Source organism: Sorangium sp. So ce145, from assembly GCF_051525985.1.
Taxonomy (GTDB): Bacteria; Myxococcota_A; Polyangia; order Polyangiales; family Polyangiaceae; genus Sorangium; species Sorangium cellulosum_B.
Map to the genome: position 1 here is coordinate 7,553,023 of NZ_CP150315.1, position 230,686 is coordinate 7,783,708.

General features: G+C 70.8%; 165 protein-coding genes (2 of these 165 running past the window's edge). 96 read left to right on the top strand and 69 right to left on the bottom strand.

The features are described from left to right. Positions 1 to 2,777, top strand: partial view of a hypothetical protein gene (locus WMF34_RS27710; protein WP_437989665.1) — the 3' portion only. Its footprint begins 634 nt before the window's first position; only the last 2,777 of its 3,411 coding nucleotides appear in the window; its start codon lies off the left edge, out of view; the stop codon is at positions 2,775 to 2,777. A gap of 99 nt (positions 2,778 to 2,876) precedes the next feature. Here WMF34_RS27710 and WMF34_RS27715 read toward each other — a convergent pair whose 3' ends face one another. Then, a complete protein-coding gene (locus WMF34_RS27715) occupies positions 2,877 to 4,091 on the bottom strand; it encodes a lanthionine synthetase C family protein (protein WP_437989666.1) in 1,215 nt (404 codons plus the stop codon). A gap of 57 nt (positions 4,092 to 4,148) precedes the next feature. After that, positions 4,149 to 4,976 carry an SDR family oxidoreductase gene (locus WMF34_RS27720; protein ID WP_012238000.1) on the bottom strand — a complete coding sequence of 276 codons (828 nt, stop codon included), beginning with the start codon at positions 4,974 to 4,976 and terminating at the stop codon, positions 4,149 to 4,151. A 242-nt stretch (positions 4,977 to 5,218) separates the two neighbouring features. Between WMF34_RS27720 and WMF34_RS27725 the strand changes: the two genes are divergently transcribed. After that, entirely contained in the window at positions 5,219 to 10,954 is a 5,736-nt protein-coding gene (locus WMF34_RS27725; RefSeq protein WP_437989667.1) for a CARDB domain-containing protein, read from the top strand. Positions 10,955 to 11,104: 150 nt separating this feature from the next. Here WMF34_RS27725 and WMF34_RS27730 read toward each other — a convergent pair whose 3' ends face one another. After that, on the bottom strand, positions 11,105 to 11,659 hold the full coding sequence (locus WMF34_RS27730; protein WP_437989668.1) for an RBBP9/YdeN family alpha/beta hydrolase: 555 nt from the start codon (positions 11,657 to 11,659) through the stop codon (positions 11,105 to 11,107). A 596-nt stretch (positions 11,660 to 12,255) separates the two neighbouring features. Here WMF34_RS27730 and WMF34_RS27735 point away from each other — a divergent pair. After that, a complete protein-coding gene (locus WMF34_RS27735) occupies positions 12,256 to 12,417 on the top strand; it encodes a hypothetical protein (protein WP_157906943.1) in 162 nt (53 codons plus the stop codon). A gap of 55 nt (positions 12,418 to 12,472) precedes the next feature. Here WMF34_RS27735 and WMF34_RS27740 read toward each other — a convergent pair whose 3' ends face one another. Both WMF34_RS27740 and WMF34_RS27745 read right to left on the bottom strand, forming a co-directional pair. Beyond that, a complete protein-coding gene (locus WMF34_RS27740; RefSeq protein ID WP_437989669.1) occupies positions 12,473 to 13,231 on the bottom strand; it encodes an SDR family oxidoreductase in 759 nt (252 codons plus the stop codon). A gap of 158 nt (positions 13,232 to 13,389) precedes the next feature. Further along, entirely contained in the window at positions 13,390 to 14,424 is a 1,035-nt protein-coding gene (locus WMF34_RS27745; protein WP_437989670.1) for a zinc-dependent alcohol dehydrogenase, read from the bottom strand. A 136-nt stretch (positions 14,425 to 14,560) separates the two neighbouring features. Between WMF34_RS27745 and WMF34_RS27750 the strand changes: the two genes are divergently transcribed. Beyond that, positions 14,561 to 16,078, top strand: a complete 1,518-nt coding sequence (locus WMF34_RS27750) for a xylulokinase (RefSeq protein WP_437989671.1) — start codon at positions 14,561 to 14,563, stop codon at positions 16,076 to 16,078. A 145-nt stretch (positions 16,079 to 16,223) separates the two neighbouring features. Here WMF34_RS27750 and WMF34_RS27755 read toward each other — a convergent pair whose 3' ends face one another. Continuing rightward, entirely contained in the window at positions 16,224 to 17,588 is a 1,365-nt protein-coding gene (locus tag WMF34_RS27755) for a serpin family protein (RefSeq protein ID WP_437989672.1), read from the bottom strand. 287 nt (positions 17,589 to 17,875) lie between these two features. Then, a complete protein-coding gene (locus WMF34_RS27760) occupies positions 17,876 to 19,210 on the bottom strand; it encodes a serpin family protein (RefSeq protein WP_437989673.1) in 1,335 nt (444 codons plus the stop codon). A gap of 337 nt (positions 19,211 to 19,547) precedes the next feature. Here WMF34_RS27760 and WMF34_RS27765 point away from each other — a divergent pair, with 337 nt between their 5' ends. The 12 genes from WMF34_RS27765 to WMF34_RS27820 all read left to right on the top strand — a co-directional run bounded on the left by WMF34_RS27765 (position 19,548) and on the right by WMF34_RS27820 (position 28,847). Beyond that, positions 19,548 to 19,943: a type II toxin-antitoxin system PemK/MazF family toxin gene (locus WMF34_RS27765; protein ID WP_437994671.1), complete on the top strand. Its 396-nt coding sequence runs from the start codon at positions 19,548 to 19,550 to the stop codon at positions 19,941 to 19,943. Between the two features lie 82 nt (positions 19,944 to 20,025). After that, entirely contained in the window at positions 20,026 to 20,766 is a 741-nt protein-coding gene (locus WMF34_RS27770) for a HEAT repeat domain-containing protein (RefSeq protein WP_437989674.1), read from the top strand. Between the two features lie 55 nt (positions 20,767 to 20,821). Continuing rightward, positions 20,822 to 22,147, top strand: a complete 1,326-nt coding sequence (locus WMF34_RS27775; RefSeq protein ID WP_437989675.1) for a hypothetical protein — start codon at positions 20,822 to 20,824, stop codon at positions 22,145 to 22,147. Between the two features lie 87 nt (positions 22,148 to 22,234). After that, positions 22,235 to 22,699, top strand: a complete 465-nt coding sequence (locus WMF34_RS27780) for a MarR family winged helix-turn-helix transcriptional regulator (protein WP_437989676.1) — start codon at positions 22,235 to 22,237, stop codon at positions 22,697 to 22,699. 75 nt (positions 22,700 to 22,774) lie between these two features. Continuing rightward, positions 22,775 to 23,314 (top strand): carboxymuconolactone decarboxylase family protein, encoded by a 540-nt coding sequence (locus tag WMF34_RS27785; RefSeq protein ID WP_437989677.1) that lies wholly within the window; start codon positions 22,775 to 22,777, stop codon positions 23,312 to 23,314. A gap of 127 nt (positions 23,315 to 23,441) precedes the next feature. After that, positions 23,442 to 23,996, top strand: a complete 555-nt coding sequence (locus tag WMF34_RS27790) for a hypothetical protein (RefSeq protein WP_437989678.1) — start codon at positions 23,442 to 23,444, stop codon at positions 23,994 to 23,996. Between the two features lie 153 nt (positions 23,997 to 24,149). After that, positions 24,150 to 25,580, top strand: coding sequence for an SPFH domain-containing protein (locus WMF34_RS27795; protein ID WP_437989679.1), 1,431 nt, complete (start codon positions 24,150 to 24,152; stop codon positions 25,578 to 25,580). Between the two features lie 322 nt (positions 25,581 to 25,902). Next, a complete protein-coding gene (locus WMF34_RS27800) occupies positions 25,903 to 26,277 on the top strand; it encodes a hypothetical protein (RefSeq protein WP_012238016.1) in 375 nt (124 codons plus the stop codon). 108 nt (positions 26,278 to 26,385) lie between these two features. Beyond that, positions 26,386 to 26,958 carry a hypothetical protein gene (locus tag WMF34_RS27805; RefSeq protein WP_044965927.1) on the top strand — a complete coding sequence of 191 codons (573 nt, stop codon included), beginning with the start codon at positions 26,386 to 26,388 and terminating at the stop codon, positions 26,956 to 26,958. A gap of 167 nt (positions 26,959 to 27,125) precedes the next feature. After that, positions 27,126 to 27,542: a DUF6210 family protein gene (locus WMF34_RS27810; RefSeq protein ID WP_012238018.1), complete on the top strand. Its 417-nt coding sequence runs from the start codon at positions 27,126 to 27,128 to the stop codon at positions 27,540 to 27,542. A gap of 167 nt (positions 27,543 to 27,709) precedes the next feature. Continuing rightward, the gene (locus WMF34_RS27815; protein WP_012238019.1) at positions 27,710 to 28,117 is read left to right on the top strand and encodes a VOC family protein; all 408 of its coding nucleotides are present in this window, start codon (positions 27,710 to 27,712) and stop codon (positions 28,115 to 28,117) included. Between the two features lie 100 nt (positions 28,118 to 28,217). Next, positions 28,218 to 28,847: an SGNH/GDSL hydrolase family protein gene (locus tag WMF34_RS27820; protein WP_012238020.1), complete on the top strand. Its 630-nt coding sequence runs from the start codon at positions 28,218 to 28,220 to the stop codon at positions 28,845 to 28,847. Positions 28,848 to 28,897: 50 nt separating this feature from the next. Here WMF34_RS27820 and WMF34_RS27825 read toward each other — a convergent pair whose 3' ends face one another. Then, positions 28,898 to 29,299: a hypothetical protein gene (locus WMF34_RS27825; RefSeq protein ID WP_157906946.1), complete on the bottom strand. Its 402-nt coding sequence runs from the start codon at positions 29,297 to 29,299 to the stop codon at positions 28,898 to 28,900. A 554-nt stretch (positions 29,300 to 29,853) separates the two neighbouring features. Between WMF34_RS27825 and WMF34_RS27830 the strand changes: the two genes are divergently transcribed. The 3 genes from WMF34_RS27830 to msrB all read left to right on the top strand — a co-directional run bounded on the left by WMF34_RS27830 (position 29,854) and on the right by msrB (position 32,053). Further along, positions 29,854 to 30,639, top strand: a complete 786-nt coding sequence (locus WMF34_RS27830) for an ATP-grasp domain-containing protein (protein WP_044969312.1) — start codon at positions 29,854 to 29,856, stop codon at positions 30,637 to 30,639. 103 nt (positions 30,640 to 30,742) lie between these two features. Continuing rightward, complete coding sequence (locus WMF34_RS27835) at positions 30,743 to 31,549, top strand: hypothetical protein (protein ID WP_437989680.1); 807 nt, start codon at positions 30,743 to 30,745, stop codon at positions 31,547 to 31,549. A 105-nt stretch (positions 31,550 to 31,654) separates the two neighbouring features. Continuing rightward, complete coding sequence (gene msrB, locus WMF34_RS27840; RefSeq protein ID WP_437989681.1) at positions 31,655 to 32,053, top strand: peptide-methionine (R)-S-oxide reductase MsrB; 399 nt, start codon at positions 31,655 to 31,657, stop codon at positions 32,051 to 32,053. 168 nt (positions 32,054 to 32,221) lie between these two features. Here the strand turns inward: msrB and WMF34_RS27845 are convergent, their stop codons facing one another. Beyond that, positions 32,222 to 33,346, bottom strand: coding sequence for an ATP-grasp domain-containing protein (locus tag WMF34_RS27845; protein WP_437989682.1), 1,125 nt, complete (start codon positions 33,344 to 33,346; stop codon positions 32,222 to 32,224). A 118-nt stretch (positions 33,347 to 33,464) separates the two neighbouring features. Between WMF34_RS27845 and WMF34_RS27850 the strand changes: the two genes are divergently transcribed. From WMF34_RS27850 to WMF34_RS27865, 4 genes are all read left to right on the top strand, one after another. Beyond that, entirely contained in the window at positions 33,465 to 34,514 is a 1,050-nt protein-coding gene (locus tag WMF34_RS27850) for an iron-containing alcohol dehydrogenase family protein (RefSeq protein WP_012238025.1), read from the top strand. Positions 34,515 to 34,861: 347 nt separating this feature from the next. After that, complete coding sequence (locus WMF34_RS27855; RefSeq protein ID WP_012238026.1) at positions 34,862 to 35,839, top strand: phosphotransferase family protein; 978 nt, start codon at positions 34,862 to 34,864, stop codon at positions 35,837 to 35,839. A gap of 6 nt (positions 35,840 to 35,845) precedes the next feature. After that, entirely contained in the window at positions 35,846 to 37,210 is a 1,365-nt protein-coding gene (locus WMF34_RS27860) for an MATE family efflux transporter (RefSeq protein WP_437989683.1), read from the top strand. 528 nt (positions 37,211 to 37,738) lie between these two features. Then, the gene (locus WMF34_RS27865; RefSeq protein ID WP_437989684.1) at positions 37,739 to 38,608 is read left to right on the top strand and encodes a hypothetical protein; all 870 of its coding nucleotides are present in this window, start codon (positions 37,739 to 37,741) and stop codon (positions 38,606 to 38,608) included. A 124-nt stretch (positions 38,609 to 38,732) separates the two neighbouring features. On the opposite strand, the gene WMF34_RS27870 is transcribed toward WMF34_RS27865, so the two are convergent. Further along, positions 38,733 to 38,936, bottom strand: coding sequence for a hypothetical protein (locus tag WMF34_RS27870; RefSeq protein WP_437989685.1), 204 nt, complete (start codon positions 38,934 to 38,936; stop codon positions 38,733 to 38,735). 153 nt (positions 38,937 to 39,089) lie between these two features. Between WMF34_RS27870 and WMF34_RS27875 the strand changes: the two genes are divergently transcribed. From WMF34_RS27875 to WMF34_RS27905, 7 genes are all read left to right on the top strand, one after another. After that, positions 39,090 to 39,713, top strand: coding sequence for a glutathione S-transferase family protein (locus WMF34_RS27875; protein ID WP_437989686.1), 624 nt, complete (start codon positions 39,090 to 39,092; stop codon positions 39,711 to 39,713). Positions 39,714 to 40,068: 355 nt separating this feature from the next. Then, positions 40,069 to 40,386 carry a DUF4258 domain-containing protein gene (locus WMF34_RS27880; RefSeq protein ID WP_012238029.1) on the top strand — a complete coding sequence of 106 codons (318 nt, stop codon included), beginning with the start codon at positions 40,069 to 40,071 and terminating at the stop codon, positions 40,384 to 40,386. Positions 40,387 to 40,397: 11 nt separating this feature from the next. Continuing rightward, positions 40,398 to 40,589, top strand: a complete 192-nt coding sequence (locus WMF34_RS27885; protein ID WP_269454255.1) for a YgiT-type zinc finger protein — start codon at positions 40,398 to 40,400, stop codon at positions 40,587 to 40,589. Between the two features lie 220 nt (positions 40,590 to 40,809). Beyond that, a complete protein-coding gene (gene xseA / locus WMF34_RS27890; protein ID WP_437989687.1) occupies positions 40,810 to 42,453 on the top strand; it encodes an exodeoxyribonuclease VII large subunit in 1,644 nt (547 codons plus the stop codon). A 4-nt stretch (positions 42,454 to 42,457) separates the two neighbouring features. Continuing rightward, a complete protein-coding gene (gene xseB, locus WMF34_RS27895) occupies positions 42,458 to 42,775 on the top strand; it encodes an exodeoxyribonuclease VII small subunit (RefSeq protein WP_437739857.1) in 318 nt (105 codons plus the stop codon). Between the two features lie 19 nt (positions 42,776 to 42,794). Then, positions 42,795 to 43,352 carry a tyrosine-protein phosphatase gene (locus WMF34_RS27900; RefSeq protein WP_437989688.1) on the top strand — a complete coding sequence of 186 codons (558 nt, stop codon included), beginning with the start codon at positions 42,795 to 42,797 and terminating at the stop codon, positions 43,350 to 43,352. A gap of 217 nt (positions 43,353 to 43,569) precedes the next feature. Continuing rightward, positions 43,570 to 44,658, top strand: coding sequence for a HisA/HisF-related TIM barrel protein (locus WMF34_RS27905; RefSeq protein ID WP_437989689.1), 1,089 nt, complete (start codon positions 43,570 to 43,572; stop codon positions 44,656 to 44,658). A 71-nt stretch (positions 44,659 to 44,729) separates the two neighbouring features. On the opposite strand, the gene WMF34_RS27910 is transcribed toward WMF34_RS27905, so the two are convergent. Then, positions 44,730 to 46,280, bottom strand: coding sequence for an outer membrane protein assembly factor BamB family protein (locus tag WMF34_RS27910; RefSeq protein WP_012238034.1), 1,551 nt, complete (start codon positions 46,278 to 46,280; stop codon positions 44,730 to 44,732). Positions 46,281 to 46,371: 91 nt separating this feature from the next. Further along, complete coding sequence (locus WMF34_RS27915; RefSeq protein WP_437989690.1) at positions 46,372 to 46,701, bottom strand: hypothetical protein; 330 nt, start codon at positions 46,699 to 46,701, stop codon at positions 46,372 to 46,374. 22 nt (positions 46,702 to 46,723) lie between these two features. Here WMF34_RS27915 and WMF34_RS27920 point away from each other — a divergent pair, with 22 nt between their 5' ends. The 9 genes from WMF34_RS27920 (at position 46,724) to WMF34_RS27960 (ending at position 55,353) form a co-directional block, all read left to right on the top strand. Continuing rightward, the gene (locus tag WMF34_RS27920) at positions 46,724 to 47,587 is read left to right on the top strand and encodes a hypothetical protein (RefSeq protein ID WP_437989691.1); all 864 of its coding nucleotides are present in this window, start codon (positions 46,724 to 46,726) and stop codon (positions 47,585 to 47,587) included. Next, positions 47,584 to 49,782, top strand: a complete 2,199-nt coding sequence (locus tag WMF34_RS27925) for a hypothetical protein (protein ID WP_437989692.1) — start codon at positions 47,584 to 47,586, stop codon at positions 49,780 to 49,782. Before WMF34_RS27920 ends, WMF34_RS27925 begins: the two co-directional genes overlap by 4 nt. A 5-nt stretch (positions 49,783 to 49,787) precedes the next feature. Then, positions 49,788 to 52,364, top strand: coding sequence for a helicase HerA-like domain-containing protein (locus WMF34_RS27930; RefSeq protein ID WP_437989693.1), 2,577 nt, complete (start codon positions 49,788 to 49,790; stop codon positions 52,362 to 52,364). A 97-nt stretch (positions 52,365 to 52,461) separates the two neighbouring features. Continuing rightward, positions 52,462 to 52,809 (top strand): hypothetical protein, encoded by a 348-nt coding sequence (locus tag WMF34_RS27935; RefSeq protein ID WP_231864280.1) that lies wholly within the window; start codon positions 52,462 to 52,464, stop codon positions 52,807 to 52,809. Between the two features lie 238 nt (positions 52,810 to 53,047). Next, positions 53,048 to 53,539: a hypothetical protein gene (locus WMF34_RS27940; RefSeq protein ID WP_437989694.1), complete on the top strand. Its 492-nt coding sequence runs from the start codon at positions 53,048 to 53,050 to the stop codon at positions 53,537 to 53,539. A 2-nt stretch (positions 53,540 to 53,541) separates the two neighbouring features. Then, positions 53,542 to 53,697 (top strand): helix-turn-helix domain-containing protein, encoded by a 156-nt coding sequence (locus tag WMF34_RS27945; protein WP_080599010.1) that lies wholly within the window; start codon positions 53,542 to 53,544, stop codon positions 53,695 to 53,697. A gap of 68 nt (positions 53,698 to 53,765) precedes the next feature. Next, positions 53,766 to 54,137, top strand: a complete 372-nt coding sequence (locus WMF34_RS27950; protein ID WP_012238042.1) for a hypothetical protein — start codon at positions 53,766 to 53,768, stop codon at positions 54,135 to 54,137. Further along, positions 54,134 to 54,664, top strand: a complete 531-nt coding sequence (locus WMF34_RS27955; protein WP_012238043.1) for a hypothetical protein — start codon at positions 54,134 to 54,136, stop codon at positions 54,662 to 54,664. The genes WMF34_RS27950 and WMF34_RS27955 overlap by 4 nt, the downstream gene beginning before the upstream one ends. Positions 54,665 to 54,711: 47 nt before the next feature. Next, positions 54,712 to 55,353, top strand: a complete 642-nt coding sequence (locus tag WMF34_RS27960; RefSeq protein ID WP_437989695.1) for a hypothetical protein — start codon at positions 54,712 to 54,714, stop codon at positions 55,351 to 55,353. A 64-nt stretch (positions 55,354 to 55,417) separates the two neighbouring features. On the opposite strand, the gene WMF34_RS27965 is transcribed toward WMF34_RS27960, so the two are convergent. Beyond that, complete coding sequence (locus WMF34_RS27965) at positions 55,418 to 55,771, bottom strand: DUF1428 domain-containing protein (protein ID WP_012238045.1); 354 nt, start codon at positions 55,769 to 55,771, stop codon at positions 55,418 to 55,420. Between the two features lie 207 nt (positions 55,772 to 55,978). Continuing rightward, a complete protein-coding gene (locus tag WMF34_RS27970; RefSeq protein WP_437989696.1) occupies positions 55,979 to 56,824 on the bottom strand; it encodes a helix-turn-helix domain-containing protein in 846 nt (281 codons plus the stop codon). Between the two features lie 413 nt (positions 56,825 to 57,237). On the opposite strand from WMF34_RS27970, the gene WMF34_RS27975 reads away from it, so the two are divergent. Both WMF34_RS27975 and WMF34_RS27980 read left to right on the top strand, forming a co-directional pair. Further along, the gene (locus tag WMF34_RS27975; RefSeq protein ID WP_012238047.1) at positions 57,238 to 58,482 is read left to right on the top strand and encodes a hypothetical protein; all 1,245 of its coding nucleotides are present in this window, start codon (positions 57,238 to 57,240) and stop codon (positions 58,480 to 58,482) included. A 104-nt stretch (positions 58,483 to 58,586) separates the two neighbouring features. After that, on the top strand, positions 58,587 to 58,718 hold the full coding sequence (locus tag WMF34_RS27980; protein WP_269454197.1) for a hypothetical protein: 132 nt from the start codon (positions 58,587 to 58,589) through the stop codon (positions 58,716 to 58,718). A 10-nt stretch (positions 58,719 to 58,728) separates the two neighbouring features. On the opposite strand, the gene WMF34_RS27985 is transcribed toward WMF34_RS27980, so the two are convergent. The 7 genes from WMF34_RS27985 to WMF34_RS28015 all read right to left on the bottom strand — a co-directional run bounded on the left by WMF34_RS27985 (position 58,729) and on the right by WMF34_RS28015 (position 68,059). Further along, positions 58,729 to 59,658: a YkgJ family cysteine cluster protein gene (locus WMF34_RS27985; protein ID WP_437989697.1), complete on the bottom strand. Its 930-nt coding sequence runs from the start codon at positions 59,656 to 59,658 to the stop codon at positions 58,729 to 58,731. A 240-nt stretch (positions 59,659 to 59,898) separates the two neighbouring features. Then, entirely contained in the window at positions 59,899 to 61,371 is a 1,473-nt protein-coding gene (locus tag WMF34_RS27990) for a protein adenylyltransferase SelO (RefSeq protein ID WP_437989698.1), read from the bottom strand. Between the two features lie 147 nt (positions 61,372 to 61,518). Then, entirely contained in the window at positions 61,519 to 63,225 is a 1,707-nt protein-coding gene (locus tag WMF34_RS27995) for a DUF1592 domain-containing protein (protein ID WP_437989699.1), read from the bottom strand. 198 nt (positions 63,226 to 63,423) lie between these two features. Further along, the gene (locus WMF34_RS28000; protein WP_437989700.1) at positions 63,424 to 65,118 is read right to left on the bottom strand and encodes a DUF1592 domain-containing protein; all 1,695 of its coding nucleotides are present in this window, start codon (positions 65,116 to 65,118) and stop codon (positions 63,424 to 63,426) included. An 83-nt stretch (positions 65,119 to 65,201) separates the two neighbouring features. Next, on the bottom strand, positions 65,202 to 66,401 hold the full coding sequence (locus WMF34_RS28005; RefSeq protein ID WP_437989701.1) for a hypothetical protein: 1,200 nt from the start codon (positions 66,399 to 66,401) through the stop codon (positions 65,202 to 65,204). Between the two features lie 158 nt (positions 66,402 to 66,559). Then, the gene (locus WMF34_RS28010; protein WP_044969322.1) at positions 66,560 to 66,970 is read right to left on the bottom strand and encodes a hypothetical protein; all 411 of its coding nucleotides are present in this window, start codon (positions 66,968 to 66,970) and stop codon (positions 66,560 to 66,562) included. Positions 66,971 to 67,120: 150 nt separating this feature from the next. Beyond that, positions 67,121 to 68,059: a LysR family transcriptional regulator gene (locus WMF34_RS28015; RefSeq protein ID WP_012238056.1), complete on the bottom strand. Its 939-nt coding sequence runs from the start codon at positions 68,057 to 68,059 to the stop codon at positions 67,121 to 67,123. Positions 68,060 to 68,230: 171 nt separating this feature from the next. Between WMF34_RS28015 and WMF34_RS28020 the strand changes: the two genes are divergently transcribed. Next, complete coding sequence (locus WMF34_RS28020; RefSeq protein ID WP_437989702.1) at positions 68,231 to 68,674, top strand: DoxX family protein; 444 nt, start codon at positions 68,231 to 68,233, stop codon at positions 68,672 to 68,674. Positions 68,675 to 68,713: 39 nt separating this feature from the next. On the opposite strand, the gene WMF34_RS28025 is transcribed toward WMF34_RS28020, so the two are convergent. After that, positions 68,714 to 71,137 carry a substrate-binding domain-containing protein gene (locus WMF34_RS28025; protein ID WP_437989703.1) on the bottom strand — a complete coding sequence of 808 codons (2,424 nt, stop codon included), beginning with the start codon at positions 71,135 to 71,137 and terminating at the stop codon, positions 68,714 to 68,716. A gap of 176 nt (positions 71,138 to 71,313) precedes the next feature. Further along, positions 71,314 to 72,867: a hypothetical protein gene (locus WMF34_RS28030; RefSeq protein ID WP_437989704.1), complete on the bottom strand. Its 1,554-nt coding sequence runs from the start codon at positions 72,865 to 72,867 to the stop codon at positions 71,314 to 71,316. 1,015 nt (positions 72,868 to 73,882) lie between these two features. Between WMF34_RS28030 and xylA the strand changes: the two genes are divergently transcribed. After that, positions 73,883 to 75,214, top strand: coding sequence for a xylose isomerase (xylA, locus tag WMF34_RS28035; protein WP_012238060.1), 1,332 nt, complete (start codon positions 73,883 to 73,885; stop codon positions 75,212 to 75,214). Here the strand turns inward: xylA and WMF34_RS28040 are convergent. The 5 genes from WMF34_RS28040 to WMF34_RS28060 all read right to left on the bottom strand — a co-directional run bounded on the left by WMF34_RS28040 (position 75,195) and on the right by WMF34_RS28060 (position 79,592). Then, entirely contained in the window at positions 75,195 to 75,923 is a 729-nt protein-coding gene (locus WMF34_RS28040; RefSeq protein WP_437989705.1) for a DUF2306 domain-containing protein, read from the bottom strand. The two genes, xylA and WMF34_RS28040, sit on opposite strands and share 20 nt — an antisense overlap. Before the next feature lie 130 nt (positions 75,924 to 76,053). Continuing rightward, positions 76,054 to 76,710 carry a response regulator gene (locus WMF34_RS28045; protein ID WP_437989706.1) on the bottom strand — a complete coding sequence of 219 codons (657 nt, stop codon included), beginning with the start codon at positions 76,708 to 76,710 and terminating at the stop codon, positions 76,054 to 76,056. Continuing rightward, on the bottom strand, positions 76,707 to 77,864 hold the full coding sequence (locus tag WMF34_RS28050; protein ID WP_437989707.1) for a sensor histidine kinase: 1,158 nt from the start codon (positions 77,862 to 77,864) through the stop codon (positions 76,707 to 76,709). The genes WMF34_RS28045 and WMF34_RS28050 overlap by 4 nt, the downstream gene beginning before the upstream one ends. Before the next feature lie 43 nt (positions 77,865 to 77,907). After that, positions 77,908 to 78,723, bottom strand: coding sequence for a hypothetical protein (locus WMF34_RS28055; RefSeq protein ID WP_437989708.1), 816 nt, complete (start codon positions 78,721 to 78,723; stop codon positions 77,908 to 77,910). Positions 78,724 to 79,076: 353 nt separating this feature from the next. Next, positions 79,077 to 79,592: a hypothetical protein gene (locus tag WMF34_RS28060; protein WP_437989709.1), complete on the bottom strand. Its 516-nt coding sequence runs from the start codon at positions 79,590 to 79,592 to the stop codon at positions 79,077 to 79,079. A 250-nt stretch (positions 79,593 to 79,842) separates the two neighbouring features. Here WMF34_RS28060 and WMF34_RS28065 point away from each other — a divergent pair, with 250 nt between their 5' ends. After that, a complete protein-coding gene (locus WMF34_RS28065) occupies positions 79,843 to 80,913 on the top strand; it encodes an FG-GAP repeat domain-containing protein (RefSeq protein WP_437989710.1) in 1,071 nt (356 codons plus the stop codon). 123 nt (positions 80,914 to 81,036) lie between these two features. On the opposite strand, the gene WMF34_RS28070 is transcribed toward WMF34_RS28065, so the two are convergent. Both WMF34_RS28070 and WMF34_RS28075 read right to left on the bottom strand, forming a co-directional pair. Next, positions 81,037 to 81,288: a hypothetical protein gene (locus tag WMF34_RS28070; protein ID WP_437989711.1), complete on the bottom strand. Its 252-nt coding sequence runs from the start codon at positions 81,286 to 81,288 to the stop codon at positions 81,037 to 81,039. Between the two features lie 35 nt (positions 81,289 to 81,323). Further along, positions 81,324 to 82,439 carry a glucuronyl esterase domain-containing protein gene (locus WMF34_RS28075; protein ID WP_437989712.1) on the bottom strand — a complete coding sequence of 372 codons (1,116 nt, stop codon included), beginning with the start codon at positions 82,437 to 82,439 and terminating at the stop codon, positions 81,324 to 81,326. A gap of 1,145 nt (positions 82,440 to 83,584) precedes the next feature. On the opposite strand from WMF34_RS28075, the gene WMF34_RS28080 reads away from it, so the two are divergent. From WMF34_RS28080 to WMF34_RS28150, 15 genes are all read left to right on the top strand, one after another. Beyond that, positions 83,585 to 84,928 (top strand): erythromycin esterase family protein, encoded by a 1,344-nt coding sequence (locus WMF34_RS28080; RefSeq protein WP_437989713.1) that lies wholly within the window; start codon positions 83,585 to 83,587, stop codon positions 84,926 to 84,928. A 51-nt stretch (positions 84,929 to 84,979) separates the two neighbouring features. Further along, positions 84,980 to 85,459: a YbhB/YbcL family Raf kinase inhibitor-like protein gene (locus WMF34_RS28085; RefSeq protein WP_012238069.1), complete on the top strand. Its 480-nt coding sequence runs from the start codon at positions 84,980 to 84,982 to the stop codon at positions 85,457 to 85,459. 1,028 nt (positions 85,460 to 86,487) lie between these two features. Further along, on the top strand, positions 86,488 to 86,889 hold the full coding sequence (locus WMF34_RS28090) for a hypothetical protein (protein WP_044965953.1): 402 nt from the start codon (positions 86,488 to 86,490) through the stop codon (positions 86,887 to 86,889). Positions 86,890 to 87,124: 235 nt separating this feature from the next. Further along, positions 87,125 to 87,913, top strand: a complete 789-nt coding sequence (locus tag WMF34_RS28095) for a DUF5819 family protein (protein WP_437989714.1) — start codon at positions 87,125 to 87,127, stop codon at positions 87,911 to 87,913. A gap of 4 nt (positions 87,914 to 87,917) precedes the next feature. Further along, positions 87,918 to 88,904 (top strand): HTTM domain-containing protein, encoded by a 987-nt coding sequence (locus WMF34_RS28100; RefSeq protein ID WP_437989715.1) that lies wholly within the window; start codon positions 87,918 to 87,920, stop codon positions 88,902 to 88,904. Between the two features lie 346 nt (positions 88,905 to 89,250). Beyond that, positions 89,251 to 90,336 carry a DmpA family aminopeptidase gene (locus tag WMF34_RS28105; RefSeq protein WP_012238073.1) on the top strand — a complete coding sequence of 362 codons (1,086 nt, stop codon included), beginning with the start codon at positions 89,251 to 89,253 and terminating at the stop codon, positions 90,334 to 90,336. 135 nt (positions 90,337 to 90,471) lie between these two features. After that, the gene (locus WMF34_RS28110; protein WP_437989716.1) at positions 90,472 to 96,531 is read left to right on the top strand and encodes an AAA family ATPase; all 6,060 of its coding nucleotides are present in this window, start codon (positions 90,472 to 90,474) and stop codon (positions 96,529 to 96,531) included. A 126-nt stretch (positions 96,532 to 96,657) separates the two neighbouring features. Continuing rightward, a complete protein-coding gene (locus tag WMF34_RS28115) occupies positions 96,658 to 102,699 on the top strand; it encodes an AAA family ATPase (protein WP_437989717.1) in 6,042 nt (2,013 codons plus the stop codon). Positions 102,700 to 102,913: 214 nt separating this feature from the next. Then, entirely contained in the window at positions 102,914 to 108,937 is a 6,024-nt protein-coding gene (locus WMF34_RS28120) for an AAA family ATPase (RefSeq protein ID WP_437989718.1), read from the top strand. Between the two features lie 147 nt (positions 108,938 to 109,084). Continuing rightward, positions 109,085 to 115,135 (top strand): AAA family ATPase, encoded by a 6,051-nt coding sequence (locus WMF34_RS28125; RefSeq protein ID WP_437989719.1) that lies wholly within the window; start codon positions 109,085 to 109,087, stop codon positions 115,133 to 115,135. A 58-nt stretch (positions 115,136 to 115,193) separates the two neighbouring features. Continuing rightward, complete coding sequence (locus WMF34_RS28130) at positions 115,194 to 116,252, top strand: hypothetical protein (RefSeq protein ID WP_437989720.1); 1,059 nt, start codon at positions 115,194 to 115,196, stop codon at positions 116,250 to 116,252. A gap of 40 nt (positions 116,253 to 116,292) precedes the next feature. Beyond that, positions 116,293 to 116,925 (top strand): RNA polymerase sigma factor, encoded by a 633-nt coding sequence (locus WMF34_RS28135; protein WP_437989721.1) that lies wholly within the window; start codon positions 116,293 to 116,295, stop codon positions 116,923 to 116,925. Next, on the top strand, positions 116,922 to 117,791 hold the full coding sequence (locus tag WMF34_RS28140) for a hypothetical protein (RefSeq protein WP_437989722.1): 870 nt from the start codon (positions 116,922 to 116,924) through the stop codon (positions 117,789 to 117,791). Before WMF34_RS28135 ends, WMF34_RS28140 begins: the two co-directional genes overlap by 4 nt. Before the next feature lie 197 nt (positions 117,792 to 117,988). Beyond that, complete coding sequence (locus tag WMF34_RS28145) at positions 117,989 to 118,867, top strand: hypothetical protein (protein ID WP_437989723.1); 879 nt, start codon at positions 117,989 to 117,991, stop codon at positions 118,865 to 118,867. Positions 118,868 to 119,194: 327 nt separating this feature from the next. Then, entirely contained in the window at positions 119,195 to 119,551 is a 357-nt protein-coding gene (locus WMF34_RS28150) for a hypothetical protein (protein WP_437989724.1), read from the top strand. Between the two features lie 202 nt (positions 119,552 to 119,753). Here the strand turns inward: WMF34_RS28150 and WMF34_RS28155 are convergent, their stop codons facing one another. Then, the gene (locus WMF34_RS28155) at positions 119,754 to 121,997 is read right to left on the bottom strand and encodes a DUF3160 domain-containing protein (RefSeq protein ID WP_437989725.1); all 2,244 of its coding nucleotides are present in this window, start codon (positions 121,995 to 121,997) and stop codon (positions 119,754 to 119,756) included. 234 nt (positions 121,998 to 122,231) lie between these two features. Between WMF34_RS28155 and WMF34_RS28160 the strand changes: the two genes are divergently transcribed. From WMF34_RS28160 to WMF34_RS28185, 6 genes are all read left to right on the top strand, one after another. Continuing rightward, on the top strand, positions 122,232 to 122,879 hold the full coding sequence (locus tag WMF34_RS28160; protein ID WP_012238084.1) for an RNA polymerase sigma factor: 648 nt from the start codon (positions 122,232 to 122,234) through the stop codon (positions 122,877 to 122,879). Continuing rightward, positions 122,855 to 124,432, top strand: coding sequence for a FecR domain-containing protein (locus tag WMF34_RS28165; protein ID WP_437989726.1), 1,578 nt, complete (start codon positions 122,855 to 122,857; stop codon positions 124,430 to 124,432). The genes WMF34_RS28160 and WMF34_RS28165 overlap by 25 nt, the downstream gene beginning before the upstream one ends. After that, positions 124,429 to 125,505 carry a hypothetical protein gene (locus WMF34_RS28170; RefSeq protein WP_437989727.1) on the top strand — a complete coding sequence of 359 codons (1,077 nt, stop codon included), beginning with the start codon at positions 124,429 to 124,431 and terminating at the stop codon, positions 125,503 to 125,505. The genes WMF34_RS28165 and WMF34_RS28170 overlap by 4 nt, the downstream gene beginning before the upstream one ends. Before the next feature lie 70 nt (positions 125,506 to 125,575). Further along, complete coding sequence (locus tag WMF34_RS28175; protein WP_044965961.1) at positions 125,576 to 126,166, top strand: hypothetical protein; 591 nt, start codon at positions 125,576 to 125,578, stop codon at positions 126,164 to 126,166. A 231-nt stretch (positions 126,167 to 126,397) separates the two neighbouring features. Further along, on the top strand, positions 126,398 to 132,454 hold the full coding sequence (locus tag WMF34_RS28180) for an AAA family ATPase (protein ID WP_437989728.1): 6,057 nt from the start codon (positions 126,398 to 126,400) through the stop codon (positions 132,452 to 132,454). A 107-nt stretch (positions 132,455 to 132,561) separates the two neighbouring features. Next, positions 132,562 to 133,296, top strand: coding sequence for a DUF7873 family protein (locus WMF34_RS28185; protein WP_012238089.1), 735 nt, complete (start codon positions 132,562 to 132,564; stop codon positions 133,294 to 133,296). A 548-nt stretch (positions 133,297 to 133,844) separates the two neighbouring features. Here WMF34_RS28185 and WMF34_RS28190 read toward each other — a convergent pair. Continuing rightward, entirely contained in the window at positions 133,845 to 134,375 is a 531-nt protein-coding gene (locus WMF34_RS28190) for a GNAT family N-acetyltransferase (protein ID WP_437989729.1), read from the bottom strand. A 1,005-nt stretch (positions 134,376 to 135,380) separates the two neighbouring features. Between WMF34_RS28190 and WMF34_RS28195 the strand changes: the two genes are divergently transcribed. Together WMF34_RS28195 and WMF34_RS28200 are read left to right on the top strand one after the other, a co-directional pair. Then, positions 135,381 to 138,050: a collagen-like triple helix repeat-containing protein gene (locus WMF34_RS28195; RefSeq protein WP_437989730.1), complete on the top strand. Its 2,670-nt coding sequence runs from the start codon at positions 135,381 to 135,383 to the stop codon at positions 138,048 to 138,050. A gap of 841 nt (positions 138,051 to 138,891) precedes the next feature. Beyond that, complete coding sequence (locus tag WMF34_RS28200) at positions 138,892 to 140,115, top strand: glycosyltransferase (protein WP_437989731.1); 1,224 nt, start codon at positions 138,892 to 138,894, stop codon at positions 140,113 to 140,115. 123 nt (positions 140,116 to 140,238) lie between these two features. Here the strand turns inward: WMF34_RS28200 and WMF34_RS28205 are convergent, their stop codons facing one another. Together WMF34_RS28205 and WMF34_RS28210 are read right to left on the bottom strand one after the other, a co-directional pair. Next, positions 140,239 to 141,345 carry a serine/threonine-protein kinase gene (locus tag WMF34_RS28205; protein ID WP_437989732.1) on the bottom strand — a complete coding sequence of 369 codons (1,107 nt, stop codon included), beginning with the start codon at positions 141,343 to 141,345 and terminating at the stop codon, positions 140,239 to 140,241. Between the two features lie 422 nt (positions 141,346 to 141,767). Beyond that, a complete protein-coding gene (locus WMF34_RS28210) occupies positions 141,768 to 146,621 on the bottom strand; it encodes a hypothetical protein (protein ID WP_437989733.1) in 4,854 nt (1,617 codons plus the stop codon). 529 nt (positions 146,622 to 147,150) lie between these two features. On the opposite strand from WMF34_RS28210, the gene WMF34_RS28215 reads away from it, so the two are divergent. Then, a complete protein-coding gene (locus WMF34_RS28215) occupies positions 147,151 to 147,672 on the top strand; it encodes a hypothetical protein (RefSeq protein ID WP_437989734.1) in 522 nt (173 codons plus the stop codon). A 33-nt stretch (positions 147,673 to 147,705) separates the two neighbouring features. On the opposite strand, the gene WMF34_RS28220 is transcribed toward WMF34_RS28215, so the two are convergent. From WMF34_RS28220 to WMF34_RS28230, 3 genes are all read right to left on the bottom strand, one after another. Beyond that, a complete protein-coding gene (locus WMF34_RS28220) occupies positions 147,706 to 149,268 on the bottom strand; it encodes a hypothetical protein (protein WP_437989735.1) in 1,563 nt (520 codons plus the stop codon). A 639-nt stretch (positions 149,269 to 149,907) separates the two neighbouring features. After that, entirely contained in the window at positions 149,908 to 150,948 is a 1,041-nt protein-coding gene (locus tag WMF34_RS28225) for a hypothetical protein (protein ID WP_437989736.1), read from the bottom strand. 712 nt (positions 150,949 to 151,660) lie between these two features. Beyond that, a complete protein-coding gene (locus WMF34_RS28230; protein WP_012238098.1) occupies positions 151,661 to 153,064 on the bottom strand; it encodes a B12-binding domain-containing radical SAM protein in 1,404 nt (467 codons plus the stop codon). Positions 153,065 to 153,108: 44 nt separating this feature from the next. Here WMF34_RS28230 and WMF34_RS28235 point away from each other — a divergent pair, with 44 nt between their 5' ends. Continuing rightward, entirely contained in the window at positions 153,109 to 154,911 is a 1,803-nt protein-coding gene (locus tag WMF34_RS28235; RefSeq protein ID WP_437989737.1) for a monovalent cation:proton antiporter-2 (CPA2) family protein, read from the top strand. A gap of 30 nt (positions 154,912 to 154,941) precedes the next feature. Here the strand turns inward: WMF34_RS28235 and WMF34_RS28240 are convergent, their stop codons facing one another. Together WMF34_RS28240 and WMF34_RS28245 are read right to left on the bottom strand one after the other, a co-directional pair. Next, positions 154,942 to 156,333 carry a sigma 54-interacting transcriptional regulator gene (locus WMF34_RS28240; RefSeq protein WP_012238100.1) on the bottom strand — a complete coding sequence of 464 codons (1,392 nt, stop codon included), beginning with the start codon at positions 156,331 to 156,333 and terminating at the stop codon, positions 154,942 to 154,944. A gap of 1 nt (position 156,334) precedes the next feature. Further along, positions 156,335 to 157,927, bottom strand: coding sequence for a serine/threonine-protein kinase (locus WMF34_RS28245; RefSeq protein ID WP_437989738.1), 1,593 nt, complete (start codon positions 157,925 to 157,927; stop codon positions 156,335 to 156,337). A 394-nt stretch (positions 157,928 to 158,321) separates the two neighbouring features. On the opposite strand from WMF34_RS28245, the gene WMF34_RS28250 reads away from it, so the two are divergent. The 5 genes from WMF34_RS28250 (at position 158,322) to WMF34_RS28270 (ending at position 165,394) form a co-directional block, all read left to right on the top strand. Then, entirely contained in the window at positions 158,322 to 158,711 is a 390-nt protein-coding gene (locus WMF34_RS28250) for a hypothetical protein (protein ID WP_437989739.1), read from the top strand. A 52-nt stretch (positions 158,712 to 158,763) separates the two neighbouring features. Further along, the gene (locus tag WMF34_RS28255) at positions 158,764 to 159,588 is read left to right on the top strand and encodes a PspA/IM30 family protein (protein ID WP_437989740.1); all 825 of its coding nucleotides are present in this window, start codon (positions 158,764 to 158,766) and stop codon (positions 159,586 to 159,588) included. A 13-nt stretch (positions 159,589 to 159,601) separates the two neighbouring features. Further along, on the top strand, positions 159,602 to 162,424 hold the full coding sequence (locus WMF34_RS28260) for a cation-translocating P-type ATPase (RefSeq protein ID WP_437989741.1): 2,823 nt from the start codon (positions 159,602 to 159,604) through the stop codon (positions 162,422 to 162,424). A 162-nt stretch (positions 162,425 to 162,586) separates the two neighbouring features. Beyond that, entirely contained in the window at positions 162,587 to 164,548 is a 1,962-nt protein-coding gene (locus WMF34_RS28265; RefSeq protein WP_437989742.1) for a sugar-binding protein, read from the top strand. A gap of 315 nt (positions 164,549 to 164,863) precedes the next feature. Next, positions 164,864 to 165,394, top strand: coding sequence for a hypothetical protein (locus WMF34_RS28270; RefSeq protein WP_437989743.1), 531 nt, complete (start codon positions 164,864 to 164,866; stop codon positions 165,392 to 165,394). A 173-nt stretch (positions 165,395 to 165,567) separates the two neighbouring features. On the opposite strand, the gene WMF34_RS28275 is transcribed toward WMF34_RS28270, so the two are convergent. The 4 genes from WMF34_RS28275 to WMF34_RS28290 all read right to left on the bottom strand — a co-directional run bounded on the left by WMF34_RS28275 (position 165,568) and on the right by WMF34_RS28290 (position 170,297). Beyond that, the gene (locus WMF34_RS28275; RefSeq protein ID WP_012238108.1) at positions 165,568 to 166,728 is read right to left on the bottom strand and encodes a Kelch repeat-containing protein; all 1,161 of its coding nucleotides are present in this window, start codon (positions 166,726 to 166,728) and stop codon (positions 165,568 to 165,570) included. Positions 166,729 to 166,959: 231 nt separating this feature from the next. Then, entirely contained in the window at positions 166,960 to 168,075 is a 1,116-nt protein-coding gene (locus tag WMF34_RS28280; RefSeq protein ID WP_012238109.1) for a hypothetical protein, read from the bottom strand. A gap of 115 nt (positions 168,076 to 168,190) precedes the next feature. Continuing rightward, entirely contained in the window at positions 168,191 to 169,315 is a 1,125-nt protein-coding gene (locus WMF34_RS28285) for a hypothetical protein (RefSeq protein ID WP_012238110.1), read from the bottom strand. A gap of 31 nt (positions 169,316 to 169,346) precedes the next feature. Next, a complete protein-coding gene (locus WMF34_RS28290) occupies positions 169,347 to 170,297 on the bottom strand; it encodes a hypothetical protein (protein WP_437989744.1) in 951 nt (316 codons plus the stop codon). A gap of 330 nt (positions 170,298 to 170,627) precedes the next feature. Here WMF34_RS28290 and WMF34_RS28295 point away from each other — a divergent pair, with 330 nt between their 5' ends. Next, entirely contained in the window at positions 170,628 to 171,848 is a 1,221-nt protein-coding gene (locus WMF34_RS28295) for a sigma-70 family RNA polymerase sigma factor (protein ID WP_437989745.1), read from the top strand. Positions 171,849 to 171,986: 138 nt separating this feature from the next. Further along, entirely contained in the window at positions 171,987 to 172,718 is a 732-nt protein-coding gene (locus WMF34_RS28300; RefSeq protein WP_012238113.1) for a hypothetical protein, read from the top strand. 273 nt (positions 172,719 to 172,991) lie between these two features. Here the strand turns inward: WMF34_RS28300 and WMF34_RS28305 are convergent, their stop codons facing one another. The 4 genes from WMF34_RS28305 to WMF34_RS28320 all read right to left on the bottom strand — a co-directional run bounded on the left by WMF34_RS28305 (position 172,992) and on the right by WMF34_RS28320 (position 177,960). Next, positions 172,992 to 173,963: a Shedu anti-phage system protein SduA domain-containing protein gene (locus WMF34_RS28305; RefSeq protein WP_437989746.1), complete on the bottom strand. Its 972-nt coding sequence runs from the start codon at positions 173,961 to 173,963 to the stop codon at positions 172,992 to 172,994. Continuing rightward, on the bottom strand, positions 173,960 to 176,062 hold the full coding sequence (locus WMF34_RS28310) for a sensor histidine kinase (RefSeq protein WP_437989747.1): 2,103 nt from the start codon (positions 176,060 to 176,062) through the stop codon (positions 173,960 to 173,962). The genes WMF34_RS28305 and WMF34_RS28310 overlap by 4 nt, the downstream gene beginning before the upstream one ends. A gap of 124 nt (positions 176,063 to 176,186) precedes the next feature. Further along, complete coding sequence (locus WMF34_RS28315) at positions 176,187 to 177,161, bottom strand: D-2-hydroxyacid dehydrogenase (protein WP_437989748.1); 975 nt, start codon at positions 177,159 to 177,161, stop codon at positions 176,187 to 176,189. Between the two features lie 13 nt (positions 177,162 to 177,174). Beyond that, a complete protein-coding gene (locus WMF34_RS28320; RefSeq protein ID WP_437989749.1) occupies positions 177,175 to 177,960 on the bottom strand; it encodes an aldo/keto reductase in 786 nt (261 codons plus the stop codon). Between the two features lie 102 nt (positions 177,961 to 178,062). On the opposite strand from WMF34_RS28320, the gene WMF34_RS28325 reads away from it, so the two are divergent. The 6 genes from WMF34_RS28325 (at position 178,063) to WMF34_RS28350 (ending at position 187,290) form a co-directional block, all read left to right on the top strand. Next, on the top strand, positions 178,063 to 179,847 hold the full coding sequence (locus WMF34_RS28325) for a bifunctional serine/threonine-protein kinase/formylglycine-generating enzyme family protein (protein WP_012238118.1): 1,785 nt from the start codon (positions 178,063 to 178,065) through the stop codon (positions 179,845 to 179,847). 145 nt (positions 179,848 to 179,992) lie between these two features. Beyond that, on the top strand, positions 179,993 to 180,835 hold the full coding sequence (locus WMF34_RS28330; protein WP_012238119.1) for an ABC transporter ATP-binding protein: 843 nt from the start codon (positions 179,993 to 179,995) through the stop codon (positions 180,833 to 180,835). 167 nt (positions 180,836 to 181,002) lie between these two features. Further along, positions 181,003 to 181,248, top strand: coding sequence for a type II toxin-antitoxin system prevent-host-death family antitoxin (locus WMF34_RS28335; protein ID WP_437989750.1), 246 nt, complete (start codon positions 181,003 to 181,005; stop codon positions 181,246 to 181,248). Further along, positions 181,245 to 181,640 (top strand): type II toxin-antitoxin system VapC family toxin, encoded by a 396-nt coding sequence (locus WMF34_RS28340; RefSeq protein WP_437542399.1) that lies wholly within the window; start codon positions 181,245 to 181,247, stop codon positions 181,638 to 181,640. Before WMF34_RS28335 ends, WMF34_RS28340 begins: the two co-directional genes overlap by 4 nt. Positions 181,641 to 181,885: 245 nt before the next feature. Continuing rightward, on the top strand, positions 181,886 to 185,167 hold the full coding sequence (locus WMF34_RS28345) for a CARDB domain-containing protein (RefSeq protein WP_437989751.1): 3,282 nt from the start codon (positions 181,886 to 181,888) through the stop codon (positions 185,165 to 185,167). Between the two features lie 191 nt (positions 185,168 to 185,358). Next, positions 185,359 to 187,290: an ABC-F family ATP-binding cassette domain-containing protein gene (locus tag WMF34_RS28350; RefSeq protein ID WP_012238121.1), complete on the top strand. Its 1,932-nt coding sequence runs from the start codon at positions 185,359 to 185,361 to the stop codon at positions 187,288 to 187,290. A 238-nt stretch (positions 187,291 to 187,528) separates the two neighbouring features. Here WMF34_RS28350 and WMF34_RS28355 read toward each other — a convergent pair whose 3' ends face one another. From WMF34_RS28355 to WMF34_RS28365, 3 genes are all read right to left on the bottom strand, one after another. After that, positions 187,529 to 188,629 (bottom strand): sugar ABC transporter permease, encoded by a 1,101-nt coding sequence (locus WMF34_RS28355; RefSeq protein ID WP_437989752.1) that lies wholly within the window; start codon positions 188,627 to 188,629, stop codon positions 187,529 to 187,531. Continuing rightward, positions 188,626 to 190,149, bottom strand: a complete 1,524-nt coding sequence (locus tag WMF34_RS28360) for a sugar ABC transporter ATP-binding protein (RefSeq protein ID WP_012238123.1) — start codon at positions 190,147 to 190,149, stop codon at positions 188,626 to 188,628. The genes WMF34_RS28355 and WMF34_RS28360 overlap by 4 nt, the downstream gene beginning before the upstream one ends. A gap of 226 nt (positions 190,150 to 190,375) precedes the next feature. Then, the gene (locus WMF34_RS28365; protein ID WP_437989753.1) at positions 190,376 to 191,251 is read right to left on the bottom strand and encodes a hypothetical protein; all 876 of its coding nucleotides are present in this window, start codon (positions 191,249 to 191,251) and stop codon (positions 190,376 to 190,378) included. Positions 191,252 to 191,583: 332 nt separating this feature from the next. Between WMF34_RS28365 and WMF34_RS28370 the strand changes: the two genes are divergently transcribed. Next, positions 191,584 to 192,321, top strand: a complete 738-nt coding sequence (locus tag WMF34_RS28370; protein WP_437989754.1) for a hypothetical protein — start codon at positions 191,584 to 191,586, stop codon at positions 192,319 to 192,321. Positions 192,322 to 192,323: 2 nt separating this feature from the next. Continuing rightward, positions 192,324 to 193,493, top strand: coding sequence for a zinc-dependent alcohol dehydrogenase (locus WMF34_RS28375; RefSeq protein ID WP_437989755.1), 1,170 nt, complete (start codon positions 192,324 to 192,326; stop codon positions 193,491 to 193,493). A 33-nt stretch (positions 193,494 to 193,526) separates the two neighbouring features. On the opposite strand, the gene WMF34_RS28380 is transcribed toward WMF34_RS28375, so the two are convergent. Next, positions 193,527 to 194,162 carry a DUF4142 domain-containing protein gene (locus tag WMF34_RS28380; protein WP_012238127.1) on the bottom strand — a complete coding sequence of 212 codons (636 nt, stop codon included), beginning with the start codon at positions 194,160 to 194,162 and terminating at the stop codon, positions 193,527 to 193,529. Between the two features lie 484 nt (positions 194,163 to 194,646). Here WMF34_RS28380 and WMF34_RS28385 point away from each other — a divergent pair, with 484 nt between their 5' ends. Continuing rightward, positions 194,647 to 196,983 carry a DNA polymerase II gene (locus WMF34_RS28385; protein ID WP_437989756.1) on the top strand — a complete coding sequence of 779 codons (2,337 nt, stop codon included), beginning with the start codon at positions 194,647 to 194,649 and terminating at the stop codon, positions 196,981 to 196,983. 108 nt (positions 196,984 to 197,091) lie between these two features. On the opposite strand, the gene pgm is transcribed toward WMF34_RS28385, so the two are convergent. From pgm to WMF34_RS28415, 6 genes are all read right to left on the bottom strand, one after another. Next, entirely contained in the window at positions 197,092 to 198,738 is a 1,647-nt protein-coding gene (pgm, locus tag WMF34_RS28390) for a phosphoglucomutase (alpha-D-glucose-1,6-bisphosphate-dependent) (protein WP_044969347.1), read from the bottom strand. A 125-nt stretch (positions 198,739 to 198,863) separates the two neighbouring features. After that, the gene (locus tag WMF34_RS28395; RefSeq protein ID WP_437989757.1) at positions 198,864 to 199,766 is read right to left on the bottom strand and encodes a hypothetical protein; all 903 of its coding nucleotides are present in this window, start codon (positions 199,764 to 199,766) and stop codon (positions 198,864 to 198,866) included. Positions 199,767 to 199,879: 113 nt separating this feature from the next. Continuing rightward, the gene (locus tag WMF34_RS28400; protein WP_437994672.1) at positions 199,880 to 201,067 is read right to left on the bottom strand and encodes an oxygenase MpaB family protein; all 1,188 of its coding nucleotides are present in this window, start codon (positions 201,065 to 201,067) and stop codon (positions 199,880 to 199,882) included. A gap of 77 nt (positions 201,068 to 201,144) precedes the next feature. After that, entirely contained in the window at positions 201,145 to 201,768 is a 624-nt protein-coding gene (locus WMF34_RS28405) for an STAS domain-containing protein (protein ID WP_437989758.1), read from the bottom strand. A gap of 325 nt (positions 201,769 to 202,093) precedes the next feature. Then, positions 202,094 to 204,172 (bottom strand): SUMF1/EgtB/PvdO family nonheme iron enzyme, encoded by a 2,079-nt coding sequence (locus WMF34_RS28410; protein ID WP_437989759.1) that lies wholly within the window; start codon positions 204,170 to 204,172, stop codon positions 202,094 to 202,096. Positions 204,173 to 204,314: 142 nt separating this feature from the next. Then, positions 204,315 to 205,592 carry a patatin-like phospholipase family protein gene (locus WMF34_RS28415; protein WP_044965992.1) on the bottom strand — a complete coding sequence of 426 codons (1,278 nt, stop codon included), beginning with the start codon at positions 205,590 to 205,592 and terminating at the stop codon, positions 204,315 to 204,317. Between the two features lie 152 nt (positions 205,593 to 205,744). Here WMF34_RS28415 and plsY point away from each other — a divergent pair, with 152 nt between their 5' ends. Continuing rightward, on the top strand, positions 205,745 to 206,410 hold the full coding sequence (gene plsY / locus WMF34_RS28420) for a glycerol-3-phosphate 1-O-acyltransferase PlsY (protein ID WP_437989760.1): 666 nt from the start codon (positions 205,745 to 205,747) through the stop codon (positions 206,408 to 206,410). A 39-nt stretch (positions 206,411 to 206,449) separates the two neighbouring features. Here plsY and WMF34_RS28425 read toward each other — a convergent pair whose 3' ends face one another. The 6 genes from WMF34_RS28425 to WMF34_RS28450 form a co-directional block, all read right to left on the bottom strand. Then, a complete protein-coding gene (locus WMF34_RS28425) occupies positions 206,450 to 207,592 on the bottom strand; it encodes a purple acid phosphatase family protein (protein ID WP_437989761.1) in 1,143 nt (380 codons plus the stop codon). A 323-nt stretch (positions 207,593 to 207,915) separates the two neighbouring features. Then, on the bottom strand, positions 207,916 to 209,100 hold the full coding sequence (locus WMF34_RS28430) for a glycosyl hydrolase family 8 (protein WP_437989762.1): 1,185 nt from the start codon (positions 209,098 to 209,100) through the stop codon (positions 207,916 to 207,918). Between the two features lie 97 nt (positions 209,101 to 209,197). After that, positions 209,198 to 209,974 (bottom strand): hypothetical protein, encoded by a 777-nt coding sequence (locus WMF34_RS28435; protein ID WP_012238138.1) that lies wholly within the window; start codon positions 209,972 to 209,974, stop codon positions 209,198 to 209,200. Continuing rightward, positions 209,971 to 210,594 carry an RNA polymerase sigma factor gene (locus tag WMF34_RS28440; RefSeq protein ID WP_012238139.1) on the bottom strand — a complete coding sequence of 208 codons (624 nt, stop codon included), beginning with the start codon at positions 210,592 to 210,594 and terminating at the stop codon, positions 209,971 to 209,973. The genes WMF34_RS28435 and WMF34_RS28440 overlap by 4 nt, the downstream gene beginning before the upstream one ends. A 162-nt stretch (positions 210,595 to 210,756) precedes the next feature. Next, positions 210,757 to 211,722 (bottom strand): hypothetical protein, encoded by a 966-nt coding sequence (locus tag WMF34_RS28445; protein WP_437989763.1) that lies wholly within the window; start codon positions 211,720 to 211,722, stop codon positions 210,757 to 210,759. A 163-nt stretch (positions 211,723 to 211,885) separates the two neighbouring features. Continuing rightward, entirely contained in the window at positions 211,886 to 212,527 is a 642-nt protein-coding gene (locus WMF34_RS28450; protein ID WP_437989764.1) for an HAD family hydrolase, read from the bottom strand. A gap of 204 nt (positions 212,528 to 212,731) precedes the next feature. Here WMF34_RS28450 and WMF34_RS28455 point away from each other — a divergent pair, with 204 nt between their 5' ends. The 5 genes from WMF34_RS28455 (at position 212,732) to WMF34_RS28475 (ending at position 218,258) form a co-directional block, all read left to right on the top strand. Next, a complete protein-coding gene (locus WMF34_RS28455) occupies positions 212,732 to 212,863 on the top strand; it encodes a hypothetical protein (protein ID WP_269454198.1) in 132 nt (43 codons plus the stop codon). Positions 212,864 to 213,054: 191 nt separating this feature from the next. After that, complete coding sequence (locus WMF34_RS28460; protein WP_012238142.1) at positions 213,055 to 213,837, top strand: ABC transporter permease; 783 nt, start codon at positions 213,055 to 213,057, stop codon at positions 213,835 to 213,837. Beyond that, entirely contained in the window at positions 213,837 to 214,910 is a 1,074-nt protein-coding gene (locus WMF34_RS28465; RefSeq protein WP_437989765.1) for an ABC transporter substrate-binding protein, read from the top strand. Before WMF34_RS28460 ends, WMF34_RS28465 begins: the two co-directional genes overlap by 1 nt. Before the next feature lie 132 nt (positions 214,911 to 215,042). Beyond that, on the top strand, positions 215,043 to 216,587 hold the full coding sequence (locus WMF34_RS28470; RefSeq protein WP_437989766.1) for a hypothetical protein: 1,545 nt from the start codon (positions 215,043 to 215,045) through the stop codon (positions 216,585 to 216,587). Positions 216,588 to 217,124: 537 nt separating this feature from the next. After that, positions 217,125 to 218,258 (top strand): SMP-30/gluconolactonase/LRE family protein, encoded by a 1,134-nt coding sequence (locus WMF34_RS28475; RefSeq protein ID WP_437989767.1) that lies wholly within the window; start codon positions 217,125 to 217,127, stop codon positions 218,256 to 218,258. A 34-nt stretch (positions 218,259 to 218,292) separates the two neighbouring features. Here the strand turns inward: WMF34_RS28475 and WMF34_RS28480 are convergent, their stop codons facing one another. After that, positions 218,293 to 220,674 carry a glutamine amidotransferase gene (locus WMF34_RS28480; protein ID WP_437989768.1) on the bottom strand — a complete coding sequence of 794 codons (2,382 nt, stop codon included), beginning with the start codon at positions 220,672 to 220,674 and terminating at the stop codon, positions 218,293 to 218,295. 247 nt (positions 220,675 to 220,921) lie between these two features. Between WMF34_RS28480 and WMF34_RS28485 the strand changes: the two genes are divergently transcribed. Further along, entirely contained in the window at positions 220,922 to 222,262 is a 1,341-nt protein-coding gene (locus WMF34_RS28485; RefSeq protein WP_012238147.1) for a PAS domain-containing protein, read from the top strand. A 34-nt stretch (positions 222,263 to 222,296) separates the two neighbouring features. Here WMF34_RS28485 and WMF34_RS28490 read toward each other — a convergent pair whose 3' ends face one another. From WMF34_RS28490 to WMF34_RS28500, 3 genes are read right to left on the bottom strand one after another with little or no spacing between them, the layout of a single operon-like run. Further along, positions 222,297 to 222,719: a hypothetical protein gene (locus WMF34_RS28490; RefSeq protein WP_437989769.1), complete on the bottom strand. Its 423-nt coding sequence runs from the start codon at positions 222,717 to 222,719 to the stop codon at positions 222,297 to 222,299. A 6-nt stretch (positions 222,720 to 222,725) separates the two neighbouring features. Then, positions 222,726 to 223,640 (bottom strand): DUF4159 domain-containing protein, encoded by a 915-nt coding sequence (locus WMF34_RS28495; protein WP_437989770.1) that lies wholly within the window; start codon positions 223,638 to 223,640, stop codon positions 222,726 to 222,728. Then, on the bottom strand, positions 223,637 to 224,332 hold the full coding sequence (locus WMF34_RS28500) for a hypothetical protein (protein ID WP_437989771.1): 696 nt from the start codon (positions 224,330 to 224,332) through the stop codon (positions 223,637 to 223,639). Before WMF34_RS28500 ends, WMF34_RS28495 begins: the two co-directional genes overlap by 4 nt. A gap of 143 nt (positions 224,333 to 224,475) precedes the next feature. Here WMF34_RS28500 and WMF34_RS28505 point away from each other — a divergent pair, with 143 nt between their 5' ends. The 3 genes from WMF34_RS28505 to WMF34_RS28515 all read left to right on the top strand — a co-directional run bounded on the left by WMF34_RS28505 (position 224,476) and on the right by WMF34_RS28515 (position 228,916). Continuing rightward, a complete protein-coding gene (locus tag WMF34_RS28505; protein ID WP_437989772.1) occupies positions 224,476 to 225,936 on the top strand; it encodes an N-6 DNA methylase in 1,461 nt (486 codons plus the stop codon). Continuing rightward, the gene (locus tag WMF34_RS28510; RefSeq protein WP_437989773.1) at positions 225,933 to 227,255 is read left to right on the top strand and encodes a restriction endonuclease subunit S; all 1,323 of its coding nucleotides are present in this window, start codon (positions 225,933 to 225,935) and stop codon (positions 227,253 to 227,255) included. The genes WMF34_RS28505 and WMF34_RS28510 overlap by 4 nt, the downstream gene beginning before the upstream one ends. A gap of 230 nt (positions 227,256 to 227,485) precedes the next feature. Then, positions 227,486 to 228,916, top strand: a complete 1,431-nt coding sequence (locus tag WMF34_RS28515; protein ID WP_437989774.1) for a B12-binding domain-containing radical SAM protein — start codon at positions 227,486 to 227,488, stop codon at positions 228,914 to 228,916. 158 nt (positions 228,917 to 229,074) lie between these two features. Here the strand turns inward: WMF34_RS28515 and WMF34_RS28520 are convergent, their stop codons facing one another. Beyond that, a complete protein-coding gene (locus tag WMF34_RS28520) occupies positions 229,075 to 229,719 on the bottom strand; it encodes a hypothetical protein (protein ID WP_437989775.1) in 645 nt (214 codons plus the stop codon). Between the two features lie 280 nt (positions 229,720 to 229,999). Between WMF34_RS28520 and WMF34_RS28525 the strand changes: the two genes are divergently transcribed. After that, entirely contained in the window at positions 230,000 to 230,539 is a 540-nt protein-coding gene (locus WMF34_RS28525) for a hypothetical protein (RefSeq protein WP_437989776.1), read from the top strand. A gap of 27 nt (positions 230,540 to 230,566) precedes the next feature. On the opposite strand, the gene WMF34_RS28530 is transcribed toward WMF34_RS28525, so the two are convergent. Beyond that, positions 230,567 to 230,686: the 3' portion of a hypothetical protein gene (locus WMF34_RS28530; RefSeq protein WP_437989777.1), read on the bottom strand. Its footprint extends 57 nt past the window's final position; the window shows 120 of its 177 coding nt (coding positions 58–177); its start codon lies beyond the right edge, outside the window; the stop codon is at positions 230,567 to 230,569.

The window sequence follows — 230,686 nt, forward strand, 5'->3', positions numbered from 1 at the left end:
GCGCAGGAACTTTGATCTCGCCGTGTACAGCGGGCACCTGGCAATCGGGCACCTGCTTCGACCCCGACCTCTGCACGAACGGAACGACGCGGCAGGCGGCCTGTGGCCTGAACGGGGCCGGCACGAAGCCCCAAGTCTGCGCTTCAGGGCGATGGCAGGACAGCGGCGCCTGCGCCGACTCCAGCGTCTGCACGAACGGTGCGACGCAGCGGATTGCCTGTGGGCTGAACGGCGCGGGCACGAAGCCGCAGCGTTGCGCGAGCGGCCAGTGGCAGGACGACGGCTCCTGCGCCGACCCCGACGTCTGCACGAACGCTGCGACGCAGCGGATCGCCTGTGGGCTGAACGGCGCGGGCACGAAGCCGCAGCGTTGCGCGAGCGGCCAGTGGCAGGACGACGGCGCCTGCACCGACCCCGACGTCTGCACGAACGGCACGACGCAGAACGTTCCGTGCGGGCCCGATGGACGCGACGATCAGCCGCAGACCTGCACGCAGGGCGCGTGGGTGGACACCGGCGCATGCATCCATCGCGACGAGTGCGTCGACGATGAGGTGGTGCTCGCGACGTGTCCGGGCGGGATCCGGTCGACGACGTGCATCGACGGGCGCTGGGTCGAGGGCGGGGCGTGCGAGAAGGACCCGATCAGCGCGAACCAGCGCAACACGTGCGCTGTCGTAGGCGGGAAGGTCGATTGCTGGGGCAATAACGAGAACGGCGAGCTCGGCGATGGCACCACGATGACGACGGGCAGGGCGACGCCGGTCTCGAACCTGAATGACGCCGTGGCCGTCGGGGTGGGCCGTTTCCATGCGTGCGCGCTGCGCGCGACCGGCGCCGTCGTCTGCTGGGGGTCGGGCGCCAACGGTCGGCTCGGGAACGGGTCCACTGCGGGTAGGACGACGCCCACCCCCGTGTCCGGTCTCAGCGACGCCGTGGCCCTCGACGCGGGCGAGAGCCATACCTGCGCGCTGCGCGCGACCGGCGCCGTCGTGTGCTGGGGAGAGGGCCAGTGGGGTCGGCTCGGCAATGGCTCGACGGCCGATGCGACGACGCCGGTCACGGTCTCGAACCTCACCGACGCCGTCGACGTCAACGCGGGCGGCGGACATACCTGCGCGCTGCGCGCGACTGGCGCCGTCGTGTGCTGGGGTGGAGGGACCAATGGCCAGCTCGGCAATGGCATCAGAGGGGACCAGTCGGCGCCCGTGACCGTGTTCGGCTTGAACGACGCGATCTCGATATCGGCCGGCTGGGGGCACAGCTGCGCCTTGCGGGCGACCGGCGGCGCCGTCTGCTGGGGTAGAGGGAACCATGGCCAGCTCGGCAACGGCTCCACGAGCAGCGTGTACACGCCCGTCGAGGTGCCGAACCTCTCGGATGCGGTCGCGATCGAGGCGAGCAACTTTACGAATTACGGCAACCTGGACACGACCTTCGGCCACACGTGCGCGCTGCGCCGGAACGGCACCGTCCGGTGCTGGGGGTATGGCGTCGATGGCCAGCTCGGGTACGGGGCATTTTCTTCGAGCGAAGCCGGCGTTGATGTGCTGGATCTGAGCGACGCGCGCGCCGTGGCGGCGGGCATGTCTCACACGTGCGCCATGCGAAGCACCGGTGAGATCCGCTGCTGGGGGGCGGCAGACAGCGGGCAGATCGGGAATGGATCGGCCGCTACCGCGCTGTTGCCGGCCCCCGTGGTGAACCTCGGGGACGCGGTGGAGATCGCCGCGGGTTACGCCCATACGTGCGCGCTGCGCCGGAACGGCCAGGTCGAGTGCTGGGGCGAGGGAGAGTTCGGTCGACTCGGCAACGGTTCCGGGGCGGACCGGACGACCCCCACCCCTGTGCTCAACCTCACCGACGCCGCTCATATCACCGCAGGCACAGCCCACACGTGCGCGCTGCTTCAGAGCGGGCAGGTCCGGTGCTGGGGCGAAGGAGCCTACGGTCGACTCGGCAACGGCTCGCAAGACGACCGCAACACACCCGTCGCCGTGTCGGGCCTGACGGACGCCGTCGCGATCAGCGCAGGTGATGCCCACACGTGCGCCGTGCGCCAGAACGGGCAGGTGAGCTGCTGGGGCGACGCGGCCCTGGGACGGCTCGGGAACGGGAGCACAACCGACCAGACGGCGCCCGTCACCGTGCTCGACATCGCCGACGCTGTCGCCGTCGCCGCCGGTGGCGAGCACACGTGCGCCTTGCGCGCATCAGGCGCCGTCTCGTGCTGGGGCGGAGGGGGGAGCGGGCGGCTTGGAAATGCCTCGACGGCGAACTCTCTGCGGCCGGTCGCGGTGACGGGCCTGAGCGACGCCATCGGGCTTGCTGCGGGGAGGCTTCACACGTGCGCGGTCCACAGCACGGGCGCCGTGAGCTGCTGGGGCTCCGGTCTTGATGGACGGCTCGGGAACGGCGCGACGACGAGCGCCACCATTCCCATCCCGGTCTCGGGGCTCGGTGACGCCCTGCAGGTGAGCGCGGGCACCTCGCATACCTGCGCGATCACGGCCCCCGGGGGAGCGTTCTGCTGGGGTCTCGGTACAAGCGGAGAGCTCGGAGACGGCTCGATGGCCACCGCGCTGACGCCGGTGCCCGTCGCGAACGTCGCGGACGCGGTGATGATCAGCGCGGGGAGGCGCAACAGCGTGGGGGCGAGCCACACCGTCGTGCTCCGCCGGACGGGCTCGGTCGCGGCCTGGGGCGCGGTGGGCGTGGGTCGCCTCGGCAATGGCAGCCCGAAGGTGAGCTTCCCCATCGCCGTCGTCGGGCTCTGACTTCCCTCGCGCCGGGCCTACACAAGCCTCTCTTCATCCAGGGATTCGCCCGCGTAGCAGCCCGTCGGCTCCTCGCAGCTCGCGTCGCTGGCGACGAAGCTATAGGACCCTGTGGTCGAGCGTCGGGAAAGCCGGTTCGGCGCGGATGCAGTCCCAGAGGTAGATCGCGAACCCCAGATCGCCCGTCCAGAGCGAGTAGCGCAGCTGTCCGTACCGGCGCGCGTCCTCCTTCGTCTGAAGGATGCCGTGCATCGCGAAGGCGCGCGCGCGATGAAGCCAGAGCGCGTCGCCCGTGCGCGCGTGGAGCTTGAGGAAGGCGTAGCCGTTTCCGCCCGTGCCATGGCAAAGGTTCGAGCCTTTGCAAAGCGGGCCGGCCGCCCACGTCGCCTCGCCGGCGGCCCAGAGGAGCTCGTCGAGCGTGGGGCCGGGGAGTTCGGCAAGGCAGATGACGAAGCCGGGCGCGCCATGGCAGAACTGCATGAGCCGGGGGTACGGGGCTTCGCCTTGTAAAGCCAGCTGCGCCGGCCAGCTGGCCATTCTGCCTTCTCGTGTGGCTGTCCGCCCGATCGTGGTGGCGATGACCTGCTCCCAGGCTGCCCAGTCGCCCGCGTCCAGCAGGCGCCGGCCGTGGAGGAGCGCGCGCGCGGTCGCGACGAACCCATGGACGGCGTCGAGATAGGTGCTCCGGCGGCCATAGAGGTCCTGCGACCAGTAATGGCAGCCGTGCTCGTCGGACCACTGGAGCTGCGACCAGAGGCGCGCGGCGGTGCGGCGGAAGAGCTCGGCCCAGCGCGCGTCGCCGAAGCGCTCGTGCAGGAACGACGCGGCCAGCATGGTGCCGGGCGCCCCCCACATCAGCTCGCGCGCCGGGTGATCGAGGTTGCCCTCGATGAGCGCCGCGAGCCGGTCGGCTCGCTCGTCGGTGGGCCGCTCGCCCTGCGCCATCAGGAGGATGGGCGTGTCCCCCATCATGAACGCGGCGCTCTCGTCACCCGGCATCGAGGCCAGCCATGCGCGGTTGCGAAGCAAGAGCGCGTCGAACTGCTCCGTGGTGCGCCTCGCGCCCGGCGCCGCCCCCGCCTCATGCAGGTAGCGCAGCGCCCAGATGACGCCTGCAGCGCCGTGGTAGAGCGGCAGCGCCGACTGGCTCGGGTCGTCGCCGGGCTCGGCGTCCTTCGGGTGCAGCGGCCAGTACGCGTCATCCGAGAAGCGCCCCTCGGTGTCGCGAACGATGCCCTCGATGGCGTCGCGGGCGACGTCCTCGTCCCATGCGACGGACGTCAATGCCTCGTGGCGCTCGGGTTCGTGCAGCATACGGTGCCTTTGCCTGCTCTGCGGGCGTCGCGCTCGACCGCGGGCCGCCGCGCGGCGCTACGCCGCCAGCGCCTCGGTCAGGGCCCAGAGCCGCTCCTGCGCGGCCTCGTCGAGCGCCTCCGCCGCCGCCGGCTTGATACGGCTCTTCTCGAAGTACTCGCCCGTCACCCCGGCCAGCTCCGGCGCCGTGGCCACGTGCAGCGAGCACTCGGCCCCTCGCTCGGGCGTGAGCAGGAACAGGGTGAAGAGCTTCACAAGGAGCTTTGGATAATCGCGCATCAGCTCCGTCCTGACCACGCCCGGATGGACGGCGTTGACCGTGACGCCGGTGCCCTCGAGCCGTCGGGCCAGCGCCTTGGTGAAGAGCACGTTCGCGAGCTTCGACTGGGCGTACGCCGCGGTCGTGCCGTACTTCCGCCGCTCGAACTGAAGGTCCTCCCAGTCCATCCGGCCGCGGTAATGCAGCTTCGAGGACAGGACGACGACCCGCGACGGCGCGCTCTTCTTCAGGAGCGGGAGGAGGTCCTGCGTGAGCAGCCACGTCCCCACGTGGTTCACCCCGAACGTCGCCTCGATCCCGTCCTCGGTCGTGCCGCGCGAGTTCCGCCACACCCCGGCGTTGTTCACCAGGACGTCCAGGCGATCGTGCGCCGCGCGGAATCGCTCGCCGAAGGCGCGGATGCTCGCCTTGCTCCCGAGATCCAGCGCGATGACCTCCACGTCCTTGCGGCCGGTGGAGCGGGCGATGTCGTCGCGCGCCGCCTCCCCTCTGCCCGTGTCGCGGCACGCCAGCACCACCTTCGCGCCGCGCTGAGCGAGGCCGCGGGCCGTCTCCTTGCCAATGCCCGTGTTGCCGCCGGTGACGATGCAGACCTTCCCGTTCATGGTGCTCCTCTCTCAGGTTCCTGCGGTGGGCGCAAGGCGCAAGGTCACCGCGCGCGCGCACGCCACGGAAGACGTCACCGAGGACGTCACGGAACACGGAAGCGGAGGCGGAGGCGCCCCCCACCTCGTGACGGCGCAACGTCCCTATCCCGCGAAACTCCGACAAGAACCTGCGCCCCCCTTGACGTGGACGCGCCCCCAGCTTCTCCTGATTCTCTATGCTCAGCCTAAGAGTATCTCGGGTGCGACGGGCGTGCTTCGTGTTCGGCATGCTGGCGGTGACCGTGGGGTGCGGGAGCAGCGGACCCCCTGACGATGCCGAGCCGATCGGGGCCGCGACCGGGGCGCTCACGGGCAACGAACCGGACCTCGTGATCTCGAGCGCGAGCGCGCCGCCCAGCGTCCTGCCGGGCGGCTATTTCACGACGTGGGTCACTGTGTGCAACCAGGGCGACTCGGCGAGCTACAGCACCCAGGTCGAGGTGAGCCTCTCGGACGACGACATCATCACACCGTCGGATCCCATCACCGGCTATGCGCCGCTGGGGTATCTCGACCCGGGGCAATGCGTCGAGCTCGGCGTCCAGACCGCCGCGGCCGTGCCCGATGGCGCGTACACGCTCGGCGTCGTGGTGGACTCGTTCGAGCAGGTGATCGAGCTGTCGGAGACCAACAACGCGGCCGTCGCAGGCGAGATCGGCGTCGGCTACGGCCCGGATCTCATCGTCTCGGCCGTGAGCGGCCCGCCGAGCGCGCTCCCCGGCGGCGGCTTCGAGGTCCAGGCCACGGTCTGCAACCAGGGCACGACGTCGAGCCAGAGCGCGCTCGTGGATGTGCTCCTCTCGCCCGACGCCGCGATCGAGCCGTCGGATCACCTCCTCGGCGGCACCCCGGTTCCATGGCTGGATCCTGGCCAGTGCGCGTCGGTGACCGTGCCCGCCAGCGCCAGTGTCCCCGAAGGCGCCTATCACCTCGGCGCGATCGCGCACGAGAGCGGCTGGTACGCGGAGCTCATCACGTCCAACAACGCGCTGGCGGGCGGGCTGCTCGGCGTCGGCAATCAGCCGGACCTCGTCGTCTCCGCGGTGAGCGGGCCGCCGAGCCAGGTGCCCGGCGCCTGGTTCGACGCCTCGGTCACCGTCTGCAACCAGGGCACGCAGCCGAGCTACGGCAACGAGGTCGACCTCTTGCTCTCGCCCGATGGCGAGATCACGCTCGCCGATTTCCCGATCGGGTACGGCTATGTACCGAACCTGAACCCCGGACAGTGCTTCTCCACGACGATCCCCGCGAACACGTACGTGCCCGACGGCGCGTACACGCTCGGCGCGATCGTGGACGTCCCGGATTGGACCGCCGAGCTCATCGAGACGAACAACGCCGCGGCGGGCGGCGCGATGGGCGTCGGCTACCGGCCGGACCTCGTCGTGTCCTCGGTGAGCGGGCCGCCGAGCGCGATGCCTGGCGGCATCCTCGATGCCTCGGTCACCGTCTGCAACCAGGGCACGCAGACGAGCTATGGCAGCGACGTGGAGCTGTACCTCTCCTCGGACGGGATCATCACGGCGAACGACGTGCCCGTCGGCGGCGATGCGGTGCCGTACCTCGATCCGGGGCAGTGCACCACGCGGACGCTCCACGTGGGCGCTTATGCGCCCGACGGCGCCTACCATCTGGGCGCGATCGTCGATCGGTATGGCGGGGTTCCCGAGCTCATCGAGAACAACAACGCCGCAACTGGCGGCGTGATCGGCATCGGCTATCGGCCGGATCTCATCGTCTCCTCGGTGAGCGGGCCGCCGAGCGCCCTTCCGGGCAGCGGCTTCGGCGCCACCGTCACCGTCTGCAACCAGGGCACGACCCCGAGCTACAGCGCCGCCCTGGAGCTGCGCCTGTCAGCCGACGAGACCATCACGGGGACGGACCCGCCCGCCGGCGGCGCCCAGGCGCCGTACCTGGATCCGGGGCAATGCGCCGTCGTGACCATCCCGGCGAGCGCTTACGTGCCAGACGGCGTCTATCACCTGGGCGCGATCGTCGATCTGTACGACTGGCAAGAAGAGCTGAACGAGGCCAACAACGCCGCGTCGGGCGGGCTGCTCGGCGTGGGCCATCGGCCGGATCTCATCGTCTCCGCCGTGAGCGGGCCGCCGAGCGTGTTCCCCGGCGGCGGATTCAGCGCCTCCGTCACCGTCTGCAACCAGGGCACGACGCAGAGCTACGGCGGCGACATCGCCGTGGTGCTCTCGTCCGATCAAGCGATCACGCCGTTCGACGCGCCCGCCGGGGGCGGCAATGTGCCCGGTCTGAGCCCCGGGCAGTGCGCCTCGGTCGCCGTGCCCGCGAACGCCTACGTGCCCGACGGCGCCTATCACCTCGGCGCCGTCGTCGACCCGAGCAGCGCCATCGCCGAGCTCATCGAGACCAACAACGCGGCGGCGGGCAGCCTGATCGGTGTCGGCCATGGCCCCGACCTCATCGTCTCCGCCGTGAGCGGGCCGCCGAGCGTGTTCCCCGGCGGCGGCTTCGACGCGTCGGTCACCGTCTGCAACCAGGGCACGCAGACGAGCTACGGCACCCACGTGGAGCTGCGCGTCTCCGCAGATGCGACGCTCACGACCGCCGACTCCCTCGCCGGCGGCGGTCCTGTGCCGTACCTGGATCCCGGCCAGTGCGCCGCCGTGACCTTCCCGGCGAGCGCTTATGTGCCCGAGGGTGCCTACCACCTCGGCGCGATCGTCGACCCGCAGGGCGGCGTCCCCGAGCTCATCGAGACCAACAACGCGGTCTCAGGCGCGCTGATCGGCATCGGCTACGGGCCTGACTTCACCGTCGCTTCCGTGAGCGGTCCACCCAGCGTCCTGCCGGGCAGCGGCTTCGACGCAGAGATCACCGTCTGCAACCAGGGCACGACCCCGGGCTCCAGCATGGTGGAGCTGCGCCTGTCCACCGACGCCACGATCACGGAGGCCGATGCGTTCGCGGGTGGCGCGCCGACGCCTTACCTGGATCCCGGCCAGTGCGCGGCCGTGACGATCCCCGCCAGCGTCTACGTGGCCGATGGCGCCTATCACCTCGGCGGGATCGTCGATCCGTACGGCGGGCAGCCCGAGCTGATCGAGACCAACAACGCGACGCCGGGCGATCTGATCGGCGTCGGCGCCTGGCCCGACCTCGTCGTCTCGGCGGTGAGCGGGCCGTCGAGCGTGACGCCCGGCAGCAGCTTCAACGCCGCCGTCACCGTCTGCAATCAGGGCACGACCCAGAGTTATGGCGCCGACGTCGAGCTGCTGCTGTCGAGCGACGGGGCGATCACGCCCTCGGACATCCACGCCGGGAACGGCGTTGTCCCCGGGCTGAACCCCGGGCAATGCGCCGCCGTCGTCGTGCCCGCGGGCGCCTATGTGCCCGACGGCGCACATCACCTCGGCGCGATCGTGGACCCGAACGGCGCGCTCGCCGAGCTCATCGAGACCAACAACGCCGCGGCGGGCAGCGTGATCGGCGTCGGCCACGCGCCCGATCTCGTCGTCTCCGGCGTGAGCGGGCCGCCGAGCATGATCCCCGGCGGAAGCTTCGACGCGTCGGTCACGGTCTGCAACCAGGGCACACAGACGAGCTACGGCACCCAGGTGGAGCTGCTGCTCTCCGCCGACGCGACCCTCACGATCGCCGACTCCCCTGCTGGAAGCGGTCCGGTGCCATACCTGGATCCGGGCCAGTGCGCCACCGTGACCTTCCCGGCGAGCGTGTACGTGCCCGACGGCGCCTACCACCTGGGCGCGATCGTCGACCGGGACAACTGGATCCCCGAGCTCATCGAGACGAACAACGCCGAGGTGAGCGCGATGATCGGCGTCGGCAACTGGCCCGACCTCATCGTCTCCGCGGTCAGCGGCCCGCCCAGCGCCATGCCGGGCAGCGGATTCGACGCTTCCGTCACCGTCTGCAACCAGGGCACGCAGCCGAGCTATGGCACCGACGTGGAGCTCTACCTGTCCGACGACGCCGCGATCACGGAAGGCGACACCCCCGCAGGCGCCGGCATGGTCCCCTTCCTGGCACCCGGGCAGTGCACCTCCGTGCTCGTCTTCGCTAGCGCGTATGTTCCCGATGGCGCGTATCACCTCGGAGCGATCGTCGATGTGAACGACTGGCACGAAGAGCTGATCGAGTCCAACAACGCCGCCTCGGGCGACCTCATCGGCGTGGGCTTCCAGCCCGACCTCGTCGTCTCCGCAATCAGCGGCCCGCCCAGCGCCCCGCCGGGCAGCGGCTTCGACGCTTCCGTCACCGTCTGCAACCAGGGCACGTCCCCGAGCTACGGCGTCGACCTCGAGCTGTTCCTGTCGAGCGACGACGCGATCTCGCCCGCAGACATCCACGCCGGGAACGGCCATGTGCCCGGCCTGAGCCCTGGACAGTGCACCTCCGTGCTCGTCCCCGCGAGCGCCTATGGGGCCGACGGCGCTTACCGCCTCGGGGCGATCGTGGACCCTGGCGAATCGCTCGACGAGCTCATCGAGAGCAACAACGCTGTGGCGGGCAGCGTGATCGGCGTCGGCTTCGGGCCGGATTTCATCGTCTCCGCCGTGAGCGGGCCGCCGAGCCTCGCCCCGGGTGATGGCTTCAACGCCGAGGTCACCGTCTGCAACCAGGGCACGCAGGCGGGCTACGGCGGCGACGTGGAGCTGCGCCTCTCCTCGGACGCGACCATCACGACGGCCGACTTCCTGGCCGGCAACGGGCCGGCGCCGTACCTGGCACCGGGCCAGTGCACCACCGTGACCTTCCCGGCGAGCGCGTCGTACGTGCCCTGGGGCGCCTATCACCTCGGCGCGATCGTCGATCCGTACGGCTGGACTCCCGAGCTCATCGAAACCAACAACGCCGTGGCGGGGAACGTGCTCGGCGTCGGCTTCGGGCCGGACCTCATCGTCTCCGCGGTGGACGGCCCGCCCAGCGCCCTGCCAGGCAGCAGCTTCGACGCCGAGGTCACCGTCTGCAACCAGGGCACCCAGCCGAGCCACGGCAGCGACGTGGAGCTGCGCCTGGCGGCCGACGATCAGGCGGCAGATACCGGTTTCTTCGCCGGCAGCGCGCCGGTTCCGTACCTGGATCCCGGCCAGTGCACGGTCGTGACCATCCCCACGTATGCGGCGGCCCCCGACGGCACCTATCACCTCGGCGCCGTGGTGGACCCCTACGCGTGGACGCAGGAGCTCATCGAGACCAACAACACCGCATCAAGCCGCGTGTTCGGCATCGGCAACCAGCCGGATCTCATCGCGTCCGTCGTGCACGGCCCATCGACCGCCGCGCCGGGCAGCGGCTTCGACGCCATCGTCACCGTGTGCAACCAGGGCACGACCCCGAGCGGCGGCACGAGCGTCGAGGTGCTGCTGTCGTCAGACGGGACGGTCACGCCCTCCGATATCCATGTCGGCAACGGCTGGGTCCCCGGGTTGAGCCCTGGCCAGTGCGAAAGCATCACCGTGGCGGCCGGCGCCTATGCGCCTGACGGCGCCTACCACCTCGGCGCGATCGTGGACCTGAACGGCCCGGTCCAGGAGCTCATCGAGACCAACAACGCCGCCGCTGGCGAGCTGATGGCCATCGGCTACGGCCCCGATCTCGTCGTCTCGGCGGTGAGCGGCCCGCCGAGCGCCACGCAGGGCAGCCTCTTCGACGCCTCGGTCACCGTGTGCAACGAGGGGACGGCCCCGAGCTACGGCACCATGGTGGAGGTCCGGCTGTCGGCCGACGCGACGATCACGACGGCCGACTTCCTCGCCGGAGGCGCCTGGGTGCCGAGCCTCGGCGCAGGCCAGTGCGAGAGCCTCATCGTCGCCGCTGATACCTACGTCCCCGTGGATACCTACACGCTCGGGGCCATCGTGGACGCCTACGGCGAGGTCCCCGAGCTCCTCGACGGCAACAACGCCACGACGGGCGGCGAGCTCGTCGTCAGCTTCTGATCATCGCCCGCTGCCACATTTCGCGGGCGTGACGGCGCTCGCCCGGCTCGAGGCGGAGAACCAAGCTGGGCGTGCCGGCGTACGAGGCCCGGGCATTGCGCCTCGAAGTCCCGGCCCGGGCCGAGAATCGCTGAGAAGGCGCTCGCCAGCTCAAGCGCGGAACACCCGTGAGACGGGCTCCCCTATCAGCGCCGCGAGGAGCCGCTCCCCCTCGGGCCAGGGCCCGAAGCCGGCGTCGACGTTGATGTGCCCGCACGGCCCGGCCTGGATGAAGCGGCTTCCCCAGGCGCGCGCGAAGGCTTCGGCTCGCTCCGGGGCGCAGTACGGGTCGTTCGCGCTCGCGACGACCATCGAGGGGAACGGCAGCCTGGCGCCGGGCAACGGGTGGAACGTCGACGCCTCGCGCGGGTAGCTCGGCGATTCGGTGTCGGCCGGCGCGACGAGCAGCGCGGCGCGCACGGGTCGCGCGCCCAGCGCCGCCCAGTGGACGACCGTGCTCACGCCGCAGCTGTGCGCGACCAGCACCGGGGGCTCGGCGCTGGCGGCGACCGCCCGGTCGAGCGCCTCGACCCACGCGCGTCGGTCCGGGTGATCCCAGTCGGGCATCTCCACGCGGCGCGCGAAGGAGAGCTTCTGCTCCCAGAGCGTCTGCCAGTGGCGAGGGCCGGAGCCGCTGTAGCCAGGGACGATGAGAAGCGAAAGCATCGTGACAAGACCTCCCCGCGAACGAAGAGGGTACAGAGGAAGCGGGTGAAAATCACGTCGCCCCCCGCTGACCCCGGAGCCACGTCGACCCCCCCGACGCGCGCCGTGATGGGGCCGAGGTAGCTCAGGCGCGCCGGATTCATTCGATTTACACGACCTGTGGCAGACGCTCTGCGCGCATCTCTTCATCCTGGTGCTCGCGAGGCGCAGTCAACCGCCGAGACCGCACCCCCGCTGGCGGCGATGCGGCGATGCGGCGATGCGGCGATGCGGCGATGAAAGCGCCCTGCTGCTCCCGCATGGGACTTCCATGTCCCTCGATTCCTGTGTAAATATGCCAGATGCTGTCGGCGCTGGATGTCGAGTCGCCGCCGGCAGGATTCTCTTGGTTGCGAGCAACGTGTGACCTTACCGTGAAAGGTGTTTCAATGAATCGAGGATCGCCTTCGAGACGTCTGTCCAGGAGCCGCGTCGGGAGCTCCCTGTCTGTCCTTCTCTGCGTTCCCGTGGTGGCGCTCGCGCTCGCCGGTTGCGGCGGCACGGAGCCCTCCTCTTCGTCCGAGTCCGACGAGTCCGCGCCGGACCGAGACGAAACCATGAGCTGGGAGGAGTTCCAGGCGAACGTTTACCGCGACCCGCAGCGCGGGGTCTACCTCATCGACGACGAGCAGGGGCTCAACGACGCGGAGCTGCGTGTCGTTTACGAGCGTTATGTCAAGACCGGGGCGCTCGTCGTGAAGCCGCTCGGACGGCGCTGAGCGCGTCTTGCTGGGATACGACGGATAGCTCGCTTTGAGCGTTCCCTCGGATGCCTCACGGCGCGCCAGCCAGCGACACGGCGAGCCAGTCGTCGAAGCGCGTCGGCATGACGCGCGCGCCGTCGCCCGGGGTGAGCGACCGATCGTCGATCCGGAGACCAAAATAGGGCGCCTCCGCGTCGGCGATCACCTCGCGGCGGTCCTTCTTCGCGCTCAGGTACTTGCCGACGAACTCGGCGAGCGGGCGCCTCTCGGGGCCGGCCACCTCGACGATGCCGTTCACGGGCGGCCCGAGCGTGACGTCGGCCAGGGCCTCGGCGACGTCCTCGGCCGCGATCGGCTGCAGCTGCGCCGACGAGAGGCGGACCCGCTCCGCGTCGGCGCTGGAGCGCGCGATGCCGTCCATGAACTCGAAGAACTGCGTGGCCCGCAGGAGGGTGTAGGGGAGCCCGGAGGCCTCGATCAGCGCCTCCTGCGCCATCTTCGCGCGGAAATAGCCGCTGCCGAGCATTCGATCGGTGCCGACCACCGAGAGCGCCACATGGTGTTTGACGCCCGCGGCGGCCTCGGCGGCGAGCAGGTTGCGGCCCGAGGTCTCGAAGAAGGCGAGGACCGCCTTGTCCTCGAACGACGGCGCGTTCGCCACATCGACCACGACCTCGGCTCCCGCGAGCGCTCCGGCGAGCCCCTCGCCCGTGAGGCTGTTGACGCCCGTGGAAGGCGACGCCGCGACGACCTCATGGCCCCGCTGGCGGAGCCTGCGCACGAGCTTCGTCCCGATCAGGCCGGTTCCACCGATAACCACGATCTTCATGTCTTTCTCCCTTGTCGATCACGCGAGCGACCGGTGCCTTGCTCCTGTGACCCCGCGCTCACCGTCAATGACGAAGCGGGTCTAGCTCGTGTGACATCGGGCGAAAGAAAAATGACAGCCGCGCCGGCTCATTTGGAGACTCCGCGCGGCGACCCGGATCAGAACGGCGTGTCGCCTTCGCCCGGAACGATGATCGACTTCAGCGCCCCGTCCTGGCAATCCGCCTGCAGGCGGAAGCCGTTCTCGGCCTCGGACAGATCGAACCGATGGGTGACGATGGACTCGACGTCCACCGCCCCTTCGGCGACCAGGCGGATCGCCCGCGGGTACACGTGCCCCATGCGCCGGGAGAACTTGATCTTCAGCCCCTTGCGGCGGCACAGCGCCGCCGGCAGCGAATAGCGATCGCCCTCGGGGATGCCCGCCAGCAGGATCCGCCCGCCGATGCGCGCTGCCTCGGCCGCGTGGTGGAAGCCCTCGGGCGAGTTCGTCGCCTCGATCACGAGATCGACGCCGCGGCCGCCAGTCCACTCCGCGATGGCCGCGAACGTCGGCGCAGCGTCGTGCGCGCCCAGCCGGCGCGCGGCCTCGGCCCGGTAGGCGACAGGGTCGATCGCGAAGACGCGCTCGACGCCGGCCAGGCGCGCGAGCTGGACCAGGCAGAGGGCGATCGGCCCGCAACCCAGGACCGCCACCGTCTCCTGCAGGTGGGGCCGCGCCAGATCCATGGCGTGGATCGCGACGCCCAGCGGCTCCAGCATCACGGCCTTTCGCACCGAGAAGCCGCGGGGGACCGGCACGAGCTGCTCGGGGCGCACCGCCAGCCGCTCCGCCATGCCGCCGTGCAGCGGCGGCGCGCCGAGGAATTCCACGTGCGGGCACAGGTTCACGTGGCCGCGATGGCACCACTCGCAGCGGCCGCAGGCGTGCGCGGGGTCGACGGCGACCAGCTGCCCCCTCGACAGGCCCAGCGCCGGGTGGTCGTCGACGACCCAGCCGGCGAACTCGTGCCCTGGCACGAAGGGGTCCCGGACCTGCGCCGCGCCGATCCCGCCCTCCAGGTAATAGTGCAGATCGCTGCCGCAGATCCCGCAGCCCGCGACCTGGATCGTCACCATGCCCTCGCGAGGCCGCGGAGGTTCGACCTCGCCGAGCCGGACATCGCGGATGCCGTGAATGAACGTTGCGCGCACTGTTCCAGTCTCCCTTTCAAGGCTCCGCCGGCTCCCCGGCGGCGCCGCGCTGGACGATTGTGCCGGCGCGATTCCCTACTGTAGTCTGCGCCCGTGATCGCTTGTCAATCCTGCGTTCCGGGTCGCTGAAGGCGCCATGCCGGCCGACCTCGTCCTCGGCATCGACCTGAGCACCACCGCGGCCAAGGCGGCGGCCTTCGACGTCCAGGGGCGCTTGCACGCCGCCGGCCGGGCGCCGCTCTCGCTGGCCCGGCCGGCTCCTGAGCGATTCGAGCAGGATCCCCGGGACTGGTGGGCCGCCCTGCGCCAGGCGGTCGCCGGCGTCACCGCCGCGGTGGACCCGGGCCGCATCGCTGGCCTCGCGATCGCGCACCAGCGCGAGACCTTCGCCTGCCTCGGCCCCGACGGCGAGCCGCTCCGCCCCGCGATGCTCTGGCTGGACGGCCGCGCGCGCGGGCACCTCGGCGCCGTGATCGACCGCATCGGACAAGACCGCCTGCGGGCGCTGTCCGGCAAGGCCGCGGACTTCGGCCCGGCGCTGCCCAAGATCGCCTGGCTGGCCAGCGAGGAGCCGGACACCCACCGCCGCACGTCCCTCTTCTGCGACGTGCAGGCGTACCTCGTGCAGGCGCTGACCGGGCGCGCCCGCACCAGCTGGGCGAGCGCCGATCCGCTCGCGCTCTTCGACATCGGCGCGCGCCGCTGGTCCGAGGAGCTCTGCGCCGCCGCCGGCATCACGCCCGACCGGCTGCCAGAGGCGCTGCCTCCCGGCGCGCTGCTCGGCGCGGTGTCGGCGGCCGCCGCGGCGGCCACCGGCCTGCGCGAGGGCACGCCGGTGCTGGCCGGCGGCGGCGACGGCCAGATGGCCGGGCTCGGCGTCGACGCGCTGGACCCGCGGCGCGCCTACCTGAACCTGGGTACGGCGGTGGTCTTCGGCGTCTTTTGCGCCGAGCCGCGGCAGGACCCGGCGTGGCGGACCATGACCAGCGCCTCCGGCCGCGGCTACGTGCTGGAGAGCAGCCTGCGCAGCGGGGCGCTGCTCTCGGACTGGTACCTGCGCCGCCAGCTGGGCGTCGACCCGCGCGACGGGGCCGCGATGGCCGCGCTCGAGGCCGAGGCGGCGTCGCTCCCGCCCGGCAGCGGCGGCCTGCTGCTCTTGCCCTACTGGGAGGGCGCCATGAACCCCCACTGGGATCCCGACGCCCGCGGCGCGATCCTGGGCCTCACGGACGCGCACGGGCGCGGCCATGTCTACCGCGCCCTGATCGAGGGCGTCGCGCTCGAGCAGGCCTTGGTGCTGGACCTGATGCGCGGCGCGGCGGGGATCGAGGTCGCGGAGTTCGCCGCGGTCGGCGGCGTGGCCGCGAGCGACCTCTGGTGCGCCGTGATGGCCGATGCGACGGGCGTCGCCATCGAGCGGTCCGAGACGGTCGAGGCGGCTTGCCTGGGCGCCGCCATCTGCGCGGCCGCCGGCGCCGGGCTGGCGGAGAGCATCGAGGCGGCCGCGAGGGCGATGCGCGGGACTGCCACGGCGACGTTCCATCCCGATGCCGCGCGCCGGGGGCGCTACGCGGCGCTGCTGGGGATCTACCGGGACATGTACCCGCAGCTCTCGGGGCTGCTGCGCCGCCTCTCGGCCTTCACGAGGGAATAGGCCCGGCGCGCGCTCCGCGCCCGAAGGAGCGAGCTGGGCCGGTGCCATGCTCACGTAGGCAGCCTGGCGCACCGAGGAGGTCGAGCTTCCACTGAAGGCGTCATGAAGATCCTCGCGGGCTAGCTCCCGCCTGCCTCACGTCTCCTCACTGCGCTGTCGGATCGTTGACGCGCCCCGCGAAGAGGAGCGCCTTCGTCGGCAGGTCGCTGATGAAGAAGAAGAACGGACGGTCCAGGACGATCGCCACCGGCTCGAGGAAGATGCCCGCGGCCGCGGAGCTCTCGGCGACGAGGACCGCCGTCGCCGCCGCGGCCTCGGTCCCGGCCTCGTCCACGCCGATGACCGCCTTGTGGATGACGTCCTGGATGTAGAGCCCTCCGCCCTTGCGGATGCCCGAGAAGTCGGCGCTGTCGCCGAACGCGACGCTCATACCGAGATCCACGAGCGCCTTCTTGAGGGAGGCCCCGGTGCCGAACGAGAACTTCGGCATCGTGATGTCGACCGACCGCGACTGCGTCGAGGCGATGATCGTCTCGAGCCCCTCGCCGTCGAGCGACTCCGCCAGCGCGTCCGCGTTCCCCTCGGCAGGCAGGACGAGGAACATCGAGACAGGGGTGCCCGCATAGGGGATCTCCACCGCCTCCCAGCCGTCGCCGACGCCGTAGCGCGTCTCCCGTGTGCCGTGCATCATCTGGGCGGTGACGCTCGTGCCGTCGCCGCGCTGGAACTCCCCGGGCTTCGTCGCGTCCTCGTTGAACGGCGTGTGCCACGCGGCGTCGAAGTAGATGGCGTTGGTGAGCACGACGCGCGTCTCCTGGGTCACGCTGCCGTTGAGGAGATTCGGAATCATGCCCTCCGTCTGGTCCTTCACCCACGCGTTGATGAGGCCCTCCGCCTCCTCCGGGGCATCGAAGTCGGCGAGCCGCACGCGCGCCCCGTAGCTCTCGCCGAGCACCGTCAAGAACGGCTGCTCGAGCGTGAGATCGACGTGCGACCAGATCGCGTTGGCCGTGTGGAGCCGGAAGCCGCCTCCCTCGACGTTGCTCGAGCCCTCGGCGCGCTTGTGGAGCTCGAGATCCACGTAGTTGAACGCCGGGTGCAGCCGCTCCTGCGGGAGCTCGAACCGCATCGCCGCGGCCATCGCCTGCTCCGTGGTGGTCCGCGCGCCCGCGTAGGTCATCGCGAGCGCCGTCGAGATGCTGTAAGGCGAGTAGACGACGTTCCCGTTCCCGTTCGCGCTGGAGATCGCACGGCCGAGGTCGAGCGCGAAGCTCGCGTTGTTGCGCGCCAGCAACGCCTGATCCTCCTCCGAGACGTCCGGGCTCTCGATCCGCGCCGCGTCCGACGGCAGCACGCATCCAGCCTTCCTCTCGAAGCACTCGACGGGAGCCTCGGGCGAGTCACCCCCTCCCCCGCCCTGATCCGAGCCGCCTTCGCCCTGGCCTGGGCCGCCGCCTCCCGTGCCCCCACCCTGGGCCGAGCTGCACCCCACCAGAGCTGACATAAGCATGGTCGCCAAGAGAATCGTTGTTCGCATGGCGCTGGCGGACTGCAGGCACCATGCCAGAGCGCCTCCGCGCGAAAAAACGCGACTTTGGCCTGAAGAACCGCGCGCAGCGGGGGGAATCAGAGACCGACTGTGCCACGATGAGCCGCACGCTGAACCCGAGAGAGAGCTGGGAAATGCGGTTGGCGGCGAATCATGGCTCAGGGGTCGATGAGCCTGTGCCACTCCTTGCCAGACACCGGGGTGTCATGGCAAGGAGCTCTTCCGGCGCCCGAGGGCTTCGCTTCACCTCAGTGCGCTGTCGGATCGTTGACGCGCCCCGCGAAGAGCAGCGCCCCCGTCGGCAGATCGCTGATGAAGAAGAAGAACGGCCGGTCCAGGACGATCTCCGCGGGCTCGGGGAAGAAGCCCGCGCCGGTGGCGGCGATGAGGACCGCCGTCGCCGCCGCGGCCTCGGTCCCGGCCTCGTCCACGTCGATGACCGCCTTGTGGATGACGTCCTGGATCTGGACCCCTCCGCCCGGGATGAGGCCCGAGAAGTCGGCGCTGGGGCCAAAGGCGGCGCCCATGCCCAGATCCACGAGCGCCTTCTTGAGAGAGGCCGAGGTGTCCAACGAGAACTTCGGCATCGTGATATCGACCGACCGCGACTGCGTCGAGGCGATGATCGTCTCGAGCGCCGCGCCGTCGAGCGACTCCGCCAGCGCGTCCGCGTTCCCCTCGGCAGGCAGGACGAGGAACATCGAGACAGGGGTGCCCGCATAGGGGATCTCCACCGCTTCCCAGCCGTCGCCGGCGCCGTAGCGCGTCTCCGGCTGCGTGCCGTGCATCATCTGGGCGGTGACGCTCGTTCCGTCCCCGCGCTGGAACGCGCCGGGCTTCGTCGCGCTCTCGCTGAACGGCGTGTGCCACGCGGCGTCGAAGTAGATCGCGTTGGTGAGCACGAGGAGCGTCTCCGGGGTCACGTTCTTGTTGAGGAGCTGCGGAATCATGCCCTCCGTCTGGTCCTTCACCCACGCGTTGATGAGGCTCTCGGCCTCGTCCGGCACGGAGAAGTCGGCGAGCCGCACGCGCGCCCCGTAGTTCTCGCCGAGCACCTTCAAGAACGGCTGTTCGAGCCCGAGATCGATCTGCGACCAGATCGCGTTGGCCGTGTGGAGCCGGAAGCCGCCTCCCTCGACGTTGCTGGAGCCCTCGGCGCGCTTGCGGAGCTCGAGATCCACGTAGTTGAACGCCGGGTGCAGCCGCTCCTGCGGGAGCTCGAACCGCATCGTCGCGGCCATCGCCTGCTCCGTGGTGGTCCGCGCGCCCGCGTACGTCATGGCGAGCGCCGTCGAGATGCTGTAAGGCGAGTAGACGAGGTTCCCGTTCTCGCTGGGGATCGCGCGGCCGAGGTCGAGCGCGAAGCTCGCGTTGTTGCGCGCCAGCAACACCCGATCCTCCTCCGAGACGACCGGGCTCTCGATCCGCGCCGCGTCCGAGGGCAACACGCATCCAGCCTTCTTCTCGAAGCACTCGACGACCCCGCCGCCCCCTCCCTGGCCCGAGCCGCCCTCTCCCTGATCCGGGCCACCGCCGCCGCTGCCGCCTCCATCGTTCGAGCTGCACCCCACGAGAGCCGACATGACCACGGTCGCCAAGACAATTGATGTTCTCATGATGCCAGGGAATTGCAGCCTGCGTGCCAGAGCGCCTTTGCGCCGAAAATCGCATGTTCGTCCCGGGGAGACGCGCACAGCCAGCAAACCTGGAGCAGATTGTGCCAAGATGAGCCGCACGCGGTGCTCACGGGCGAGCCCGGAGGCGCCGGTGATGGCGCAACCGATGGATCGACTGGGGTCGATGTGCCTGTGCCGCCTCGCCAGACCCCGTGGTGTTGCTGGGAAGGTCGTGCCGCACGAGCGGGTTGCGCCGAGGTGCGCCACGGACCATCCTTCGGACCGGCGCGCGAGGCACATGAAGATGGACGAGGGCGCAGGAGAACCGACAGGCACGCGCTCAGCGCGGATCGATCGCGGCGACGTGTTCTGGATAGGGCCCGATGACTCGCGGGGGCCTGTCCCGAGCTACTCCCATCCCCATGTGGTGGTCCAGGACGACGTCTTCAACCACTCGCGCATCACGACCGTGGTCGTGTGCGCGCTTACGTCGAACTTGCGCCGGGCGAGCGAGCCTGGGAACCTCCTGCTCGACGTGGGCGAGGGGAATCTTCCCAGGCAGAGCGTCGTGGTCGTGTCGCAGATCTCCTCGGTCGAGAAGGCCCGCCTGGGCGAGCGGATCGGGTCACTCTCCGACGCGCGGGTGGATCAGATCCTGGCCGGCCTGCGCTTCCAGCAGGCGTCGTTCTTCAGGCGGTAGCGAGGGGGTGCACCTCATGGGGCAGGTCGACTTCACCGCGGCTGAAGCGTTGTGCGAGCGCGGCTTCCGGGGAGAAGGATGAATGGCCCACCGCGGTGACCCGGAGGACGCCTTCAGGACGAGGCTTGCCCAGGATCGGGCGCGCATCGAGGCGGCGATCGAGCGGCTTTCGGGGGAAAAGCCGAAGCCTGAGCGGTTCCTGATCGCGCTGGCCGAGGCGTGGGGCCGCCCGGTTCACCATCGGAATTGTTTCGGCAGGTGGCTGCCGCCGGTTGCCCCGACCGAGCGTGGCGTGAAGAGCGCTGCGCGCTGGGTGGCTGCGTCCAATCCTAACGTCCAGCGAGCCGCCCTCTCTGCCCTCGAGAAGGCTGGTGCGGCTGCGCAGCCTGTTCTGGGTGTGGTCGCCGATGCCCTGACGAGCAACGAGCCCGTCGTGCGGCTCGCCGCAGCCCGCGTGCTCGCGCGCGCTGCGCCGTGTCCCGAGCAGGCACCGGCGCTCCGTCGTGCGCTCTCCGACGATCTCTTCACCGTGCGCTGGCTGGCGGTGGAGGCGCTCGCGCGCAGCGGCGATGACCACCCGCTGGCGCCCGTCCTTGCGGCGTCGCGTCCCCGGCTCGACGCCTGGCTCGCTGCCTATCGGCTCGATGGCTGGCTGCGCGCGGTCGCCGCCCTTGGCCGGGATGCGTCCGCCCTGTTGCCCGAGCTGAACGAGCTCCTGGACCAGACCTCCGGGCCCAGCCGGAGCGACACGTCGTGGCACGAATCGAGATTCACGATCGAGCGGCTCGTACGGGAGCTTCGTGCGAACCAGGGTAACCCCTGAACGAGCTCATTCACGGACACGCGAGGCCCTGCCAGCGCCCCCGTCCATGGACAACATGACCACGATCCGACGACCGAGCGCCTGTCTGTGGACCGCCGTGCTCGCGCTCTCCGCTGCCGGTTGCGGAGGCGTGCGGGGCACCGCCGCCAGCGCGCCCTGCCCACCCCCCACACCGCCTCAGGCGGCCTCGTCGATCGACTCCGCCGGCAAGCCTGGCCGCACGAAGCTCAGCGTGGCCCTCGTCCCCTGGATCCCAGACGCCGCCGGCGACGACTTCGCGTCCCTGCGAACGATGATCGAGCACGGGTTCGAATCGCAGCATGCGGCGATCGATCTCGAGCTGCGCCTCGTCAAGTCCGATGACAGCTACCACAATCCGACGCGCCTCGCCGGATGGCTCGCGTCCGGTCGCCACGATCTCGTCGAGATCGACACCGTGGTGCTGGGGGATCTGATCGACGCCGACGTCCTTGAGCCGTGGCCTTCCGTGCCGGAGCGCGACTACCTCGCCGCAGCCAGATCAGCCAGCACCGAGATCGACCGAAGCGGCAAGTCCGTCTGGTGGGGTGTACCCCATCTCAGCTGCGGGTTCTTCCTGGTCACGAGGTCCGAGAAGCTCGACGCCGCTTCCAGCATCGCCGGCCTCGTGAAGGCCGCGCGCGAGAGCGGGAAGCCCCTCCTCGGGAATTTCGCGAGCAGCTGGGATCTACCCGCCCTCTACCTGGACGCGCGTGTCGACAACGGGCTCGATGCCACCAGCCCGCTGGCCCTGAGCAACGCCGTGAAGCCACCCCTTCACGCCGGCAGCACAGCGGCGCTCAAGCAGCTCGCCGAGCTCTGTCGGCAGGGTGACAGGAACCCTTGCATCGACGGCACGTACGACGAGACGCTGGAGGGTCCTGTCGAGGAGTTCGTGAAGGGCAGCGCGATCGGGTACTGGGGATACAGCGAGCGCCTGCATCGGACCGTCACGCTCATGAAGGCGCAGGGCCTGCCCGTCGAGGGGCTGCGCGTGTCGACGATCCCGCTCGGCACCAGCGCCACGCCCCTCCTGTTCACCGACGCCTTCGTGCGGCGCAAGGGATGCTCCGGCGACCCAGCCTGCAACGCCGCGGCCGCCGCGTGGGCGGAGTTCATCACCCGCGACGACGTGATGCGCGATCTGCTCATCTCCAGGGATGCCGGGCCGACCGCGGTGCCGCGCTACCTGTTGCCGGCCACGAGCTCGGCGTTCCAGGCCGAGCCGATAGCCAGGGACGCCCTCTACGCGGCGCTTCGTCCTCTGGCCCAGTCGGGGAGATCCTTTCCGTCGCACGCGTCGATGTACGAGCGGCGGAGCGCGCTCGCGCACCTGCTCGAGACCCAGCTCGCGGCGCGCTGAGGCATGTCGCTCGAGAGGCTGGTCGACCCGCAGCGGGCCGCATTGGTTGTATTGACAACCAGATCCTTTGCGGTAGGATCGGCCATCATGCGGGACCAATTCACGGCCGACGGGGGGATCGTCCTCGACAACGCGCTCAGCTACTGGGTGGCGCGCGTCTACCTCGCTTCCCGCGCCGCGATGTACCGGCGCTTCCGCGCGCACGGCGTCGAGATCACGCCCGAGCAATGGATGGTCCTCGTCCGCCTGTGGGAGCAGGAGGGCGTCACGCAGACGCACCTGGCCGAGCGCACCTTCCGGGACGTGCCCACGATGAGCCGGATCCTCGCGCTCATGGAGCGCGACGGGCTGGTCGAGCGCCGGCTCGACCCGACGGACCGGCGCGCCCGTCTCGTCTACCTCACCGCGCGCGGGCGAACGCTGCGCAAGGCCCTGTCGGGCGAGGCCATGGCCCTCGTGGACACGCTGCGCGCCGGCATCCCGGAGGAGGATCTCCTCACGACCCGGCGCACGCTGCAGCGCATCCTCGCGAACCTCGAGCCCGAGGGCTGAAGGTAGCCCCGCCGCCCGCGGAGCCTTTTTCATCGCCAATTAATTGCATAGACAACCAATTCAGGAGACACCTGCATGAGCCAGACCGCTGCTTCCCCTCACTTTCCTGCGCACACGCTCCACACGGCGCCCGCGGCGGCCCGCCCCGCGCTGGAGCGGGCCTCGCGGAAGTTCGGCTTCCTGCCGCTGCCCTTGGCGCGCTTCGCGACCTCGCCGCTGCTGGTCCGCGCCTTCGATGAGCTCCTCGCGGTCTTCGAGGGGGCCACGCTCTCGCCGGTGGAGCGCGAGGTGGTGGTGATGGTCGTCGCCGGCGAGAACGGCTGTGATCTCTGCCGCACGATGCACCGCGGGCTGCTCCTCCGCGCGGGGGCTTCCCCCGAGGTCGCCGCGGCGCTGTTCGAGCGAAGGCCGGCGCCCGACGCGCGCCTCCAGGCGCTCGCGGCGTTCACCGAGGCGACGCTGCGCGAGCGGGGGCAGGTGCCGGACGCCGATCTCGACGCCTTCTTCCGCGCGGGCTTCACCGCCGAGCAGGCCCTGGAGGTGATCGTCGGCATCGGCACAACCACGCTGTCGACGTTCGCGAACCGGATGACCCGCTCCCACGCGCTGCGCTGATCGCACCGAAGCGCGGGGCGTGAGAGCGGAAGCGCCTAGGTGATCTCGCGTTGGTCTCCTTGACAAGGCGGGGGAAGCGTCAGGTACGCTGGCTTTCCACGACAGAAGGATTCGAGGTGACAGGTGTATGACCGCGCAAATCGGTGACGACGTCGCCTATGCGGGCGCTGACTGGTGCCTGGCGGGCGTGAACGGCGGCGAGCTGTTCGACCCGGCGAGCTACGGACTTCGTGTTCGCCCGGCGAGCACCGCGTGCTGGCGTGGCTTCGTCTGTCGCTATGGGCTTCGCGACAACGCCCTGTACCTCGAGGGCCTGGACGTCGCGCTCGAAGGCGAAGCTCCTCCCCTGTTGGACAAGATGCCACAGAAGCCGACGACGCCCCTGGGATTCACGGCCGCCTACGAAGGCATCGGGCTCCACGTCCCGTTCAGCGGCGGCCTGCTTCTCGCGCGCGACTTCTTGCTCGAACTCTATGTTCACATGGGCTTCCACCCGGCGTGGAAATACGCCCACGTCCTCGAGGTGGAGCTCGAGGCGGGACGCATCTCGCGCGTCACCGACTGCTCGAAGGCGATGGCCGACATCCGCAGCCGCGTCGCGGGCACGGATGAGCCAGGCCCGGGGAGCTCCCACGAGGACATCGAGGCGTGGGTCGAGCGTGCCTTTTCCCGCAAGTATTGACGCTCCATTCCGGATCGGCACTGCGCTCCATTCCGGATCGGCGCCTCGCCTGTCGCGGGTCGCCGGCGCGCGGCGCGGCCCCGGAACGCCTCGTTCACCGTGTCTCCTGCCTGGCCCGCTTCCTGCGAAAGCCGTTCTCGCGAGGTAGAGGTCATGACGCACATCGAGCAACGCAGGGTCATCATCCATGAGGGCGGCGTGCCGGGCGGCGCCGCGGCGGTCCTCCACGCGGACGATCACGGGACCGGGGTGGCCAATCGCGGGCGGTACGATCAGGGCTGGCGCGCCGGCAAGCCGGCCGAAGATCCAGAGAAGCTCAAGAAATGGGGCCGTGTCAGCGCGAAGCCGAGCGAGTACCTGATTCACATGCGGCGGGGCAGCCTCCGGCCCACCTCCGGTCAGGGCGCCTCGTGCTTCAAGCTCCCGGGCGACAGCGTCGCCGTCGTGCCGACCACGGTCCAGAAGCTCCAGTTCACGGCCGACCAGGTCACCCTCGAGAAGGTCGGCGTGGAGATCACGGGGCTCGCCGTCTACCGCATCGCGGAGCCGCTCATCGCGTTCCGGATGCTGAACTTCTCGTTCCCCGAGCGCGCGCAGGAGAAGATCGAGGCTCTCCTCGTGGACATGTTTGCCGGCGCCGTGCGCCGGCTGGTCGCGAACCTCTCCGTCGAGGAGTGCCTGACGCGGCGGAAGGAAGGGCTCGCCAGCGAGCTGATACGAGAGATCGTGCCCGTCGTCTCCGGGCGCGGCAGCGCCGAGGACGCCACCGACAAGGGGTGGGGCGTCCTCATCGATACCATCGAGATCCAGGACGTGCGCATCCTCTCTCCTGCGGTGTTCGGCAACCTGCAGGCGCACTATCGCCAGGAGCAGGAGCGGAAGGCCAGGGAGGCGTCGCTGATCACCGAGCGCGCGGTCCGGCAGGGCGAGGCCGAGGCGCAGCGCGCGATCGAGCTGACCAAGCTCTCCGCCGAGGTCGAGCTGCGCACGCGACGCCAGGAGACCAGCGAGAAGGCCCGGCTCGAGGAGCTCGCCTCCGAGGCGCGGCTGAAGGAGACGCGACTGGCCCACGAGCAGCAGCTCGCGGCGCTCACGCTGAGGGCCGAGATCGAGAAGACGACGCTCGAGGCGGAGGCGGCGGCGGCGCGCCACGCGGCGAAGATGGCCGCGAGCGCCCAGGAGATCGACCTGCTCAGGCAGCGCGCGGCGATCGCGGGCGCGCGCCGGCTCGTGGCCGAGGCCGAGCTCGCCATCGCCGAGATCGAGGCGAAAAAGGCGCGCCTCACGCAGGAGATCGAGCTCGACCGCGCGCGGGCGCTCCGGGAGATCGAGAACACCGTGTCGCCGGAGGTCATCCGGTTGACGGTCGCGCAGCAGATGCCGGCGCTCGCCGCGGCGTTCCAGCAGCGGATGGGAGAGGTGCACATCACGGCCGTCGATGGGGCGAACCCGTTCGGCTACATCACGGCGGCCGTGGAGGGGGTGATGGGGCTGGCTCGCGCGGCAGGGCTCGAGGTGCCGTCGGCGCGCGCGCAGAAGGCGGAGCTGACCGAGGAGCGCGGGCTGGACAGCAGCCGGCGTTGAGCCCGTCCGCGCCGTCGTCCGGCGTTGGAGCCCACGCGAGCACGCGTTGGTCTCCTTGACAAGGCGGGGTAACGGTCAGCTACGCTACCTTTCCACGATGGGCGGGGGCGGCACGACGTGGGGTCGGAGTTCAAGGCGCTCCGCGCCGAGGCCGCGGTCAGCGGTGAAGGGGCTGATGGCGCCGGGGGGACCGCGGTCGACGCGGCTCGTGGTCTAGACGCAAAACCGCGTGGACAGGTCGCGCATCACAGCTGGTTGTGACGTCGGGCGATGAACCCTCCAGACAAGAAACGGCGGATCGCGAGAGGAGCTGCGCACAATCATGGGTGAGACGATGCTGACGTTCCTGGGGTCGCAGATTCTCCGCCTACCATTTCTCATCGCCTACGTCACGGCGATCGCCCTTGCGTTCTCTCGTTACCCAACGCAAGGCAAGCCGGCACTCCTCGCGGGCTGCGGTTTCTTCTTGTTTTTCATGGGCTGGCTCATCAACGCCGTGCAGATGTACTGGCAGATATCCATTTTTCGGGACGGTGGCGCAATGCAAGCGCTGGTCCGTATTGCCTCCCTGACCGGCCTCGCCTCTCACCTCCTGGAGCTGGTCGGGCTCGTCCTCGTGATGCTCGCATTGTTCGGCACCAGAAACAGCCCCGTAGGCGGCACCGAGTCAATCGACGCGCGAAACACGCGCGCCTGAACGAGCCGCTGGACAGGTACGGCATCGGGGTGCTGTAGTTGCCAGCCTGAAAGACAGCAGGACCTACCGATGATGCCCCCCCACGGCCCGCCGCAATCAGCCCCCGGAATGAGCAAGACCGCCGTCGCTTTCCTGTTCCTGTTCATCGGTCTCGCGGTGGGGTTCTTCGCCGGAATCGGAGCGACGAAGGCCGGCGCTGCGCTCCTCGAAGATCTCGCGTCCAGCGAGGCGCCTGCCGATCTGGCGCACGCCCAGAGCTATGTGCGGCCCGGCTTCTCCTTCAAATACCCAGGAAATTGGAGAGTCGAGGCGGACCCGCCGGACAATGATCCCGATCACCACGTGAACGTCGAGAGCCCCGGCTCGTGCATGACGATGATCTTCGTCCTTGACGTGCCAACCGATCCCGCAGACAACGTTCGAGCGCAGATTGACGGGTTCGTCCCCAAGTTGCTCTCTGCGCCTGCACGCACGCCGTTTACCACGTGGGGCAAGTACGCCGGGCAAGGCATGCTCCTGAAAGGGAAGCTGCTCGGCCTGAGCGAGGGCTCGGTTCGGGTGTTTTCTCACGCGAACGACAAACGTTCGTTCATCGCGGTGGAGCAATGCCATGACGAGGACATGGATCATGTGAAGCCTGGACTCGATCTGGTGGAGTCTTCCTTCGACTTCTCACCTTGAGCCTGCGCCATGGCCCACGGTCTGGAACCATTGTTTCGCGGGCAAACACGGCGGCCCCAGATAGGCCGGCTCGCTCGCGAACCGTCGCGCGAGCTGCCCAACGAGCGGCGGCGATCGACGCCGCTGCGCGGCGCGGCAGAGCCGCAGGCGTCCGGGAGGCGAGGACGATGAACAAGATCATCAGGCTATACGACGCAGGCCTCGGCCTGCTCATCCCCTGCCCGAGCGGGGTCATCTACTCGAACCAGACCTGTGGGAACATTTGCATGCAACCCGAGATCGAGGGCGTATTCGTTCCGCTCGACGCCGAAGACGGGTGGCGCTCCCTCGCGGCGCACTTCGAAGGACCGAAGTACGTGGGCAGCGGCGCGATGCTCGGGCTTGACCAAGAGGACGCGGATGTCATCGACCGCATCCTGCGCGAGTGCCGCATCGTTGGCATCGTGACCGACCGGGCACGCCTCGTGGACTCGCACGAAGCGTGGGTGCACGCCGTGATAGAAGGCGAATCGGACTGGAGCTGTTTCACTGGGTTCGGACCGTACCCGCGCCCTGGGATTCTCACCTGGCCCAACTCCGATTGAGGCCGCGCGCTCGTCGGGCGCGAGCTGCTCGGCGGCGAGCGCCAGGCAACTCTTGTCCTTGGCAGTCTTCGGCTGTCCGCTCGGTACCGCTCGCTCCGGCGCGTTCGTACACGTCCTCCCGCACCTTGTCGCTTGCCTCGGACGACCGCAACAGGTAGCTCGTACCCATGCCCAAGGACGCCAGAGTCTTCGTGTTCGATCACGTCTCGGTCGGTGTCGAGAACCTCGAGCGTGCTGCGGAGTTCTACGACGCCTGTCTGGCACCGCTCGGTTTTGTCCGGCTTTCGCAAAACGCCCGTCACGTAGCGTATGGGCCCGACGGATACGAAGCTGAGCCGCCCTTCGCCATCGTCGCGTCCGGTCCTGACGCGAAGGCGCCCGGTCGAGGCTTCCACCTGGCCTTCGTTGCCCCGAGCCGCGAGGCGGTCGATCGTTTCCATGCGGAGGCCCTCAGCAAGGGCGGTGTCGATGAAGGACCGCCCGGCGTTCGCGAGAGCTACGATCCCGGCTACTACGCGTCGTTCGTTCGCGACCCCGACGGCCACCGGCTGGAGGCGGTGTTGCACGAACGTTGACCGTGCGGCCGTCGGCCGGCTCGATCGCCAACCTGCTGGGCGGGGGCCCCGAGGCCGACCGCCGAACCAGCCGCTGGGACTCATTTCACGGGAGAAAATCATGTCGTCTGTCGTTCTCTTGGGTGATTCAATCTTCGACAATGGTTCGTATACCAATGGCGAGCCCGATGTCGCATCGCACCTCCGCGCTCTCTTGCCCTCCTGGCGAGTCACCCTGTGTGCGGTCGACGGCACGACCACCTCTGATATCGGACCCCAGCTCGATCGCATACCGAAGGACGCGACCCACGTCCTCCTCTCGCTCGGCGGAAACGACGCGCTCTCGAACGCCGACCTTCTCGGGCTGCCCGTCCGGTCGACGGCCGAGGCTCTGGACATATTCCGCGAACGCGTGGACGCGTTCGAGCAATCGTACTCGTGGGCGCTCGAGGCCGTCGTCGCGCTCGGTCGACCGACCACGGTCTGCACGATCTATAACGGCAACCTCGCTCCCGGTGAGGCCGAGCGAGCTCGCATCGCCTTGATGACGTTCAATGACGTCATCCTTCGTCAAGCTTTCTCGCGCGCGCTCGACGTCGTCGACCTCCGCCTTGTCTGCTCGGAGGCGGGGGACTTCGCGAACGCCATCGAGCCGTCGGGCGCCGGCGGCTTGAAGATCGCACAGGCGCTCGTCCGCACCCTGGGCGCCGCCGCAGTCCAGAAGCGAGCGACGACCGTGACCGCCGGCTAGAAAGCCCGTTGCGGCTGCGCGAGCCGACCGCCGTTTCGACTCGGCGCCGGTCAGAAGGATGTCAGTTCAAACCCACCCCTACCGTCAAAGCGGACCATGAGCACGCGTGCCGTGCCGGGGCGCAACGCCCGCACGAGCGTGCTCTGGGCTTCGCGTAGACAGCACAGCAGGCCCGGTTCCACCTGACCGTCACGCGCCTCGGCCCGCGCGATCCCGGTCCCGTCGCGGCGTCGCTCGATGCGAAGGAATACCTCGCCGTGTCGACTTTCCCCGATCATGCATCCACTGATGAGCGCGCGGTACGAATCCATCGAAACAACCGTCGCGCCATCTGGGTTCTCTTCTGTGGCAACCGAGAGCCAGCTTCGCTCACGCGCCGCGGAGTATCCATACGCCTCAGCACGAGATAGTTCGTAGCCTGCTTCGCAGAGATCCTGGCGGCTGTAGCACACCGCTACCTCCGACGGCGGCGGCCCCGACGTCAAGCACGAAACCAGCTTGCAGAAAGGGGCAGCGCGCACGAAGAACGCCCCGTCGCCCCACATAAAGTTCTCCGGCGGCTCCGGATGCGCCGGCGTCGACGTTCCAGGAGCAGCCACGGCGGAGGTTGCGAGGACTGCTCCGTGGACGAGCGCCGAAACGACGACGGCGAGCGCACACGCGCCTGGTTTGAGGCCGAGCCCGGCGACTCGGGGCGCAGGCGGAGCGCTTGGAGGAACAGGCGAGGGGCTCCGATAGGGACCGCTCACCCGAGGGGGCAACACGTCTTCCACCTCGTGGACGACACCTCGCGGCGTGCCGGGTTCCCGATCGAACGCGATCGGCCCCCAGGCGCAGAACGAAGCCGTCGGACGAAGCCGAACGCTACAGATGGCACCTCGAACTGGCTCATCTGCTGCCGTGTGTGGTAGAACATGGTAGCATCGCACCACGACGATGCTGGTCCGGGATGCCTGCCATTGGACAGAAGGAACAAGACCTCCCGCAGCGAGCGGAGATCCGAACCATGCGAACCACCTGGATCGTTCAGACGAACGTCGAGCCTGGATCGACATCCCCAGCCGCTCTGCGTCGTGCGTGCTCCACGGAGCAGCGGCCCTTCCATGAAGTCTCTGTCATTGCTGGTTCCGCGACGCTCCCTGAGCTGCCGCGCATCGACGGGCCGGTCGTCCTTCACGGTCGAACGACTTTGATCCTGCGCGCCTTCGAGCACCCGAGATGGCGCCATGGAGTCTTCTTCGACCCCGCGCGCTTTCAACATCGATCCTACGTGGCTGCGTACGGCGACCAGATGCTGAACGCCGATGCGCAGGTCATGTCATGGGAGAGGCTCCTCGCCGAGCCACGTGCCCCGAACGAGCTTGTTTTTCTGAAGCCGAACGACGATCTGAAGCGCTTTACTGGACAAGTTCTTCGCTTTTCGGAGTGCGTGGCCCTGTTTCAAACTCTACGAGGTGCAGCGAGGCCGGTGGAGCCCACGTCCGAGGTCGTGCTCGGCGAACCGCGTGAGATCGATGGAGAATGGCGGCTGTTCGTCGTGGACGGTGAAGTTGTGACAGGTAGCATGTACCGGCCGAGCGGCGATTCACACCTCCCTCGCGAGCTGATCGACTTCGCGGAGAGAGCGGCCTCGCGATGGGCGCCGGCGAGCGTGTTCGTTCTTGACGTGGCGCGGGTCGACGGCGCGTGGAAGATTGTCGAGTGCAACTGCTTCAACGGAAGCCGTTTTTACTCGGCAGACGTGGAGCGCGTCGTACGAACCGTCTCCGAGCATCAGGAGCGGGCAACCTAGATCATGCCGACCTCTGCCCAATCAGGCGCTGGTGCCGACGGGCGCGTCGCGCCCGCGGCGCAGCGCAAGGTCGTTGGACTGGTGCCGATGACCTGGTGAAGCCATGGCGTGGAAGACTCTGCTGGATGATGCCCGATGGAACCACCGAGACGGCCCGGCCCGTGCCGACGAGCTCGTTGGGCGGGCCATTCGCTCTGCGGAGGCGGAGACCGAAGCAGCGGAGCGCGTGCGCGCCTTCGAGTCGATCGCCGACTACCTTGACGGCCGAGAGCGGTGGGCGGAGGCGTCCATGGTCTACGGCCGACTGATTGACCTACTGCGAAAGAATCACGCCTCACAGGATGAGCTTGCGGCGCGGCTCGCGCGCCATGCCGAGATCGAGTCGAGCGCCGGCGATCTGGAGTCTGCCGCGAAGCTGCTCGAAGAGGCTCTGAGTCTTTGGCGCGAATCGTCACGAAGCACGCTGGAGCGGGGCGCTGCATGGTATGAACAGCTGGCCGAAGCGCGATCGGCGGCGGCACGCCATATCGCCGCGTCCGCGGCGCGCAGCCGTGCGACCGAGCTGCGCATCGAGGCTTCCGGCGAGTACTACCAGCCGCGTGTGATGCGGCATGCGAGAGGTGACGGTACCGTCGAATACGCCGTCCACGATGTCTACTTCTCATTGTACGGCGACGTCAAAGGTTACACCCAGCACGCGCGTTCGCCGCGGATGCCTTCCGTGGCCACGCTCCAGAAGTGGCTGGAGGAGACATTACCGGTGGCCGCAACAGGTGTAGCGTGCGGCGATCTCGGCTACATGCACTACGCGCCCGATCTCACGCAATGGCTTCGGCATATTCACGAGGAACCTCTGGACTATGAACGCGATCCCGAGGATGAAGCCTGGCTAGCGCGACAAACGGGTTGAAGCCGCGCGCAAACAGCGAGAAGCTGAGACGCCAGAAGACGCATGTCGGCCGCCGACGCCGAGCCGAACGGGCGTGACACCAGAACTCAACGATGGGATCCAGCGATGGCAGACAAGAAGATCTCGAAGACCGAACCCGAGTGGCTCTTGCTGCTCGGGCCGCATCGCTACCGAATGCTCCGCTACGGCAACACCGAACGTCCGTACACGGGGCAGTACTGGAACCACCACGGCACGGGCGTCTATCGATGCGCCGGCTGCGGCACCCAGCTCTTTTCGTCACAGACGAAGTTCGACTCTGGGACCGGCTGGCCCAGCTTCGGCGCAGTCCTCGAAGAGAAGCGGATCGAGCGCCGAGCCGACCGGAAGCATGGCCTCGATCGGGTGGAGGTCGTATGCGCGCGCTGTGATGGACATCTGGGGCACGTCTTCGATGACGGGCCAGGGCCGACGGGCGAGCGCTTCTGCATCAATTCCGCCTGCCTCGAGTTCGAGAGCGAATGACTCGCGAGGCGGCGAACGTCGCGTCGACAGCTGGGCCGTGACCGGCAGGGTCCTGCCGAGCGCCGCTCGGAGCGCCTGGGGTGTCGCCGGGGAGTGGGATGCCCTCGGCCACAAGGGGCTCCAGATGCTACATGGCGGGTCGGCCGGCTGGACAGCCGAGCAAACCGATTACCCGAGCAGCCATACCGCCGGGCTCTGCTCGACACGTTCGCCGGCAAGTGTCGCAGCGCTGTCGAGGATCTGGGTCCACGGCAACGCGGCGTACCCGGCGCGGTGGGCAAGGTCGGCGCCGAGCGCAGCGACGAGCAGGGCGTGCGCCGAGGGTACGTTGTAACCCGCGGCATAGAGTGGGTTGAGCTCAAGGACCACCGGCTGGCCCTCTCGAGCGAAGGCCACGTCAGCCACGTAGTTCGCCGGGAGGTCAGCCGTGAGGAGAGCTGGGACGACGGCGCGAACCGCCCGCTGCACCACCTCGCTCCTGGCAGTGAGCTCATCGGCGAGGCGCCGGCGCGCGTCGTCGATGAGGACCTCGAAGGGGCCATGGTAGCTGGCCATGAGGAAGCGGCCGCCCAGCACCGTCAGCCGCACTTCGAAGGGCACCCGGATGGCGTTGCGATCGCCGGGCAGGGTGGCGATCTCGATGCGCTCCAGGTCGAGGTGCTCGCGCAAGGCGAGGCCACCGACGTCGAGAGCGACACGCAGGCGGCGGACCACCTCGAAGACCGTGGCCTCGATGTCCGCCTGGTTGCTGCCGTAGTAGAGCTCGGGGTTTTTGGACTTGGCCGACGCGTAGAAGCCGCGGACGAAGACCCCGGCGTGGGGATCGATCTCCGCGTCGAAGAGGGCGCCGTAGATCGCCTCGGTCAACAGACGGCGCACGGCCGCGGGAGAGTCGATCGCGGCAGCGACGGCGGCGTCCACGGGCAGCAGCGCGGTGCGCGGCGTGGGGACACCGGCGTTCGTGAGGACCGAGTAGAATCGATCGAGCCCGAGGACCCGCTCCACATGCTCGGGGAGGTCGAGCACGCACGCGGCGCCGGCAGCGACCGCTCGAGCGAAGACGGAGTGGTATGCGGCGCGGGGTAGCATCGGCAGATCGATCCAGGACACACTGTCGCGGACCCCCTGCGGCGCGTCGAGCTGGGCGACGTCGCAGACCGCGAGGTCCCAGCCATGAAGGCGGGCGAGCTGGGCCCAGAACGCATGGCGGCGCCGGATCATGGCCACGTTGCGGGGGTCGGCCTGGGCGTCGAAGGCACGGTTGAGGTCGGAGAGGAGAGCGACGCGGGACACGGATCAAGCATCGCACTTTTCCTGGATCAGGACGACTCGGCGCCCCTTCGGCTCGGCCGGAAGCAGAGCAGCCCGCGGCGACTAGCCGCGCCGCGGCCGCGGGCCTAGGAGACCGCGCATGCCCGCAGCCACCCAGATCGGCATCCCCACCCTGGTGCGCATCAAGCCCGGGGCGCTCCCGCGCAGCGGGCTCTACCTCGCGCGAGCGGCGCGCCGCCACGTCCTGCTGCTCGCGAGCGCGGGGACGCCGGCCGCCATCGAGGCGGCGATGCGCGAGGGCCTGGACGCGCAGGCGATCGAGGTCGTGGCCCGGCGCGAGGTCGCGTCGGCCAGCGTCGAGGAGGCCGCGGCGCTCCTGCCCGCGCTCCCCGCGCGCTGCGACGCGATCGTCGGGCTCGGCGGCGGCCGCGCCCTCGACACGGCCAAATACCTCGCGTCCCTCGCCCGGCTGCCGTTCCTCGCCGTGCCCACCTCGCTCTCGAACGACGGCTTCTGCAGCCCTTCGGCGAGCCTCACGGTGGGCGGAAGGCGCCGCTCGCTTCCGTGCGCGGTGCCGTTCGGCGTGGTGGTCGACACCGAGGTCTGCCTGCGCGCGCCGGAGGTCCTGTGGCTCTCCGGCGTGGGCGATCTCGCGGCCAAGGTCACCGCGGTCCACGACTGGAAGCTCGCGTTCCACGCGCGCGGCGAGCCGGTCAACGACTTTGCCGCCCTGCTCTCGGACGCGACCGTGTTCCAGTTCATGGCGCGCCCCCGGCGCGACCTCGAGGGCATGCGCCTGCTCGCGACGGCGCTCATGCTCAACGGCATCGCCATGGAGATCGCCGGGTCGTCCCGGCCGGCGAGCGGCAGCGAGCACCTCATCTCGCACGCGCTCGACCAGATCTCCGGCCGGCCGCGGCTCCACGGCCTGCAGGTCGGCACGGCCGCCTACGTGGTCAGCCAGCTCCAGGGGCGGGACACGGACCTCATCGCCGCCGTCCTCGACGCGACGGGCTTCTGGGATGCGATCCGGGCAGACCCGTTCTCGCTCGACGAGTGGATCGAGGCGGTCCGCGTCGCGCCGGAGATCAAGCCCGGCTACACCACGGTCCTCTCCTCCCGCGACTGCGTATCCGAGGTCGAGGCGATCCTCCGGACCGATCCGCGCCTGAAGGGGTGCTTCGCCTGACCCGCCAGCCGCGCTCGGTCCGCGCCCGCGAGGAGGGGCGCCGCCACGGGCGGCGGGAGGTCCGCGCGCGAGCGGGGCGGCGCGGCCTGCTTTTCTGCCGGCCAGGCGGGGCGTAGCAAGTCGTCGTGCAGCTCGGCGACGAGCGCCGTCAGAATCGTATATCGGCATGGGGCGCAGGATCACACGATAACCCACGTGGGCCCCCGCCGGCCACGCCGGCGACTTTAGCCCCCTCTCGCTCCGGGCCCCGGCACGACTCCAGGTCGCGACTTGACAGCTCCCCAGGATTCAGCACAATAAACGCCATTTCGCTCATCACAAGGGCCGCCAATCGACGAAGGAAGACCGTGGAGAGCAAGACCAAGAACATCAAGACACGCCCGCAGATCGCCGCCATGGCCGCCAGAGCCTTCGGCGGCATGGCGCTCGCGGACGGCGAAGGCGCCGTGGTCGAGCTGAAAGACGGCTGGTTCAACGCGGCGTACAGCGTCCGGCTCGCCGATGGCCGGGAGGTCATCCTCAAGATCGCGCCGCCGAGAGATGCGGAGGTCATGCTCTACGAGAAGAACATCATGACCACCGAGGTCGCCGCCATGCGCCTGGTCCGGCGAAACCCGGCCATCCCGGTGCCCCAGATTTACCATTTCGACGATACCCGCGAGCTGTGCGACTCGGACTACTTCTTCATGGAGAAGATCGCGGCGGACAACCTCGAGCACGTGAGAGCCAACCTCCCCCCCGAGACGCAGGCGTCCATCGACCTGCACATCGGCGAGATCGTCCGGGAGATCAACGGCTTCACCGGCACCTATTTTGGTTACGATGGAAACCCGGACCTGCGCGCGAGCACCTGGAGAGAGGCGTTCACCAGGATCATGGAGTCGGTGCTGGAAGACGGCGCCCGGAAAGGCGTGGCGTACGACCAGGGCTACGACGAGATCCGCGCCGCCGTCCTCAGGCACGCCCCCGCGCTGGAGGAGGTCACCACGCCCTGCCTCGTCCACTGGGACGTCTGGAACCCCAATGTCTTCGTCAAGGAAGGCAGGGTCGCCGGCATCATCGACTTCGAGAGGGCGCTCTGGGCCGATCCCTTGATGGAGGCCCAGTTCCGGCTGCTCTCCGCCGAGGGCATCACCAGCTGCATGCGCGGCTACGGCAAGACCTCCTTCACCTTCGAGGAAGAGCGGAGATGCCGCCTGTACTCGCTGCACCTCGCCCTGGTCATGAACACGGAGTGTTATTACCGCAACTACGACACCGATTCCGTCCTCAACCTCTCCAGGCAGTGGATGGGCGAACACATGGCCTGGCTGAGCGCAAACTGAACGCTCATGGGTGAGAGCTCCAGGGTTGAAAAGCTGGGGACCGAGCGGGTCGGGAAGCTGCTGCTGGAGATGTCTTCCCAGACCACGCTCTCGCTGCTGGTCTTTACCGTCTACAGCCTCACGGACATCTACTTTCTCTCCGTGGGCGTCAACGCGCTGGCCGCCGCCGCGGCCTCGATCATCTCGCCGGTCCAGATCGCCCTCGGCGCCGTCGCCACGACCGTCGGGGCCGGCGGCGCCTCGGTGGTCTCCAGGGCGCTCGGCGAGCAGGACATGGAGAAGGCCTCCCGGACGGTGGCAAGCACCTTCCTGATCTTCTGGACGGCGGCGCTCGCCATCACGGTCCTGGGCTCGGTCTTCATCGAGCCGCTCGTCTACCTGCTCGGGGCCACCGACAGCGTCGCCCCCTATGCCATCGAGTACGGTCGGATCATCTTCCTCGGCGCCATCGCCGGCACCGGCTACTCGGCCATCGTCAGGGCGGATGGCAACGCCGGGTACTCGACCGCCATGTGGATCATCCCGATCTGCGTCAACATCGTCCTGTGCTGGCTCTTCATCCTCATCTTGCAGATGGGCGTCTCCGGCGCCGCCCTGGCGACGGTCTGTGGCCAGGCCACCTCGGCCGGCATGGGCCTGCACTTCTTCTTTTTCAGGAAGAACCGCTCCTATCGCATCAAGGCGTCTTATTTCAAGCCGGACTGGCCCATCATCATCGAGGTGGTGAAGATCGGGTCCCCCTCGCTCATCAAGAGCGCCAGCGTCAGCCTGATCGCCATCGTCACCAACAACCTGCTCCGGCGGATCGGCGGCGACAGCGCCCTGAGCGTGTTCGCGATCGTGAGCCGGCTCTACTCCGGGCTGTTCGCGCCGCTCACCGGCATCGTCCAGGGGATGCAGCCGCTGGTGGGGTACAACTTCGGCCAGAAGAAGCTCGAGCGGGTGCGGGAGGCCATCCGGCTCTCGCTTGGCGCCTCGGTCGTCTATGGATCGCTCGTCTGCGGCGTCTGCCTGGTGATGCCGGCCGCGCTGATCGCCCTGCTGTCCAGGGAGAGCGCGATCATCGCTGAAGGGCAGACCGCGTTGCGGCTGCTGGCGCTCTCTTACCCCCTGACCGGCGTGGCCATGGTCACGGCGGCCTCGTTTCAGTCGGTGGGCCGGGCCAGGGAGGCGCTGCTGCTCACCCTCGGGGGCATCCTGCTGGTCAAGCTGCCGGTGCTGCTGCTGGCCTCCCGCCTGTTCTCCCTGACCGGCATCTGGGCCTCCGAGGCGATCTCGGAGCTGATTCTTTGCATCGTCTCCTTCCTTCTTCTGAAGAATGCCCACGCTGGTTCTGGGCATTGCATGGCGAGAGCGCCTGACGCGGGCTGAGCGTGGAAGCGGCGAACCGGACAGGCGTTGCGGCCTGCGCGATTTCCCGCGGTGACGCCGCGCCTCTACCGGGACCGCGATGCCACGCGTCATGGATGGTTCGAGTACGAAGTCCTGGAGCCACACGCGCTGGTGGGCGAGGAACACCGATGACCTGCACCGCAGAAACGAGAATGCGTTGCTGCCACCGCAGGTACTGGCGAGCGCTTCGCGCGTCGAGCTGCCCTACATGTACGTGGACGCAAGCATCATCGTACACGCCACCGAGCTGAATGCCTCGAACGGCAGCCGGAGGAAGGTGCCGCTATTTACCCTACCGGCCAGGGGTACGCCGGTCTGGAGAAGAACTCCGCGAGCCGTCGCTGCGCGCTCGGGCGCGTCGAAAAGTTGCTCGCGACGGTCGACGCCCACGTCGTCGTTGACTTCCCTTGTCCATACATGTGAGAAAGCTCACTGTGAGGGGGCCGCTGAATGGATCAGCGTTTAGGCGCCTTCACGGCCACAGAGCGCCACTACATAAGGATGCACATGAATAACGCGTCGAAGCGAATCTGGAAGATCTCGTGGATGCTTCCTGTCCTGCTCATGGGGACCGGCTGCATAGCAGCCGCGGATGAACAAGCGGGTGACGAGCAGGCGGACGACGAGACTGTCGCCACGGCCGAGCAGGCATTCAGCGGCTACTGGAGCTGGTCGTGGGCAGACGACTCGAGCACGCCCCCCGTGTATATCGGCACGGACACCGACAGGACATGCTTCCTCTCTGGGGTCGGCGGGACCCTCGCGTCCAGGGCTGGTACATGGCCTGACGGTGACGCCCGAGTGTCGGTTTTTCGCTCCGGCGGCGGCTGGTATTTGGACACGCACGCCGGTACGGGCTACAATGAAATCAAGGGGACCGCCATCTGCGTTCCCAGCGTCGCAAACCGGACAACACCGGTCCGCTGGTCGGAGGGGCAGCCGGCGCAGATCCTGGCGCCAGTCACTACCCTTCGGAGATGTGGTCTGATGAGCGTGCTGAACGAAGATGCTTACGGCAACGACGACAACTGGAAGGCCGCCGGTGACGGCGTGATGATCTGGAACGACGGCACCAACTGGTACATCGGCGGCACCGGCCACGCCGACGGGATCGGCGGATGCGTAGACGTGACCTACAACTTCATCTGGAACGCGACATGGGCGCCCACAACGGGCACGAGCACGCTCAATGTACTCCAGCAGATTGACGGGGGGACGAACCCCCTCGGTACGCAGTGCTTCCTCACGGGTCTCGGCGGACGCTTCTGGTGGTCTGACTGGAGCGACGGCGTCTTTATCAACTATGACCCCGGGTCCCATTGGTGGAGCGTGACGGTGACCGACGACAAGACGGCGCACGTGGCCTGCGTCCAGTAGGCCTCTGCGGCCACGCCACGCCGCCATCCTGTCGTGTTATCGGAGGCGCGTTGCGACCCGAGTTGCCCCCCCGTCGATCAGGTTCGTTGACCCCTACGGACGGTCGCGTTCGACCCCGCAGAACCTACAGCAAACTGTTCTTGGCGCCGCTTCGTTCGCCGACCAGCAGCACCTCGTCCGCGAAGCCATGGAGTTCAGCGACGCCTGGCTCGTCCGTGTCCTCCTCATCCGGCGCCGCCTCGTCGATCGCCTCGACCTCGCCGTCAGGTTCCGGGACAGGCAGCGCACGGCCTCCAGGGCCCCCGAAGGAGCATGCAAAAGCCATCACTGGCCGAGCATGTCCATTGACACTCGTCGCGAGGCGCCGTTAACTGCTCGCCTGCCGGCGGCCACCGTCGCTGTCAAAACACAGCAGATCCGGACGTAAGTAAACAGAAGCAACGATACCAGCCGCAGCGCGCGGCTGAGGAGGGAGGCATCGATGAAGCTCTATGAGTTCGCTCCTACCCGCTCGATCCGTGTGCGCTGGACGCTCCAGGAGCTGGGCGTGGACTTCGAGACCATCCAGGTCAACCTCCGGGCCGGCGAGAATCGCCGCCCCGAGTTCCTCAAGCTCAACCCAGCCGGCAAGCTCCCCGTGCTCGTCGACGGCGACCTCGTGCTCACCGAGTCCGTTGCCATCGTGCTCTACCTGGCCGAGAAGTACCCCGACAAGGGCCTGCTCCCGGCAGACCCCAGGGAGCGGGCCAAGGTCAACCAATGGCTGCTGTTCGCGGCGACCGAGCTGGAGCAGCCGCTGTGGCGCATCGCGCGTCACAAGTTTCTGTATCCGGAGGACAAGCGCCAGCCTGGCGACATCCCCGTCGCCCGCGAGGACTTCAAGGCCATGGCCGCCGTGCTGGAGAAGCACATGGATCAGCGGCAGTTCGTCGTCGGCGACAGCGTGACGGTCGCCGATCTCGTGATGGCCTACACCCTCGACTGGGCCGACGAGGCCCACCTCCTGGACGACTTCCCGCAGCTCCGGGCCTACATGGACCGGATGTACGCGCGCCCTCACGCGGCCCCGCGCATCGCCCAGGCGTTCGCCAGCCTCAAGGGGTGATGCGCTCGGCCGGCTCGGGGCGCAGACGCCTGCCGCGCTTGGGCTCCTGGGGCCCCGGTGCGGCCTCCCCTCGACACACGGCCGGGCGATACCGCCTGAGCGTGCCCGTGACCTGCGCCCTGACCTGCCCGGACGCGCGCTGGACGTCATCCGCGGCGGACACGGCCGCCCTCCCCCGTCCCTGCGACCCGGCCCAGGCCCCGTCCACGCCTGACGTCGCGACGCCTCAATCGGCGCCCCCGTCCCGGGACACATCTGGGCGGCCGACCGCGCCCAGCGTATAGGCGCCGAGCGACCTGGGCGTGGAGCGTGAACGAGATTTCGGGCATACTGCCGCAAGAAACGGTCAAGCTCGATGGCGGCAAACGTTCTCGACCAGGTCCGGGCGGCAGCGGCGAAGAAGGTCCTCTACCTCCCCCACGCGGTGCGGCAGATGAGCCGGCCCAGTCGGATGATCTCGCCTGCCGAGGTCGACGCCGCGATCGCGGCAGGCGAGCTGATCGAAGACTACCCGGAGGACGTGCGTGGCCACAGCTGCCTGCTCCTGGGGTCAGGGGACAGCGGCCGTCCCATCCACGTCGTCTGTGCACCGAAGCCGGATTACCTGGCCATCATCACGGCCTACATACCCCACCCCGAACAGTGGTCGGCCGACTTCAAACGGAGGAAGTGATCATGCAGTGCATGCATTGTAGAGGTGAGATGAAGCGCTCCCATGCTCCGTTCAGCGTGGACCGCAACGGATATCATGTGCGCTGGGACGCGGTGCCCGCATGGGTGTGCGAGCAGTGCGGCGAGCCCTACTTCGAATCGGCCGAGGTCGCGCGTATCCAACGCGCCCTCGACGCGCTCGATCGCGAGACCGAGGCGGCGTGATCGGCGGGGTGTCCGAGGAATTTCGATTATCCACGATGAGCTCCGAGAACGCGTCAGAAGGCGAGGAGGAAGCCTGGGCCGCCGTGGCGCGCTCTGCGCGCAGTTCGTATCCTGTCGAGGCTCCGGCGGCGCTGGCGATCCTCTTCCTTTCCCACGCGATGCCCGCCCGCGATGCCCGTGCGCGACCCGCGGTGCCCTCCCGCGATGATAGAGTGGCGCGATGAGCCGCCGCGTCAGCAGCGACGGGACGGGGAGCCTCCAGATCCACTTCGCCTTCGATCGCAGGCTGGTGGACGTCGTGAAGTCGCTCCCGTCTCGCCGCTGGAATCCCGAACAGAAGACCTGGCGCGTCCCGGAGACGCACGTGGTCGCGGTGGTGGAGGTGCTGCACGCCGAGGGGTTCGGCTTCTGCGAGGTGACGCAGCGCCTCTACCGGGAACGCGGCGGGGCCCTCGCCCTCGACGAAGGGGGCGTCACGCCGATCCCCACCGCGGAGCCCGCCCGAGCCGATGAGCCGCGCAACGGGGACGCGCGGCCGAGGCCAGCGGTGGCCGCGTCCGACTTCACCGTCTCGAAGCTCAACGGACAGGTCCGCGCCGCGCTCGAGGCGGCGTTTCCAGCCTCGATCTGGCTGGTGGGCGAGGTCTGCGGGTACAACCGCGCCGCCCACAAGAGCATCGTCGGCTTCGAGCTCGTGGAGCGCGACGCCCTCGGGAAGGAGATCGCGCAGGTCAAGGCGACACTCTTCGAGAGCGCGCGCGCCGAGATCGAGCGACGCCTCGCCGCGGCGGGCGACCCGTTCCAGATCGAGGACGAGATCCAGATCCGCGTGCGCGGGCGCGTGGAGCTCTACGTCCCCTGGGGCTCGTACCGGTTCCTGATCGAGGACCTCGACGTGGGCTACACGCTCGGCGAGGCCGCCCGGCGCAGAGAGGAGATCTGCCGCCGGCTCGCCGAGGAAGGGCTGCTCGATCGGAACCGCTCCCTGCCCTTCCCCGCCCTGCCCCTCCGCGTGGGCCTCGTGACCAGCCTGGGCTCGGACGCCTACAACGACGTGCTCGGCACGTTCAGGGAGTCAGGCTTCGCGTTCCGCGTCGTGGCGCACGGGGTCCGCGTCCAGGGGCGGCAGACGGAGCCATCGGTCCTGAACGCCCTCGACTACTTCCGGGCGCGCGCCGCGGAGCTCGACGTGCTGCTGATCTGCCGCGGCGGCGGCTCGCGCACCGATCTCGCCTGGTTCGACTCGGAGCCGATCGCCCGCGCCGTCGCCACATTCCCCCTCCCCGTGGTCGTCGGCATCGGCCACGAGCGAGACATCTCCGCGCTCGACTTCGTGGGCTTTCGCGAGAAGACCCCGACCGCCGCGGCCGCGATGCTCGTCCAACGGGTCTCGGACGCGCGGGATGAGGTCGAGTCGTCGCTGCTGAGCATCCTCGACCAGGGCCGGCGCGTCCTCCGGTCGGCCTCGTCGGATCTCACCCGCCGGGCGGCCCGGGTCCCGCGCTCCGCGTCGCTGCTCATCGCGCGCCGAGCGGGCCAGCTCCAGGAGGCGGTCCGCCAGCTTCGCCAGGGGGCGAGGCGCGATCTCGACGCCGCCTCGCATCGGGTCGACGAGATGGCATCGCTCCTCGGCCCGCGCTCGTCCCGGCGGCTGGCGCTCGAATCCGAGCGCCTCGAGTCGCGCGAACGGCGCCTGCGCCTCCTCGATCCACGGCGCGTGGTGGAGCGGGGATATGCGATCCTGCGCACGACGGAAGGGGCGGTGCTCACCGACGCGGCGCGCGCGCCCCAGGGGACGACGCTCATCGCCGAGCTGAAGCGAGGCGTGCTGCGGCTTCGCTCGGATGGATCGGAGGAGACATAGGGTCATGGCAAAGCCGAAGCGCGGGACGAAGGAGCTGTCCGACGGGGACACGGCAAGCCCGCAGCGCGCCACGAAAGAGGTCTCGTATGGCGAGGCGTCGTCGCGCCTCGAGGAGATCTTGCAGAACATCGAGGAAGGCCAGGTCGACATCGACGCGCTCTCCGCGCTCGTGAAGGAGGCCGCGGATCTGGTGACGCTCTGCCGCCAGAAGATCCACGCCGCGGAGATCCAGGTGCAGACCATCACCGAGCAGCTCGAGCGCGAGGCGCCGGTGACCACGGACGCGGACGACGAAGACGAGGACGACGAAGACGACGAGTAGCCGGGCGCAGGCGACACCCATGAGCGCGACGTTCCGGCCCGCCAACTACAGGGATGTCGGCGAGATGCTCGGGCTCTGGCTCGACGTCTCGCCGATCCCTGCCGGGCGCCTGCTCCGCGGCGGGCGATTCGATCTCATGACAACGGCGAGCGATCTCGGTTTCCCCGGGACGATACTGAACCTCCGGCGCGGCGCCGATCCTGGTCACCTCACGGGAATCAAGGTTGTCCACGTCGCCGCGGAGGACGAAATCGAGAACTACGACACGCGGCAGCGACGGGTGAGGAGCTGGATAGGAAAGGCTCTTTCCTCGCTCGCGGCCCCCGCCCTCCCCTGGCCGGTCTACGTCCACTGCACGTCGGGGAGGGACCGGACCGGGGTCGTCATCGCGGCGGCCCTGCTCGCGATCGACGTGCCGCCGCAGGTCGTCGCGGAGGAGTACATGCTCAGCGACGGCGCCGACCGCATCGCCATCGATCGGGCCATCGAGGGCATCCTGGAGTGGCTGCCGTCCGCCGAGATCGACAGGGCAACGCTGCGTGGCGCGCTGACCTCGGGCTCGGGTGGTAGCAGCTGAGCCGACGGCACGCAGGGGTTTCCGATCGGACCATCGAGACGACCGAGGTCACCCAGGTTGAGGTCGCGCCGCCAGGTCGCGCCGGATCGGCAGGCGCGCGCTGCTGCGGCCGCAGCAGGATGCGGGATCCCTGCCCGGCGCGCAGCACGCGGCGCGCACGGTCGCGCCCGCGCGCAGCGCGCGCCCGCGTGGCCCGGCGAGTGCTAATCATCTCCCCGTGACCTCACCGCTGCTCTCTCCTTTCTCGTTTCCGAACGGCCTCACCGCCAGGAACCGCGTCTGGCTCGCCCCGCTCACGAACGGGCAAAGCCATGACGATGGCTCCCTGGGCGACGACGAGCTGCGCTGGCTCTCCTACCGCGCCCGAGGCGGCTTCGGCGTCGTCGAGACCTGCGCGGCCCACGTGGCCGAGGACGGCCAGGGCTGGAAGGGCGAGCTCGGCGTCTTCGCCGACCGGCTGCTGCCCGGCCTCCGCCGGCTCGCGACCGAGATCGCCGCCCAGGGCGCGCTCGGCCTCGTCCAGCTCTTTCACGGGGGCCTCCGTGCCAATCCCCAGGTCTCCGGCCTGCCCACGTGGAGCGCCAGCGCCGTCGCCGAGCCGGACCTCCCCGTCCCTCGCGCCGCCACCGAGGAAGACATCCTCGCTGTGATAGGCCGCTTCCGCGACGCCGCGACGCGGGCGCACGCCGCCGGCTTCGCGGGCGTGGAGCTCCACGGCGCCCACGGCTACCTCCTCGGCCAGTTCCTGTCCGCCACCCAGAACCTCCGCGCGGATCGCTGGGGCGGCGCGTGGGAGAACCGGGCTCGCCTCCTGCGCAAGACCCTCCGGGCGGTCCGCGCCGCGGTGCCCGCGTCCTTCGTGGTCGGCGTGCGCCTGTCGCCCGAGGACTGGGGCCAGGCCAAGGGGCTCGACCTCGACGAGAACCTGACGCTCGCGCGCTGGCTGGCCGAGGACGGCGCCGACTTCCTCCACCTCTCGCTGTGGGACTCGAGCAAGCCCTCGCAGAAGCGCGGGGACACGCACCCGCTGCCGCTGTTCCGCGAGGCGGTGGGGGCGAGCCTGCCGCTCGTGGTCGCCGGCGGCGTCTGGACGCGCGCCGAGGCCGAGGCGCTCCTCGACAAGGGCGCCACCGGGGTCGCGCTGGGGCGCGCCGCCATCACCAACCCCGACTGGCCGCAGCGGATCGCCGACCCCGCCTGGCAACCCCGGAGACCGCCGCTCACGCGCGCCGAGCTGTACGAGCGCGGCGTCTCCGAGACGTTCGCCGGGTACCTGCGGAGGTGGAAAGGATTCGTGGCCGACTGACGGCCCCGGCGCCCGCGCCTGGCACCACGGCAGGCCGGGCTCCGGCGTCCGCCGTCCGGCGGCGGGCAGCGCTACGGCAAGTCGAACGCGAAGAGCGTGTTGCCCGGCGTGCCGATGCCGAAGCTCTCGTAGCCGCTCCCCCAGAACACCGTACCGCGCACGACCGCCGGCCCGGCGTTGACGGAGCCGTCGGCCGGATGGCTCCAGAGGACGTCGCCCGTCTCGGCGTCGAGCGCGTGGACGTCGCCGCTCATCGAGCCGCCGTAGAGCACGCCGTTCGCGACCGTCAGCGGCCCCCTGGTCTGCGCGCCCGGCGTGGGATCGGGCGTCTGCCACAGGATGTCGCCCGTGGCGGTGTCGAGCGCGCTCCACGAACCCCAGTCGATGACCTCCCCGGAGGGCTGCAGCGTGTACTCGACCTGGCCGTTGTTGCCGATCGGCACGTAAATCCTGCTCTCGTCGACGGCGACTCCCCACATGATGCCGCCCAGCTCCCCGCCGGGACCGACCAGCGTGCTCCACACCACGCTCCCGTCGTCCCGATCGAGCGCCCAGAAGATACCGCTCTTCTGGCCGGCGCCGACCAGATCGCGGCGCTCCGCCCCCTGGCCGGCCGTGAAGAGCGTGGCGCCCGTGCCGAAGTCGTAATCCGGGCCCGCCGGATCGGGGCACCAGTCGCCGCCGAAGTAGCAGGCGCCCGTCCAGGCGTCGAAGCCCTGGAGCCGCCGCGCCCACTTCAGCGCGCCGGTGCGGAGGTCGAGCGCGAGGACGGCGTCGATATAGTCGTCCGGCGCAAGGCAGGCCTCGGCGGCTACGGGGTCGTCGCCGGCGGCCTCCACGCACGCGGAGACGGACGGCGGCACGGTGTAGTTGTTGCCGGTGGTCACGTACAGCGTGCGGCGCTTGAGGTCGAGCGAGGGCGCGCCGCCCCACACGGCGCCGCCGGTGTAGCCGGCGGGCACCGTGTAGCGCTTCCAGAGCACCGCCCCGGTCCCCGCGTCGAGCGCGACCACGCTGCCGCGGAAGCTGCAGCACGGATAGGCGTTGTCCGCCGCGAAGAGCTCCTCGCGCGAGGAGACACCCACGTACACGCGGCCGCCATGCACGACGGGAGACTGCGTGATGATCGCCGCGGGGTGCGTGTCGAGCTGCCTCTTCCACAAGAGCGCCCCGGTGCGGGTGTCCACGGCGATCATGTGCGCGCCGGCCAGGGTGCCGAGGAACAGCGTGTGGCCGTGGAGCGCGGGGGTCGTGCGCGAGACGGCGCCGGCCGTGCCCGTGAGGGCGGCGATCGTGCGCGTCCAGATCGGGTGCCCGGTCCTGGCGTCGAGCTTGTACAGCTTGCCGCCCCCGTCCGGAAAGTAGACAGCGCCGTGGTCAACGGCCGGCGTCGCCGGGACGATGCCGGTCGTGGTGAAGGCCCACTTCACGGCGAGCGAGGCGACGTTCGATGGCCCGAGGTGGTGCTCGTCGCGCGCGTAATGCGTGTTGGCCAGATCGTAGCCATAGACGGTCCAGCGCCCGGCGCCCGTGCCCATGGCCGTGCTCCCCTGGACGACATAGAGCAATGCAAGACATAGGGCGGCCCCGATCGCGGACCGGACCCAGAAGATGCGCTTCATGGTGCTCCTCCCGGGGCATCGAGGTGAGCGGCGATCGGCCGCCCGACGCGCCAGTTCCGTCGCCTCTGCAGCACGAGGCCCCGAGTCTACGTCACGCGGAATCGAGCTGCGTGTCAATCGGATAGAGAAAGGCGGCGCGGCGGCGAGAAGCCCCTTCCCATGGCTGGGTACCGGGGTAATCTCGGCCACTCGGGAGGTGGGCCACGAACTCGAAGAGCGCATCGAGCCCGCGCGGGCGGGCGACGACCACGAAGACCACGGCCGCGAAGAAGAGCAGCGCCAAGGAGTCGAAGAAGGCTGCCGCGCCGAAGGCTGCCGCGAAGCCGAAGGCTGCCGCGAAGGCTGCCGCGCCGAAGGCTGCCGCGAAGCCGAAGGCTGCCGCGCCGAAGGCTCCCTCGAAGCCGAAGGGTGCCGGGCGCACGAAGGAGCCGCCGCCCTCGCCGGTGCCGAAGCTCCTCGGCGTCCTCGAGTCCCAGAAGCAGCTCGGCGGCGCATCGTACCCACCCACGCTCGAGCGGCTCGCGGAGCTGATGGGTGAGAAGCCCACGAAGACGCTCAAGGCGCTAGAGGAGGCCACGGCGCGCGCGCTGCTTTCCCGTGAGGCGGTGAGCAGGAAGAAGCCAGCACCCGATACCACGCTCGTGCTTTTCGCGGAGGACCTGGAGGCGGTCGCGCAGTCCGATCGGCTCCTGGAGGTGCTGCTCCAGTCAGCGCGGAAGCCCGATGCTCCGGCGGTCGAGCTGGCGAAGCTCTCCGAGGGCCTCCTTCCCGCCCTGGGCCGCGCGTTCACGAAGGCTCTCGAGCAGCGCGTCGCCGAGCGCACGCTCCCCCGCACCATCGGCGCCTTGCTCGGGAAGAAGCCGCTGCTCTTCTTCCTCGCAGACGCCGTCCTCCCGGCCGCCGGCGCGCCGGCGCGGCCCGCCGCGATCGCGGCCGACGGCGCTGCCCGCCGCGCGGCCCCCGACGGCGCCGGCAACGCGATCTCCAGCGGCCCCGGCACCTCGGCAGCCAGCGGCCCCGGCGCGCCGGCCATCTCCTTCGCCGATCGCTTCGACGCCGCCTTCTCCTCGCTCGACCGCGCCTCCGGCCGCCTCAACTACGTCACCCTCCACGCGCTCCGCGCCGCGCTGCCGGACATCCCGCGCGACACGTTCGACGCGGAGCTCGGCGCGCTCCGGCGGCAGCGGCGCTACTCGCTCGATCCGTCCGACGGCCGCCACCACCAGATGGCCGAGGCGGAGCGCGACGCCGGCATCATGGAGGCCGGGAATCTGCTCGTCTACGTGGCGCGGAGGGACGACGCATGAGCGAGGAGCCGACGTTCGAGCGCTTCCTCGCGGCGGTCCGGGGCACCAACCCGTTCCGCAGCCACCGCATCACCGACGTCGGGGGCGGCGAGGCCACGGTCGAGTCGATCCACAAGAGCGCCTTCACCAAGCTCGTGCGCGTCGTGCAGGACGCCGCGAAAGAGCCGATCAGCATCGGCGCGCTGCTCATCGGCGCGCCCGGCGTCGGCAAGAGCCACCTGCTCGCGCGGCTGTTCCAGTGGGCCGGGGAAGACAGGGCGACGGTCGTCTACCTGCACAACATCCTCGCCTCGCCCGAGCGGATGCTCCGGTACGTGCTCAACGCGACCGTCAGCGACCTCGCGGGGCACCGCGGCAGCGACTACACGCAGTCGCGCCTCTACACCGTCCTCAACCGCGCCCTCATCCGGACAGGCGCGCTCAAGGGCCGCAAGATGATGACGGGGCCCAGGGAGATCGAGGCGCGCAAGGAGGCGCTGGCCCGCCTCGGCGCCAAGATCGACCCGCAGAGCGCCGTCATCCCCGTGCTCAACGCGTTCCTCACCGGGACGTCGCACGCGAGCCTCGGCGACGCCAGCGCCGAGAAGCGCGCCCAGGCGGCGGTGCTCTGGCTCTCCGGCGAGACGCTCGGGCCCGACGAGGCGCGCCTGCTCGACCAGGCGGCCGGGGAGGACGGCCTCGCGCTCGCGGACGACGCCGCGGTGGAGCGCGTCCTCCACGTCCTCGCGCACCTGTGCGCCCTCGCCGAGCTACCGCTCGTGCTCTGCCTCGACCAGATCGACAACCTCGACGCCGAGGCCGTGCGCGCCCTGATGTCGTACGCGCACGCGCTGCTCGACCGGGCGAAGCACCTCGTCGTGATCGTGTCGGGCGTGAAGCAGTCGATGCTCTCCCTGCGCACCGGCGAGGTGATCCCGGCGGCCGCCTGGGACCGCATCGCCGAGCGGATCCTCGAGCTGCACATGGTCTCGCCGGAGGAGGCCCGCGCCATCCTCGAGGGCCGGCTCCACGCCGCGCTCTCCGGCTTCGAGGAGAAGGAGATCGAGGAGCTCGACGCCGCGCGCAAGCGCGATCGGCTCTTCCCGCTCGGCAGCGCGTGGCTCGAGCGGCGCCTCGACGGCGTGCAGGAGCTCCGGCCGCGGGACGCGATCCTCTGGGCGCGTGACCGCTGGGAGGCGCAGCAGGATCGGCTCGCGGCCGTCGGCGGCAAGCGCTGGCTCAAGGAGTGGCCCGACCTCGACGGGAGCGGACCGAAGCCGCCGGCGCCGAAGCTGGAGGACGTCATCGACGCCGAGGTGAAGAAGAAGCTCGTCGAGGGCACGACCCGCCGCCGCCTGCAGCAGGCGTCGCTGCCGCCCGACGAGGACAACCTCGCAAGCCTGACCCACCACCTGCTCGCCACGTGCGCCGGCAAGGGGGCCTCGACGCTCCTGAGCGTCGAGCACGCCACCGCGAAGAAGCGCGGCAAGGCCGCCCCCGCGCACCACCTCGTGGCCAGGGAGAAGCGCGCGGACGGCGTGATCGTGACCACCGGCGTGACGTTCCTCTGCGCGCCGAGCGGGCACGGCGCGCGGCTGCCGCTCCAGCGCATGGTCGAGGACACGAAGCACACCGACAAGCGCATCCTTGTCACCGACGAGGAGCGCCGGCCGCTCCGGCTCGGCGGCGCCGGCAAGGCCGCGTACGACGCGCTCTGCAAGCTGGGCCGCCAGCGCTTCCTCCACCTCCACCTCGACTTCGCCGGGCACGCGGAGCTCGACTCGCTGGTGGGGCTCCTCGGCGCCGCGAGGAGCCATGATCTCGAGATCGAGCACCCCCGCGGGCAGTACCGCAAGGTGACCGAGGCCGAGGTGCTGGCGTCCTTCGAGCGCCAGAGCCTCCTGCTCGCGCACCCGCTGCTGCGCGAGCTGCTCACCGAGGAGATCGTGAAGGGCGGCGGGGACTCGACGCCGCCCCCGGCGTGGGATCCTCAGCAGACGCGGGAGCACATCATGGCCGAGCTGTCGTGGCGCCTCGGCCTGATGGCGAAGGAGCTCGCGCAGATCTTCGCGAGCCGCAAGAAGCTGCACGAGAAGCGCTTCCCGGAGGTGTGGTCGCACATCAAGAAGACGGCGCAGGCGCTCCATGACGAGGGCCACGTCCACGCGACCGCGACCGACGACGACCTCTTCGTCCAGCTGCGGGGCAAGAAGTGAGGCTCGTGCACGTCAACGTGACCCAGCTCCGCGTCGCGGCGACGTGCCCGAGGCTCCACTGGTTCGACGCGCGCGCCACGGCCGAGCGGCAGGACGGGCGGACGGTCGTGAGCCGCATCTGGCGCAAGGGCGGGGAGGCGCCCGGCTGCGGCGCGCTGTTCCACACCGCGGTGGAGCGCTTCAACGCCGCCGCGGCGAGCTCGGACGAGGTGCTGGCGGCGCTCGAGGCCGCCGGCGACGCCCCGGGCCTCCAGCAGGCGCTGATGCGCTGGTTCAACGCCTCCTGCCTGAACCTCGACGCGCTCGCGGCGCGCCCGGTGCCGCTGCGGCTGGGCTTCATCTCCGCGGTCCAGCTCTACATGGAGGAGCTCGCTCGGCTCGCGGCGCACGCGAGGGCCGCGGGCCTGCCCGCGGCGGAGCTCCGGGCGCAGCTCTTCGGGGACTCGCGCAAGCGGGTCGACGTGACGTTCCACGTGGGGGAGGACGTCCACGTCCACGTGACCGGGGCGATCGACTACGTGTACTTCGATCCGCGGCTCGGGAAGCACCGCATCGTGGACTACAAGCTCACGCCCGCGACCTCCCCGAACAGCGATCTCTTCCAGATCTTCACGTACGCGCTGATGCACCACCACCAGCACGGCACCCGGCCGGACGTGGCGGTGTTCTACCTGCACCCCACCCGCAGCGTGCGCGAGGCGCGCTGGGAGGAGATCGAGGCGAAGCGCGGCAAGGTCCACGAGCTCATCGCCAGCATGGTGGCCTGGTCCGACCACGCGGTGGGCGCGGGCGGGCTCGCGCCGCCGGGCGACCGCACGTACTGCGGCGGCTGCAAGCACGAGCGCTCCGGGGCGTGCGTCGCGCAGCTCGGCCACAAGGACGTGGGCGCGTGGGACAGGCGCTGGACGGCGCTCGAGGCCACGCGCGGCGGCGGATCGCCGGACGCGCGCGAGCCCGCCGCGGCCAGCGCGCCGGCGGCGGACGAGCCGGCCGCGGGCGAGCCGATGGTGGAGGACGATCCCGAGCTCGACGAGGCGCTGGCGGTCGTGAAGCCGGCCGTCGAGCGCCCGAAGCCGGCGCCGGCGCGGGGCCGCGGGCGAAGGGCGCCCGCGGAGGCGCCGCCGGGCGGTACCAGCGCCAGGCCGGCGGAGGCGCCGCCTGGCGGTGGCAGGCCGGCGGAGGCGCCGCCAGGCGGAGCCAGGCCGGCGGAGGCGCCGCCGGGCGGAGAGCGCTCGACCCCCGCGGCGCTCGACGCGGGAGCGAGGCCGCCGGAGGCCCGCGCCGCGAGCGTCACCGGCATGCTCCTCGGCTTCGACGACGGCGGCTCGCCCGTCTGCGTGGACCCCGCGGTGCTCCGGACGCACGTCTCGGTCGTCGGCGCGGCGGGGAGCGGCAAGACGTGGATGGCCAAGGTCATCGCGGAGGAGGCGCTGCGCGCCGGTGTCCCCGTCGTCGCGATCGACCCCCAGGGCGATCTCGTCCAGATGATGGAAGCGCGCCCGCCGTCCGACGTGCCGGCCGAGCTGCACCGCGCGTGGGAAGAGCTCCGGGAGCGCATGGAACCGCGCATCCTCACGCCCGGGTCCTCGCACGGCCAGCGGCTCTGCCTCGACCCGCTGCGGCTCCCGAGCGCGGGCGAGCTCTCGCACATCGCGAACCCCGCGCTCCGCGCCGAGGAGGAGGAGGGCTTGCTCGTGGCGGTGGCGGCCAACCTCGTCAGCCTGTGCGCGTGCGGCGGCGAGGAGGAGTCGCAGCGCACGTTCCTCTACCAAGTGCTGCGGCACCTGCCGCGCGCGGCGCCGGTCCGGCTGAGGGACATCGTGGCCGCCGTCACCGCGCCCGAGGACCTCGGCATCGACGACGTGGACAGCCTGATCCGCAAGTCCGAGCGCGAGCGGCTCGCGCGAAAGCTCAACACGTTCGTGCAGGGCCCGTCCGCGCGGCTCTTCTCGGGGGGGACGCGCCTCGACTTCACCGAGCTGCTCCGGCCCTCGAAGCCCGGGCGTGTCCCGCTCAACGTCGTTTACCTGAACGCGCTCAGCAACGACGACGAGAAGCACTTCTTCCTCGCCGCCCTCGCGACGGAGCTGTACCGCTGGATGATCACGACCGTGGACGCGACCTCCGGCGGCGTGAACCTGCTCTTCTACATCGACGAGGCGCGCGACTGGATCCCGGCCGGCGGTAGCAAGCCGCCCGCCAAGCAGCCGCTCATCCGGCTCTTCACCCAGGGCCGGAAGTACGGCGTCGGCTGCTTGCTGTGCACCCAGAGCCCTCGATCGGTGGATTACAACGTGTTCGGCAACACGAGCACGAAGCTCATCGGGCGGCTCGAGGCGGCCCAGGACGTGGAGCGCGTGATCGACTGGTTCACCATCGAGGGCGGGGCCCCTCCGTGGGTCGCCGCGCGCAAGGGGGCGCCGAGAGGGAGCTTCGTCGCGCGCTGGCCCGACATGCCCGCGGAGCTCGCGGGCCGCGCGTTCAAGGGGCGAACGCTCTTCACGCGCCACGCCGGCGCATGGTCGCCCGACCGCGTGGAGCGGGCCGTCACCGAGGCTGGGCTCCGTGGCACGGGCGGGTGACGCGCCGGGCGCGGGTGGGATCGAGGCCTCCTCACCAGCAAGGCACTCCTCGGCATCGAGGTAGGCACGACGGTGGTGCATGGACCTGGATAACCCCGTGATTCGACTCTGTGCGGAGGGCACCCGGGCCGAGTTCGAAGGCAGGAAAGAGGACGCCCGGGAGCTCTACCGTCAGGCGTGGGCTGCCTGCAAGGACGACTACGACGCCTGCGTGGCGGCGCACTACGTCGCACGGTTTCAGGACACGCCCGAGGAGGCGATGTCGTGGAATCGAGAGGCGCTCGTTCGCGCAAGGAAGGTCGACGATGAACGTGTCCAGAGCTTCTACCCTTCGTTGTATGTGAACCTCGGCCGCTCCCACGAGCTGCTTGGCAACCGAGAGGAGGCCGAGCACTTCTACCGGCTCGCGGCCGAGCTCGGCCTCGAGCATCAGCCGGACGAGTAGGGATCGCGACATCCCCAGAAAGCCCGCGACACGAGGTGCTTCCATGAAGAGCGCGCTTGAAAGACGGAGGCGGTTTCTTCTGATGCTGTTCGCGGCGCTCTACGGGTGCCAAAGAGCACCCTCACAATCGAACGAGATCTCAGCCGCGAGCGCGGCGGCCCCCGAAAGCGGCACGATCGCACCGGCACAATCACACGCTCCACCGGTCGCCGGTCAGGCCGCGCCCTCGAAGAACGAGGTGGCCGACCGGCTGGCCGGCATCGGCCCGGGCGAGGAGCGTGAAATCGGCGCAGGCGTCTTCATGGTGATGCACAGAGTCCAGGCCACCGAACCGCTCGGAGATGGCTGGCACCTCGCGCGATCGACGGAAGGCGCCTTCTCCGTGGAGCTGCCGCTCCCGTTCAACGACTTTCGAACGCGCGCCGGGGCGACCGAAGACGTGGAGCTGCGCACGCACACGGTCGGCGGAAAGACGCCTGGACGGCTCGCCTTCAGCGCGAGCTGCATGGCGCGGCGAGATGGAAAGCTCGGGCCGGAGGGGCGCGCGCCCGGCCGTGACAGGCTCGAGGTGAAGGGAACGCCGCCGGCGGCACACCAGCGGACGGTGGATTTCGAGGACATGACCTGCTTCCTCATCGTCGAAGCCCAGGGCTCGGATCCGCTACCGCCCGAGGCCGATCGGCTGCGCTTCCTCCGGTCGCTCGAGCGGACAGGAAAGCCGGTCTGGTGAGAATGCTTATCGCGGGCGAAAGGCCACTTCATTCCAACGCTTCGGTCTTCGAGATCGCGGGCGCCGTCGGCTACGAGTCGGAGAGCGCGTTCAGCGCGGCGTTCAAGAGGACGATGGGCGAGTCGCCGCGCGCGTATGCGCGTAGACGTCGGGCGTAAGGCCGTTCGCCATCGCTCGATATCCGACCCGCTTGCCGGCGCGCCCGCGGCATGCCTTGATCGAGCGCATGACGACGGGGTTCTTCGAGGCGCGTGGCTTTCGTTTCCGGCTCGATCGCGAGGGCGCCGAGGTGAGCGGGGCGCCGACGCGCGCGGTCCAGGCCACCATCGAGCCCGACCAGGCCAGCCTCGACGGTGACGAGCCGCTGGCCGAGCTCCTGGGCCGCCGGCTGTCTGCGCTGCTCGGCGCGCCGGTGAGCGACGAGGAGGGGATCTTCGATCTGGCGGTCGAGCGCGACGGGGTCGTGGTCGCGGCCGTGCAGCTCTCGTGCGGCGAGGACGACGAGGACGTGCTCGAGCTGCTCGGCGAGCGATCGTCCTCGCTCCCGGTGCGCGCGCTGGTCGAGGCGCTGGTCGAGGCGCTGCGGGGTCCCGGATGACGGCGCGCGCGGCGCGCCAGCACGCGGTGTCAGCCCAGGTGACGCCGATCGAGGACGGGTTCCTCGTTCCGCCCGGACATCCCGGGGCGGGTGAGGTCACGCCGAGCCGCTTCGTCATGCTTCCGGTCCCTGGCGTCGAGCACAGCCCTCAGTACTTTCGCTACAGCGCCGCGCTCCAGGGCGACCCCCGTGCCTTCGAATTCTTCGTCCTGATCGCCACGCCTGGAGGTGATCCGTCGGCCGCCCCTGGAGCGCTCCCCCACCTCGAGCGCGCGTTCCCGTCCGCGACTGTCGCTCTGCTGCTCGATGCTCGGACCGGCTGGGCTCGCGCCAGCGCCTCTGCGCTCGAGGATGCAGGCCGCAAGGACCTCGCTGCCGGCTGCGTGGCCGCCGTCCTCGCCGGTGCGAGCTGGGACGAGTCCGACCCCATCCTCGTGGCGCTGGACGAGGAGAACTTTGCCGTGAGCCTCGTCCACGAAAGCGAACGATGGCATGCGGTCATTCGAGCTCAAACGGCTCCGCCGTAGGGCCCAAGAGAAAGCGCAGCGCCCCCGCCAGCGGTACCCTCTCGCCGATGCCGCCCACCCTCCCGAGCCCGCCCTCTGGCGGCCCCGAGTCGGACATCGAGAACGCCTCGGCTCGGTACAACGACGGAGCGCCTGGGCCCGGCACCGGCTTCGTCGACGAGCTGAGGAGCACGAGCACCAGGATCCGCACCATGCCCCTCGTGACGCGGCTGTTCTCCTGGGCGTCCGCGCTCGGTGTGGTGACCCTGGTCGCGCTCCTCTACGATCGACTCCCTGAGCTGCTCCCCGTCACGCGCTGGTCGTCGGCGCCGCGTTCTCTGCTGCTCGCGTTGCGCGTCCCTTCCATCAACCTGATGTCCCTGGTCCTCATCGAAGCCCTGAGCCGGGCGCTTCTCAGGAGCTCGCCCCAGGCCGATGCGCAGGGCGTGGCGACGGCCCTGTTCTTGACGATCGGAATGAAGGCGCTGCTCGAGGGGGCTGAGCTCTTCCTGCTGCCCACGAGATCTCCCTTGATCCCGTGGGCCCTCGTCGCCGCGGTGGTCGGCGGAGTCGGCGTGGCAGTCGCCCGCGGGCGCCGGATCTTCCTCGGTCCCGCGCGGCAAACGATTCATTTCGATCGGGTCGAGAAGCTCGTCGCCGCGTTCGCCATCGCCAGCCTCGTCGCTCTCCAGCTGGCACCGGCGTTCTGATGATCTCCGCCGCCTGGCCGAGCCGGTCCTGGAGGAGCCGGGCTCGCGGACCGCAGCCCGCCGATCAGACGTCGACGATGACGTCGAACCCGCCGTAGATCATCCGCTTTCCGTCGAAGGGTGAGTCCTCGTTGTTCATCTGCATGCGCGGGTCCTCCATCACCTTCTTGTTGCCCTCGTCCCGCGCCTCCTTCGAGGGCCAGACGATCCACGAGAAGACGACGACCTCGCCTTCCTCCGCCTTCACCGCGCCCTTGAAGTCGGTGATCTTGCCGTCGGGCACGTCATCGCCCCAGCACTCGACGACGCGGATCGCCCCGTGCTCCTTGAACACCGCCGCGGCCTTCTCGGCCAGATCGCGATAAGCCTGCTTCTTGCCCGCGGGCACGGGCACAACGAAACCGTCGACATAGCTCATCGTGGTTCTCCTCTCGTTCAGCCCCGCTCCGAACGGACCACCGCCGCGACCCGCGCGGCGGCGTGCCGACCAGCTCGAGGGTCGGGGTGATGCCCCACGCGCTCGACGAAGGCAACTTCGCTGCAAGGCCGCCTGGCGGCCGCGCGCGAGGGCTCACGGCGCTCGATCGGGCCGGAAAGCGCTCGGCGCGACAGGCCTGCCGGACGATCACCCAGGGCGAGGCAGCGCGCGCTCGCGGGCGCGCCACGCGGCCGGAGCCACGCCGTGGCGGCGGCGGAAGAGGCGGCTGAACTGGCTGGCGTCGGCATAACCGACCCGCTCGGCGATGATCTCGACGAGCTCGTCCGTGTCGCGCAGGCGACGCCGCGCCTCGGCGAGGCGGCCTTCGAGGATCCACGCCACCACGGAGCGGCCCGTCGACCGCTTCACCGCGGTCGTGACATAGGCGGGGGATCGGTGCACCGCGCGGGCCACCTCACCGAGGGTCAGCGGTCCCAGACAGCGCGCCTCGATCACGGCGAGCGCCTCGGCGACGATCGAGGGGGCCTCGGGGGGAGCTGCCTCGCGCGGGGCGGCGCGCACGATCTCGGCGAGCAGGAGCCCGAGCAGGCTCTCGGCCACGACGGGCAGCATGCCCGAGGACCGCGACAGCTCACGCTCGAGCTCCTCGAGCAGACCGAGCACGTGGGGCTGCCTGCTGGTCGGCAGCTCGACGACCGGGAACGCCCCGCGCCGGACGCGATCGAGCGGCGCGAGCAGCTCCTGAAAACGATCGTGAGGGAGGCACGAGCGACAGAAGGCCACGCCGCGCATATCCACCTTGCTCGCCGTGAGCCACCGGTGGGCATCGCCGGCCGGGATGAGGTGGACCTGGCCAGCCGTGAGCTCCAGCTCGCCGCGGTGCTCCACCCGCATCCGGCCGCCGAGGTGAAAGGCGAGGACCGAATAGGTGTGCACGGCGGGGCGCTGTATCGAGCAGATCTCCGGCGCGCGGCAGGCATGTACATGGATCCCGCCGGTCTCGAGGGCGTCGATTGTAAGCTGCGACTCCATGGCCACCGTCGCAGGGTAACACGCGTTGACGGGGCAGGCTCCTGGACCGGCCTGGCCTGGCTCCCGAGGCTCCCTCGGTCCGGCAGGCGACGCGGTGTCACACAGCGGCGGAACCCAGCGCGCATCGGCGACCTGAACCCCACGGAACGCACACCACGGAGAACGACTCGAGCACGGCTGAGCTCCCTTGACAGCTGGGGACCGATTCGTTTGTTCTGAAAATCGCGAGGTCACCTGGGGGTCCTCTTCGCGGCGCGCCGCAACCTCGCGCGGACGCCCGAATCACCGCGATCTAGATCCAACATGATGGCTGCGCGCCCGGCTTGGGCGCGCGTCCCTCGACCGGCGCGTTCACGACACCGTGCTCGTTCCGGGCGACGCTCCCCTGTCAGACTCATTATCAGGGAGGGTTTATGAATCACACGTTCAATTCCCATCAAGGCATGTTCATGGCCTGTCTCTTCCTCCTCATCCCGCTGCTGGGGGCCGCGGGTTGCGCCGGGCAGGAGGAGTGGGGCTCCGACGAGCTCGTCGCGGTCGCCGCCCAGGCGCACCGGGTCCAGAGCGGCGAGCAGCTCTTCGAGAGAGCGACATTCGGCGGCAACGGGCGCCGCTGCGTGACCTGCCACAGCGAGGAGACCGGCACGATCTCCCCGGCGGACGTGCAGGCGCGGTACGCGGCCAACCCGAACGATCCCCTCTTCCGCCCGATCGACAGCGACGACGGCGTCGGCGACAGCTACACGCGGCTCCTCAACGAGGCCACGATCCGCTTCGAGTTCCCGCTGCCCCCGAACGTCTGGATTTACGACGACCCCGCGGCCACGAGCGTGACCATCTTCCGAGGCGTCCCCTCCGTCAAGAACTCGCCCGCGCTCGATCCGCTCATCACATTCGATGCCCGTGAGCCCGACCTCGAGACGCAGGCCGCGAACGCGATCCTGGCGCACTTCGAGCCGACGGTCACGCCCACGCGGCGGCAGCTCGAGAAGATCGCCGACTACGAGCGGACGCTGTTCAGCTCGCGAGAGCTGCGCCGTTACGCGCACGGCGGGCCTGAGCCCGAGCTGCCTCGCGGCCACACGCGGTCCGAGAAGCGCGGGCGCAAGCACTTTCTCCCGAACGGCGTCTGCGGCCAGTGCCACAGCGGGCCCATGCTGAACACGAGCAGCGAGCAGTTCCCCTTCGGGGCGTTCACCAGGATCACCGGCGTGCTGACCGGCTTCTCGGGCGAGGTCCTCGGCACCTCGGAGGTGCGGCCGACGCCGAACCCGATGCATCGCTATGCCATGGCCTGCCCGTCGGACGGGAGCAGCCTCCTCTGCTCCAATCCGGACCTGTTCTTCCCGCTCATCGCCGTCTACCAGCCGAGGCTCGAGAACGGCGTACTCTCGATGCTGGCCGCCGATCCGGGCTCCGCGCTCGTCCTCGGCACCCTGGACGTCCTGGGGGACGGCAAGACGACCTCCCTCTGGGGCATCAACGAGACGGCGCCCTATTTCCATGACAACTCGGCCCCTACGCTGGAGGACGTCATCCACCACTACAAGCTGGCCTTCGAGGCCGCCCCGATCCTGGCCGCCCCGATCCTCGGGGGACGCGCGACCCTGACCGCCCAGGAACAGGCGGACATGGTCGCCTATCTCAAGCTCCTCTGAGCGGAGGGCCCCTCCGCCGTGCGGGCCGGGGGCCTCCCGCGGCCCGCGCGGAAAAACAGAGCCCGCGTTGAGCGGAAGCCGGCGTACCCATCAACAAGCTTTACGTGACGCTGATGAACGCCGTCGGGCGCACGGCGGAGGGCGGTGAGCCCGTCACGGAGTTTGGAAAGCTCGACAGCAGGGACGCTGAGGCCGGCATCACCAAGCCGGGCGAGCTCACCGAGCTCAAGGCCTGAGGCGGGGCGTTCAGGGCTCCCGGCCGGGCGCGAGACCCACCGCTGCGATGAGCTCGCCCAGGCCGGGATCCGTCGCGTCGCCGGCGCTGCGCGCCGACTCGAACGGCCGCTCCCCGCGGATCCACGCGTCGGCGAGCGAGTCCGGCCCGTTCAGGAGCAGGTGCATCGCCGCCGTCAGCTCCAGCGGGCGCATGTCGAGGCGGAAGAGCTCGGAGAGGCTGAGCTGCAGGCCGGCGCTGATGGCGTGGACGCCGCGAATGGGCTCCATGAACGAGCGGCCCCCCACGCCGCGCGCCAGGAATGCGGCGCGCGCCTCGGGGTCCCGCAGCCTGGTCGCGCACTCTCCTGCGTCGAGCGAGTTCATCCCTCGACAGGAGAGCGGTCGAACCTCGTAGATCGAGCACCGCCCCGACCGCAGGAAGGGGCAGGGGTGGTCCGGCGAAAACCGCTCTGCCGACGGCAGGCTCTGTGTCCTGTCGTGGCACCCGGACACGTGCTGAGCCACGCGCGCGAGCTCCGCGTCGGACAGGGTCGACCTCAGGTGGCCGGCGATCGCGAGCGCCTCCGGCGGAGTGACCCCGACCGATTGATGGCAGCAGTGATCGCAGCCCGCCCTGCACGCCACCGCGCCATCGGGCGCGCGCGCCAGGAGCCCCGCCGCGAGCCGCGACGTGGCTGCCATCGCGTCCCGCGCCAGCTCGACCGCGCCATCCACGCTCGGCTCCCCGCGCAGGGCGGCATACGCCGTGTTGGCCGCGGCCGCCGCGATGTCGTTCTGCCAGGCCTCCCGGAACACCGGGCTCCTGAGCGCCACGCGCTCATGCCCGCTCGCGGGGTCGCGGAGGACCGTGAGATGCACGCGGCCCGCGGCGTCCTTGCGGGCGTCTCGCCGGGCCTTCTTTCCTGACGCGGGGCGAGGCTTGCCTTTCCTCTGACTCATGGTGGCCGGTTGCTGGAGGGTGGTTGCCGCCCGAGCGCTCGAAGAATCCGTAGTTTATCACCCCGCCGAAACGTCCGCCAGCCCTCCTACGCGTTAACCAAGCTTCCCGTCGCGTTCTCCCACATCCTAGCGTTTACGTTTACGTTTACGTTTACGTTTACGTTTACGTGGTCGTGAACGTTTATGTTGGGAACCGACCGTTACGGAGACTCCCTGAGATTCCTCGCTGTCCGAGAATGGTCAGGTCCCGCAGAACGTGTATTGCACGCGCTCGTCCAGCTGCGGGGGCTCGCTCAGATGCGCGTTCTCCGGCTGATCGTCGTACGGTCGCTCGAGCACCCGCACCAGCGTCTCGAACGGCTCGAAGTCGTCACGCAGAACGGCCGCCTGGATGAGCGCCTCGATCCGGTGATTGCGCGGGATGAACGCCGGGTTGACGAGCCGCATCGCGCTCGCGCGCGCCTCGGACGTGATCTCCTCGCGGGCGAGCCGCCGGCGCCACGACTCGGCCCAGTCGCGGAAGGCGCCGGGCTCCGCGAACAGGGCGGCCACCTGCGCGTCGGCCGCTGGATCGGCCGCCGACGCGCACAGCCGCCGAAAGAAGACCGTGTAATCGACGCCGTTCGACGCGAGCCGCTCCAGCAGATCCGCGGCGAGCGCGAGATCTCCCTCCTCCTCGCGCGCGAGCCCCAGCTTGGCCCGCAGGACACGCGCGTGGGCCGCGACGAAGAGCGCGGAGAAGCGCTCCACGCGCTCGGTCGCCAGGCGGACGGCCTCCTCCTCGCCCTCGGCCAGGAGCGGCAGGAGCGCCTCGGCGAGCCGCGCCATGTTCCATTGCGCGATCCGCGGCTGGTTCCCGAAGGCGTACCGGCCGCCCCGATCGATCGAGCTGAACTTCTTCGCGGGATCGTACTCGTCGAGGAACGCGCACGGCCCGTAATCGATGGTCTCCCCGGAGATCGACGTGTTGTCGGTGTTCATCACGCCGTGCACGAACCCGACGCCGAGCCAGCGCGCGACAAGGGACGCCTGCGCGTCGACGACACGCTCGAGCAGCGCCAGCGCGTCGTTGCCGCTGCCCATCGCCTCGGGGTAATGCCGGGAGAGCGCATACGAAGCCAGCGTGGCCAGCGCCTCGCGGTCGTCCCGCGCGGCGAAGAACTGGAACGTGCCCACGCGGATGTGGCTCGCGGCCACGCGCGTGAGCACCGCGCCGGGGAGCACCTCCTCGCGATAGACCGGCTCGCCCGTCGTGACCGCGGCGAGCGCGCGCGTCGTCGGCACGCCGAGCGCCGCCATGGCCTCGCTCACGACGTACTCGCGCAGCACCGGCCCGAGCGCCGCTCGCCCGTCTCCGCCCCGCGAGAACGGCGTCCGCCCCGCGCCCTTGAGCTGGAGATCGCGCCGCTTGCCGTCCCTGCCCACGACCTCGCCGAGCAGGATGGCCCGCCCGTCCCCGAGCTGGCTGACGAAGCTGCCGAACTGGTGCCCCGCGTACGCGAGCGCGATCGGCTCCGCGCCCTCGGCCAGCGCGTTGCCCGCGAGCACCTCCGCCCCCTCCGCCGAGGCGAGCTGCTCCGCGTCGAGCCCGAGCACCTCCGCGAGCGCGCGGTTCACCTTCACGACGCGCGGCGCGCGGACCCGGGCGGGGGAGACGCGCGCGTGGAAGCGGTCGGGAAGGCGGGCGTAGGTGTTGTCGAACGGGAGCTTCATCGGCGAACCTTACGCGCGGAGGTGCCGCCGCTCAAGCCGCCGGAAGAGCCCGCCGCCAGGCCGCGCCACGGCGCCGCGGAGCGAGCGACGCTGCGCCGTTCGCGCGAAGGCGAGCGAACAGGCTCCTCGTCCTATCGTATTCCCGCCTCAGTTCCCGGTGACGCGCAGGCGGAAAGAGTCCGTTTGGGTGAGATCGGCGAGCAGATCGAGGAGGGTATAACCGTCGACAAGCAGGTTGACGCTGAGCCCCTGAACGTCACACGTGTCGCTCCCGTTCGGCTCCCGTCCAGTGGCAAAGGCGACCCACCGCTCGGCATAACGGCGCATGGCGGCCGGATCGGCGGCGAGCTCGTTCATCAGCTCGATGGGTGACGTGATCGTCTTGACGTTGTCAACGCCAAAGGTCACGTCAGCGGTCCCGTCGATGGGACCGCCGAGCGGATCGGTGGTCTGCACCTTGCCGACGGCGTCGTACCTCTCGAGCACGAAGCCCGGCGGGTTGATGTACGTGCCGTGGCATCCGGCGCACCGCGCCGAGGAGGTCATGGCTTCGATGGCCTCACGCTCCGTGGAGAACGGCCCCGGAGGTCGCGGCGCCTCGCTCGCGCCGGGCACGGGTGCCAGGTCGATCCCGAGCAGCCTGTTGGCGACGAACGCGCCCCGAAGGATCGGGTTCGTGGCGTCATAACGCGAGTAGGAGCTCAAGAACCCGACGCGGGTCAAGAACCCTGGCCGCTCGTTCGGATCGAGCTCCACCCGCGTCAGATCCGCGCCGTAATCCGCCGCATCGAGCCCATAGAGCGGAGCGGTGTCCTTGTTGACGTAACCGACGTTGCTCAGGAAGAGGTCCTTGAACGACCCCCCCTCGAACGCCACCTCCTCGAAGAGGGCGTCCATCTCTGCCATCATCGGAGCCACCACGTCCGGGGAGTAGTCGGGGAAGCGGGTCGTGTCGTGTTCTACCGCTCCCCAGCGCGACCCCGGGCGAATGTCCGCATAAGCACGATGGAATCGGGCCACGACCGGCGCCGTCTTCTCGCGGTCCTGGATCATCCGCTGCGCCTGCGCCAGGATCTGCTCCTTGGTGGCGAGCTGGCCAGCGTCGGCCGCGGCGTCCAGGATGTCATCTGGAATGGAATCCCAGAGAAGGACCGAGAGCCTCGCCGCCACCTCGTGGCTGGAGAGCTTGATCGCGCTTCCTTCGGGCTCCTGCGCCAGCTCAGGGCGCATGATGAACGAGGGCGAAGCGAGGAAGGCAAAGAGGATGGCCTCGGCGATCTCGTCGGGCGTGCCCTGGGGCTCCACGGCGGTGAGCCGCAGGAAGCTCTGCACCTCTTCTTCGAGCAGAGGACGGCGGAAAGCCTTGCGACCAAAGGCGACAATCGTGTCCTCCAGGCACCTGGACGCCGCCGGATCGCAGGCGAGGAACCTCTGCTTGTTCGGCCCGCCCAGCACCTCGGCGGCGAGGTGCTCGGCGGCCGCGAGATAGCCGTTCCATGCGGGCTCTGTCATGTCCCCGTCGAAGTCGGGGACGAGGAGCGCGGACGGCGGGAGGTTGCCGGCGCTCTCCAGCGTCGTCACGCCGAGCAGATCCCGCACCACCGCGTCGTACTGCCGGTTGAGCAAGCGCGGGATCTGGGACGTCACCGGGATGCCGGGCACGCAGGAATCCCCCCCTCCGACGCCCGATCCCCCCCCGACGCCGGCGGTGGTGCCGCTACCGCTACCGCTACCGCTACCGCTCTGATCGTCGCGGTCGGTGCCCTTGCCCAGGATCGTGATCCCGCACCCAGGGGCGACGAGCGAGAGCGCCGCGAAGCAGCAGAGCGAGGATACGGCGCGCCAGAGCCTCATGACAAAGCCTCCCGGCATACAATCCCCGGAGGGCTTCCCCGCGATCACAATTTCGTCGCGCACGTCGGCCCGGCGCCCGCGTCGATGCGGTCGGTACATGCGGCCAGCGTGGGGCCTGCTCGGCCGCGCTTCGAGGGAGCGCCGCGTCACGCCGAGCGCCGCGCCCCACCGCTGCCCGGGTCATGGCGTATTCCCTCCTCAGTTTCCGCGGACGCGCAGGCGGAACGAATCTGTCTGGGTAAGATCGGCGAGCAGGTCGAGAATGGTGTAACCATCGACAGACAGCTTGGCGTCGAGCTCATCGACGTCGCAGACGTCGTTCGTGTTCGGCTGCCGCCCGGTGGCGAAGGTGACCCACCGCTCGGCATAGTGATGCTTGGCCGCCCGAGCAACGGCGAGCTCGTTCATCAACTCGAGCGGTGTCTCGATCGTCTCGGTGATGTCCATGCCGAAGCGGACGTCGGCGGTTCCATCGATGGGGCCGCCGAGCGGATCGGTGGTCTGCACCTTGCCGACGGCGTCGTACCTCTCGAGCACGAAGCCCGGCGGATTGATGTAAGGGACGTGGCACCCGGCGCACGCCGCCGGGGAGGTCAGCGCCTCGACGCGCTGGCGTTGCGTCGTGTATTCGCTCGGAGGGGGCAACGGCTCCACGGCAGGCGGGGGCACCAGGCTGATCCCGAGCAGCCGCGAGATGAACGCGCCCCGGAGGATCGGGCTCGTGGCAGCGTAGGACGAGTAGGAGCTCAAGAACCCGACGCGGGTCAAGAACCCCGGCCGCTCGGCCGGGTCGAGCTCCACCCGCGTCAGCTCCGCGCCGAAATTCGCTGGATCGAGCCCATAGAGCGCCGCGGTGTCCTCGTTGACGAACGCGACGTTGCTCAGGAAGAGGTCCTCGAAGGACCCTCCTTCGAACGCCACCTCCTCGAAGAGGGCGTCCATCTCCGCCATCATGGGAGCGACCGCGTCCGGGGAATAGTCGGGGTACAGGGTCGTGTCGTGATCGTGGATTCCCCAGTGCGAGCTCTTTCGAATCTCCGCATAATCACGGTGGAAGGCGACCACGACCGGCGCCGTCTTCTCGCGGATCCGGATCATCCGCTGCGCCTGCGCCAGGATCTGCTCCCTGGTGGCGAGCTGGCCAGCGTCGGCCGCGGCGTTCAGGATGTCATCTGGAACGGAGTCCCAGAGCAGGAACGAGAGCCTCGCCGCCACTTCGTAGCTGGAGAGCTTGACGGCGCTTCCCTCCGGCTCCTCCGCCAGCTCGGGGCGCAGGATGAACGAGGGCGAGGCGAGGAAGGTGAAGAGGATGGCCTCGGCGATCTCGTCGGGCGTGCCCTGGGGCTCCACCGCAGTGAGCCGCAGGAAGCTCTGCACCTCTTCCTCGAGCAGAGGACGACGGAAGGCCTTGCGACCGAAGTCGATGATCGTCTCTTCGAGGCACCCGGACGCCGCCGGATCGCAGCGGACGAACCTGGACCTGTTCGGCCCGGCGATCACCTCGGCGGCGATCTGCTCGGCGACCGCGAGGTAGGCATTCCATGCGACCCCCGTCATGTCCCCCTCGAAGTCGGGGGCGAGCAGCGTCGACGGCGGGCCGTCGCCGGCGCTCGCCAGCGCCGTCACGCCCAGCAGATCCCGCACCGCCGCGTCGTACTCCCGGTTGAGCAGGCGCGGGATCTGGGACGTCGCCGGGACGCCGGGGAAACAGGGATCCCCCCCGCCGCTGCCTGGGCCCTCCCCGACGCTGACCGTGGTTCCGTGGCCAACGCCGCCGCCGTCTCCACCGCTGCCGCCGGTGTCGTCACCCACGATCGTGATCTCGCAGCCAGCGACGATGAGCGAGAGCACCGCGAAGAAGCCGAGTGAAGGTACGGCTTTCAAAGGTCTCATGGCAAAGCCTCCCGCCGTAGCAATCTCCGAGTCTCTCCCCCGGGATCACAATTTCGTCGCGCGTCGCTCCCTGCGGCCGGTGCTCAGAGCGAGAGGCCGGCGCCGACGCGGAGCGTCCACGTGACCGCGGGCACCTCGTGGATGAGCTGCGCGGGGCGCTCGAACATGAACGATCGCCGCACCAGCGGAAATTCCGGTCCACCTTGCGCGTCGATCCGCACGAGGGACCCGAGCGAGGCGGTCACGCGCGCGAGGAGCCCGAGGCTGGCCCAGGGGACGGTGCCCTCGTCCACGTCGGAGATCGCCTCGCCGACCAGCCCGGTGCCGTGAAGGAAGCCGCCCTCCGCGCCCACGCACGGCCCGAGCGAGAGCCGGCGTGCCGGGCGGAAGAGGTCCGCGCAGGCGTCGACGCGGCCGATCCCGCGCAGGAAGAGGGCGCCGCCCGGCCCGGCGTCGACCGCGCCGGTGGCGGCCACCTCGGCAGCGACGCGGAACGCCGCGCCGAGGCCCAGATCGGCGCGCAGCTCGACGAAGGGCCCCCCGCCGAGCAGCGCCTCGGGGGCGACCCCGGAGGCCGCGCTCCCCTGGAGGCCGAGCGTCCACGGGCGCTCCACGGGCCGTCGCGGCCGCGGAGGGAGCGAGGCCCCCGGCGACGGCGGGCGGCTCGGCGCGGTCGCGGGGCGCGCGGCCGGCGCCGGTGGGGCCGGCGAGGCGGCGGGCGGCTGCGGCGAGGTCCCCGCGCCCGGCGCTGCGCCGCTACCGGCCCCGGCCAGCTGCGCAGGAGCGGCGGGATCCGCGGCGGGCGGCAGGGCCGCGACGGGATCCTCGGCCGGCGCTGGCGCCCCGCCGGCATCCCGAGCCTCGCCAGCCTCCGGCGCCTCGGACGAGCGCAACCCGACGGCCGGCGGTTGCGGATCGAGAGACGCGGTGGGGTCGACCCGGAGGGCCGTGATGAGCGCCAGGGCCGCGACCACCTCGCCGCACGTCGCGCCGCCGACCTCGCGGACGCGCGCGTCCTCGCCTTTGCCGAGCGTGATCCGGCCGCGGCTCCTGCCCGCGCTCGAGGTGATGCGCACGCGCACGTCGAGCGCCGCTTCGTCCGCCGCGGCGGCGCGGGCGAGGTCCGTGCGCGCGGTCACCTCGCGCAGGAACGCCCCGGCGCCGGGACAGCCGTCGTGCGCCTCGTACGCGATGCGCAGGCGCTGGACCTCCGCCCAGGCGTCACCCCCTGTCAGGGCGCCGGCGAGCACGACGACGGCTGCGAGCCAGCGCGGGTGGAGCACGGCACTCTCGAACGCACGCACGGCGCGGGAGGGTACACCGAGCCATCGTCCGCGGCGGCATTGCGATCATCGCCGTGCGCTTCTCGGGCTCGATCCCACCCATAGAGCCCCTGAGCGCCCCCGCCGAGGCGGGGCGCGCGGCCGCCCCCTGACCGCGGTCAGCGGCGGCGCGACGGCGGCGCTTCGGCGAGGTAGGTGAGCAGCTCGCTTTCGTCGTCGCTGATCAGCCGGTCGACGCCGTCCTCGCGGTTATGGCGCCGGACCTGCAGCGCCCCGGCGGGGGTCTGCACCAGGACGGCAATGCGCTCGAAGCCGCGCACCGAGGCCGTCCGCAGCCGCAGCGTCGCCTCTTCGAACTTCGGATCGTTTCGCCCCGGGGCCGCGCGGATATCGAGGAGCAGCGACATCGCCGTCCGATCCACCGGGGCGAGCGCCGCGGTGACCTCCCGACACTTCTGCTCGATCTGCTCGATGGAATCGAATGGCTCCGCGGACCGCGTGATCCTCACGAGCTTCGCCGCGTGATCTATGCCAACGACGAAGTGCGCGTTGCGCAGGACCTCCCTCATGAACACCGCGCCCATTGTAGCGCGCGGCGCGAGCGCCCGCGCCGCGCGGGTCCGCCGCAGCGCTTGGCGGCCGTGGGCCGCCTCACCAGCTGACGAGCGGAGCGCCCTGAGCCAGGCGGCCGTTGTCGAGCGGACCAGGCGCGCGCCGCCCTAGCACGCGAGCCGCTTCACCCAGGCAAGGACGAAGTCGCGGAACACCGCCACGTTCCGCGGCACGTGCCGCGCGCTCGGATAGACGAGGTACAGCGTCCCTGCGCGCTGCGACCACTCCGGCAGCACGTGGACGAGGCGGCCGCTCGCCAGCTCGGGCGCGGCGAGGACGCGCGGGAGCGGCCCGATACCGCCCCCCGCCCGGAGCAGCGAGCGGATGAGCTGGAAGTCGTCGGTCGCGATGCGCCCGGTCGCCATCGCGTCGCGCACCGCGCGCGGGCCGTCGACGGGCTGCTGTCCGCGCCGGGCGTCGGGGAGGAACACCACCCGCTCGTGGTCGGCGAGCTCCTCGAACGCGCGGGGCAGGCCGCGGCGCGCGAGGTACGCCGGCGCAGCGAAGAGCTGCACGTAGGAGTCGAGCAGCTTGCGCACGACAAGCGAGGAGTCCGGGAGCTCGCGCGTCGCCCGGAGCGCCACGTCGAAGCCCTCGCGCAAGAGGTCCACCCGGCGCGTGGACATGTCGACCTCGAGCGACAGCAGCGGGTAACGCGCCCCGAACTCGACGAGCATCTCTCCGAGGAAAGACTCCCCACCATCCGGGGGAGCGCTCAGCCGTATCGTGCCCTGGGGCTGCCCTTGATAGGCGTCGAGCGCCTGCGCCGCGTCGCGGAGACCGGCGATGTGCGGCGCCACGTCGCCGAAGAAGCGACGGCCCGCCTCGGTCAGCGCCACGGCGCGCGGCGACCGCTGGAGGAGACGCACCTGGAGGCCGTCCTCGAGCCGCGTCACCGCGCGGCTCACCGTCGACTTCGGGACGCCGAGCTGCTCCGCCGCGGCGGTGAACGACCCGAGCTCCGCCACCCTGGCGAACGCGGCGATCTCATCGAGCTGAGGCGCCCGGGCAGGGCGCGCTCGGGCCGCCGCGCGGGGGCTGGGCATGGTAGGACCTCACGAGGGGTGGACGGCGCCGATCGGGGGCTCTCGCCAGGTTGCGCCAGCGCAACGTTGAGTTGAGCCGTTGCACGATAGCACCGGGCGCCGCGAGGGCGCATCAGGAAAGGCGTGGGCGCTCCGATCGGGAGAGCCCGCCACACCTCAGCGAGGCTCATCATGAACAACGTCAAGCGTTTCGCCCCCACCGCCGCCCGCATCCTGCAAGGGCTCGTGTTCTTCGTGTTCGGGCTCAACGGCTTCTTGCAGTTCCTGCCGCAGCCCCCGGCCCCGGAGGCCGCGGCCAGCTTCGCGGGCGCGCTCGCGGCGACGGGGTACATGTTCCCGCTCATCAAGGGCACCGAGGTCGTCGCAGGCGCGCTGTTGCTCTCGAACCGCTACGTGCCCCTCGCGCTCGCGCTCCTCGCGCCCATCATCGTGAACATCGTCGCCTTCCACACGTTCCTCGCGCCGGCGAACCCGGTCACAGGGCTCGTCCTCGCCCTCGAGCTCTACCTCGCCTTCGCGTACCGCGCCGCGTTCCGCCCGATGCTCGCCGCGCGCGTCGACGCGAGCGCCGGCGCGGAGCAGAGCAAGCTCCGGCCTGTCGAGAGCGCGGCTTGAGCCGTCCGTTCGCGCCGGCCTGATCGGCGGCCGCCGCCGTCAGCGCTTATACAGGATGCGGCCGCCGGTCTTCGCCAGGGCGTACCGGAAGCCGCGCGCCAGGTCGACGTGCGTGACCATCGCGCCGACGTCCAGGCCCTGGGCGACCATCATCTGCGCCGCCCCCGCGGTCACGCCGACGAGCACCGCCTCCGCGCCGAGCAGCGCCGCCGCCTGCGCCGCCCGGACGAGCTGGTTCGCCGCCGTGGCGTCGACCACCCCCATCCCCGTCACGTCGATCAGCACCACCTGCGCGTCGTGCTCGTGGATCTCCTTCAGCAGCGACGCGATGAAGCGGCTCGAGCGCTGGGCATCCATCGTGCCCACCACGGGCATGACCAGGATTCCATCGGCGATCGGCACCACGGGGCTCGACAGCTCATGGATCGTCCGGAGCATCGACTCCTGGAGCTGGTTGGCCCGCTCCAGCTCGGCGGTCCGCTCGGAGATCCGGCTGAACAGCCGGGCGTTCTCGATGGCCACGGCCGCGGTGCCCGCCACGCGCTCGAGGAACGGCACGTCGTCGCTCCCGCAGGCGTCCTCACGCTCGCTGCTCAGGACGAGGACGCCGACCACGCTGCCCCGCGCCCGCAGCGGCACCCCGACGAGCGTCCGCGCGCCGGCGTGCCCGCGGAGGAGCGAGGCGTCCTCGCGCCCGTCGTGCCCGGCCGGATCGATCACGAGCGGGCGGCCTGTATCGAGCACCCGGCCGACCAGCGAGCGCGGCGAGAAGGACACGCGCTCCTCGACGACGGGCTCCCTGCGCGCCGCCACGCCGATCAACAGCACCTCGATCGGCCGGCCGGCGGCGTCGCCCTCGACGCGCCGGCTCGCGACGCGGCGGGCCGCGTCGAGCGCGAGGTGATCGCTGAGCGTCGTGGACCACGGCGTGTGCTCGAGGGTGACGCAATCGACGCCTGTGTGGATGATGCGCGAGGCCGGCAGCTCCGCGAGCGTCGGCTCGACGCCCCGGGTGATCATCCGGTGGACGATCTCGGCGGCGCGATACCCCATGTCGTACTCGCGCTGCACGATCGTCGCGTGGATCGCGCCCCGGCGGAGCAGCGCGACCGTCGCGGAGAAGAGATCGAACGCGACGATCTTGAGCTCTCCGTCCCTGCCGATCTCCCTCGCGGCGCGGCCCCATGCCGGCCCGCCGCCGGCCGCCACCCCGAAGGCGCCGGCGATGTCCGGCCGCCGCTGGAGGGCCGCCCGCGCGAGCTCCGTCCCGAGCTCCAGATCGTGGTCGCTGTCCTCGTGGGGGGGCAGCACGGTGAACTCGGCCCCTTCCATCGCCGCGCAGGACCCCTCGATGCGCTCGCGCGTGTTGATCGCGTCCTTCGTGGGCCGCTGCGACGCCACGACCCCGCCGCTCGGCAGCAGCCGCCGCATCATCTCGCCCGCCAGCCTGCCCGCCGCCACGTTGTCCGTGCCGATATAAAGAGGGGCCCGGCTGCCCGGCACCGGCGGCGTGTCGACGACGATCACCGGGATCCCCGCCTCCGCCGCGCGCCGGAACCCTTCCTCCGCCTCCTCGGGGGCGCCCGGAGCGATGATGATGCCGTCCACACCCCGCCGGATGCCGTCCTCGAGGATCTCGCGCTGGCCCCCCGGGCCGGTGGGGGGCCCGAGGCGGAAATCCACGGAGATGCCGAGGCCGCGCGCGGCGTCGACCGCCCCGTCGCGCAGGGTGTGGAAGTACGTCATGGGGGCCGACCGCCCTGCCCGGAACACGCGGGCGTCCAGCTCGCCCGAAGCGGCCACGGCGCCCTCTCCGCCGCCGGCGTCCTCGACGAGCCACAGCTCCACCGAGGCCCATTGCTGGTCGATCTGCACGCCCTTGATGCCGTGGGCGAGCGTGTCCAGCAGGTGGTCCGGCTCCACCGTGGTGCCCACCGCGTTCAGCACCTGCTCGAGCAGGCGAATCTCCTGTGCCAATCTCGCCTTCTCGTCATAGAGCCTGCGCCGCTCCAGCGCGGCCCCGGCGGCGTCCAGGAGCACCTCGAGCATCGCGCGGCGCTCGCCCTGCGGAGGCTCGAGGGTCGCCTGCTCCAGCGCGAGGTAGCCCGCCGGCGCTCCCCGGACGACGACGGGCGCGACGAGCACCCCCGCGCCGGCGGGCACCGCGCCCTCCGCCGCGATCGCGAGAGGCAGGTGCGCTTCATACCACGCGTGTGCGCCGACAACGCACATCCCGCTCGCCGCCTCGGGCGCCGCGCGCGGGCCGCTCGCGGTGGCGAGGCCCGCTTCGGTCGGGAGGTTCACCCCCTGCCGAGCGAACGTGTCGAACCCTTCGAGCGCCCTGTAGACGAGGCGGTGCCCTTCGCAGAGGAGCAGGCTGCCGCGCGGCGCGCGCGGCGCGATCGCCATGGCCCGTCGCACGATCTGCTGCAATGTCGCGAAGAGATCCACTCCATGGCGCATACGGGTCCCGCTCGATCCGCCGTCACGACGCGCGACGCGGTGGCCCAGAAGGCGCGATGAACCACAGTTCTGTCAAGGTCGATTTGCCCATCTCCCCAGGTGTGTAGGCCGGCTCGCGGCCCGCCGTCCACGGTCGAGGTCGCCGGGGAGGTGACGAGTCGTCCGCGCGGCGCGCGCTACTCGCAGGGCAGGATGCGCAGCACCTGGATCGTGGTGTTCGAGCTGCCGGGCGCGGCGAAGGCCACGCTCCCGTCGGGAAACGCGACGAAGTCCTGATAACGATTGCCGAGCACGTCGACCTCCAGCGGCTCGCCCTCGGCCTCGCCGGTGGCGCGATCGCGCGTCTGGAGGAACAGCGCGCGCGCCGCGTCGTTGCGTGCGATATCGCCGGCCCTCGTCGTGGTCTCCCAGGCCGCGAGCATGCGGGAGCGGCCGTAGGCGGCCAGGTGCGGAGCGCGGTGGTTCATGCCCGCGTCGCTGGCGATCGTGAGGTCCTTGTCCGGGGCGCCGTCGGTGAAGTGGAGCAGCCGGACCTCCGCGAGCCCGTTCGCGCCCGCCGGCTGGCCCGAGCGGATATTGCTCGTCGTGAGCCAGTAGCCGCCGCCGGCCGCCGTGACGAGGTTCCCAAGGTTCGAGTAGGCGAGATCGACCGGATAGATGGTCTTGTAACTCGGCGCGAACGCGATGCGGTTGTTGTTGTCGGTCTTGCACACCGTCACGAACTTCCGGGCGCTGTCGTCCCAGAGGATGCGCTCGTAGCCGCTATGGCTGCAACCCCAGTCGAAGCCGTCCCTCTGCAGCGCGCCGTTCGCGTCGACGACCTTCATGCGATCGCCCTGGTGGATGTTGATGCACCCGCCTTGCGAGACGCTGATCGCGGCGCCGAAATAGCCTGCATAACGCGAGCCGTCGAAGGCGATGCGGCCGTGGTGCGCGTACCACCAGATCATGGTCACGTCGGGCCCGGTGGGGCCGGTCGAGTAGGGCGGCAGCGCGGCGCTCGAGCTCGTGAGCTTCGTCGCCCAGGTCTCGCGCTCGCCGTCGAAGCGGACCATGTACATGTCGTGACAGGCGATCGGAGGGGACGGCGGCGTTCCGCACAGGTTCGAGGGTGTGCCGCAATTCAGCGTCCCGCCTCCCTCCGCATCGCGGGTGAGCAGCAGCACGCCGCCGTCGTCATCCGCGTAGAGATCGGCGAAGTCGTTCGCCGGCAATCCGAACGAGCGCCCCACGGCCTTGTCATCGGCGTCGAGCTCGAGCACGTGGACCTGTCCGTCGTCGCTCATCCATGCCAGGCGCGACCCGCCGGACGGTATGGGCGAGATGACGAGCGGCTTCAGCGCGGCCTCATCCTCGTTGTTGATCACGCGGCCCCCGACGTCGACCTGGGTGATGCGGATGCGGTCGCGGGTGACGCCGCACGCGCCTGGGCCCGGATCCCCGCCCGCCCCGCCGCCGCTCGCGCTCGACGCCCCTCCCCCGCTCCCGCTCGACGCTCCTCCCCCGCTCCCGCTCGACGCGCCTCCCCCGCTCCCGCTCGACGCTCCTCCACCGCTCGCGCTCGACGCTCCTCCCCCGCTCCCGCTCGACGCTCCTCCCCCGCTCCCGCTCGATGCGCCTCCCCCGCTCGCGCTCGATGCGCCTCCGCCGCTGCTCGACACCTCACCGCCCGACTCGCCAGCGCAGCCCGGGGGCAAGGTGATAAGAACCAAAGACCAGATGACTCGCATGGTTCGTCTCGACATCTCGTCACGCTACCGCGCGAGCCGGCCGCTCATGGGGCGGAATCTCCGCTAGGCGGGTGAGGAACGCGCCGCGGCCCTCAGCGTCCTGTGCGGAGATCTCGCCGGCCAGGACACCACGCCAGCACCCTGGACCAGAACAGCCATCGATGGAGGACATCCCCTCACCGACCGCCGCGCGAGGAGTCCCAGGCTCCTCCCGCAGGCCCTCGGTGAGGGGGCCCGGCGGCTCGGCAAGGCCTCCTGCGCCACCCGAGGCGCCCCTGGGCAACGCGCTTGCGGCGCCGACCGTCGCTCGCGATCCGCCGCGATGGCCGCAGTCTCGCCCGCTCCAGACCACCGACCGCCCCCCGTCACGCCGGTCCTGACGAGCGTTGACACGCACACGTTGACCTGGTAGGTGAGCGAAGCGTCCGTGCGAACGCGGCTGGCGGTAGCCCATGCGGGCGAGTCCTTGCCTCGCGAAGCGACGGACGCGCAGGGCTTGGCCCCTCCCGGGCGCCGCCCACGTCGAAGTTCCGCCGCCATGCGCTTGAATGCCATGTCGCTGTAAGACACCGCCGCCGTGGACCGGCCCGCTCAACACGGCCGGCGTCGCAGGGGGCGGCAGCACGAGCGCCTTGACGGATCCAGCGAGGGCAGCGCAGGCAACCTCGGTGAGGTCTCGCGGCTCGTCCGTGCGGGGGAGGTTGACGCGGCACAGCTAGCCAGAGTCAGCGGTGCGACGCGCCGGAGACCTACCCTAGCCTCCGACCCGGCACCATGTTATTGCAAGCCCGCCGATTCCGCCACGCGCGCAATTGATGCGCGCCGGTGGTTCACCTGACTTGAGGAGCGCCGGAGCCACAACAAACGCAACATGCCTGGAAGCCCAGCGCGGGCGTGGAGATGCGCCTCCACCCTGGCCCGGAGACCAGAGCCCTGGGGCTTACCCCGCGGACACCGTTGTCGAAAGCGCCCTCTGAACTAAGGCACACGCAAACCACGAGCTGGAGATCCGTTTATGACCGTTGTCACTGGCGACAGAGAGTACTTCCCGGGTGTTGGCAAGATCCCCTACGAGGGGCCTGAGTCCGACAACCCCCTCGCCTTCAAGTGGTACGACGCCAACCGCGTCGTCGCCGGCAAGGCCATGAAGGATCACTTCAAGTTTGCCGTGTGTTACTGGCACACGTTCTGCGGGCGCGGGCACGATCCGTTCGGCCCGGGGACGATCTACTTCCCCTGGGACGAGGGCAAGGACGCGCTGGCCCGCGCTCGCATGAAGATGGACGCGAACTTCGAGTTCATCACCAAGCTGGGCGCGACGCACTACTGTTTCCACGACATCGACCTCGTGGAGGAGGGCGAGAACCGCGCCGAGACGTCGCGTCGCCTCCAGAGCATCGTCGAGTACGCCAAGCAGAAGCAGGCGCAGTCGGGCGTCAAGCTGCTGTGGGGCACGGCGAACCTGTTCTCCAACCCGCGGTACATGAACGGCGCCTCCACGAACCCGGATTTCTCCGTGCTGGCCTACGCCGGCGCCCAGCTCAAGGACGCCCTCGACGCGACCATCGCGTTGAACGGTGAGAACTACGTGTTCTGGGGCGGCCGCGAAGGGTACATGAGCCTGCTGAACACGGACATGAAGCGCGAGAAGGCGCACTTCGCTCGCTTCTTGACCATGGCCCGCGACTACGCGCGCTCGCGCGGCTTCAAGGGTGTCTTCTTCATCGAGCCCAAGCCCATGGAGCCCTCCAAGCACCAGTACGACTTCGACGCCGAGACCGTGATCGGGTTCCTGCGCGAGCACGGCCTGGACAAGGACTTCAAGCTCAACCTCGAGACGAACCACGCGACGCTCGCCGGCCACACCATGGACCACGAGATGCAGGTGGCCGCGGACAACGGCATGCTCGGCAGCATCGACGCCAACCGGGGCGACTACCAGAACGCGTGGGACACCGATCAGTTCCCCTACAACATCAACGAGACGGTCGAGATGATGCTCATCCTGCTCCGCAGCGGTGGGTTCCAGGGCGGCGGCGTCAACTTCGACGCGAAGCGCCGCCGCAACTCGACCGACCTCGTCGACACCTTCCACGGGCACATCGGCGGCATGGATGTGTTCGCCCGCTCGCTCCTCATCGCCGATGACCTGATCCGCAAGTCGCCGCTCGAGGCGATGCGCAAGGCGCGTTACGCGTCCTTCGACGGCGGCAAGGGCGCCGAGTTCGAGCAGGGCAAGCTGACGCTCGAGCAGCTGGCCGAGATCGGCAACGCTGGTGGTGAGATCAAGCTCACGAGCGGTCAGCAAGAGCTGTACGAAAACATCGTCAATCGCTGGATCCGATAAGTCGAGCGATCGAGGGAACGACAGCCGGGCGCCGTTGGGCGCTCGGCTGTTTTTCTTTCCGAAGAGATGTAGCTCTCCTCTGGATGATCCACTCCGCGACGGCGACGTTGATCACCCAGCCGGCGCCCATCAGGACCGCTCTGACGCCCTCGCCCGGCGCGCCGAAGAGCAGCACCCACGGCATGTGGGTCAGCACCTGAGTCCCCGCGCCCAGGCCGATCGCGTAGCCGCGCAGCATCCACGCGCCGTGGCGGACGAAGTCGCGCCGCGAGATGGCGACAAGGCCGAGCACGAGCGACATGAACATGGCAGAGCCGAACAGCACCCGGAGAACGGCGAGGGCGTCGCCGTCCCCCCGGGGGAGCTCGTAAGACGCCTGCATCCACAGACCCGAGGCAGCAGCGACGAGCCCCGACGGGGCCACGGCCCACCCCGCCGCGCGATGCCAGCGAGGCTTGCGGCGGCGAAAGCCCGAGGAGAACTGGAACGCCCCCAGGACCGAGAATACGCTGACGCTGAGAATGTGCAGCACGATGGGCACGGGCGCAGCGAAGAAGCGGGCGTTGTCCGGGGTGACCTTGGCGCCGACGCTCAGCTCGGCCAGGCGGAAGGCGCCGGCCACCACGGGGACCGCGCTGAGGCCGAGCAGAAGCGCGGGTACGAGCCAGTCTCGCTTCGCCGAGGGGGTCGTGGTGCTCTCGTTCGTCATGCCGCCAAGCTAGGGACGGCCCTCGTTGCCTCGCAATTGGCGCAAATGGCGGATCCGGGTCGGCCGATTGCCCGATGGGCCGATCGTACTTTCGGCCAGGTGCGCCGCCACCTGGTCCCGGGCCGACGGGTCAGTCGCGGACGCGACCGGTCTCGTACGCCCAGATGGCGATCTCGACCCGGTTGCGCGCGCCGAGCTTGGTCATGAGGCTGGCGACGTGCGCCTTGACGGTGCTCAGGCTGATGTGGAGCTCGTCGGCGATCTCGGCGTTGGTTCGACCGCGGGCCACGATGAGGAGGACCTCCTCCTCGCGGGCGGTGAGGGCCTCCCCGGGCTGTGCTCGTGGCGGCTGGGGGCGAGAGGCCACGAACGAGGAGAGCAGGCGGGCGGTGACACGCGGCGCGATCAAGGCGTCGCCGCTCGCGGCGGCGCGGATGGCCTGCGCGAGCAGCTCGGGACCAGCGTCTTTCAGCAAGAAGCCGCGGGCGCCGGCCTTGAGGGCGCCAACTACGTAGTCGTCATGATCGAAGGTGGTGATCACCACGACCGCCAGAGGGCGGTCGACGGTCGGGCCGGCGAGCCGTCGGGTAGCTTCGATGCCGTCGATCCCGGGCATGCGGATGTCGAACAGGCACACGTCGGGACGGAGGGCGAGCGCCAGCTCGACGGCCTTGTTTCCGTCGTCGGCGACGCCCACGACCTCGATGTCAGGCTGGGCGTCGAGGAGGATGGTGAGCCCGGTGCGGACGATCTCCTGATCGTCGGCGACGATGACGCGAATGCTCATGTTGTCCGTCCATTCCGAGGCAGCACGGCCGTCACCGTCCAGCCGCGCCGTGGGCCCGGGCCCGCGTGGCACGTACCGCCGAGCAGCGTCGCTCGTTCGATCATGCCGACCAACCCGTATCCCGCCGACGTGGAATGGCCGGCGTGGGCCCCCTGGCCGTCGTCGGTGACCCGCAAGCGCACGGACGTCTCGTCGGCCGTGACCTCCACGTCGATCCGGGTCGCGTGGCGAGCGTGCCGGCGAGCGTTGGTGATCGCCTCCTGCGCGAGGCGAAAGATCGCGGCGGAGACCGACGATGGCAGGTCATCGAAGCTCCCGGTCAACTTCACCTCGACGGGAGCCCCTGTGGCGGACGCGCCCGCGAGCCGTCCGAGGTCGGCGACCCGCGGGCTCGGCGCGAGCTCGGCCGACTCGCCGCGACGCAGGAGCCGGACCATCGCGCGCATCTCGCCGAGGGCGCGAGACGCCTCGTCCGCGATCACGCGGAGCGCGTCGACGGGAGCCTCGGGGCGCGCCGACGCGGCGACCAGGCCAGCCTGCGCGCGGATCGCGATCGCCGATACATGGTGGGCCACGGTGTCGTGCAGGTCGCGGGCGATCCGCTCTCGCTCGGCCAGCTTGGCTTCATCGAGCTCTCGCAGGCGCACGCCATCCCGGTAGCGCACGGCCGCGCCGAGCGCCATCGTGGAGAGCAGGACGGCGTAGCCCCCGATGACATCGCCGGTCCTGGCATGAGAGCGGATCATGTCGAGCGCCGCCGAGGCCACCATGATCGGCAGCCCGATCATCGCTTCACGCCCCGTACCCCACCGGAACAACGAATAGGGCAGCAGCACCATGTAGACCATCGCGTAGAGCCCCGGCGATGCGCTGCCGGTCGCCATCACGGCGAGCTGTATCGCCATGAGGACGCCGAACGCGATCACGACCATCTGCAGCGGCCTGGTCCTCCGCCAGAGCAGCGTCGGCAAGAGCCCGATGCAAAGGACCAGCGAAGCGATCCGCCACGGCAGGTCGCGCCGGATCGCGACCTCGAGGCACCCGAGCGCGGCGAAGGCGGCCACGAGCACCCAGTCCATCCGGACGCGTCGAGGGGGGTGCGGTGCTCGTGGCTCGGACCACACGGATCGAAGGAACTCGCGCACCTGCCTCATGACGATGGCTCACATTCTCGGCTCGGCCACGGCTCGACGCGCGTTACAAGCAGCGCCCCTGCCCGCAGACGAGCCTGCATTCACAGCCGGTCTCCTGGAGGCCCCCGGAGATGTTCATGCTGGTGATGCCGGCCGCCGTCAGGTTGGCTTCGATCCTCTCGAGAGCGCACGCCGGAACCTTGAAGTCGTCGGTGATCTGTACGTCCTCGCCCACGCTGCGCAAGGCATCGAGCCGCAGCGTCGCGAGCTCCGGGTTTCGATGGATCCAGAGCCGCTCGTCGACGGCCTCGAGCTTGCGAAAATCGGCTTCCAGCAGCTCGAACGCCAGGTAGATCCACAACGTTCCGCGAACGCGCGCCAGGTTCGGCATGCGGATCGCCTTGATCTGCGCCGTGACCAGCTCCCCGCTCGAGGCACCGCCCTCGGCCCGGATACCGCCGACCTCGAGCAAGCTGGGCAAGTCGAGCGTCCCGGCGAAGTCGGACCTGACCGAGATCATGCCGTTGATCGCAGAGTAAGCGCGCGCCGCGAGGGCGTCCGCGTCCGACGCGATGAGCAGATCGCCTTGATAGACGCTGCCTTCGAGCGCCTCCGGGCCGCTCTCGCAATCTGCAGCGCCGCCTTCTCCGGAACCCCCAGCGCCCCCGGTGGAAGCCCCCGACGTCGCGCCAGGGTCCGTGTCTCGGCCCGAGCCGCCCTCCCCCGCCCCGCCGCCACCGCTGCCTCCGCTCAGACCTCCCGACGAGCCGCCGGAGGTCCCGCTCGTTGGGCCGCCCGAGCCCACCGTGACCGTGTCGCCCGCGCTGGCGCTGTGCCCATCGCCCGAACCGCACGCGACGAACGACGAGACCGCGGTCATCAACGTCAGCCGGCCGAGCCACAACCGGACCGACCCCCGGGCTCTCCCGCCTTGGCCGGAAGTTCCGGCGGCTGAATTCATGACGCTCATGGGAGAGAAGGAAATCCAAACGCTTCGAGAACGTCAAGCCCCGGGAGAGAGCCTCCGGGCTGGCTCGTGACCCCAACCAGTCTCGGAGCAGGTACGGGATGAGGAGCACGACGAGCGCGGGCAGCGCGCTCCCGTCCCCGTACGTGTCGCCCCGCGTGATCATCCAGATCGTCGTCAGCGCGCAGGCGAGCCACGCGAGCCCGAGCACGGCGGCGAGGTCCGCGTCGGTCCGGGGTTCATCTCCCGAAGTCGGCGGGTCGTCTTCAGCATGCACCCTGAAGGGCGTGGAGAGAGAGGCGAACGGCGATTTCATGCTGCGCTCCGTGGATGCCCGCCAGCCGGCGATGGCAACAATGTAACCCTCGCCATGTCAAGATCTCCTCAGGACGCAATTGCCCCGCGTAAAGACCGCATCGATGACACCGCCTGGGCGACGCAGGCGCGTCGCGGACGTCCCGGCCAACCACGACTACGGCGGCGAGGTGACCGCGGAGGATTGCGACCGGATCCTCGGGCGGATCACCGCGCTCCATGCGCGGGTGCTGGGCGCTGCAGCCGCGACGGTGAATCACGAGCGCGCCGACGCCCTGCGCCGCTTCGCCGTGCCCCTCGAGAAGACCTTTTACGGGTTCGAGCCCGATTTCTTCCAGCAGAACCTCGTCCGCATCGTCGACGACGTGATCAGCCAGTTCAAGGGCTCGCTCGAGCTGTGGCCGACGCTCGTCGAGATCTGCTACCTCCAGAAGAGCCGCGCCGGACTGCCGCAGTCGCTTCACCATGTTGCTTGCACACCGCGATCGTGGCTCGGGTGGCGTTGCCGGCCGCCTTGCACCATCTTTTCTGATATCGATGCAACGCACCGCTCGGCGCGAGTGGTCGCAGGTGAGAGATGTTCGCGCGGCCACGGCGACGCACAGTACGCGCACAGGAGCGACGGCGTCATCTTTGCGCGTCGGCTATTCCGGCAAACATGGACCGCTTGGAGCCAGTGCACGAACGCAAAAGGAAGGCGGGGGCACGAGACTCGTCATGGTGGCCAATCTCATGGGTACAATCTCTGTACTATGTGCCATGTGGGCCTGCGCGTTTGGCGCCGAGCGCGAAGCAAGTGGTCCTCATTTCGAAGGCCAGAGCCCGTCGCCCGGCGTGGCGGTACCGCGGTCGGACGGCAACGGGTGGAAGACCATCTACCCAGCCGACTTCAATAACGACGGCATGGTGGACGTGCTCTGGCAGCGCACCCGCCACAACTTGATGGCCGTGTGGCTGATGAACGGCAGCCAGCTCCTTGCACCGGGGCCGGTCATCTCCGGACCGATAGGTGATGGGTGGGCGGCGATTTCGGCTGGTGATTTCAACCAGGACCACATGGCGGACGTGTTCTGGTACAACAGCCCACAGAACCTGGTTGCCATATGGCTGATGAACGGCAGCCAGCTCCTTGCGCCGGGGCCGGTCATCCCCGGACCGATCGGAGACGGGTGGGTGGCTGTAACGAGCGCCGCCGACTTCAACGCCGACGGAATGAATGACGTGGTCTTGAACAATCCCCGCCAGAACCTGATGACCGTGTGGCTGATGAACGGCAGCCAGCTCCTTGCGCCGGGGCCGGTCATCCCCGGACCGATCGGAGACGGATGGACCGCCTCTTCCACGGCCGACTTCAACGCCGACGGTATGGCGGACGTGCTGTGGAACAATGCCCGACGGAACCTGATGGCGGTATGGCTGATGAACGGCGCGCAGCTGCTCGCGCCGGGGCCGAACATCCCCGGACCGAACGGAGACGGGTGGGTCACCATCACGGCGTTCGACTTCAACGTCGACGGTATGGCGGACGTGCTGTGGCATAACGCCGGACAGAACCTGATGGCCGTGTGGCTGATGGACGGCAGCCAGCTGCTTGCGCCCGGTCCGAACATCCCCGGACCCATCGGCGCTGGGTGGGTGCCCGCGCAGGGCGCTGCTGATTTCAACTTCGATGGCACGGCAGACGTGCTGTGGAACAACGCCGCACAGAACCTGATGGCGGTGTGGCTGATGGACGGCAGCCAGCTGCTTGCGCCCGGTCCGAACATCCCCGGACCGTTCGAGAACTAGCGTTTGAGTTGCGACGTACCGCTGGGAGGCTCCTGCCCACCTGCTCACGTTGGCGGAGGGGCGCGGCCCGCTCCAGGGCCAGGAGATCACCGAGATCGAGATCATCGCCGTTCGACCAGGGGACTACAAGGTCTCCGGGCCAAATTTCGCCTCGAACACCGGCGCCATCATCGCGAGCGGGGATACCGTCGAGCGGGAGGAGCCCGCTCCGGAGAACGAGCGCAACTCGCGGGACGAGCTCGAGGGCTGGATGGAGAAATACTTCTGGATGTCCCCGCGCGGCGTCTGCAACACGCTCAGCAGCTGCAAGCGCATCGAGAACGGCGGCGGGTCGTTCACGTGCAGCGCGGAAATCACGCCGAATGGGGGGGGCAAGGCCAGAATGGCGCTTATACCCCCCAAGGGCACCGCTACTGCAGCACTGTATCCATATCCCAGTCAACCCACATGTCTTCCCATTCGCTGACCGGCTGCTGAACGCCATTGTCCAGGATGCCCATCACGTCCGTGTTCGCGCTGGTATTGCCTTCGAACGCTCGCTTGAACATCTCGCCTGCAAGGGCAGTCTGAGAGCTCGAGGCGCCGCAGTGGTTTGCGCTGTACATCTGAAAGCCCATGCGCTCTGGAACGCCGAGCGCCTTCCACACCGGCTTTGCCGCCCATGCGGAGAGCGCCTCACAGGTCCCGCCCAGGTGGCACCATGAGTTCCTGCCGTTGGCATTCGTGAAGTGCACCAGATGCCGCGGCGCGATGGTCGCCAGGAGCATATGCGTATCGAAGGGGAGGTTGTACACCTTCGAGGGGTCGCTTCGGAGCCAGCGGGCCGCGCTGGTCACCCAGGGTCCGCAGATACCGTTGTCCTCGAGGTTGTCGATGCTCTGAGGCTTGGCATCCGAGCACTGCCAGACAGAACCACCTTCACCGTGCCTGAACCACTCCGCCTGGCGCAGGTTGGCTACACCACCACCGCCGGACTCCACGATGACAACCACCGGTGCACGACTGAAGACACCCGCCAGGTAAGCGCCCTTTCCACACCCGGAGCACCCCGACACCATCACCTTCGTGGGATCGTGTCCGCTGCCCGGGTTCTGCTCCAGCACGTCCATCACCCGGTCAATCATCCACCCGTTGGCGATGTTGGTGTTGACCTCGGACAGGCCGAAAAGATTTCGTATCTTGCCTTCGAAGCCGCTTCCAAACGACAGCGTTTTATGGCCTGACGGGAAGATCCCACCCGACAACTTGAGGGCGATCACGCTGCCGGATCCGCTGATGCTCGCCGAGAAGGTCTCTGTCTTTCCACCTGCCTTGGCGGTGATTGAGACGGTACCTCCGGATACGGTTCCGGTCACCTCATCCGGCTCGGGGGGGACCGGACCGTAAAGGTACTTGGCCGCCATCGCCAGGATCTCCTTGCGGCGGCACTCCCACTGCTCCTTGGTCGTGACCTTCGTTCCGTTGAAGAACGTAAACGGATCCGGGAGTTTCCGGTTGACCTCGGTCAGACCGCTCGGCTCGGGCAACGTGGGCAGGACACACGTGAATTCGCCGCCGCCAGTCCCGCTGGTCGCGCTGGCCTCGCCAGTCCCGCTGGTCGCGCCAGCCGGGGAGCCGCCCGTGCCGGCTCCGCTCGTCGCAGCAGCGCCGCCGCCCGTACTGGCGCCTCCGCTGGTCGTGGAAGCACCGCTGGTCGCGGGGCCTGCGCCCGTGGTGACCCCCCCGCTCCCGCTCGGTGTCCCGCCGCCCGAGCCCGAAGCATCTCCCCCGGCGCCGCCGGATCCTACTTCTGAAGCGCAGCCAGGGAAGTTCAAGAGGGCGAGGACGGGGATCGCGAGAGCGGTTATTTTGCGCGAGGCACGAGAACGGACAGACATGAAGGCCTCCATGTTTCGAGTGCAGTGGCGGAATGCGACACGCGGTCCCTGACACGCAGTACGTGACACGCGGGCAAACCGCCGTATCTATAGCAGACGACAGGGAAGTTTTTGCGTTTTTCGCGTTGGTGACGATGCTTTCGTAACGTGTGCGAATTTGCGCGCTGACTATGCCAATGGCACGTGAACGAGAGGTTCCAGGGCGCGGCGCGAGTCGTTCGCCGTTTCGCCGTCAAGCCGAGGACCCGTACGGCGCCTCCGGTCCAGCCGGGTCCGGAGGGAAGAGCCTCGGAGCCGGTGGTCTCGGGGCTGTCGCTCGGACCGCACGCGACGAACAGGGGAGGAGGGCGGTTAGGGGGAGAGGTTGGGAGAAGGCTGGCCGGAACGACATCACCAGATGCCCATTCCCAGCGGAGGGCAGTTCGATCACGCTTATCGCTGGGAATCGTACGACCGAAGCGGGCAGCGTTTGGTCGGAATGCAAATATTCAACAAGTTTGTAGTCGATGTGATCCGGATCGTCTCCGGGAACACCTCGCGAAAGCGCGCACCTGCGGGGCATCCGAGGAAGCGACACTCGTTGGCGAGACTTTTCTCGTCGCGTCGCGTTGACGCAGAGTCTGGTCGTCTGCTCGTCGTCGGAGCACGAACCGGGCTCCGGCGGCGATGTGCCGGCGGAGGCGCGGGCGCAACGGCGCCGGACGGCCCTTCTTCCGCCGCCAGGCGGCCTGCGCGCTCGCCCTTGCCCCGCGCGAGCTTGCCGTTTCGCCGCCGCGCCCCAGGTGGATCCCATCATGGCTCGACTGCGACGCCTCATCGAGCCGCGGACGCGCGCGACGCCCGACCTCGTGGCCGCGCTCCGCGCGCTGGCTCGGCCGCTGCGCTCCTCGGCCGATCTCGACCCGTTGATCGAGCGCATCGGCGGCGCGCGCTGCGCGCTCTTGGGCGAGGCGACGCACGGGACGCGCGAGTTCTACACGTGGCGGGCAGCGCTCTCCAGGCGGCTGATCGTCGAAGCGGGGGCCTCCTTCATCGCGGTCGAGGGCGACTGGCCCGATTGCTACCGCGTCAACCGCTATGTGAAGGGCTACGCGGACGCGGGGAGCAGCGCCCGCGCGGTGCTGCGCACCTTCGATCGCTGGCCGACCTGGATGTGGGCCAACGAGGAGGTCGCCGACCTCGTCGAGTGGCTGCGCAGGCACAACGAGGGTCGGCCCGAGGAGCAGCGGGTCGGCTTCTACGGGCTCGACGTCTACAGCCTCTGGGACTCGCTCCGCGAGGTCATGCGCTACCTGGAGGGGGCCGCCCCCGACGCGCTGCCGGCCGCGCGGCGCGCGCTGCGCTGCTTCGAGCCGTATGCCGACGACGCCCAGGAGTACGCCCGGGCGACGGTGCTCGTGCCGGAGTCGTGCCAGGCGGAGGCCGTCAAGCTGCTCGCCGAGGTGCGCAAGAGAGCGCCGGAGTTCGGCGCCGACGGGCGCGACGGGCACTTCGTCGCCGAGCAGAACGCGCTCGTGGTCAAGAACGCAGAGGCCTACTACCGGGCGATGGTGCGCAGCGACACGGCGTCGTGGAACGTCCGCGATGGGCACATGGCCGATACGCTCGATCGGCTGATCGAGCAGCACGGCCCGCGCGGCCGCGCGATCGTCTGGGCGCACAACACGCACATCGGCGACGCGCGCTTCACCGACATGGCGGAGCGGGGCGAGGTGAACCTCGGCCAGCTCGCCCGCGAGCGCCACGGAGAGGAGCGCGTCGCGCTGGTCGCCTTCGGCGCCCACCGCGGCACCGTGATCGCCGCCCGGGCGTGGGACGCGCCGATGGAGGTGATGCGCTTGCCGGTCGGGCGGCCCGAGAGCTGGGAGGACCTGCTGCACGAGGCGGGCGGCCGGGATCAGCTGCTGATCTTCGAGCCGGGGCGGCTGCCGGAGGAGTCGCTGGCCTGGCGCGGCCACCGCGCCGTCGGCGTCGTCTACCACCCCGAGTACGACGGGTACGGGAACTACGTGCCGACGGTGCTGCCGCGCCGCTACGACGCGCTCCTCTTCGTCGACGAGTCACAGGCCGTCCGGCCGCTGCACCTCGCGCCGCGGGCCGAGAAGGAGCCGCCGGAGACCTACCCCTCCGGCGTGTGACGCCGGCTGCATCGCGCGCGCAGAGCAAAGCGCGCTGGGCGAGGTGAACCGATGCTCTCGTTACAATCTCCCGATTTCCACCATGGCGACGTGATCCCGATCGTGCACACCTGCGAGGGGAAGGACGCGTCGCCCGCGCTCTCCTGGTCGGGTATCCCCGGCGGCACGAGGAGCCTTGCGCTCATCGTCGACGACCCGGACGCGCCCGATCCACGCGCCCCCAAGACGACGTGGGTCCACTGGGTGCTCTACAACATCCCGCCCGACGCCGGCGGCCTGCCCGAGGGCGCGCACAAGGCCGATCTGCCGACAGGCACGCTCGAGGGAAGGAACGACTGGAAGCGCGCCGGCTACGGCGGCCCGTGCCCGCCGATCGGCAAGCACCGTTACTTCTTCAAGCTGTATGCGCTCGACACGGTGCTGCCCCCGCGAGGCGGGCTCACGAAGGTGGAGCTCGAGAAGGCGATGGAAGGACACGTCCTCGCGCGTGTCGAGCTCGTCGGGACGTACCAGAAGAGGGGCGGCTCGTAGAGCCGAGCGCCGCCGGCCCTGGTCGCGTTCGCCTTCGTGCGCCACGGGCTCATCCGCGTCGTTCGGCTCGCAGCGGCGTACCTCCGTACGCCTCGCTCGCCTGCCCGGCGGATGAGCCCGTATCACGAATCTACACCTCGCCATGAACGCGCCTTCGGCGCGCGCTCATTCGCATTTACAGACCGGGCGACCGCCATCGTCACAGTGACACTGACACACTCCATCAGGACACGTGACGACCTTATCGCCCTTCGGGCAGGTGGCGACGCACGAGGCGACCGAGTCCCCCTCGACGCCCGCCGCCATCTCGGCCTCGCTGGCCTGCGAAGGATCAGGCTCATTGGCCTCGACCAACGCCCCCGCTCTGCCGTCCACCGCCTCCGCGGCCGCGCTCCTCCAGAGCGCCGTGGAAGCGGGCAGCATCGACAACACGAACACCGATAACAGCGTACCGCGCATCTTCACTCCTCCTGGTCAGCGATGCTTCCATGACTGGGCATCCTTGATGGACAGGGGCCGAGGCACGCGGCGTGCCGAATGGCGCGGCCGGCGGCCGAGCTCGCGGCGCCGCGGCAGGTACGGGAGCGCTGCCCCGCGTGTGTCCGCGATGTTCGCACGCCGCAGCCAGCCCGGCTGCGCGGGTTGAGCTCGCCTGTCCTGCCGTATCCTCACCACGAGCGGGGAGATCGTTGTTTCGAACGCGACAATCCGAGCAAAGGGTTGCGCGCGATGGTTTGCTCGAACACGCAAGCCGGCCGCGGCTGAATACCGCCGCCGAGCGGCCGCGGCCTCACGTTGGCGCGGCGAGAGGGCGCGGCGCGCGCTGGCCCAGCGGAGAACGCGGCTGGCACGACGGGTGCTCTTTGGCCATGCAGCACACAGGGGCACATGACCCGCGAGCTGGCTTGATGCTCCGAGCCCGGTGGAGCTGCTCGAAGGCAGGGGCTCCGCGCGGTCGGCAAACGCAGCTGGCATGTCTGGCCTCTCTGACCATCAACCATCACGAGATCGAACGAAAGAGGAAGAACATGACACGAAAGATCATCACCGCGGTCGCTGGGTTGTCGTTGTTCGTCGGTGTGGCGATGGCGCAGGCGGCGACGCCCGCCACCTCGAGCCTGAAGGGTCGCTCAGTCCTCAACGCCGAGGCGAGCGCCGGGATCCCCGAGAAGGTGGCGTACTACTCCGGGTACCCTGGGGCCAACGTGGCCACCTCGACGAACATCGGCATCGCGGGCATCGCGATCGGGACCTCGGGGTCCGTCGCCCAGTCGTCGGTCGCCCAGGCCGGCGGGATCGGCAACATCGGTGTCGCGACGGCGAACGCAGGGGGCTTCCACGGCCGCGGCTACGGCCACGGAGGCTGGAGGAGGATCGCGCTGAACGACGCGCCGGCGTCCGGTCAAGCCGACATCCTCTTCGACAACTAGCGCTCCGCCCGCCAGAGGTCCGGCCAGGGATGGCCGGACCTCTGCGCCGCTTCGCCGCGGCCTCGCGCGGGCGGACCTGGCTGGTTTCCTCGGGGCTCCGCCCCGCTCCGCACTCCGGCGGCCACAAGCGGCCCCGGCCGGCCCGCTGGGGCCGGAGCCTCCACGGGCCGCGCGCGGCGCTCCGGCGGCGCGCGGCCTCCTCTCCGATGACCCCGAACCCGGGATGGACGAAACCATGCGCCGTTTACTCCGTGTGCTCTCGACGTCCGCGCCCGCGCTGCTCGCCGCGGCGCTCTGCTTTCATTTCGCGATGACGCTGGCCTACCTGACGCCGCAGAACCCGCTCCAGCTCCGCTTCGCGCGGCTCATCAGCGGGTACATGAACCCGTTCTTCGAGCAGAACTGGCACCTCTTCGCCCCGGATCCCATCACCGACACGCGCCTCGTGATGGTCGCCTGCCGCCTGAACGAGCCGGACGGGAGCACGACCGAGACCGGGTGGACCGATATCACGACCCCCTACTGGGAATCCCACCTGGAGAACCGGCTCGGCCCCGCGACGCGCCTCGGACGATCGGTGACGGGCGCGGCGCGCATGATCTACACCGTCGATCCGACGTCGCTGCAGATGGCGAAGAAGCTCGATCAGCAGCGCGCGCGCGCGCAGGCGGGCGGAGGCGGCGCCGAGGCGCCCGATGCGCAGGTGGCCGAGAGGCTCAGGGACGAGGTGAAGAAGGAGCAGGACGCCGGCGTTCAGCTCGGCAAGAGCGTCCTGGAGCGGGCCGGCTCCGCGCACTGCGACAGCCTGTACGGCCCGAGCCGCACCGCCGCGGTGCGGCTCCGCCTGGCGGTGCTGAAATTCCCGCGCTTCTCCCGGCGCGACCTGCCCGACTCGAAGGGTGAATTGACGTACTATGATTTCGACTGGGCTCCCTATCGACCGGTGGCGCCGCTGGACGCGACGACCGAGGACAGACGAAAGACGCCCGTGGCCCTCCAGGCGGCGGCCGCGGAGGAGAGGTGACGCCATGCTGAGCAAGCTGAACGCACGCTGGCACCGCATCGTGGAGCTCGCGAGCCGCGAGCGCTGCCTGATCGGGGCCAGCCTCTTCCGGATCGTCGCCGGACTGACCATCCTCCACCTCTACCTGGCCAACTACTTCCAGCGCCATTACCTCTACGGCCCCGAGGGGGTGTGGCCCTTCGCGCGGTCGCTCGAGGAGGCCCACAGAACCGGCGCGTTCTCGATTTACCTGCTCAGCAGGTCGCCGCTCTACTTCGAGGTCGTCTTCCACCTCGCCCTGCTGTTCACGGCGCTGTGGGTGATCGGCTTCCGCACGCGGCTCATGTCGCTGCTCACCTATGTCGGTCTCTGGTCGTTGCATCAGCGGAACCCCGTCCTGCTCGACGGCGGCGACAACCTCGTCCGGCTCGCGCTGCTGTACGGCATCTTCGCCGAGCTCGGCGCGTACTTCTCGCTCGACGCCGACCGCCTCCGCGCGCAGCGGGAGCGCGGCGGGGAGCTCCAGCGGATCAAGGGGATGCTCCACAACGCGGCGATCCTCGCCTGCGCCGTCCAGGTGTGCCTGGTCTACGGGGTCGCGGGGCTCTACAAGGTGCAGGGGGAGCTGTGGCAGAACGGGACGGCCCTTTATTACATCACCCGCGTCGGCGAGTTCACGTGGCCCGGCCACAGCGACAGCCTCTCCCGCAGTGTGGCGGTGGTGACGGCGCTGACCTACGCGACCGTCGGGTTCCAGCTCAGCTTCCCGTTCCTGTTCGCCCTGAACCGGCACACACGCAGGCTCTCGCTCGCCGCGGCGTTCCTGTTCCACGCCGGCATTGCCGTCATGATGGGGCTCGGCACGTTCGCGGTATTCATGATCAGCGTCGAGCTGGCGCTCATCGCGGACGCGGAATACCGGTCGATCGGCGCGTTCGCGAGGCGGCTCGTGTCCTTCGAGGCGCCCTCGCTCCGCCGCCTCCTGCCCGCGCGCCGGATCCAGACGAAGTAGCGCGGCGCGGCGCGGGCGCGCTCGAGCGCCCGCCCGATCTCCCCTCGGCCTCCCAGCGATCCCCGCCCATCCTCACCAGCCTTCCGCCACGCGGATCGCGGCCCATCACGTGCGGCCCGGGCGCCGCCGAGCGCGCCCCTGCTCGGGCGGCATGCGGCGCGCCTGGCACGGAGGTTGATACCGCCGCTCCCCATGGATGCCGAAACCCTCTCTCGGCCGCGTCCCGGCACCGGGCCGCACGTCGCGCCTGGCCGCCTCGTCCTGCCGCTGCCCGATCGCTCGCTGCCCGGACGAGGCGGGCAGCGCGCCCTTCCCGCCCGGATCCACGAAGCGCGCGGGAGGCGCCGTGCGCGCGCGTGATCTCGGCGTCGCGCCCGGCATCTTCGACCCAGGCCCGCTGAACGCGATCACCGACGTGGGCGGCGTGCGCGTCGGGCACGCGACGGTGATCGAGGGAGACGCGATCCGCACCGGCGTCACCGCCGTATTCCCCCACGGGGGGAACGTCTACCTCGATCGCGTCCCCGGGGCGATCCACGTGGGCAACGGGTTTGGCAAGCTCGTCGGCGCGACCCAGGTCCGCGAGCTGGGTGAGCTGGAGACTCCCATTCTCCTCACGACCACGCTTTGCGCGTTCCGGGCCGCCGACGCGCTCGTCGAATGGATGCTGGCTCAGCCGGGCATGGAGGAGGTGCGCTCGCTCAACCCGGTCGTCGGCGAGACCAATGACGGCGTGCTCAACGCGGTCCGGCTCCGCCCGATCACCGCCGAGCACGTGCGCGCGGCGCTGGGCTCGGCGCGGGAGGGGCCCACGCCGGAGGGGTGCGTCGGCGCGGGCACGGGCACCGTCGCGTTCGGATGGAAGGGGGGGATCGGCACCGCCTCGCGGGTGCTGCCGGCGTCGCTCGGCGGGGCCTGCGTCGGCGTGCTCGTCCAGTCGAACTTCGGCGGCGTGCTGCAGGTGATGGGGGCGCCCGTCGGCGAGGAGCTCGGCCGGTACGCTTTCCGGTCGCAGGTCGAGGCGGCGGCGGGGGATGGATCCATCCTCATCCTCGTCGCGACGGACGCGCCGCTGTCGGATCGCAACCTCGGGCGGCTCGCCGCCCGCGCGATCCTGGGCCTCGCGCGCACCGGATCCTCCGGCGCGAACGGCTCCGGCGACTACGCGATCGCCTTCTCGACGAGCGCCTCGGTGCGGCGCCGCTCCGGCGCGAAGCGGCTCGTGATCACGGAGCTCGCGAACCAGGAGACGTCCGCCCTCTTTCAGGCCGTGATCGAGGCGACGGAGGAGGCCATCTACAACTCGCTCTTCACGGCCGAGACCACCACGGGGAGCGGTCGCACCGTGGACGCCATTCCGCTGGATCGCGTCCGTGAGGTGCTGTCGAGGCACGGCATCCAGCGTCCGTCCGGCCGCTCCCGCCCTGCATGACGCCAAGAGAGCGCCACGGGCGGGCCGGCGCGAGAGCTCGCCGCCGTTTCCCGTGGCGCAGCGAGGCGCTTTTGGCAACATCACGAATCGACCGGGCGCCTCGGAGACCGATCCGGCTTTGGACACCCTCCCTTTATGACCGACAGTCCACGTTACCGCGTGCTGGAGGTGCTGCACCAAGGTGCGGACACGATCCTCTATCGCGCGCGGCGCGAGGAGGACGGCCGGCCGGTGGTGCTCAAGGCCCTGCGCCGCGACCACACCAGCCCCCGCGCGCTCGGCAGGCTCCAGCACGAGCTCGAGGTCGCCAGGGCGCTGAAGTCGCCCGCGGTCGTCAAGGCCTGCGGGATCGAGCCGTTCCGCGACCAGATGACGCTGGTCCTCGAAGACTTCGGCGGCCGCTCGCTCGACCGGCTGCTCGATGGCGACGGGCCCATGCGCCCGATGTCGCTCGAGCGCTTCTTCCCCCTCGCCCTCCGCCTCGCCGCCGCGCTCGCTGAGCTCCACCGACACCACATCATCCACAGGGACATCAAGCCCCAGAACCTGCTCTACAACCCCGACACCGGCGAGGTGAAGATCACCGATCTCGGCATCGCCTCCCTCTCCCCCCGCGGGGCCCAGGAGCTCGCCCACGACGGGCTCATCGAGGGCACGCTCGCCTACATGGCGCCGGAGCAGACAGGCCGCATCAACCGTCGCGTCGACGAGCGGACCGACCTGTACTCCCTCGGCGTCACCTTCTACGAGATGCTGACTGGCACCCTGCCCTTCCACGCCAGCGACCCCGTCGCCTGGGTCTATTGCCACATCGCCCAGGCGCCGCAGCCGCCCCACGCGCTCGTCCCATCGATTCCGCCCCAGCTCTCCGCCGTCGTCCTCAAGCTGCTCTCCAAGGCCGCCGAGGAGCGCTACCAGAGCGCCCTCGGCCTGCGCCACGACCTCGACACGTGCTTTTCCCAGCTGCGCCAGCGCGGCGCCATCGCGCCCTTCCCGCTCGGACTGCGCGACGTCTCCGATCGGTTCCAGATCCCGCAGCGGCTCTATGGCCGCGAGCGCGAGCTCGAGGCGCTGCGCGCCGCGTTCGAGCGCGTTGTCGCGAGCGGCCGGCCAGAGCTCGTGCTCGTCTCGGGCTACTCGGGCATCGGCAAGTCCTCGCTCGTCGCCGAGCTGCACGGGCCCGTCGTGCGCGAGCGCGGCTCCTTCCTCTCCGGCAAGTTCGATCAGCTCAAGCGCGACGTCCCCTACCGTGCCTTCCTTCACGCCTTCCGGGGCCTCGTGCAGGAGATCCTCGGCGCGAGCGAGCAGCAGGTCGAGCGCTGGAGAGAGCGCCTCCGTGAGGCCCTCGGCCAGAACGGCGGGCTGCTCACCGACATGCTCCCCGAGCTCGCCCTGCTCCTCGGCCCGCAGCCGCCCGTGCCCGAGCTGCCGCCCGCCGAGGCCCAGAGCCGGCTGCTCGCCACGCTCCAGCGCTTCATCGCCGCCTGCGCCCGGAAGGAGCACCCCGTCGCTCTGTTCCTCGACGACCTGCAATGGGCCGACGCCGGCAGCCTCCTCTTGCTCGAGCACCTCGCCTCCCTCGCCGGCGGCGCGCACCTCCTGCTGATCGGCGCTTATCGCGACAACGAGGTCGGCCCCGCGCACCCGCTCCGGCTCACCCTCACCGAGGTCCGAAAGCGCGGCGCCGCCGTCGGCGACATCGTCCTCGAGCCGCTCTCCGCCGCCCACGTCGGCGCGCTCATCGCCGAGACGGTCCGCGCACCCGAAGCAGAGGTCGAGCCGCTCTCACGGCTGGTTTACGAGAAGACCGGCGGCAACCCCTTCTTCGTGCTCCAGTTCCTCATCGCCCTGCGCGACGAGGGGCTCATCACCTTCGACACCGACGAGGGCGCATGGCGGTGGGACATCGACGCCATCCGCGACAAGGGCTTCACCGACAACGTCGTCGAGCTGATGGTGGGCAAGCTCAATCGGCTCTCGGTCCCGACGCGCGACGCGCTCAAGCTCGCCGCCTGCCTCGGCGGCAGCCTGGACCTCGACACCCTCGCGGTGGTCGCGCGAAGGCCGGCGGACGCGCTCCGCGAGGCGCTCGAGGAGGCCGTGCGGGAGGGGCTGCTGCTCCGCCGGAACAGCGCCTATCGCTTCCTCCACGACCGGGTGCAGCAGGCCGCTTATTCGCTCATCCCGCCCGGACAGCTCGCCGAGGTGCACCTCGGGATCGGCCGGCTGCTCTTGAAGGCACGGCGCGCGGAGGAGCCCGATGAGACGCTCTTCGATGTCGTCGGCCACCTCAACCGCGGCGCCACGCTCCTCTGCTCCCAGGCCGAGCGCGACGAGCTCGCCGCCCTCAACCTCCGCGCCGGCAGGAAGGCCGAGGCCGCCGCCGCCTACCAGTCTGCCGCCGCCCTCTTCGCCTCCGGCCTGGCCCTCCTCGCGCAAGATCCCCGCGAGCGCTGGGAGACTCGGTACGATCTCGCCTATCCCCTGAGCCTCGAGCGCGCGCACGCCGCCTACGCCACCGGCAGCCTCGAGGAGGCCGAGCGGCTGCTCGACGAGCTCCTGGAGCGCGCGAGCAACGAGCTCGATCGCGCCGCGGTCGTCGAGCTCGCCGTGAGCTTCTACCAGACCCGAGGGCGGTCCGACCACGCCGTCGACCTCGCGCTCGCGTGGCTCCGCGCCTCGGATATCGATCTTCCGCTCCACCCCACCGACGCGCAGGTCAAAGAAGAGACCGAGAGCCTCTGGCAAGCCCTCGGTGATCGGGCGATCGAGGACCTCATCCGCCTGCCCCCCATGGATCACCCGGAGTGCAAGGTCGTGATGGCGGTGCTGCAAGCCGTGGCCGGCCCCGCGATCTTCGTGGACAAGGACCTGCACTACCTCATCGTCCTGCGTCAGGTGAAGCTCGGCCTGCGCTACGGCAACGCGGAGAGCTCCGCCCACGCGTACGCGGCCTTCGCGCGGATGTTCGGCCCGCGGTTCGGGCGATACCGCGAGGCCTACAAGTTCGGAAAGCTCGGCTACGACCTCGCGGACAGGAGTGAGCTCCTCACCGTGAAGTCGCTGGTATTCACCCTCTTCGGACAGCAAGTCGTCTTCTGGACACGCCACTACCGGGAGACGTACCCCTACACGCGCGCCGGGTTCAGCGCCGCGGTCGAGTCCGGCGATATGCGCATCGCGTGCTTCAACTGCGTCTGGGCTCCGCTGTTTCCGCTGCTCGCCGGCGAGCCGCTGGAGGACGTCCTCCACGAGGTCGAGGAGCGCAGCCGCTTCGTGCGCAAGGCCGGTTACGCGTTCGCCTACGGCGTCCTGGCCAGCGCCCACGCCCTCATCCAGACGCTGCGCGGGAGGCCGGTCCGCTTCTCCACGCTCGACGGCTCCGAGCTGGATCCGCCGGCCTTCGAGGCGCGGCTCGACGAGGGGGATATGCGGGGCGCCCGCGGCCTCCATTTCAGCATGAAGGCCCGGGCGCTCTTCGTCCTCGGCTCTTACGGAGAGGCGCTCGCCGCGGCGACGCGCGTGATCGTCGATCACCCCTTCAAGAGCGAGCCCTACGCGCTCATCGCCGAGAACTTCTATGTTCACGCGCTCTCGCTCGCGGCGCTCGTCGACGCCGACGGTGGCGCGCCCGAGCCGCCCAAGCCGCACGAAGCGCGGCGGTCGCCGGCGCAGGAGCTCCCCGAGGGCCTCCTCGACAGCGAGCGGCAGCTCGGCGCGTGGGCCGCGAGCTGCCCCGACAACTTCCTCCACAAGCACGCCCTGGTCCGCGCCGAGATCGCCCGGCTCCTCGGGTGCGAGCCCGAGGCCATCCGGCTGTACGAGCAGGCCATCTCCTCGGCGCGGGAGAACGGCTTCGTCCAGCACGAGGCCATCGCCTGCGAGCTCGCCGCCCGGTTCTACCGCGATCGCGGCCTGTCCACGCCCGCCGACGCCTACCTGCGGGACGCCCGCGCCGCCTACTTCCGCTGGGGCGCGCACGCCAAGGTCGAGCAGCTCGACCAGCGGTATCCCTTCCTCGTCGAGCGAAAGCCGATCGCCCCCACCGTCACCTTCGCCGTCCGCGCCGAGCAGTTCGACGTCCTCTCCATCGTCAAGGCGTCTCAGAGCATCTCGGGCGAGCTCAAGCTCCCGCGCCTGCTCGAGATGCTCCTGCGCATCGTGGTCGAGCACGCGGGCGCCGGAGAGGGGGTGGTGCTGCTGGTCCGGGAGGAGCGCCTGTCGACGGCGGCGGCGATCGCGACGTCCGGGGGCGCGGCGCGGCTGCTCGACGCGGGCGAGGCCGCGGCGCTGCCGCAATCCATTCTCAACTATGTCCTCCGCAGCCGCGAGCGCGTGCTGCTCGACGACGCGACGGCCAGGCACCCGTTCTCGGAGGACGAGTATTTCGGCCGCAAGAGGCCGAGATCGGTGCTGTGCCTCCCGATCGTGCGGCAAACGCGGCTGCTCGGCGTGCTCTACCTGGAGAACGGGCTCGTGGCCGGGGCGTTCACCCCCGGGCGGCTCACCGTGCTCGAGCTGCTCACCTCGCAGTCGGCCATCTCGCTCGAGAACGCCATGCTCTACGCCGATATCGAGCAGGAGAACGCCGAGCGGCGCCGAGCAGAGCAGGCGCTGAAGGCCAACCAGGTGACGCTGCAGGCCATCGTCGACAACTCCGCCGCGGCCATCTTCCTCAAGGATCGCGATGGCCGGTATTTGCTCGCCAACCGCCACGCAGGGAACGTCGCCGGCGTGCCGAGCCATGAGCTCCTCGGAAAGACCGACGCCGAGCTCTATCAGGGCGTGGACGTCGAGGTCATCCGAGACAACGACCGGCGGGTGCTCGACGCGGGCGAGCCGATGGAGTTCGAGGAGGAGGTGTTGACGAAAGAGGGCGAGCCACGCATCTACCTGTCCCTCAAGTTCCCGCTCGGCGAGAGCGTCATGCCCGGCGTGCTCTGCGGCATCTGCACCGACATCACCGAGCGCAAGCGCGCCGAGCTGGCCGAGCGCTTCCTGGCCGACGCGAGCCGCAAGCTCATGGCCCTCGGCTACGGCGCCACCCTCGACAGCGTCGCGCAGCTCGCGTTGCCGGCGCTGGCCGACCGATGCGTCATCGACGTGGACCTCACCCAGGACGCCCCGGGGCGTACGGGCACCGCGGTTACCGCGGGCATGCCGGCCGAGCTCGCAGGCGCGGTGATGGACGCCCTGCGACCCCTGGCGGTGGCGTCGCCGGACCGGCCCGAGATAAGCGACGTCCGCGCCGCACCTCTCCTCGAGCCGCTCGGCGTTCACTCCTTCCTCCGGGTACCGCTCCTCGCGCGCGACCGGCGCTTCGGCGTCATGACCCTGCTGGCGGCCCCGCCGCGGCACCGTTACGGCCCAGCCGACCTGTGGCTGGCCCAGGAGCTGGCGAGCCGCGCCGCGCTCGCCCTCGACAACAGCCGCCTGTTCGCCGAGGCCCAGGAGGCCATCGAGCGCCGCGACGAGTTCCTCCTCGTCGCATCGCACGAGCTCAAGACACCGCTCACCTCGCTCACGATGCAAGCCCACCTCCTCGCCCGGCTCCTGCCCCGCCTCCAGCGCGCCGAGGTCGCTCCGGAGCGCATCGACGCCGCGATCCAGCTCCTCGACCGCCAGATCGCGCGCCTCGCCCACCTGGTCAACGAGCTGCTCGACGTCACCCGCCTCAACGCCGGCCAGCTGACCCTCTCTCGCGCGCCCGTCGACCTGGCCGCCCTGGCGCGCGAGGTCGTCGAGCGGATGCACCAGCAGCTCACCGACGCCCGCTGCCGCACCCAGCTCGAGCTGGACGAGCCCGTGATGGGACACTGGGATCCGTCTCGCATGGAGCAGGTCCTCATCAACCTCCTGTCCAACGCGCTCAAATATGGCGCGGGAGGCCTCATTCATGTCATCGTGCGCCGCGAGGGCGCTCGCGCTGTGCTCGTCGTCCGCGATCATGGCATGGGCATCGCGGAGGCCGACCAGGCCAGGATCTTCGAGCGCTTCGAGCGCGCCGTCTCCGTCCGCAACTTCGGCGGCCTCGGCCTCGGCCTCTACATCGTTCGATGGATCGTCACCTCCCACGGCGGCACCATCCGCGTCGAGAGCAGGCCGGGCGCGGGCGCCACGTTCATCGTCGAGCTGCCTTTGCACCCGCCGGAAGCGGAGACGGAAGGCCAGGGCACCTTTCTCCCGCCGGCGTGAGCGTTCACCGGGGCCGAAGCCGGCGCCGCTCCGCGCCGTTTGCTCGTGACGGGTCGCAGCGCTTTTGGCAATGTACCAAGTTGAACCGCAGCACGCCGCTGACGTCCCGGGTTCAAAGATTCTCCTATGCCCCATAGTCCACGTTACCGCGTGCTGGAGGTGCTGCACCAAGGGGCAGATACCGTCCTTTACCGCGCGCGGCGCGAGGAGGACGGCCGGCCGGTGGTGCTCAAGGCCCTGCGCCGCGACCACGCGAGCCCCCGCGCGCTCGGCAGGCTCCAGCACGAGCTCGAGGTCGCCAGGACGCTCGCTTCGCCGGTCATCGCCAGGGCCTACGGGATCGAGCCGTTCCGCGACCAGATGACCCTGGTCCTCGAGGACTTCGGCGGCCGCTCCCTCGACCGGCTGCTCGATGGCGACGGGCCCATGCGCCCGATGTCGCTCGAGCGCTTCTTCCCCCTCGCCCTCCGCCTCGCCGCCGCGCTCGCTGAGCTCCACCGACACCACATCATCCACAGGGACATCAAGCCCCAGAACCTGCTCTACAACCCCGACACCGGCGAGGTGAAGATCACCGATCTCGGCATCGCCTCCCTCTCCCCCCGCGGGGCCCAGGAGCTCGCCCACGACGGGCTCATCGAGGGCACGCTCGCCTACATGGCGCCGGAGCAGACAGGCCGCATCAACCGTCGCGTCGACGAGCGGACCGACCTGTACTCCCTCGGCGTCACCTTCTACGAGATGCTGACTGGCACCCTGCCCTTCCACGCCAGCGACCCCGTCGCCTGGGTCTATTGCCACATCGCCCAGGCGCCGCGGCCGCCCCACGCGCTCGTCCCATCGATTCCACCCCAGCTCTCCGCCGTCGTCCTCAAGCTGCTCTCCAAGGCCGCCGAGGAGCGCTACCAGAGCGCCCTCGGCCTGCGCCACGACCTCGACACGTGCTTTTCCCAGCTGCGCCAGCGCGGCGCCATCGCGCCCTTCCCGCTCGGACTGCGCGACGTCTCCGATCGGTTCCAGATCCCGCAGCGGCTCTATGGCCGCGAGCGCGAGCTCGAGGCGCTGCGCGCCGCGTTCGAGCGCGTTGTCGCGAGCGGCCGGCCAGAGCTCGTGCTCGTCTCGGGCTATTCGGGCATCGGCAAGTCCTCGCTCGTCGCCGAGCTGCACGGGCCCGTCGTGCGCGAGCGCGGCTCCTTCCTCTCCGGCAAGTTCGATCAGCTCAAGCGCGACGTCCCCTACCGCGCCTTCCTTCACGCCTTCCGGGGCCTCGTGCAGGAGATCCTCGGCGCGAGCGAGCAGCAGGTCGAGCGCTGGAGAGAGCGCCTCCGTGAGGCCCTCGGCCAGAACGGCGGGCTGCTCACCGACATGCTCCCCGAGCTCGCCCTGCTCCTCGGCCCGCAGCCGCCCGTGCCCGAGCTCCCGCCCGCCGAGGCCCAGAGCCGGCTGCTCGCCACGCTCCAGCGCTTCATCGCCGCCTGCGCCCGGAAGGAGCACCCCGTCGCCCTCTTCCTCGACGACCTGCAATGGGCCGACGCGGCCAGCCTCCTCTTGCTCGAGCAGCTCGCCACCTATTCCGGCTCCGAGCACCTCCTGTTGATTGGCGCCTACCGCGACAACGAGGTCGGCCCCGCGCACCCGCTCCGGCTCACCTTGGCCGAGGTCCGAAAGCGCGGCGCCGCCGTCGGCGACATCGTCCTCGAGCCGCTCTCCGCCGCCCACGTCGGCGCGCTCGTCGCCGAGACGGTCCGCGCACCCGAAGCAGAGGTCGAGCCGCTCTCACGGCTGGTTTACGAGAAGACCGGCGGCAACCCCTTCTTCGTGCTCCAGTTCCTCATCGCCCTGCGCGACGAGCGGCTCATCACCTTCGACGCCGACGAGGGCGCATGGCGGTGGGACATCGACGCCATCCGCGACAAGGGCTTCACCGACAACGTCGTCGAGCTGATGGTGGGCAAGCTCAATCGGCTCTCGGTCCCGACGCGCGACGCGCTCAAGCTCGCCGCCTGCCTCGGCGGCAGCGTGGACCTCGACACCCTGGCGGTCGTCGCGCGAAGGCCGGCGGACGCGCTCCGCGAGGCGCTCGAGGAGGCCGTGCGGGAGGGGCTGCTGCTCCGCCGGGACAGCGCCTATCGCTTCCTCCACGACCGGGTGCAGCAGGCCGCTTATTCGCTCATCCCGCCCGGACAGCTCGCCGAGGTGCACCTCGGGATCGGCCGGTTGCTCTTGAAGGGGCGGAGGCCGGACGAGCGCGAGGACGCGCTGTTCGAGATCGTGGGCCACCTCAACCGCGGCGCCGCGCTCCTCTGCTCCCGGGCTGAGCGCGACGAGCTCGCCGCGCTGAACCTCCGCGCCGGCAGGAAGGCCGAGGCCGCCGCCGCCTACCAGTCTGCCGCCGCCCTCTTCGCCGCCGGCCTGGCCCTCCTCGCGGACGAGCCCCAGGAACGCTGGGAGACGCAGTACGCGTTGGCCCACGCCCTGAGCTTCGAGCGAGCGCGCTGCGCGTACATCCTCGGCAACTTCGATGAAGCCGAGCGGCTGCTCGAGGAGCTCACGGATCGCTCGATGACCAAGATCGAGAGGGCCGCCGTCGTCGAGCTCGCCGTCGCCTTGCACGTGACCCGCGGGCAGAGCGCCCGCGCCGTGGAGCTCGGTCTCTCCTTCCTGCGCTCTTACGACATCCATCTGCCAACCCACCTCACCGACGCGCGCATCGACGAAGAGACCGAGAGCGTATGGAAGGCCCTGGGCGACCGGGCGATCGGGGGCCTCATCCACCTGCCCCCCATGACGCACCCGGAGATCAAGATCGCGATGAGCATCTTGAAGAGCGTGTCCGTCGCTGCGTATTTCGTGGACCAGAACCTGCATCACCTGGTCCTCGAGCGCATGGTCACGCTCAGCCTCCTCCATGGCAACGCCGAGAGCTCGGCCCATGCGTACACCGCCTTCGCGCGGGTGCTCGGCCCGCGGTTCGGGAGATACAAGGAGGCTTACCTGTTCGGCAAGCTCGGCTACGACCTCGCGGAGAGGAGCGAGCACCTCGCCGCGAAGCCCACCGTGTTCTTCCTGTTCGGGCAGCTGACCGTCTTCTGGACGCGCCATTACAGGGAGACCTACCCCTACAATCGCCTCGGCTTCGACGTCGCCGTGGAATGCGGCGATCTGAACAACGCATGTTACCATTGCGTCTGGGCGTCGGTGTTCCCCCTGCTCTGCGGGGAGCCGCTGGAGGACGTCCTCCACCTGACCGAGGAGCGCCTCGGCTTCGTGCGCAAGGCCGGCTACGCGTTCATCCATGGCATCCTCCTCAGCGTCCGGTACCTCATCCAGACGCTGCGCGGGCGGCCGGTCCATTATTCGATGCTGGATGGCTCCGAGCTGGATCAGGAGGCCTTCGAGGCGCGGCTTCCTCCGGGATCCTCGTACGGGGCTCACAGCTTGTACTACAGCCTGAAGGCGCAGGCGCTGTTCCTCCTCGGCTCTCCCAGGGAGGCGCTCGCGGCGTCGACCCGCGTCGTCGTCGATTACGACTGGAGGATGGACGCGGGCGCCGAGATCCCCGAGACCTTCTATGTTCACGCGCTCGCGCTCGCCGCGGCGCTCGACGACGCGCGCGAGGCGCGCGACGCGGCGACCTCGCCAGAGCGGGAGCTCCCCGAAGGGCTCCTCGCGTGCGAGCGGCAGCTCGGCGTGTGGGCCGCGAGCTGCCCCGACAACTACCTCCACAAACACACGCTGGTCCGCGCCGAGATCGCCCGGCTCCTCGGCCGCGAGCCCGAGGCCATCCGGCTCTACGAGCAAGCCATCTCGTCGGCGCAAGAGGGCGGCTTCGTCCAGCACGAGGCCATCGCCTGCGAGCTCGCCGCCCGCTTCTACCTCGATCGCGGCCTGTCCACGCCCGCCGTCGCCCACCTGCAGCGGGCGCGCGCCGCCTACTTCCGCTGGGGCGCGCACGCCAAGGTCGAGCAGCTCGACCAGCGGTATCCCTTCCTCGTCGAGCGAAAGCCGATCGCCCCCACCGTCACCTTCGCCGTCCGCGCCGAGCAGTTCGACGTCCTCTCCGTCGTCAAGGCCTCTCAGAGCATCTCCGGTGAGCTCAAGCTCCCCCGCCTGCTCGAGACGCTGCTGCACATCGTGGTCGAGCACGCGGGCGCCGGAGAGGGGGTTGCGCTCCTGGTCCGGGAAGATCGCGTGTCGACCGCGGCGGCGATCACCGGGTCGGGGAGCGCCGCGCGGCTGCTCGACGCGGGCGAGGCCCTGGCGGCGCTGCCGCAATCCATTCTCAACTATGTCCTCCGCAGCCACGAGCGCGTGCTGCTCGACGACGCTTCCGGGCGGCACCCGTTCTCGGAGGACGCGTATTTCACGCGGAAGAAGCCGAGATCGGTGCTGTGCCTCCCGATCGTGCGGCAAACCCGGCTGCTCGGCCTGCTCTACCTGGAGAACAACCTCGTCACCGGCGCGTTCACCCCGGGGCGGCTCACCGTGCTCGAGCTGCTCGCCTCGCAGTCGGCCATCTCGCTCGAGAACGCCATGCTCTACACCGACATCGAGCAGGAGAACGCCGAGCGGCGCCGGGCGGAGCGCGAGCTCCGCGAGAGCCAGGCCACGCTGCAGGCCATCGTCGACAACTCCGCCGCGGCCATCTACCTCAAGGATCGCGAGGGTCGGTATCTGCTCGTCAACCGTCAGGTGAGCCGCGGCCTCGGCATGCCGACAGAGCAGATCCTCGGAAAGACGAGCGCCGAGCTCTTGCCTGCGGCCGCCACCGCGACCATCGACGAGCACGACCGGCGGGTGCTCGACGCGGGCGAGCCGATGGAGTTCGAGGAGGAGGTGCCGATAGACGGCGAGCTGCGCACCTACCTGTCCCTCAAGTTCCCGCTCGGCGAGAGCGTCATGCCCGGCGTGCTCTGCGGCATCTCCACCGACATCACAGAGCGCAAGCGCGCCGAGCTGGCCGAGCGCTTCCTGGGCGACGCGAGCCGCAGGCTCATGGCCCTCGGTTACGGCGCCACCCTCGACAGCATCGCGCAGCTCGTCGTGCCCGAGCTCGCCGACCGGTGCGTCATCGACGTGGACCTCGCCCAGGACGCCCCGGGGCGGACGGTCACCGCGGTCACCGCGGGCGTGCCGGCCGAGCTCGCAGGCGCGGTGACGGACGCCCTGCGGCCCCTTTCGGCGAGCTCTCTGGATCACGCCGAGGAGGGCGACATCCGCGCCGCGCCCCTCCTCGAGCCGCTCGGCGTTCACTCCTTCCTCCGGGTACCGCTCCTCGCGCGCGACCGGCGCTTCGGCGTCATGACTTTGCTGGCGACCGCGCCACGGCGCCGCTACGGCCCAGCCGACCTGTGGCTGGCCCAGGAGCTGGCGAGCCGCGCCGCGCTCGCCCTCGACAACAGCCGCCTGTTCGCCGAGGCCCAGGAGGCCATCGAGCGCCGCGACGAGTTCCTCCTCGTCGCATCGCACGAGCTCAAGACACCGCTCACCTCGCTCACGATGCAAGCCCACCTCCTCGCCCGGCTCCTGCCCCGCCTCCAGCGCGCCGAGGTCGCTCCGGAGCGCATCGACGCCGCGATCCAGCTCCTCAACCGCCAGATCGCGCGCCTCGCCCATCTGGTCAACGAGCTGCTCGACGTCACCCGCCTCAACGCCGGCCAGCTGACCCTCTCTCGCGCGCCCGTCGACCTGGCCGCCCTGACGCGCGATGTCGTCGAGCGGATGCACCAGCAGCTCGACAACGCCCGCTGCCGTACCCAGCTCGACCTGCAAGGGCCCGTGGTGGGCGACTGGGACGCTTTCCGCATGGAGCAGATCCTCATCAACCTCCTGTCCAACGCGCTCAAATATGGCGCGGGAGGCCCTATTCACGTCGTCGTGCGCGGCGATGGCGCGCGCGCGCTGCTCGTCATCCGCGATCATGGCATGGGCATCGCGGAGGCCGATCAGGCCAGGATCTTCGAGCGCTTCGAGCGCGCCGTCTCCGTCCGCAACTTCGGCGGCCTCGGCCTCGGCCTCTACATCGTTCGATGGATCGTCACCTCCCACGGCGGCACCATCCGCGTCGAGAGCCAGCCGGGCGCAGGCGCCACGTTCATCGTCGAGCTGCCTTTGCACGCGGCGGAGACAGAGACGCACGGCCAGGATGCCCTGCTCCCGCAGGCGTAGGCGCGCGCTCCGCGCTGCGTGCTCGCTACCCGACTGCGCCTCAGCAGCTCCCTTTCCGTCCCCGCTATCGCCGTGCATGGACGACGGCGTCGCCGCAGGCGAGCCGGCGCGAGAGCGCGGCGCCGTTTGCTCGTGACGAGGCGCACCGCTTTTGGCAGTGTAGCGAGTTGAGCCGCAACGCGCCGCTGGCGCTTCGGTTTTCAAAGCTCTTCCTATGCCCGATAGTCCACGCTACCGCGTGCTGGAGGTGCTGCACCAAGGGGCAGATACCGTCCTTTACCGCGCGCGGCGCGAGGAGGACGGCCGGCCGGTGGTGCTCAAGGCCCTGCGCCGCGACCACGCGAGCCCCCGCGCGCTCGGCAGGCTACAGCACGAGCTCGAGGTCGCCAGGACGCTCGATTCACCCGTGGTCATCAAGGCCCACGGCATCGAGCCGTTCCGCGACCAGATGACCCTGGTCCTCGAGGACTTCGGCGGCCGCTCCCTCGACCGGCTGCTCGATGGCGACGGGCCTGTGCGCCCGATGTCGATCGAGCGCTTCTTCCCCCTCGCCCTCCGCCTCGCCGCCGCGCTCGCTGAGCTCCACCGACACCACATCATCCACAAGGACATCAAGCCCCAGAACCTGCTTTACAACCCCGACACCGGCGAGGTGAAGATCACCGATCTCGGCATCGCCTCCCTCTCGCCGCGCGAGGCCCAGGAGCTCGCCCACGACGCGCTCATCGAGGGCACGCTCGCCTACATGGCGCCGGAGCAGACAGGCCGCATCAACCGCCGCGTCGACGAGCGGACCGACCTGTACTCCCTCGGCGTCACCTTCTACGAGATGTTGACTGGCACCCTGCCCTTCCACGCCAGCGACCCCGTCGCCTGGGTCTATTGCCACATCGCCCAGGCGCCGCGGCCACCCCACGCGCTCGTCCCATCGATTCCACCCCAGCTCTCCGCCGTCGTCCTCAAGCTGCTCTCCAAGGCCGCCGAGGAGCGCTACCAGAGCGCCCTCGGCCTGCGCCACGACCTCGACACATGCTTCTCGCGGTGGCAGGCGAGCGGCGCCATTCAGCACTTCCCGCTCGGGGAGCGCGATCTCTCCGACCGGTTCCAGGTCCCGCAGCGGCTCTACGGCCGCGAGCGCGAGGTAGAGGCGCTGCGCGCCGCGTTCGAGCGCGTTGTCGCGAACGGCCGGCCAGAGCTCGTGCTCGTCTCGGGCTATTCGGGCATCGGCAAGTCCTCGCTCGTCGCCGAGCTGCACGGGCCCGTCGTGCGCGAGCGCGGCTCCTTCCTCTCCGGCAAGTTCGAGCAACTCAAGCGCGACGTCCCTTACCACGCCTTCCTCCAGGCGTTCCGGGCGCTCTTGCGGGAGCCCCTGTGCGCGAGCGAGGAGCAGCTCGAGCGCTGGAGAGAGCGCCTCCGTGAGGCCCTCGGCCAGGACGGCGGTCTGCTCGCCGACGTGCTCCCCGAGCTCGCCCTGCTCCTCGGCCAGCAGCCGCCCGTGCCCGAGCTCCCGCCCGCCGAGGCCCAGAGCCGGATGCTCGCCGCGCTCCAGCGCTTCGTCGCCGCCTGCGCCCGGAAGGAGCACCCCGTCGCCCTGTTTCTCGACGACCTGCAATGGGCCGACGCGGCCAGCCTCCTCTTGCTCGAGCAGCTCGCCACCTATTCCGGCTCCGAGCACCTCCTGTTGATTGGCGCCGACCGCGACAACGAGGTCGGCCCCGCGCACCCGCTCCGGCTCACCCTGGCCGAGGTGCAGCGGCGCGGCGCCGCCGTCTCCGAGCTCGTCCTCACGCCGCTCTCCGCTGCCCACGTCGGGGCGCTCGTCGCCGAGGCGGTCCACGCACCGGAAGCGCAGGTCGAGCCGCTCTCACGGCTCGTCCACGAGAAGACCGGCGGCAATCCCTTCTTCGTGCTCCAGTTCCTCATCGCCCTGCACGAAGAGAGGCTCATCACCTTCGACACCGACGAGGGCGCATGGCGGTGGGACATCGCCGCCATCCACGACAAGGGCTTCACCGACAACGTCGTCGAGCTGATGGTGGGCAAGCTCAAGCGGCTCTCGGCCCCTGCGCACGACGCGCTCAAGCTCGCCGCGTGCCTCGGCAGCAGCCTCGACCTCGACCCCCTCGCGGTGGTCGCGGGCCGTCCGGCGGAGGAGCTCCGCGAGGCGCTCGAGGAGGCCGTGCGGGAAGGGCTGCTGCTCCGCCGGGGCTCTGGTTATCGCTTCCTCCATGACCGGGTGCAGCAGGCCGCTTACTCGCTCATCCCGGCCGAGCAGCTCGCCGAGGTTCACCTCCGGATCGGCCAGCTGCTCTTGAAGGAGCAGCGCGCCGAAGAGCGCGAGGACGCGCTCTTCGACGTCGTGGGTCACCTCAACCGCGGCGCCGCGCTCCTCCGTTCTCAGGCCGAGCGCGACGAGCTCGCCGCGCTGAACCTCCACGCCGGAAGGAAGGCCAAGGCCGCCGCGGCCTACGAGGCCGCCGCCGCCCTCTTCGCCGCGGGCCTCTCCCTGCTCGCGCCGGACCGCTGGGAGGCGCGGCACGAGCTGACCTACGAGCTGACCTTCGAGCGCGCGCACGCCGCGTACATCACCGGCGGCCTCGACGAGGCCGAGCGGCTCCTCGAAGAGCTCATGGAGCGCGCGAGGACCAGGGCCGAGACGGCCGCCGCCGTCGAGCTCATCGTCACGCTCCGTGTGACCCGCGGGCAATCTGCGCGCGCGGTGGAGATCGGCCTCTCGTGGCTGCGCGCCTGCGACGTCGATCTTCCGCGCCTCCCCACCGACGCACAGATCGAAGAGGAGACGAAGAGCGTCTGGCAGGCCCTGGGCGACCGGGCGATCGAGGACCTGATCCATCTGCCCCCCATGACCGACCGGGAGGTCAAGCTGACGATGGGTGTGCTGGAGGGCGCGGGCATCGCGGCGTCCTTCATGACCCCGAACCTGTACTTTCTCATCTTCCTGCGCATGGTCCAGCTCAGCCTGCGCCACGGCAACGCCGAGAGCTCCGCTGTCGCGTACACGTCGTTTGCGAGGATGTTCGGCCCGAAGTTCGGGCGATACCAGGAGGCCTATCGGTTCGGCAAGCTCGGCCACGACCTCGCGCAGAGGAGCGGCCGCCTCACCACGCAATCGATGGTGTTCGCCACCTTCGGACACCATGTCGTCTTCTGGACACGCCACTACCGAGAGACGACTCCGTACGGGCGCGCCGGCTTCAGCGCCGCGGTCGAGTCCGGCGCGATGAGCATGGCGTGCTTCAACTGCGTATGGGACGCGCTGTTCCACCTGCTCTCCGGCGAGGCGCTCGAGGACGTGCTCCGCGAGGTCGACGAGCGCCTCGGCTTCGTGCGCGGCGCGGGCTTCGCGTTCGCGCACGGCGCCCTCCTCAGCGCCCGCGCCATGATCCAGGCGCTGCGAGGGCGGCCGGTCCGCTTCGCGATGCTCGACGGCTCCGAGCTGGCACCTCCGGCCTTCGAGGCGCGGCTGCAGGAGGGAGCGCTGGAGACCACGCGCGAATTCTATTACAGCTTGAAGGCGCAAGCGCTCTTCGTGCTCGGCGCGCCCAGAGAGGCGCTCGAGGCGGCGACCCGCGTCGTCACCGAGCAACCCTTCTGGAACCAGCCGCACGCGCTCATGGCCGAGAGCTTCTATGTCCTCGCGCTCTCGCTCGCGGCCCTCGTCGACGTACCGCACGCGCCGCGCGCGGAGCCGGGTTCCCCGACGCGGGAGCTCCCCGAGCAGCTGCTCGAGTGCGAGCGGCAGCTCGGCGCGTGGGCCAGGAGCGGCCCCGACAACTTCCTCCACAAACACACGCTGGTCCGCGCCGAGATCGCCCGGCTCCGCGGGCAGGACCTGGAGGCCATCGGGCTCTACGAGCAGGCCATCTCCTCGGCGCACGAGGGCGGCTTCGTCCAGCACGAGGCCATCGCCTGCGAGCTCGCCGCCCGGCTCTACCGCGATCGCGGCCTGTCCACGCCCGCAGACGCTTACCTGCAGAAGGCCCGCGCCGCCTACTTCCGCTGGGGCGCCCACGCCAAGGTCGAGCAGCTCGACCAGCGGTATCCCTTCCTCGTCGAGCGAAAGCCGATCGCCCCCACCGTCACCTTCGCCGTCCGCGCCGAGCAGTTCGACGTCCTCTCCGTCGTCAAGGCCTCTCAGAGCATCTCCGGAGAGCTCAAGCTCCCGCGCCTGCTCGAGACGCTGCTGCGCACCATGGTCGAGCACGCGGGCGCCGAGCAGGGGTGTGTCCTCCTGGTCCGGGGTGAACGCCTCTCCAGCGCGGCGATCGCCGCGTCAGGGGGCGCCGCGCGGCTGCTCGACGCGGGCGAGGCGCCGCTGGCCGCCCTGCCGCAGTCCATCCTCAACTACGTTCGCCGCAGCCACGAGCGCGTGCTGCTCGACGACGCTTCCGGGCGGCACCCGTTCTCGGAGGACGCGTATTTCACGCGGAAGAAGCCGAGATCGGTGCTGTGCCTCCCGATCGTGCGGCAAACCCGGCTGCTCGGCCTGCTCTACCTGGAGAACAACCTCGTCACCGGCGCGTTCACCCCGGGGCGGCTCACCGTGCTCGAGCTGCTCGCCTCGCAGTCGGCCATCTCGCTCGAGAACGCCATGCTCTACACCGACATCGAGCAGGAGAACGCCGAGCGACGCCGGGCGGAGCGCGAGCTGCGCGAGAGCCAGGCCACGCTGCAGGCCATCGTCGACAACTCCGCCGCGGCCATCTTCCTCAAGGATCGGGAGGGTCGGTATCTGCTCGTCAACCGCCAGGCGAGCAACATCGCCGGTCTGCCGAGCCATCGGCTCCTCGGAAAGACCGACGCCGAGCTCTTGCCTGCTGCGCTCGCCGAGATCATCGGCGTTCACGATCGGAAGGTGCTCGCGACGGGCGAGCCGCTCGAGTTCGAGGAGGAGGTGATGATGGAGGACGGGCTGCACACCTTCCTCTCGCTCAAGTTCCTTCTCGGGGATGAGGTCATGCCCGGCGTGCTCTGCGGCATCTCCACCGACATCACCGAGCGCAAGCGCGCCGAGCTCGCCGAGCGCTTCCTGGCCGACGCGAGCCGCAAGCTCATGGCCCTCGGCTACGGCGCCACCCTCGAGAGCGTCGCGCGGCTCGCCGTGCCCGAGCTCGCCGACCGGTGCGTCATCGACGTGGGCGTCGCTGACGGCGACCCGGGACACGCGGTCACCGCGGGCGTGCCGGCCGAGCTCGCGGGCGCCGTGGTGGACGCGCTGCGGGCCCTGACAGCGACCTCGCCGGACCGCGCCGAGGTGGGCGACGTCCGCGCCGCGCCCCTCCTCGAGCAGCTCGGCGTTCACTCCTTCCTCCGCGTCCCGCTCCTCGCGCGCGACCGGCGCTTCGGCGTCATGACCCTGCTGGCGGCCGCGCCCCGGCGCCGGTTCGGCCCCGCCGACCTGTGGGTCGCCGAGGAGCTCGGGCTCCGTGCGGCGCTCGCCCTCGACAACAGCCGCCTGTTCACCGACGCCCAGGAGGCGATCGAGCGGCGCAACGAGTTCCTCCTCGTCGCATCGCACGAGCTCAAGACACCGCTCACCTCGCTCACGATGCAGGCCCACCTGCTCGCCCGGCTCCTGCCCCGCCTCCAGCGCGCCGAGGTCGCTCCGGAGCGCATCGACGCCGCGATCCAGCTCCTCAACCGCCAGATCGCGCGCCTCGCCCACCTGGTCGACGAGCTGCTCGACGTCACCCGCCTCAACGCCGGCCGGCTCACCCTCTCTCGCGCGCCCGTCGATCTGGCCGCCCTGACGCGTGAGGCTGTCGAGCGGATGAGGCAGCAGCTCACCGACGCCCGCTGCCGCATCCAGCTCGATCTGGAAGAGCCCGTGGTCGGGGACTGGGATGCTTCTCGCGTGGAGCAAGTCGTCATCAACCTCCTGTCCAACGCGATGAAGTACGGCGCAGGCGCCCCCATTCACGTCGTCGTGCGCGGCGACGGCGATCGCGCGCTGCTCGTCGTCCGCGATCACGGCATCGGCATCGCGGAGAACGACCAGGCCAGGATCTTCGAGCGCTTCGAGCGCGCCGTCTCCGTCCGCAACTTCGGCGGCCTCGGCCTCGGCCTCTACATCGTGCGGTGGATCGTCACCTCCCACGGCGGCACCATCCGCGTCGAGAGCGCGCCAGGCGCGGGCGCTGCCTTCATCGTCGAGCTGCCTTTGCATGCGGCGGAGGCAGAGGCGGACAGCCAGGGCGCCCTGCTCCCGGAAGCGTAGGAGCGCGCTGTGTGCTCACTACCCGACTGCCGCCTCAGCCGGCGCTGACGCGCCGCCGTTTGCTCGTGACGAGGCGCACCGCTTTTGGCAGTGTACCGGGTTGAATGGCAACACGCCGCCGGGGCCCCGGTTTTCAAAGATCCTCCTATGCTCGATAGTCCACGTTACCGCGTGCTGGAGGTGCTGCACCAAGGTGCGGACACGATCCTCTACCGCGCGCGGCGCGAGGAGGACGGCCGGCCGGTGGTGCTCAAGGCCCTGCGGCGCGACCACGCGAGCCCCCGCGCGCTCGGCAGGCTCCAGCACGAGCTCGAGGTCGCCAGGGCACTGAAATCGCCCGTCGTCGTCCAGGCCTACGGGATCGAGCTGTTCCGCGACCAGATGACCCTGGTCCTCGAAGACTTCGGCGGCCGCTCCCTCGACCGGCTGCTCGATGGCGACGGGCCGATGCGCCCGATGTCGATCGAGCGCTTCTTCCCCCTCGCCCTCCGCCTCGCCGCCGCGCTCGCCGAGGTGCACCGGCGGCACGTCATTCACAAGGACATCAAGCCTCAGAACCTGCTTTACAACCCCGACACCGGCGAGGTGAAGATCACCGATCTCGGCATCGCCTCCCTCTCGCCACGCGAGGCCCAGGAGCTCGCCCACGACGCGCTCATCGAGGGCACGCTCGCCTACATGGCGCCGGAGCAGACAGGCCGCATCAACCGCCGCGTCGACGAGCGGACCGACCTGTACTCCCTCGGCGTCACCTTCTACGAGATGCTGACTGGCACCCTGCCCTTCCACGCCAGCGACCCCGTCGAGTGGGTCTATTGCCACATCGCCCAGGCGCCGCGGCCGCCCCACGCGCTCGTCCCATCGATTCCACCCCAGCTCTCCGCCGTCGTCCTCAAGCTGCTCTCCAAGGCCGCCGAGGAGCGCTACCAGAGCGCCCTCGGCCTGCGCCACGACCTCGACACGTGCTTTTCCCAGCTGCGCCAGCGCGGCGCCATCGCGCCCTTCCCGCTCGGACTGCGCGACGTCTCCGACCGATTCCAGGTCCCGCAGCGGCTCTACGGCCGCGAGCGCGAGGTGCAGGCCCTGCTCGCCGCGTTCGAGCGCGTTGTCGCGAGCGGCCGGCCAGAGCTCCTTCTCGTCTCGGGCTATTCGGGCATCGGCAAGTCCTCGCTCGTCGCCGAGCTGCACGGGCCCATCGTGCGCGAGCGCGGCTTCTTCCTCTCCGGCAAGTTCGATCAGCTCAAGCGCGACGTGCCGTACCGCCCCCTCCTTCACGCCTTCCGGGGGCTCGTTCAGGAGATCCTCGGCGCGACCGAGGAGCAGGTCGAACGCTGGAGGCAGCGCCTCCGCGAGGCCCTCGGCCAGAACGGCGGGCTGCTCACCGACATGCTCCCCGAGCTCGCCCTGCTCCTCGGCCCGCAGCCCCCCGTGCCCGAGCTCCCGCCCGCCGAGACCCAGAGCCGGATGCTCGCCACGCTCCAGCGCTTCGTCGCCGCCTGCGCCCGGAAGGAGCACCCCGTCGCCCTGTTTCTCGACGACCTGCAATGGGCCGACGCTGGCAGCCTCCTCTTGCTCGAGCAGCTCGCCTCCCTCGCCGGCGACGCGCATCTCCTGTTGATAGGCGCTTATCGCGACAACGAGGTCGGCCCCGCGCACCCGCTCCGGCTCACCCTGGCCGAGGTCCGAAAGCGCGGCGCCGCCGTCGGCGACATCGTCCTCGAGCCGCTCTCCGCCGCCCATGTCGGGGCGCTCGTCGCCGAGGCGGTCCATGCGCCCGAAGCGCGGGTCGAGCCGCTCTCGCGGCTCGTCTACGAGAAGACCGGCGGCAACCCCTTCTTCGTGCTCCAGTTCCTCATCGCCCTGCACCAAGAGGGGCTCATCACGTTCGACGCCGACGAGGGCGCGTGGCGGTGGGACATCGCCGCCATCCGCGACAAGGGCTTCACCGACAACGTCGTCGAGCTGATGGTGGGCAAGCTGGAGCGGCTCCCCGTCGCCACGCGCGACGCCCTCAAGCTCGCCGCGTGCCTCGGCAGCAGCGTGGACCTCGACCCCCTCGCGATCGTCGCGCGAAGGCCGGCGGAGGAGCTCCGCGAGGCGCTGGAGGAGGCCGTGCGGGAGGGGCTGCTGCTCCGCCGGGACAGCGCCTATCGCTTCCTCCATGACCGGGTGCAGCAAGCCGCTTACTCGCTCATCCCGGCCGGACAGCTCGCCGAGGTGCACCTCCGCATCGGTCAGCTGCTCTTGGGGGCACGGCGCGCCGACCAGCGCGAGGACGCCCTCTTCGATATCGTCGGCCACCTCAACCACGGCGCCGCGCTCCTCCGTTCCCAGGCCGAGCGCGACGAGCTCGCCGCCCTCAACCTCCGCGCCGGCAGGAAGGCCAAGGCCGCCGCGGCCTACGAGGCCGCCGCCGCCCTCTTCGCCGCCGGCCTGGCCCTCCTCGCGCAGGATCCCCGCGAGCGCTGGGAGGCTCGGTACGAGCTGACCTACGATCTGAGCCTCGAGCGCGCGCACGCCGCCTACGCCATCGGCAGCTTCGAGGAGGCCGAGCAGCTGCTCGGGGAGCTCATGGAGCGCGCGAGGACCAAGATCGAGCGCGCCGCGGTCGTCGAGCTCGCCGTCACGCAGAACGTCACCCGCGGCCAGTGCGCTCGCGCCGTGGAGCTCGGGCTCTCGTGCCTCCGCGCCTGGGACATCGAGCTGTCGCTCCCCGTCACCGACGCGCAGGTCAAAGAAGAGACCGAGGGCGTCTGGCAAGCGCTGGGCGACCGGAAGATCGAAGCCTTGGTCGACCTGCCGGCCATGGATCACCCGGAGATCAAGGTCGCGATGCGCGTCCTGCTCGGCGTGATGATCTCCGCCTACTTCGTGGATTTCAAGCTGCACTATCTGCTCCTCGTGCGCATGGTCAAGCTCAGCTTGCGCCACGGCAACGCGGAGAGCTCCGCCCAGGCGTACACCGCCTTCGCGCGGATGGTCGGCCCGCTGGCCGGGCGATACCGTCAGGCTTACCTGTTCGGAAAGCTCGGCTACGACCTCGCGGACAGGGGCCACGCCCTCTCCACGAAGGGCGCGGTGTTCACCCTGTTCGGGCAGCAGGTCGTCTTCTGGACGCGCCACTACCGGGAGACCGGCTTCTACGCTCGCCAGGGCTTCAACGCCGCGATGGAGGGCGGCGACTGGAACAACGCATGTTACAACTGCATCTGGGCAGCGATGTTCCCGCTGCTGTCTGGCGAGCCGCTGGAGGACACCCTCCATCTCACCGAAGACCGCCTCGGCTTCGTGCGCAAGGCCGGCTACGCGTTCGTGTATGACGTCCTCCTCGGCGCACGGCACCTCATCCAGACGCTGCGCGGGCGGCCGGTCCATTATTCGATGCTCGACGGCGCCGAGCTGGATCAGGCGGCCTTCGAGGCGCGCCTCGACCGAGAGGGGGCGGTCGTCCCCCGCTGCTTCCACTTCAGCATGAAGGCTCAGGCGATGTTCGTCCTCGGCGCTCACCGGGAGGCGCTCGCGGCGACGACCCAGGTGGTCGTCGATTACGACTGGAAGATGGACACGAACGCGCTGTACGCCGAGTGCTTCTATTATCGCGCGCTCGCGCTGGCCGCGCTCGTCGACGACGAGGACCGCGCGGCGGCGCCGTCGCCCCGGCCGGAGCTCCCGGACGGGCTGCTCGACTGCGAGCGGCAGCTCGGCGAGTGGGCCGCGAGCGGCCCCGACAACTACCTCCACAAACACGCTCTGGTCCGCGCCGAGATCGCCCGGCTCCGCGGGCAGGTTCTGGAGGCCATCGGGCTCTACGAGCAGGCCATCTCCTCGGCGCACGAGGGCGGCTTCGTCCAGCACGAGGCCATCGCCTGCGAGCTCGCCGCCCGGCTCTACCGCGACCGCGGCCTGTCCACGCCCGCCGACGCTTACCTGCAGAAGGCCCGCGCCGCCTACTTCCGCTGGGGCGCACACGCCAAGGTCGATCAGCTCGACCAGCGGTATCCCTTCCTCGTCGAGCGAAAGCCGATCGCCCCCACCGTCACCTTCGCCGTACGCGCCGAGCAGTTCGACGTCCTCTCCGTCGTCAAGGCCTCTCAGAGCATCTCCGGAGAGCTCAAGCTCCCGCGCCTGCTCGAGATGCTCCTGCGCACGGTGATCGAGCACGCGGGCGCCGGGGAGGGGTACGTGCTCCTGCTCCGGGAAGATCGCCTGTCGACCGCGGCGGCGATCGCCGCGTCAGGGGGCGCCGCGCGGCTGCTCGACGCGGGCGAGGCCGCGGCGGATGCGCTGCCGCAATCCATTCTCAACTACGTTCGCCGCAGCCACGAGCGCGTGCTGCTCGACGACGCGACGGCCAGGCACCCGTTCTCGGAGGACGCGTATTTCACGCGGAAGCGGCCGAGATCGGTGCTGTGCCTCCCGATCGTGCGGCAAGCGCGGCTGCTCGGCCTGCTCTACCTAGAGAACAAGCTGGTGGCCGGCGCGTTCACCCCGGGGCGGCTCACCGTGCTCGAGCTGCTCGCCTCGCAGTCGGCCATCTCGCTCGAGAACGCCATACTCTACACCGATATCGAGCAGGAGAACGCCGAGCGGCGCCGGGCGGAGCGCGAGCTCCGCGGGAGCCAGGCCACGCTGCAGGCCATCGTCGACAACTCCGCTGCGACGATCTACCTCAAGGATCGCGACGGCCGGCACCTGCTCGTCAACCGCGAGGTGGGCCGCCTCCTGGGCATGCCGCTCGATCAGATCATCGGCAAGACGAGCACCGAGCTCTTCCCTTCCACGAACCTCGAGATCATCGCGGACAACGACCGGCGGGTGCTCGACTCGGGCGAGCCGCTCGAGTTCGAGGAAGAGCTGATCATGGAGGACGGGCCGCACACCTACCTGTCGCTCAAGTTCCCGCTCGGCGAGAGCGTCATGCCCGGCGTGCTCTGCGGCATCTCCACCGACATCACCGAGCGCAAGCGCGCCGAGCTCGCCGAGCGCTTCCTCGCCGAGGCGAGCCGCAGGCTCATGGCCCTCGGCTACGGCGCCACCCTCGAGAGCGTCGCGCAGCTCGCCGTGCCCGAGCTGGCCGACCGGTGCGTCATCGACGTGGACCTCGCCCAGGACGCGCCGGAGAGGACGGTCACCGCGGTCACCGCGGGCGTGCCGGCCGAGCTGGCAGACGCGGTGATGGACGCGCTGCGGCCCCTCGCAGCGACCTCGCCGGACCGCCCCGAGGTGGGCGACGTCCGCGCTGCGCCCCTCCTCGAGCCGCTCGGCGTTCACTCCTTCCTCCGCGTTCCGCTCCTCGCGCGCGACCGGCGCTTCGGCGTCATGACCCTGCTGGCGACCGCGCCGCGACGCCATTACCGCCCCGCGGACCTGTGGCTGGCCCAGGAGCTGGCGAGCCGCGCCGCGCTCGCCCTCGACAACAGCCGTCTGTTCGCCGAGGCCCAGGTGGCGATCGAGCGCCGCGACGAGTTCCTCCTCGTCGCCTCGCACGAGCTCAAGACACCGCTCACCTCGCTCAAGATGCAGGCTCACCTCCTCGCCCGGCTCCTGCCTCGCTTCCAGCGCGCCGAGGTCGCTCCGGAGCGCATCGACGCCGCGATCCAGGTCCTGAACCGCCAGATCGCGCGCCTCGCCCATCTGATCAACGAGCTGCTCGACGTCACCCGCCTCAACGCCGGCCGGCTCACCCTCGCGCGCGCCCCCCTCGACCTGGCGGCCCTGACGTGCGAGGTCGTCGAGCGGATGAGACAGCAGCTCGCGAGCGCGCGCTGCCGCACCGAGCTCGATCTGGAAGGACCCGTGATCGGGCACTGGGATGCTTCTCGGATGGAGCAGGTCCTCATCAACCTGCTGTCCAACGCGATCAAGTACGGCGCGGGGGCCCCCATTCACGTCGTCGTGCGCGGCCTGGAAGGCCGCGCGCTGCTCGTCGTCCGCGACCACGGCATCGGCATCGCGCAGGCCGACCAGGCCAGGATCTTCGAACGCTTCGAGCGCGCCGTCTCCGTCCGCAACTTCGGAGGTCTCGGCCTCGGCCTCTACATCGTCCGGTGGATCGTCACCTCCCACGGCGGCACCATCCGCGTCGAGAGCGAGCCGGGCGCCGGCGCCGCGTTCATCGTCGAGCTGCCTTTGCACCCGGCCGAGGCGGAGTCGGAGACGGCGGCGGACGGCCGAGGGGACCTGCTCCCACAGGTCTAGAACGAGCGCGACGATGTGGAGTGGCGTTCCGGGCGCCGGGACGCCACATTGGCCCCGGGTGAGGTCACGCTCCTCGGCAGCGCCGCTCTTCATGATCTCCGCGGCGCTCGGCGGCAGCGCGGTCGCGCACGCCCAGCCGACCGCGGCGCCCTTGCGGTTCGAGTACCGCGCGGAGGCTGGATGCCCGGCAGAGGCGGAGTTTCGTGCGCGCGTCGGCGCGCGCCTCCGGCGGAACATCGCGGAGACGGACACAGCGAGCGCGTACGTCGTGATCATCGAGCGGCGCGATCGCCGCTTCGTCGGGCGCCTCAGCGTCCGTGCGGGCGACGGGACGGCGTCCGACCGCGATGTCGCGGGGGATACCTGCGACGATGTCGTCGCCGCGCTCGCGGTCGTGACCGCGCTCGCCGTCGATACCCAGGCCCGGGACGCCCCCGTAACGTCCGCCACACCCGCGGTTTCCGCGTCCCCGAGCGCCGTCGCCGCGCCGCCCCCGCCTGCCAGCGCCCCGCCTGCCAGCGCCCCGCCTGCCAGCGCCCCGCCTGCGGGCGCCCCGCCGGCCGGTAACGCGCGGCCGCCGGCGCCGGAGCCCGACGCAACGACGCACCTGGTGCTCGGCGCGCAGCTCCTCGTCGGCCAGATGATCGGCCTCCCCTCCTTCGGCGCGCGCATCTCCGCGGAGCCTCCCCTCGCCGTCGCGACCCGCGGCGTCGGCCCGGCGCGCTTCGACGCGGACCTCGAGGTGTCCTCCGACGTCCCCGTGGCGGGTGGCTCTGCATCGTTTCTTCGCGCGGCCCTCGGCGCCGACGCGTGCCCGCTCGGCGCGTCGCTCGGCGTCCTGCGCCTTTCCCCCTGCGCGCGCGTCGAGGGCGGCCTCGTCTCGGCGAGCCGCCGAGGCGTCGCCCCCGCGCGCAGCGTGACGCGCGGATGGCTGGCGCTCGGCCTGCCGGTGCGCGCGCGGCTGCCGCTCTGGGGCGCGTTCGTGCTCGACGCCGACGCCGGGGTGCGCCTGCCGCTGCTGCGCGACGGCTTCTTCCCCGACGGCGCCGACGCCGACGCCCGCCCGCCGCCGATCGAGAGCGTCGCGGCGCTCGGGCTCGGGTTGACGATTCCGTGATCCCGGCGCTCGCCTCCGAACATAGCAGCGGCAGGAGACGATGATCAGCGCGACTCGATCCCGGCCCCCTGCGCGCGCAGAGGTGGTGCGCGACACGGCCATGACGGCGCCCGCGGAGCGCGCCGAGCGGCGCGCGCCGTCGCCCTCCGCGGAGCGCTACCGCGCGCTGGTCGACGCGCATTTCGACTTCATCTGGCGCTCGTTGCGCGGGCTCGGCGTGCCCGCCGGCTCGGCCGACGACGCCGCGCAGCACGTCTTCCTGATCGCCTACCAGAAGCTCGCCGAGATCGCGCCCGATCGCGAGCGGTCCTTCCTCTTCGGGACGGCGCTGGGGGTCGCGGCGAACGCGCGCCGCGCCGGCGCGCGGCGGCGCGAGCTCTGCGACGACGGCGCGATGGCGGCCGCGGCCGACGACGCGCCGAACCCGGAGCAGCTCATCGAGATGAAGCAGGCGCGCGCGCTGCTCGACGACGTGCTCGACGCGATGGAGGAGGACCTCCGTGTCGTCTTCGTCCTCTTCGAGCTCGAGGGCGTCCCGACCGAGGAGATCGCCGCGATGCTCGGCCTCGCGAAGGGCACCGTCGCTTCCCGCCTCCGCCGCGCGCGAGAGGACTTTCGCGCGATCGCGAGGCGCGTCCAGGCGAGGGCGCCGCACCGGGGAGGCGAGCGATGACCGATCCGAAGCCGCTGGGAGACGAGGAGACGACCGATTTCGAGCGCGCGCTGCTCCGCTCGTGGAAGCAGGAGTCTCCGTCCTCGTCGGCGCGCGCGCGCGCGCTCGCCATCGCCGGGCTCGCCGCGGGCGGGGTCGCAGGGGGCGGGGTCGCAGGGGGCGGGGTCGCAGGGGGCGGGGTCGCAGGGGGCGGGGTCGCAGGGGGGACGACCGCTGCGCCTTCCCCGTCCGCCGCGCCCGCGCCGAAGGCGGGCGCCGGCAAGCTGCTGGCGCTCGCGAAGTGGGGCCTCGGAGCGGCGATCGGCGTCGGCCTCATCGGCGCGGGCGTCGCGCTCCTCCGGCCGTCGGCGCCTCCCTCCGCGGCGGCACCGTGGAGCGAGCCGCAGGCCACGCTCACGCCGCCCACCGCCGGCGAGCCGCCGGCGGCGGCCGCGCCGCCGGTCGCGCCCGCTCCCTCCGGGCCCGCGACGCGCGCGCCGCTCCCGCTCCAGGCGAGCGCCCCGCCGATCCCGGCGCCCGCCGCCGCGAGCCCGCCGCGCCCGAAGAGCGCCGCGCCGCGCGCGGGATCCGCGCCCGGCGCGCCGAGCGACGCGCTCGGCGAGCAGGTCGCCATGATCGATCGCGCGCGCGACGCGCTCACCGCCGGCGACGCGGCGGGGTGCCTCGCGGCGCTCGACGCCCACGACAGCAAGTTTCCTCGGAGCGCGATGGGAGAGGAGGCCACCGTGCTCCGCATCGAGGCGCTGATCCGCCTCGGCGATCGGGCCCGCGCGGCCGAGCTGGGCCAGCGCTTCCTCGCCTCGCGCCCGACGAGCGCGCATGCCTCGGGCGTGCGCGCTCTCCTCGGCGCGGCGGAGGAGCCTTGATCGAGCGGCGCGCACGCGCGCCTCGCGTGACCTGCTCGCCCGCCTGCGTAACGTGCTTTCGAGGGCGCCGGAGAGCGTGCCTATCGTGTCCGGTTCGTCGAATGGTTCGAGCGCTGTCAGCGTGAGGATGTTCAACAGAGAGGTTTCGTATGGTCTGGTCGTCATGGAGCAGGCGCCACGCGCGGAAGGCGGTCCTGGTGGGAGCGGCGATGGCGCGCCTCTCGCTGCCGGGGAGCGCCGCGGCGCAGGAGGCGGTCGCCCCGGCGTGGGACGAGACCGAGCGTCGGGAAGACATCGTCCAGCGGCGCGAGCGCGCCGCGCTCCTTGCGACACACCTCCATGACGTGATCAGGCTGCGCTCCGCCGGGAAAGCGGTGCCCGTCCTCGTCAGCGGCATCGGCGGGGCGAGCCTCGCCTTGAGCCTGACCGTAGCCCCGGCCGAGCCTCCCTTCCTCGCCTGGACCGCTGGCTCCGCGGCGTTGCTCGCGGGAGGCATCGCCGCGCTCGCCGCGCCGGAGGCGTACCGGCGCGACACGCTGGGGGCCGCCGCGCAGCTCTCACAAGGCAGCTTCTGGCTCGGGCTCGCGTTCTTCACGGACAGCGGCCTCGCGAGGGTGACGCCGATCGCGCTGTCGTCGGGATATTACGTGTCCGGCTTGCTCTCCGGGCTGAACCTGGCGCTGTCCGACTACACTCCTGTCTCCCGCCTCCGCGCCGACCACGCGCTGGTGGCGACGCCCGAGTGGCGCGCGCGGCTGTCACGCGCGCAGATCGCGAGCATCGAGCGGGATCTGCTGGCCACCGCGCCAGCGATCCCGAGCTGGGCCATCTACCTCCCGGTCGCGCTCGGCGGGGTCGCCGCCACCGCGCCCGCGTGGGATGGTGATCTGCCAGCAGAGAGGCGGATGTTGAGCTTGACGTCCGGTCTCCTGGCCTCCGTGTGGTCGCTCGGCGCCATGTTCGATCCCGAACATCCGGCGCAGTCCTACCAGCGGGACCTGCGCAGGGCCGGCCTGCAGGTCGCGCCTTCAGGGCCCGACGGCAACGCAGGCCTCACGGTCTCGGGCAAATTCTAGAGCGACAGACGGGCTGAAGCCACATGCGAACAGCGAGGAGTCGAACCGCCAAGACGCCATAAGACGCCAAGACTCTTGTATTTCTCCTGGCGTCCTTGGCGCGCTTGGCGGTTCATTTCTCCGGTTTCCGAGCGGATCGGTGCTCTGGCGGGTCATCCCCCGAGCGCCTCCAGGGGAGTTCGCTCCGGGGCCAGCGCTCCGGCAGGGCCCGTCGTGGCCCGCCGTCGCGCTCGTGTCTCCTGGGTCGACCGCTGGAGGAGCCCGGGGACACAGCAGTGATTGTCATCGTTTCGCGCTCCTTCGAGCGCTCATCAAGGAGGATTGGCCATGCGCAACGTTCTCATCGTCGTGTTCGTGCTCATCGTGGGATGTGGCGGGGAGGCTCCGGCCGCGCGCTGGGTGGCCTGCGAGTTCACCGGCAGCACCCCTGGCGGCGTGACGGTCCGTAGCTGCGCCGAGCTCGAGACCGACGACCCGGACAAGCACGAAAGCCAGTGCGCGGACACGTCAAACCTCGAGGCCGAGCTCGTCGATCGATGCTCTACCGACGACGTGCTCGGCACCTGCGTCGTCACCGGCGAGGGCGAGACCATGACGACGTACCATTATGAAACAGAGATCCTCACGGCGGACCTCGTCAAGCCGCTCTGCGAGGCGATGAATGGCACCTGGACGCCGCGCTGAGCCGTGATCACGGGATCGTCCTTGCCCGGGCGTCGAATGGCGACGAGCAGATGACGGCGGTACGTTCCCGGGGCTGACGGGATCGATCGAGCGCCATGATCCCGCTGGCGCGCAGCAGCGTCGGATCGGCACAAGTCGACACAGCTCGGCACGAATTCACGGGACGGCCAGCGCCGAGCGCTGCGTCGCCGGATCAGCGGAATCAGCGGGAGACGAGGTCCGTCATCCAGGGCACGTCGGGGGTCGTTTCCAGGACCTTGCCGGCCCACTGCCGGTCGTCCATGCGCTCGAAGTTCTCGGTGACGGCCTCGAAGTACGACGAGGCGAGCCCCACGAACGCGCGCGGCGCGCCGCCGCAGGGATCGGCCGTCACGACCATGAGCCGCGGCAGGCCGGTGCCCACGTGCAGCACGCGGCCGACCGGCGCGCCGCCCTCCTCGGTCGGCTGGGTGTGCACGTCGGCGATCGTCGGGTCCTGCTCGAGGCTCTTCAGCTCGTCGAAGAAGAGCTGCCTGTACCAGCCGTGGACGCCCGTGGGCCCGCCGCAACCCTCCCATTCGATCTGCACGGCCTGGTTGATGAAATCGAGGTGCTCCTGGGTGAGGGGCAGGCCGGCGCGCTCGTTCGCGGCCATCTCGCCGAGCGTGCGCGCGACGTCGCGGAGCTGCGAGAAGTACGCCGGCACCGCCTTCTCGAGCCACGGATCGCTCGACAGATCGAGCGCGCCGATGATCTCGGCGCCGTGCTCGGCCAGCTCGGCGATGCGCGCGAAGAACGCCGGGTACGGGTCGACGTACGCGTCCGGGAACTCGCACGTGTCCCCGCCCGTGTACGACTGCTTGGCGTAGAGCAGGGTGTCATGGCGGAGCTCGGCCCACGAGGCGAGCTGGGTGCTCAGCAGGCGCCGGCCCCACGCCTCGGTCTTCGCCACGCCGGGCAGCCCCTCGCCGTCGCCGATCGCCCGCGCCGGCGACAGCTCCCGGAGCGCGCCGAGCCAGCGATTGTAAAGGTTCTTGCCCCAGAAGTCCCCGGGGTGCGCGTCGACGAGCACGCGCATCATGTGCAGGTCCGGCGCGTAGGGGAACTTCCCGAGCTCCGGCGCGAGCAGCTGGCCTGCCTGATCGTTCCCGAGCGCTGCGAAGCCCACGTCGAGCGGGCTCGGCATCATGCGCTTGACGGCGCCGCCCTGCACCCGGTCGAAGACCACGTTCGAGAAGACGTGGGAGTCGACGACGTACCGCTGGCCCAGCAGCGCGAAGCTCGACGAGAGGGGCAGCGTGCCCTTGCCGAGCCCGTTGATCATGATGTGGCTCGAGATCCGCTGCGTGCCGTGGCCCTCTTTCACGATGACCTCGGCGATCCGCGCGTCCGGGACGCCGGCGAGGCCGGCGGCGTCGCTGAGGCCGAGGTCGGCGAGCAGGTCGTCGAGCTCCGGCAGGGTCATGGTGTCGCTCTCGCCGACGAAGGCCTGGACCCCGTCGTCGATGCGCTTGTAGCGGGCGACGGTCTCCGCGTCGGCCAGGGCGCGCAGCACGTACGCGCCCTCGAGGTGCCGCCGCTGGAAGCGCTGCGTGCCGTCCTGCTGGGTCTCGAGGAAGCGGAAGTCGACGCGGCCGAGCCACATCATGCTGCGGAAGTAGCGCGCGAGCTCGGGGCGCTCCTCGTCGAGGTAGTGGCCGCGGGGCTCGAACTGCGAGAAGTCCATGAGCCGGTCCGTGCCGAAGAGGCGGACCTCCGCCATGCCGTCGTGGGCCTCGGCGCCCGCGACGAGCTCGTCGATCGCCGCGGCGCTGGCGCCCGCGACGGGGGCGACGGGTGCGCCGTCGAGCAGCGCGAGCGCGACGGCCGTGAAGAGATCCGCGTCCGCGCGCGCCTCGGCGCCGAGCTCCGCCCCGGCGCCCGAGGCGAGCCGCGCGCGCATCTGCTTCAGCATCGTCCCGAGCTCGGGCGCGAGCGAGGCCAGCTCCACCGCCTTCAGGATCGCGTCGTACGAGCGGTGGATCGCGAACAGGACCGAGTCCGCGGACACGTAGAGCGGCAGGTCGAGCGAGTAGATGCTCTCGTAGCCGTAGACGAAGGTCGGGAAGGACTTCTTGCTCGAAATGACGAAGCCGTTCGCGGAGAGCTTCGCGAGCTCGTCCTCGTCGAGCGCGAGCGCGGTGCCCTGGAGGAGCGAGAGGCCCGCGGCGTCCGCCGGCGCGTAGGACAGGCCCGACGCGAACGGGACAGGGTACCGCGAGGCGAAGTCCTCGGCGGTCATGCTCGCCGAGGCATCCTTCTCGGCGAGCAGCGCGGTGAGCTCCGCCTGCTGCTCGGGCCCGAGCTCCGTGGAGGGCAGCTGGGTGCCGTCGGTGCCGGGCGGGGGCTGGCTCCCCTCGCCCGAACAGCCGGCGGCGAGGGCGACGAGGATCGGGACGACGTGAAGGCGAAGAAGCAGGTTGCGCATCGTGCTCCCCTTTCGAAGCGTGCCCCCGAGCCCGGGGCGCGAGGGCCTTGAAAGCAAAGGTGGTGCCGTGGGGGCGCGGCCTCGGCGCCAAGATCGCGCCTGCGACGGAGCGCAGGGTCAGGGCACTCGCGTGAAACCACGGCTCTTCAGGCGCTCCTCGGGCCTCGGGGGACGATCGTGCGACCCCCTGAGCCGTGAGCCTCCCCTCGCGGGACTTCAGCAGAGGAGCCCCGTTTGACCCGCCCCTTGAAGCTCGTCCGACCGCCGCCGCCCGCCCCGAAGCGGGCCTTCGCCGGGGACGACGCGACCCTCGTGCACGCGTTCCGGCGGGGCGACCCCGGGGCGCGCGCCGCGCTCTACGACCGGTTCGCGGATCACGTCCACCGGGTGCTCTACCGGCTTCTCGGCTTCAGCCACGACCTGGCCGACCTGCACCACGACGTCTTCGTCCGCGCGCTCGGCTCGCTGCCGGGCCTGGAGGACCCGAGCGCGCTCAAGGGCTGGCTCACGATGATCGCTGTGCACGTGGCGCGCTCGTCGATCACCCGCAGGAAGCGGCGCAGCTGGCTCTGGTTCCTGCCGAGCGAGGAGCTGCCCGAGGTCGAGTCCGGCGCGGCGTCGGGCGACGTGCTGGACGCGTTGCGCGCGACCTACGCCGTCCTCGACGCGCTCCCGGTGGACGAGCGCATCGCCTTCGCGCTCCGGTTCATCGACGGCATGGAGCTCACCGAGGTCGCCGCGGCGTGCGAGACCTCGCTCGCGACGATCAAGCGGCGGCTCGCCCGCGCCAGCGCCCGCTTCGAGGCCGAAGCCCGCAAGCAACCCGCGCTCGAGGCGTGGCTCGATGGAGGTACCCGGTGGGGCAATCCGAGCGCCCGCTGACCACCCTGGGACGACACGTGGCCGGGCTTCAGGACCGGATGCCGGCGGCGCGGCTCGATCGCGAGCGCGGGCGAGCGCGGCTGCTCGCGGCGGCGCCGGTGCCCGATGCGGAGCCGGCCGGGCGCGGAGAGCGGCCCGGCCGCGAGTCGTCCTGGGCGCGGCGGCGGACGAGGCCTGGAAGGCCGTTCGCGGTGCGGCTCGCCGCCTCGCTGGCGGCGGTGGCCCTGCTCGCCGCCGCGCTCGTGGTCGCGCTCGTGGCGCGCCCCCGCGCTCCGATGCGCTTCGCGCTCGGGGCGGCCGAGCCAGGGGTCGTCGGCGCGTGGATCGCCGCGCCGGCCACGGCGGAGCTGCCGATCCGGTTCTCCGACGGCTCGCTGCTCCGCCTCGCGCCGGGGGGGCGCGCCCGCGTCGCCTCGGTGGGCGCAGACGGCGCGGAGCTCTCCCTCGAGCGGGGCGCCCTCGATCTCTCGGTCGTCCACCGCGAGGGCGCGCGCTGGACGGTGCGGGTCGGGCCGTTCCAGGTCCGCGTGATCGGGACGCGCTTCGAGACCCGATGGGACCCGATGACCGAGCAGCTCGTGGTCGCGCTGCACGAGGGGGCGATCACGGTCTCCGGGCCGGTCGTGGGCGATTCGCGCGCCGTGCGCGCCGGCGAGCGGCTCACCATCTCGCCCGCGACGAACACCCTCGAGGTCGGCTCGATCGACGCTGCCGCTGGCCCCCCATCGACGGCGACCGCGCCCGGCGCGGCTGCCACGAGCGCGGCCGATCCCGGCGCGATGGCCGCGAGCGCGGCCGATCCAGGCGCAAGCGCGCCGAGCGCGGCCGCTCCAGGCGCGGCTGCCCCGAGCGAGGCCGCTCCGGGCGCGGCTGCGCCCTCGACGAGCGGGCCGTCGGCGAGCGCCCGCGCCGCGGACGCCGGGGCGGCCGCGCTGCAAGGGCAAGCAGGCGGCGAGGGCTCGGTGGCTCCCCTGCCCGCGCAGCGAGAGACGCCGTCGTGGCGCGCCCTGGTCCTCGAGGCCAGGTACAGGGACGCCCTGGCGGCCGCGGAGGGCGAGGGCTTCGACGCGCTCTGCGACGCCGCGAGCGCGAGCGATCTGCACGCGCTCGGCGATGCGGCCCGGCTCGGCGGGAGCCCGGCGCGCGCCGCCCAGGCCTTCGCCTCCCTCCGCGCCCGGTTCCCTGGCTCGCCCGAGGCCGCGTCGGCGGCGTTCCTGCTGGGCAGGATCGCCCAGGACCAGAGCAAGGACCACGCGGCCGCCGCGCGCTGGTTCGCCCGGTACCTGCGCGAGCAGCCGGCGGGCGCGTTCGCCGCCGAGGCCGCGGGGCGCCTCGTCGAGGCGGAGGACAGGCGGGGCGACGAGGCGGGCGCCCGAAGGGCGGCCGAGCAGTACCTCGCCGCTCATCCGAGCGGCTCGCACGCGGGGTACGCGAAGCACGTGCTCGCGCGCGGATCGAAGGCGGTCACCCCCGGAGGCTCTCCTACCAGGCCCGTCTCCCCCGGAGGCTCGCCCGGCGCGCCGGGCCCTGCCGCCGAGCCTCCCTCGCCGTGAGACGCCGCGCCGCGACGCTCCTCTTCCTCGCCTTCCTCGCCGGGGCCACGCTCGCGGCAGGGGCCGCGCTCGCGGAAGGCGCGCGCGCCGACGAGACCCGGACCGAGGCCGCCTCGACCATCGCTGTCCTCTGCGCCCCCGGCGATCGCTTCGGCCTGCGGATCGTGGCCGAGATCGAGTCGCTGGGCCTCCGGGCGGAGCGCCTCGACCCCGCGGCCGAGCCGGCGTCGCGCGCGTCCCTCGAGGCCTCGGCGCGCGAGGTGGGCGCCATCGCCGCGATCCGCGCCGTCCCCTCCGAGCGCGGCGTCGAGATCTGGATCGCCGACCGGGTGACCGGCAAGACCGTCCTCCGCGAGATGGCGGACGACGGCGGCACGCCCGACCGCGACGCGGCGCTCGCGCTCCGCGCCGTCGAGCTCCTGCGCGCCAGCCTCCTCGAGGCCGGCCTGCCCGCGCCCCCGCCCGGAGAGGTGCCCGCGACGCCCGAGATCCGCGAGAAGCTGCGGGTCCGCGCGCCGGACACGCCGCCCGCGCCGGCCCGGAGGCCGTCGACGGCGCTCCGCCTCTCGCTCGCTCCCGGTGCGCTGCTCAGCCCAGGCGGCTTCGGCGCGGCGGTCAGCATCGACGTCGGCCTCTCCTGGCTGCCGGGCGAGCACGTCGGCGCGATCGCGTTCGCCGCGATTCCGGTAAGCGCCCACCAGATCGAGCGATCGCAAGGCACCGCCGAGCTCTCCGTCCTGCTCGCCGGCGGGGGCGCGCGCTTCCAGCTGGCCCCGCGCGACAGCCCGTGGACGGCCTCGGCGGATCTCGGCTTCTCGGCCGTGCTCCTCTGGAGCACGGGGGTGGCCAGCAAAGGCTTCCGCTCGAGCGCATCCGCCGCGGTGGCCGCCAGCCCCTTCGCGGGCGCCGGCCTCTCCTTCGCCCTGACCCCCACGTTCCGCCTGCGCGCCGACGCCCTCGCCAGCGCGCTCGTCCAGGGTGTCTCCGTCCGGTTCGTCGAGCGAGAGACGGCGACCTGGGGCAAACCGTTCATCCTCTCTTCAGCCGGCATCGAGATCGATCTGTTTTTATGAGCCGCCGTCACGCGCCGGAGGGACTTCACCTCTGGAGCCTGGCCTGGAGGTCGTTCGAATGAAACGATGGATGATGGTCCTCGGAGCGATGGCGGCGATGAACAGCGGATGTGGCGAGATCGTCTTCAATCCCATTCAAAATGGGAGTTGGGAGAGCACCCCGGAGGCCATCGCGCCCATCGACGAGGCCCCGGACGAGGCAGACGACGGCGCCTCGCCCCCTCACGTGATCGCGCTGCGAGGCAGCGACGTGGACTTCGGGTCGCTCCACTTCAGTCCCACGCTCAACCCGCACCCCTGGGCTGATCCCGACGCGCTCGTCTTGTTCTTCAGCAGCGCTGTCCAGCAATGTAGCCAGCCTGTGCTCGCGATGGAGGTCGGCGCCACGTGCGACCTTGCGCCTGCCTGGCAACACATCTTGATGATTCCACCCGAGCTCAACGGGCCGGGCGTGATCGATCTGTCCGTTCTACGGGTCGGCTTCCAGCAGTTCATGCTCATGGACAACTGCAGCGGCGGGGGTGGGACAGGCAACAGGTACTGGGGCACGCTCGAGATCGTCGAGAGCGACGAGACCTCGCTCTTCGTGAAGGTGCGCGGCACGGACAACGCGAACTTTCCGATCGACGGAGATCACACGGTCCAGCGCTGCGGCACATAGCTCCACGGTCGCACGACGGCTGGCCGTCGGGCTCCGGCAGTCACAGCACAGCGCGCCCGCGCGGCAGGCGTCGGCGGCTCCTCGGCGAATTCCCGCCCTTCCCCTCGTCATCGCAGGCGAGCCGGCGCGAGGGCGCTCCGCCATTTCCAGTGGCGAAGCACGCCGCTTTTGGCACCATCAGGCCAGACGCCGACGCCTCGGAGGCCGCTCCGGCTGCCGACGATCTTGCCTATGCCGGAAAGTCCGCGCTACCTCGTGGTGGGGGTGCTGCACCAAGGTGCAGAGACGATCCTCTACCGAGCGCGGCGCGCGGAGGACGGCCGGCCGGTGGTGCTCAAGGTCCTGCGGCGCGATCACGCGAGCCCGCGCGCCCTCGGCCGGCTGCGCCACGAGCACGAGCTCGCCAGGGCGCTCGACACGACGGCCGTGGTCAAGGCCCGCGCGATCGAGGTGTTCGGCGATCAGGTGGCGCTGGTCCTCGAGGACTTCGGCGGCCGCTCGCTCGACCGGCTGCTCGATGGCGACGGGCCCATGCGCCCGATGCGCCCGATGTCGATCGAGCGCTTCGTCCCCCTCGCCCTCCGCCTGACCGACGCGCTGGCCGAGCTGCACCGCCATCGCATCATCCACAAGGACATCAAGCCCCAGAACCTGCTCTGCAACCCCGACACCGGGGAGGTGAAGATCACCGACCTCGGCATCGCCTGCCTGCTGCCCCGCGAGTCCCAGGACCTCGCCCGCGACAGGCTCATCGAGGGCACGCTCGCCTACATGGCGCCGGAGCAGACAGGCCGGATGAACCGCTTGATCGACGAGCGGACCGACCTGTACTCCCTCGGCGTCACCTTTTATCAGATGCTGACGGGCGCCCTGCCGTTCCAGGCCAGCGATCCCGTCGAGTGGGTGCATTGCCACATCGCCCAGGCGCCGCGGCCGCCGCACGCGCTCGTCCCATCGATTCCCCCGCTCCTGTCGGCGGTCGTGCTCAAGCTGCTCTCCAAGGCCGCCGAGGAGCGGTACCAGAGCGCGCTCGGCCTGCGCCACGATCTCGACCGGTGCTCTTCCCAGCTGCGGGCGACCGGCGCCATCGAGCCGTTCCCGCTCGGCGAGCGCGACCTCTCCGACCGGTTCCGGGTCCCGCAGCGGCTCTGCGGCCGCGAGCGCGAGCTCGAGGCGCTGCTCGCCGCGTTCGAGCGCGTGGTCTCGAATGGCCGGCCCGAGCTCGCGCTTGTGTCGGGTTACTCGGGCATCGGCAAGTCCTCGCTCGTCGCCGAGCTGCACAGGCCCGTCGTGCGCGAGCGCGGCTTCTTCGTCTCCGGCAAGTTCGAGCAGCTGAAGCGCGACGTCCCTTACCACGCCTTCCTCCAGGCGTTCCGGGCGCTCTTGCAGGAGATCCTGTGCGCGAGCGAGGAGCAGCTCGAGCGCTGGAGGCAGCGCCTCCGCGAGGCCCTCGGCCAGGACGGCGGTCTGCTCGCCGACGTGCTCCCCGAGCTCGCCCTGCTCCTCGGCCCGCAGCCCCCCGTGCCCGAGCTCCCGCCCGCCGAGGCGCAGGGCCGGCTGCACGCGGCGCTCCAGCGCTTCGTCGCGGCGTGCGCCCGGAACGAGCACCCCGTCGCGCTCTTCCTCGACGACCTGCAATGGGCCGACGCGGCCAGCTTCCTCTTGCTCGAGCAGCTCGCCACCTACACCGGGTCCGAGCACCTCCTGCTGATCGGCGCCTACCGCGACAACGAGGTCGGCCCCGCGCACCCGCTCCGGCTCACGCTGGCCGAGGTGCAGAAGCGCGGCGCTGCCGTCTCCGAGCTCGTCCTCGCGCCGCTCTCCGCCGCCCACGTCGGGGCGCTCGTCGCCGAGGCGGTCCACGCCCGGATCGAGGAGGTCGAGCCGCTCTCCCGGCTCGTCCACGAGAAGACCGGCGGCAACCCCTTCTTCGTCCTCCAGTTCCTCTTCGAGCTGCACCAGGAAGGTCTCATCACCTTCGACGCCGAGCAGCGCGCATGGCGCTGGGACATCGCCGCCATCCACGACAAGGGCTTCACCGACAACGTCGTCGAGCTGATGGTGGGCAAGCTCAAGCGGCTCTCCCTCCCGGCGCGGGACGCGCTCAAGCTCGCCGCCTGCCTCGGCAGCAGCCTGGACCTCGACCCCCTCGCGATCGTCGCGCGAAGGTCGGCGGAAGCGCTCCGGGGCGCGCTCGAGGAGGCCGTGCGGGAGGGGCTGCTGCTCCGCCGGGGCTCCGGATATCGCTTCCTCCATGACCGGGTGCAGCAAGCCGCGTATTCGCTCATCCCGGCCGAGCAGCTCGCCGAGGTGCACCTGCGCATCGGCCAGCTGCTCGTGAAGGCCCAGCGCCCGGGCGAGCGCGACGAGTCGCTCTTCGACGTCGTCGGCCACCTCAACCGCGGCGCCGCGCTCCTCCGCTCCCAGGTGGAGCGGGACGATCTCGCCGCGCTGAACCTCCGCGCCGGCAGGAAGGCCAAGGCCGCGGCGGCCTTCCAGTCCGCCGCCGCGCTCCTCGCCGCGGGCCTCTCCCTGCTGGCGCCGGACCGCTGGGAGGCGCGGCACGAGCTGACCTACGAGCTGACCTTCGAGCGCGCGCACGTCGCGTACATCACCGGCGGCTTCGACGAGGCCGAGCGGCTCCTAGAAGAGCTCATGGAGCGCGCGAGGACCAGGACCGAGACGGCCGCCGCCGTCGAGCTCGCCGTCGCGCTGAACGTCACCCGAGGGCGACACGCTCGCGCGGTGGAGATCGGGCTCGGGTGGCTCCGCGCCTGTGACATCGCGCTGCCGCTCTGCCCAAGCGACGCACGGGTCGACGAGGAGACCGAGCACGTCTGGCGGGACCTGGGCGATCGCGCGATCGCGGACCTGGTCCACCTGCCCCGCATGACGCATCCGGAGATCGAGAGCGCGATGGGCGTGCTGAACGGGGTGTCCCTCCCCGCGTTCTTCATGGACGCGAACCTGCACTACCTCATCGTCCTGCGCATGGTCCAGCTCAGCCTGCGCCACGGCAACGCCGACAGCTCCTCCAACGCGTACACCTTCTTCGCGAGGGTGATCGGCCCGAGGTACGGGCGGTATCGGGAAGGGTATCTGTTCGGCAAGCTCGGTCACGACCTGGCGCAGAGGAGCGGCCTCCTCACCACGAAATCGGTGGTGCTCACCATGTTTGGACAGCACATCGTCTTCTGGACGCGCCATTACCGAGAGACGACGCCGTACACGCGCGCCGGCTTCAGCGCCGCGGTCGAGTCCGGCAACCTGAACGACGCCTGCTACAACTGCATGTGGGCCGAGATCTTCCCGCTGCTCTCCGGGGAGCCGCTGGAGGACGTGCTCCGCGCGGTCGAAGAGCGCCTCGGCTTCGTGCGCAGGGCCGGCTACGCGTTACCGCACCGCGTCCTCTTCAGCATCTACGCCATGATCCAGGCGCTGCGCGGGAGGCCGGCGCGCCTCTCGGCGGTGGACGGCTCGGAGCTGGATCTGCTGGCCTTCGAGGCGTCGCTCGAGGAAGAGAATCCTCCGCTCGTCCGCGCCATCCATTACAACTTGAAGGCGCAGGCGCGCTTCCTGATCGGCCCTCCCGGAGCGGCGTTCGCCGCGGTGACCCGCGGGCGCGCCGAGCACCCGTACAGGGTCGAGTCGAACGTCATCATCGCCGAGAGCTTTTATTACCTCGCGCTCTCGCTCGCGGCCCTCTCCAGCGAGGCGCATGAGGCGCGGCCCGCCCCGCGGGGGGACCTCCCCGAGGAGCTGCTCGAGTGCGAGCGGCAGCTCGGCGCGTGGGCCAGGAGCTGCCCCGAGAACTTCCTCCACAAGCACGCCCTGGTCCGCGCCGAGATCGCCCGGCTCCGCGGGCAGGAACCGCAGGCGATGCGGCTCTACGAGCAAGCCATCTCCTCGGCGCGGGAGAACGGCTTCGTCCAGCACGAGGCCATCGCCTGCGAGCTCGCCGCGGGGTTCTACCGCGCGTGCGGCCTCTCCACGGCCGCCGACGCCTACCTACAAGAGGCCCGCGCCGGCTATTTTCGCTGGGGCGCCCACGCCAAGGTGGAGCAGCTCGACCAGCGCTACCCCTACCTCGCCCCGCGCAGGCCGATCGCGCCCACCGTCACCTTCGCCGTGCGGGCCGAGCAGTTCGATGTCCCCTCGGTCGTCACCGCCTGTCAGAGCATCTCCGGCGAGCTCAAGCTCCCGCGCCTGCTGGAGATGCTGCTGCGCATCGTGGTCGAGCACGCGGGCGCCGGAGAGGGGGTCGTGCTCCTGGTCCGGGAGGATCGCCTGTCGATCGCGGCGGCGATCTCGACGTCGCGCTCGACGTCCGGCGGCGCGGCGCGGCTGCTCGACGCGGGCGAAGCGGCGGCGACCGCGCTGCCGCAGTCGGTCCTCAACTACGTTCGCCGGAGCCACGAGCGCGTGCTGCTCGACGACGCCGCCGGGCGGCACCCGTTCTCGGAGGACGGCTATTTCAAGCAGCGAGGGGCGGGATCGGCGCTGTGCCTCCCGATCGTGCGGCAGGCGCGGCTGCTCGGCCTGCTCTACCTGGAGAACAGGCTCATCACCGGGGCGTTCACGCCCGGGCGGCTCACCGTGCTCGAGCTGCTCGCCTCGCAATCGGCCATCTCGCTCGAGAACGCCCTCCTCTATACCGATATCGAGCAGGAGAACGCCGAGCGGCGCCGGGCGGAGCGGCAGCTCCAGGCCAACCAGAAGACGCTCCAGGCCATCGTCGACAACTCCGCAGCATCCATCTACCTCAAGGATCGCGACGGCCGGTATCTGCTCGCCAACTGCCACGCGGACAGCGCCGTCGGGCTGTCGCGCCATCGGCTCGTCGGAAAGACCGACGCCGAGGTCTTTCCTGCTTCGACCGCCGAGCTGCTCCGTGACAACGACAGGAGGGTGCTCGACGCGGGCGAGCCGCTGCAGTGCGAGGAGGAGATCTTGCTGGACGACGGGCCGCACACCTTCCTGTCGGTCAAGTTCCCGCTCGGCGAGCGGGTCATGCCCGGCGTGCTCTGCGGCATCTCCACCGACATCACCCAGCGCAGGCGGGCCGAGCTGGCCGAGCGCTTCCTCGCCGAGGCGAGCCGCAAGCTCATGGCCCTCGGCTACGGCGCCACCCTCGACAGCGTCGCGCAGCTCGCCGTGCCCGAGCTGGCCGATCAGTGCGTCATCGACGTGGACCTCGCTCGCGGCGCCCCGGGACACACGATCGCCAAGGGCGTGCCTGCCGAGCTCGCGCGGGCGGTGCTCGACGCGCTGCAGCCGCTCTCGGCGGCGTCGCTGCAACGCCCCGAGGTGGGCGACGTCCGCGCCGCGCCCCTCCTCGAGCCGCTCGGCGTTCACTCCTTCCTCCGGGCTCCGCTCCTCGCGCGGGACCGGTGCTTCGGCGTCATGACCCTGCTGGCGACCGCTCCCCGGCGCCGCTACGGCCCCGCCGACCTGTGGCTGGCCCAGGAGCTGGCGAGCCGCGCCGCGCTCGCCCTCGACAACAGCCGCCTGTTCGCCGAGGCCCAGGTGGCGATCGAGCGCCGGAACGAGTTCCTCCTCGTCGCCTCGCACGAGCTCAAGACCCCGCTCACCTCGCTCAAGATGCAGGCTCACCTGCTCGCCCGGCTCCTGCCCCGCTTCCAGCGCGCCGAGGTCGCTCCGGAGCGCATCGACGCCGCGATCCAGGTCCTGAACCGCCAGATCGCGCGCCTCGCCCATCTGATCAACGAGCTGCTCGACGTCACCCGCCTCAACGCCGGCCGGCTCACCCTCGCGCGCGCCCCCCTCGACCTGGCAGCCCTGGCGCGCGAGGTCGTCGAGCGGATGCACCAGCAGCTCGACGACGCCTGCTGCCGCACCCAGATCGAGCTGGAAGCGCCCGTGATCGGGGACTGGGACGCTTCTCGGATGGAGCAGGTCCTCATCAACCTGCTGTCCAACGCGATCAAGTACGGCGCGGGGGCCCCCATTCACGTCGTCGTGCGCGGCGGCGGCGATCGCGCGCTGCTCGTCGTCCGCGATCACGGCATCGGCATCACGGAGACCGACCAGGCCAGGATCTTCGAGCGCTTCGAGCGCGCCGTCTCCGCCCGCAGCTTCGGCGGCCTCGGCCTCGGCCTCTACATCGTCCGGTGGATCGTCACCTCCCACGGCGGCACCATCCGCGTCGAGAGCGAGCCGGGCGCCGGCGCCGCGTTCATCGTCGAGCTCCCCTTGCGCCCGGCCGAGGCGGAGACGGCGGCCGAGGGCGCAGGCCAAGGAGAACGGGCCCTGCTCCCATCGGCCTAGGCGCTCACGCGCTCACGACAGCGCTCCCCGGGCCCATTGCCGGCTCACGCGACGGCGCTGACAGGCGCTTTGCTCCTCTGATAGGGTGGTCCTCCTAGGAGACCGCCATGCCTCGCTTGAACCAGATCATCGCCATCGAGAAGGGCGTCAAGGCCCGCTCCCACCAGCGCCTCACCGAGGCGCACCACGCGCTGCAGAAGCCGGCGTTGCTCTCCGGGATCTCGCGCACCTACCGGTCGAAGGATGAGGAGGGCGAGCAGCTCCCGCCCGAGGCGACGAGGGTGCAGGCGAAGGCCGAGGACATCATCCGGAGCACCGCCGACATCCTGGGCGAGCTCTTCGACGTCACGGCCACCAAGGACTATGCGAACTGCAAGGCCCGCGCGGACGTGGTCGTCGACGGCAAGGTGCTCCTCGCGGGGGCGCCCGTGACTTACCTGCTCTTCCTGGAGAAGCAGCTCGTCGACATGAACACCTTCATCAAGAAGCTGCCGGTGCTCGACGCGTCGGAGAGCTGGACGTTCGATCCCTCCGCGGACTCCTGGGCGACGGAGCCGGTGCAGACGGCGCGGACCAAGAAGATCCCGCGCAACCACGTCAAGGCCGAGGCGACGGAGAAACACCCGGCGCAGGTGGAGGTCTATCACGAGGACGTGGTCGTCGGTTACTGGAAGACGGTCAAGTTCTCGGGCGCGCTGCCAGCGCGGCGCATCAACGAGCTGCTCGATCGCGTGGAGAAGCTGCAAAAGGCGGTCAAGTTCGCCCGCGAGGAGGCGAACAACCAGACGGTCGAGGAGCAGAAGGTCGGCGCAGCCGTCCTCGGGTTCCTCTTTGGCGCGTGACGCGTACCTGACGCGCGCCCCCTGCCCCGGCCGCGCTTGCGCCGCGGCCGCCGGAGCGATATCGTGGCCGCGGAGTGCAAGTTGAAGCTCAAGCTCAGCTTGATGGGCTCGGCGCCCAAGCGCAGGTTCGAATCCTGCCCCCGCCACCTCATTTTCCCTCGCGGCGGGGTAGCCCAGCTTGGAAGAGGCAGCGCCGGCCCGTTCAATGGTCTCAAGCTCTCACTCCAGGCTCGAGCATTCGCTGCCGATCACCCAATCGAACGGGAGGAGGCTTGAATCGTCGGATGCTGGTTCAATTCCAGCCTGGCCAGCCCGCGCCGCGGTGAGGCGTCGCCTCTCCTCGCGCGGCGCCGGGGCGCTCCCGCCCCGGCGCGCGGTCCATGATGGCCGGTAGTTCAATGGCAGAACACGGCGGTGTAAGGACTGACCTTCGACCTTAAACGTGTGGGTGTGCGCAGATGGCGGCAAACCGAGGCCCGGGACTAGGCTACAGTCCCGGGTCTCACCTATTTCAGGGGCCTCCGGGTCGGGGGAAGGGCGCCGGCGGCTCAGGCCTTCAGGAGGAGCTCGAACCCTTCGGCCGCGAGCCCCTTGAACACGGTCGGCCCCGTCCGGCGGAATCCTAGCTTCTCCAGCACCCTGACCGACGCGACGTTCTCGAGCATCGCGTGCGCGACGAGGCGTGAGAGCCGGAGCTCCTCGACCGCGTACCGGATGCACGCGGCGGCCGCCTCCGTGGCGTAGCCTCTGCCCCAGTGCTTGCGGAAGAAGCGGTACCCGAGGTCCGCGACATCGAGGTCGTCGTGCCACCTGAGGCCGCACCAGCCTAGCTTTTCCGCCGTCTTCCGGTCCGAGACGATGAACCGGCCCATGCGGAAGTCCTCGAACTGGCGCGCGAGCCGCGCGACGACCGCGCGCGCCTCGTCCTCGCACGCGAACGCGGTATCGCCGGTGTAGCGGACCACTTCGGGATCCGAGTTCAGCTCCATCATGAACGGGACGTCCGACCGCCGGTGGGGGCGGAGGCGCAGGCGCTCCGTCAAGAGGAGGGCGTCGTCGTCGGTGTCGAGGCCGGGCACCCGGCGATCTTACCCTGTCCGCCGCGACGGCGCAGCGTTCGCGCATCACGGGGCGCCGGCGCGCATCGTTCTGACGCGCACCGGCAGGCGGGCCGAGGGGCGCACGCCACACGCGTCCGGCGCTCCTGAGGCCATGTCGGACGCGCCTGAGGCCATGTCGGACGCTCCTGAGGCCATGTCGGACGCGCCTGAGGCCATGTCGGACGCGCCTGAGGCCATGTCGGACGCGCCTGAGGCCATGTCGGACGCGCCTGAGGCCATGTCGGGCGCTCCTGAATCGGCACCGGATGTTCCAGCGAAGCCGTGCTGCGGCGGCTTGACGAGCGCACGCGTGCTCGCCGCGCCGGCCCATCGGGGCGCGCCGAGCGCCGCCTCGCCGAGCGCCGTGTTCGCCATTTCCTGTCGCGTGCGCGGCCGTCTCCTGATTCTCGCGTTGGTGCTCCCTTCGCGCCATTGCGTGCCCCCATGCGCGAGCTGCTGTCTTTCCACGCGTTCGCCCCGCTCTGCCCTCGATGCCTGCAAATACCCCGGCTTTGCATGCGGGCGCGGCCTTCCCCCGGCGCGAGCGCGGATCAACGCCGATTGCTCGACACGGGTCGCGGCTGTCAACCCCTCCTCAGGGGCTTGGTGAACCGCCCCCATTAACTTAGGATCGCTCCAGACACAGCGGGTTGGCAACTGGAGCCTTCGAGCGCTGGCTGCACCTGGTCACGCCCGCGTCGTGGCGTGGCGTGTCGGGTGCCGCATCGACGAATCGCCCTGACTTTTCGTGCCGGCAATTGGTGGGACTCTCATCGAGAAGTCGGTGCGGGGCACGGGCGGAGATCCGTCCCGGAGTCGGCCTTCGCCCGAATCACTCGCCTGCTGGGCTCCACCTCATCTGAACGCGGCTGTCTGCGGGGTCGAGCGCATTGAAGCTCGGAATCGATAGAAAGGCGGAGTCACATGCGAAAGTATCGAGCGAGTGCGGTTTCTGCTGGAATCCTCGCCGGGTTTGCCGGAGTGATGGCCAGCGCAGGCGCGAGCTGGGCCGGCGATTCGCGAGACGTCAAGGCGGAGGCCGGTGCGTCCGACGAGGTCGGGCACCACGTGCCCGGCAAGGGCAAGGGGTTCGTGGGACAGCAGTATCAGCAGTATCAGAAGGGGGAGCGCGGTCCCCAGGGGCCCATGGGGCAGCGGGGGCCCGCTGGGCCGCAGGGCGAGCGCGGTCCGCAGGGGCCGCAGGGGCCCAAGGGTGAGCGCGGCGAGCCCGGCCCGCAGGGGCCGGCAGGCACCGCAGGCGCCGCGGGGCTCATCGGTCCCCAGGGCCTCCAGGGCTTCAAGGGCGTCGACGGCGCGCGCGGTCCCCAGGGGCCGCAGGGGCCCAAGGGCGAGCGCGGCGAGCCCGGTCCGCAGGGGCCGGCGGGCACCGCGGGGCTCATCGGTCCCCAGGGCCTCCAGGGCTTCAAGGGCGTTGACGGCGCGCGCGGTCCGCAGGGACCCAAGGGCGAGCGCGGCGAGCGCGGTCCGCAGGGGCCGGCGGGCACCGCGGGGCTCATCGGTCCCCAGGGCCTCCAGGGCCTCCAGGGCTTCAAGGGCGTCGACGGCGCGCGCGGTCCGCAGGGACCCGCGGGACCCATGGGGCCCAAGGGCGAGATGGGTCCTCAGGGGCCGGCGGGGCACACCGGCCTCCAGGGCCTCAAGGGCGTCGACGGCGCGCGTGGTCCGCAGGGGCCCGCGGGACCCATGGGGCCCAAGGGCGAGCGCGGCGAGCCGGGCCGGCAGGGGCCGGCAGGCACCGCGGGGCTCATCGGTCCCCAGGGCCTCCAGGGCCTCAAGGGCGTCGACGGCGCGCGCGGTCCGCAGGGACCCGCGGGACTCATGGGGCCCAAGGGCGAGATGGGTCCTCAGGGGCCGGCGGGGCACACCGGCCTCCAGGGCCTCAAGGGCGCTGACGGCGCGCGTGGTCCTCAGGGGCCGGTAGGGCCCAAGGGCGAGATGGGTCCTCAGGGGCCGGTAGGGCCCAAGGGCGAGATGGGTCCTCGGGGGCCGGTAGGCCCCAAGGGCGTTGACGGCGCGCGCGGTCCGCAGGGGCCGGCAGGGCCCAAGGGCGAGCGTGGCGAGCCCGGCCCCCAGGGCCTCGCAGGGCACGTCGGTCCTCAGGGCCTCCAGGGCCTCAAGGGCGTCGACGGCGCTCCGGGCCTCAAGGGCGCTGATGGCGCGCGTGGTCCTCAGGGTCCCGCTGGACCCAAGGGTGAGGTCGGTCCTCAGGGGCCCATGGGACCCAAGGGCGAGCGCGGCGAGCGTGGCCCCGCGGGCATCGTCGGTCCTCAGGGCCTCCAGGGCCTCAAGGGCGCCGACGGCGCTCACGGCCTCAAGGGCGCCGACGGCGCTCCGGGCCTCAAGGGCGCTGACGGCGCGCGCGGTCCGCAGGGTCCCGCTGGACCCAAGGGTGAGGTCGGTCCTCAGGGGCCCATGGGACCCAAGGGCGAGCGCGGCGAGCGCGGCGAGCGTGGCCCCGCGGGCATCGTCGGTCCTCAGGGCCTTCAGGGCCTCAAGGGCGCCGACGGCGCTCACGGCCTCAAGGGCGCCGACGGCGCTCCGGGCCTCAAGGGCGCTGACGGCGCGCGCGGTCCGCAGGGTCCCGCTGGACCCAAGGGTGAGGTCGGTCCTCAGGGGCCCATGGGACCCAAGGGCGAGCGCGGCGAGCGCGGTGAGCGCGGCCCCGCGGGCATCGTCGGTCCTCAGGGCCTCCAGGGCCTCAAGGGCGTCGACGGCGCTCACGGCCTCAAGGGCGCCGACGGCGCGCGCGGTCCGCAGGGTCCCGCTGGACCCAAGGGTGAGGTCGGTCCCCAGGGGCCGGCCGGACCCAAGGGCGAGCGCGGCGAGCGCGGCCCCGCGGGCACCGTCGGTCCTCAGGGCCTCCAGGGCCTCAAGGGCGTCGACGGCGCTCACGGCCTCAAGGGCGCCGACGGCGCGCGCGGTCCGCAGGGTCCCGCTGGACCCAAGGGTGAGGTCGGTCCCCAGGGGCCGACCGGACCCAAGGGCGAGCGCGGCGAGCGCGGCCCCGCGGGCATCGTCGGTCCTCAGGGCCTCCAGGGCCTCAAGGGCGTCGACGGCGCTCACGGCCTCAAGGGCGCCGACGGCGCGCGCGGTCCGCAGGGTCCCGCTGGACCCAAGGGTGAGGTCGGTCCCCAGGGGCCGGCCGGACCCAAGGGCGAGCGCGGCGAGCGCGGCGAGCGTGGCGAGCGCGGCCCCGCGGGCATCGTCGGTCCTCAGGGCCTCCAGGGCCTCAAGGGCATCGACGGCGCTCACGGCCTCAAGGGCGCCGACGGCGCGCGCGGTCCTCAGGGCCTCGCTGGACCCAAGGGCGAGCGTGGCCCCCAGGGGCCGGCCGGAGCGCCTGGGCTCGTGAAGATCCGCGTGGTCTCCGTGACGCGCGAGGCGTCGCCCACGAGCGCGTTCGTCAACGTCAAGGCGCTCTGCGACGCGGGTGAAGTCGTGCTCAGCGGCGGATTCTCGATCTCCGGCGGCGCCCAGGCGACGAGCAGGGTTGTCGAGAACTCGCCGTTCGAGCCCACCGAAGGCCGCGCGGGCTGGACATCGACCGCCGTGTTCGAGAGCGGCTTCGGCAAGAAGGCGCAGACGGTGTCGCTGACCACCTTCGCCGTGTGCGCCGAGCTGTCCGAGCGCTGATCCCGAAAGACCGGCGGGCCATGCTCGCGTGAGCACGAGCCCATCTCTCGAGCAGCTGTCCCCCGCCCCTCCACCGTCACCTCGAGGGCGGGGGACAGCTGGCTCCGCACCTCACCGGGTGCTCCCCACACGCCGCACGCCGCACCGCGGCACACCGTGCCATCGCCGCACAGCCCCCCACCTGCCGCCCCGCCTGCACAGACCACCGCGGTCCGCCCGTGCTCCCCAGGAGCACGATCCGCGACGTCGCCGGGCCCAGTCGCAGCCCTCCCCTGAACCCCTTACACCGCCGGATCCGCGGCCCGCGGTCACCAGGGACACCATCACCCGTACACTCACCCACAAAAGACGACACCCCTCACCGTCGCGGCATCGGGGGTGCAGATGTCCCGCCGGCACGCGTGAGGCAGCTTGCACGCTTTTCGCATGAATTCCTGCCGGTGGCCTTCGTGAACAACGGACTCTTCCACGCTCCGAAAAAAATGCGCGGCTTCCGGCATTTCTACCGGAACATCGGCGTGGCATCGCTGCTGTCCTGGATCAGGGAGAGCCGCCCTGGCACGCACGCGAAGCCGCCGCGACGCCATTTGTCACAGCTGTTGCCATCTGCCACAGGCGCGATCGCACGTAGTCACCGGACGGGCCGATGAAGACATCCCCTCACGTCAATCCAGCGTTACCCAGCATATCGAGGAGACACACAGAGAAATCTCCTCGCTCCGTAGATGCTGTGGTAATTTGCCCCCCTGGGGACGCGGACACGAAGGAGGGGTTTCTCTCAGGTCGGACCACATGCGCCCGAAGCGCACCCCAGAGGGGAACCATGAGCATAGATTACGATATGAAGACCACCGAGCATGCGACGATGACCGGAGCACGCCACGACCGTCTCGTGATCGCACACGTACTGAACTCCTTCCAGGTGGGCGGCGCCGAGCAGGTCGTGGTGGATCTGGCCGCGCTGCAGCGCGCCGCGGGACATGAGGTGATGGTGGTGGGCATCGAGACGAACCCCGACGGGCCGCGCGCGGCGCAGCTCCGGGAGCGCGACGTCGCGGTGCACATGCTGCCGAAGCGCTCCGGCTTCGACCTCAAGCTCCCCGGGAAGCTCGCGGCGTTCTTCGCCAAGCACGGTGTCTCGATCGTGCACTCGCACAATCAGCTGCCGCTCATCTACGCCACGGCCGCAGGCCGGCTGCACCGTGTGCCTGTGTGCCACACGCTGCACGGCGCCATGTTCGATCAGGGGCGCAGGGCGTGGCTGCGGCACATGGCCGCCAGGCTCGCCGACGCGCACGTGGCCGTGTCGCAGTCCACGGCCGACTTCATGCTGAAGCACAAAGAGGTACCGAGCTCGAAGCTTCATGTGGTCTTGAATGGAATCGACCTCTCCCGTTTCAGGCCGGACGCCGCGGCCCGGCACCGCATCCGGGCCGAGCTCGGGATCCCCCAGGACGCGTGGGTCGCCGGGGCGGTCGGCCGCCTGTCGCAGGTCAAGAACCACGCGCTCCTGCTCCGCGCGGCCGCGGCCGCGGGGATCCTGGCGGGCGACTCGGACAACGCGCGCCTCCTCCTGGTCGGAGACGGGCCGGAAGCCGCCTCGCTGCGCGCCCTCGCCGAAGAGCTCGGCATCAGCGACCGCGTCGTCTTCGCGGGCGAGCGGCACGACGTGCCGGGGCTGCTCGCCGCGAGCGACGTCTTCGTCCTGTCGTCGAAGTCCGAGGGTCTGCCGCTCTCCATGGTGGAGGCGATGGCCACGGGGTTGCCGGTGGTCTCGACCGCCGTGGGCGGCATCCCTGCCCTGATCGCCGACGGGGAGACGGGCTTCCTCGTGCCGTCGGACGACGAGGGCGCGCTCGCCGCCAAGCTCGGCGCGCTCAAGGGGGATCCCGTGCAGTCCGCGGCGATGGGCAAGCGCGGAAGGAAGCTCGCGCTGCGGCGCTACTCGGCCGAACGCATGATGGCGAGCTACATGGATATCTACGAGACCCTCCTCGCCCGGCGCGAGTCGGAGCGGCGAGGCGTGCTGCGGCCGAGCGAGCTGCTCGCAGGCCTGAGCGCATAACCCAGCGAGCTGCTCGCAGGCTCGCCCCCCATCACCCGGCCACACACCCAGGGCGAAACGCACACGGCGCGGCAAGCGCGTCGCCCGCCGCCGGGGGCAGGCCGTCGCTGCCTCTGGCTCGCTTCACGGCACGCGAGGGATCGTCGAGCGCGCGCGCGCGTTCGCCGCGAGCGACGGCGGCGACGAGAGCGCCGCCGCCCGGGAGAGCCGCGCCTGGGGACGACCCGAAGGCGGCCGTTCGTCCAGCGCGCGGGGGTCGCGCAGGTCCGTCGCCGGCGCGAGCGTGCTCCGGGGCGGCGGCACCAGCGTGCTCCGGGGCGGCGGCACCAGCGTGCTCCGGGGTGGCGCGAGCGCGAGCGCGGCATGCGCCTCGCGCACAGCGGCCAGCATCGACCGCGCATCCGGCCAGCGATCCGCCTGCGCGAACTCGAGCGCGCGGTCCACCACCCGCACCACGGCCGGAAGCATCGACGGCGCGATCCGCCCGAGCGACGGAATCGGGCAGGTCATCCTCAGGAAGAAGAGCTCGTTGACGGTCGGCGCCTCCTGGACGTATCGGTCCGTCAGCAGCGAGAACATCGTCGCGCCCAGCGCCCAGAGGTCCGTCCGCGCATCGACGAGATCCCACCGCGCGCGGGCCTGCTCGGGCGGCATGTATGCCGGCGTGCCCATCGCGCGGAGCCCCACGAGGGAGGTTTGCCCCGAGGGGGCTCGCAGGCGCGCGATGCCGAAATCGAGGATCTTCACCCCGCACTCTCGCGTGAGGAAGATGTTGTCAGGCTTCAGATCCCGGTGAACGACGCCCCTCGCGTGCGCGGCCTCGAGCACCTCCAGGATCTGCTCGCTCACGGAGAGGACCTCGGCCGGCGGGAGCGGGCCCCTCTGCGCCTTCCAGCGCTGGAGGAGGCTCTCTCCCTCGAGGAGCTCCATCACGAGGAACGGCGATCCATCCTCGGTCACGTCGTCCGCGATCACCGCGACGACCCCCGGGTGATCGAGGGTCTGCGCGATGGCCTTCTCGCGGAGGAACCGCGCGCGATCGCCCCGATCCCTCGCCCGCTCGGGGTGCAGCAGCTTGATCGCGGCCCGCTGGCCCTTCCGGTGCGTCGCGGCATAGACGGCCGCCATCCCGCCGAGGCCGATCAGCGCGTCCAGCCGCCACGCGCCGTTGAGCGACGTTCCCACCCGCGCCTGCGCTCTCTGGACGTGCGTGACATTCTCGAACTCCATCGCTGGTCCTCTCCGTACCTCGAGCCAACGGCGCTCCCGGCGCTCGCGGCGCAGGAGAGCCACTCTGCTCTGCGTTTCCCGTGTCCCGGCGGCGGCGCTACGATCGAATCCGCGCGCCACGACGGCAGGCCCGGGTTGCAGCTCGTCGGCACCACGACCCGCCCGGCCGTCCTGCGTCACCGACACAGGAGCCGCATGGGGTGGGCGCTCTCCAGCAACACGTCATTTCATGGAAAAGTTCAGCAAAACCCGAGCCACGCCGGCGCACCTGGAGCGCCGCGGTGAACGCGCGACCGCGTGGGGCGAATCGCCCCCATGCGGCAAGATGCCCCGACCCTCGTGGTGTCACCGGGCCTCCGCCTCGTCCTCGTGAGGCTGCCCTCGGATGTGCTCGGATGTGCTCGGAATCGTGAGGTCTGGGTTCAGTGGAGGCCCTTCATCGTCGGGTCACCCAGCTTGAACGCCGCCAGCGCTTGCCGGATGAAGGCTGGCACCGAGAGGTAGCTCTCGAGCGCGCCGCAAGCGCGGTTCGAGGAGCACGTGCACTCGTAGAAATCGCTGAAATCGTCGTCGTCCGCGTCGGCGTCCGCCTTGCAGCCGTCCACGCCTTCCCGCAGGACCTCGCCGTCGTCCGCGATGGCGGCGATCGTCGGATCCCACCGCACGATCGGCTGCCCGGTCTCCGGGTTCGGCTTCACCTTGTGCCAGTCCGCCTTGCCGTCGCCGTCGAGGTCGGGCCCCGGCTCGGTGACATACGCCTTGGCCAGGAGCTCATTGCCGTACTCCAGGACGCGCGCGCCGATGCCCTTCTGCACGACCTTGCCAAAGACGGTCTCGGTCCCGTAGGTCTTCGCCACAAACACCTTCCCGGACGGGTGGTGGAGCTCGATCCGGTCCGGGAAGCCGGGATCGGCGTCTGCCCCGGCCTCCCAGACGTGCATCATGTCCAGCCACTTCTGCTTCTGGTTCTCGGGCAAATAGAGCAGGGTCCACGCGATGAGGAACTTCTGCTGCTCCCAGCCGATCTGCGGATCGAGGATGGCGACCTTGGCCGGGGCCCGCGGGTTCCACGGCGCGCTGTCGGGCGCGCCATAGGAGCTGCAGACGATGCTCCCGGCCGCGGGGAAGCAGCTCTCCGGCCCGCTCTCGGCCCACCACGAGGTCCAGCCGAGCGCGCCGGCCGGATACCCGCTCGCGTCCCGGACCGGCCGGCCGCGCTGATCCGCCTCGACGCGCACGCCCTTGAGGGCGTCGTCGCCCGTGAGGTTGTTGGCGAGCCAGCGGCGGTACCCTTCCGGGAAGACGTCGGCGAGCGAGACCGCCCGGTAGCGCGCGTCGAGGAAGTCGTGCCGCGAGTCGCTGATGAAGTTGTCGACCGACTCGGTCATCAGCATCGACACCCACGCCTTGTCGTAATAGGCCCCGGCGTTCATCGTGTACGACGAGTCGTACTCGCCCTTGTCCGCCGCGAGCGCGTTCTCGAGCGGCTTGCCCCCGACGGCGATGTCACCGAAATAGCCCGTCGCGCCGTTCGGGACGACCACCAGCGGTTCCCCTGGATCACCGAAGACATCGCTCGATGACCGGAGGACGGTGTCCCCGTCCGGCAGGAAGTGCTCACCCGGCTGCGGGCGCGCCATCTGGAGCGCGAAGTGATCGAACGCGATCCCGGCCGCGAGGGTGTTCTCCTTGAAGAGGCTGTTCGCGGCCTGGACCCAGAACGTGTCGAAATCGTAGCCGCGGTCCAGCGCGAACTCGCGGTAGATGTTCATGATGAGCCCGAGGCCCTTCGCGCCGTCGCGCATCTTCGCGTTGTACCGGTTCAGGGTCCGCTCCGACGCCGCGCGCACGCTGAAGGCCTGCCGGCCGCGGCGGTAGTTGTCGAAGATGTGGTTCACCTCCTGCTGCGTGACGAAGAAATTGAAGAGCTCGTACGCGTCCGCGCCGTTGTCGTGCCGGTACACGCTCAGGTTGCCGAGGTCGGCCCACCGGTCGGTCGCGAAGCCGTAGGGCAGGCGGGTCCGCCCCGCCGGGTCCACCGAGGGCCCCTTCACGTCCTTCGGCGTCTCCAGCGCGCGCCAGGTGACATAATCGACCTTCTGCTGCCGGCACCGCGTGGTCTTGCCGTCGATCGACACGAGCAGGCCGTCGAGCAAGGGGTGCCAGACGCCGTCCAGCTCCTCGTCCCAGTCCGAGGGCACGTACGCGCTCGGGTCGACCTCGACGCAGCTGCGCGGCGTGATCAGGTCGTACTTGCTCTGCAGCTCGGAGTAATGGATATCCTCGTCGTCGTACTCGGGCTGGATGCCGAGGACGCCGCCGAAATCGTCGATCTTCGCGAGCACGCCCTTGCCGCGCGGGGTGGTCGCCTTGTAGCTCGGGTCGGCGTGCACGGCGACGGCATCGCCGTAGAACAGGCGGACCGCGGCGAAATCATAGGCGCCGAGCCCGATGAGGTCCTGCGTGGGCTCGCCGGCGTAATCCATCGTCGACGACTGCATGAACATCCAGATCAGGTTCTTCCGCTCGTTCTCGGTGACGGGGTCGTAATACCTCGGCCCGACGCAGGCCTCGCCGTCCTCCGAGAGCGTCTCGCACCGCGTCTTCACCCGTCCATTGCTCGTGCGGAGCTGCCAGTACTGCGGCCGGTAGCCCCAGGCGTCGGAGGAGCTCACGAAATTGTGCCGCAGCCCGACGGAATGGCCCATCTCGTGGAGGATCACCGAGGTGTGCGCCCGCTGCGCGAGGTAGCGCCGCATGGCCTCGGCGCGCCGCGCCTTCTGCGCGGCGTCCCCCTCGCCGAAGCGCCCGTGCTTGCTCGCGAATTTCTCCTCGAGGAGGTCCGCCAGGTCGGCGGTCGCGAGCGGCGCCGGCGCCTCGTGCATCACGCACGCGCCGCGCTCGGCGAGCGCGATCTCCTTCAGGTTCGCGAGCTCGCGCCGCACGCTCGGGTTCGCCCCTCGGAGCGGCGACGCGAAGCGCATCACCTCGTCCGTGAGCGGCAGCCCCTCGACGCCGGTGAGCTGCTGGATCGCCTTCGTCGTGAGCTCGGCCTCGAGCTCGGAGCCCGCCGCGGCCCTGCGGCGCGCCTCGTAGACCCCGCGCATGCTGTCGGGCGCCGTGGCGTCGGCCGCGATGCCGCGCACCTCCTTCGAGAGCCGCCGGAGGCTCTCGCGCAGCGCCGGGTTCTGCGCCATCTGGCCGGTGCCCTCGGAGACGGCCGCCTCGTCCACCCCGGCGGACCGGGCGATCCGCCGCCCGAGCTCCTCCCGCGTCAGCCGCGGCAGCGCGCCGCCCCTCGACGCGCCCTCGCTCGCCTGCGCCCAGTCCCGGACGTAATCGCCGTCGGTCACGTCTTCGGTCTTGAGCTCTCCCTTGATGTAGCGGGCCGTGTCCACGACGCCCTGGCTCCAGATGTCGCTGACGTGGGTCCAGACATTGATGCTCGCCGCGACCTTCTCGCCGGTGAGCGGGTCTTCCGAGTCGCTGTAGATGCCCCAGGCGGAGGGCGATTGCGGCGCCTCGAAGTTGTTGATCTGGTGATAGCGCAGGTCGCCGATCCGCGCGTTCAGCGCCTCGCGGCACGCCCCCATCAGCGCGGGGTCCCGCCCTGCTTCCTTGCGGCGCTCGTCGCTGCACATCTTGGCGGTCACGCCCGCCGGGAGCCGCGGACCGCCGCACGCCTCGGGGTCGGCCGCCTCGACGGGGCTGTGACAGAGCACGATCATCTCGGGCATCTTCGCGAGCGCGATGACGCCCCTCGAGTACCCGCGCCGCGCGCCGATCTCGTCGGCGAGGGCCTCGCAGGGCTGCCCCTCGCGCGCCGCGCCGCGCCGGCACGCGTCGACCTCGCGCGAGAGCGCGATGGCGTCGGCGTCATCGTCCATCTGCCCGTCGTAGACAGGGAACGTTTCGCCGCAGCGCGCCGCGTCCCCGTGCGTCCGGACGCACTCGGCGTACTTGGCGGTGACGACGGCGCTGCGCAGGGCGACGTCCCACTCGTGGGCCGCCATGTCCGTGGCGACGAAATAGTCGGGGTTGCTGCCCGAGGTCACGTACCACGCCTGCGGCACGGCCTCGCGCCGCTGGTAGGGCAGGGTGCACCGTTGCTTGAAGGTGTCGCACCGCGAGCCGGGCCCCACCGCCTCCATCCCGCCATCCCGGGCCATCAAGGCCCCGGTGACGGCCTCGCACTCGTCCTCGGTCCCGTTCCTGTCCTGGTCGCGGTGCGGATCGGCGCCGGCGGGGGTGGTCTCGGGGGTGAAGCACGGGATCTCGCCCGTCATGCCCTCTGGATCGTCGTAGTAGTGGCTGCGTTCCCAGATGTTGTAACGGGAGATCATGCGGTGCCACTTGGCGTCGCTCATACCGTAGTTGCGGGCGTAGCCGAAGCGCTCTCGCACGAAGGCGCCGAACGCCCGGAACCGGTACCCGTCCCACTCGGCCGGCTCGTAGTCCCGATCGACGACGCGCCGGAACGACTGCCGGAGGGTGATCTCGACGGGGTTGCACGATCCGACCGGCGCGGTGCCGCCCGCGAAGTCCGTGTCGAGCATGCAGGCCGGGAAGCTGTCGATGCCCCACCCGAGGTGGCTGAGATCGACGAGCTGGGGCACCGCGAAGGCCTTGTTGGTGACGTCGAAATACCCCTCCTCGGGGTCGAAATGGGGCGCGTCGGGGTGGCTCGGGTCGCTGACGTAGTAGGAGAGCGGCTCGTACTGCACGCCGCCGTAGACGCCGATGAGCGACAGCGTGTCGAAGTCGTAGGAGTCGACGTTCAGGTTCTTCGACCAGTCGACCCGCATGTACTCGCGCTCATACCATGGACGGTCGGTCGTATTTTCGACGATGACGTTGCTCTCTTCCCCCGTCGCTCGGTTGTAATCGCGCTGGACGTCGAAGTGGGAGAGGATCTTGTAGGCGACGACCACGACGCCATCGTCCGTGGCGGCGCCGGCGCCCTTGCCGTCGCTGTCGTTCACGCGCTCGTAGGTGAGGCGCCCGAGCAGGAGGTCTTCCTGGATGACCCACTTGATGCGCGCGACATCGGCCTGAGCGTACGAGGAGGAGAAGAGCCCGTCCTGCGAGGCGCCGTAGCCCACGTCGACCACCGTGGTCCGCGCCCAGAACTCGGGATCGTCCTCCCTGCTCTGCAGATCGGCGCCGACGAAGAACGATTTCGCCAGCGCGTTCGCCTGAACCTGGCTGATGGCCGGCCGCTCCTCGGCGCAGCCCGCGATCGAGCATACCGCTGCCGCGAGCAATGCCTGTCTCACAATCCACCTCATCGCAGAGTCCTCCTCTGGCAGCTCGGTCCCGAGCGCGCATGCCCCCATGAGAACCTCGACCCGAGTCGCCGCGACGACCGCCCCGGTCGCGCGGGGGGCGTGCCTGCTCGCCCTCGCCGGCACCGCGGCATACCACGTACCACGCGCGCCACCCTATCGCCATTCCTGGCCAATCCATGGGCATTCAATGCCTTTTCGCCTCGCGCCCCGCTCACCGCGCGGCGGCGCTGCGCCGCCGGGCGTTAGGCGATTGACGGCCGCCGCCGCCTTTTGCCGAGCTTCTCCGGACGGGGACGGATTCTGTCACGTTCAGGGCACGAAAACCGCCCCTCCACCCCACCATCGATCACCAAAGTGAACGTGAACGTGAACGTTCGGAGGTAGGAGAACGCAGCGCGAAGCTTGGTTAACGTCCAGGATGCCCCCGGCGGCTCGGCGCGACCATCTCTCCCGTCACCCCTCGCCTCGCTCGCGAGGCTGCGGTATTCGACCACCTCACCCGATCGGGAGGACCGCAGTGCCTGACGGAGACGTCCTGCTCTCGAACACCGACGGCACCATCCTGGCGCAAGGCCCCGCCGTGCTCGTCTGCGAGTGCCGTGGCGACGGCCTCGACCTCGCCGTCCGTCGCGTCGCCGCGTTCGCGCTCGTCGCCTCGCTCGTCGTGGCGGGCATCGTGGCGGCGCGCGCGGCCCCCTTTCCCATCCTCTTCATCGCGGGGACGTGGACGGCCGGAGCCGCCGCCGCGCTGCTCGCCGTCCGCCGGCGCCGCCGGCTCCACGGGCTGTTCCGCCTCGACTTCGAGCGGCGCGAGCTCATCCAGGACGGCCGTGGCTTCCGGCGGATCCTGCCGATCCAGGCGATCGTCGGCGTCTCGACCCCGCCCGCCTCGGACACGGACGTCGACGAGCCGGGCCTCGCGCCGCGCTGGCTGCTCCTCCACCTGTCGAACGGGGAGCAGCTTCGCCTGGGCAGGGCGCCCGCCTACGCGCTCGGACCCGCGCTCGCCTTCCTCAAACGGGCCGGCGTCGAGGCGTGAGGGGCGCGCCCGCCGCCGGCCACCGCCGCGCCGTCAGGGCCTCGGCTGGCTGGGGTAGGCCGGACCGAAATCGTTGCGGACGTCGCGGACCGTCGAGAGGTACGGCGTCTTCACGGTCTCGTCCCGGTAGATCGGCCTGACGACGCACGTATCGTCGCCGCACTCCCCCGCTTCGGGGAAGATCACGTCGGCGACGAGCCAGAACCTGTCGCCCGAGTCCTCCGGAACGAACGCTACCGGCACCTCGGGGTCGTAGAAGCCGGTGGGCCCGAGGTCGGCCCCGAGCTCGCCGTTGCAGTAGATCTTGATCCGCGGGTGCACGTCGAACGACACGCTGCCGCCGAAGTAGTGCACCGCGATGCGCATCCAGCTGGCCTTGGGCGGGAAATCGACGTTGATGTTCTCGGGCGCGCAGAAGGTCGGGTCGTCCGGGTCCGTGGTGCGGTGGGCGCAGGAGATGTTGTCGAGATCGAGCCGCGGGCTGTGGCACCCCCTGCCGTGGGCGCGCCAGTCGTCCCCCACGCCGCGAGGCGCGTAGAAGCAGCTGTTGTTGGTCTCCTCCGGATCCAGGTACCAGTTCACCGGATCGGGGGGCGTCGCCGTGTCGCTGAACCACGTGATGGCCGAGCCGCCCGAGAGGCTGTCGAGCGTGCAGTTCCCGTAGCCGCACGCGGCGCTGGAGCCGCCGACCGTCCAGGGCTGCATGTTGTCCGGCTTGTGGAGGTAGAGGTCCATATCCACGCTGGCCGGCTCGTGCTCCCACTCGAGCTCGACGCGGAGGCCGCGGGCCCCGACGAACAGCGGGTAAACGCAGGTCGCGGTCTCGCCGCTCGCAAGGCTCTTCGTGTACGTGACCGTGTACTCGCCCGACTGGAGCGGCTTGAAATCGTCCGCCGGCCCCTGCCCGCCCACCGAGGGGCACGGGTTCACGCCCGGCGGGCACGTCACCGTCCACACCTCGGAGTCCGGACGCGCGTCCTCGCTGAACGAGCCGGTGCCCTCCTTCAGATCGACGGTGGCGAACGGCGCCGCCTGGAGCGGGTGGCAGCCCGCCACGTCGTTCCGGTGGCAGTCCTGGTCCGCGTGCACACCGCCGACGCAGGGGCCCCACGTGCCCGTCTCGTCGCAGATCTGGGTCCCGGGGAAGCACCCCGGGCTGCGCCGGAACGACGGATCGCCGCGGAAGCAGGAGTGCGCCTGCCCGGCGATGCACCCGCAATTCTCGTCGATCATCCCGTTGCAGTCGTCGTCCAGCCCGGCGTGATCCACGCCGAGCTCATCCACGCCGCACAGCTCCGTCGGACCGCAGGCGCTCCCGCACGGGTTGACCGTCACCGGCAAGCCCTCGTGCGCCCCTCCATCGATATCGCCGAGGAAGCCGCCGTAGCCTTCCGAGTCGCCAGGCTGGGCGGGCGCCACGCCGGCGCCCCCCGCCCCGCCGGCGCTGCCCGCCTCGTCGGCGTGCGAGCTGCCGCCCGTCGTCAGATCGAACGTGAGCCGCTTGCCTTCCGCGCTGCAGCCGGCCGCGGAACCGGCGCCCGACGCCGCGATCGCGATCACGACGGGGAGCACGGAGGAGACACGAAGACGAGACATGATACCTCCACTTGGAGACCTAGACGCGGTGTCGCGGCGGCCTGCGCCCGCTCCGCGCGACGGCGAAGCGCGCCGTTCACCAGGCACTACAGCGTGAAGCAAAGCGGATACCGGTGTCCCCAGCGCGCGCGAAAGCGCGGCTCGGGACGGCAGCTCACGAGGCCCCGACCCTCATCGAGTAACAAGGACACCTGCCATGCAGACTCAGCAGGGTGAGTCGCAGGAGGAGGACTCCCTAGCACGGACGCCGGCCGGCGATGGCCACAATGAGCCGCCTTCAGCCGGCGAGGCGCGCTCTCGCCAGATGCAGAGTCAGGCGAACCACCAACTCACCCGAGGAGTCAGAGAAATCATCCTCAGACAGATCACCACGAAGCTCGCCTTGCTGGCCGGTGTGGCGTTGCGCCTCACGGCTTCCGCGCGTGGGGCGAGGTGGCGCCGGCAGAGCTCGTGCGCTCGCGCCGGCGCGTTCGCGCGCGCTGACGTCGCGAGGCCCTGGCCATCGCGGTGATCTGGAGGCGGGTCGGGCGCGCGGCGCGCGCTTTTTAGGCGGGTCGGGCGCGCGGCGCGCGCCCTTCAGGGCAGGTCGGGCGCGCGGCGCGCGCTTTTTAGGCGGGTCGGGCGCGCGGCGCGCGCCCTTCAGGGCAGCGTCGGGTAGGCGGGACCGAAGCTCGCCTCGACGTCGTCCCGCGTGGTGAGCAGCGGCGTCTTCGCGCCGGCGCTCTCATAGAGCGGCTGCACGATGCAGGCCGCCTGGCCGCACTCGTCCGGCTCTGGGAAGAGCACGTCGGCGACGAGCCAGAACATGGTGCGTCCGTCCGTGGGCTTGAACGTGACGGGCCGCTCCGGGCTGTAGAACCCCGCGGGCCCCAGATCCGCCCCGAGGGCGCTGTCGCAGAAGATCTTGACACGGGGGTGAATATCGTTCTTCACCATGCCCTCATCATAATAATGCACGCCGATGCGCATCCACTGACGCTTCGGCGGATAGTCGAGGTTGATGTTCTCCGGCGCGCAGAAGCTCGTGTGATCGGGATCAGTCAGGGAGGGGTCGCACCCCCTGTTGTCGAGGTCGATCCGCGGGTTGTGGCAGCCAAGACCGTTGGCCTCCCATTGCTTCCCCACGCCCCGAGGGGCGTTGAAGCAGCCATTGTTGCCGGGCACCGGGTCGAGGTACCAGTTCACGGGATTCGGCAGCCTCGCGCTGTTCAAGAACCAGCGGATATCCGAGGGCTCCGGTGACTTTGTCGCGAAGTGCAAGATAGCGCAGTTGTTCCATCCGCAATCCACCGACGACCCCAGCATCTTCCAGGGCTGCGTGTTGTTCGGCTTGTGGAGGTGTAGATCGAGATCGACGTCGCCGACGTCGTGCTCCCACTCGAGCTCGACGCGCAGGCCGCCCGCGCTGACGAAGAGCGGGTACTGGCAGCTCTGGGTATCGCCGCTCGGGACGCGCTTCGTGTACGTGACAGTGTACTCCCCCGACTGCAGCGGCTTGAAATCGTCCGCTGGGCCCGAGCCGCTCACTCCGGGGCACGGGTCGACGCCATCGGGGCAGTCCACCGTCCACACCTCGGAGCCCGCGACCGCATCCGCGCTGAAGGCGCCGGTGCCCGCCTTGAGGTCGAGGTTCGCGAAGGGCGACGCCTGCATCGGGCGGCACGGAGCGCCGCTATCCATATGGCAGTTCTCGTCGGCGTGCACGCCGCCGACGCACGGGCCCCAGGTGCCTGTCTCGTCGCAGAGCTGGGTGCCAGGAAAGCAGCCCTCGCTGCTCCGGAACGACGGATCGCCGCGGAAGCAGGAGTGCGCCTGACCGGGGATGCAAGCGCACGTCTCGTCGATCGAACCATCGCAGTCGTCGTCCAGGCCGAGGCTCGCGCCGGTACATAGCTCCTTGTCGCCGCACGCGCTCCCACAAGTGTTCACCATCACATCGCTGTGCGGCTCCTCCCCTCCATCGGTGTCGAGGAACCCACCCAGCCCGTCGCCTCCGCCGGTCATGCCTCCCGCTCCCACGCCTGGTTCGTCAGCTCCGCTCGAGCCGAGCACGTTGGACGAACCCGTCGCGCTGCAGCTTGCCGCGAAGCCGGCGCTGTACACGGCGGCGCCAACCACGATGAGGAGCGAGAAGGAGAACCGACGTCGACCCATGACACCTCCGCTTGGGGATCCTCGATGCCGCGACAAAGCGGGCTCACACCCCGCTCGACACCCCGGCATTGCAGGAGCTCACGCGATTGTAGCAAAATCAGCAAGCGACAATCGCACTGCAAGCGCGACAGAAGAATGCGGAGCGCGGCACCCTTGCGCCGCGGCGTACCATTGCCCCGCAGCGTGCAGGACGGCGCCCACGCACGCACAGGGCGCGAAGCTGGCGCCAGGGGATCGCCTATCCGATGATCGGGAGCTGCCGAGCGCCCTTGGCCCTCGCGGGCTGCGGCTCCGGCTGCGGCTGCGCCACGGGCGACGCGGCCGTCTCCTCGATGTGCACGCCGGAGCGGAAGCGCTGCTCGCCGCCCGCGATCTTGCGGTGCGCCAGCGTGTGCTGCATGAAATTCAGCGGAAAGAAGCCCGCCAGCTGGATCCAGCTCGACTGCCGTGTGAGGGTGAACCTGCGCCATATCGAGGACGGCGAATAGAATTTCGTCCACGCGGACACCCACCCCTCCCGGAGCCGCTCCCGCGACATCTGCTTGGGAACGAAATAGGGCGAGCCGGCGTCGTGGTCGCGGCGCAGCCACCAGCGCTCGTCCGTGAGGCGCCCCTCCGCCTTGAGGCGGCGGTACAGCTGCGTCGCGGGGTACGGGGTGAGGATGGCATACAGCGCCATCGTCAGCTTCATGTCGATGCCGAACTCCACGGTGCGATCGAACACCTCGGGATCGTCCGTATCGAACCCGAAGACGAAGCTCCCCCAGACCGAGATGCCGTGATCGTGGAGCATCGCCATCGTGTCCTTGTACTGGGAGGGGCGGTTCTGCCGCTTTCCGGTGAACTTCACCGTCTCCTCGTCGATGCTCTCGAAGCCGATGAAGAGCGCCTTGCACCCGCTCTCGGCCATGAGCTTCACGTTCTCGAGGCGCTTGACCGCGGCGAGCGAGCACTGGCCTATCCAGTGCTTCTTCAGCGGGATCATCCGGGTGAAGAGCTCTTTCGAGTAAGCCCGGTGGATCATCACGTTGTCGTCCGCGAACATGATGAGCTTGCCGAGCGACCGGAGCTCGCTCAGCACCTCGTCGGTCGGACGGAACCGCATCGTGGTGCCGTTCGCCGTCGACACGCTGCAGAACTCGCACGGATACGGGCAGCCGCGCATCGTCTGCACGACCTGGAACGGGATGTACTTCTTGGAGGTGAACAGGTCGCGCCGCGGCGGGGGCCTGCCCGCGAGGTCCGGCAGCTCCGGGCGGTAGAACGGCTTGAGCTCGCCGCGCTTCACGTCCGCGAGCAGGGCCGGCCAGGCGTCCTCCGCCTCGCCGACAACCACGGCGTCCGCGTGCTGCAGGGCCTCGTCGGGGCAGGCCGTCGGGTGGATGCCGCCGAGCACCACCTTCACGCCGCGCCTGCGGTAAGCGGCGGCGATATCGTAGCTGCGGCGGGCGGTCTTGCTGTCGACGCTGATCCCGACGAGGTCGACGTCCTTGACGTCGCGCTGGAGATCGAAGGGCTGCACGACGTCATCGGTGTAGATGATCTCATCCTCGGGGGGCGTGAGCGCCGCGAGGGTGCCGAGCCCCACACGAGGCAGGTACGCGGAATCTTCGCTTGCCGTGGCGATGAGCTCGATCTGCATGGCGGATCGTGCTTATCACGGAGCCCCAAGGAGACCCACGACGAATGAGCTTGCTCTCTGACGCCGCAGTCTTTCTCGGCGCGGCCGTCGTCGCCGTGCCGCTGTTCAAGCGGATCGGCCTCGGCGCGGTGCTCGGCTACCTCGTCGCGGGCGCGCTGCTCGGCCCGTGGGGGCTACGGATCATCGCCAACGTCGAGGACACCCTCCACTTCTCGGAGCTCGGCGTGGTGCTGCTCCTCTTCCTCATCGGCCTCGAGCTCCAGCCGTCGCGGCTCTGGGTGCTCCGCCGCGCCGTCTTCGGCCTCGGCGGCGCGCAAGTCGCCGTCACGGGCGCGCTCATCGCGCTCATCGGCGCCGCGCTCGGCCTGCGCGCCGATACGGCGGCCATCGCGGGCGTCGGGCTCTCGCTCTCGTCGACGGCGTTCGTCCTGCAGATCCTGGCCGAGAAGGGCCAGATGCAGTCGCAGCACGGCCGCTCCGCGTTCGCCATCCTGCTCTTCCAGGACCTCGCCGTGATCCCGCTGATCGCGGTGCTCCCCCTGCTCGGCCCCGCGGGCGCGGCCCCCGCCGAGGGGAGCGCCGTCGCCTCGTCGCTCAAGGCCGTGGCCGTGCTGCTCGCGGTCGTCGCCGGCGGCCGCTACCTCGTGCGCCCCGTCTTCCGGGCCATCGCCGCCACCCACGCCCACGAGATCTTCACCGCGGCGGCCCTGCTCGTCGTGCTCGGCACGGCGCTCCTCATGGTGCAGGTGGGCCTCTCCATGTCGCTCGGCGCCTTCATGGCGGGCGTGCTGCTCGCCGACTCGGAGTACCGCCACGAGCTCGAGGCGGACATCGAGCCGTTCAAGGGCCTGCTCATGGGGCTCTTCTTCATCGCCGTCGGGATGTCGGCGAACATCGGCCTCGTCATCGAGCGGCCGCTGCTCGTCCTCGGGCTCGTCCTCGGCGTGATGGCGCTCAAGGCCACCGTCCTGCTCGTCCTGGGCAGGGCGGCCGGGCACGCGAAGGGCTCCGCGCGCGACCTCGCGCTCGCGCTCCCGCAAGGGGGTGAGTTCGCCTTCGTCCTCTTCGGGATGGCCGCGGGACAGGGCCTCATGGACAGGCTCCTCGCCGACCTCCTTGTCGTCGTGGTCACCCTGTCCATGGCGGTCACGCCGCTCGTCATCGCGCTCGGCGACGCGATCGTCAAGCGATGGCAGGGGAGCGGGCCAGAGCGCGAGTTCGACGCGATCGACGACGACGACCCGAGGGTCATCATCGCCGGATACGGCCGCTTCGGCCAGATCGTCTCTCGCGTCCTCCGCACGAGGAAGATCCCCTTCACCGCGCTCGACGCGAGCCCGACGCAGGTCGACTTCGTCCGCAAGTACGGCAACAAGATCTACTACGGGGACGCCTCCCGGCTCGACCTGCTCCGCGCGGCGCGCGCCGACAAGGCGAAGATCTTCGTGCTGGCGATCGACGACGTCGCGTCGTCGGTGAAGACCGCGGAGGTGGTGAAGCGGCACTTCCCGGACCTCCTGATCTACGCGCGCGCCAGGAACCGCCAGCACGCGTATCAGCTGATGGATATCGGCGTGACGGTGCTGGAGCGGGAGACGTTCCTCTCGTCGCTCGAGGTGGCGGCGCGCGTGCTCGAGGGCCTCGGGATGCGGGAGCGGGACGCCCGCGCGACCATCGAGCGGTTCAGGGCCCACGACGAGAAGGTGCTCCTCCGCGGGCACGCGGTGCACAACGACGAGGTCAAGCTCATCGAGGCGGCGAAGCAGGCGGCGCAGGAGCTCGAAGGCCTGTTCGAGTCCGACGAGATCGCGCCGTCCGGCAGGGACGACAAGGCCGCGGCGGTGTGACGCGAGGAGAGCGAGCCGCCGCCGGCTCGCTCACTCCTGTTCTTGCTTCGCGCCGATGCCGTGGCGGCGGAGGTAAGCCCGCACGTGCGCCCGCTCCATGCCCGCGCGCCGCGCCATCTCGCTCACGTTGCCCTTCGCGTCCTCGGACAGGGCGGCGAAGTAGTCGCGCTCGAACCGCGCGAGGACGTCGCGCTTCGCCTCCTGGAACTGGCGGCCCTTCATCGACGCGAACGAGCTGCTGGCCGCGCCGCCGCCGGCGCCCGGGGGGATCGACGGCGAGGAGCTCGGGTGCACCGGGGTCTCGGTGAGGGCGCCGAGGTGCGCCGCGATGTCGATCTCCTCGCCCTCGGCGGCGAGCGCGAACGCGACGGCGACCGCGTTCCGAAGCTCGCGGACGTTGCCCGGCCAGTCGTGCCGCATCAGCCGCTCGAGCGTCATGTTCGAGACGCGCTCGTAGGCGCTCTCGTCGCCGAGATCCTTCAGCATCCGGCGGACGAGCACGGGGATGTCCTCCACGCGCTGCCGGAGCGCCGGCAGCTCGATCTTGATCTGCGCGACGCGGAAGTAGAGGTCGCTCCGGAAGTTGCCGCCGTTCACGGCCCGCACGAGGTCGCGGCGCGTCGCCGCGAGCACGCGCACGTCGACCTCGCGGTAGCTCGACCCGCCGACGCTCTTGATGCGGCGCTCGGCGAGCGCGCGGAGGAGCTTCGGCTGCACCTCGAGCGGCAGCTCGCCGAGCTCGTCGAGGAAGATCGTGCCGCCGTCCGCCTCGATGAACGGCGAGAGGCGCTTGTCGACCGCGCCCGTGAACGCGCCGCGCTCGTGGCCGAACAGCGTCGCCTCGGCCAGGGTCGGCGGGATCGAGCCGCAGTCCACGACCACGAACGGCTTCTTCGAGCGGGCGCTCGCCAGGTGCAGCGCCTGGGCGACGAGCTCCTTGCCCGTGCCGGTCTCGCCCGTGATGAGCACCGTGAGGTCGGTCGGCGCCATCTTGGAGAGGCGCTCGAAGATGGCCCGCATCCCGGGGCTGCTCGCCACGAGCGGGCCGAACGACGGGATCGCCGAGACCGTGATGCGCTCGGGCCGCAGGGGCTCGAACTGGATCTCGGTCTCGCCGAGCCGCAGCTTCGTGCTCGTGAGCAGGTAGATGTCGCCGACCCGCACGCCGCCGACGAAGGTCCCGTTCCGGCTGTCGAGATCGCGCACGCGGACGCCCTGCTCCGTGGCGACGAACTCGGCGTGCACCGCGCTGACCTTGGCGTCGTCGAGGACCAGCTGGCAGGCCGCGTTGCGGCCCACGATGACGGGATCGGTGCCGATCTCGATCCATCCGCCGCCGCGCGCGGCCGACGATTTCGTGAGGCGGATGCGCCCGCCGCGCACCTCGACCCGGTTCTTCGTGCCTACCGTCGCGTCGAGCAACTCAGTGCCTCTCTGTCTTGCGGCGCGAAGGCGGACCCTCCGGCCGGGGAATCTCTGCGCCCCCGCCCCTGCTCGGCGGTGGCGGCGGCGCGCCCGCGCCCGCCCTGCTCGGCGGTGGCGGCGGCGCGCCCGCGCCCGCCCTGCTCGGCGGTGGCGGCGGCGCGCCCGCCCTGCTCGGCGGCGCAGGCGGCGCGCCCGCGCCCGCCCTGCTCGGCGGTGGCGGCGGCGCGCCCGCGCCCGCCCTGCTCGGCGGCGCAGGCGGTGCGCCCGCGCCCGCCCTGCTCGGCGGTGGCGGCGGTGCGCCCGCGCCCGCCCTGCTCGGCGGTGGCGGCGGTGCGCCCGCGCCCGCCCTGCTCGGCGGCGCAGGCGGCGCGCCCGCGCCCGCCCTGCTCGGCGGCGCAGGCGGCGCGCCCACGCCGGTCCTGCTCGGCGGCGCAGGCGGCGCGCCCACGCCGGTCCTGCTCGGCGGCGCCGGCGGCGCGGCGGCCCTGCTCGGCGGCGGCGGGGGCACCGTGCTCCCGGCCCTGCTCGGCGGCGGCGGGGGCACGGTGCTGGCCCTGGGAGGGGCGAGCGAGGCAGGGGGCGGCGAGCTGTGGCCGGCGTCGCTGAAGCCGCCGTTCTCCGTCATCGTCGGGGGGCCGTCGACGACCGTGGGGTTGTCTTCCAGGAACGCGTCGGGCAGCTCGGAGGGATACCTGCTCCGCTGCGTGCGGCGCGTCGCGCGCGTGATGTTCGCCGGCTGGATGGCCCGCCAGCTCGACAGCGCCTCTCCCGCGGAGCTGAAGCGCCCTTCGCGCCGGCGATCGAGCGCCCGCTCGAGGAAGCGCTCGATGCCCACCGGCCATTTCTCGCCGGTCGCCTCGGCGAGCGACGGCGCCGGGCGGTCGAGCTTCATCGCGACGAGCACCGCGGCGTTCGCCCCCTCGAACGGCAGCCGCCCGGACAGGGACCGGAAGGCCACCGCGCCGACCGCGTAGATGTCGGCCCGCTCGTCGGCCCGCGCGGCGCCCCGCACCTGCTCCGGCGCCATGTACGCGAACGACCCCAGCGTCGCGTCGAAGGCGGTGAGCGTGGGCTCTTCCTTCTCGCGCCGCGTGAGCTTCGAGATGCCGAAATCCAGGATCTTCGCACGCTCGCGCCGGTCGGGCAGGCCGAGGTGCTCCAGGTAGATGTTGCCCGGCTTCAGATCGCGGTGGATGACGCCCGCAGCGTGCGCCGCCACGAGCCCCTGGAGCACGTCGTCGATGATCGGGCCGACCTCGCTGAACGGCAGGTACTGCTCGCGCTTCAGCCGATCCGCCAGCGACTCGCCGTCGAGCTGCTCGAACACGAGCAGGTGCTCGCCCTCGTCCGTCTGGCCGACCTCGAGCAGCTGGCAGACGTACGGGCTCTGGATGGCCGAGGCGATCTTCGCCTCGCGGTCGAAGCGCCGCACGAGATCCGGCTTCATCGCGGCGCGCGCGAGCAGGACCTTGATGGCGACCTGCTGATTGTCCGATTCCCGTGTTGCTGCCCAGACTTCGCCCATGCCGCCCCGCCCGAGCAGGCGGGAGACACGGTAGCCAGCAACGACGTCGCCCGGGTGGATCGCCACGTAACCTGGATCGGGACCGTACCACCGCGATTCTCGAACGGGTGAGAAAAAAGCGAGCGTCCGGGGAAACGCGGTGATTCCGGGAGCGAGCGGAACCGGTCGCGGAGCGCGGCTCGCGGCGCGCATTGCGGCTCGCGGCGCGTGTTGCGGGCTCACGGCGTGACGGCGCGCCGGTGCGATCGGAGCACGAACCCAACGAAGGGGACGCAATGGTTCGGAGGACCACTCGGAGGACCACCCGGAGGACCCCCCGGAGGACCACGGCGAGCCGCGCGCCCTCGATGGTGGTGGCCGTAAGCCGCGGCCCGCGGCCCGCGGCGCGCGGAATCCCGGAAAGAATCCGAGGGACGCGGCACTAGCCCGAGGCGACATGATTCTGTAGGCTCGCCGCGCCATGCCGCGTACAGCCGAGGATGTCGAAACCTACCTCCTGCAGCTCGATCGCCGGTTCGAGAACGACGCCGGTACCTACCTCGTCTCGGGGGGCCCGGACACGCCGCCGATCGCGATCCGCATCGACCCGCCGATCGTGGCGGTGCGGGTCTCGATCGGCCCCGTCCCCGGGGACGACGCACACCAGACCAAGCTCTTCCGCCGCCTGCTCGAGTACAACGCGACGGATCTGATGCATGCTTCGTATGGGATCGAGGCGGGCACCGTCGTCCTGTCGGCGGCGCTGGAGCTCGAGAACCTCGACATGAACGAGCTCGAGGCGATCCTGAGCGACATCGATCTCGCGCTCGCCCGCCACGTCCCCGTGCTGCACGATCTCGCGCTCAGCTGAGCAGACCCGCCGCGCCTTTCGACCCTGCGCACCCGAGAGTTGGAGCTGATCTATGGGAATTTTCGCGCGCCTTGCGACCCTCATCAAGTCGAACCTGAACGACCTCATCAGCCGCTCGGAGGACCCCGAGAAGATGCTGAACCAGGTCGTCATCGACATGGCAAACCAGCTGATCGAGGCGAAAAAGCAGGTCGCCGTCTCGATCGCCGACGAGAAGCGGCTGGCCAAGCAGGCCGAGCAGGAGGCCGCCAACGCGGCGGAGTGGGAGCGCAGGGCGATGCTCGCGATCAAGGCGGGCGACGACGCGCTGGCCAAGGAGGCCCTGAACCGCAAGAAGGAGCACGACCAGCTCGCCACCTCCTACAAGGACCAGTGGCAGAAGCAGAAGCAGGCCGTCGACCAGCTGAAGACGGCGCTGCGCCTCCTGAACAACAAGATCGAGGAGGCGAAGCGCAAGAAGAACGTGCTCATCGCCCGGAAGAAGCGGGCCGAGGCGCAGAAGGCCATCCAGGAGACGATGAGCGGCCTGAACAACGCCTCCGCCTTCGAGACGTTCGACCGGATGTCGAACAAGATCGACCAGATCGAGGCCGAGGCCGAGGCCGCCGGGGAGATCGCCGAGCAGTACACGGGCGACACGCTGGCGCACAAGTTCGGGCAGCTCGAGGCGACGGCGGGCGCCGACGACGAGCTGCTCGCGCTCAAGCGGAAGATGGGCGTGCTCCCGCCCGAGCCGCCGCCCGCCGCGGCGCCGCCGCCGCAGGTGCGCGTGGCCGGCGCGGGCGGCGCGCCCCAGGCCGAGCAGGACGAGCTCGCGGCGGCGCTCGCGGAGCTCGAGGCCGAAGAACAACGTGAACAAGCCAGGATGAAGCGCTAGAGCACGCCCGCCCATGAGCCAAGCCGCCACGGCGCTCCGCCCGGCCGGACCGAACGCCCCTCCCGCCGCTCCCATCCCAGTCCACGCCGAAGAGGTCGGCGCCTTCCTCGATCGCGTCGGGGTCAGCTCGTCCGGCGGGCTCTCCGACGCCGAGGCGCAGAAGCGCCTCGCGGAGCACGGCAAGAACCGCCTGCCCGAGACGAAGAAGAAGAGCGCGCTCGTCCGCATCCTCGAGCAGTTCGCGAACCCGCTCGTGCTCACGCTCCTCGCCGCGGCGACCATCGCCGTGGTCGTCGGCTTCACGGCCGACAAGGACGAGAGCTTCCTCCACCGGTTCGGCGACGCGATCGCGATCCTGCTCATCGTGATCCTGAACGCCTTCCTCGGTTACTACCAGGAGCGGCGCGCGGAGGCGGCCCTGGAGGCCCTCCAGAAGCTCAGCGCGCCGAACGCGCGCGTGCGCCGCGGCGGCAAGACCGTGATCATCGCGGCCGAGGACGTCGCGCCCGGCGACATCCTCGAGCTCGAGGCGGGCGACTCGATCCCGGCCGACGCGCGGCTCGTGCAGACGATCAGCTTCGCGACCGAGGAGGCGGCGCTGACGGGCGAGAGCGCGGCCGCGGTCAAGGACGCGCTCGCCCCGGTCGCGCGCGACGCGCCGCTCGGCGACCGGGTCACGATGGTCTTCACGGGCACGAGCGTCGTGCGCGGCAAGGGGCGCGCGGTGGTGACCGCGACCGGCGTGAGCACCGAGCTCGGCCGGATCGGCGAGATGATCCGCTCGGTCGGCGAGCAGAAGACGCCCCTCGAGGAGCGGCTCGATCGCTTCGGCTCGGTGATCCTGCGGGTGTGCCTGGCGCTCTCCGCGGTGCTGCTCGGCTGGGGGTTCATCCGGGGCGGACGGCCGTGGCACGAGCTCCTGCTCGAGGGCGTGAGCCTCGCCGTGGCCGCCATCCCCGAGGGGCTGCCCGCGATCACGACGATCACGCTCGCGCTGGGGATGCAGCGCATGGCGCGGCGCGGGGCGATCGTGCGCAAGCTGCCCGCGGTCGAGACGCTCGGCGCCGCGACGATCATCGCGTCGGACAAGACGGGCACGCTCACCCAGAACGAGATGACCGTGCGCAACGTGTACGCGGGCGGCCGCCGCTACACGGTGACCGGCGAGGGGTACAACCCGGCGGGCGCGCTGCGGGACGAGGGCGGCGCGGAGGTCGTGGAGCACTCGGCCCCCCTCACGTACCTGTTCGCGACGGTCGCGCTCTGCAACAACGCGTCGCTCGACGAGGATCGCGCGACGGGCCGCTGGAACATCGTCGGCGATCCGACCGAGGGGGCGCTGCTGACGCTGGCCGCGAAGGGCAACTACTCGCGCGAGTCGGTGGCGCCGTCGCACGCGTTCGTGCACGAGCTGCCGTTCGACAGCGACCGCAAGCGGATGACGGTGATCACGCGGGACGAGCGCGGCCGCGAGATCGCGCACGTGAAGGGGAGCGTCGACGTGCTCCTTCCGCTCTGCGTGAAGTTCGCCGACGACAAGGGCGTGCGGGCGCTGTCCGAGGACGACCGCGTCGCGATCGTCGCCGAGGCCGATCGCATGAGCGCTGCCGCGCTGCGCGTGCTCGCGATCTGCCGCCGGGTGCGGGTCAGCCACGACGAGGACGACATCGAGCGCGAGCTCACGTTCCTCGGCCTGGTCGGGATGATGGACCCGCCGCGGCAGGGGGTGAAGGAGGCGGTGGCCGAGTGCCGCCGCGCCGGCATCCGCGCCGTCATGATCACCGGCGACCACCGGCTCACCGCGACGGCGATCGCCAAGGAGATCGGGCTCTGGGACGAGGGCGACGAGGCGCTCAGCGGCGCGGAGCTCGCGGCGATGAGCGACGAGGAGCTCGGGCGGCGGATCATGCACCTGCGCGTCTTCGCCCGGACGACGGCGGAGCAGAAGCTCCGGCTCGTGCGGGCGTTCAAGGCGCACGGCCACATCGTGGCGATGACGGGCGACGGCGTGAACGACGCGCCCGCGCTCCGGGAGGCGCACATCGGCGTGGCGATGGGGCGCGGGGGCACCGACGTGGCGCGGCAGGCGGCGGACCTCGTGCTGGCGGACGACAACTTCGCGACCATCGTCGAGGCGGTGCGCGAGGGGCGCGCCATCTACCGCAACATCCAGAAGTTCATCTTCTTCCTCCTCTCGTCGAACATGGGCCTGCTCGTCGCCGTGTTCGTCGTCTCGTTCTTCGGCAAGTGGCCGCCGCTGACGCCGCTCATGATCCTCTGGATCAACCTCGTCACGAACGGCCTGCCCGCGCTCGCGCTCGGCATCGATCCGCCGGATCCGCAGCTCATGTCGGAGGCGCCGCGGCCGCGCGACGAGGGCCTGCTCGTCAAGCGCGACTACCTCGGGATCCTGTACGTCGGCGCGTTCATGGGGCTCGCCGCCGTCGCGCTCTACGCGACGTCGGAACAGACCGAGGAGGCGCTGCTGCGCACGCGCGCCGTCGCCTTCTCGCTGCTGGCGCTGTCGCCGCTCTTCCACGCCTGGAGCTGCCGTAGCCCGGTCATCTCGCTCTTCGCGTCGAAGCCGCTCATCAGCCTCCCGCTGCTCCTGGCGGTCGCGGCGAGCGCGGCGATCCACCTGATCGCGCTGCTCGTGCCCGCGCTGCGCCCGGTCTTCCGCACGTACGCGATGTCGTCGGACGAGTGGATGCTCCTGCTCGTCCTCTCGGCGCTCATCGTCCCGGCCGTCGAGATCGCAAAGCTCGTGTACCGCCGGATCCGCCCCGAAGTCGCCGGCCCCGCCCGCCTCGCGCCCGCCTCCAAGCCCCACGGATGACCGCCGGGTGAGGGCCTCGGCACCGCCGAGCCCCCTCGCCTGCCGGACGGCCACCTCGCGGTGTCCAGGGTGCCGCCTCGGGTGGGCGACGCGGAGCGATCCGGAAAGAAAGTGCTCGTGGTAAGAACAAGCGGGCGCGGAGAGGCGTCCAAACCCGAGCTTATGAGACGTAAATCACACCACCTTCGTGCGCCGGGGGCTCATGCCTCCGGCTCCCGCCTCGCCGCGCTCGCGCCGGTCGCGCTGGCGGCGCTGACCGCCGCCGCCCCCTCCCCTGCCCTCGCCGCCGGCGCGCCGATCGCGGCGCCGCTCGTCGAGTCGAAATGGCTCAAGCTCGACGGGATCCCGAAGGAGTGGCCGGTGGCGTTCACCTCGCTCGGCCTCAAGATCAAGGGCAAGCCCAGCAAGACCGATCTGGCCGCGCAGGTGGCCATCGCCTACGACGACGCGCGGATCTACGTGGCGGCCGACGTGACCGACGACGCGCTGCGAGGCGGCGCCGATCACGTGAAGGTCGTGATCGGGTTCCCGGGCGGAAAGGTCCAGGAGGTCGCGCTCTACCCGGGACAGCCGGGCAAGACCGCGGGCAGCGTCAAGGTCCCGGGCGGCAAGGCGGTGGCCGGGGCGAGGGTCATCGAGGCCCCCCGGAGCGGGGGGTACACCCTGGAGGCGAGCGTCCCCTGGACGGCGTTCCCCGAGGCGGCGACGACCCGGGTCGGGCTGCGGGCGGGGCTCTTCGTCCACGACGACGACGGCGGAGGGGTCGACGCCGTCGTCGGCAGCGCCGCCTCGGAGGCGTACGGGTCGCTGTCGCCGCTCGCGACCGAGCCGGAGCTCGCCCTCACCGACGGCCTCCTCCGGAGCAAGGGCATCCAGGGCCGCGCGAGCTACGACCTCGTCGCCGACGTGGCCGGCGACGGGATGCGGGAGCGGGTGCTCGTCCACGAGCGGTTCCTGATCGTCCTCGGCCCCGGGTTCCGGAAGGGCGCGCAGTACTACTTCGAGGACCTCGGGGTCGACGCCAAGGACGGGATGGTGCCGTCGCTCACGGCGCGCGACCTGACGGGCGACGGCCAGGCCGAGCTCATCCTGCGGAAGCGCTCCGGCAGCAGCACGAAGTACCGCGAGGTGATCCACGTGCTCCAGTTCGGCGCCGGCGACACGCCGAGGCCGATCTTCCAGCACGAGATCGCGATCGCGACGGACAAGGGCTCGGTCGTCAACGACGTCGACTTCGTGGCGGACGGCGACAAGATGGCGATCCGCGTGGAGCCGGGCAAGGCGACCCGGTACGACGCGAGCAACTACGCGGAGGGGGTCGAGACGACGTACGACCCGCTGCTCTTGCCGTGGGGGCCGATCAAGTCGCAGCTCTACAAGCTGACCGGCGGGGTGTTCACCAAGGCGAGCGAGCAGCGGCAGGCGGGCGCCGCGGGGCCGCGCCCGGCGCCGGCGAGGGCCGAGGAGGCGCGGGCCGCGCCGAAGCCGGCTGGCCTCTCGCCGGCCGAGATGCTCGACAAGGTGTACGCCCTCTACCGGCGCGACCGCAGCGCCTCGTCGAGCAAGCCGCGGTTCGACCTCGGCGCCGACGTGGCCGGCGGCAAGGAGCCCGAGCGGGTGCTCCTGCACGACCGCGACATCGTGGTGTTCGGCAAGGGGTTCCGGGGCGGCGCGGGGTACGCGTTCATGACGCTCGCGCAGTTCGCGTCCCCGGCCGACATCCGCTCGGTGCGCGCGCTCGATCTCACCGGCGACGGCAAGGCGGAGATCATCGTCCACGGCACCGTCCGCGCGGCCGCGCCCAAGGAGGCGGGCGGCGGGACCGTGGACCGCGACGTCGTGATGATCTTCCGGGTCGACGGCGAGAGCATCCAGCGCATCTTCGCGGCCGAGGTGGCGCGCAGCGTCGGCGACAAGAAGATCGCCGGCGAGCTCAAGTTCGTGCGCGTGGGCGACAAGATGGGGATCGAGCTCGCCCCGGGGAAGGCCGTCGAGTGGACGGAGCAGACCTACCCCTTCAACCAGGACAAGGCGCCCGTCGGCGGCTTCGAGCCGCTGCTGCTGCCGTGGGGGGGAGCGCAGCCGGCGCGGTACGTCTGGAACGGGTCGATCTTCGCCAAGTAGGCGGGAAGAGGGCGCCGCGGCGTGCGACGTGCGACGTGCGACGGGCGACGTGCGACGTGCGACGTGCGACGTCAAAGAACGCTGGGGCTCACCGCGAGCGGCGCCCCACCGAGCCCGCTGCCGCTGGGTCGCGTGGTGCCCGGGTATCGCCACGATTCACCTGCTCCTGAAGAAAGCATGATGAAAGATTGCCTGTCCTCGTAAAGCGATGAGAACGATGCGACAAGGACCTTGAGACGCCTCTCGCGCTCCTGTTTGCTTGTCCTGCACCGGAGTTGCCAGTGGCACCTCCAGGGAGCAGCGTTCGCGCTGTACGTGGTCGAGCTCGCCACGGTGGCCGAGGCCGAGGGCGACGATCTGCTACACTTGCTCGGTCACGGCACGGCGCGGACGGTCGAGGCGCGCCGTTGGCTGGCCGAGCAGGTCGGTGCGGAGGAGATCGCGATGGCGATGCGCGAGCTGGAAGGCTTTGACGAGGTGCTGCGGACGTTGCTGAAGAAGCTGCCGATCGAGACGCTGCTGCCGGCGCTGCCGGTGGACGAGTTGCTGGCGGCGCTGCCGCCCGAGCAGCGGGCCGCGGGGCTGACCCCTGAGCAGCGGCTCGCAGGGGTGCCGCCCGAGCAGCGGCTCGCAGGGATGCCGCCCGAGCAGCGGGCCGCGGGGCTGACCCCCGAGCAGCGGCTCGCAGGGATGCCGCCCGAGCAGCGGGCCGCGGGGCTGACCCCTGGGCAGCGGCTCCTCCTGATGCCCGACGAGGCATTACGGCTGCTGCCGGACGACTACCTGCGCTCGCTTCCAGAGGATGTCCGGGCGCAGCTCCGTGCCCGGATCGGCCGCCCGCTCTAGCGAGGAGCGGGACTGCGCGCGGTCGAGGCCCAGCGCTCGTCGGCAAGGCAGCCCGCGCCGCCTGGACGTTGATCTGAGCGCCTCCTGCCGGCGCGCCTCCAGCTGGGCGCGCGCCCGTGGTCACCGCGCCGATGAACGCGAGCGTCGCGGCCAGGGCGTGACGACGCGCGCGATCAGCCGCCGCAGGCGAGGGGGATCGTCAATCTCCACATGTCGTTGAGCAGCACCGGCGCGAACTCCGCGGTCGCTCCCCCGAAGATGTACAGCTCGTAGGCCGTGGCGGTCTTGCGAGTGAAGTAGAACTGGCCGAACCTCGGCGCCGGCGCCGGCCCCGTCATCGCAGTGTCCACGCGGGTCCAGGTCCCGGTGTGGAGATCGAAGTACCAGAGATCGGACAGGGTGGTACCGTCGAACTGGCTGCCCCCGAACAGCCAGATGCGGTCGTTGTGCTCATCGGCGATCAGCTTCGCGTTGTCGCGGTGGCCCGGTCCGGCGGCCTCGTCGAAGACGAGCTGATCCCAGGTCTCCGTGCCGACGTCGAACCACCAGAGGTCGCCGAGGTAGTTCTCCGGCGTGAACAGGCCGGTCCCGTTCACGGCGTCGTTCGTGTATCCCCCATAGACGAGCAGCGCGTTCCAGCCCTCGGAGTAGACGAGCGGATGGTGGGCTCGGGCGCGTGGCGCGGGCGAGCCGGTCGCGACCTGCTTCCAACCGTTCTTGTAGCGGACCAGGTCGTGCTGGAGGCCGTCAGGACGGTTGATGAAGGCCGGCAGCGTCGACGACGAGCCCGAGAAGGCGTAGGCGACGGTCTTGTGCTTCCCCTTCTTTCGCACGGCGACCGCCTCCGTGGAGCGGTTGGCGCGCCCGATCTCGGCCGCGCTCTGCGCGATCTGCGTCCACCCGTGCACCGGATCGAACCGGAACGTGTCCTGGTGCGTGAGGTCGAGCCCGCGCCGGAAAGGACCTCTCCCGCCGGAGACGATCAGCGCGTCCTCCTCGGCGACGCACCACATCATCGACTCGGCCCTGGCGGACGGCCCGCCTGGGTACTGGCCGAGGTCGTACCAGGTCAGCGTGTCGACGTCGAAGGCGCTGAAATCGGCCACGGGCTCGTCATTCGGGTAGGTCCCGTTCAACCCACCGAAGATGTAGAAAATGCCCTGGTGATAGGCGCTCGCGCCGTCCCAGATGGCGTTGGGAATGGCGCCGCCCTGCGGAATCTCGGTCCAGTAGGGCAAGCTCGATCGAGCGGCGCTCGGGCGGATACCGACGAACGAGAGCAAGAGCGAGAAAGAAGCGATGAGGACGATCCGAAGCTGAACCCTGCGTGTCATTTGAGCGACCTCCTTGTTCCAGGAAACGGCGAGCTCGCGCCCGGCGCATCGCGAGCGTACAGGAGAAGTATCCGTCCGATGGCCACCGCGAGGCCGCAGATCGTCTCCGCCCCCTCGCGCTTCAGCTCGCCCCCGGGCGCCCGCCCTCTGGAGGGTAGCGCCGGGGCTCGTTGCCCCCCACGTCGCGCTCAGGCTGCGCCCTTGGTGTAGCCCAGCATCGCATCATCATCCTTATCCTTCGGGCTCCGGCAGGCAGCAGACGGTGGTCGGGTACGGCTCGCCGCCGGCTGGCTCGCAGAGCCCCAGCTCGTTGACGTCCCATTCGGCGCGGATGCTGCCGAGCGCCGCACCCTCCTCCTCGGGAAGCAGGCAGCGATCCGCCCTGCCCTCCGTCACCGTCGTCGTCCCGAGGAGCGCGCCCTCGCTGCACGCGCGATCCGAGTAGGCGCTCACCCGCGCGACGCACTCCCTCGGCGTGCGGCTGGGCACGCAGACGCACGGCGCGCAGCCCCGCGTGAGGTCCCGGTCATAGAAGGTGAGCTTGTCCGAGAACCTGGGCCGCTCCCCGGGACCGGCGGGCGGATAGCATTCGTGAGGCCCCTCGTACTGCGCGATCATGCAGTACCGCCACCCGGGGGGTACGTTGGTCTCTTGCTGGTTGACCATGCACACGTCGCCGATCTCCGGACACGAATTACTCCACACGACGCCACTGCACGCGACCGCAATCTTCGCAGGGCTCTTCGGCGGAGAGGGCTCGCCCTCGGCGGACGGCGTGCACGAGCCATCCGGCACCGGCGCGATCCAGATCGCGCTGAACTCCTCTGCCGGCACGGTCCCCGGAGACGTGCATTCGCCTTGCCAGTTCCAGGGCGGATTGAACGGCCGGAGCGTCTCCGCGGGGGTGTTCTCACACGAGGCGTCCGAGTGCGCCGCCACGATCCCAGGCATGCGGCAGTACGGAACGCTGCATTTGCACGTGGGACAGGGCTCGTCGCCCGGCAGCAGCGTCCGGAACCGGAAGGACGTCCTCGGGGCGATCTGCTCCGTGTCGTGACTCTGGAGGTCGAAGCCGGTGAGGTCCTCGCACGCCGGCTCGGGGTCGTCAGCGTCTCCGATCCACAGGAGCATCGGCTTGTGAAAGCTGTCCATCGGTTGTATCACGCATTTCCCGCCGCAGACGCCGTTGCTCGTGCCGTCCTCGTTGGTGATGAGGCAGGGATTCCACGGCTCGCCGCACGGCGGCTCCGCGCTCCCGCAGCCGCCCGCGACCAGCGCGCCGCCCAGGCCCCCCAGCGACAGCGAGATCGACGCGCGCAGGAGCCAACATCTTCCGTTCCAAGTCATCGCGACCTCACCGCCTTCCCCACGCGCTCCCGAGGAGCCCCTACCCCCTGAACCTTCGGTTGGCTCCTGCCGCGGGCGGCGCGCCCGCCGCTCGCCGGTGTTCTCGACCAGGCCGTCACGGCGCCTCCAGCGCCTTCGGCAGACAGCAGACCGTCTTGGCCCTGGCGACCACATCGTCCTTGATGGGTTCACCGCGCGTCGGCTTGCACGTCCCGGGCTCGTTCGAGAGCCACGTTGCGCTCACGCTGGCCAAGCTGGAGGTAGGCTCAGGAACCAGGCAGATCCCACGCTCGGCCACATCGACGCCGACGAGGATGTCGCTGCAGGCGCCGTCCTCCCAGGCGACCACGAGCGCCTCGCACCGGCTCGTCGCCGGCGCCTCGCAGGTGCACGGCGAGCACGCGGGCGCGGTCACCAGGTCCTCATAGAACACCCCCAGCCTGTCCGAGAAGATCTTCCGAGGGTCCGCCCCTCCCTCGGGCTGCTGGCAGCCGAGATTACCGCTCCCGACGATGCAGTGGCGCCAGCCGTCGGGCAGGTGGGCCGGCTGCTGCTCGAGCATGCAGAGCTCCGCCTCGTCCGGACACAGCTTGCTCTCCACCACACCGCTGCACCCGACGGCGACCTCGCCCACGCCTCCCGCGAGCGGCTGCGGAGGCTCGTCGGCCACGATTGGCGTGCACGGCTCCCAGATCGCCGGGCCGATCGAGAGCGAGCCGAGCTGCTCCGCCGTCACCGTACCAGGCGACATGCACGATCCGTCCCAGCCTGCCGGCAGAAGGAACGACGTCTGCGTCCCCGAGCTGCCGTCGCCGCAGGCCTCGATCGACCTCGCCGTCACGATCTGCGGGAGCGCGCACGCCGGCGCCGTGCACGCGCAGGCGGGGCAGTCGTGCGCCGGTTCCGGAATGGCCCGCGCGAAGAGCGTCCGCGTGGCGCCGCCGAACGGGATCCGCTCGCCGGTCCCGGGGACGATCCGCACGAGCTCGGCACACGACGTCGGCGCGAGCACCTCGGGCCCCGTCCAGACGAGCTTCGGCGCTCCGAAGGAGTCCGGCGGCGCGTGGACGCACTGCCCCCAGCAGTGCCCGTTGCTGGTGCCGTCGTCGTTCCGGATCTCGCACGCGACCGCCTCTGCGCAGTCGTACGCCCCGGCGCCGCCGCACCCGCTGGCCGCCGCCACCCCTCCGAAGCCGAGGAGCCAAAGCCCTGCCAGCCCTCTCTGCCGCACGCTCCGCATCAGCACCGCTCCTTCCGGCTCCGGCGCAGCCTCACCAGCTGCCAGAGAAGATCACGCCCCCGCCATGCGCAGCCGCGAGCGGCGCCGCGCGCACGGCGCGTTTTCCTGGCGCCGGCGCCCACAGGAGCGACGAGAGCGCGACCGCGCCGGCGACGCCGGCGCCGATGAAGCTCCCCCATGCGGCGGCCTTCAGGGTGTCGCGCGCGTCGATCATCTCGCGCAGCACACCGCACGGCTCGGCGTATGCCTTGGACAAGCACGCCGCCGCCCCGTTGCGCTGGCGGATCTGGGCAGCCTGCGCCTCCGCCTCCCCGCCGCGCACCGCCGCTGCCACGGCGAAGCCCGTGCCCAGCACAACCCCGGCCGACGCGAGCGCGATCCCGCCGACGCGGAACACCGTTCCCGCCGACGGCCCCCCGGGCACCGCGGCCAGCGCAGGCGCAGCCGGCGTAGCGGTCAGCGCAGACGCAACCGGCGCAGGCGCAGCCGGCGGCGGGGGCTTGGACTCCAGGTGAAGGCCGACCATCGACTCCCTTCCCCGCTCTGCCTCGAACGGATAGACGTCGTCGACATATCCCTCGAGCTTGCCGCGCGCCTCGTGCCGCCCCGGATCGAGATAGACGAAGTACATCCCCTGTCCGCGGCCGATCGACCGGCCGTCGATGAACACCTCGGCCTCGGGCCGGCTCACCGCGACGGTCGCGGACGAGACCTCGCGCTCCGCCTTCTCGAGCCCCGCCCGGAAACGCCGCTGCACCGCCGGCTGGAGCGTCTCCGGAACCAGCAGCGACTCCCGCAGGTGCTCCGCCGCGTCCCGGGACCGCCCGAGCGCGAGCTCCGACAGCCCGAGCTCCCCCGCGAACTCCGGCCGCGGATCCGCCTTCCACGCCGCGCGATACGCCGCCTCCGCGTCCTCCCACCGCCCCGCGCGCCGCGCCTTCTCGCCCCGCGCGAATGCCTCCTCGGCCTCGGAGCGCATCATGGCCGCTCCGGACGGTCCAGCAGAAGGCTGCTCCCCGGCGGCCACCGCCGCGCGACTCCACACGACAGCTGCGGCGACCACGGCGAGGAGCAACCGTCCAGTGGACGCCATCTCCGCGGCATACTACGCGTCGACTCTTTTTTCTGTCAAGCCGCGTTGGCCCGGAGAAAGTGACGGAATCGACTCGACTGCCAGGCAATTCGGGTCGCGCCGCGAGAATGCTCGCCCTGCTGCGCGGCGCGCCGAGCGCTCGCGCCACAGGCCTGCCTCGGCTCAGCCCGACATGCCGAATTTCAAATGTCGAACGAGCTCGCCAGGTAACACGCAGGCATGGGGAAATCGTCTCGCAAGACCGACAGCACCGCCGCGGAAGCACCGCTCACCATCGAGGCGATCATGGCCGAGCATCTGGAGACGGTCCGCCGCTACGTGGAGCGCCAGGGCTTCCGCGGCGCGGATCGAGACGACCTGGTCCAGGAGATCTTCCACGGCGCCTCGCGGTCGCTGCCCCGGTACGATCCCCGCATCGCCACCGTGCGCACCTGGCTCCTGCGGATCGCGTTCAACCTGACTTCCAACGAGCGCAATCGCGCCCATCGCCGGCACGAAGAGCTGTGGCCGGAGGAGGCGCTGGAAGGCCTCTGCAGCCGAGCGCCGGATTCCGAGACACGGCTCATCGAGGCGGAACAGAGCGACATCCTCGCGGATCTGCTCCGGGAGGTCCCTCCGCGGCGCCGCGCGATCCTCGTCGCGCACGACCTCGAGGAGGAGGCGGTCCAGGACATCGCCGAGGAGCTCGCGATGCCGCGCAATACCGTGTGGAACGACCTCCGGCTCGCGCGGCTGAGCCTCGACGCCGCCGCGCGGCGCTGGCGAGCGCGGAGACGCGGCCGTGGAGCCTTGTTTGCGCCGCTCGCCTTCGCGTTCGGCGCGACCGAAGCGCGCGCCTCCTCGGGGCCGCTCGACGGAGGCCGGCTGCGGCGGCTGCTCGACCGGGCTCGCCGCGCCTTCCGGCGCGCGCCGTCTCACGGCGCGGCCCGCCCGGCGGCGAGCTCGTGGAACGCGTCGCTGGCATCCACACGTGCTGTCCGCCGATCGACGGCCAGCACCGCAGCCGGCGTCGTGGCGGGCGCGCTCGCCTTGCTGGCCCCCGGCGGGCGCGGCGAGATCCCGCCGCCGAGCGCCCATGCGGTCGCGCTTCGCTCCCCGCAGGCCGCATGGCCCGCTCAGCGCGGCAGCGCCGTCCCCTCGGGCCCGGAGGTGCCCTCGAAGGAGCGGGCCGAAAGCGACGTGAGCGGCGCCCTCACGACCGCGCGCCGCGACTCGCCGAGCCCGCGATACCCGCCCGGCCCTCGTCGGGGCGAAGGCGTCCAATTGCCCTCCTCCGAGGTCCGGCTGATCCGGCAGGCCTTCGCGGGGCTCGCCGCCGGTCGCCACGACGCCGTGCGGCTCCTGCTCGAGCAACACCGGCGCGACTTCCCGCGAGGCGCCTACGCAGGAGACCGCGAGGCGCTCCTGCGACGGCTGCGGGCGGCGGCGCACCGCAACTGATACGGGGGGCCGCGGCCCGGTCAGCCCCGCAGAGCGTCCGATTCGTGCCATTCCGTCTCGATGAGGCCATGAGCCATTGCCATGGCCCCTCGGGCTCTGCCAACATCAGTGCGTTTTGCTCAACCCAAGGAGGCGCCTATGGCAGACCCCTATATCGATCCTTTCGAGACGAAGATTTATGGCAAGTTCGCGCGCGAGCAGATGGCCGCGGTCCTGATGGGCAAGGTCGCTGCCCTCGACGGCATGGTCGAGTTCGCGATGGGCAAGCAGCTCCTCGCCGATCAGGCGATGTCCGACGTCCTCGATCGCCAGCCCAGGCCGGCGCCGGAGCTCGACACCGCCGAGGTCCTCGACGAGGCGCGCGACGTGATCGTGCGGTTCGGTTCGTACCTCGACTCGCTCAAGGGGAGGCCGGTCGATCCAAGGCTGTTCTTCCGCGGCGAGATGCCGAGCGTCCTCGCGCGCCGGCGGATCACCAAGCTCACCGCCGCCGTCGGGCACATCGCCGACGAGCTCGAGAGGCAGCGCGAGAAGGTCCGGGGCGCGGACGTATGGCTGACCGAGCTCAGGGAGGTGCACGAGAAGCTCGGGGTCGTCGAGCGGCAGCAGCGCGCCACGCGCGTCGAGCGCATCGAGCTCGGCCCCGAGGTGTCGACCGCGCGCGAGGCCTGGCTGGGTGTCTACAACGCCAACAAGAGCCTCGTGCGCGGACTGCTCGCCCACCTGGGCAAGCCCGAGCTCCTGCCGCACATTTTCGACGATCTCGCCGAGGTCCACCGCGCGACCGGCGTCAGCGACGCGCTCCCGCCCGGCCAGCCGGCCGCGCCGGACGCGCCGTCCGCCCAGCCGGGGGCCTCGCCGGACGCGTGAGCCCGCGGCCCGCTGCAAGGCTTGATGCAAGCCTTGCAGCGGGCGACTCGGTCGCCCAGTCGGCCGTTTCAAGGCTTGAGACGGCCGACTCGGCGGCCCAGCGGGGCGTTTCAAGGCTTGAGACGGCCGACCGGGCGGCCGGGAGAGCCGTTTCAAGGCTTGAAATCGCCAGATCGGTGACCGAGTCGGGCGTTTCAAGCCTTGAAGCGGGCGACTGTGCGCCGGGGAAGGCGATTTCAAGCGGCGGATGGCGTCGCAGACGCAGAGAGCGGGTTATGTGGGGGAATCGTCGCCGTTCCGGTGCTGCTGGAGAAACGTGAGAAACTGCTCGGCCCGCTCGATGAGATCGTCGTACGTCAGGATGGCGAGGCCGGCGAGGAAGCCGTTCTCGAGGCGAAGACGCTCGCGCTCGGCATCGCTCTGATAGCGCCCGATCACGACGAAGCCGCGGGGGCGCTGGAGGTGCACGGTGATGCCCCGGCGCCCGTCGTACCCGAGCGGCCCGCGGGGCTCCTTCTCCGCCGCATCGTAGTAGGACATGAGCTGGCCTATGGCCCGGGCGCACTCCAGGCTGTGATGGAGCCAGCCGTTGTAGTCCTTGAAAACAGGGTCGCTCGGGCGCTTGAGCTCCCAGAGGTCAGGGAAACCGTCCCAGCGGATCGCGAGGAGATCGATCTCCCCGCCGCGCGTGATCGGGTACGGCGAACGGACGTCCTGGTACTCGGGGCCGAGGATCGCACCCCAGTGCTGGTGGATGAATTTTCGATAGGCGTCCTCGGATTCGTTCCTATCGACGAGCGCACGGAACTCGCGAACGGTACGGCTCATCCTGAAGGCCGGGCTGGCGAGGGCGACGTTCACAGCCTTCGGCACGGCCCGGCGGAGATCGTCGTCCTTGAAGACGAACGGAGCGCCGTGCGTCCGCCGCATCGCGCGGCGGATGAGCTCGGGCTGGTTGTGGGCGGTCACGATGCACACGGGGCGAAACGGGTCAGCGGCGAGGAGCGCGTCGAGCACGCGGAAGCCGTGCTCGACGTCCTCGTCGGAGAGGCCCGGGGCAGAGGGGATCTGCAGGTCCAGCAGGACCACGTCGGGGGAGAACACGGCGGCCTTGTTCAGCGCTTCGGCGGCATCGAGGGCGTGCTCGGCCGTGAACCCGTTGAGCTGGAGCAGGCGCAGGAAGTCGCCGGCAGTAGCCTTGTTGTCCTCGACCAGGAGCACCTTCGGGGCGTTCTTGTCGTTCATGATGCATCCCTCCATGTGACGAACCGCGCGAAGAAGCAGGTGCCCTCGCATTCTGGGTCGAGCCCCACGTAGGCGCCGAGCCGGGCCGCATAGCGCCGCGCGATGGCCAGCCCCAACCCTGTACCGAGCGGCTGATCGCCGCCCTTCTTGGTCGTTACATAGGGCTCGAAGATGCGCTCCCGATCCTCCGCGCGGATACCGGGGCCGTTGTCGACGATGTCGAGGCGGACGGTGTCGCCCTCGTGGGTCGCGCGGATCCCTACGCGAGGCGCGGGGGCGGACGCGACCGCGTGGAACGCGTTCTCCGTCAGGCAGTGGAATATCTCGCGCAGCCCCGCGCGACTGGCCCTCACGGCGAGCGCGACGGAGACATCTATCTCGCAGACGACGTCCGGGTACTTCTGCCGGAGCGGCGCCGCGGCGTCGACCACGTTTTCGTGGAGGGCGAGGCCCTCCGGGGGATCGTTCGGGACCTCCTGCCATCGCCCGGTTTGCTCGGCGAGCGCCGACTGGAACGCGAGCTCTTCGTCGATGCGACGGAACTCATAGTCGAACTTCGCGACGTCTGCGGCGCCGAGGTTCTCCCGGACATGTTGCACGTGCATCAAGATCGCTCCCACGGAGCGCTTGAGCTGATGAGCAAGCGTGAGCTGGAGGCGGCGCTCCACCTCGGCCTCGATCTCGGCGCGGACCTCGACGCCGCGCCCCTCCGCGAACCGGGCCGCCGCCTCCGGTGAGAGGATCGACAGAAACAGGAACACATATTCTCTCGGGAACTGGTGTCGACTCAGAGATCCGACGTTGCCGGCGAGGATCTCGCGCGCGAGCCGGCGTGCGATCAGATAGTCGCGGATCAGGGTATTCATCTGGAAGCGGCCATGGCTGCCTTCCTCGTGCCACGTCAAAATCTGCTCTCGTTCAGGGCCCCGTGCCGGATGCGAGACGAGCTGGCGTCCAGGTTCGATGGAGATCCACCCGAGCGAGAACTGGGTCAGCGCCGCGTCTTCCAGCGGCACGAGCTGCGCCGGAGAAGCCGTCTCGTCCCGAAGAGCTCCACGCAAGACGGTGGAGATGTAGTCGTGGACCACGTACGCGATCCATTGCGCGATGCCACTCGACGAGACACCCCGAGAATCGAGCACGGCATCCAACATTGGCCGCAAGTTCGCAGATGCATCAGTCAGCCTTCTGAACTCAGGCTCACGTTCACGGGCTGAGAGAAACCGAGCATTCAAGGCCGGCGAGCCCAGCCGGGCCTCAAACCAGCGTTCAACATCGATCGACGAGGGAGTCGACAGACTTACATATTTTCCCGGCAGATAGTCGCGGACGGACCTTTCGTAGCTCTTGACCGCCGAGTATTCTAGACAGGCCAATGACGGCTGATGCGAATGCAAGAGCCGGATGTCCTCGTGCACCAGAACGGAAAATCCAAGCGCGTAAGCCAGGCTCGCCGCTCCGACCGGAGCCTGTCTCGAAAGGAGCACCGTGTCGTCCGGCTCGCTCACGAACCGCGCGCCGATCTCGTAAATCACCTGTTCGACGACCGCGGAGCGGTCGGCCGCGTGACGTGAGAGCAAAATGATGGGGGACGTCGGCCTGCCACGCACCCATTCTTTGATCCAACCCACGGCGTCGGGATATGCCCTCTCACGATCGTCGACACGCCGCGGCAAGTACAGCGCTGGCTCGGCTCTCGCTCCATACGCCAGCACATGCTCGCGCACGCTGTCTGCAATCCCTGAGACCTCCAGCACCAGTCGGCGGTACGTGAGCACGGCGCAGCGACCTGCCTCCAGGTCTGCGCTGTATCCAGGCAGCAAGCCACCTACCATCACGACCCCGAGCGCACGATCGGCCGCCGTCGCTCGACGCTTGTCGTCGAGCTCCGCCAGCGCCACGTCGATGTCCTCGGGGCAGCGCGTCCACACCCGGAAGTACGTCCTCCGCCGCCCCAGGCCCTTCCGTGGCGTCGCGAACCAGTCCACGCTGCCCGGCTCGCGGCCGGCCGCCTGCGACACGTCACAATCCGCCGCCTCGAACAGACGGGCCACCGCGTTCTCGCCAGCCATCGCCGGCTCGTGCTCGTCGTCGTTCATGGGTCGCACATCCTCCATGGCACGCACGCGCTTGGACGCGCAACGCCCGCCTGCGTGCCAACGACCGATCGGGCGAGGCGCAGAAGAGCTCGTCGCACCTTCGCGAGCGCGCCCGCGCGCCGCCTCAGATCACCCTGTCCACGAGCGGCTCCCCCCGCTCGAACCGCCGCAGGTTCGCCAGGAAATGCTCCACCTGCGCCATCGGCTCCTCGCGCCGCCCGCCGGCCGTGTGCGGCGTGATGACGCAACCCGGAGCGCGCCAGAGCGGGTGGTCCGGCGGCAGCGGCTCGGGATCCGTCACGTCGAGGTACGCGCCCGCGATCCGGCGCGCCTCGAGCGCCTCGATCAGCGCGGCCTGGTCCACGGTGACGCCCCGGCCGACATTGAAGAACCACGCGTCCGGACGCATCCGCGCGAGCAGCGCGGCCGAGACCAGCCGCCGCGTGCCCTCGGCCTCCGGCAGGCTCGAGACCACGTGATCGGCCCAGGCGAACGCGTCGCCCAGCTCCTCCCTCACGACCACGCGGAAAGGCTCATCACCGCGGGGGCGAGAGCGCAGGACGCAGAGCTCCACCTCGAACGGGGCGAGCAGCTCGGCGAGGCGGCGGCCGATCGCGCCGAAGCCGAGGAGGAGCACCCGCCGGCCGCGCAGGAGCGCGCTCCGCGACCGCACGTGCGCGTCGGGCCAGCCGCGCGGGCCGCGCTGGTTCTCGAGGCACTCGGGCAGCCGCCGCGAGGCCGAGAGCAGGAACGCGAGCGCGTGCTCCGCGCAGGGATCGGCGTAGACGCCGCTGCTCGTCGTCAGCGCGGCGCCGCGGGCGGCGAGCGCGGCGCGGACCGCCGCCACGTCGTAGCGGGCATACCCCGCGGTGCTGAGGTGCACCCAGCGGAGCCGCGGGGCCGCGCGCACGTCGTCGGGGTGCGGCTGGCCAAAGACGACCTCGGCGCCGAGGACGAGCGGATCCGGCGCGACGACGGCGAGGTTCTTCGCGGAGCGCGCCGCGGCCAGCTCGAGCGCGTGCGGCGCGACGCCCTCCGAGAGCGAGCGCGCCGCCTCCGGCGGCAGAACAATGGTGCTCGCGATGATCAGCCGATCCACCGACGCCTCCTCCTCACCCGTGCACGGCGCGCCCGAACTCCCGCATCCACGCCTGCTCGTCCGCGGTGAGCGGCCCCTTCGCGAGCGCGTCGAGGTTCTCCTCCACCTCGGCCCGGCTCTTCGGCCCCGTCAGCGCGAGATCCACGTGCGGGCTGGAGAGCTGGAATCGATAGCAGTCGCCGGCCGTCATCGCCGGGCGATCCCAGCCCTTCGGCTGCTTCAGCAGCCGGCGCCACGCCGTCGCCGTGTAGGCGAGGATGCTCGGCTTCGCGTCGCGCACGTGCGGGAAGATGTCACGCTCCGCGCCGGGGTGCGCGGCGTTGTAGCGGATCATGAGCAGGTCGAGCGGCGACGACCCGGCCAGGCGGCCTGCCCGCGGGCGGTCGTGGATGCTCACCCCGAGCGCCCGCACCTTGCCGCTCTCGCGCAGGTGAACGAGCTCGCGCTCGGTCGCGCTCGTCCAGGCAGACCCGACGCCGAGCCAGCCGAGCAGGTAGACATCGAGGTGATCGGTCCCGAGCTCCCGGAGCAGCTTCTCCGCGCCCCGGCGCACGCCCCAGCCGAACCAGCCGAGCTGCGCGAAGCCGACCACCGCCACGCTGTCGCGGCGCCCCTTCAGCGCCTCGCGCAGCGGGTTGCCGAGCCCGCCCGAGCGCATCGTCCAGAGGAAGAGATTGACGCCGCGGTCCATCGCCGCGCGCACCCCGCCCTCGTCGATGCCGTAGTTCGCCGCGAGCCCGAGCCGGAAGATGCGCTTGCCGCCAAAGGCGGTCGGCGCGCGGTGGAGCCAGTCGTCCATGGAGCGGATCTACCATCACCTCCGTCGATGTCACCGGCTCCCGCGCGCCGCACATTCGCCGCCCACGGCCGCCCCGACCTGTGCGAGACTCCCGGGCCACCGATGGGCCAGGACTCCCCTCCCCGGTGCGCCGGCTGCAGCGCTCCGCTCCCGGAGAACGCCCGCTTCTGCCCCTCGTGCGGCCAGCTCGTCGCCGCGCCGGATCCCGGCCCCGCCCTCGCCGCGACGGCGTTCCCCGCGACGCAGCTCGGCGCCGTCGGGCTGCCGCCAAGCTCCCTGCCGCTGCCGCCGGTGCGGCTCTTGCCCGGGACGGAGATCAGCGTCTATCGCATCGAGTCGACGCTCGGCGAGGGCGGCATGGGCGTCGTCTACCGCGCTCACGACCGGGCGCGCGAGCGCGTCGTCGCCGTCAAATGCCTGCACTCGAACCTCTGCGGCAACCCGGAGATCCGGCGGCGGTTCGCGCGGGAGGCGCGGGTGCTCCGCTCCTGGAGCCACGAGAACGTGGTCGCCGTCTACGATTTCGTCGAGCGCGATCACCTGCTCGCGATCGTCATGGAGTACGTCGACGGGTCGACGCTGGTGCGGCACCTCGAGCGGTGGCGCGGGCGCATCCCCTTCCAGGAGATCCGCGCGCTGTTCGGCGGCGTCCTCGACGCGATGGACGAGGGGCACCGCATGGGCATCATCCACCGCGATCTCAAGCCCGACAACATCCTCGTCACGACCGGGAAAGACGGCCTCTCCCCCAAGATCGTCGACTTCGGCATCGCCAAGATCCTGGAGGGGACGACGTACACGCTGAGCGGCGCGTTCCTCGGGACGTGTTGTTACATGTCGCCAGAGCAGGTGAAGAGCCCCCACGCCGCGGATCGGCGCTCGGACATCTACTCTCTCGGCGTGACGCTCTACAAGCTGACGACAGGGCAGGTGCCGTTCGACAGCCCCAACCACTTCGCCGTGATGATGGCCCACGTCGCCGACGCCCCGGCGCCCCCCTCGTCGCTGCGCCCCGACCTCCCGCCGGCCCTCGACCGGCTCGTGCTCGACGCGCTGTCGAAGGACCCGGCGGGGAGGCCGGCGTCGTGCGCGGAGTTCCGGGCGCGGCTCGACGAGGCGCTCTCGGAGTTCTCGCCCGCCCCGTCGCGGCCCTCGTCCGACGGGCGCGAGCTCGCGCCGACGGTCCGCGAGAAGACCGGCGAGCAGATGATCCTGGTCCCCGGCGGGCCGTTCCTGAGCGGGCAGCAGCGCAGGAAGGTCCATGTCGACGCGTTCTACATGGATCGCACGCCGGTCACGAACCGCCAGTTCAAGGCGTTCCTCGACGTGACCGGGTACCGCCCCGACGACGACGACGCGAGCCGGCTCCTCGCCCATTTCAGGCGCGGCGAGATCCCCGCGGGCCTCGAGGACCACCCCGTGGTGTACGTGTCGTGGGACGACGCGCGGGCCTACGCCAACTGGGCCGGCAAGCGCCTGCCGACCGAGGCCGAGTGGGAGAAGGCCGCGCGCGGCACCGACGGCCGCAAATACCCGTGGGGGCGCGCCGAGCCCGGGCCCACGCGCGCGAACTACGACAACCGCGAGGGCGGGACGGTGCCCGTCGGCTCGCTGCCGGGGGGCGCCTCTCCTTACGGCATCCTCGACCTCGCCGGCAACGTGTGGGAGTGGTGCGAGGACTACGACGATCCGCACTTCTACGCGGACGGCCCCTCCCACAACCCGCGCAACACGCGGCCCTCGGACCGGCCGCTGCTCGTGATGCGCGGCGGCTCGTGGATGTACGGCGCGCAGTCGCTCCGCACCTGGGCGCGCACGAGCTTCGAGGCGCACTACCGCTTCGCCGGCGGCGGCTTCCGCTGCGTGCGAACGGCCTCGTCGAGCTGAGGGCGCGGGCGACGGGTGTTGCGCGCGGCGGCTCGGCGCGGGCGCGGCGGCTCCGCGGGCTCGGCGGCTCCGCGCGGGCGCGCGGGCGCGCGGCGCAAGAGCGCCTGGCCAACCGGCGGCGGCGCGGATAGAACGCCGGGCGCAGATGCAGACGAACAGGGCCAGGGCGAGCGGCGGCGTCCGCGTGCGGCTGACCGGCGTCCGGCGCGTCTTCCCGGTGCTGGACGACGCCGGCCGCGCGGCGAGGGACGGCGCCCCCGGCGTGATCGCGATCGACGGCATCGATCTCGACATCGCGCCTGGCGCGTTCGTCGCGCTGCTCGGGCCCTCCGGGTGCGGCAAATCCACCCTGCTGCGGCTCGTCGCCGGGCTGGACCGCGCCGACGCCGGCGCGGCCGTCGTCGAGGCCGAGGAGGCGCCGGGCGGCGAACGCGGCGCGGGCGGCGCTCGCGCGCCCCTCGCGTACGTCTTCCAGGACGCCCACCTCCTGCCCTGGCGGAGCGTCCTCGAGAACGCCGCGCTGCCGCTCGAGCTCGCCGGCGCGCCGCTCGACGAGCGCCGCGCGGCGGCGCGGGCGGCGCTCGTCCAGGTCGGCCTCGCCGACGCGGGCGCGCGGTACCCGGCCGAGCTCTCCGGCGGCATGCGCATGCGCGTATCGCTCGCCCGCGCGCTGATCACGCGCCCGCGGCTGCTCCTGCTCGACGAGCCGTTCGCCGCGCTCGACGAGCTCACGAGGAGCCGGCTCGACGACGAGCTCCGCGCGCTCTGGGCCGAGCTCGGCATGACGGTGCTCTTCGTGACCCACTCGATCACCGAGGCCGCCTACCTCGCCGAGCGCGCCGTCGTCCTGTCCCCGCGGCCGGCGCGCGTCGTCGCCGACCGCACGCTTTCGCTGCCGGACCAGCGGACGGCCGCGCTGCGCACCGAGCCCGCGTTCGCCCGCGAGGTGCGCGCGCTGCAGGAGGCGCTGGAGAGCGGGGGGGCGTGAGGCGCGGACCGGCGAGCCCGGCATTCCCGGTGCTCCACGGGTGGAGGCGGATGAGATCGCGGCAGCTCGGCGCGCCCGGAGGTCCCTTCCGCTCCCGTTTGCCGCCGCACTCTGACAGCGGCGCGCCGCGAGACTCCTGACGTGCGCTACAGTCCCTCCTGCCCACCATGGCCAACGCGATCCGCATTCGCACCCAGGTCACCTCCGATATCCTCCACATCCCGGAGCTCTCGTCGCTCGCGGGCAAGAACGTCGAGGTGATCATCCTCGAGGAGGAGTCGGCCCCGCGCAGCCTCACGCCGCCGGCGCGCAAGCTCGGGGCGCTCCGAGGCCTGTTCGACGTCCCTGACGATTTCGACGCTCCCCTGCCCGAGGACATGCTTCACGCCTTCGAGGGAGATGGAGAGACGTGAAGCTGCTCCTTGACACCCATGTGTGGCTCTGGGCTGCGCTCACGCCGGAGCGCATCGCCACGACGGCCCGGCAGGCCATCGAGGATCCTCACAACACCCTCCTGATCTCCGCCGCAAGCGCCTGGGAGATCGCGGTGAAGCACGCTATCGGCAAGCTCCCGCTCCCCGAAAGGCCGGAGCTCCTCGTCCCGCGGGTCATCGCCGCGCTCGAAGGGATCGAGCTCCCCGTGACCTCCCGTCACGCGATCTCGTCCGCGGCCTTGCCGTACCATCACCGAGATCCCTTCGATCGCCTCCTCGTGGCACAGGCGCTTTGCGAAGGGGCAGCGCTCGTCACCGTGGACGAGCTGCTCACCCGCTACGGCGCCACGGTGCTCTGGGCCGGCTCGTGACAGGGCAGCGACGCCGGCGTCGCCACGTCGAACCGTCGTTCCCGCGCGCCCGCTGAGCCCGGCCCCTCCCCGGCACGGCCGTCCCCACGAGCCCCGGGGCGGTCCGCGCGCCCATTCCACCGCGCTGCTGCCCCCTGCCGCAAAGCGACGTCCATCGTGGCCATCGTGGGCAGAGCTCCCACTCGCCGCACGATCCTGCGCGCGAACGCGCTTCCATGCCGACAGCGCGCTCGTACAATCGCCTCATGCCCACGTGCCCCCGGCGGTTGCTTCCCCGCGCCCTTCCTTGGTTTTTGCTCGCTGCAGCGGCCTGCGGCGGTGATCCGGATGTCGTCCTGCCACCCGGCGATGGCGGCGGGGGCACCGGCGGCACGAGCAGCAGCTCGGGCGATGGCGGCGGGTTCGTCGGGTCGATGGCCTCCTCGGGCGGCGCGGGCGGCGAAAGTGGCTGTGAGGGCGTGAGCTGCCAGGAGGACCAGCACTGCGAGGAGGAAGACGGACAAGGCACCTGCGTCGACAACACGTGCGACGACCTCACCTGCGACGCGACCGAGGTGTGCGAGACGCCCCCGGACGGAGGCGCGCGCTGCGTCGATATCGCCTGCCAGAGCGATCTCGAGTGCGCCTTCAACCAGTTCTGCGACGGCACCATCTGCGTCGTCGATGCCTGCACGGCCGGCGCGCGGACGTGCGACGGCGACAGCCTCCTGCTGTGCGTGTCGAACGGCAGCACCACGAGCGAGCTCTTCACGTGCGGCGGATCGGCCTACTTCGAGAGCAAGTGCACCGACGACGGCGCCGGGACCGCCAGCTGCCCCTGCGAGGACGACTGGGACTGCCCCACCTACGCCTCCTGCGAGGTCGGCTCCTGCTCCGGCACGGGCGCCGCGCCCACGTGCCTCTTGCCGCCGGAGCCGTTCGCTGGCGCCCTGCCGCAGAGCGAGATCCAGTGGGGAGGGGAGAACCGCGCCAACTCCGACGCGGCCAACAGCCCGTTCAAGACCTCGGCGCAGACCGTCATGACGCCGCTCGTCGCCAACCTCGACGACGACAACGGCGACGGGCTCATCAACGAGCTCGACTTCCCCGAGATCATCTTCACGACGTTCTGCGGCTCGGACTTCGGCGAGCACGGCGTCCTCCGCGCGATCCACGGCGGCGGTCCCCGCAAGGGAGAGAACTACTTCGCGGTGCTCGGCGCGCAGGTCTGGCACGAAGGCGACCCCATCGACGCGCCCTACGCCTGCGCCGACGCGACGCTGATGCCGACCGCCGGGCTGGCCGTGGGCGATCTCGACGGCGACGGCGTCCCCGAGATCGTCGCGATCACCGCCGTCGTGGAGATGCAGGGCTCCACGAAGGTGACGAAGACAGGGCTCCAGATCTTCAGCAACACGGGCGAGACCAAGGTCCTCACGGACGTACTCTGGACGGGCTACAACGAGCCGTCGCCCGCGCTCGCCAACATCGACGGCGAGGGGCTCCCGGAGATCGTGGTCGGGCCGAACGTGTTCACGTTGCGCGTCGACGAGGCGACCCGCGAGCTCTCCATCGTCGACCACTTCAAGGGCGACAAGGCTCAAGGGATACAGGGGTCTCCGGCGAACCAGCAGAACCGGCTCGGGCCCATCGCGTGCGTCGCGAACCTCAACGACGACCCCCGGCTGGAGATCGTCGCGGGCAGCACCGCCTATGGGCTGCCCCGCCCGCCGCCCGGCGTGACGAGCAGGGCCGGGTGCGCGCCGCCGTACACCGACAAGGAGGCGACGGCGTACTGCGAGGGGAAGCTCATCGAGGTCTGGGACGGGCAGACCGTCAACGGCACGGCCGGGATCCCGCTCGAGCAGCGCGACGGCCTCTGCGCCGTGGCCGACGTCCTCGGAGAGGACCAGGACGCCGCACCCGGGCCGAGCAACCCGCTCGACAAGCGCCCGGAGGTGATCCTGTTCAACAACGGGTACTTCTTCGTGCTCAACGGGCAGAACGGCACCATCAAGCGCCGCCAGGTGATGACGGCCGCGGGCACCAACTTCGACGGCGGCGCCCCGAACGTGGACGACTTCGACGGCGACGGCTTCCCCGAGGTCGGCACGGCGTTCGGCCTCCGCTACATGATGTTCGATCTCCAGGCGCCGACGGCCGAGTGCCCGGCGTGGCCCAACGCGCTCACCGACGGGGTCACGGGATTGCAGGGCAACCCGGAGCGGACCCCGAACGGGAAGCCGTGCACCACGGACGAGGAATGCGGCGCCCCGGGCGCTGCGACGTGCAACCAGCAGCGGGGCACCTGCGTCTGCTACCACAACGGCTGGCAGCGCTTGACCGAGGACGACTCGAGCCGCACCACCGGGTCGAGCGTGTTCGACTTCAACGGCGACGGCGCCGCCGAGGTCATCTACAACGACGAGTGTTACTTCCGCATCTACGACGGCGTGACGGCCGACGTCCTGTTCAAGGTGCCCTCGCCGAGCCGCACCCGGTCCGAGTACCCGATCGTCGCGGACGTCGACAACGACGGCAACGCGGAGATCGTGTTCGGCACCTCGAACGAATCGACCCATTGCTCGCAAGGCACCGACTACAACAACGGCCTCGAGGTCTGGGGCGCGCAGAACGACCTCTGGGTCTCGGCGCGCCGCATCTGGAACCAGCACAGCTACCACGTGACGAACGTGCTCGAGAGCGGCGGCATCCCCCTGAAGGAGCCCGAGAGCTGGAAGGCGTACGGCGGCCGCACCTACAACACCTACCGCTCGAACCCGCGGTCGTACGGCATCGCGCCGGATCTCGCGCTGAGCGGCATCCAGGTCTCGTCCCCGGACGCGACCTGCGGCGAGCTCACCCACGAGGTCGCCATCACCGTGCGCGTCGAGAACCTCGGTGATCTCCGCGTGGGCCCCGGCGTCGCCATCAACTTCTACGGCGAGTGGGACACGCCGGACGTTGATGAGCCGCTCTACGGTGAGGACCTCGCCCCGCTGAAGTTCGTCCTCCAGAGCAGCATCGAGCCGCACAGCTCGCTGCTCCTGACGGTGAGCTACAGCGCCGCGCACAACGCGCAGCAGACGCTGCCCGCCCGCGTGCGCGCGGTCGTGGACGAGGACGCCGTCGAGCGCGAGTGCCACGAGGACAACAACGCGCTCACCGCGCCCCTCGACGCCGGCAGCGCGCGCCCGGACCTCCAGATCGCGATCGGCCGGGTGAACACCAACAAGTGCGCCGTGAAGCAGGTCGACGTCCCGACGACCGTCACCAACGCCGGCTCCGCGCCGGCCAGCGACGTGCGGATCCGGTACTACGCGGGCGATCCCGGCCAGGGTGGGACGGCGCTCCACGAGGAGGTCATCCCGGGGCCGATCGCGCCAGGGGCGAGCGAGAGTCTCACCGCCACCATCGAGAAGTTCCCGTCGAACCTGTCGATCCTGATCTACGCCGTCGTCGATCCGGACGAGGCGATCGACGAGTGCAACGACGGGAACAACAAAGACGCCGCCTCGGACAAGATCCTGTGCCCGGAGATCAACTGACGCGCCGGCGTCCGGCCGGCGGGCCTCCCCGCCAGCCGGACGCGCGCCGCGCACGATCACCGGCTCCCGCGCGGGGCGCGGTGCTATGCCTCTGCGCCCCGCCGCGCCGCTGACAGCGCCCCGCGAGGCGCGCCGCCCCGGCGCGCTGCACCCCGCGCCCCGCGCGCCGCGACCCAAGCCCCCACAGCGCCATGCTCGGAACCTCGAACCTCGCGAAATCATTCGGTGATCGGACCCTCTTCGAGGGCGTCTCGCTCAAGCTGAACGCCGGATCCCGCTACGGCCTCGTGGGCGCGAACGGCTCGGGGAAGACCACCTTCCTGAAGATCGTGGCGGGCGACGAGCCCGCGAGCGACGGGAGCGTCAGCATCCCGAAGGACGCCCGCGTGGGGGTGCTCCGGCAGGACCGGTTCCTCAGCGACGACCAGATCATCCTGGATCTCGCGATGATGGGCGATCGCGTCGTGTGGGAGGCGCTCGTCGAGTCGCGCCGCCTCGCGGAGGACGGCGGCGACGCCGGCCGGGTGGCGGACCTGGAGGATCGCATCCGCGCCCACGACGGCTACACGCTGGAGGCGCGCGCGAGCGCCGTCCTCGAGGGGCTCGGCATCCCCGTGGAGGCGCACCGGAGGCCGCTCTCCACGCTCTCGGGCGGCTTCAAGCTGCGCGTGCTGCTCGCGCAGGTGCTCCTCGGCGGCGCGGACGTGCTGCTGCTCGACGAGCCCACGAACCACCTCGACATCCTCTCCATCCGCTGGCTCGAGAGGTTCCTGGCCGGCTACAAGGGCTGCGCGGTCGTCATCTCCCACGACCAGCGCTTCCTCGACAACGTCGCCACGCACATCCTCGACGTCGACTACGAGACGATCACGCTCTACACGGGAAACTACGCCGCCTTCGTCGTCGAGAAGCGGTCGATCCGCGAGCGCAAGCAGGCCGAGATCGCCCGCGCCGAGAAGATCATCGCGGACAAGCGCGCGTTCGTGGAGCGGTTCGGCGCGAAGGCGACCAAGGCGCGCCAGGCGCAGAGCCGGCTCAAGCAGATCGAGAAGATCGAGGTCGAGGAGCTCGCCGACACGTCGCGCCGTTCGCCGCTGTTCCGGTTCGCGATCCAGAGGCCGAGCGGGCGCGACGTGCTCGAGGCGAAGGGGATCTCGAAGTCGTACGGCGCGAAGCAGGTGCTGCGCGACGTCTCGCTGTCGGTGCGGCGCGGCGAGCGGGTCGCGGTGATCGGGCCGAACGGGCTAGGCAAATCGACGCTGCTCAAGATCCTCGTGGGCCGGCTCGCGGCCGACGCCGGCGGCGCGTCGTGGGGGCACGAGGCCCGCGTCGGCTACTTCGCCCAGGATCACCGCGAGCTGCTCGTCGACGGGTCGATGACGCCGCTCTCCTTCCTGTGGGCGGCGTGCCCCGACGAGTCGCCGAGCTACGTCCGCGGCCAGCTCGGCAGGGCGCTGTTCTCGGGCGACGACGTCGAGAAGAGCGTCGGCTCGCTCTCCGGCGGCGAGGCGGCGCGGCTCATCTTCTGCCGGATCATCGTCGAGCGGCCCAACGTGCTCGTGCTCGACGAGCCGACCAACCACCTCGACCTCGAGGCGATCCAGGGGCTCGTCGAGGGGCTGAAGGCGTTCGAGGGGACGGTGCTCTTCGTCTCGCACGATCGCTACTTCGTCTCCGAGCTGGCGACGCGCATTCTCGAGGTGACGCCGAGCGGGCCGCGCGATTTCCCCGGCACCTACGAGGAGTACCTGGCCGGCTGCGGCGACGATCACCTCGACGCCGACACGGTGGTGCTGAAGGCGAAGCGCGAGCACCAGAAGGCGGCCGCGCCTGCGGAGGCGGGCGGCTCCTGGGAGGAGCAGAAGCGGCGTCGCAACCGGCAGAAGGAGCTGCCCGCGCGGCGCGACAAGGTGCTCGCGTCCATCGAGGCGGCCGAGGCGCGGAAGAAGGCGATCCAGGACCTCTACTGCAGCGACGGCTTCTTCGAGCGCACCGGGCAGGCCGAGATCGCGGCGCTCCAGGCCGAAGACGAGGCGCTCGGCCCGCGCATCGACGCGCTCATGGCCGAGTGGGAACAGCTAGAGCAGGAGATCGCGGAGCTCGGGGCGGTTCAGGCGCAGTGAGGTCCTGCCGGGCTGCCCGGCCCCGGGAGAGGGGGTCCGCCGCGCGGCGCGGGGGCCCCGCCGAACGCGCCTGAGACGATGATCCTCCGGCGAAGCCGGAGGAGCATCGTCTCAGGCTCAAACATCGGCCCATCCCCCGCGCCACGCGGCGGACCCCCTCTCCCGGGGCCTACGTGTTCGCGCAACCGCAACGCGAGGACGACCTCGGTCATCGCAACGCTAGCGGGTGAGCCGTCGCTCAGTGACTTCTTGTCTTGCGGCTGGCCATGTCGATGCCGACGGCCAGGATGAGGATGATGCCCTTGATGATCGGCTGCCAGAAGCTCTCCGTGTTCATCAGGCTCATGCCGTTGTCGAGCGAGGCCATGACGAGCGCGCCGAGCAGCGCGCCCCAGATGGTGCCCTGCCCGCCGAGGAGCGACGTGCCGCCGATGACGGCGGCCGCGATCGCGTCGAGCTCCATCATCCGGCCGGCGTCCGAGGTCGCAGAGCCGACGCGGGCGGTGAGCACCACGCCCGCGATGCCCGCCATCACGCCCATCAGCGTGAACACGGCGATGAGGTGACGATCGATGCTGATGCCGGAGTAGAAGGCCGCCTCGCGGTTTCCGCCGATCGCGTAGAGGTGCCGCCCGAACGTCGTGTGCTTCGCGAGCACCGTGAACACGGTCGCGAGCACGAGCACGACGAGCACGGGGAACGGGACACCCTCGTAGGAGTTCATCAGGGCGGCGAACGCGAGGGAGAACACGGCGAGCCCGATCCACGGGTAGCGCGCCGTGCCGGTCGCGCGCGCCGCCTTGTACAGCAGCCCGACGCAGAGGACGCCGGCGCCCGCCCAGCCGAGGGTGTGCGGCACGTACGCCTGGCCCACGAACAGGTAAGGACGCGCCGGCGAGATGGACACACCGCCTGTCAAGCCGAGCATGGAGCCCTGGAAGATGAGCATCCCGCCGAGCGTGACGATGAACGGGGGAATCCGCAGCCGCGCCACGAGGGTGCCCTGCACGAAGCCAAGGACGGCCCCGAGCAGGAGCGGCAGGATGAAGGCGGCCGGCAGCGGCCAGCCGAGGCTCACGTAGATCATCGCCGATGAGGCGCCGAGCAGACCGGCGAGCGCGCCCACCGAGAGATCGATCTGCCCCGCGACGATGACCATCACCATGCCGATGGCCAGGATCGACGTCACCGACATCTGCCGCGCGAGGAGCGTCAGGTTGCGCGGCGTCACGAACGTCCCATCGGTCGTGATGGAGAAGGCAATCCAGATCGCGATGAGCGAGCCCACCATCGAGAGGGCGCGCCAGGGGATACGCATGCGAAGCTTGGCCTCGCTCATTCCGTCACCTTCCTCGTTGCAGCAGCCATCACGCGCTCCGCGGTCGCGTCCTTCCGGTCGAGGCAGGCCGTCGGCCTGCCCTGGTTGAGGACCAGCACACGGTGGCTCATGCCGAGCAGCTCCGGCAGATCGGAGGACACGAGCACCACGGCGAGCCCATCCGAAGCGAGCTTGTGGATGAGCTGGTAGATCTCTGCCTTCGCCCCGACGTCGATTCCCCGGGTCGGCTCGTCGAGCAGCAGCACCCGGGGCCCCGTCATCAGCCATTTGCCGATCACGATCTTCTGCTGGTTGCCGCCCGAGAGCTGGTTCGCGAGCGCGAGCGGCCCAGACGCCTTGGTCCTGAGCGCCTTCATCTGCTCGACCGCCGTGACCTCCCGATCGGCGTGATCGAGGAAGAGCCCCTTCACGAACCGCCGCAGGGTCGCGAGCGTGATGTTGTCGAGGAGGGTCGCCTCGAGCACGAGGCCGTGGCGCTTGCGATCCTCGCTGACGAGCGCGATGCCCGCGTCGATCGCCTGCGCGGGGGCCGTGTACGGCGGCGTCGCGGGCCCGCCTCGGACCGAGATCGCGCCGGTGACGCGGCTCGTCGCGGCGCCAAAGATCGTCGAGAGGAGCGCGGTGCGGCCGGCGCCCATGAGGCCGCCGATGCCCAGCACCTCGCCGGCGCGCACCTCGAAGCTCACGTCGCGCAGCACGAACCGCCCGGGGTGCCCGGCGTCCTCGACCGACCAGCCCTGGACCGACATCGCGACGGGGCCCTCCGGCGGCGGGGGGCAGGGGTAGAGGTTCGTCACCTCGCGGCCGACCATGTACGAGATGACGTTGTCGGGCGAGAGCGCGGTCCGCGGCTGGGTCGTGATCGACTTCCCGTCACGGAGGACCGTGATGCGGTCGGCGATCTCGAAGACCTCCTCGAGCCGGTGGCTGATGTAGATGCAGGAGACACCGCGGGCGCGCAGATCGCGCAGCAGGCCGAGCAACGTCCTCACGCCGGACTCGGTGAGCGCCGCCGTGGGCTCGTCGAGGACGAGGATCTTCGCGTCCTTGAGCAGCGCCTTGGCGATCTCGACCATCTGCTGCTGGCCGATGCCCAGCTCCTTGATCGGGCGCTCGGGATCGATGTCCAGCCCGACGCGCGCGAGCGCCTCCCGCGCCAGGGCCCGCACCGCGTCCCAGTCGATGAGCCCCCCGCGGACGGGCTCCCGCCCGAGCACGAGGTTCTCGGCGACGGTGAGATCGGGCACGAGCGCGAGCTCCTGCGCGATCAGCGCGATGCGGTGCTCCTCGGCGCTGCGCATGCTGCTGAACTGCACGACGCCGCCGTTCAAGCGGATCTCGCCGCCGTAGGTGCCTGCGGGGTAGTAGCCGCACAGGATCTTGATGAGGGTGCTCTTACCCGCGCCGTTCTCGCCGCAGAGGGCGTGAATCTCGCCTTCCTGGAGGTCGAACGAGACGCCATCGAGGGCTTTCACCCCGGGGAACTGCTTCGTGATCGATGCGAGCTCGAGGAGAGGCATTGTCCTGGGCGCAAGGGGGCGTCAGCGCGCGGCCACGTTCGCCTGGGAGGGGCCTGCGATGCAAGCACTTTGTTGGAAGCGCGCAGAGGATCCAGGCGCGCAGGTCGTCACGCGTCACGCGTCGCGTGTTGCGCGTCACGCATGCTCCCTGGGAAGCGCCGGGGCCAAGAGGAGTGGTTGAGAGCCCCCTGCTCGAGGGCTCCCGGCGCGGCCCGGGCGACGGCGCTCAGTTGTAGAAGCCGAGGTCGTCGATGTAGAGGTCGAACTTGGGCGCGATGCCGACCTGGAACTGGATCGCGTAGAGCTTCGTCGCGTCGATCTGGTCGGTGCCCGCCGGATCACCCCAGCCGCCCTGCTTCAGCTCCGCGAAGGGAATCGTGAACTGCTGCCACTCCTCGGTGAGGGTGAGCGACTTTTGCCACTTGTCGCACTCGTCCGAGCAGGAGCCGCCGGCCGGATCCGTGCCCGGGTCCGAGATCATGACGCTCGCGCTCGTGGCGGAGCCCGCGCCGATCTTGGCCCAGAACGTGATTCCCGTGTACGCCGAGGCGTCATAGGCGGTCTTGGCGCCCTCGGGGCTGTTCAGCTCGAAGCCGAAGCCAGCGCCCCACGTCTCGAAGCCCTCTCCCCACGAGCGCGCCGCGTACGTGCTCTGCCCGCGCGCCGGCGCGAGCGCCGTCATCGTGAAAGGCTCTTCCCCGGTCCCGTCCGGATCGGGCGGCGGGGTCTGCTTGGCCCCCGCCGACCCGTCATTGAAGGTGTACCAGTAACCGACCCGCCCGCCCTTGGCGAGGATGGCGTTGTCGTTGTCCTCCATGTCATCGATCATCTCGATCGTCTGGGGGCCGGCGCCCGCGCCCGTCGACGCGGTGGTGCTCGCGGACGACGAGGTCGCGGCGGCGTCGGTGGTCCCCGTGCTCGCCGTCGTGGTCGACGGGTCCACGGTGCCCGAGGAGGAGGTGGTGCTGCCGGCGCTGCCGGAGCCGCCCGCGCCCCCGCTCCCGCTCCCGCTCCCGCCACCATCGTCGCCGCTGGCGCACGCCGCGACAGCCAGTCCAGAGACCGCCAAGCCAAAAGCACGCAAGAAAATTCTAGTCTTCATACGTTCACATCTCCGTATCTACGTTATTCTAATCAGCGCTCGCTCTGGGCCGGACGTCAATTGAATCGAGGAGCGTCCCGGCGCGGCGAGTATCGCCTGGAAGCTCAGGCCCTGCAACCTTCTTCTTTCCTCGCGGCAATCCATCTTTCTCTTCGCTCGCCGTCGTTCGCCCTGGAGGCGCGGCTCGCGCGAATGTCCTTGTTGGGGCCGCTCGCAACGGCGGTGGCATGTTCGGAGCGTCGTTGAGACGTGAGCGCCTGGATCAGCGCGAGTGGCCGCCTGCTTGCAAGGCGCCTTCGCGGGCTCTCTCGGCGAGGCTCGAAGGAGGAGAGATGGCACGGGCGAAGGCTGGCCGGCGAGCGCGCGCCGCGTCGCAGAGGAGCGCGCAGAGCGCGGACCGGGAGCGGAGCGGCGGCGGAGGCGCGCCCCCGACGGAGCAGGAGAGAGCCCCGCGGACAGAGCGGCAGAGCGCGGCGGCGCAGCGCGCGAGCTGCGCGCGGCTGCCGGGGAGGAGGGGAATCGGGGGGCTGCTCCTGAGCCGGCTGGAGACGGCGGCATACCGCATCTACGAGCGGGTCGCCGGGCTGTCCGAGGAGCGGCCGGCGCTCGGGGTCGAGATCGCGGCGTCGGCGCTGCGGGCGCTCGGGGCCCGCGCGCCGCGGGTCGTGAGCAGCGTCACGGTGAGCCGCGCGCGGGCGGCGGTCCTGCACGCGCTGCAGGACGCGGCGGGCGTGCGGCGCCTCCTGCCGAGCATCGGGCGCGTGGAGGCCGGCGCGAAGAGGCAAGCCTCGACGGTCCGGGCGGCCGGCGCGGGTGGCCCGGAGCGCACGCCGGCAGGCGTCGTCTCGCTCGCGACCGCGCCGGGCGACAGGGGCACGGAGATCAAGGTGGTGCTGCCGGGCGCGCGGCCGCGGGGGCGGCTCGCGCGCGCGGCGGGCGAGCTCTTGGCGGAGCTGCCCAGGCGGCAGCTGCGGGGCGAGCTGCGGCGCCTGCGGCAATGGATCGAGATCGGCGAGATCCCGACGACGGCGGGGCAGCCGTCCGGCCGGGCAGACCGTGAGAGGGAATGACCATGCGCGCGATCTGCTGGAATGGGGTGGATGACATCGTCGTGGAGTCGGTGCCCGAGCCGAAGCTCATCAGCCCGCACGACGCCATCGTCCGCGTCTCGCTGTCGTCGGTCTGCGGCTCGGATCTGCACCTGCTCCACGGGTACATCCCGACGATGAAGCAGGGCGACATCCTCGGGCACGAGTTCCTCGGCGAGGTCGTGGAGACCGGCGCGGAGGTGAAGCGGGTGCAGCGGGGCGATCGCGTCGTCGTGTCGTCCATCATCGGGTGTGGGCGGTGCGCGTATTGCCAGCGCGAGCTGTGGTCGCTCTGCGAGAACTCGAATCCTCATCACGTGGTGACGGACAGGGTGTTCGGGGACACGACGGCCGCGATCTTCGGCTACTCGCATGCCTTCGGGGGCTTCGCGGGGAGCCACGCCGAGTACGTGCGCGTGCCGTTCGCGGATCACGGCGCGTTCAAGGTCCCCGACGGGGTGCGGGACGAGAGCGCGCTGTTCGCCTCCGACGCGCTCTCGACGGGCTACATGGCGGCCGAGCTCTGCGACATCCGCCCGGGACAGGTCGTCGCCGTCTGGGGGTGCGGGGGCGTCGGTCAGATGGCGATCAAGAGCGCCTATCTCCTCGGCGCCGAGCGCGTGATCGCGATCGACCGGATCGCGGACCGCCTGGCGATGGCGAAGGCGCGCGGGGGCGCCGACGCCCTGAACTACGCCGAGGTCGACGTCCAGGAGGCGCTCCGCGAGATGACGGGCGGGCGCGGCCCCGACGCCTGCATCGACGCGGTGGGCATGGAAGCCGACGGGACGGGCCTGCAGCACGCGGTCGATCGGGTGAAGCAGGCGTTCCGGATGCAGAGCGACCGCCCGCTCGTGCTGCGCGAGGCGATGCTGGCCTGCCGCAAGGGCGGCACGGTGTCCATCGTGGGCGTCTATTCCGGGTTCGCCGACAAGATCCCGCTCGGCGCGCTCATGAACAAGGCGCTCATCGTCAGGACCGGCCAGCAGCACGGACAGCGGTACATCCCGCGGCTGCTCGATCACATCCAGCGCGGCGACATCGATCCGTCGTACCTCCTGACGCACCGGATGTGCCTCGACGACGGGCCGCGCGGATACCGCCTCTTCGAGGCGCGCGCGGAGGCGTGCGTGCGCGCGGTGTTCGCACCCTGACCCTGGCGAGGCCGCCGCCCCCGACCGCGAGCGCTAGCGCTCCTGCCCCTTCGCCAGCGTCGCCTGGATGGCCTGCGCCCGCTTCATGTGGCTCGCCGCCTCGTCGCGAATGCGCTGGAGCTCCTGCTTCAGCGCCTGGTTCTTCACCCTCGGGATGGCCTGCTCGTCCAGCATCCGCAGGGCATGGGCATGCATCCTCACCTGGATGGCCATGTACGTCAGGTCGAATTTCTCGGCCGGCTGCTTCTGGAGGTACGCCGCGATGATGGACGAGTGCCCGGCGATCATCGCGCTCGCCCGCGTCGGCTGCGCCTTGATCCGGAGACGCCGGAGGAGCGCGCTCAGGCGGATGTTCCCCTGGGTGTGGGCCTCGAGCATCTCCCTGGCGAAATCCTTCACCTCGCGCGACCGCGCCTGTTTGCGGGCGATCATCGCAAGGGAGATCTCCACCTCGTTGGCGGCGGAGATCACCTTGGCGAGGGCGCCGTCCGATATCTGTATCTCCTCGGACCGCGGGCTCACCTCCTCCAGCCGCTGCTGCAGCTCGGAGATCTGCGCGCCCTGATGGACGTAACCTCCACGCCCCCCCGCGTGCGCGGAGCTGCCGATGACGCTCGCGGCGAGCGCGGCGATCAGGGCGACGCGATGCTTGAAATGATGGCGCATCATGGTGGATTCCCTTCCTGGATTTCCGCGGCGCGCTTCACCGGCCGATCCGTGGATGCCCGCGGCTCACGACGTCTCGAACGTCAAGCAAGCGGCGGACCCGCTCTCGACGTAACTCTCGACGTAGACCGAGGGACTGCCCTGCTCATGGCGCAGCGCGCGGGCGCGCTCGCGGGGCGATCGCCGCACACCCGGGGAGTCGTCCGCGCCGTATCTCGGGATTCCACGTCAACCCCATCAAGCTGGCCATCCCCCGTTGAATCGAGCGTGAAACCCTACAAAGGCGCTCGGCTCCTCGAAAGACGCCCTCTCCGGCGGAGGCCCTGCTCCCTCGGCAATCGCGCTCCTCCGGGAAATCCCCTGCGCCCGGGGACGAGAGGGGCTTGCGGGGCGCCGGTCCCGGTGGTCAAGTGAAGCGTGGAGCGGCCCCCGGGCCGCCTCGCACGCTGGCGAAGAGCTCGCCCGGGGGGCCTCCGCGAATTCGCACATGCCTGACCGCGGCTTCATCCTCACGCCCACGACCCGGGTCGTCGCCGGGCGCCCGGAGATCCATCTCCACGCGGTGATGGAGGACGGCGCGCCGGCGCTCGTCATCGAGGACAGGTTCAGGCCCTACTTCTTCGTGCGCGCCCGCGACGAGGACGTCGCGCGGCGGCTCGCGGACCGCCGCGTCTCTCCGCAGGCGCTCGAGACGCTCGATGGAGAGCCGGTCCTGCGCGTCGAGGCCGCGCTCCCGCGGGACGTCGCGGCGCTGCGCGACAGGCTGGCCGAGGCCGGCGCCGACGCCCTCGAGGCGGACGTGCGCTTTCCCTACCGCTTTCTCATCGATCGCGGCATCCGCGGGGCGTTCGCCGTCTCCGGGCCTTTCGAGCTCCACCCGGGCGTCGGGCGCGTGTACCGCAATCCAACGCTCGTCCCCGCGAGCTTCGTCCCCCGGCTCCGCGTGCTCTCGCTCGACATCGAGACGAGCCTCGACGGCGAGCACCTCTATGCCGTCGCGGTGGCGGGCGCGGGCGGCGAGCGCTGTCTCCTCGTCCGCGACGCGCCGGTGCCCGGCGGGCTCCCCGCCTTCGTCGAGCGCTTCCCTGACGAGCGGACGCTCCTCGAGCGCTTCCTCGAGCTCGTCGCGCAGGCGGACCCCGACGTCCTCACCGGCTGGAACATCCCGGATTTCGATCTGCCCGCGCTCCAGCGTTATTGCCGGCGCGCCGGGCTCCTGTGCGCGCTCGGGAGGGGCGATGACGAGATCGGGATCCTGCGCGATCCGGGCTTCTCGCGCGAGGCGCGCGCCGTCCTGCCGGGGCGGGTGGTGCTCGACGGCCTCGCGCTCCTCCGCGGCGCCTTCCTGCGGCTCGACGATTACCGTCTGGAGACCGCCGCTCGGACGATCCTCGGGCGCGGCAAGCTGTTCGGGCCAGATGACCGGGGCGAGCAGATCGAGGCGTCGTACCGCGACGACCCGGCGCGGCTCGCGGAGTACAACCTCGAGGACGCGCGCCTCGTCCGGGATCTGCTGGAGAAGACAGGGCTCATCGAGCTCTCGGTGCGGAGGAGCCTGCTCACGGGCATGCAGCTCGACCGCGTGGGGGCGCAGATCGCCGCGATCGACTCGCTCTACCTGCCCGCGCTCCGCGCCCGCGGCAAGGTCGCGCCCTCGGTGTCGAGGGAGGGGCCGGAGGGAGAGGCGGAGATCGCCGGCGGCCTGGTGCTCGACTCGCTGCCGGGGCTCTACCGCAACATCGTGGTGTACGATTACAAGAGCCTCTATCCGAGCCTCATTCGCACCTTCAACATCGACCCGCTGACGTTCGTCGCCGGGGGCGACGGGCCGCCCGAGGCGCTCATCGTGACGCCGGGCGGCGCGGCCTTCCGGCGCGGCGAGCCGGGCATCCTGCCCGAGCTCGTCGCGCGCCTCTGGGACGAGCGGGCCGAGGCGCGGCGGGCGGGCGACGAGCGGGGCGCGATGGCCATCAAGATCCTCATGAACTCGCTCTTCGGCGTGCTCGGCTCTCCCGCGTCGCGCCTGTTCTCCCCCGAGGTCGCGAACGCCATCACGCGCGCCGGGCAGCACGTCATCAGGCTCACGGCCGAGGCGGTGCGGAGGGCCGGGCACCGGGTGCTTTACGGAGACACCGACTCTCTCTTCGTCGACATCGGCGAGCCGGACGCGGCGCGCGCCGTCGCCCGGGCCGAGGAGCTCCGCGACGCCATCTCCGGGGCGGTCGCCGCCGAGATCGCGAGGACGTTCGGCTGCGAGAGCCGGCTGGAGCTCGAGTTCGAGAAGGTCTATGCGCGCTTCCTCCTGCCCGAGCTGCGCGGCGCCGCGCAGGGCAGCAAGAAGCGCTATGCGGGCCTCGTCGCCGGGGAGGGCGGCGACAGGCTCGAGATCGTCGGGCTCGAGGCGGTCCGGCGGGACGCGAGCGCGGTCGCGCGGCGCTTCCAGCGGGAGCTGCTCGACCTGGTCTTCCACGATCGCCCGGTGGAGGGCTTCGTGCGGAGCTTCGTGACGGAGCTCCGCGCGGGGCGGTTCGACGCGGAGCTCGTGTACAAGAAGGCGCTGAGAAAGCCGCTCGGCGCTTACACGAAGACGACGCCGCCGCACGTGAAGGCGGCCCGCAAGCTGGTTGGGGACGCGGGGCGGATCGTGGCCTATGTGATCACGCGCGCTGGCCCGGAGCCGGCGGGCCAGACGACCGCGCCGCCGGACTACGATCATTACGTGTCGCAGCAGCTCAAGCCGATCGCGGACTCGGTGCTGCGGTGGCTGGGCGGGGCCGATTTCGATGAGATGACGGGCGCGCGGCGGCAGCTCTCGCTGTTCTGACCCTGCGCTGGCCGCGCGAGGCGAACCCGGGGGCGGGCGGGCGGGCACGTGGCGGAGTCCCCGGAGGAGCGCCGGGAGATCGAGCTCTCCCGGGCGCGCCCGGGGAGCTCACTTGGCCGACAGCGCGTCGGTGACCATCGCGCGCGCCTCGTCGAGCACGCGATCGAGGTGCGCCTGGTCCTTGAAGCTCTCCGCGTAGATCTTGTAGACGTCCTCGGTGCCCGAGGGCCGCGCGGCGAACCAGCCGTTCTCCGCGACGACCTTGAGCCCGCCGATCTCGCCGCCGTTGCCGGGCGCGCGCGTGAGCTTCGCGGTGATCGGCTCGCCCGCGAGGGTCTCGGCGCGCACCGCGTCGGGGGAGAGCTTCTTGAGCACGCTCTTCTGGCTCGGCGTGGCCGGCGCGTCGATGCGCGTGTAGATCGGCGCGCCGAACCGCGCGGTGAGATCGCGGTAGTGCTCGGCCGGATCGCGCCCGGTGCGGGCGAGGATCTCGGCGGCGAGCAGGTCGAGGAGGATACCGTCCTTGTCCGTCGACCACACCTGGCCGTTCTTCCGCAGGAACGAGGCGCCCGCGCTCTCCTCGCCGCCGAAGCCGAGCGAGCCGTCGAGCAGCCCGTCGACGAACCACTTGAAGCCGACGGGCACCTCGCGGAGCGGGCGGCCGAGGTCCTTCGCCACCCGATCGATCATGCTGCTCGAGACGAGCGTCTTGCCCACGGCCGCGTCGGGCCGCCAGAGCGGGCGGTTCCGGAAGAGGTAGGACACCGCCACGGCGAGGTAATGGTTCGGGTTCATCAGCCCGGCGCTGCGCGTGACGATGCCGTGGCGATCCGAGTCGGCGTCGTTGCCGAACGCGAGGTCGTAGTCGTCCTTGAGCGCGATGAGGTTCGCCATCGCGTGCGGCGACGAGCAGTCCATCCGGATCTTGCCGTCGTGATCGAGGGGCATGAAGCTGAAGGTGGGGTCGACGGCCTGGTTCACCACCGTGATATCCAGCCCGAATTTCTCGGCGATCGGCGCCCAGTACGCGATGTTCGAGCCGCCGAGCGGGTCGACGCCGATGCGCAGCTTCGCGCCGCGGACGGCCTCGAGATCGACGACGTTGCCGAGATCGGCGACGTAGGGGCCGATGAAATCGTACGGGTGGGTCGTCGGCGCGCGCAGCGCGGCCTCGTAGGGCGTGCGCTTCACGCCCGCGTTGTCGGCGCGGAGCAGCTCGTTGGCGCGCTCTTCGATCCAGCCGGTGACGGCGGTGTCGGCCGGCCCGCCGTTCGGCGGGTTGTACTTGATGCCGCCGTCGTCGGGCGGGTTGTGCGACGGCGTGATCACCACGCCGTCCGCGAGCCCCGAGGTGCGCCCGCGGTTGGCGGTGAGGATCGCGTGCGAGATGGCCGGCGTCGGCGTGACGCCGTTCCGCTCGGCGATGAGGACGTCGACGCCGTTGGCCGCGAAGACCTCGATGACGCTGCGCTGCGCCGGCTCCGAGAGCGCGTGCGTGTCCATGCCGAGGTAGAGCGAGCCCGTCGTGCCCTCCTTCGCGCGGTAGTCGCAGATGGCCTGCGCGACCGCGAGGACGTGCGCCTCGTTGAAGCTGCGCCGCGCGGCCGAGCCGCGGTGGCCGGAGGTGCCGAAGGCGACGCGCTGCTGCGGATCGCCCATGTCGGGGCGCTCGCTGTAGTACTGCGCGCGCAGCTTGTCGGGATCGATCAGCACGTCGGGAGGGGCCTTGCGGCCTGCGAGGGGGTGTAGCGGCATGAGCCTCCGCATAGTCGAGCGCGCGGGACGAGCCAACCCTTCCACGGGGCGCCGCGGCGGCGCGCAGGGGCGCGGCTGGGCCGGCAAGGTGGAGGCCCGAGCGCCACGCGCTCAGGATCGGCGGTTCACAGCGGCCTGTCCTTCGCCGCCGCCTCGAGCCAGTCCGCGCACGCGCCGTCCTCGGCGGGCGGCTGAACGCCCTTGAGGAGATACCACGCCTCCCGGTGCTCCGCGCGGGCGCCGGGCGAAACGCGCTGCAGCGGGCCGAGCGACTCGACCTCGAGCATGTCCGCGTTCGTGAACGTCTCGAAGTTGCACCCCATGTCCGGGTACGTGGCGCCCTCGATGAACGGGAACCGCTTCAGGAACACGTTCCCGTGGTTCGCGTGCGCCGCGTAGCCCTGGGTCACGAGCGCGCCCACCTTCTGCGGCCCCTTGCCCGCGACCTGCCGCAGGCGGATCACGCGCTTGCCCCAGGTCCACCGGGGCTCGGCCATGTCGGTGTACGACCACAGCACGAGCGGCCGCGCCGGCAGGACGCGATCGGGGTGCGGGACGAACGGCGCCTGCGGGAACAGGCACTCGCCGCCGCCCGCCATCACGGAGAGCGACCACGGGGCGAACTCGACGGCATAGGCGCTGTGGTTCTCGATCGCATGATCGATGACGAACCTGCCCGCCGCGGCGTCCGCCGTGATGCGGACCTCCTTCTGCATTCCGTGCCTGTCCGGCGCGGTCCGGAGCACGAGCGCGCCGTTCTCCTCCCGGTGCTGCACGGGATCGTTGTCGGGCTGCAGCGTCCGCTGCTCGTCCTCGGGGCCGATCCAGAGCCGGTGACCGCCGTAGAACCTGTACTGGGTCCCGCCTGTCGCGCCCATGTCCTCGGGGATCTCGGAGAACTCGTTCGGACCGCCGATGACGCCGTACCGGATGATGCGCGGGCCGATGTCGAGCGTGACGACGAGCTCCGTGTCGCCGCAGACGAGGCGCGCGGCGCGCTTCCAACCGCCGTAAGGGATGATCTCCATGCCGGAGCTCTCGTACCGCAGAACCGGAGGGCGGTTCAACCCCGACTGCCGCGCCCGCTCGCACGCCGTCGCCCTGGACATCCGGCGCCGCGGCCCGCGAGCGGCGCGACCGCTCAGGTGCCGCTGCCGGCGAGGCGCTCCGGGGGCGCGAAGTCGGCCGGGCGGCCGCCGAGGCCCATCGAGATGACGCGCCGCCAGCGGAGGTCGCCGAGGTCGAGCGCGAGATCCTGCAGGGGCGGCAGCGCGTGCGCGCGGCTCGACGCGGCGGCGACCGCGCGGAGCAGCGGCACGACGAGGGGCGAGCGCTGCCGGGGCACGCCGAGCTGCTCGGCGAGCTCGTCGCCCAGCACGGCCCGGGAGAGGCCGCAGGAGATGGCCATGAACCGCTCGGCGCTCCGGCGCTCGCCGTCGGTTCGCGCGCTGCGCACCCTGCGGGTGAGCAGCGCGTCCACGAGCATGCGCGAGTCGTGGTCCGGCGCGCCCTGCGTCGCGAAGATCATCTCGGCCAGCCGTCGCGCCTCGGCGTAGGACCCGGGGATGAGCTCGGGCTCGACGCCGATGACGTGGGCCACGTAGCGCCAGAGGTGGACGAGGTCCTCCCTCTGGGCAGGCGCGAAGCGGTAGGCGAGCTTGTCGAGGCCGTCGATGACCGCGACCGAGAAGAGCAGCGCCGTCGCCACCATGTCGTGCTGGTTGATCGGCTCGCCCCAGAGGGCCGCCTGCCACCGGCCGCTCGCGCGGATGAGGCGCCGCACCTGCGCGTGCATGACGCGCACCTTGACGGTGATCGCGAAGCCCTCGCCGGAGCGGCGCATTCCGTTCGCCTGGCTCACGGCGTAGACGAACCGGCTCGTCTCGGCGAGGCGGCGCTCGGCCTGCTCGCGGAGCCTCCCCGAGAAGACGAGCGGCTTGTTCCCTCCGGGCGACGCGTACCCGAGGATGAGCGACTGCATCGCGAGCAGGATCCCGCCGAGGACGCCGGTGCGCAGGAACGCCGCCCCGCCGCGGTTCACCGCCTCCCAGTCCACCCAGAGGGGCACGTGATCGACCGACGCGAAGAGCGCCCGCAGCTCGGCCGGGGCCTCTTTCGCCGTGCGGTCGTCGTCCATGCCGCGCGCAAGGGCAGCCTCCAGGAGGCGGAAGCCCTGGCCCGGCGGCATCGACGCGAACGCGTCCACGACGGCGTCGGCGACCGGATCGACGCGGAGCAGGAAGGGCCCCAGGCGATCGAGCTGGTCGCCGAAGCGACGGCGGGCGTCTGCGGTGTCCTGGAAGCGAGCGGGGATCGTCGCGTTCTCCATGGGTTGCAACAGGATATCCCTTGGCACACCGGCCGCGCTCCGCAAAGGCGACGCCGCGCGAAGCGGAGCTCCGCGGATCACCGCGGTGAGATCGCGCGCCCCCGCTGCGCAAGGCAGAACCTGAGCCCCTCCCGCAGGCTGCGCATCGGGTTCAGCTCGTCGAACGCGACGCCGATCGTGACGAGCGTCTCCGCGACATGACCGCCGAGGCCGGTGAGGACGCAGCGCGCGCCGAGGAGCTGCACCGCCTGAGCCAGCTTGATGAGGTGCTGGGCGGTCATGGAGTCGATGAGCGTGACGCCGGTCAGATCGAGGATCACCCACTCGACGTCGCTGTCTTCGGCCACGCGCACGAGGAGCCGCTCGGTCACCTCGACGGCGCGCACCGAGTCGAACAGCCCGACGAGCGGGAGCGTGAGGATGCCGTGCCATATGTCGATGATCGGCACCGAGAGCTCCCGGATCGCGCACTCCTGGCGCTGGATGGTGTCCAGCTGATGCTCGAGCTCGCGCTTCGAGGCGGCGAGCGCGGCGAGCGCCTGGCTCTTCTGCTGCGTGGTCGCGGAGAGCTCGGAGAGAAAGACGCGCAGAGCCTCCTCGATCACCCCGAAGGCGTCGTGCTCGACCGCCGCCAGCTGCTTCAGCGCGAGCTCGACCTCTCCCGTGGACGCGAGCGCAACCGCATCGATGACGCGTTGCATCCGGCCTTCCTCGATGGAGATCAACTTCTCGGATTCTTGCATGGGCTCCTGTGGGCGCAGCAGGGGTTGACCGGTGAGGAAGCGGAGTCACCGGGCTCCTGCGCGGGGTGGACCTCGCCGGCCCGCAGGGGAGGACGTGCCCGCGGTGACCTGAGCTTGCGCGCCCGATCGCACGGCTCTACGTGTTCCAACATCCTACCTCGCGATCGGGCGTGTGAATCGACGTTCGACCAAGATGGGATAGATAGCCTATCCCCGGCGCGGCTGAAATGAGCGTGGCCGGATGATCCGCGCTTCCCTGCTGCCCGCTCTCGGGACCTCGTGTTCAATCGGCCGAGCGAACGCAACGAAACCCGGTCGAGACGTCACCTGCCTCACGATCATACGCCAGCCGGAACGTGGCTTTTGCCGTGCTGGCGGAGAAGTCCCACGATCCCCCCCGGAGCACGCCCCTGCTGCCGGTCGCCGGCACCAGGGGATCTGTCTGGGCGCCTCTGGCATACACGCCAGGGTCCCAGCCGTCGGCCACCCATTCCCAGACGTTGCCCGCCATGTCGAGCGCGCCCGCCGGGCTCGCTCCGGCCTTGGCCGAGCCGACCTCCTGGGTGCCCCTGCCGCGCCCGCCGCAGTCCTGCCCAGGAGGCCGGGACACGACCGCGTGCGCGCACCCTGGCGGCTCGTTGCCCCACGGATACTCGCGGCCGTCGGCGCCGCGCGCGGCGTATTCCCACTCGGCCTCGGTCGGGAGCCGCTTGCCGGCGAAGGCGCAGTACGCGGCCGCCTGCGCCTGGTCGACGCACGAGATCGGGTGTTGCGACTTCGCGGGATCCGCCGCGGTGCAGAGCGCGCCGCGCTGCTCGACGTCGGCGTCGGTCGCGCGGGGGCCGTGCAGGCCGCTCGGCGTGCACCGGCCCGCCTCGACGCAGCGCTGGTAGGCGGCGACCGTCACCTCGGTGCGATCGACGTCGAACGCGCGGGTCAGCGTCACCTCGTGGGGCGGGCGCTCGGATTTGCCGCCCTTCGCGCTGCCCATCGTGAAGCGGCCCGCCGGCATCCGGACCATGTCGGGCGGGGGCGGTGCCTTCAGCGGGGGCGCGGTCAGGCCGCCGAGCACGCGCGCCGGCCGCGCCTCGCCGGGGGCGCGATGGCGGACGAACGCGACGGCGCCTGCGCCGGCCGCGGCCAGCGCGGCCGCCGAGGCGAGCGCGGGCAACAGGCGCCGCCGCGGAGCGGCCCTGGCGGCCTGGGGCGTGGGAGGGGGCGACGCCGGTTGCGGGGCAGCCTGCGGCGGCGCGCTCGTCGCCAGGCCGCGGATCGTCGTGACGGATGGCGTGGGCGGCGCGCCGACAGACGTGGGCAGCTCGCCGGCGGGGGGGCCAGCGGCCACGCGCTCCGTCCCCGACACGCCCAGCGCCGCAGCGCCGGGCGCCGCGCCCGCGGGCGGGCTGCCCGCTGCGCCCGCGCCGGCGGGCGCGGCCGTCGCCATCGCGGCCTCGAGCGCCCCCCAGAGCTCGCCTGCCGTGCGGTAGCGCTCCCGCGGGTCGATCGCGAGCGCGCGGCGCACCACCGCCTCGACGGCGTCGGGCGCGCTCACGCCCGCGCCGCCCAGGCTCGGGCGGAACGCCGGATCGGTCGCGGCGATGTACAGCTGCGTGACGTCGCTGCCGAGGAGGGCGCGGTTGCCCGAGGCGACCTCGATGAGCACCAGGGCGAGCGCGAAGACGTCGGTCCACGGCCCGGTCGCGCCGAAGCGGTGGTGAAACTGCTCGGGCGCGCCGTAATGGACGGTGAAGGCCCGGAGCGCGCTCCCTGTCTCGGCCATCGCCTGCGTCATGCTCGAGAGCTCGCCGAGCACCTTGGCGATACCGAAGTCGAGGACCTTCAGCGTGCGCCGGCCGCCGATCTCGGCGAGGAACAGGTTGGCCGGCTTGACGTCGCGGTGGGCGACACCCTGCGCGTGCGCGACATCGAGCGCGTACGCCGCGGGCGCGAGCAGGGCGACCGCCTCGGCGAGCGGGCGCGCCGCCTCGCCGCGGGCGCGCCGCTCGGCGATCTCGCGGTCGAGCGGCACGCCATGGAGCCACTCGAGCACGAGATAAGGCGTCCACTCGCCCGACGGCGAGACCGCGGCGCCGGTGTCGAGGGCCTGCACGATGCCGGCGCTCGCCCGGGAGAGGCGGTGGAGGAGCCGCCCCTCGTCGAGGAGCATCCGCTGGAAGGACGCGCGCTCCGCCGGGGCCAGCGACCCGAGCAGCTTCAGGCACTTGACCGCGACCGGCTCGTCGAACCCGAGGTGCTGGCCGCGGTAGACGACGCCGAACCCGCCCTCGCCGACCACGGCGTCGAGCCGGTACTTGCCGCCGATCGTCGCGCCCACCCAGCCGAAGGGATCCGAAGGTGCCATCTCGCGGCGCGAGTCTACACCGGGCGCCCCGGCCGCGCGGAGCTCGCGCCGAGACAGGCGCCGAGCGCCCCGACGCCGCCTGGGCCTCAGCGCCCCTGAGGATCCGGACGGAGCCAGAGCGTGCCTGTGTCTCCAGGCCCCCTCAGGGCGCCCGCTCCTCGAACCCGCCCGGCCTCAGCGCCCGCTCGAAGAACGCGCACAGCTCCTCGTGCCGCGCGCGCGCGTCCGCGCGGCCTATCTCGATGAGCGCCCCGGCGAAATCCCCGTCGAACAGTAGATAGGACAGGAAGTCGGCCTCGCGCTGCTCGTCTCCCTCGGCGAGGCGCCGCATCACGCGGCCGAGCACGCTCGTGGTCCGCGCGCGGAACGCCGGGGATCGCACGAACTCCGCCGCCAGGCTGCCGATGTCCTTGGAGGCGCGGATGAGCAGCGACCGCATCGGCCGGAGCGCGCGCCCCGGCGGCAGCCCGAGCTCGTCGTTGAGCCCGTCAATGAAGCCCTCGCCATAGCGCCGCCGCCCCGCCTCCAGGATGCCGTTGATGCTCTCGAGCCGCGCCAGGTCGTTGTCGATCCGGTCGAGCATCAGCGCGTTCAGCGTCTTGCCGAGCAGGAAGAGGGGCCCGGGGAAGCCCGGCGCGTCGCGCTCGGCCGCGCTCGACGCGGGCTCGATGTACCGCGGATTGACCACGATCACGCCGTCGGCCCCGAGGCGCCGCGCGGGCGACAGCGGGACGTTCTGGCGCAGCCCGCCGTCGCAGTAGAGCTCTCCGTCGATGTTCACCGGGCGGAACAGGATCGGGAGCGCGGACGAGGCGAGCGCGTGCTGCGCGCGGATCGCGGTGGCGCGCGGGGTGATCGTCGGGTCGTGGCTCCAGGGCGGCAGGCCGGGCTCGCGGCGGTGGACGAAGACGACGGTGCGGCCGCTCTTGACCAGCGTCGTCGACACGGTGAGCGCCGACAGGAGCCCCCTCTCCAGGTGGCCGTCGATCCGCTCGAAGGGCACGGCCTCCGCGATCTGCCGCTCGAGGCCCGACGTGTCGAGGAGCGCGGCGCGTCCGCCGCTCGAGGGCGCGCTCGCGGCGCCCCCGCGGAGCAGGTCGTGCCCCACCGCGAGCACGCCGCGCACGTCGAGGCGCACGAGGTCGTCGATGCGCAGGCGCGTCCACACCGCGGCGAGCCGCCGCGCGCGGCTCCGCGCCTCGTCCGCGAACGCGGCGAGCCCACAGACGTTGATGGCGCCGACCGAGGTGCCGCACAGGATGTCGAGCGGCGCCTCGCGGCCGAGATCGCGAGAGACGTCCTCGAGGATGTGCTGCACAACGCCGACCTCGTAAGCGCCGCGCGCGGCACCGCCGGCCAGGACGAGCGCGATCTTGGGGGCGCGGCCACTCCGGGTCGAGACGGGCGCCAGGTCAGGCATGTTCGCAGAATACCATGATCGCCATCGCGACATGGGCTCTTTGGCGCGCGCTTCACGCGGCGCGCGCTCACCCCGGCGCGCGCTCACCCCGGCGCGCGCTCACCCCGGCGCGCGTGCTACACCCGCCGTGAGCGCGGGCATGGAGGCGCCCGATGACGGCAATGACGGCAATGACGGCAATCTACCTGGCCCTTGCCTACCTCCTCGGAGCGATCCCGACAGGCTACCTCTTCGCGCGGTTCGTCAAAGGGGTCGACCTCCGCGAGGTCGGCTCGGGGAACATCGGCGCGACGAACGTCCTGCGCGCCTTCGGCTGGGGGCCTGGCCTGGCCGTCCTCGCCGCGGATGTGGCGAAGGGCGCGCTCATCGCCGGGCCCCTCGCGTCGTGGCTCTCCGTCGCGCCCGGCGGGTGGGTCGCCGCGGCGGGCGGCCTCACCGCGGTGCTGGGCCACGACTACACGGTCTTCCTCGGGATGCGGGGCGGCAAGGGCGTCGCGACGTCCTGCGGTGTCCTGCTCGTGCTGGCGCCGCGGTCCACGCTCGCCACGCTGGCCGTCTTCGCGGTCGTCGTGCGGGCGACCCGCATGGTCTCGGCGGGCTCCCTCGCCGGCGCCCTCGCCCTGCCCCTCTTCCTCTGGCTCCTCGGCGAGCGGGGCGCCCCGGCCCTCTGCCTCTCGCTGCTCCTCGCCGCGCTCGTCTGGCTCAAGCACATCCCGAACATCCGGCGGATGCTCGCGGGCACCGAGAGCACGATCTCGTTCGGGAGGCGGCGCGACGACGAGCAGGGCGGCCCGCCGCACGACGGCGAGCGCCGCTGACGGCCGCGGCGTCGCCCGGCCGCCGAGGGCGGCGCTCGCTCACTTGGTCATGGTCTTCGTGAAGATCACCGCGCCTTGTTTGTCGATGAACTCGAACAGCAGGTTCGTCCCCTCGAACCGCAGATAGGCGAAGCCCTCGGTCTTGTCCGTGAAGAAGAGCTGCCCCCGCTCGGTCGGGATCGAGGAGGCGACCGGGCGGGTCTTGGAGCCGGCGCCGCTGATGGCGAAATAGGTGTTCGGGCAGCCCTCGTCTCGCCCCTTGTCGATGAACTCGAGGTTGTGGTCGTGGCCGGCCATGTACATGTCGGTCCCGCAGTAGATGGCCTGCTGCATGGCGAACATCCCGCTCATCCCGAGCGACGGGTTGTCCGAGGCGTGAGCTCCGGACGTGTAGCGGGGGTGATGGCCGAAGACGATCTTCCACGTGGCGTCCGAGGCGGCGACCCGCGCGCTCATGTAGCGCGCCTGGTCATCGGAGGTGAAGTCGACCGTATCGATCCCGAAGAGATGGACGTCGCCGATGCGAACGTCATAGTACGAGGCGGGCATGTGCCACTTATCGGTCAGCCGCATGCCGGGCCCGTCGCCCACGGGCAGCTGCGAATAGTCGATCTGCGCTTGCCGCACGCCGCTGCTGCTTGGGCCGTAGTCGTGGTTCCCCAGGACCGCGTAGAACGGGAGGCCGTTCAGCCCCGGTCTGTCGTAGGGCTGCTCGAACTTGGGGCCCCACTGCGTATCGATCGTGTCGACCACGCCGTGGTCGTAGAAATTGTCGCCGTTCATCATCACGGCGTGACAGCCCCCGACCTCGATGCACTTCTCGCTCATCCGATCGGCGACCTGGTTCTGCGCGAGGTTTCCCTCTCCGGTGTCGCCGAGAGCGAGGATCCTGACGACATCATGGCGAGAGACGATGGCCCCGATGACCTCGTCGCGCCCCGCGCCCGAGCCCGCTCCCGGCTCCGCGGCGCTCCCGCCGCTCGGCCCGGCGCCGCTGCTCGCCGCGCCCGTGCTGGTCGGCTCATGGCCTGTCCCCTCGTGCGCTCCGGCGCTCGGGATCGGCACGCTGTCCGCCACGCCGCAGCCCGCGCCGAACGCGGCGGCCGGCGACGCGGAGAGGACGAGGACAACAAGGGATTTCGTGGAGATCCCGAGAGGACGAGCTGCGCGGAGAGGCTTCATCTGGCGCTCATTGTAACCAACGCCGGTCTCCGATGATCACCCGTCCAAAGCTTTGTTCGTCCCGGCGCGCCAGCAGATCCGAGCACACCAGATCTTCCACCCAGACCGGATACAGGCGTCAACACGGTATCCGCGCCGCGGCCCGGCCGAAGCCATCGCCGGCCCCCTTCAACGGTGCCCGTTTTCGCTTGACGTAAGCGAGATCACCACGATGGCTCGGTCGCGCGCTACCCGCGGCAGCGGCCGGTCGGCGAGGGCGACGCTCTTCCGGCGCTCGAGCGAGCGCTGCGCGGCCTGCGCGGGATGAGATCCCGCGCACCGGCTCAGTACACGCGAAACTGCCCGCTCAGCGTCAACAGCGAGAGCATGTGGAGCAACCTCGAGAAGTAGCGGGTCTCCCCGGTCGCCGGCGGCGTCGTCCACACCGCCTCGATGTAGGCGGCGCGATCGTCGTTCGTCGCGATCAGCCCTGTGACCCCGTTCATGAAGATGAGCGCCGACTCCGGCGTGGCGCTGAGCATCGCGCCGTTGATCTTGAAGACCGCGCCGTACTTGTCGATGCCCAGCTTCGAGAAGAACCCGAGCAGCCGGTCCGCCTCCTCGACTTGCCACGGGTCGACGCCGAACCAGACGTGGTCGAGCGCGATGCTCAGCTGCGTGCGGTAGGCCTCGGAGCCGAAGTAGTCCCAGTTGAGCACCGGCGTGCCGTCGAAGTGGGTGCGCACCGGGATGAGCCCCGTGCTCGGGTGCGCGGCCTCCTGCCAGTGGGTGCGCGCGCTGGCGGCGGCCTCGGACCAGAAGGGGTCGCGCATGGCCTGCGCCCAGAGCTCGTAATAGGCGGGCATCTCGATGGAAGGACGGGTGACGTCCGCCGCCGAGACGTGCGGGTAGTCGTAGACGAGCTTCGTCGTCGGATCGAACGTGTTGGTCACCCCCGAGGCGACCCCCCCGTTCAGGGCCTCCTTGTGGCGCATCACCTCGAGCAGGCTGATCGCGTCCATCCCATAGTCGATGGTCCCGGTGTCGCTCCCCCAGCGGCCATGGGCGAAGAACAGCGCCATCGCGACCTGCTGGAGGCCAAAGGGATCGAAGCACGCCACCGCCGTGCCCCCCGGGACATCGCACCATGACAGGAGATATCCCTGGCCGGGACCGGACTTGAGCTGGAGTGTGGACTTGGCGTATCTCCAGATCCGGTCGAACTCGTCTCGCTTGTCGAGCTCGACCGTGATGATCATCCCGAGGCCGATGCCCTCGGAGCGCACGCTATTGTGGTAGTCGTCCCAGATGTAGGCCTGTTCGGTGCCGGGCACCGGGTAGTAGACGGTCTCTTCGTAGCGATCGCCGTAAAAGAGCTGCTCGAAGCTGTCCTCGATCTTGGCCGCGATCTCCTCGTCCGTCTTGCCGAGCACGTCGCGGAACGCGTTGGGGTACTCGGAGGGGCCCGTCAGCGGGCCGAGCTCATCGCTGCTCATCCGGTCGTAGCCGAGCGAATCCACCGTGGTCACACACCCAGGCAGCACACACACCGCCATCCAGGCACCGGCGACGCCGGAAGCTGCGCGGAACGAACGGAGGAGGGCAGGGCAACGCATGACCCAGAGTTCAGTTGTTTACATAGCGCCGTACCCGGGAAGCAAGCACGCTGTTCGGATGCCGGCGAAGAAATGCCGCGGCGCGCTGCGAGGCAGCGTCGGAGCGGCCGCTCTTCGCGAGCGCGTCGATCCGCAGGACCTCGGCCTCGAGGCTCAACCGCCCGCGCGGATGCGTCCTGGAGTAGGCGTCCAGGAGCGAGAGCGCGCCTCGCGCGTTCCCGCTCGCGAGCATCGTGCGCGCCGCGTCCAGCGCGCCGAGCTCCGCCTCCAGGGCGGCGCCCGTACCGGACGGCTTCGGATCGAGCTTCGTGGCCGCAGCGCTGCTGCCACCCGCGAGCGCCGGGGCCATCGTCTCCTCCGCGAGAGCCTCCACCGGCGCTGGCGCCGCGGCAGGCGCCTGCGCAGGCCGCGCCGCCGTCTGCACGACCGGGTCGGCGAGCGCGGGGCCGAAGCGGTGCGCCGCGGCGACGTCCTGGGCGTCTTGCCCGCGCCAGGCGAGGTAGCCCGCCGGGATGCCGGCGAGCATGCCCACCGTCGAGAGCGCGACGAGGATCTTGGTCCAGCCGAGCTTCACGGCGAGCGACGAGGACGTAGCGGCCCCCCCTGCCGCGGAGAGCGCCGCAGGCGCCGCCACGCTGGCCGACAGGGCTGCAGCGCCGGCGAGCCCCAGCGCCGCCAGCGTCTTCGCGCGCGTCTCCGGTGACGTGGGATACGACGCGCCTGCGCTCAGCAGCGCGCGTTCGAGCGGGTTGTCGCTCTCCTCCAGTAGGCGACGTGGTTCAGTCATCGTCTCACCTCGCTCGTCGAAACGAGCTCCAGCGCGCGGACGCGCTCACGAAAATCGGCCCTGGCCCTTCGCAGCCGAGAGGCCACGGTGCCCTGCGGGATCCCCAGCACGCCGGCGATCTCCACCATGCTCATCTCCTCGAACTCGTACAGCACGAACACGGTCCGCAGATCGGACTCCATCTGGTCGAGGACCTGATCGAGCATCTGTCGCGCGTGTTTCTGGCTGGTGAGCTGCTCGGGTGTCGCAGCGTCCACAACCTCCGGCGGCTCGGCCGCGGGGAACTCTCGCCGGCGCGCGGCGCTGCGGCGCGCGTGGGCGGCTACGTGAAGCGCGGTCTGGAGAAGAAAGCTCTTCTCGGCGCCCGGCCGGACGTCGTCCAGCCGCTGCGCGGCGGCAATGAAGGTGCGCTGCACCGCATCGTCGATCTCGGCAGCAGGGGTCCCCGCGTTGCGGAGCACCCGCCCGATGAAGTCAAGATGAGCGTCCACCATCCGTCGCAGACGCGCGTCCCGCTGCTTCACGTTGGCCACCGATGGAGCCACGCTCGCCGGCTCGCTGTCAGGCAAAGCAGACGATGTCATGACGTCGGCAACCATACTCACCGCGAGGCGAGACATGAGACCAGTGAAGAACGGACTCTACCCGGAAGCAATGGGCGACAGCCGGAGCGGAACATTGTCCTCGGGTCGGGGGGGGCAGCGTGCCTGCGGCCCAGCTTCCGGATGCCGTCCATGGGTCATAATTCCCAGCGCGAGTCGGAGTGATCACAGAATCCTGGCTTAGAAGTTGTGCACGATTCCAACGCCAACGAGCGGCGAGATCACCGGCGTCTCGCCGACGGTTTCTGCAGACCACCCCATGGTGAACCGACGGTGAACGAGCGGCACGAGGATGGCGGCCTCGAGCTCGAGGGCGGTGCCCCCGCCGAGGAGCGCAGCGGCGCGCGCGAAGCCTCCCGCGCTCCACCACGATCGCACAGCGGACTCCGGGTTCGAGATACCTCGTCCCGTCGCCGCGAGCCAGCCGCCGGCGGCGATGACGCACGGCTCTGCGCTGACGACAGGGCCGAGCTGCCAGCGCACCGGGCACGCGGAGAGGGCCGCGGCCGCCCACTGGATGAGGGCGCTGTCGCCGCCCGACAGCAGGTCGTTCCGCGCGTACATCAGCGAGAGGCCGAACGAAGGGCTCAACGGGCCCTCGACGTGCGGGGTCACCCTGGCACCCAGGGCGGCGCCCAGGCTCGCATGAGGTGCGACGACCTGGGCAACCACCACGTGCGCGCCGAGCGCGAACTTGAGCGGAGGCGCCTCTGGCGGGGCGGGCGGCGGCGCAGGGGGGGCAGCGGGCGGCGGCGCAGGCGGAGCGAGGGGCGCGGTCACCTCGACCACCTCGTCGAGCGCGAGCGCCGCGGTGAGCGAGAGCGCCTGGACCACGACGTCGCACGATGTGGCATCGACGATCCGCGTGTCGGTCTCGCCGCCTGCGTGAACGACGCGCAGCTCGCCGTGGACCCCGGCCCCGCCGCGGCTCAGCCGGACGCGGACACCCCAGCCGTCCTCTCCGTCAGCCGCGAGGCGCACGCGGTCCGACCGGGCACGGAGGCCCTCGTAGAACTGGTCGGCGGTCGAGCATTCCGCCGGGGCATCGAAGTCGATGCGAATAGGGATCGGCGCCGGCGCCGCGGTGGCCGAGGACCAGCCGAGGACGACGAGCTCGATGAGCGAGATGCCGTCACCGGAAGCCACGGGCCCGAAGGTGCCACGAACCGTTCGTGAACCGCCAGATGCTCATGCACCGAGCAGATGTGCAGCGTGCAAAAATCCAGGGGTGGGGAGGCGACGCAGCACGGTGGCGGCGCGCACACACAGGCGCGGTGAGCCACCTCATCGCGCGAACGTGACGTCGCGCTCACGCTCCTCGGAGGCGAGCGAGCACCTCGCGCAGCGATCCGAGCTTCGCGTCCGCGCCGGTGAAGTCCGACGGCGCCGTGAGCGGCGACGGGACGACCCAGCACGTCAGGCCCGCGGCCTTGGCCGACCGGAGCCCGCGCTCGGAGTCCTCGATCACGAGGACATCGCGCGCCGCGAGCCCCAGCCGCTCGCAGGCGATCCGGTACGGCTCGGGATCCGGCTTGGCGCGCGCGTACTGATCCCGCGTGAGCGCGAACTCGAACCACCCGAGGAGGCCCGTCGCCGCGTGCGCTCGGTGGAACGGCTCGGGCTTGCTGCTCGTGACGATCGCCATGCGAAAGCGCGCGGCGAGCTCCGCGACGACCTCTCGCGCGCCCGGCAACAGCGTGTCTCCGCCCGCGACGAGCTCGAGGTACCGGCGATCCCGCTCGTCGGCCAGCCGCCGCACGCCCGCCTCGTCGACCCCGCGAGCGCTGGCGAGGTGCCAGGCGCCGCGCGCCTCGACGAGGAACAGCTGGCGATAGTCGTCGATGGTGAGATCGACGCCGACCGACGCAATCGTCTCGCGCGTTGCCTGGAAGTAAAGCCCTTCGGTGTCGACGAGGACTCCATCGTTGTCCCAGAGGATGGCCTTGAACACGCGGCGCCTTCGTAGCGCCGCCCCTCGATGCCGGCAAGCGAGCCCGGCGCCGAGCGACGCGCGCCACGCCTCGGACACGCCTCGGGCGGAGAAGCCGAGACATAAGCGCTCGCGAAGTACAAAGTTCGTGACGGCGCCACGAGATATGGTGCTAGCCTCGGTCAAGGCGGATAACACCAACGCATCCACCGAGGCGGTGCTCCCATGGGTGACAAATCTCCGAAGGCCAAAGAGCGACAGAAGAAGCAGGACACGGCGGAGAAGAACCAGAAGAAGGCAGCCGCGACCGCCAAGGCGTCGCCTGCTCCGGCCGCGCCCGCCAAGAAGGGCAAGTAGCCGGATCGAGCGGGGCCGCGCCCGGCGCGGTTCACACCCCGCTTCGACAAAGCTCCCCCAAAGCTCCCCACCCCACCTCGCCTCTCCCGTGGCTCGGCGCGCGTCGCTCGGCGCCGGCCACGGACGAGCCTGATTTCTTCCACCGCAGCATCTTCCTGGCGCGGCGGCCTCGCGCTAGAGAAGGCCGAGCCGTGCGACCCACCCCGCTCCAAGCCGTCGCGCCGCCGCTCGCCGCGCTCGTGATCCTTCTGGTGCTCTGGGAGGCGCTCGCCCGAGCGCTCAGCGTCCCTGCCTACCTCCTGCCGCCCCCCTCGGACGTGGCGCGGGCGGGCGCGGTGAACGCCGCCACCCTGCTCGCCGGCGCCGTCACGACGGCGAAGGCCGCGCTCGCGGGCTTCTTCCTCAGCGCCGCGGCCGGCGTGCTCGCCGCCATCGCGCTCGCCTCGTCGCGCCCGCTCGAGAGGGCGCTCTATCCCTATACCGTCTTCCTGCAGACCGTCCCGATCGTCGCCATCGCCCCGCTGCTCGTGCTCTGGTGCGGCCCCGGCCTGCGCGCGGTCGCGGTCTCGGCGTTCATCGTCTCCGTGTTCCCGGTCATCGCGAACACGCTCGCGGGCCTGCGCTCCGTCGAGCCCGCGCTGCGGGATCTCTTCCGGCTCTACGGGGCGGGCCGCTTCGCCACGCTCCGCAAGCTCGAGCTGCCCTCGGCGCTCCCCCACCTCGTGACGGGGCTCCGGATCGCGGCGGGCCTCGCCGTCATCGGCGCGATCGTCGGGGAGTTCGTCGCCGGCTTCTCGGAGGACGCCGCCGGCCTGGGCATCCTGGTCCTCTCCGCCTACCGCCAGCTGCGCACGGATCTGCTCTTCGCCGCCGTGCTGCTCGCCTCCGGGCTCGGCCTCGCGCTGTTCGGCGCCGTCGACCTCGCCGGCAGGCGGCTCTTGCGGCGCTGGCATCCTTCGGAGATCAATCGCTGATGCACTTCCCCGACAGCCGCCGGTCGTTCCTGCGACGCCTCGCGTCCCTCGCCGCCGTCCCCCTCCTCGCCCCCGCCTGCTCGCGCTCGCAGTCGCCGGAGGGCGACGGGCGCGCCTCGTCCGCGTCCCCGCAAGGAAGCGCGCCGGCCGCGCCTTCGCAGAGCGCGCCCGGCGCGGCTGCCCCCAGCGCGCCGGCCGCGAAGGTGAAGCTCGCCCTCAACTGGGTCCCGGAGCCCGAGTTCGGCGGGTTCTACGCCGCGCGCGAGTCGGGCGCGTTCGCCAAGGAGGGGCTCGATGTCGAGATCCTCGGCGGCGGCGCCGGCGTGCCGGTCGTCCAGATGGTGGCCGGCGGGCAGGTGGATTTCGGCATCTCCGGCGCCGACGAGGTGCTCACCGCCCGCGCCCGCGGCGCGGACGTGCTCCCCCTCTTCGCCGTGTTCCAGACCTCGCCGCAGGCCATCATGACCCACGAGAGCCGCGGCGCGAAGGGCATCGCCGACATCCTCAAGTCGGGCACGCTCGCGATCGAGCCGGGGCTGCCTTACGCCGCGTACCTCAAGAAGAAGTACGGGTTCGACAAGGTGAAGGTCGTGCCGTACGACGGCGGCGTCGCCCGCTTCGTCGCCGACAAGGACTTCTCCCAGCAGTGCTTCATCACCGCCGAGCCGATCGCGGCCAAGCGCAAGGGGAGCGATCCCGCCGCGTTCCTGGTGGCCAGCGAGGGGTTCAACCCGTACGTCGTGGTCGTGATCACGCGCGCGGCCCTCTGGAAGGAGAACCCGGAGCGCGTCCGCGCGTTCGTCCGCGCGACGCGCGAGGGCTGGCGCACATACCTCCAGGATCCGACGCGCTCCAACGAGATCATGGCCAAGCTCAACACCTCGATGGACGCGGAGACCTTCGTCGCCGCGGCCGAGGCGCAGCGGCCGCTGATCGAGACCACCGAGACCAAGGAGAAGGGCCTCGGCGTGATGACCAGCGAGCGCTGGGAGACGCTCGCGAAGCAGCTCGTGGACCTCGGCGTGCTCGAGAAGGCGCCGCCGATCGACGAGGTGCTCGTCGCGACGCGCTGAGCCGCGCGACAGGCGCGCGGCGCGACAGGCGCGGCGCGCGGCGAGAGATCTCGGCGCGCGACTTCGTCTAGAATGTCGCACGCCGCGCCTCGTGGCGCAGCCGCGCCTCAACGCAAGGGAAGAACGCCCTCCATGGCTTCCACGCATCGACCTCGGGCCAGCCGGCTCAAGTTCGCCTCGCTGCCCCTCGCGGCGGCGTACATGCCTGCCGCCGTCGCCATCGCCTTTGCCGCGTGCGGCGACGAGTTCACGGCGCGCCCGCCCGACGCGTCGACGAGCTCGAGCACCGGCGGCGGGAGCGGCGGGAGCGGCGGGAGCGGCGGCGGGTGTCCTGGAGGCGGCATGCTCTGCGGCGACGCGTGCGTCGACCCGATGACGGACGCGCAGCACTGCGGCGCGTGCGACGTCGACTGCCCGACCTTCGGCGGCGAGCCGACCTGCCAGGACGGGGTCTGCCAGTCGCCGGCGTGCGAGGAGAACCGCGGCGACTGCGACAAGGACCCCGAGAACGCCTGCGAGGTGGACCTCCTCACGAGCACCGCGCACTGCGGCAGCTGCGACAAGCCCTGCGGCGGCCAGTGCGTGCGGGGCGCCTGCGTCGCGCCCACGCACATCGCGGCCGGCACGGATTACACGTGCGCGGTGCTCAGCGACGGCTCGGTCTGGTGCTGGGGCAGGAACACCTGGGGCAACCTCGGCGACGGGACGCTGCAGCAGGATCGACCGCTCCCGAGGCCGGTCATGGGCCTCAGCGGCGCCGCCAGGGTCGCGGCGAGCATCTCGTCGGGGCGCGCGCACACCTGCGCGGTGCTGGCCGACGGCGCGGTGGCGTGCTGGGGCGCGGGCAACAGCGGGCAGCTCGGCGACGGCGAGGCGACGAACTCCCCTTCCCCCGTGCGCGCCAAGGAGCTCGCGGGCGCGACCCAGGTCGCCGTCGGCGGGACCCATACCTGCGCGGTGACGGCGTCGCACGAGCTCTATTGCTGGGGCGAGGGCAGCTCCGGCCAGCTGGGCTACGGCGACGAGGTCGATCGGATCGAGCCCACCGTGATGCTGGACGGCGTGGACTCGGTGAGCGCCGGCCTCTCGCACACCTGCGCGGGCATGATCGAGCGGATGGGCGAGCGCACGATGAACTGCTGGGGCCACAACGAGAGCGGCCAGCTCGGCCTCGGCAACTTCAACCAGCAGAACACCCCGCAGCCCGTCCCGGGCCTCACCAGCGTCGCGATCACGGCCGCGGGCGCCTTGCACACGTGCGCCGCGCCGGCGCGCGGCGTGGCCTCCTGCTGGGGCAAGGGAGAGCAGTTCCGCCTCGGGACTGGCGTCGTGAACCCCGAGGCGAATCCCCGGAAGATCCCGGACCTCGTGGACGTGACCCGGATCTCGCTCGGCGCGAGGCACTCCGGCGCGGTGCTGGCGGGCGGCGAGGTGCTCCTGTGGGGCGACAACGCGAAGGGGCAGCTCGGCAACGGCACGCAGGATCCGGTGCTCCTTCCGGAGTCGATCGGGCTGACCGACGTGGTCGAGCTGGCCCTCGGCGATGACCACAGCTGCGCGCTCAAGCGCACGGGCGAGATGCTCTGCTGGGGTGACAACAGGAACGGCGAGCTGGGCGACGGGACCGTCGAGCCCCGGCTCGTGCCGACGCGCGTCGCCTGGCCGGCGCAGCCTTAGCGCGACGCCTCGACCGCGGGGACCGCCGCGCGCCTGATGCTGCCTTCGGGAACATTCGGCAGCAATCACCAACATGCCACCAGGACGCGCTCTCCGACCGTTGCACACATTCGTCACCACGTGCACTGCGTAACTAACGTGAACCGACGTGGACTGACGTGAACCGGCATGAACCGGCGTGGACTGACGTGGACCGGCGTGGACTGACGTGAACCGGCGTGGACTGACGTGGACCAACGTGGACTGACGTGACCGCGCTGTGCAGGCAGGGCGCAAGCGCGCAACCACGCGGAGACACATGTGAAACATGACGCGGGCGACGCGGGCGACGCGATGCCGGTCAGCCGGGCAGCGGCCTCCCTGATATTTCATGAACCGAAGAATTTCGACTCGACAGCCAATCAGCTCAACCGCATATACTCCAGCTATCATGGCCGCGTCGTCAGCCTGACGAAGCCAGGTAATTTGCACTTTGGCTTCTGGACGCGACCTATTTCGACAACCCCGGTCCGGCAACCATGGACCCCTGGAGGGCACATGTCGCAATCCGTCACGTCAAAATTATCGTATTCCAACGGAAAATGGTTGGCTTGCGGCACGCTGGCGCTCCTCTCCGCGGTGTCGCCGCTGATCCCGGGTCCGGCGCTGGCGCAGGGGGGATGCTACGGCGAGATCAAGACGTTCGCGACGGTCCCGGCGGCCCCGGGGTTCCCCGAAGGCATCGCGGTCCATGGGAATCGGGTCTACGTCTCCGGCCCAGCGACGTTCGGCACCGCAGGTCAAGGCCCGTCGACCATCGAAGTATTCGACAGGGACAGCAAAGTCCACAAAGCCACGATCAAGGTGGCGGGCGAGACGCTCGCCGACGAGCATGCGCTGAGCTGCATCGCCGTCGACGAGGATGGCCGGGTCTACGCGCTCAGCACGCAGCTCGGCCTCCTGCGCTTCAGGAAGACTGGACATGGATATGTTCAGGAGAGCTACGGCGCTCCGCTGCCGGCTCTGCCGCCGTGCGTGATGGCCGCGCCGGGAGAGGTGTGCTCGCCGAAGCCCTTCCCGATGCCGCCGCTGCCGAACGATATCGCCTTCGACGAGGAGGGTTACGCGTATGTGACCGACTCGCTGCAGGCGACGATCTTCCGCTACCCGCCCGGGGGCGGCGCGCCGGAGATCTGGTTCCAGAGCGCCGCCCTCGTCGGCAGCGGCGACGTGCCGATCGGCGTGAACGGGATCCGGCTCGATCCGGCGCGGGAGCACGTCTATTTCTCGGTGTCGTTCTCCCCGTCGGACCCGAGCCTGGGGTCCATCTACCGGCTACCCCTCGTCGAAGCCCCCGAAGAGGCCGATCTGGAGCTCGTCCACGACTACGATGCTGGCGAGGCGCCCGACGGGTTCGCGTTCGGCAAGTCGGGGAAGCTCTATGTCACGCTCGCGGCGGCCAACGCGATCTCGGTGCTCGACGAGCACGGGGTCGAGGAGTCGCGCATCGAGAGCGCACCAGGGGAGGAGATTCCCCTCGACGCCCCCGCCAACGTGGCGTTCAACGACCCGGCGCAGATGCTGCTCATCGTGAATCACGCGAGCTTCACCAGGAACCCCGCGCACTTCGGGGTGCTGAGGGTCTGGGTCGGCGACAAGGCCGATCCGCTCGAGAAGCCGTCGCTCCCTTGAGACGAGACCAGGGCTCCGGCCGGCGCCCTCCCCCTCAGGCGAGGCCCCCGCGCCGGCGCACGATCCAGTGCGCGCCGAGCGCCGCCGCCGCCGCCAGCGTCCAGGCCCAGGGGGGCAGGAGCGGCGCGACGTGGCGCTCGGCCGCCACCTGCGTCGCCGCAGGCAGCGACAGCGAGCCGGCGGCCGACGGGAGCACCGACGCGCCGCCCGTCGCGCGGGCGATCGCCTCCAGGCGGGCGACGTCGGGGCGGGGATCGGCCCACTCGTCGCCGCCGCGCTCGCACGCGAAGTCGCGCCGCGTCGTCGCCCGCTTCTGGTCGCCTCCGTCGCCGGCGGCGCCTTCCGGGACGATCTCCACCGTGGCCGAATAACCCCCGGGCTCGAGGCGACCGGCGGCGAGCTCGACCGGCTCGCCGCCCTCGCCGATCGGCGCGGTCAACGTCTTCACGACCGCGCCGCTGCCGAGGCGCGCGATGGTCACCCTGGCCTCGCCGCGCTGCCCGGCGAGGGGGCGCAGCACGAGCGCCGTCTCCTCGCCCGCGAGGCAACCGCCGCGCGGCTCGATCGCGGCGGGCTCGAAGCGCGGATCGCGCATGAGCCAGCCGAGCAGGGCGTCCCAGAACGCGCCGTGCGCGCGGCCCGCGGAGCTCGACGCGAACGCGCTGAAGAGCAGGCGGTGGCTGCCGTCGAGCGTCAGCGCGATCGTCCGGCCGCTCTCGTGCTCGCCCAGCGAGAGCACCGGCATCGGCGCGCCCGAGGCCGTCGTGCGGGTCGGGTGCGTCATGAGCACCGTCGCCCCGGGGAGCGGATCGCCGACGACGTTGGTCCCCGGCATCTCCGGCATCTCGTCGCCGATCAGCGCGAGCAGCGGCGCGAGCACCGGCGCCGCGCGACCCGCGGCGGTGATGCGCGGCACGAAGGCGCCGAGATCCACCTTGGGCGCGCGGCCGATGTCGAGATCCACCGGCAGGACGCGGGCGAGCCGCGTGCGCGCATAGTTGCCCGACACGAAGGCGTTCGGGCCGCCCACCATGATGAGCCCGCCGCCCTTGTCGACATACTGGGCCAGCGCCGGGAGGTGCTTGGTCAGGCCGTACGGCGCGGCGTCGAAGTCCTGCAGGACGACCGCATCGAAGCTCGAGAGGTGGACGCTGAAGAGCTCGTCGACCGGGAACGGGATCAGCGCGAGCTCGTCCGACGACGCGTTCACCTCGTCGCCGGGCGTGCGCAGGATGAAGAAGGCCACGACGTCGACCGAGGCGTCGGCCTTGAGCCACATCCGGAGCGCGCGCACGTCGTACGTCGGCCGGCCCGCCACGTGGAGCACCCGGATGCGGTCGCGCGCGACGTCGAGCGTGATGTACCGGACGTCGTTCTCGGGGAGCTCGTCGCCGTCCGGCGCCTTGATCGACACCTCCAGGATGCGGGTGCCAGCGCGGTCGAGCGTCACGCCGAGCTCGACCGTGCCGACGCCGCCCTCGACGTGCGCCGTGCCCGTGGCGAGCGTCGTGGGCGCGCCCTGCTCGCGCAGCTCGCGGGCCACGACAGGCACGGCGTCGCACGCGAGGCCGCCGCTGCAGCCGATGTCGATGCGGAGCGAGAGCGGCTGGTGGGCGACCGCGGCGCCGGAGGTCCGGACCGCGCGGACGCCGGCGTCGCGCACGGACTCGGTCGCCACCGCGACCGTGTGCACCGGGACGTCGAGCCCCTCCAGCGCGGCCCGCGTCGCCGCGGCGGTGTCGTCGGGGCCCGGGCGGTCGAGCCGGCCATCGGAGACGACGACGAACGCCGACGGCCGCTCGTCGGCGGCGCGGGCGAGCGCCTCGAGCGCGGCGCTGAGATCCGAGCGGCGCTGCGGCCGGCCTCGCGCGGGCGCCGCGGCCGACGCGGGGGCGGCGGCCGGCGCCCCCGCGCCCGCGTCCCTGTCGGGCGCTGGCGCGGCGCCAGCGCTCACGCCCGGCGCCGGCGCGGAGCCGCCGCCTTCGCTTGCCTGCCCGTCGGCCGGCAGCGGCGCCCCTTCGCCGAACACGTAACGGGAGAGCCGGACGTCGGCGCGCTTCCCGAGCTCCTCGAGCGCGCGCTCGGCGCTGTCGCGGCGGGTCCCCGCGACGCCCGGCAGGTCCATGGATCGGGAGCCGTCGACAAGCACCACGACCTTGGGACCGACGAGGCTCCCGCGCGACGTGACCGCGACCGGGCGGAGGATGGCGGCGAGCAGGCCGAGCACGGCGAGCGCGCCCGTGAGCGCCGTGCCGAGCGCCGCGCGCGCGGGCGCGGCGCCCACCGCCCCGGCGGCGCGGCCACGCGCGCGGACGAGCTCGAGCACGAGCAGGCCGAAGCTCAGGGCCGCGACGACGCAGGCGACGGCGACGATGGGCGACGAGAGGTCGCCCGAGGGCGCGAAGCTCCGGGTCACGGCCGCTCCGGGAGCGAGAGGAGCGCGGGAAGCGCGCGAGAAGACGGAGTCCCGCTCGCCGCGCCGGCGCGGGAGAGCGACAGCGCGAGCAGCGAGTCGAGGGCGCGTGGCACGCGCGGAGCCTAGTACATCGGAGCGGGGTGTCCCAGCCCGGCGCCGTTGCTGCGACCTCTCGGGCGACCTCGAACGAGGGTGAGCCACCTTGAAACGCCGGGTGCGCCGCGCGTAGGCTCGAACCCTTGTGACGATGCGCGAAGAGCAGGACGAGGCCGGGCGGCTCAGGGCAGAGAACGCAGAGCTGCGCGCGCGTGTCGAGGCGCTGGAGAAGGCCCTGGCGGAGCGCTCCAACGGTCACGCACAGAACGGAGCCGCGCCAGGACACGCACAGAACGGCGCCGCGCCGGAAGGCGCGGCAGGCGCGGAGGCCCTCGACGCGCTCGAGGGGCTGCCCACGGCGGTGCCGGCGGTGCTCCACTGGCGCCTGGACGGCGCGGTGACGTACTGGAACGACAGCGCCGAGCGCCTCTTCGGCTGGAGCGCGAGCGAGGCCGTCGGCCGCCCGCTGGCCGAGCTCGTGGGCGCGGTCCCCGTGTCCGCCGCCGCGGCGCGGGCGTTCGACTTTGCCCGGGAGGAGAGCCGCTTTGCCGCGACCACGAGCGCGTGCAGGACGAAGGGAGGTCACCCGCTCCTCTGCCGGTGGACCTACGCCGTGCTGCGCGACGGCAGGGGCGACGCGCTCGAGATCGCGGCGCTCGTCGATGACGCCGGCGACCGGGAGCGGAGGGAGAAGACGGTGCAGGGGCGGTACCAGCTGCTCCTGCAGCTGGTGGACAACGCGCGCAGCTCCATCTTCGTCAAGGACACCGCGGGCCGCTACGTCCTGGCCAACCGCACGCACGCGCAGATGCTGAACAGGCACGTCCTCGAGCTCATCGGCCGAGACGAGGCCGAGCTGGGCGCCGTGGACCCCGGGGCCACCGCGATGATCGTGGCGAAGGAGCGGGAGGTGCTCACCGGCGGGCAGGTCATGCAGTTCGAGGAGGTGGTGCCGGTAGACGGCACTCAACACCATTTCTTCACGGTCAAATTCCCGATCCACGACGAGCGCGGGACGCCGATCGGCATGGGCGGCATCGTGACCGAGATCACGTCGCTGAAGCGCGCGGAGGCGGAGCGGGCCGCGCTGCAGGAGGAGATCATCTTCGCGCAGCAGGCCGCCCTCCGGGAGCTGTCCACGCCGCTCATCCCGCTCGCCGACCGGGTGGTCGCGATGCCGCTCGTCGGGACGATCGACAGCGTGCGGGCGGAGCAGATCATGGAGACGTTGCTCTCCGGCATCAGCAGCCAGGGCGCCCACACGGCGATCCTGGACATCACCGGCGTGCGCGCCGTCGACACGCACGTCGCGGACGCGCTGACGCGCACCGCGCGCGCCGCCCAGCTGCTCGGCACCCGCGTGGTGCTCACCGGCGTCCGCCCGGAGGTGGCGCAGACGCTCGTCACGCTCGGCGTGGATCTCTCCGGGATCACGACGCTGAGCACGCTGCAGAGCGGCATCGCGCACGCCCTCCGCCACGCCAGACGGTAGCTGAGCGCGGCCAGACACCAGAGCTCCTGGCCGCTCAGCCCTCCTGCGTGAGGTACCGGAGGAGCGCGGCCTCATCGCTCGTGATCAGCCGCTCGATGCCGTCATCCCTCGCGAAGCGCTGGATCTGGAGCGCGCCGGCGACGCTCTGCACGAGCACGCCGACCCGCCGGAAGCCCCGCAGCCAGTGCGGTCGGAAGCGCTTCATCGTCGCCTCGAACGACGGATCGTTCCTGCCGGGGACGGCGCGGACGTCGACGAAGAGGGCGTGATGGGCGCGGCCCAGCCGGTCGAGGACGCGGATGAGCTCCCCCATCACGGCCTCGATCTCCTCCAGCGACGCGAACGGCCTGGAGCTGCGGACGGTCCAGACGACGCGCAGGGACGCGTCGAACAGCACGGTGAAATGGTCGTCCTGCCAGACCAGCTTCGGCGCAGCGGCGAGGCGACCCGGAGTCATCGCGCCTCACCGCCGCGCGGGCGCGGAGCGGGGTCGGTTGTCGTCGATGGCGCGGCGGCGCATCAGGAACGGCGCGTGCACCTGGTCGTCCTTGTAGTTCGAGCAGAGCACGTACATCGCGATGTTCACGGCCAGGCGGAACGCGCGCTCCCGCTGCGCCTCGCCCCCGGGCGTGACCTCGACGCTCGGCCCCCCGCCCTCCGAGCGCGCCAGGGCGCCGGCGAGGTCGTGGTCGGAGAAGATCACCTGCGGCATGCCGCCGCGAACGATCGCGGAGAGCTTCGGCGGCCCCTCGACGCGGCCGACGGCGCGCGGGAGGAGATAGAAGGAGCGGAAGACGACGTTTTCCGTGCCGATCGGGATGGGAGAGCCCTCCGGCAGGACGCGGGCGAGCTCGCGCCGCGCGGCGCGGCCGAACGCGCCGCTGCCCGGGGCGAAGTCGTCGACGAGGAGCACGCCGCCGAGCGCGAGGAAGCGGCGCAGGCCGAAGACCTCGCGCTCGGTGAGCGGCGGGAGATCGCCCTCGCCGCCCCAGAGCGCGAACGGCTCGGCGAGCAGCGCCGGATCGTCGGCGCGGACCGTGGTCGGGTTGCGGCGCGCCGGCGCGCTCGTCCGCCGCTCCAGCTCGAACGACCAGCGCGCGGGGGCGGTGGCGCGCACCCCCTCCCATCGCGCGTCGCCCGTCAGCAGCGGCCGCGGGTTCCACGCCCCCTCCTCGCCGAAGGCGCGCACGGGGCGCGGCACCGCGAGGAGGAGCAGCGCGGAGACAAGCACCAGCGCCGCGGCCGCGAGGCGCCGCGGTCGCGCCACGGCGAGGCGCCGCGGCCGGGCCGAGGCGGCGGGGCGTGAGGGCGGCGGCGCCGCCTCACCGCCCTGGCCGCGCGGCCGGCGAGCGCCGAGCCGGCCGAGCCATCGTCTCAATCGAAGTCCTCGACCCGCCATACGCCCGCCTCGCGCCGGAGCTTCACCTCGTGCCCACCCGGGATCTGCACCGTCGCGGAGTCGCCGGCAATCCGGACCTCGAGCCCCTCGGGCTGGGCGAGCCCCTCGACGAGCGAGCGGAGGTCGCTCTCGATGGCGGCGCGCGTGGCCGGCGTGAGGACGCGCAGCAGGCCGGCGTAGCTGCGGCGCGCGAGGACGCGGCGGAGCTGCTGGAGGGCCTGCTCGGGGGTGCGGCCGCCCGCGGGCAGCGCGTCGGCGGCCGAGATCCGGAAGGCGCGCTCGCGCTCGTCGAGCTCGAGGGTCGCGATCTCGCCGTCCGGGTAGCGGACGCGGGCGCGGGTCTTGACCACGACCCCGGGCGCCGTGACGCTCCGCGCCTGCTCCGCGAGCTCGGCGCGCGCCTCGGCGACGCGCCGCCGCACCTCGTCGCGCGACATCGCGGTGCGGCTCTTGTCGCTCAGCATGCCGTAGATGGCGTCGGCGTCGCCGCGCGCCGCCGCGTCGGCGTAGACCTGCACCGCCTCCTTGGGATCGGGGAGCGAGGGCGACGCGCAGGCGAGGCCGGACAGCGGCAAGAGCGACAGGAGCGGCAGCGGCAGCCGCGGCGGCAGCGACGATCGGAGCGATCGCGGCAAGAAGAGCGCGAGCAGCGAGGTGAGGGCGCGCGGCACGGGACGAGCCTAGTACATCGGCGGCGGCGCGTCCCAGCGCCATGGACGAGCGCGGCGGCCGCCGTGAGGCGCCCGGCCGTGGTAAGCCGGCTCCTCCCGCGCCTCGCCTTCCCGCTCCACGACCCGAACGAAGCCGCCGCCGCATGACCGACGTTGTTGGAAAGCTCTGGGGGTTCTGCCACACGCTCCGCCACGACGGCATCGACCACGGGGACTACATCGAGCAGATCACCTACCTGCTCTTCCTGAAGATGGCCTCCGAGCGAGGCATCGATCTCTCGCGCGTCGAGCACAGGACGCCCCGCGGCGAGGTCGACGCGACCGACTGCTCCTGGCCCGCGCTGCGCGCGCGCAGCGGGCAAGCGCTGCTCGACCGCTACGCCGACGTCCTCCGATCCCTCCACGGAGCCCCCGGCGTCCTCGGGGAGATCTACGCGGGCTCGCAGCCGCGCTTCAAGAGCCCCGCGAGCCTCGGGAAGCTCGTCGACCTCATCGACGAGATCGAGTGGACGCGCCTCGGCGTGGACATCCAGGCCGCGGCGTACGAGGGCCTCCTGGAGAAGGCCGCCGCCGAGGGCAAGAAGGGCGCGGGGCAGTACTTCACGCCCCGCGCCCTGATCCAGTCGATCGTGCGGTGCATCAGGCCCGATCCGCAGGGGAAGCCGGGCTTCGCCCTGTGCGACCCGGCGTGCGGCACCGGGGGCTTCCTCGTCGCCGCCTGGGAGTGGATCGAGGCCGAGGCGCGGGGAGCGCTCGACCGGGAGGCGGCGCGCCGGATCAAGGCCGGGGCGTTCTTCGGCCAGGAGCTCGTCGCGCGCCCCCGCCGGCTCGCCCTGATGAACCTGTACCTCCACGGGATCGAGCCGAGGATCACCCTCGGCGACTCGCTCGACGCCCCGCCGGACGAGCGGTTCGACGTGATCCTGACGAACCCGCCGTTCGGCACGAAGGGGGCCTACGAGACGCCGCGCCGCGAGGATTTCGCGATCGCGACCGCGAACAAGCAGCTCAACTTCATCCAGCACGTGCTGACGATCCTGAGGCCCGGCGGCCGGGCGGCGATGGTCCTGCCGGACCATTGCCTTTTCGCCGACCAGGCAGGCGCGGTGCTGGAGATCCTCGCCAGGGGCTGCGACCTGCACACGGTGCTCCGCCTGCCGCACGGGACCTTCACGCCGTACAGCGCCGGGGTGAAGGCCAACGTCGTCTTCTTCACGAAGGGCCGCGCGACGGAGAGGGTCTGGATCTACGACGCCCGGACGGGCGTCCCGTCGATCACCAAGAAGGGCCGGCCGCTCTCCCCGGCGCACTTCGCGGAGTTCGAGCGGTGCTACGGCGGCGACCCCGACGGGCGCGGGGCGCGCGAGGCGGCGAGCTCCAGCGAGGGTCGGTTCCGCAGCTTCGAGCTCCGCGAGGTGAAGGAGCGAGAGTTCAAGCTCGACGGGCTGAGGTGGCTCAAGGAGGAGTCGCTCGACGAGGCCGGCGAGATGCCCGAGCCGGAGGAGCTCGCGACCGACGCCCTCCAGGAGCTGACGGAGGCGGTCGCCGCGCTGAACCGCGTGCTCGCGCTGCTCGAGGGCGGGGCGAAGGCGGCGGAGGCGTGAGCGGGCCGCTGCCCGAGGGGTGGGCCGAGACGACGCTCGCGTCGATCTGCTCGCACCGGAGCGGGAGCTCGAAGCTCATCAAGGGGAAGCTCCACGCCGAGCAGCGGCCAGGGCGCTACCAGGGGTTCAGCGCCGCCGGCCCCGACGTGTGGTGCGACGGCTGGGAGCACGAGGGCGAGGCGATCGTCGTCTCCGCGGTGGGGACGCGGTGCGGGAAGGCGTTCAAGGCGCGCGGGCGGTGGTCGGCGATCGCGAACACCCATGTGGTCTGGCCGGATGAGCGGGCCATCGACGTCGGTTACCTGTTCCTCCACCTCAACGACGAGGGATTCTGGGCGAAGGGCGGCTCCGCGCAGCCGTTCGTGAAGGTGCGCGAGACGCTCGAGCGGCCGTTCGCGCTGCCCCCCCTCCCCGAGCAGCGCCGCATCGTCGCGAAGGCCGAGGCCCTGCTCGGTGAGGTAGACGCGGCGAAGGCCCGGCTGGCAAGGTCGTCGCTGCTCCTCCGGCGGCTCCGGCAGGCCGTGCTGGCGGCGGCGTGCTCGGGGAGGCTCACCGAGGACCTGCGCGCGCCGGGCGCCGCCGCGCCGGCCGCGGGACCGGCGGAGCCCCCGCCGCGCTGCTCGACGTCGGCGCCGGCCGCGCCAGGGGCGAGCTGCGACGGTCCGGAGCGCCCCCTGCCGCCGTCCTGGGTCCGCTGCCCGTTCGGCTCCCTGGTGGACAACCACGATGGCCGACGTGTCCCCGTGAGCTCCGCGGTTCGAGCGAGGCGCCGGGGGCCGTATCCGTATTACGGCGCGTCGGGGGTCATCGACTCGATCGATGGCTACCTGTTCGACGGGGAGTATCTGCTGATCGCCGAGGACGGCGCGAACCTCCTGTCGAGGAACACCCGGGTGGCGTTCGCCGCGAGCGGGAGGTTCTGGGTGAACAACCATGCTCATGTGGTCCAGCCGAAGGCCGGCGTGGTCCTCGGGTACCTCGAGCTGCTCCTGAACTCGCTCGACCTGCAGCACCACGTGACCGGCTCGGCCCAGCCGAAGCTCACGCAGGCGGCGCTCAACGGCATCCCCGTGCCGGTGCCGCCGGCGGAGGAGCAGGCGGAGATCGTCCGCCGCGCACAGGCGCTCTTCGCGCTCGCCAGCGAGGTCGAGGAGCGCGTGGCCCGCGCTGCGGCCCGGGCCGACAGGCTCCCGCCCACGATCCTCGCCAGGGCGTTCTCCGGAGAGCTCGTGCCCACCGAGGCGGCGCTGGCCCGCGCGGAGGGGCGGGGCTACGAGCCGGCGGAGGCGCTGCTGCGCCGCGTCCGGGGGATGGGGTGAGCGGCTAGCTCTCGGTTTGATCGACATCGATAGTCATCGTTCCTCTCGCTTCCTCGGCCCCCTCACGCGTCCACCACCGTCCCTCCACGGTAGCTCCTCCGGATTCTGGAATCGACGCGTCCCGCCTTCCGTTATTCTCAGCACGTCTCACCGGATCGCCTTCCCCCCGCGGATCCACGCCGTCATCGCGGGTCCGATCCGATGAGAACCATGATCCCGAGGAGGCGCTGATGAAGGTGCGGATCGTCGTGAGTTACGTCCCCCGCTATCGCCGGGGCCACCGCTTCCATTTCGTCCCGCCGGTCACCGGGATCCACCTCGCGGCGATCACCCCGCCGGAGCACGAGGTCGAGCTCTTCCACGAGCAGGTGCGCCCCGTCCCCGTCGACGCCTCGCCGGACGTGGTCGCGCTCTCGTTCTTCTCCGGCTTCGCGCGCCGCGCCTACGCGCTCGCCGATCGCTACCGCGCCCTCGGCGTGCGCGTCGTCGCCGGCGGCCCGCATGTCTCGTACTGGATCGAGGAGGCGCTCCAGCACGTGGACGTGGTGGTCACCGGGGAGGCCGAGGCGGTCTGGCCCTCGGTCCTGCGCGATCTCGCGCGAGGCACGCAGCGCCGCGTCTATCACGGCGAACCGGCGTCGCTCGCGGGGTTGCCGACCCCTCGCTACGATCTGCTCGAAGAGCGCTTCCTGGTCCCCCGCGTGCTCCAGGCGACGCGCGGCTGCCCGTTCACGTGCAGCTTCTGCACGGTGCCCGACCTCAACCCCGGCTTCCGCGTGCGCCCCGTCGACGAGGTGATCCGCGACATCGCCACCACGCATTTCCCCCGCTTCTGGCAGGAGAAGGTCGCGTGGTTCTGGGACGACAACCTGCTCGTCCAGCGCCGCTGGGCCAAGGAGCTCCTGCGCGAGCTCGCCGGGCTCGATCGCTGGTGGCTCACGCAGGCATCCATCGATATCGTCAAGGACCGGGAGCTGCTCGACGCGATGGAGCGGTCCGGCTGTATCGGCATCTTCCTCGGCATCGAGAGCCTCGACGAGGCCGATCTCAAGAGCGTCGACAAGCGCCAGAACCGCGCGCGCGAGTACCGCGAGGCCATCCGGAAGCTGCACGATCGCGGGATCTGCGTGATGGCGGGCTTCATCTCGGGCTTCGACGATCAGACGCCGGAGGTCATCGCCTCCACGGCCGATCGGCTGAACGAGATCGGCGTCGACGTCCCGTTCCTGAGCATCCTCACGCCGTTCCGGGGCACGCCGCTGTACGACGAGCACCGGCGAGACGGGCGCATCCTGGAGGAGCGTGACTGGCCCCATTACAGCGGCTACGGCGTCGCCTTCCGGCCGGCGCGCATGTCCCCCGAGCAGCTCCTCGCCGCCCACCGCCAGATGTGGAATCGCGCCTTCGGCCCCGCGGCGGTGCTCGAGCGCCTCGCGCGCGGCGCGCGGTCGCTGAGCCGCGGCGCCATGATGCTTTCGGCGGCGATGAACGGCTTTTACGGCCTCAAGCAGATCACCGGCAACGAGCCGGCCGCGCCGCCGCTCGAGCCGGAAGGGACGATCCGGCACCCCGCGCCCGGGGACGCCCCGGCCCGGCTCTCGCGCCTCGGCCTGAAGCGGTCCGCGAGCGCGGCCGACAGCTCAGTGGAACGCACGGCGTAGCGGCGCCGCGGCGAACGCTCACCAAGCGTCTCGCCGTCGAGCCACTCCATCGCGAGGTAGGGGCACCCCGCGGCGGTCGCGCCGTTCGCGATGTACCGCACGACACCCGGGATCTGGAGTGACGCCAGCACCTCGTGTCCCCGCGAACGAAGGTCGAGCTAGGGCAAATCTCTGATCTCCGACGTGCACGACCCCTCGTCGCAGCGCGCCGCGACCGCTTGCTCGCTCTCTCTCTCGAGCCGACGGCCGTCCTCCGCGAGCGACGGCTGCGACGGGCAATCGCACAGCGGCGAGCCGGCGAGGCACGCCGCCTCGGCGGCCTCGAACGCTTCCTTGTCGTCCGCGTCCACGCCGACGAACAGGACGTCTCCGCAGCAGGTCGTGACGTGCGGCAACACGACGCAGTCGCTCGCCTGTTCGCAGGCCTTGCTGAACGCCGGAAAGCTCGACTCGCGGCACGTCAGGCCATGGCTGCTCGCGCCCCCGGAGCCGCCGGCTCCGCCGCTCGCGGCGCTGCCGCCGCCGCCTCCGGAGCCGCCAGCGCTCGCGGCGCTGCCACCCCCGCCCCCGGAGCCGCCGACTCCGCCGCTCGCGGCGCTGCCGCCGCCTCCGCCGCTCGCGGCGCTGCCGCCGCCGCCTCCGGAGCCGCCAGCGCCGGCGCTGCCGCTCGCGCCCGCTCCGCTGGTGCTGGTCGATTCCGCGCTCGCAGGTCCATGGTCATCTTCGCCGCACGCCGCGCCGCCCAGCATCGCCCACGCAATGAAGGAACCACGAGCCAACCAGAGAAAGCACTTGTGTGTCATGGCCGCCGCGTCGAGCACGGGACATGCCCGCTCCGGCACGAGAGAAACCCGCTGGTTTTCTGTGCCATGGCGAGCCACGACATGGCAGCGCACGGCAAGGCGATCAGGCCGAGCTCGGGGGCGGCGGTCATGCGCGCCGTCGTCCATGGACATGCGATACCTACGATTGGAACAGACTTGACGAGCACACGTGTCGTGCGTGCATCGAGCCACGGCCCAGGTCGAACCAGCCGTACGGTCACTTGACGCCGGAGGCGTAAGCGAGTGATGCTCCGGCGCCATGGCGGGCTCGAAGCGTGTGAACGCGTCCCTGGCGATGGCGCTGATCGGGCTTGCGGCGGCCGGCGGGTGTACCGCGCTGGCGGGGCTGGACGAAAGCTACCATCTGGTGGGCGGAGGCGGCGGGACCGGCGGCAGCTCGACGGGTGGCGGGACCGGTGGCAGCGCGGGCGGCAGCTCGACGGGAGGCGAGGCCGGCGGCAGCTCGACGGGAGGCGAGGCGGGCGCTGGCGCGGGCGGCGAGGTCGGCGCCGCGGGCGGAGCCGGTGGCAGCGCCGAATGCGCGACCTGCTCGTTGCCACCTTACGACACCGACGATCCGGCGGACATGTGCGAGGCGTCGGCCGAGATTTACGAGGTGCTCATGGACTGTCTCTGCGTTGCCTGCGGCCTGGTGGAGGAATTGCCCTGCTATGGCGCGTGCGGCGCCGGCGAGGCGCGGAGCGCCGAGTGCAACGAATGCCTCGCCTCTGTGGCCGCCAACGTGGAGGGTGAGTGTGCGCCGGAGGTCACCGCGTGCGAGTTCGACACGGGCGAGTGATCTCGGCCCCCCGGTGTCAGCGCTCGCTCAGCAGGGCGTGAACATCTCGGCGCCGAGATACGTATTCGTGAACTGGCTGTCGACCGGGTTGCCGAGGTAGTCGTAGCGCTGCACGTTCACCTGGGTGTCCGAGCCGACGCCGGTCCA

Coding starts and splice junctions, on each gene's coding strand:
- WMF34_RS27715 (WP_437989666.1), bottom strand. CDS start 4,091: ATGCTGCACGAACCCGAGCGCCACGAGGCATTGACGTCCGTCGCATGG.
- WMF34_RS27720 (WP_012238000.1), bottom strand. CDS start 4,976: ATGAACGGGAAGGTCTGCATCGTCACCGGCGGCAACACGGGCATTGGC.
- WMF34_RS27730 (WP_437989668.1), bottom strand. CDS start 11,659: ATGCTTTCGCTTCTCATCGTCCCTGGCTACAGCGGCTCCGGCCCTCGC.
- WMF34_RS27735 (WP_157906943.1), top strand. CDS start 12,256: ATGAGCTGGGAGGAGTTCCAGGCGAACGTTTACCGCGACCCGCAGCGC.
- WMF34_RS27740 (WP_437989669.1), bottom strand. CDS start 13,231: ATGAAGATCGTGGTTATCGGTGGAACCGGCCTGATCGGGACGAAGCTC.
- WMF34_RS27750 (WP_437989671.1), top strand. CDS start 14,561: ATGCCGGCCGACCTCGTCCTCGGCATCGACCTGAGCACCACCGCGGCC.
- WMF34_RS27755 (WP_437989672.1), bottom strand. CDS start 17,588: ATGCTTATGTCAGCTCTGGTGGGGTGCAGCTCGGCCCAGGGTGGGGGC.
- WMF34_RS27760 (WP_437989673.1), bottom strand. CDS start 19,210: ATGTCGGCTCTCGTGGGGTGCAGCTCGAACGATGGAGGCGGCAGCGGC.
- WMF34_RS27765 (WP_437994671.1), top strand. CDS start 19,548: ATGGACGAGGGCGCAGGAGAACCGACAGGCACGCGCTCAGCGCGGATC.
- WMF34_RS27770 (WP_437989674.1), top strand. CDS start 20,026: ATGGCCCACCGCGGTGACCCGGAGGACGCCTTCAGGACGAGGCTTGCC.
- WMF34_RS27775 (WP_437989675.1), top strand. CDS start 20,822: ATGACCACGATCCGACGACCGAGCGCCTGTCTGTGGACCGCCGTGCTC.
- WMF34_RS27780 (WP_437989676.1), top strand. CDS start 22,235: ATGCGGGACCAATTCACGGCCGACGGGGGGATCGTCCTCGACAACGCG.
- WMF34_RS27785 (WP_437989677.1), top strand. CDS start 22,775: ATGAGCCAGACCGCTGCTTCCCCTCACTTTCCTGCGCACACGCTCCAC.
- WMF34_RS27790 (WP_437989678.1), top strand. CDS start 23,442: ATGACCGCGCAAATCGGTGACGACGTCGCCTATGCGGGCGCTGACTGG.
- WMF34_RS27795 (WP_437989679.1), top strand. CDS start 24,150: ATGACGCACATCGAGCAACGCAGGGTCATCATCCATGAGGGCGGCGTG.
- WMF34_RS27800 (WP_012238016.1), top strand. CDS start 25,903: ATGGGTGAGACGATGCTGACGTTCCTGGGGTCGCAGATTCTCCGCCTA.
- WMF34_RS27805 (WP_044965927.1), top strand. CDS start 26,386: ATGAGCAAGACCGCCGTCGCTTTCCTGTTCCTGTTCATCGGTCTCGCG.
- WMF34_RS27810 (WP_012238018.1), top strand. CDS start 27,126: ATGAACAAGATCATCAGGCTATACGACGCAGGCCTCGGCCTGCTCATC.
- WMF34_RS27815 (WP_012238019.1), top strand. CDS start 27,710: ATGCCCAAGGACGCCAGAGTCTTCGTGTTCGATCACGTCTCGGTCGGT.
- WMF34_RS27820 (WP_012238020.1), top strand. CDS start 28,218: ATGTCGTCTGTCGTTCTCTTGGGTGATTCAATCTTCGACAATGGTTCG.
- WMF34_RS27830 (WP_044969312.1), top strand. CDS start 29,854: ATGCGAACCACCTGGATCGTTCAGACGAACGTCGAGCCTGGATCGACA.
- WMF34_RS27835 (WP_437989680.1), top strand. CDS start 30,743: ATGGCGTGGAAGACTCTGCTGGATGATGCCCGATGGAACCACCGAGAC.
- msrB (WP_437989681.1), top strand. CDS start 31,655: ATGGCAGACAAGAAGATCTCGAAGACCGAACCCGAGTGGCTCTTGCTG.
- WMF34_RS27850 (WP_012238025.1), top strand. CDS start 33,465: ATGCCCGCAGCCACCCAGATCGGCATCCCCACCCTGGTGCGCATCAAG.
- WMF34_RS27860 (WP_437989683.1), top strand. CDS start 35,846: ATGGGTGAGAGCTCCAGGGTTGAAAAGCTGGGGACCGAGCGGGTCGGG.
- WMF34_RS27865 (WP_437989684.1), top strand. CDS start 37,739: ATGAATAACGCGTCGAAGCGAATCTGGAAGATCTCGTGGATGCTTCCT.
- WMF34_RS27875 (WP_437989686.1), top strand. CDS start 39,090: ATGAAGCTCTATGAGTTCGCTCCTACCCGCTCGATCCGTGTGCGCTGG.
- WMF34_RS27880 (WP_012238029.1), top strand. CDS start 40,069: ATGGCGGCAAACGTTCTCGACCAGGTCCGGGCGGCAGCGGCGAAGAAG.
- WMF34_RS27885 (WP_269454255.1), top strand. CDS start 40,398: ATGCATTGTAGAGGTGAGATGAAGCGCTCCCATGCTCCGTTCAGCGTG.
- xseA (WP_437989687.1), top strand. CDS start 40,810: ATGAGCCGCCGCGTCAGCAGCGACGGGACGGGGAGCCTCCAGATCCAC.
- xseB (WP_437739857.1), top strand. CDS start 42,458: ATGGCAAAGCCGAAGCGCGGGACGAAGGAGCTGTCCGACGGGGACACG.
- WMF34_RS27900 (WP_437989688.1), top strand. CDS start 42,795: ATGAGCGCGACGTTCCGGCCCGCCAACTACAGGGATGTCGGCGAGATG.
- WMF34_RS27910 (WP_012238034.1), bottom strand. CDS start 46,280: ATGAAGCGCATCTTCTGGGTCCGGTCCGCGATCGGGGCCGCCCTATGT.
- WMF34_RS27925 (WP_437989692.1), top strand. CDS start 47,584: ATGAGCGAGGAGCCGACGTTCGAGCGCTTCCTCGCGGCGGTCCGGGGC.
- WMF34_RS27945 (WP_080599010.1), top strand. CDS start 53,542: ATGCTTATCGCGGGCGAAAGGCCACTTCATTCCAACGCTTCGGTCTTC.
- WMF34_RS27950 (WP_012238042.1), top strand. CDS start 53,766: ATGACGACGGGGTTCTTCGAGGCGCGTGGCTTTCGTTTCCGGCTCGAT.
- WMF34_RS27955 (WP_012238043.1), top strand. CDS start 54,134: ATGACGGCGCGCGCGGCGCGCCAGCACGCGGTGTCAGCCCAGGTGACG.
- WMF34_RS27960 (WP_437989695.1), top strand. CDS start 54,712: ATGCCGCCCACCCTCCCGAGCCCGCCCTCTGGCGGCCCCGAGTCGGAC.
- WMF34_RS27965 (WP_012238045.1), bottom strand. CDS start 55,771: ATGAGCTATGTCGACGGTTTCGTTGTGCCCGTGCCCGCGGGCAAGAAG.
- WMF34_RS27970 (WP_437989696.1), bottom strand. CDS start 56,824: ATGGAGTCGCAGCTTACAATCGACGCCCTCGAGACCGGCGGGATCCAT.
- WMF34_RS27975 (WP_012238047.1), top strand. CDS start 57,238: ATGAATCACACGTTCAATTCCCATCAAGGCATGTTCATGGCCTGTCTC.
- WMF34_RS27985 (WP_437989697.1), bottom strand. CDS start 59,658: ATGAGTCAGAGGAAAGGCAAGCCTCGCCCCGCGTCAGGAAAGAAGGCC.
- WMF34_RS27990 (WP_437989698.1), bottom strand. CDS start 61,371: ATGAAGCTCCCGTTCGACAACACCTACGCCCGCCTTCCCGACCGCTTC.
- WMF34_RS27995 (WP_437989699.1), bottom strand. CDS start 63,225: ATGAGGCTCTGGCGCGCCGTATCCTCGCTCTGCTGCTTCGCGGCGCTC.
- WMF34_RS28000 (WP_437989700.1), bottom strand. CDS start 65,118: ATGAGACCTTTGAAAGCCGTACCTTCACTCGGCTTCTTCGCGGTGCTC.
- WMF34_RS28010 (WP_044969322.1), bottom strand. CDS start 66,970: ATGAGGGAGGTCCTGCGCAACGCGCACTTCGTCGTTGGCATAGATCAC.
- WMF34_RS28015 (WP_012238056.1), bottom strand. CDS start 68,059: ATGCCCAGCCCCCGCGCGGCGGCCCGAGCGCGCCCTGCCCGGGCGCCT.
- WMF34_RS28020 (WP_437989702.1), top strand. CDS start 68,231: ATGAACAACGTCAAGCGTTTCGCCCCCACCGCCGCCCGCATCCTGCAA.
- WMF34_RS28025 (WP_437989703.1), bottom strand. CDS start 71,137: ATGCGCCATGGAGTGGATCTCTTCGCGACATTGCAGCAGATCGTGCGA.
- WMF34_RS28030 (WP_437989704.1), bottom strand. CDS start 72,867: ATGCGAGTCATCTGGTCTTTGGTTCTTATCACCTTGCCCCCGGGCTGC.
- xylA (WP_012238060.1), top strand. CDS start 73,883: ATGACCGTTGTCACTGGCGACAGAGAGTACTTCCCGGGTGTTGGCAAG.
- WMF34_RS28040 (WP_437989705.1), bottom strand. CDS start 75,923: ATGACGAACGAGAGCACCACGACCCCCTCGGCGAAGCGAGACTGGCTC.
- WMF34_RS28045 (WP_437989706.1), bottom strand. CDS start 76,710: ATGAGCATTCGCGTCATCGTCGCCGACGATCAGGAGATCGTCCGCACC.
- WMF34_RS28050 (WP_437989707.1), bottom strand. CDS start 77,864: ATGAGGCAGGTGCGCGAGTTCCTTCGATCCGTGTGGTCCGAGCCACGA.
- WMF34_RS28055 (WP_437989708.1), bottom strand. CDS start 78,723: ATGACCGCGGTCTCGTCGTTCGTCGCGTGCGGTTCGGGCGATGGGCAC.
- WMF34_RS28060 (WP_437989709.1), bottom strand. CDS start 79,592: ATGGTGAAGCGACTGCGGCAGTCCGGCGCGGCTCTTCTGGAGGTAGCA.
- WMF34_RS28065 (WP_437989710.1), top strand. CDS start 79,843: ATGGTGGCCAATCTCATGGGTACAATCTCTGTACTATGTGCCATGTGG.
- WMF34_RS28080 (WP_437989713.1), top strand. CDS start 83,585: ATGGCTCGACTGCGACGCCTCATCGAGCCGCGGACGCGCGCGACGCCC.
- WMF34_RS28085 (WP_012238069.1), top strand. CDS start 84,980: ATGCTCTCGTTACAATCTCCCGATTTCCACCATGGCGACGTGATCCCG.
- WMF34_RS28090 (WP_044965953.1), top strand. CDS start 86,488: ATGACACGAAAGATCATCACCGCGGTCGCTGGGTTGTCGTTGTTCGTC.
- WMF34_RS28095 (WP_437989714.1), top strand. CDS start 87,125: ATGCGCCGTTTACTCCGTGTGCTCTCGACGTCCGCGCCCGCGCTGCTC.
- WMF34_RS28100 (WP_437989715.1), top strand. CDS start 87,918: ATGCTGAGCAAGCTGAACGCACGCTGGCACCGCATCGTGGAGCTCGCG.
- WMF34_RS28110 (WP_437989716.1), top strand. CDS start 90,472: ATGACCGACAGTCCACGTTACCGCGTGCTGGAGGTGCTGCACCAAGGT.
- WMF34_RS28115 (WP_437989717.1), top strand. CDS start 96,658: ATGCCCCATAGTCCACGTTACCGCGTGCTGGAGGTGCTGCACCAAGGG.
- WMF34_RS28120 (WP_437989718.1), top strand. CDS start 102,914: ATGCCCGATAGTCCACGCTACCGCGTGCTGGAGGTGCTGCACCAAGGG.
- WMF34_RS28125 (WP_437989719.1), top strand. CDS start 109,085: ATGCTCGATAGTCCACGTTACCGCGTGCTGGAGGTGCTGCACCAAGGT.
- WMF34_RS28135 (WP_437989721.1), top strand. CDS start 116,293: ATGATCAGCGCGACTCGATCCCGGCCCCCTGCGCGCGCAGAGGTGGTG.
- WMF34_RS28140 (WP_437989722.1), top strand. CDS start 116,922: ATGACCGATCCGAAGCCGCTGGGAGACGAGGAGACGACCGATTTCGAG.
- WMF34_RS28150 (WP_437989724.1), top strand. CDS start 119,195: ATGCGCAACGTTCTCATCGTCGTGTTCGTGCTCATCGTGGGATGTGGC.
- WMF34_RS28155 (WP_437989725.1), bottom strand. CDS start 121,997: ATGCGCAACCTGCTTCTTCGCCTTCACGTCGTCCCGATCCTCGTCGCC.
- WMF34_RS28175 (WP_044965961.1), top strand. CDS start 125,576: ATGATGGTCCTCGGAGCGATGGCGGCGATGAACAGCGGATGTGGCGAG.
- WMF34_RS28180 (WP_437989728.1), top strand. CDS start 126,398: ATGCCGGAAAGTCCGCGCTACCTCGTGGTGGGGGTGCTGCACCAAGGT.
- WMF34_RS28185 (WP_012238089.1), top strand. CDS start 132,562: ATGCCTCGCTTGAACCAGATCATCGCCATCGAGAAGGGCGTCAAGGCC.
- WMF34_RS28195 (WP_437989730.1), top strand. CDS start 135,381: ATGGCCAGCGCAGGCGCGAGCTGGGCCGGCGATTCGCGAGACGTCAAG.
- WMF34_RS28200 (WP_437989731.1), top strand. CDS start 138,892: ATGAAGACCACCGAGCATGCGACGATGACCGGAGCACGCCACGACCGT.
- WMF34_RS28205 (WP_437989732.1), bottom strand. CDS start 141,345: ATGGAGTTCGAGAATGTCACGCACGTCCAGAGAGCGCAGGCGCGGGTG.
- WMF34_RS28220 (WP_437989735.1), bottom strand. CDS start 149,268: ATGTCTCGTCTTCGTGTCTCCTCCGTGCTCCCCGTCGTGATCGCGATC.
- WMF34_RS28225 (WP_437989736.1), bottom strand. CDS start 150,948: ATGGATAGCGGCGCTCCGTGCCGCCCGATGCAGGCGTCGCCCTTCGCG.
- WMF34_RS28230 (WP_012238098.1), bottom strand. CDS start 153,064: ATGCAGATCGAGCTCATCGCCACGGCAAGCGAAGATTCCGCGTACCTG.
- WMF34_RS28235 (WP_437989737.1), top strand. CDS start 153,109: ATGAGCTTGCTCTCTGACGCCGCAGTCTTTCTCGGCGCGGCCGTCGTC.
- WMF34_RS28250 (WP_437989739.1), top strand. CDS start 158,322: ATGCCGCGTACAGCCGAGGATGTCGAAACCTACCTCCTGCAGCTCGAT.
- WMF34_RS28255 (WP_437989740.1), top strand. CDS start 158,764: ATGGGAATTTTCGCGCGCCTTGCGACCCTCATCAAGTCGAACCTGAAC.
- WMF34_RS28260 (WP_437989741.1), top strand. CDS start 159,602: ATGAGCCAAGCCGCCACGGCGCTCCGCCCGGCCGGACCGAACGCCCCT.
- WMF34_RS28265 (WP_437989742.1), top strand. CDS start 162,587: ATGAGACGTAAATCACACCACCTTCGTGCGCCGGGGGCTCATGCCTCC.
- WMF34_RS28275 (WP_012238108.1), bottom strand. CDS start 166,728: ATGACACGCAGGGTTCAGCTTCGGATCGTCCTCATCGCTTCTTTCTCG.
- WMF34_RS28280 (WP_012238109.1), bottom strand. CDS start 168,075: ATGACTTGGAACGGAAGATGTTGGCTCCTGCGCGCGTCGATCTCGCTG.
- WMF34_RS28285 (WP_012238110.1), bottom strand. CDS start 169,315: ATGCGGAGCGTGCGGCAGAGAGGGCTGGCAGGGCTTTGGCTCCTCGGC.
- WMF34_RS28290 (WP_437989744.1), bottom strand. CDS start 170,297: ATGATGCGCTCCGAGGCCGAGGAGGCATTCGCGCGGGGCGAGAAGGCG.
- WMF34_RS28295 (WP_437989745.1), top strand. CDS start 170,628: ATGGGGAAATCGTCTCGCAAGACCGACAGCACCGCCGCGGAAGCACCG.
- WMF34_RS28300 (WP_012238113.1), top strand. CDS start 171,987: ATGGCAGACCCCTATATCGATCCTTTCGAGACGAAGATTTATGGCAAG.
- WMF34_RS28305 (WP_437989746.1), bottom strand. CDS start 173,963: ATGAACGACAAGAACGCCCCGAAGGTGCTCCTGGTCGAGGACAACAAG.
- WMF34_RS28310 (WP_437989747.1), bottom strand. CDS start 176,062: ATGAACGACGACGAGCACGAGCCGGCGATGGCTGGCGAGAACGCGGTG.
- WMF34_RS28320 (WP_437989749.1), bottom strand. CDS start 177,960: ATGGACGACTGGCTCCACCGCGCGCCGACCGCCTTTGGCGGCAAGCGC.
- WMF34_RS28325 (WP_012238118.1), top strand. CDS start 178,063: ATGGGCCAGGACTCCCCTCCCCGGTGCGCCGGCTGCAGCGCTCCGCTC.
- WMF34_RS28330 (WP_012238119.1), top strand. CDS start 179,993: ATGCAGACGAACAGGGCCAGGGCGAGCGGCGGCGTCCGCGTGCGGCTG.
- WMF34_RS28335 (WP_437989750.1), top strand. CDS start 181,003: ATGGCCAACGCGATCCGCATTCGCACCCAGGTCACCTCCGATATCCTC.
- WMF34_RS28345 (WP_437989751.1), top strand. CDS start 181,886: ATGCCCACGTGCCCCCGGCGGTTGCTTCCCCGCGCCCTTCCTTGGTTT.
- WMF34_RS28350 (WP_012238121.1), top strand. CDS start 185,359: ATGCTCGGAACCTCGAACCTCGCGAAATCATTCGGTGATCGGACCCTC.
- WMF34_RS28355 (WP_437989752.1), bottom strand. CDS start 188,629: ATGAGCGAGGCCAAGCTTCGCATGCGTATCCCCTGGCGCGCCCTCTCG.
- WMF34_RS28360 (WP_012238123.1), bottom strand. CDS start 190,149: ATGCCTCTCCTCGAGCTCGCATCGATCACGAAGCAGTTCCCCGGGGTG.
- WMF34_RS28365 (WP_437989753.1), bottom strand. CDS start 191,251: ATGAAGACTAGAATTTTCTTGCGTGCTTTTGGCTTGGCGGTCTCTGGA.
- WMF34_RS28370 (WP_437989754.1), top strand. CDS start 191,584: ATGGCACGGGCGAAGGCTGGCCGGCGAGCGCGCGCCGCGTCGCAGAGG.
- WMF34_RS28375 (WP_437989755.1), top strand. CDS start 192,324: ATGCGCGCGATCTGCTGGAATGGGGTGGATGACATCGTCGTGGAGTCG.
- WMF34_RS28380 (WP_012238127.1), bottom strand. CDS start 194,162: ATGATGCGCCATCATTTCAAGCATCGCGTCGCCCTGATCGCCGCGCTC.
- WMF34_RS28385 (WP_437989756.1), top strand. CDS start 194,647: ATGCCTGACCGCGGCTTCATCCTCACGCCCACGACCCGGGTCGTCGCC.
- pgm (WP_044969347.1), bottom strand. CDS start 198,738: ATGCCGCTACACCCCCTCGCAGGCCGCAAGGCCCCTCCCGACGTGCTG.
- WMF34_RS28395 (WP_437989757.1), bottom strand. CDS start 199,766: ATGGAGATCATCCCTTACGGCGGTTGGAAGCGCGCCGCGCGCCTCGTC.
- WMF34_RS28400 (WP_437994672.1), bottom strand. CDS start 201,067: ATGGAGAACGCGACGATCCCCGCTCGCTTCCAGGACACCGCAGACGCC.
- WMF34_RS28405 (WP_437989758.1), bottom strand. CDS start 201,768: ATGCAACGCGTCATCGATGCGGTTGCGCTCGCGTCCACGGGAGAGGTC.
- WMF34_RS28410 (WP_437989759.1), bottom strand. CDS start 204,172: ATGGCACCTTCGGATCCCTTCGGCTGGGTGGGCGCGACGATCGGCGGC.
- WMF34_RS28415 (WP_044965992.1), bottom strand. CDS start 205,592: ATGCCTGACCTGGCGCCCGTCTCGACCCGGAGTGGCCGCGCCCCCAAG.
- plsY (WP_437989760.1), top strand. CDS start 205,745: ATGACGGCAATGACGGCAATGACGGCAATCTACCTGGCCCTTGCCTAC.
- WMF34_RS28425 (WP_437989761.1), bottom strand. CDS start 207,592: ATGAAGCCTCTCCGCGCAGCTCGTCCTCTCGGGATCTCCACGAAATCC.
- WMF34_RS28435 (WP_012238138.1), bottom strand. CDS start 209,974: ATGACTGAACCACGTCGCCTACTGGAGGAGAGCGACAACCCGCTCGAA.
- WMF34_RS28440 (WP_012238139.1), bottom strand. CDS start 210,594: ATGTCTCGCCTCGCGGTGAGTATGGTTGCCGACGTCATGACATCGTCT.
- WMF34_RS28455 (WP_269454198.1), top strand. CDS start 212,732: ATGGGTGACAAATCTCCGAAGGCCAAAGAGCGACAGAAGAAGCAGGAC.
- WMF34_RS28465 (WP_437989765.1), top strand. CDS start 213,837: ATGCACTTCCCCGACAGCCGCCGGTCGTTCCTGCGACGCCTCGCGTCC.
- WMF34_RS28470 (WP_437989766.1), top strand. CDS start 215,043: ATGGCTTCCACGCATCGACCTCGGGCCAGCCGGCTCAAGTTCGCCTCG.
- WMF34_RS28475 (WP_437989767.1), top strand. CDS start 217,125: ATGTCGCAATCCGTCACGTCAAAATTATCGTATTCCAACGGAAAATGG.
- WMF34_RS28485 (WP_012238147.1), top strand. CDS start 220,922: ATGCGCGAAGAGCAGGACGAGGCCGGGCGGCTCAGGGCAGAGAACGCA.
- WMF34_RS28490 (WP_437989769.1), bottom strand. CDS start 222,719: ATGACTCCGGGTCGCCTCGCCGCTGCGCCGAAGCTGGTCTGGCAGGAC.
- WMF34_RS28505 (WP_437989772.1), top strand. CDS start 224,476: ATGACCGACGTTGTTGGAAAGCTCTGGGGGTTCTGCCACACGCTCCGC.
- WMF34_RS28515 (WP_437989774.1), top strand. CDS start 227,486: ATGAAGGTGCGGATCGTCGTGAGTTACGTCCCCCGCTATCGCCGGGGC.
- WMF34_RS28520 (WP_437989775.1), bottom strand. CDS start 229,719: ATGACACACAAGTGCTTTCTCTGGTTGGCTCGTGGTTCCTTCATTGCG.
- WMF34_RS28525 (WP_437989776.1), top strand. CDS start 230,000: ATGGCGGGCTCGAAGCGTGTGAACGCGTCCCTGGCGATGGCGCTGATC.